Origin of the sequence: Vibrio sp. MACH09 (assembly GCF_033238805.1) — a bacterium.
Classification (GTDB): Bacteria; Pseudomonadota; Gammaproteobacteria; order Enterobacterales; family Vibrionaceae; genus Vibrio.
Window position 1 is genome coordinate 2478840 of the sequence record NZ_BSFZ01000001.1, and the last position, 230686, is coordinate 2709525.

The following is a 230686-nucleotide window of genomic DNA, read 5'->3' on the forward strand; positions in this document are numbered from 1 at the left end:
CTACCCTTGCCCGCTAAATTGACAATCACTCACACACTGAAGGGAAGATAAATATTGCTCAAACAAGGCTATTGAAGTCGCAGCCGTATGTGCTATTCTTGCTCACAACAAATTGATTTTGATATTAGTCGGGGAGCTAAGGGGAAACCTAAAGCTGAGACCATTTCGATGGGACCCGTTGAACCTGATGCAGTTAACACTGACGTAGGGAACTAGTAGTCTTGCCATCGACCCAGCCCAACGGTAGCGGTTTTTTTTGGCAGCTGTTATTTCCTATACGTACAAGAATAGGAATTCAATATGACAGCAAACCACCCCACTCCCATCGTTCTCACTATTGCCGGCTCTGATAGCAGCGGCGGTGCTGGTATTCAAGCCGATATAAAATCCATATCCGCCACTGGTGGCTATGCTTGTTCTGTCATCACAGCCCTTACTGCGCAAAACACACAAGGTGTTAGCGCCATCTATCCCATTAGTGCTGATTTTGTTTCAAAGCAACTAGATTCTGTATTTTCCGACCTTAACATCGTAGCGGTAAAAATCGGCATGTTGGCAGATACAAACATTATTCATGCTGTTGCCAACGCTCTAAAAAAATACACCCCCAAGCATATCGTGGTTGATCCGGTGATGGTTGCTACCAGTGGCGACTTGCTATTAGAACAGAGCGCCATTAGCACGTTAAAAAGTGAGCTACTTCCTCTCGCAGATATCATCACACCTAACCTTCCAGAAGCCGCCACCCTAGTAGGTAGCAGTACTCCCCGCACCAGCAGTGAAATGCTGTCTCTGGTTGAAAAACTTGGCACTTTAAATTACAACTCAATACTACTAAAGGGCGGCCATTTGCAGCATGACTGTTCGAGCAATGACCTTCTTATTGATAAACACGCCACCACCACCTTTACGACTAAACGTATTCATACCCTCAATACTCATGGAACGGGCTGTTCGCTCTCTTCCGCTATTGCAAGTTATCTCGCACAAGGTCACTCATTATCGCATTCCGTTCAGCAAGGGAAAAAGTACATTACAGGCGCGATTGCTCATGCGGATGAGTTGCAAATTGGTCATGGTCATGGGCCTGTTCATCATTTTTTTGCTGCACATCCCTTTACAAGCGCAACCAATGAAGAGACAGAGCAGTAGCCATGACAAATACGATTGCCATTAACATTGTCGACGGCCGCTTGCAGTATCTCGATGATAATACCGCCGTGATAGCCAATCTGAATATGCAACTATCAGCCAATAGTTGGAGCTGTATTTTAGGTAGAAGTGGCTGTGGGAAATCGACTTTATTGCGCTACTTAGCAGGTCTGCTCGACGACAAAATAGAGTGGAACGGAGAGATCCGTTTGCTAAGCAATAGCAGCGAAAACACCCCGCATGAAAACCGGCACATTAAACCAGAATTCGCCTATATGGCCCAGCAAGATCTGCTACTGCCGTGGCTGAATGTATTTGACAATGTCTGCTTACATATCGGCTTAGCGCACCGCCAGCCTAATCAGCGAGAGAAACAGCTCGCCTTATCGTTAATCGAACAGGTAGAACTCTCTGATCACATCGATAAATTGCCCCAGCAATTGTCCGGAGGAATGCGCCAACGTGTAGCCCTTGCTCGTACGCTTATGCAGGATAAGCCCGTTGTATTGATGGATGAGCCTTTTTCCGCGCTAGATGCGGTGACACGTCATAAATTGCAAAACCTGTCCGCTCGTCTACTAAAGAACAAAACCGTCGTTCTCATCACTCACGATCCTCAAGAAGCACTTCGGCTTGGCGAGCAAATATATATTATGCGTGGCACCCCGGCAGAAGCGATCCGACTCACACCACCTAACGCTACTATCCCTAGAGAATATACCGCTGAGTTAGCCAGTTATCAGCAATCTATTCTCAATAATCTGGAGCACGATTATGTCTGAGATAAGTCAACTTCAACAACGCCAAATGAGTCTTAAGCAGCAAGTGAGCTATCCACACAGCGCCATCATTCAGTTTGTCATTACCGCGGCAGTATTACTTAGCTTATGGCAACTGACGGTTAGCCTATTTAACATGCCCAGCTTCATCCTCCCTTCTCCTATTGCTGTCTTCAGCAAGCTTGTACAAAGAGTTGATGTTCTGTTCTATCACGCGCTGGTCACCGGCAAAGAGATTGTATTAGGGCTGGCTATCGGTCTGATATTTGGACTTTTTTTCGCCCTACAAATGTTACTGTTCAAGCCAGTTAAACGTTGGCTGCTACCCCTTCTTATTGCCAGCCAAGCCATCCCAGTGTTCGCTATAGCGCCGGTTTTGATGCTGTGGCTCGGCTATGGCATTGCCTCAAAAGTCGTGATGGCCGCACTCATTATCTTCTTTCCCGTAACAACTTGTTGCTATGACGGACTTCGCTCAACTCCACAAGGTTATTTAGATCTCGCCAAAACCATGTCTGCTACCAAATGGGCCACGCTTCGCTATATCCGTTTTCCCGCTGCATTACCAGCAATCGCATCAGGTATACGAGTCGCAGTGGTGGTCGCTCCGATTGGGGCCGTGGTTGGAGAGTGGGTTGGTTCAAGTGAAGGGCTGGGCTACCTCATGCTGCAAGCCAACGCCCGAATGATGATCGATGAAATGTTCGCTGCACTGTTTATCTTAGCGACATTTTCCGTCTCTCTCTATTTTATTACCGACAAACTATTAAAACGCCTGATTCCATGGCAACCATAAATGTAAACCGAGTAACTCACCTATCTGCACCTCAGATAGTTTCCCAAATATTAGCTAACAAACACACACAGAAAATTGAAAAGGAAAACACCACTATGATGACTTTTTTCTCTAAAAAGCCGCGTAAAAAAGCAGTGACTGCTGAAATGACTATCGCCATTATCACGCTATGTTTCTCTCTCTCCGTTAATGCCGCAGAGAAACAAGTCACCTTGATGTTAGATTGGTTTGTCAATCCTAACCACGGTCCTATCGTTATTGCACAACAGAAGGGCTACTTCGCTCAACAAGGTTTAAACATCACCATTCAAGAACCTGCAGATCCTAGCATTCCGGCAAAACTCGTTGCGGCCGATAAAATTGATATGGCCATCTCCTACCAAACAAGCTTAACCATAGATGCAGCAGCAGGGTTACCATTAATTCGGGCTGCAACGCTGATCTCTACCCCGTTAAATACCTTAATGGTGCTGGACAATGGCAACATAAATAGCTTAGCGGATCTTAAAGGTAAAAAGATTGGTATTGCGATTGCGGGAAATGAAGAAGCGACCATTGGTACCATGTTAAAAACCGCAGGAGTGAGATTTGATGAAGTGGAGATCATTAATGTTGGTTGGGCACTCTCTTCTTCTCTTGCATCGGGAAAAGTGGATGCCATTTGGGGAGGATTACGCAACTTCGAATCAAACCAGTTAGCGATTGAAGGGTATCAATCCAAAGCCTTCTACCCTGAAGAGCATGGTGTTCCTTCTTATGACGAGTTGGTTGTTGTTGCCAATTCAGAAAACTACGATGCCAACACCATCCGACACTTTAATCAAGCCATCGAACAAGCCACCACTTATATCATCAATCATCCCAAAGAGTCATGGGCCGAGTTTGTCGCATACTCGCCAGACACACTGGACAATGAACTAAATAAACGCGCCTGGAATGATACGTTAACCCGTTTCGACCTTCGTCCATCAGCGGTGGATCTTAATCGTTACGACCATTTCACCGAGTTTCTATTTCAAAATGGCATTATCAACAGCAAACCCAACGCTCGCGACTTAGTACCCACTCTCTAATCGCGACCGTGTCGATTCTATGAACACCTGCATACATTGCAGGTGTTCAAACGACTAAATCACTTTCTCACCCAGCTCAGTAATCCAAGGATACATAATGAATCATCAAGATCTTATTAATGCATGCAAATGTGATTGGCAGCAGTACATTCAACACGACTTTGTCCATCAACTCTCATCTGGAAACTTAAACCACCACGCCTACATTCATTATTTAAAACAAGATTTCCTGTTTCTAAAGCAGTATGCACGCGCGTATGCTCTTGCTATTTATAAGGCTCGCACCCTTGCTCACATGCGTATGGCACTGCCGAGTGTTCAAGCACTATTGGCAACAGAAATATCCCATCACGTAGAATACTGTGAGAAGTGGGGGTTAACTGAACAAGATATGGAAGCCGAGCAAGAGAGCTTTGGCACCGTGGCTTATACTCGCTACGTCCTCGATGCTGGAATGACCGGAGATCTTATTGACCTCTATGTCGCACTAGCGCCTTGCTCGCTAGGCTATGCCGAAATTGGCAGAAACCTTAACAGCCAATCATCTTGTTTAGATGACAAAAATCCTTACCAAAGCTGGATAGATTTATACAGTGGTGAAGAATTTCAAGCGGGCGCGAAATTAGCGGCTGAACAACTAGATCAATTACTCTCTGAGATCGATCGGAACAGTCAACGTGGCCAGCAACTCTGTCAAGTGTTTGCAACAGCAACTCGTATGGAAGTAGCGTTTTGGCAACAGGGGTTGGATGTTGAAAAGTAATACGGCCTAACAAGCTCCGTTTTCTGATAAGGCATTTAACCGCCAAGCACAATGTCGCTCACCACCAAAATTAGCGCTTATAGATTGATTTCACTCTATTCAATGATCGCTAGTTGGAATAACCCGCATTGTTTATGCTATTTTGGTGGTCATTGTAATTAAGTACTGGTAATCGATGACTTACTCGCTAGAACCTATTGGCGTAATACAAACACCATTTAAAGAAAAATTTGCTGTGCCGCGTCAACCTAGATTGACTGCTAGCGCAACGTCTAAGCTTCTTCTTACCGGAGCCGCAAACTCTCCCGATTCGGTTCGTGGTATTGAGCAGTTTAGTCACATATGGTTACTGTTTCTATTTGATAAAAACTTAGAAGCAGGATGGAACCCTACCGTTCGCCCACCTAGGCTGGGTGGTAACGAAAGAGTTGGCGTATTTGCCTCAAGAGCCCCTTTTCGTCCCAACGGGATCGGTATGTCGGCTGTAGAGCTAAAAAATGTTGTGATAGAAGATAACCAAGTATGGCTTGAACTGGGCAGCGTTGACCTTGTAGACGGCACACCCATTATCGACATCAAACCCTATATTCCTTATTCAGATTCTATTGGCGATGCCATTGGTGGCTTTGCACAAACCCAGCCAGATTTACTGCCGGTCACCTTTAGCCAGCATGCCGATCAACAGTTGCGTTTTCACGCTAACCAAGCTCAAGTTAGAGCCGTTATCAGTGAGGTACTGGCACAAGATCCGAGGCCTGCCTATAAAAAAAATAAGGTCGATACAAAAGAATATGCGGTAAACCTGTTCGATTTAAACGTAAAATTCAAAATATCGGCACAAATAGTTACCGTCACGGCAATAGAACGCTTTTGACAAAAGCAAATGGCTGCTACTATTACTGGCTTAATTGGCCACCGCACACGCTGTCGCCTTTCTTTTAATCAAGACAAACGGATACCATAAATGCGTACCAGTAAATATCTTCTTTCAACTCTGAAGGAGACTCCAAACGACGCAGAAGTCATTAGCCACCAGCTAATGTTACGTGCAGGTATGATCCGCAAGCTAGCTTCAGGTCTTTATACTTGGCTACCAACCGGTCTACGTGTTCTGCGTAAAGTCGAAAATATTGTTCGCCAAGAGATGAACAATGCAGGTGCTGTAGAAACGCTGATGCCCGTAGTTCAACCTTCTGAACTATGGCAAGAAACAGGGCGTTGGGACAAATTTGGCCCCGAATTACTACGAATTGCAGATCGCCATGAACGACCGTTTGTACTGGGCCCCACACACGAAGAAGTCATTACCGATATGATTCGCAATGAAGTGAAATCATACAAACAACTTCCGCTGAATCTCTATCAGATTCAAACCAAGTTCCGTGATGAAGTTCGTCCACGTTTTGGTGTTATGCGTTCACGCGAATTCATCATGAAAGATGCCTACTCTTTCCACCTAGATAAAGAGAGCTTGAATGAGACATACAACGAAATGCACCAAGCATATTGTAATGTCTTTGGCCGCATGGGTTTAGACTTCCGTCCGGTTTTAGCCGATACAGGCTCTATTGGCGGTAGTGGTTCTCATGAATTCCACGTACTAGCAGAAAGTGGTGAAGATTTGATCGCTTTCTCTAGCGAATCAGATTACGCCGCCAATATAGAAAAAGCAGAAGCGTTAGCTCCAGCCGAAGGTCGTCAAGCACCAAGCCAAGAGATGGTACTGGTTGATACTCCAAATGCAAAAACCATCGCAGAACTGGTTGAACAACATGGTCTTGCTATCGAGAAAACCGTGAAGACGCTATATGTAAAAGCGTCTGAAGAAGTTGATGCCGATATTGTTGCCCTCATTATTCGCGGCGATCACGAGCTAAACGAAGTCAAAGCAGAAAACTTACCTCAAGTTGCTTCTCCGTTAGAGATGGCTGAAGAGGCAGAGATTCGAGCACTAGTTGGTGCCGGCCCTGGTTCATTAGGTCCCGTAGAACTTAAACTGCCATTTATCGTAGATCGCAGTGTCGCTGCCATGAGTGACTTCGCTGCCGGCGCAAATATTGACGGCAAACACTACTTCGGTATTAACTGGGATCGTGACCTTGAATTAGGTCAGGTTGAAGACTTACGTAACGTTGTTGAAGGTGATCCTAGCCCATGTGGCCAAGGTGTTATTCAACTTAAGCGTGGCATCGAAGTTGGTCATATTTTCCAGCTAGGTAATAACTACTCTAAATCAATGAATGCAACCGTTCTTGGTGCTGATGGCAAAAACCAAGTAATGGAAATGGGTTGTTATGGTATTGGTTGTACACGCGTTGTCGCTGCTGCAATTGAACAGAACCATGATAAGTTTGGTATTATCTGGCCAGAAGCCATAGCGCCATTCCAAGTTGTGATTGTACCGATGAATATGCATAAATCCGAGCGAGTGAAAGAGGCCGCAGAGAAGCTGTACAGCGATTTAACGGCACAAGGGATTGAAGTACTGTTTGATGATCGTAAAGAGCGTCCGGGTGTCATGTTTAAAGACATGGAACTCATCGGGATTCCTCATACTATCGTTATCGGTGATCGCAGCATGGACGAAGGCAACTTCGAATATAAGAACCGTCGTAACGGTGAAAAAGTGGCGATCGAAATGAGCAGTGCTGTAGAACATATTCGCAGCCAGCTTAAATAGCTCGTTATTAACAGTGACTGATTAAAAAAGCTGCCAATGGCAGTTTTTTTTTGCCTTATCTCTTCTTATTGTTGCCAAATTCTCGCCTCTGCTACTAACCTAAGACATAAATTTGATAAACACTTTTCCTTAGACCATACAAAGCACAACCGCAATAAAGTGAACTAGACGGTAAATTTTGTATAGAAATGTAAATATGATTGAATTTTGCCCCTTGAGACATCAAGTTCTAAGAAAGGTCTGCGTCGTCGAACTTGTTTTCGCGACATAATTAATGCGATCGGTGTTAATACATAATGAGGTGAACAATGGATTTAAAAAACTTACTCAACCAAGCTTTAAATTCTGATCTAGTCAAACAGGGCTCAACATCAATTAAGCAAGGCGCATCTGGCCTTGGCAATATGGCAAAAGATAAAAATAACCTCTCTGCACTTGGTGCTGGTGCCGTCGGTGGCGGATTAGTTGGGTTATTAATGGGTTCAAAGAAGGCACGCAAAATGGGCAAAAAGGTAGCTGGTGTCGGTGGTGCGGCAGCACTTGGCGCATTAGCATTTAAAGTTTATAACGACTGGCAGTCTCAACAAGGAGATCAGCCACAAACGGCGACAGAACCCAGTTCCAGTTCATCTCTTGAGGAAAACCAACACAGCGTATTAATACTTAAAGCGATGATTGCATCCGCCAAAGCTGATGGTCATGTGGATGAAGAAGAGAAACAGAAAATCCAGCAAGCCATTGCCAGCTTAGGCGCTGATGACGCAGTTAATAACCTCGTCACCGCCGAATTAGAGAAACCTCTTGATCCAAGTGAAGTGGCACAAAATGTCTCATCACCGGAGCAAGCTGCAGAAGTCTACCTCGCTTCACTATTGGTTGCGGATGAGCAGAACTTTATGGAAAAAGCCTACTTAAAAGAGCTCGCAACACAGTTAGGTCTAGCGGATGATCTGGTTTTGCAACTTGAGCAGCAAGTAAGTAGCTAACATTATTTCTCAACCTTGAGCTTGTTCCGCTATAGCGGTATATTCTTTGCCATTAAACACGAATATACCTCAGTAAGCTCAAAGTTTTTGAGTATATCTCCGTACAACATACTGGTTTAGCAAGGTGCTAAACGAGCAATAAGTGTTGTACGGATATTGCCATTTAGGAATTGATAATGAAAATATACGACTGCTGCAATCTGGTTCGCGAACTATATGCTCAAATAGGCAGTGGCGACCAAGGTTATATACCTCAAGCCATCACCTGTGCTTTAAAAACATTAAATGATATTGCTGCGGATGAGTCACTTCCCTTGGCAAGTAGAGAAAGAGCAGCCTTTGCCGCGGCAAACTTGCTTATATCCGATCATCAAGATTAATTAAGGTACCTATTATGGATTTGTCGAACTTCGCCAGCATGGATACCATAATGCTTATGAGTATCGTTAATTTAAAACTTAGAGATGATTTTGATGGCGACCTAGATGAGTTGGTCAAGTTTTTCGATATTGACCGAAAGGCGTTGGAAGAGAAGTTGGCAACTGCGGGGTTTGAGTTTTTGCCTGAAGCAAAACAGTTTAGATAAATAGCTATGTTCGGCGGGTTAAAGTAGTGAAAAGGCGAGCCGTAATGGCTCGCCTCTCTATTCTCTGTTGTTACCGCTACACCGGGCTAAATCAAAAACACTTTGTAATCTTTCAGTTGTGGAATTTTTTCATGTAGCATTTTCTCTTCTTCTGCTACTTTTTCTAGATCATCACAATACTGCTCTGCATCCTGCTTAATCTCTTTAGATTGCGTGCTAATTTTATCATCCAAGGTACTTTGCAAGTCAGCCAGCTTATCCTTTAACTCCGTTAAGTTAATACCGCCCTCTTGCTTCATCTTCTCCGTCAATGCATCAAAAGCACTGCTAAAGAACTCTGCATTGAAGGTCTTTTTCGCTTCGGCAAAATCCTCTTTCCAATTTGCCATTGCGTCACTAAAAGCGGCTTCTTGCAATACAAACTCGTTGCCTTTTTGGTAACGTTTTTCTAGACCATTAAAGAACTCTTCAAGCGCCTCTTTAACACTATTAAATGCTGCTGAATCACTGAAACTGGCAGATATATCATCTAATATACTTTTCGCAAGATCTAAGCCATTTCTGGCAATCTCTTTCGCTTTAGGCAGATACTCGTTCATGCTTTGACGATACTTCTCAACCGCTTCCCGCTGAACAGCGTCTAAATCCAGCTTTTCACCATTAATAAAAACATTATTGTCTTTATCAATCAGTACTTGAGGGGAGTCTTGCTGATAAATCTCTACTTTATTGCCATCTAAATGCACTTCGTTTTGAATGTCCACATTACACTGCCCTTGAACTTGGGCATGAGCATTAACTGCTACAAACATCATTAACGCTAACACTGTTTTTTTCATGGTTCCCTCAATACGCTGGTAAGTTAAGGTTAAGTCTAATCTGAGACGAAATCTAAATAATATCGACTATGGTATAGCAAACTTTTTTGTTTCCTAGCACAAGTTCAACATCATCATCGACACTTTTTCCTAATAGAGCACCACCTAATGGCGCTTTGCTGGTAACAATAACAATTTTATTTCCCTGATAGCAAACCGACACACCACCGGCACACGGACCCACAAAAAAAAGCTGCTCGATATCGTTTTCATCGCATACGGTGACAATACTTGCTAATGAGACAGTAGCTTGGCTATCCGTTTCGCAACGATGTTTAACATGATGCGGGTTCGCAGCTAATGTACGATATGCCGCGATATCTGCTTCACTCTGCTGTACTCGCAACGCCTGTCCATGCGCTAAATAAGAAGCTTCTAACGCCAAAGTATCATATTTGTGTTCTGGTATCGTCTCTTCGTCGGTCGCCGCGTCAATCGCCCTTTGTGTCGCACTACAGGCGATTTTATGTATAGCATATAACTCATCTAAAATTACATTGAGTAGTTCTGTCTTATTCACATTTACATTCAAGATAGGTTCTTACATCCAAATTCTATTTTAGTGGTTACAACTGCAACGTCAGTTGACGATTTTGGTCTTCAGGTTTCAGCATAACACTTAATCCAAGTAAGCGTATCTCTCTACCTTTCTGACGTTTAAGAATCTCTTTTAACAATTGACTAAAGTAATCGAGATCCAGCTCATTATGAACATGTTCTATCGTGGTTTGTTGAAAGTCCGCAAACTTCACTTTAATGCCTTGTTTTACAATCCGTTTATTGGCATCCACTTTCGCTAAACGTTTGTCTAATTCGGGATATAAAGTATCGGTAATCACTTGCCAGCACTGCTGATAAGTGGCGATATTCTGGCTAAAGGTTCGTTCTACTCCCACCGATTTTCGTTCTCGCTCTGGTTCAACTGAGCGGTGATCTATACCGTGACTTTTATTCCACAGCGAAGCACCGAGTCGACCGAATTGAAGCAACAACTCACGGTAATCACTGTTTTTAATATCTTCGCAAATAAAATAGCCTGCTTGATGAAGCTTCTCTAGACCAACCTTCCCCACTCCGGGAATTTTCTCTAATGGCAATTTATCTACTACTTTTTGTACCTCTTCCGGTGGAATCACGAACTGACCATTAGGTTTGTTCATATCGGAAGCCACTTTAGCCAAAAATTTAATCGGAGCAACGCCGGCAGAAGCCGTAAGATGTAACTCTTGCCATATATCCCTGCGTATCGCTTCGGCAATCAGTGTTGCAGAACCGTGTAGCTTTTCACAGTCCGTCACATCTAAAAACGCTTCATCTAATGAAAGCGGTTCAATCAATTGAGTATAACGCTGAAAGATCTCTCTAATTTGACCAGAAACGGAGACATATACCTGCATCCTGCCTGGAACAACCAACAGTTGAGGACAGAGTTTAATCGCTTGGCCGGTCGGCATGGCTGAGCGCACACCAAACTCACGCGCTTGGTAGTTACAAGTACTAATAATACCTCGCTGACGCTCTTTTCCACCCACCGCTATAGGGCGATCACGATAGTCAGGATTGTCTCGCATCTCTACCGCAGCATAAAAACAGTCCATGTCCACATGAATAATTTTTCTCTGCTTAGTACTCTTCTCTTGATCTGTCACTTTCTCTGCCACATCGCTCTCTGCCACAACTCTTTTATCTGGCACGATTACAAAACCATTAACTGTACATAAATACAGTATAATCTATTTTGCTGACATTCTAAATATTTGAAATTGCACCAGACACTCATAGCTATACAGGCTATATTTTATATAGCTTATATAGGAGAGTACATTGAACAATAGAGTTTTGATTGTGGAAGATAGCAAGGTTTATCGCAGCTATCTTGAATCCCAGTTTTCGAAAATCGACATACAAGTGGTGTTGTGTGAGTCATTTCAGCAGGCCAAAGAGATCATCGATAAAGACGTAAACTTCCTCTGTGCAGTTTTAGATTATTGCCTACCAGACGCCCAACATGGCGAAGTCATCGATTATGCACTAACCAAAAAGTTAAAAGTGGTTGTTCTTACCGCTAATTTTGACGAGCAGACAAGAGATTCCGTTTTAGAAAAAGGGGTCATAGACTACATATTAAAAGAGAATATGGCATCTGTTTCCTATCTATTGCCTTTAATATCTCGCTTAAACAATAATAAACATCATAAGGCGCTCATCGTCGACGATTCTAACGTTGTCAGACAACATTTAGCCACACTATTAGAACATCAATATATCACCACACTGCAAGCGGAGAACGGGCAGCAGGCGATTGAATTGCTGCAACAACACCGAGATATTACCTTGATCATCGCAGATCACAATATGCCCGTTAAAGATGGAATTACTATGACAAGAGAGATTCGTCGACAATATGATCGATCTCAATTGGCCATATTAGGTATTTCCAGTAGTGAGTCTCACAACATTACGGCGCGCTTTATCAAAGCTGGCGCGAATGACTTTTTGCATAAGCCATTTAACCAAGAAGAGCTGTTTTGCCGTATCAACAATATGCTGGAGATGAGAGACATCAGTGATGAGTTGTATAAAATGGCCAACCAAGATGCATTGACTGGATTATGGAATAGACGCTATCTGTTCCAGCACGCTTCAACATCCAAAGATAACTGTAATGTCGCCATGTTGGACATCGATTACTTTAAGAAAATAAACGACCATTATGGCCATGAGGGAGGCGATCAAGCACTAGTTACTTTAAGCCATATTATCTCTATCTACTTTTCCGAAGATTTGGTGGCTCGATTCGGCGGGGAAGAGTTTTGTATTATCAATTACGGCGATTATGAACAGTTCGTACAGCGACTAGAACGGTTACGCACGCGGGTAGAAAAAACGCCGATTGACTATCTCAACAAGCAGATTAATCTCACGATTAGCATTGGTGCAACTAGAGCGATTCGCAACTTGGATACCATGATACGCCATGCAGACGATAGGTTGTATCTGGCAAAAGAGAATGGTCGAAACCAAGTGATTTATAACGATGATTGCTTAGTTTAACCTCAATCTAGGATAGTTTGAGTCGTTGTGCTGGTTTATTCATTGCAAAAACAAGCGACGACAACTCTGTTATCCCACATTGAGGTTACAGAAGCGATATTACAAATGACTAAGCAATACGATCCTTATCCCATTCAGCCATTTTAGCTGCTCTTGCAGCAGCTTTTGCTTCTCTACGCTTACGTGCATCACACGGTTCAGGGCAGTTACACACTTTGTCGATACCCACAGCGCCAAGTCCACCACAGCTGCCTTTAACAACTTTCTTCTGGAAGATATAGCCTACCGCCATAGCGGTAATTACCAATAAAAACACACCAAATGTAATAAGAAATGTATTCACTAAAACACCTACTAATTAATTAACTTACTTTTTCAGATAACGGGAAAACGCATCTGAATAGACTTCTTTAAAGCCGTCTTCTGTCTTAACAAGCATAAAAACGGCCAGATCATGTTCGTTTGCCACTTTCATCGCAACTTCTTCGCCCAACACCATCAATCCAGTAGCTAAGCCGTCTGCCGTCATACAAGAAGGATGTAATGCGGTGACTGAAACGACTTTATGATTGATTGGTTTGCCCGTTTCTGGGTCGATGATATGTGAATAACGGATACCGTCACGCTCAAAGTAATTTCGATAATCACCAGAAGTTGCCACGGCCATATCACCCGGCTCAATAATTTCTTGAACCGCTCGTTGATCAACATCAGGTTTTTCAATAGCAATTCGCCAACCGATATTCTCGCGGTTTTTGCCTTTCATGCGGATCTCTCCGCCTACTTCTACCATGTAGTTCTCAATACCTTGAGACTCAATATAGTTGGCAACAACATCCACTCCCCACCCTTTTGCGATAGTGGAAAGATCAACGTATAAATCAGGGATATCTTTACTTAATCCCTTCTCTGTTACGGTTAAATGCTCTATGCCGACATTCGCACGGCGTGCGACTAACTCTTCATCGCTTGGTACCACTTCAGGTCGTCCTTCAGGACCAAAACCCCATAGATTCACCAAGGGACCAACCGTTACATCTAATGCGCCTAGAGTGAGCTGATTAAGGCGAATCGCCTCTTTCACGACAAGTACCGTCTCTTTAGATACGGCAAACTCATCTGAACTTTTATACTGATTAAAACGACTTAATTCTGATGTCTTTCGATAAGTAGACATCTGATCATTGACCTGCTCTAACAGGCGGTCAATTTCCTTCTGCAAAACGTCACTTGCCGGAACCGAGTCCGCGTTAATATATTTAACGTTATAAGAGGTCCCCATTGTTGGGCCTGTTAAATGCGTTTGCTCTCTACTGTCACTACAAGCTGTTACAAACAACAGCGAACTTAGCGCCAGTAGCAATAATTTAAATTTCGTTACGAACGTATTAGAGCGAGGCTTCATAGCCTTCTCCTTTTTGTTATATAAGGTAGTTGGGCATTGCTCAAAAACAAATGGCTGACCCTAAAGGGCCAGCCACATCCGATATCCATTAATGGTATAAATTAACCACCAAAGTCATCTAGTAAGATATTTTCATCTTCTACACCAAGATCTTTCAGCATACCGATCACGGCTGCATTCATCATTGGTGGACCACACATGTAGTATTCACAATCTTCAGGAGCATCATGATCCTTCAGGTAATTTTCATAAATTACGTTGTGAATAAAGCCAGTGTAACCGTCCCAGTTATCTTCTGGTAATGGATCCGATAACGCAACATGCCACTCAAAGTTATCGTTGTCCGCCGCTAGCTTATCGAAATCTTCGATGTAGAACATTTCACGCTTAGAACGAGCACCGTACCAGTATGTCATTTTACGTTTAGACTGAAGACGCAGTAGCTGGTCAAAGATATGAGAACGCATTGGAGCCATACCTGCACCACCACCGATAAATACCATTTCATTATCTGTTTCTTTAGCGAAGAACTCACCAAATGGTCCAGAAATAGTACACTTATCTCCCGCTTTTAATGACCAGATATACGAGGACATGATGCCCGGTGGTACGTCTGGGTTGTTTGGCGGAGGCGTTGCGATACGCACGTTCAGTTTAATCAGACCTTTCTCTTCTGGGTATGAAGCCATTGAGTAAGCACGGATAGAGTGCTCTTTAACGATAGACTCGTAGCGGAATAAGTTAAACTTATCCCAGTCTTCGCGGTACTCATCAGGTACATCAAAATCAGAGTATTTAATATGATGAGGGTCAGCTTCGATCTGGATATAACCACCAGCACGGAACGGTACTTCTTCCCCTTCAGGAATTTTAAGAACCAGTTCTTTGATAAAGGTCGCTTCATTGTCATTAGAAAGAACTTCACATTCCCACTTCTTAACACCGAAGATCTCTTCTGGTAGCTCGATATCCATGTCAGCTTTCACAGCAACCTGACAAGCTAGACGTTCGCCTTCACGAGCTTCACCTTTGGTGATGTGATCCAGCTCAGTAGGTAGAATGTCACCACCACCCGCTTTCACTTTCACACGACACTGACCACAAGAGCCACCGCCACCACATGCTGAAGATACGAAGATACCACTGCCCGCCATTGCGCTCAGTAGCTTGTCACCCGGAGAAGTAATAAAACTTTTTTCCGGATCGCCATTAACGGTGATAGTAACGTCACCTGATGGTACAAGCTTAGATTTGGCCACCAAAATGATGAGCACAAGCGCGAGTACAATCACGGTAAACATCACTACACCAAGAATAATGCTTTGCATTGACTATTCCTTATTTATTGTGTCGTTTACCCGACTTACAGTTGAACACCGGAGAAAGACATAAAGCCCAACGCCATCAAACCCGTTGTGATAAATGTAATACCCAATCCACGTAACCCTGGAGGTACGTCTGAATATTTCATTTTTTCACGGATACCCGCAAGTGCAACAATCGCTAGCATCCAACCTACACCAGAACCAAAGCCGTACACGACAGACTCAGCAAAGTTATAGTCACGTTGAACCATAAATGACACACCACCAAAGATGGCACAGTTTACGGTAATCAACGGAAGGAAAATGCCTAACGCGTTATACAGCGGCGGGAAGAAACGGTCTAGAACCATTTCTAGAATCTGAACTAACGCAGCAATAACACCGATAAAGGTAATAAAGTTCAAGAAGCTCAGATCAACACCAGCAACTAGGGCGCTATCTTTCAATACTAGGTTATAAAGTAGGTTGTTCACTGGTACCGCGATAGTCAATACCACGATAACGGCAACACCTAAACCAAAGGATGTTTTTACTTTCTTTGATACCGCAAGGAAAGTACACATACCCAAAAAGAACGATAAAGCTAGGTTTTCGATAAAAATCGATTTAACCAGCAAACTAATATAATGTTCCATTATGCCTACTCCTTCGCTTCAATCTGGTCAGGTCTTAAGATTCGGATACCCCAAATCATAAAGCCAATCAAGAAGAAGGCCGATGGTGCTAGAAGCATCATACCGTTCGGTTGATACCAACCACCTTCAGAAACGAGAGGAAGAACCTCCATACCAAACAGTTTTCCTGAGCCAAACAGCTCACGGAAGAAACCTACGGTAATTAATACGAAACCATAACCTAGGCCATTACCAATACCATCGATCAATGATGGTAGCGGCGCAGACTTCATTGCATATGCTTCCGCACGTCCCATTACGATACAGTTAGTAATGATAAGACCAACAAATACTGACAACTGTTTAGAGATGTCATATAGGTACGCTTTCAATACCTGATCGACAACAATTACCAAAGAGGCAATAATCGCCATCTGTACGATAATACGCACACTGTTTGGAATGTGGTGACGGATAACCGAAACGAAGAAGTTAGAGAATGCGGTTACAAAAATAACCGCTAAGGTCATTACGAACGCCGTCTCTAGTTTTGTAGTTACCGCTAATGCAGAACAAACACCTAACACCTGTAAGGCGATCGGGTTGTTGTCCATTACAGGAGCAAGAAGGTTCTTTTTCATGTCTTTAATATCTGCTGACATTAGTTCAGTCCTCCATCACGAACTTTGGCAAGGAAAGGACCAAAGCCCATATCACCTAACCAAAAATCAAAGGTATTTTGCACGCCGTTCGCCGTTAATGTAGCGCCAGATAGACCATCTACACCATGCATTGAGCCCGCTGGTGCTCCGCCTTTAACAATTTCAATTGCTGGTTTGTCTTCATCATCAAACAATTTCTTACCAACAAACTGACCACGCCAGCGAGGGTTTTCTATCTCACCACCTAGCCCAGGAGTTTCACCTTGCTCGTAGTAAGTAATACCCGCAACTGTATTACCATCGGTTTCAACGGCAACGAATGCGTACATCATTGACCATAGACCGTTACCATGAACAGGAAGAATGATTTTTGAAATCTTATCATCTTCTTTTACAAGGTAAACAAGGCCTGTATTGGCACGACGAATAATTTTAGCGGTATCCTCATCAGAGCTAAGCTTGATAGATACATCACCTTTGGTTTCTTTTGCCGCTTTACGTTGGTCATATGTAGCGGCATCACCGTCTACAAAATCACCTGTGGCAAAATCAACTAAACGAGGTTCAATATATTGAGCAAATAACTCAGGGATAGAGCCTTCTTTTCCAGTTAGACCCGCAACTTCAACAATGTTGCTCTGCTTATCTAAAACTGCGTTTGCTTGCTGTTTATCGCGTAAGAATACTGCGGCTGCCGATACGACAACTGAGCACACTAAACTCAATGCGATAACAACAAACAGCGTTTTCTTAATGCTATCGTTATTACTTGCCATAGCGCGCCAGCCTCCGCTTCACATTCTTCTCAATTACTAAGTAGTCAAACAGTGGTGCAAACAGGTTAGCAAATAGTATTGCTAGCATCATTCCTTCTGGGTACGCAGGGTTAACCACACGAACCAACACACACATAAGACCAATTAGTATCCCGTAAGCCCACTTACCTTTATCGGTAAATGATGCGGATACAGGGTCCGTAGCCATAAAGAACATACCGAATGCAAAACCACCAAGCACTAAGTGCCAATGCCAAGCCATTTGGAACATTGGGTTGGTGTCAGAGCCGATAACGTTAAACAGCGTTGAAGTAACAATCATACCCAGCATAACGCCAGCAATAATACGCCATGAAGCAATGCCCATGTAAACAATCATCGCAGCACCAATCATAAGTGCTAAGGTAGAAACTTCGCCGATAGAACCAGGAATGTTACCGATGAAAGCGTCAAGCCAAGTGATGGTATCGCCAGTGACGTTATTGATTAACGCACCGCTGCCACCATTCGCCCATTGACTTAATGCAGTTGCACCAGAGAAGCCATCTGCTGCTGTCCATACAACGTCACCCGAAATTTGTGCAGGATAAGCGAAGAATAGGAAAGCACGACCAGCTAATGCAGGGTTAAGGAAGTTACGCCCAGTACCACCAAATATCTCTTTAGCGACAACAACACCAAAAGTAATACCCAGTGCTGCTTGCCATAGTGGCAATGTTGGCGGAACAATCAGTGCAAACAGGATAGAAGTAACAAAAAAGCCTTCATTCACTTCATGTTTACGCACGATACAGAACAGTACTTCCCAGAAACCACCAACAGCAAATACCACACCGTAGATAGGCAAGAAGTAAGTTGCACCAAGTAGCATCATCGAGCCCCAGCCCGCCTCACTACTCACCGTACCACCGATAGCTTCGACCAACCAATAGTGCCAGTTACCCGCAATGACTTCTGCCAATTGCGCGCCTTGATACATATGGTTCAAAGCAACAACAGCTTGATGACCAGAGTTGTACATGCCCCAAAACATTGCTGGGAACACGGCAAACCACACCATAATCATGATGCGCTTAAGGTCAACACTGTCACGTACGTGTGAACTTCTTTGGGTTACTGTACCCGGGGTGTAGAACAGAGTTGCGGTTGCTTCAAAAAGTGGGTACCACTTTTCAAGTTTACCACCCGCTTCAAAATGCGGTTCTATGTCCTCAAATAATTTCTTAAGCATGGATCACCCTTCCTTCTCAATCGTATCCAGAACATCACGAAGCATGACGCCAAATTCGTATTTGCCCGGACATACATAGGTGCACAATGCCAAATCTTCTTCGTCTAGCTCTAAACACCCTAGGCGTTGAGCGCTATCGCTGTCGCCAGCACATAAATCACGAAGGAGAAGCGTTGGCTCCATATCTAAAGGCATCACTTTTTCATAGTTGCCAATTGGCACCATGGCACGCTCACCACCATTCAGTGATGTCGTCATATTGAAAAGCTGACCTTTAAACAGGTGGCTAAGGAAAGAGCGCGTTACTGAGAACTTGTTTTTGCCCGGCATCGCCCAGCCAAACAGTTCTTTTTCACGGCCTTCACGCAGTACAGAGACTTGTTGATGATAACGACCCAAGTAAGCATGAGGCCCTTGAGCATGAACACCAGACAACACCGAACCTGAGATAACACGTACCTCACCCGGCATGATCTCGCGCTCAACGATATCATTAATACATGCACCCATATGCGTTCTGACTAAACGAGGGTTAGTCACAACAGGACCCGCTAATGCCACGACGCGATCAGTATAAATTTCACCAGATAGGAATAACTGACCAAAAGCAATAACGTCTTGGTAATTGATGCTCCAAGCGACATGCTCTGCACTAACAGGGTATAGATGATGCATATGTGTACCGACTAACCCTGCAGGGTGAGGGCCGTCAAACACATGCTCTTCCACATTAGAGGCATTGCTCTTAGGAAGGCTTGTGCCTTTCTTACATACATACACTTTGTCATCAGACAGACGGGAGAGAATATCCAACCCTGCCACAAAGGCGTCAGATAGTTCATTAATTATCACTTCAGGATCAGCAGACAATGGATTTGTATCCATTGCAGTGACAAAGATCGCTTTAGTGTGGGCATCAATTGCCGGAACCTTACTAAACGGACGAGTTCGCAAAGCAGTCCACATGCCAGAATCAATCAGTTGCTTTTTAATCGCATCACGATCAAGAGAAACTAATTCATTGGCTGCATAGCTATCAAACGTGATTTGCTCTTCACCGGCTACTTCAATCACAACAGATTGGAGTACACGTTTAGCACCACGGTTTACTTCGATAACTTTACCACTTGCAGGTGAAGTGAAAATAACACCAGGATTCTTTTTATCAGCAAAAAGAACTTGCCCTTTCTTCACTTCATCACCTACGCGGACATGCATTGTTGGACGCATTCCCACGTACTCTTCGCCTAGCAAGGCGACTTTTTTGACGGGATTACCGTCATTAATCACCTGGGCAGGAGCTCCCGAGATCGGAAGGTCTAAACCCTTTTTTATTGTAATCATACGCACTTGCACTATTTTATCGGAAAAAAGATTCTTTAATTGCGTAACTTATAGACACGACATGAATTGTGTCCGGTTTCGGTGCTTCTTTGGCACCAAAATCGCAACATTTCGTTAAAATTCTCTTTACATAAAATGTAAGAAGAATTTTCAGGTTCGGTAGTTTAGCATTTTTTGTTGTCTAGACGCCAATACCAATCCTATTGATAAACACTATTTCTTATGCACATTTCGTTCAGAATGGGATCTAATCCTAATAACTTTGAAGTTAAGCACAATTGTTAAAAAACATTATATATTACCTCATCGCATTTCTTTATATCTTGCATTTTTGTTAATAATACTGAACATTTTTACATTGTTACTGAAATAAGTATGTGCTAGATGAAATTCAACCTTCAGCAGGTTAACCGAGTAGCCATCGCTACTCAGATGCATTATTGACAGGCTACTTTCCGCCCCCCATACAGTTCGGAGAGTCAGGGACCAAGCCGCTTTCAATTTTCCACTCTGACTGAGTATAGGTATGAATGGAAAGAGCATGTATATTTTCTTGCAACTCCGACATCAAAACTTGATTAACTTTACGGTGCCGACTAATTAATCGCTCTCCGTCAAAGTCATCACTGACCACCACCACTTTAAAATGGCTTTCTGATCCTGCCGGTACATTATGCATATAACTTTCATTTATAACTTGAAGATAAATTGGCGAAAACGCATTGTGTAGTTTGGTTTCTATCTGTTCTTGTAGCATGTTTTTATCTCTAAACCTTAGCCGAGTAATGATACTTATCATTCTATACGACCTTAATACCTAATTATGAGTAATTGCTTACGTTACCATCACAAAAAAGCACCGTAGACAACTATGTAATTTTTGGTTCACTGTTTACAGCGCTTTTGAGACAATAAACAGATACTTTCAGTACCGATCCTATAAATGAACGAAATTAAAACACAGTTTACATATAATGAACGCATATTGACGCTGCTGCGTTTCCCTAAACGAGCAAATGAATCTTTTCAAGCTTGGGATGCTGGTGATGAATATTTAATTCACTACGTTGAAGGGATGGACCTCAAAGAGCAGCGAAATATTCTCATACTCAACGATCATTTCGGTGCTCTTTCTTGTTGGTTTGCCGAAAAGCACAATGTCACCTTAATGAGCGACTCTTACATTTCTCACCAAGGTACGCTTAACAATTTAAAAAGAAACCAATCACCTCACATCCAGTTTATGCACTGCTTAGACAATATCGCTGACAATATTGATTTGGTGCTATTCCAACTACCAAAAAGTAACCGCTTACTAACTTGGCAATTATCGCAGTTAAAGAGAAGCATAAGGAAAGACTGTCCAGTCATTGCCGTTAATAAAGCGAAGGATATTCATAGCTCAACCTTAGCTCTTTTTGAAAAACACCTGGGCACTACAACAACCTCTTTAGCCAAGAAAAAGCATCGACTCATCTTTAGTCGTGCAGACAATATCAATCCAGCCGAAGCTCCTTCTGTCATTGAGTGGCATGTTGACGGAGAAAACTACTCGCTACAGAATTTTGCCAATGTTTACTCAGGAGAAAGTCTTGATCTAGGTGCTCGATTTATGCTGCAACACATCCCAGCAAGCCCTGACATTAAACACATAATAGATCTAGGCTGCGGTAACGGTGTTTTGTCTATTAAAGCAGGGCAATTAAACCCCCAAGCTAAGATTACTTCTGTTGATGAAAGCTTTATGGCGGTTGAATCAGCAAGAATCAACTTAACATCTGCGCTAGGAAGCGACAGAGAAATAGACTGCATTGCAAACAACTGCTTAGATGGTTTTGACAAAAGTTGTGCTGATCTCGTGCTCTGCAATCCTCCGTTTCATCAACAAAATGCCATAACGGATCATATTGCTTGGCAGATGTTCTGTGACGCTAAGCATGTTCTTAACACTGATGGTAAATTATTGGTTATCGGTAACCGTCACCTAGGCTACGATAAGAAACTGGCGAGGCTATTTGGAAACAATAAGGTTTCACTGATTGCATCGAACAATAAATTTGTTATTTTACAAGCAACTAAATAGTAGAATACGCCCTATTGAGCTGTTACAGCAAAATACAGCCTAGGTTATAAATCCATACGCCCGTATAGTGTTCAAATGAGTGTGGATTGAGAAAAATCTAGGCACGAGCAAAACATAAAGGAAATTAACCATGAAAAAATTGATCTTCGCAGCCTCTCTGGTTCTGTTAGCCGCATGTTCATCATCTCCAGAAGAGCCACAAGTCAACTTCATGCCTAACGCTACCACGAGTCAAAACAGAGTGGTTGATAACCTAGCCGTCTCGCTAGACAGCAGAGACGTGCGCTCAGCCCAATATGTTGCACTTATTGATACTGGCCGAAACAATATTCAACCCGTACATGCAAAACAGAACGTGCGCATCACGTTAGAGTCCGCACTGACTGATCAACTACTGTCTCAAGGCTATAAAATCACCGTTAATAGTCCAAACACGCTTACATTGGAAATTGTTGAGTTATTGGTCAATGTTAAGCACAGTGTAATGTCCAATGAGATGGACGCAAAAGTGACGCTTCAAATCACCGCTGAAACACCAGAAGGTAAATTGGTTAAAACATTCAATGGTACCGCAAGCAAAAGCGGGACATTTAGTGCTTCAGACGCTGAAATTGAACAAGTCATCAATAATATTACCAACTTAGTTCTCGCTGAAATTGCAACCGATAAAGAATTAAACAGCTACATGAAGGAACGCTTCTAATGAAAAAGACGATTATCGCCCTAGCATGCTTATTTAGCGCCTCTTTAATGGCGGCTCCTAACGTTATTTTTGAAACCACTCAGGGTAATTTTACCGTAGAGTTAGATTCAGAAAATGCTCCCGTGACGACAGAAAATTTTCTTAAGTATGTTGAAGATGGAAGCTATGAAGGTACCATTTTTCATCGCGTGATCCCGACATTCATGGCTCAAGGAGGTGGTTTTGATACGGATATGAAATCGAAACCTTCTTATCCAGCAATTAAGAATGAAGGCAGCAACGGGTTAAAAAATAAAGTCGCTACAATCGCCATGGCAAGAACATCAAATCCAGATTCAGCGACTAGACAGTTTTTCATAAATTATGCCGATAACGACTTTTTAGATTATCAACAAGGCGGCAATCCGGGTTATGCCGTATTTGGTAAAGTAACGAAAGGTTTTGAGAACGTTCAATCTATGGCTAAACAACCAACCAAATCTTTTGGGCGTTATCATGACGTACCGGCTACCGCAATTGTTATCAATAAAGTAACCGTACAAAAATAAAACCATCCTACCCATAGGCCGATAATATATCGGCCTTTTTTAATCTTAATAACCAACTCGTTTCCCTGTGGTTCATCACTTCTTTATAGTGAGTACCCACTCAATCTGTTTTGGTTATCAATTTAACGACATTAGCCATAAATAGTTGCTATGGTTTAATTTCGCAATACGACCTGTGATAGGTGTAACAAGGAGTGTTTGATGACACAGCAAATGTCTTGGCGTGAGACATTCAAAAGCTATTTAGACAGAAAACTTATCTGGGTATTCATGCTCGGCTGTTCAAGCGGTTTTCCGTGGGTGCTAATTGGCTCTAATATGTCTGGCTGGCTAAAAGATGCAGGGCTAACTCGAGCCGCAATTGGTTACTTTGGCTCTGTCTTCGCCGTGTACGCCATTAATTTTCTCTGGGCGCCACTTGTTGATAGGGTGAAGCTCCCTCTACTGCATCGTTCACTAGGGCAGAGAAGAAGCTGGATCATACTATGCCAATTTGTCATTTTGATCTGCACGCTCTTTATTGCGGGAGTGAACCCTGCTAACGATTTGATGTTTACCTCGATGCTGGCTCTCGGCATTGCTATCGCTTCTGCTACGCAGGATATCGCTATTGATGCCTACCGTATCGATACATTTCCAAAATCTCAGTCAAGTAAACTCCCTCAAGCATCTGCAATGGCAGTAATGGGATGGTGGACAGGTTATTCACTGCCAGGTTATCTCGCCTTTATCAATGCCGACAGCATTGGCTGGAACGGTGTATTTTATGGTATGGCAGGAGTGCTAGCCGTTTTAATCATATTTACCCTACTGGTAGGTGAACCTAAAACGGATAGGGAAGCCTTACAACAGAAAGCAGAGCAAAGACATAGCAAAGTCGTTGGTTCTCGGATAGGCGCTTGGTTTACTGTTACGGTTATTGAACCATTTCTCGATTTCTTTAAAAGGAATGGTGTTCAAGTTGCCGTCACACTGCTGCTGTTTGTATTTTTATTCAAGATCGGTGAAGCCTTTTTAGGCAGAATGTCCATAACCTTCTATAAAGAAGTTGGCTTTAGCAATGAGCAAATCGGTCACTATTCAAAGCTGTTGGGATGGTGGGTGACTATCTTCTTTACCCTTGTGGGTAGCATGTTTAATGTTAAATTTGGCATTGTACGTGGGCTGATGATTGGTGGGATCGCTATGGCATCCAGTAACTTAATGTTCGCATGGATAGCCTCTGTTGGTCCTAATGAACACTTGTTCTTAGCCACTATCATAGTAGATAACTTTACTACCGCATTCTCAACCGTCGCTTTTGTATCTTTCCTAACAGTACTGACTGGACAAGCCTTTTCTGCCACTCAATATGCGCTCCTTGCATCTCTTGGCAATTTTGGCAGGACAACCTTAGCCTCTTTCAGTGGTGAACTCGCTGACTATTTAAACAACTGGCCACTGTTCTTCGTTCTTACTGCCGTAATGGTTATTCCAAGCTTAGTTATGCTCTATTCGTTGCGTCACTATTTCGCCGATATCTTAGAAAAAGCTCGTTCACAGAAAGAGTAGTCATACTTTAATCTATCTTGCTGCGGTAGAAACCCCATTCACCGTAGCAAGATTCCACGCTCCTGAGGTGGCATATCTAGCTAGCTTGGGATAATGAAAATGTTACCTGTTGCACAAATGTCTAAAATTTCTCCAATTTCTCCAGTTATATATCACTCATACAAATTATTTATTTCTTAGCCTATTTAATCCGTTAAATTAATAAAACAAGCTGACTTCCTCATTAGTAAAATAACACTACCTATTTTAATTATATATATAACACTCATTTTAGTTTTATTACTCTAATCAATTATTAATAGTAAATATCAATATATTTTACCTAAGTAATTGATATAAATAACAATAAATAAACCAAGCAACACAGATCACCTTTTCAATAAAAACGTTTGCTTTTACAAAAACAACAATTATGGTTAACGATTAAAAACTCAGCAAACAACAAACGCCGCAAAAATACAAAAATACATATAAAACAAACACTTAAGCACAAGCAAAGCATATCATCAACAAAATATACATATGAATTATATTTAACAACAACTATATCAATAAGAAATATAACGGGACACAAATCACATTTACAATGCAACTTTTATGCAAGAAATACCAATTACTCAACAATAACAAAATAGATCAAAGAAATAAGATCTAGATCACTAATTATTTCCACTTTTATATTAAAACTCACTTTTAATTTGAACTTTTATCGCTATTATTTGCCGCCTATGGAATAAGCAGGTCACGGAAGGATCCGCTATATTTAAATTCACATTTTTGAAAAGAGTATCCTTTTATGCGTAAATCAATTATTGCACTTGGCGTTTTAGCTGCAGCTGCTTCAGTTCCAGCTCAAGCAGAGTATCTATTTGGTTTTGGTAGCATGTATGTTGACTACCAAGTATGGGACCAAGGTTTTGGTAATGATGACGATAACTTTGGTGGAGATATTAGCAAACGTAACCAAGCAGTAATTGGTATTGACGGTGGTGCTGTATTCGACTGGGGTCAAATCTACGGTTTCTATGACTATGAAGGTGTTGATCGTGCTGGGGATGACCGCGGTGCATCAGCAAAAGGAACCATTCACTACAACCTAACTGAATCAGGCGTTAGTTTATACGCTCAGGTTTATAATACCGATGCAGATAAATCAAACTTCCACGAGCAAAACCGTGTTCTTGGTTTAGGCTACACTGGCTTAAAAGGTGACGGTTGGGGCTTTACACCATTTATTGGTGCCCACCAAATCAACACCAAAGATAACACTGGTGCCAATGGCGGCATGGTTGGTTGGGTAGGTTACTATGCCACTGAGATCGCTGGTGAGAAATTTACTTTCTCAAGCTGGGGTGAATACGAATTTGCACGTAACGATGCTTATTCTAAAGCTCAAAGCACTAGCAGCGAGAGCTGGGGTCTAAATGGTAGCTTAAATGCTATGTGGAACTTCCACGAAAATTGGTCAACAGGTGTGCTATACCGCTTTACTGTAAACAAACTAGCACGTAAAGATTACCAAGACTTATTAATATATCGTGTACAGTACACTTTCTAAGTTTCTGTAAAAAACGGACAAAAAAGGCGCATTTGAGCGCCTTTTTTATTGCATTCCATTTCCCTATCGCTATCCTTTGTGCAAACATCATCAGAGAACGTTCCATTGAATATCACCATCTTAGGAGCAGGGGCAATTGGTTCACTGTGGGCCAACTACTTACATAATGCCGGACATAACGTCAGTCTCTGGTTAAGAAATCCAACCTCTTCTAATCAAAGTATCCGCCTAGACCAAGCAGCCACTGTAAATTTTCCAGTGAATAACAAGCAGGCGTTATCTCAAGCCGATATGGTGTTAGTCACGGTAAAATCTTGGCAAATTAAAGACGCGATCTTACCACTGAAAACAATACTCCATCCCGATACCATTCTACTCTTTATGCATAATGGTATGGGGGCTGTCGAACAGATTGACCATCTCTTTCAACACTCTCCAATTGTGTTGGCGACGACAACTCATGCATGCTTAAAGAAAGGTCATGGGGATTTTTATCATACTGGTAAAGGCGTCACCCATCTCGGAGGGCACAATGAAAGAGGTCGTCAGTGTCAATTTTTACAGCCCGTACTTCAACACGCTCTTGCCGAAGTTACATGGAGCGACGATGTTCGCCAAAGCCTATGGCAAAAGCTAGTCATTAACTGTGCCATTAATCCATTAACAGCAATAGAAAAGTGTAAAAATGGAGTATTAACCAAAGAGAAGTACCAGCATACAATTTCGATGATTGTTGAAGAGGCATCTGCCGTGATAACAGCCGAGAAAATAAATATAGAGACCGATACACTGCTAGAAACGGTATATACGGTCATCAAGGCAACGTCAGAAAATTATTCTTCCATGCACCAAGATGTTCTGAACCATAGAACAACCGAAATAGATTATATTACCGGTTACCTATGCCGTACAGCCAAAAAACATCAACTTAATGTAGACACCAATTTGTCGCTATATAATAAGATAAAACAGACCGAAGATTTGTGGAGAACCTCATGAGCCATAGTATCCTTGTTCCAATTGCTCCTGGAACAGAAGAGATGGAAGCAATAACCATTATTGACGTCCTAGTTAGAGCTGGGTACAAAGTAACCGTTGCCAGTGCTGATTTTGACGGCAAATTATCAATGAAAGCGTCAAGAGGTGTGACCTTAACAGCAGACTGTAAATTAGTGGATATTGCTGATGAAGAGTTTGACGTCATCGCGCTACCAGGTGGCGTTGAAGGAGCGGAAAACTTTAGAGATAGCCCTGTTCTCATAGAGATGATCAAACAACAAAAATACGATGGTCGTTGGGTCGCCGCTATCTGCGCCTCACCTGCTATTGTATTGCAAACTCACAACCTCTATCCCGATGCATTAATGACCTGTCATCCGAATTTTCAATCTGATATTGCGGCGAATAACTGGCGACCTAAACGTGTCACTATCGATGTCACTCATAAACTCATCACCAGCCAAGGCCCCGCCACCGCGATAGAATTTGCGATGGAAATCATCATTCTTTTATCAGGAAAAGCACACGCTTGGTCAATTGCAGAACCCATGGTTACCCTGCCAACTCTTCACTATCATATTCTGGGCAAATAGAATGTTAGATATATCCTCAATTCGTAACCAATTTAAAGCGCTAACGTCCAAAGACAAGACGAATTTAACTTATCTTGATAGTGCTGCAACGACCCAAAAACCCGATCATGTGATCAACACTATTCAACATTACTATCAAAATCAAAATGCTAATGTGCATCGTGGCAGCCATCAGTTAACAGCCCAAGCAACCAGCTCATTTGAGTCAGCCCGAGAAATTGTTCAGCAATTTGTTGGCGCTCGTTACAGTAAAGAGATTATCTGGACAAAAGGAGCAACAGAATCGGTCAATTTGATTGCTCAAACCTACGCAAGAAATACCCTAAAGCCAGATGATGAGATATTGGTGAGCGAGATGGAGCACCACGCCAATATTGTACCGTGGCAAATAGTCGCAGAGCAGACGGGAGCGAAAGTGGTAAAAATTCCGATGCTTAGCGACTGCACTCTGGATATGCAGGCGTTTAAACATCTGCTTTCCCATAAAAGCAAGATCGTTGCCGTTGCTCATATTACCAATGTGACGGCGACTCGTAACCCGATTGAAGAGATCATCGCCTTATCGAACGAGGTGGGCGCTATCACTGTAATCGACGGAGCTCAAGGTATTGTGCACGAACCGCTTAATCTGGAAGAATTAGGAGCTGATTTCTACCTTTTCTCCGGCCATAAGCTATATGCTCCAACTGGAATCGGTGTACTGTACGGAAAACTATCCATACTAGAGCAAATGCCGCCATGGCACGGTGGTGGCAAAATGGTGGAAAAGGTCTCTTTTACAAAAACAACCTACTCTTCTTTGCCGGGTAAATTTGAAGCCGGAACGCCAAACATTGCTGGTGCGATCGCACTGGCATCTGCTATCACTTGGTTAAAACAGTTTGATTTAGCCCAAGTAGAAAAACACTTGCACTCATTACAGCACGAAGCGTTTCGACAATTATCGGCCATCGAAGATATCAATATCATTGGCTATCAACCCAATGGAGCCATTATTAGTTTTACGATTGATGGCGTTCATCATCAAGATATCGATACCCTGCTCGATCAACAAGGTATCGCAGTGCGCTCAGGGCATCACTGTGCTCATCCATTTATGGACGCACTAGGAATAAAAGGAACGGTGCGTGTATCATTTGCTATCTATAACACGCTAGAAGACGTAGATAAGTTAGTTAAAGCCGTAAAAAAAGCGGTCGATATGCTTTAGCCTAGAAGAGATAAACAGGCAACAGCGTGCAGCAAAATACCCACGCAGTAGCTCTATATCGCTCGATTTTTAATCTGCTCCACTATCGCATACAGTCCGTTGCCTCGTGACGGGCTTAGATGTGATATTAAGCCTATTTTTTCAAAATAGTCTTCTACATCAAACTGTTGGATTTCTTGGCTGGTTTTTCCATTAAATGCAGCCATGACAAGCGCAATCAATCCTCTCACAATTCTGGCGTCAGAATCAGCTTGAAAATACCAAACATTCTGGCTCTGCTTACTGATGAGCCAAACCTGACTTTCACAGCCCGCTACCATGACCTGTTCGGTTTTAAAACTATCATCCATCATGGGCAGCATTTTCCCCCACTTAATCACTTGACGGTACTTGTCTTCCCAGTGATTGAAGGACTGCATTGTATCAACAATGGTTTTAGCGGTAATTTCATTACCAAAAACAGTATTCGTCATCATCGTTGCTTCGTCGTTTACTTTTTATGTTTTTCAATTAGTTTGGCTACGATACGAGATACAGCGACAAAACCGAACGTCGCAGTTACCACAGTTGCTGCACCAAAACCACTCGCGCAATCCATTTTCTTGGGTCCCTCTGCGGTTGATTTTACCCCGCAAACAGAACCATCTGGCTGAGGGTATTTCAACTGCTCGGTAGAAAAGACACACTCAATGCCAAACTTACGTTGAGGATTTTTGCTAAAAGAGTAAAAGCGACGTAAATTCTCTTTCACTTTCTTCGCTAATGGGTCCTGAATGGTTCTGGCTAAATCAGCAATTTGAATTTGGGTAGGATCAATCTGACCACCCGCTCCGCCAGTAGTAATCACTTTAATTTTATTTCTTTTACAGTAAGCCAGTAATGCCGATTTTGCTTTAATGCTATCAATCGCATCCAAAACATAATCAAAATCTTTAGTTATATACTCCGACAGATTGTCTGGAGTAATAAAATCATCGATAAGGTTAACTTTACAGTCCGGATTTATTAGCTCAATTCTCTGCTGCATCACTTCAATCTTGCTCTGACCGACCGTGTTAGACATAGCATGTATCTGTCTGTTGATATTGGTTACGCAGATATCATCCATATCAATTAATGTTATCTCTCCAATACCTGTACGCGCCAAGGCTTCAGCAGCCCATGATCCCACTCCGCCAATGCCAATAACACAGACATGAGCAGCCCGAAATATCTCTACTTCTGATACGCCATAAAGTCGGCGAGTGCCGCCAAATCTTTGTTGATGGCTTTCAGAGGCAGGGGATTCAACATCACGCATAATTAATCATCACTTGGTTATGTTTAACGAGAAAGAGCGCGTTTTATACGCACTCTTTATTAAAATGTCTAGGCCCTAGTTAACCTTACACTACTTATCATCGTTAACTAATGGCTGTTCTATTTCTGCCAGCTTGGCTTCTGTTACTGTAAACCATGGTGACTCACTAGGGGTACCGGTTAGTCCTAACTTCCACACCCGGCCAAAGTGCTTATAATGCCCGGCTTCTGTTCCTGCTCTCGCCCCCATACCATGGTAGAGATCCAAATGGTTATCTTTAACCGCTCCACCCGTATCAAGAACAATGAGTAGTCTAAGTTGATGCGCACCACTCCAAGTACCATCCGCATTGATGAGCGGGACTTCTGCTAAAATCGGTGTTCCCATTGGAAATAGTTCTCTGTCACCGGCCACAGATGCTAAAGGAAGCAAAGGAATACCAGCCGTTCCACGAACGGCGTTGTCCTCTTTAGGGGCAAAGAAAACAAAAGAAGGGTTCTGCTCTAACAAACTTTTCACTGTCTGTTCATCATTAGCCATTACCCACTCTTTAATTGCTTTGAGTGACATGTTTTCTCTTGCCACTTCACCCTTATCGATTAGCACTTTACCGATACTTACATATGCTTTGTTGTTCTTTCCTGCGTAAGCAAAGTACTGCAAGGTATCGTCATCATCATAATGTACAAATCCACTGCCCTGCACTTCCATTATGAAGGGGTCAATCATGTTGGATGCGTAGCCGAGTTCTAGGTTCTGCCCTTGTAACGCACCCGCATAAATCTCGGCTCTCGTTGGGCACTCTTCGACACATTCAGGCAAACCATAAACAGGGTATTTAAAAGTCTCATCAGCTTGGTGTCTTAACTCCATTACTGGCGAAAAATATCCAGTAAAAAGTACGTTTCCTTTCTTATCCCCTCCTCCAAGTTGTGCACTCTGTACACCGTAACCAGCCAGATCCTCTGGGCGACCACTCTGTAATACCCAATTGTTTAATTGTTCGTACAGATGCTGATACTTTGTCGCCAATGAAGGAGAGTTAATCACCACCTGTTCTGCTTGCTGAGAAAACGTCGCAAAACTTCTCGGTGTATTGCTGCTTATAGCCTCCGTCTTATTCAGGGTATTCTCAAATGATTGATCTGAATACTGTTGAGCGAGATCGGTATTTTTTGCACAACCAAATAACAAGGCTAAGCAGACACTGGGGATGACGATTTTGTGCACTATTTTTTTCCTAACGGTGGCGGGAAGATTATTCTTCATTGCTCTGGTCTAATTCGGGGCGGTATTTTCCACGTAAATGAAACACTGATTCATAATGCAAAGGGGCAATTCTTTGCATCACGGTGTTTTTTTCATCTTTAATGATATAAATATATTCATCTTCATCGTAGTGATAAATGAGCGTACTACCATCAAACGAATAGTGGGTATCCACGATTCGTTCATCAATGTAAATACCTTCTTCACGAACGGCAAATGTATCCTTGTCATACTCAGGGACATCCTGTTCATCCCATACACCGTATATGGTTGAGTAATCAATGTTTCTATCCAGCTGTCGGCTGATCAATACACTGGCAACCGACACAATTAACAACAACAAAATCACAACCACCGCAATCACAGCTCGCTTAATTCTTAGCTCACTCTTTAATTGCTTTTCATTGAATTCTTCGTTCATATTTCATACGTTATTAATTATGGATTCGCAGCATATTAATACAGAAATATAAGGGATGGTAAGCTTTTTACCGTCAAAGCATCGCTAGATGCAAAAAGCCATTGAAGTGACATGCATTATAATTCATTATATCTAGATATTAATTCATTCGGTTGGTGAGATGAAAATACGTAACACTGCCTTGGTTAAAGGCTTTAGACAATCTACCCCTTACGTTAATGCCCATAGAGGCAAAACCATGGTAATAATGCTGGGAGGAGAAGCGGTTGATGCCAATAATTTCACCAGTATTATCAGCGATATTGCTCTATTACATAGCCTTGGCGTTAAAATCGTCATCGTACATGGTGCTAAACCACAAATTAATCGCATTCTAGATACACATAATTATGTCACGCCTTACCATAATGGTGTTCGAATCACCGACGAAAAAACATTAGATATGGTTATGCAGGCGGCTGGCCAATTGCAGCTAACCATTTCAGCGCGTCTCTCCATGAGTTTGAATAATACCCCAATGGCGGGAACACAACTCAATGTTGTCAGCGGCAACTTTGTGATCGCACAGCCATTAGGAGTTGATGATGGCATCGATTACTGCCATAGCGGGCGAGTCAGACGAATTGATACTGAAGCCATTGATCAAGCTCTGAATCATGGTTCAATTGTTCTATTAGGGCCTGTAGCTGGTTCGGTCACCGGTGAAAGTTTTAACCTGCTATCTGAAGAGGTTGCAACTCAAGTTGCTATTCGCCTAAAGGCAGATAAATTAATTGGTTTCTGTTCTGAACTTGGCATATTAGATGAGCAGCAACAAGTTATTCCCGAGCTTCTTCCTAACCACGCTGAAGAGATCCTTCACACATTAGAAGCGGAAGAGACATTATCTGAAGATAATAGCTCTGGAACACTACGATTCTTAAGAGGTTCTATTACCGCTTGTCGTGCAGGGGTTCGTCGCAGCCACTTAATCAGCTACAAAGTAGATGGAGCACTAGTTCAAGAACTGTTCTCCATTGATGGCATAGGTACCCAAGTGGTGATGGCCAGCGCGGAACGAATTCGTAATGCTCAAATCGATGATATTGGAGGCATCCTCTCCCTTATTCGTCCGTTGGAAGAGCAAGGCATTTTAGTTCGTCGTTCACGGGAACAGCTAGAACAAGAAATTCATCAATTTATTATTGCGGAAAAAGATGGCCTTACCATAGGTTGTGCGGCTCTTTATCCATATAAAGAGGAAAGAATGGCTGAAATGGCTTGTGTGGCTATTCATCCAGACTACCGCGATGGTAACCGAGGTGTGGATCTACTCAACAAGATGAAGCAGCAGTCAAGATTGCAGCAACTCGACAAGATCTTCGTCTTAACCACCCACAGCCTACATTGGTTTAGAGAACAAGGTTTCTATGAAGTTGACGTGTCCGAACTGCCGATGAAAAAACAGGACCTTTATAACTTTCAACGTCGTTCGAAAATCCTTGTACTAGATGTCTAGCATTGGCAAGTTGACTAATGAAACAGACTTCAGAGCCGATTTATACCCGAGTGGCGTTATACTCAAGTAATACTCAAGTAATACTCAAGTATATAAAATTATATTTAAAATCATTCACCTACTTTAATTGCGACCAAATATAATAAGAAAAAATCATTTTTTGCTATATTTTTGCACAATTACTGTTAAAATTCGTGTTGCTCAGTTGGCTCAAGATAGTATCTAAACATGCCTCTGAACAATCACAAAACTCAAAGAGAGTATCAGTTTAATCTTGATGAGCGGTAAACTATGAGAACGATTATATGTAACTCGGTCCAGAGTTTTATTGATATGGCCGAAAATGATTTTCTCAATGGATTGAATGTACACTGTGTGTTTCCTGTAAGCGACAGCGTCAAGAAAATGATTATGCACTGTCAGAGAAGACACAGCATAAAACACGTTTCCTTCTCTGAAAACGTGTCATAAAGTAAAATAAAACTTTGTTATTAAAGGCTTAGGTTTTCCTAAGCCTTTAATTTTTTCATCCTTTCCAAATTAGCTCATAATTTCACACATTGTTTATCATGTTAACGATTTCGTTAATTATGTAAGAAAACTGAATTTAATTTATTTTACAACTCAATAAGGCTTCTTTTAGTCCGCTAAACCGCTCAGTTTTGGTTTTCACCGCTCTCATAAATACGGAATTATTTATGCATAGCGTCAACTGATGCTTCGCTCTCGTTACCCCTGTATAGATCAGCTCTCGGGTCAGTATTGGAGTGTATTCATCCGGCAGCATTATATAAGTATGCTCAAACTCACTTCCTTGAGACTTATGAATGGTCATAGCAAATGCCGTTTCATGCGCTGGTACCCTAGCCGGTAATACCTCTTTTATCGAACCATCCGCTAACTCAAAAAAGACCTTAAGGCGACTTATTCCCTCTTCCTCTACTGCAATGCATAATCCAATATCACCGTTGAACAGACCTAGACCGTGATCATTACGAGTAATCATGATTGGGCGTCCGGGATACCACAACTCTTTATGGCTAGGTAAAACACGCTTCGAGGTTAAAGCTTGCTCTATTTTTTCATTCAATCCAGACACACCAAATGGCCCTTGCCGATTAGCACACAGCAAACGGCATCTAGCAAACTCAGCAAGCGCTTTACGTGCGATCTGCTCTTTTGATAACGCGTCAGACTGTAATAATAACGACAAATAACCACTATATTCTTCTGCCAATTGAGTAATCAACTGCTGATAGCTACTGTCAGAAAGCTGGCTCATCTCTATGTCCGCATACATTTTCTGCCAAATTAACTTTATTTCAGCAACGCTACCAAGATTGATCTGCTTCGCTAGCTGCCCAATACCAGAACGCTCATCAAAACGATAACTCTTTCTCAGCATGCATAAAGAGTCTGCTATCACGTTGGTCGTTTCAGCACGAGGAAGCTGATGATAGCCCGTTAACTGACTTAGAGTGAAGTGTTGATGCTCTCCATACCCATGATCTATGTAAGAACAGAGATCCCCCAACACAGCTCCCGCTTCTACTGAAGCTAATTGGTCTTTATCCCCTAATAAGATTAAGCGCACGTTGCTTGGTAACGCATCCAGCAACTTGTACATTAGAGGGAGATCCACCATAGAAGCTTCATCCACCACCAAAACATCAGCATGGATAGGATTACTCTCATTATGTCGAAATTCAGCCCGATTCGGCATTGCACCTAACAATCTATGTATGGTGGTAGCGCTGTTAGGAATAAGCGCTCTCACTTCGTCAGACAATCCAAGCTTTCCTACCGCATTACCAATAGATTCAGTCAGTCTTGCTGCCGCTTTCCCTGTCGGCGCAACCAATTTGATAACGGGTGCCTCTTCTTGATTTAAACCTTGCTCTGATATCGCAGAAAGCAGTTTAGTTACTGTTGTGGTTTTTCCGGTTCCAGGGCCACCAGAAATAACCGCAAGTCGACGCGTCAATGCCACGGCTGCTGCCACTTTTTGCCAATTCAACGACTCTGAATCTGAAAATAGTGTCGTTAAAGTAGCCGATAAAGCAAGCATCTCGCTTTGCGTTAAAGGGATAGGTTGAGCTAACTGGTTCAGCTTAGACGCTAACTGCTGCTGATAATACCAGTAGCGCTGTAGATAGACTCTTTTGCCATCAAAAACCAGAGGCTGCTGCCCTTTACCATCTCCGATCGTCGAAGAGGAAGTGACAATCTCCCGCCAGTTAATGCTTTCGGACTTCTGCTCGATCTCTTTCGCTCTCTCACCATACAAGCCAAAACAAGCGGCGACATTAAACTGTTCTACATTAAGACAAATATTGCCCTTTGCAAGTTCATGACTGACCGCACAAGCCAGCAGAGCAACTGGCTGTGGGTGGTGATGTTCCATAGAGGCAATAAATTTAGCAAACTGATAATCTAGCTGGCGAAGAGTGCCTTTTTGGCATAAAGACTCAAGTAAACTAAGCATGACTCTCTCCTTGCGTATCTGCATCAATTAAGGCATCTAATGCCTGAATGAATGCTTTATCCGGTCTTTGAAAAAAGATGCCATTGCTGCCCTGTTTTTCTATCCCCCGCAAAAACAGATAGTACACGCCACCAAAATGAAGATCATAATCGTAATCCGTTATTCTCGAACTAAGATATCGATGCAAAGCTAGTGAATATATTTGATATTGTAAGTCGTATCTATGCTCAGCCATTGCTCGATCCAATGCTTCAAGGCCATAATCCGAGCTTTGATCGCCAAGAAAGTTTGACTTCCAGTCCAGTACATAGAATTTTCCCTGATGCTCGAAAATTAAATCGATAAAGCCTTTTATCATCCCTTGAACAGTATGAAATCCAAGCTCACCAGCCAATTTAGATATATGATCATACTGCTGGCTTAAGTGGGCCAAATGAGACGATGACAAAAAGACTATCGGTAGCAAAAATTCCATTTCTACTAGTTTTTGATTAGAAGCAAGTTTACCAAGCTGTAAGTGAGTTGCTAACGGCGGGCTCTGCAACGGGTTATCGTCTGGTTGAGCACGGTTTAACTGAGTATTGAGAACTTCATCAATCAATTTTTGCAACACAGGTAACCAGTGGCGCTCAAGCTGCTCAGCATCGAGCAGTTTAATAATCACTTCGGTAGTTTCGCTACTATCCGCGGCTAAAGTAAACTCGATCTGTTCAAATAACGTGTGTAAGAAGGTGCCTGCCCTCGCCCCTTTAGGAAAAGTATATATCGACAGTTCTTGCTCCTCTTCAGACTCCAATGCGTCATCTGAGATCGCATCAATATCTACCCCTTGAGTATCGATAATCGTTTCCGCCAACGCTCTGTGGCTTGAGTGCCCTTGCTTGACTAGAGCAGAATAACTGGTGATACGCCACTGTCTGTCTATCTCATTTTGCAACTGGTTGGCACGATAGATTTCACCACCTTTTGCACTACCATGGGCAAAAAGATCATCATGATCAAAAAGCCCTATTTGTTCAGGTAAATCATGAGGTTGAACATCGACTATTTCCGCAGGTTGCTCTACTGTGATGCCATCAGGGTAACTCGCTGAGAATTTTTGTAAGCATAGATTTAGCTCACTGCTCGCCAGCGACTCACCATTTTGTATCAGGTAGCCAATAGCGCTTAAATGTGCGCTACTGGGATCTCGACTTGAGCGTCCCTTTCTTAAGGGTGCAACACCAATAAAACAGCCATACACCGCACGAGTAACCGCAACATACAGTAAGCGGAGATCTTCAGCCAACCGCTCTTTGTCGGCCTTTTCTATAGAGGCGGATTGATTGGTTATATCAACTATGGTTTGTTTTTGTTGCGAATCATAATACTTGCCTGATTGAGCCTCTCGATAAGCGCTTAGGAAAGGAAGAAAGACCAGATCATATTCTAACCCTTTGGATTTATGAATCGTGACGATCTGTACAAGGTTTCTCTCCGACTCCAGTCTCTGAATTTGATCATCAACAACACCAGAGGCGCCAGTTTGTGCCTGCTCAATCTGATCACTAAACCAGCGCAATAGCGCATATTCACTATCTAACGTTGTAGACGCTTGCTGCAGCAGTTCGCTCAAGTGCAGATAGTCGGTTAACTCTCTTTCACCAAATTCTCTAGCCAGTATATTTTCTGCAATTTGATACTGTGTCATAACCGTTCTTAGCATCGGCATAACACCACGCTGCTTCCAAAGTTTATGAAACTGCTGGAACTGATAAATTTGTTGCTCTAGCTTGGACTCACTAACATTAAGCGCATCAAGTTCTACGCTAGTATAAGCAAAAATATGACTGGCTAACGCCGCTCGCAACGCACTATCATCATCAGGATTTAATACCGCATTGAGAATTCGCAGTACTGCTTGAGCAATAGGACTGACAAACACGCTATCTCGGTTGGACAAATAGACGCTAGAGACACCTAAACTCGCCAGTTGCTGCTTAACCAGACGAGCTTCTGAGCCCGTTCTCACCAGTACCGCGATATTATTTGCCTCAACCTTCTTTTTATTGGCTGTTTTCCCACCACTGAAGTAGGCACTGTTGTTCTCTGCGCTGTCTAATATTGACTTTATTTTCACCGCGGTCGATTTGGCCATCTGCGATAAGTAGTCACCTTTTGCTAACGGTTTATCACTATCAAGTAGCCAAAATGTCAACGCATCTTGGCGCTGATCTTGGTAGCACCAACTCCGCTCCTCTGCCCCTTTACTTGGAGAGACTTCAATAAAAGGGATATCGTCATCATACAAAAAAGGTGAATCGGCTTGCTTAAACAATTGATTGACTGATTGAACCATATCAGCAGAAGAGCGCCAGTTTGTGCCAAGTGTATAGTGGTCTGCCACCTCATTTCTTGCTTGAATGTAGGTAAATATGTCCGCCCCTCTAAAAGCATAAATCGCTTGTTTAGGGTCACCAATCATAAATAATCCACAGCGTGTATCTTGCAAATATATGCGGCTAAAAATCTGATATTGAAGTGGATCGGTATCTTGAAACTCATCAATCATAGCCACAGGATACAAGTGTTTAATTCTACTGGTTAATTGACCAGACTCATCACCGTTGATTGCGTCAGACAACTGAGTCAACAAGTCATCAAAAGAGAGCCACTGCCTATCCCTTTTCGTTTCCGCTAACCTTAGCCGACAATACTCTATTGCATGAGCAATTAGCGGCTCTTTGATGCTCGGTTTATTAGACAAAAACTGTTCTATGGAATCAAAAACTGGATGACAAGGAACCACTTCTCCTTGCTTGGTTTTCTCAATCAGGAAGCTGTGGCGAAACTTTACTAATTTGTCACAAAGCCGATAATCCGTAGTCGGACTGTTTGCCCATCGATTTAACTCCTCAATCCAGCTTGGTAGGCTTTTTTTACTGAATGTACGCTTACTCACATCTGAGGCAGTAATAACATCAGCGATATCATGACTGGCCTGACACCACTCAGATTTAAGTTGCTCAATAACATTGAGGTTTTGCTGATGGAGTTGTTCTAGAGTACCCACCATCGGTTGTACGGTTAAGGTTACCGGCACCCCAGTTAGGTATGATCCAACCTCTTTTAATAGTGCCTCTGGAGATGCCCAAAGGTTATCAATTTCCGCCGCCAGAGCTTTAGGTAGTGAGTAAAAATAACGTCGCCAATAATCACATACAACCTGTTGTTTCAGCTTGCTCTCATCAGTAATAAATTCATTACTAAAGCGACTTCCTGACTCGAACGCATTTTGAGTCAGCATTCTTTGGCAAAAACCGTGAATGGTAAAGATTGCCGCTTCATCCATGGATCTTTCAGCATTAAGTAAGGTTTGTGCAGCCCATTGATGATCCGTTATTTCCAGCAGCAGCGGTGCAATAACAGGATCGTTGCTGCTATGACGAAGAAACGCGATTCTAGCTTGATGTATTCGAGAACGAACTCTATCACGTAACTCAGCGGTGGCGGCTTCAGTAAAGGTCACCACCAAAATCTGTTCTACCGTTAACGGCATTTGATGGCGGCTACTCTCTGTGCCGTGTCCTAACAACAATCGCAAATATAAACCTGCAATGGTAAATGTTTTTCCCGTTCCCGCAGAGGCTTCAATTAAACGAGCCCCATGAAGCGGAAATGTCATGGTATCTAACGATGTGGCCATTGGCTTCTGTTTACTATTCATATCAGCAGTTATCTTCACTATTGGCAAACACATTTAATAAGACTAATTGAGCGTTGTGCCATAATACCTCGTACAACGCTTGATCCCATTCCGGCCAAACCCGAGAAATATAATCATCACTTCCTTCACCAGCAAAAAAGAAACTATCATGGAAAGTCGCCGACATTTTATCTTCCATGTCTTCCTTACCTTTTAATAGTTGCTTAACCCCTGATAAGGCCGTTTTTGGAAAGTAAGCTAACGGTGCATTTAATCCCTGATAATAGAGAGTAAGCAGTTCCATCAACCACTGCTCAGCTTGCTCTTTATCTACTTCAGCAATAATGTGATGCTCTAATCCCGCTTTATTATCATAACCAATAAGATGCGTTTTTAACGGCATCGACATTGTGGCGCAACAGAGATGATCTATCCATGCAGCCAACCAATCCTGACTACGGATTTTACCACTGCGATAATGTACTATACCTGACGAGTAGTGATTCTTTACCCACCCCGACAATGAACAAGGTAATGGAAGATCAGGCAAAAACAGCTCTGTATCCACTTCAATATCTGCACGCTTTTGCTGACACAACTCGGCAAGTCGATTCACCAACTGCTCAGTTTTATTGCTATTTAACTCAAACTCCAAGTCACCAAAAGCACCAACAGGCAGTACACCTTTAGCTCGTTGCAGAGTTAAATAGTCATTGGCAACTTGCTGCTCATCTGTACCGTTGACTCTAGCCGCCAATGTTTCTGCCAGTAGTTCATCTCTAAGCAGATAGCTTTGCAGCCCATCAAGTACAAATGGTTCATTGCTATCCGTTAAGCTCTCTATGGGTTCAAAATAAATTTTTAAGCGACGATTAAAGAAATATTTTACGGGTAAGCGCCAGAAACGTTGCAACTCATTGAGGTCTAGTTCAAGCTTTGAGTCATCACTGCTCACTTCATCTCTTTGCAGCAGTTCCGGCAATGGCTGAATAAAAGGCTTCTGCTCTGCTCTTCTATTATTAACAACTCCCAACCACTCAGCCGCATAACTTGGGGTTGAGCCGTCGAATGCAGATTGACTATAAGGCACCATGGCATGATGAGTGATTAGTGCTCTGATCATGTTTTCTGCCGAGTCATCGCTTGCCAATACTTCCTCTCCTTTAAGGCAGAAGTTGGCAGCGCAATACTCCAGTAATTCAGACACCAGTGTAGAGGGAACTCTTTCACTGTTATCTTGAATTGATTGAGCAATATAACTGATATACAGTTTTTGCTGTGCTGATAATAAGGCCTCAAGAAACAGATACCTATCATCATCTCTTCGACTGCGATCACCGGCTCTGGCACGGCCATTTATTAAATCAAACCCTTCTGCGGGCATAGAACGAGGGTACACACCATCATTCATGCCAAGTAAGCAGACTACGTCAAAAGGAATAGAACGCATCGGCATCAAGGTACAAAAATTAACTTGTCCAGCAAGAAATCGCTGACTAACTCGAGAGCTAGAGAGTTTACTGGTGAGATATTCGATAATGACTCGTGGTGCAATAGTGTCAGTATAGGAGATGCTGTCTAACTGCTCTCTTAGCTGTTGTAATGTATCTCTGATTGTTTTTAACGCAATTTCACCATCCAGCTCAACCTCAAAAAAATCATCAATTAATGCAATAAGCTTTTGTTGCCATTGTTCTACCGTCAAAGAGAGAGCCAACTCTTGGCGATAATAGGTAATTTTATCGATAAAATGAGCTAACTTTCCGGCAAGTTCGGCATCCAGTCCCTGTACTTCATTGTAGGGAGCAATCAATTGTTGGGCGTCTTGATAAAATCCAACACTATTGTGCATTGCATAACCAAGTAGCATACGTTGCACGCCAAACAGCCAGCTATTTTGTGGCATTTCCGGCAAATCAAACTCTTCTGCGGTATGGGAGTTCATCCCCCAACGTATACCCGCCTCTTCTATCCACATTCTAAGACGTTCAAATTCTTGTTCCGTGATCTGATATTTTGCCAACACCTCCGGAATGTTTAACAACTCAATCAGTTCAGAAGAGAGACAACGACTACTAGGTAGATTCACTAAATCGAGGAACGCAGTTAATACAGGGCTCTCATCTGCGACGGTTCTGTCAGAAATGGAAAAAGGGATATACCTATCACTAGGGGCATTACCAAATACCGCTTGAATGGCCGGACTGTACGCATTGATATCCGCAACCATAACAATGATATTTCTTGGCTTAAGCTGTGGATTGCCATCAAACATCGCCAATAAATTGTCATGCAGTACTTCCACTTCCCTCATCGGACTGTGGCATGCGTGTAGCATCAAAGAGTCATCAGCAGCAGATACCGTGAGTTTATGCTGACTATCTGCAATGTTTTTATCATCTTGTCGCTCTTCTAAATTGAGGATATCCGCTTGAATTTGATGCAGTAAACTGTCTCTAGGAATATCAACAAATGCTTCAACCTCATTAGATGAAAGCTGAGATAACAGATACATATTATCTCTACCCAGTTTCCCCATCGATGCCAAGAGACTGTTGCCAATAACATCGCTATGAAAATTCTCTAACAGATTGTGTTCTAGCGTCCCTTTGAGCTGAGCAGTCTCACCGATGAGTTCCGACTGCCCGGCGCGCCATTGCAAATGTTGACGACTGTTCATTTGCAATTTTGCAAGATACTTTCTGTCTCTAACGTCTCCCCAATAATATCGGCATGGGTTGGTAAACATCAGATGTACATCCATATGTTCGCCGAGCGCTTTTAACGCATCCATATATCTTGGCGGCAGTGAAGAGATACCAAATACAAAAAGTCGCTTAGGAAAGGTTAGCTCTGACAAGTCACTATGTTGCAAACAATGAATAAAATCGTGGTAAAGATTCGCACGATGATAATGTGATTCCTGTTGAGCAAGAGTATGGTCGTATAGTGTTTTCCATAGTATTGGTTGCCACTCTTGTTCCCCTTGCAACTCATCAACCGGCAAGCCAGCTTCCCAAGCCGCTATCCATTCTGGGCGATACACTAAGTAGCCATCAAAAATATCCGCTATTTTCTCAGCCAATTGATACAGTTTGGACTTATCATCATCGTTAGCAAGGTAGCTCGCTAGTGGCGCAAACTCCTCGCGATGCAAACAGCTTGGTAATAACAGCAATAACTTCCACGTCATCGACTCTTTATTAAATGCACTACGCTCTGGTACGTCATCCAGTACTTGCACAAACATGTTCCAGATAAAAGTAGCTGGCAGCGGAAACTCTATATTCGCAGCCACACCGAGCTCAGCAGCCATCTCCATTTTTAGCCATTGCGACATCCCCGGGCTTTGCACCAAGATCTGCTCTTTTTCAAAAGGATTATCCAATGGCGATGAGCGAATCAACTCCACTAAAAGAGACTTTAAGAGATCAATCTGATTTGAATGATAAACCGTAAACAAGGCTGGCCTGTATATTGCTGAATCAAGTTTGGTCACCAGACTAGCATAGTCTGACGCGACTTCAAGGCACCGCTGTTAATCCCATGTGTTAACAGCGAGTAGAGATAGAAATATCAACCGTTCTTAGCTCTCAAAACAGATAAGTTGACTGGACTTACCCGCAGTAAAACTGTATAAACACACAGTGATTTATAAACTTTTTTAAGGATAACCATGGCTGTAATCGTCAAGTACGTGGTGGAGCGCAACGGAGAAGAAAAGATGACTTTTACCTCTAAAGCTGAAGCTGACGCTTATGATAAAATGTTGGACATGGCTGATGAGCTATTCGAGCTAATTGGCAAAAGCGATCTTATTGAAGATGAAGCAAAGCAAGAAGAACTGTCTCTCTACTTAGCTCAACATAAAGAAGATGTTCTGTTTGCTCTAGGCGCCAAACGTAAACCAGCACCTAAAAAAGCGAACAAAGTAGCAGCAATTGAAAAGCCTCAAGAAGACGCAGCGTAACATTCGCTAACATAATTTTATTGCTATTATACTTAACCATATTAATAAACGCGGTATTAGCCACGTTTATTAATATGGTTTTTTTCTATCCGTTGATTCTGTACTATCACGGTCTTTATATAGACACGCAGAGATACATTCATGAAAGAGCTTATTATCCACGGCGCGACTGTTTTTATGGGCTTCTTTGCCATAATGAACCCTATCGCCAACACTCCTATATTTCTTAGCCTGACTGGCGACAGCGATCGTAACTCCGTAAAGGCCATCGCCTTTCGCTCAGTGTTCGTGGCCTTTATCATTATTTCTGCTTTTGCCATTAGCGGAAAACTGATCTTCGATCTATTTGGAATTACCCTATATGCACTGCGCATTACAGGCGGAATTTTAGTTTTCCAAATTGGTTTTCATATGCTGCAAGGACACGCGTCAGCGGTTCATTCTCCTAGTGGAGAAGAGAACAGTGAATCGCAAAAGAAAGCGGTATTAGGCATTGCTATTTCACCGTTGGCAATGCCAATTTTAGCAGGCCCTGGCACTATCGCGACCGCAATGAACTTTGCTTCGTCTCCTGGCACAGGAGCAGTATTTGTCACCATCGCTTCTTTTGCTATTTTATGTGCCATTTCTTACTTTATCTTTATCTCTGGAGAGAAGCTGGTCAAAGTTATCGGCCCAAGTATTATGGATGTCATAACAAAAATGATGGGGCTAATTTTGGCGGTCATTGGCGTGCAGATGCTAATTGAAGGCATTGATCAAGCCATAAAAGCGTTCAGTTAATCGCCGTACAATTTTTTCTTTTTAACAAAATATATCGCAAAAAAGACAAAAGATATCAAATAGCGGACTTTCTCTTATCGCACTCTTTTAACTTATGCAGGCTCTCTTTATGATGGTCTGCAACTGATTCACCGACTTATCTAACCGCTATCAGATTAGCGACCTTGATATTCATCCTCTACATTACGGAGATACGTAGACAATGGCACACTTTTCTCTCGCATTTGGCACCACAACAAAAAACCGTGACGGAAAAATAATCGAAGCATTTTTCCCCAACCCTATTCTTAATCCAAGTGATGCGCTTGTCTCGGCAGTAGCACAAGTATCTGGCTACACATCCGGTAACCAAACGATTGAAATTACTAATCAACTTAGTAGTGAGCTTGCCAATGCATTTGCAGCCAATGGCGATGTAGCCAACGCTTCTTTTGCAGAAAAGGCCACAGCATCACAACAACCTCTTGTGCTTGTTGTACTAGAAAGTGATGAAAAACCTCAATCCGTTGCTGAAGGTTTCTTGAAGTTACAATTGATTTCACAACGTTTAGTTGCGCCTCACGGCACGGTACTGGATGGTATTTTTGGCCTATTGCACAACATCGCTTGGACAAACCAAGGTCCCATTGACCTACCTGAACTGGCAGAGCGTCAAATTGAAGCTCGTCTTGCGGGGCAAGTACTTAGCGTCGATTGTGTGGATAAGTTTCCTAAGATGGTGGACTATGTTGTTCCAGCAGGTATTCGTATTGCCGATACGTCTCGTGTAAGACTTGGTGCACATGTTGGTGAAGGAACGACCGTGATGCATGAAGGCTTTATTAACTTCAACGCAGGTACTAAAGGCGTGAGCATGGTTGAAGGCCGTATCTCTGCTGGTGTTGTAGTCGGTGATGGTTCAGATATTGGTGGTGGTGCTTCAATTATGGGGACACTCTCAGGTGGCGGAACTGTTGTGGTCTCTATTGGCGATAACTCTCTTCTTGGTGCCAATGCTGGATTAGGCTTCCCTCTTGGTGATCGTTGTACCGTTGAGTCTGGTCTGTACGTAACTGCAGGTGCGAAAGTGGCAATGCTAGACGCCAATGGTCAGCAAGTAGAAGTGGTAAAAGCGCGTGATCTGGCGGGCAAACCAGACTTACTTTTCCGCCGCAACTCAGTATCGGGGCAAATTGAATGTTTAACCAATAAAAGCGCGGTTGAACTTAACAGCGAGCTTCATAGCAACAACTAAGCTCCGCTTTATAGTCAAGTCTTTATAGTTAAGTCTTTATAGTAAGAGCTAGCCTTTGGTTAGCTCTTCTTACACCCAAGTCCCTCAAAGTGCTTGAGCATTATCTTCCCCTCAATATAGACTTTTTTAATTGCAATCGTTATAACAAACATTCCGTTTTTACTATAAGCGCAATCGCTATGATTTTAGACCACCAACTGGCCCAGCAAATCGTTGATCGAACAATGAGCATCATTGGCAACAATATCAACGTAATGAATCAAGCTGGAATTATTATCGCTAGCGGTGATCAAGAGCGTATAGGACAACTGCATGATGGCGCGTTACTGGCGCTAAAACGTAAGGATACTGTTGAAGTCACTCTAGACAGTAAATCATCTTTGCAAGGAGTCAAACAAGGCATCAACCTGCTACTTAAACACAGTGACGATATCGTTGGGGTTGTGGGTATCACGGGAGAACCCAACGTCATTAGAAACTACGCTGAACTGGTAAAGATGACCGCAGAGATGGCCATTGAACAAGCCATTCTTAGCGAAAAACTCCAGTGGGACAAACGACATAGAGAAGAGCTGGTTCAGTTATGGTTAACGGATCAACTAACTCAGCCCCAGTTAAAGAAGCAGGCTCACCATCTAAATGTGGACATTCAATCCGCCAGATACGTCATTATTATTAAATTTAATCACTCCACTGCTGGTCAAGATACGGTTCGGTCCGTCATTGAACTACTGGAAAATGAAGACAGAGACAACTTATTAGCCGTTACGTCTCTTGCAGAGATAGTGCTACTTAAAAAACGGCCGCCATCTCCCTCTTATACTGAATCAGACCTTGTTCAGCGACTAGGGCGACTGCTCGCTCTTTCTGGGTTTGCAGACTGTAAACTGGCGCTGGGTAAAACCTTTACTGAGGTATCAAACATTCACCACTCTTTTGCGAGCAGTGAACAAGTCTTACAGTTTGGCGAATGCCACTATCCAGAAAAAAAATACTATCTGTTTGACGACTTTCGCATGGCAATGTTACTTGCTCCCGTTAAGAATCACTGGCAGCAAGACCAATTACTGCTTCCTTATCGACAACTAGAGAAACATGACCGCTCAGGACAGCTACGCGCTACGCTGCTCGCGCTTTTTGAGCACAATGGCAACTTAAAAAGCTGTGCAGACTCTCTATCCATCCATCGCAACACCCTTAGATATAGATTAGATAAAATAGAAACTTTAACTGGGCTCTCTACCCAGCACTTCTCTGGTTTAGTGGAACTATATCTCGCTTTTCACATCAACAAACTCAACTAATTGTGCATAAGACCAATAAAATCACAAAAACTCACAACTATTATATGCAACAGACCAATGACATAGGTAGCTAATTAGCAAATACTATATTCAGGTAGCCTCAAGGTGCTTGAGTATATGATCCGTTACATTTATCCGTGGAGTTGTTATGAAAATTGTTATTGCCCCCGATTCATTTAAAGAGAGTCTTTCTGCAAAAGAAGTGTGTCAGTCCATCGAAAAGGGTGTCAGCAAAGTTTGGAAAAATGCCGACATTATTCATGTTCCGGTTGCGGATGGTGGCGAAGGTACCGTGCAATCTCTTGTTGATGCGACCGGAGGAAAGATCATTGAGCAGCTGGTCAGCGGTCCTATCGGTGAACAAGTAACTGCATTTTATGGTGTGCTGGGTGATGGTAAAACCGCTGTCATTGAAATGGCGGCTGCCAGCGGCTTGCACCATGTTCCACCAGCTCAACGCGATGCAAAAATCACCAGCAGTTACGGCACCGGTGAACTCATTTTAGGTGCACTCAATCAAGGTGCAACAAAGCTAATCATTGGTCTTGGTGGCAGTGCGACCAATGATGGTGGCATCGGTATGCTGGCGGCACTTGGTGTTCAGTTCAGCGACCAAAACAACCAACCTGTTATTACCAATGGTGCAGGGCTAAGCAGCATACGCTCCATCGATATTTCGGCAATGGATGACAGGCTGCATCATTGTGAAATTTTAGTCGCCTGCGATGTCGATAATCCATTGTGTGGCCCTAGTGGTGCGTCGGCAACATTTGGACCTCAAAAAGGCGCGAATGAACAAGATATAGAGATACTTGATCAAGGCCTTGCTCACTATGCACAGCTTGTTAAAAAACAGCTAAACAGACAGATAGCAGATATTCCCGGAGCAGGGGCAGCGGGAGGAATGGGAGCAGCATTATTAGGCTTTACCTCTGCCAGATTAAAACCTGGTATTGAAATTGTGATTGAAACGGTCGAGCTTGAGGAGAAACTGGCTGGTGCAGATCTCGTGATTACTGGTGAAGGACGTATTGATGGGCAAACGGTGCACGGAAAAACGCCGATGGGCGTTGCTCAAGCCGCCAAAAAATATCAGATCCCGGTTATCGCTATGGCAGGGTGCGTTGGCGACAACTATCAAGCAGTATATCAATGCGGAATTGACGCCGTATTCGTTGCAATACCAAGGGCATTTTCTCTCGACAGTGCATTTGCCGAAGCCGCCATCAATTTAGAAAACCTAGCGGAAAACGTTGCCAGAACATGGTCGATTAGCCGTAGATAGTTAACACTTATACTCAAGTGACAAAGGGCTCAATTCATACGAGCCCTTAACGACAAACAGATCCGCATTCTCATTTTTCAACCCGATAGCTGTACGCTTCTTGACCAGTCAATAAAATAAAACCAACGTTTACACTGAGTTTTACTATTAATAATCAACAAGTTAAATTCGACTATTAATTGTGCGATATTGAACATTGCGTTATTTTCACACCCATAGTTAAATAACATGATAATTAGGATTTGTTCATCTCTACTTACTGACACTTTATCGCCTTATTGCTGGTATGTGCAGATTGCAATAGAGCTGGCCTACAAATCCTTTCAACTCATTTTTCAGCGCAAGCTAGGGTAAGTATGTCAACGATTAAAGATGTCGCCAGAGAGGCGGGGGTCTCGGTTGCCACCGTTTCACGCGTTATTAATAAATCACCAAAAGCCAGTGCAGCTTCTGTAGAATCGGTGAAGAAAGCGATGAGCAAACTTGGTTATCGGCCAAATGCCAACGCTAGAGCTCTGGTAAACAAAAGCACAAACACGGTTGGTGTACTTGTCTCTGATGTTTCAGACCCATTTTTTGGCACCATGGTTAAAGCCATCGACACCATAGCGCAAGCCAGTGGTAAGCATATTCTCATCTGTAATGGTTATCACGACCATAACTTAGAGAAAGAGGCCATTGAGCTATTGATCAATAGTCGCTGTGAATCCTTAATCATTCATTCAAAGAGTTTGTCCGACCAAGAGCTCATTGGCTTTGCCAATGAAGTAAAAGGGATGGTTGTTGTTAATCGGCATATTGCTGAAATGGCTGAGCGCTGTATCTCCCTTGATAACCAGAAAGGGGCTTATCTCGCCACTGAATTTTTAATTCGCCATGGCCATAAAAAAATCGCCTGCATTGCTTCTTCTCACCAAATTGAAGATGCTGATGAGCGCATAAACGGCTACCTTGCCGCTATGCATGACAATGGCTTACAAGCCCCTAAGAGTTTCATTGAGTACGGTGAGCCGAACAGTGATGGTGGTGAGTACGCTGCAACCAATCTACTGACCAAATCGGTTCCCTTTACCGCCGTCGTTGCTTATAACGACTACATGGCAGCAGGTGCTATTTCTGTCTTTGAAGAAAACGGTATTAAAATACCAAAAGAGATGTCTATTGTCGGTTTTGATGATGGTCTTATTGCACGCTATGTTCACCCAAAATTGACCACCATTCGTTATCCAATACAGCTAATGGCAGAAAAAGCAGCTAGACTGTCATTAGCATTAGCGAAAGGTGAAACAGTTGAACCTGAGGCCAATCGCTTCTCTCCTACGATTGTAAGACGTGACTCGGTAGAAAAGGGATAATATGAAGTCTAAGCAAGCGGCAAAGTATTTTCATGGCGAAGAAGGGTATAACTGCGCGCAGGCTGTATTAAAAGCCTATCAGTCCAATTCTGGTATGTCAGAACTGACCATACGTTCTGCAACAGTAGCAGGGGGTGGTAGAGCGAAAGATGGCGTGTGCGGTGCTCTTTACGCTGCACAAATTATCTTAGGCGACCCAGAGGCAATGAAAACTGTTGATCAACAATTCACGGCATTAACTGGTTCGAATAAGTGTTCTGATATAAAAAAATCCGAATGCGGCTGTCGAGAGTTTGTTGCACATGCAGCAAAGTTGACGGAGCCTTATCTAGATAACGTTGACGGCAATAACTCAGACTATCGAACAGCTCGTGAGCAACGCGAGATAGAGATGTTACCTCAACCTAGTGAAACTTCTGCCAAATAAACTCAATCCTAGTTAAGGTCTCAAACTGGATCATGCTAGCTTGAGACCGATAAAACTACTTCTCAAATTCAAACTGATAGATGGTTTTAAAGCGATACTCTTGCTCTGGGAGTAGAATACAGCTCTGTTGTTGCCATTCAGGATGATTCGGTGAATCGGGTAAAAACTGCGTCTCTAACGCAATACCTGCATAGTTTTGGTATCTGCCACCATTTTTATTAGGTTCACCTGCTAACCAATTTCCCGTGTAAAGCTGTATAGCGGGTTTATCAGTAAACACTTTCATGGTTACGCTGCTATCTTCTGTGGTAACGACTGCGGCACAATCGCCTTTGTAGCAAGATGAGTTTAGATAGAATGAGTGATCATACCCCTGAGCATTCTTCTGTTGCTCATCAGCAAGAAAATCACTATTCACTGTTTTTAACTGCTGAAAATCAAAACTAGTGCCCTCAACAGGCATAAGATCACCAAGTGGAATACCCACGTTATCGGTAGGCAGATAATGCTGAGCATTAATTTGAAGAGAATAGGAAGTACATTCAACACCCGACTCTTCACCCATAAGATTAAAATAGGCGTGATTGGTTAGATTTACGGGCGTGGCTTTATCTGTATTCGCTAAATACTGAATAACAACTTCATTATCATCGGTTAATGTATATCGCACCGAGCAAGTAACATTACCAGGAAAACCTTGATCACCATCTTCTGAAAACAGAGAAAACTGAACAAAATCCGCAGCTTGTTTCTCAACGGCCCAACGATAAGCATCGAATCCAGCCACACCACCATGCAGTGTGTTTCCCGCTTGATTGACTTCCAATTGATACGGCTGTCCGTCAATCGAAAATTGCCCTTTGGCAATTCTGTTGGCGTAGCGACCTACGGTTACCCCCATATAGGCGCTCATTTTTTCAAAGTCAGCCATGGTAGACGTGCCTAGTAAGACTTCTCTATCAAGATTGTTTACCGGAAGTGTGCAGCTAAGCCAAGTAGCACCAATGTCCATAAATGTTGCTGACATACCGACGCTATTTTCCAGCCTTATTAACCTAGCAGGCTGCCCATCAAAGGCAGCCTCTTGTTCCATAGTGTTTACTCGCTTATTGTCCACGAAATCTTCCTTATAAGGTTTTAACTAGCCCTGCTCCATCTTTTGCCTGACACACATAAATAGATTCTTTTAAGCCTGTCATTTTTTGATAGTTTTCAGTGACCACTCGAGTTACTTCATCAACCAGTGTGGGTGGAATAAGTGCCACAATGCAGCCACCAAAACCACCGCCTGTCATCCGCACACCACCTTGTTCTCCAATAACATCCTTGACCATATCAACCAAGGTATCGACTTCCATAACGGTAATTTCAAAATCATCTCGCATCGAAGCATGGGATTGCGCCATCAGCTCTCCCATCAGTTTCATATCGCCTTGCATTAACGCTTTAGCGGCTCTCTCAGTACGGTCATTTTCAGTAATAACGTGACGAGCACGTTTTGCAACGAGTTCTGTTAACTCAGATTGTCGCGCATTAAAAGTCTCTATGGTCACATCTCTAAGGGCTTTTACCTCAAAGATTCTGGCCGCTTCTTCGCACTGCTCGCGACGAGTATTGTATTCGCTATCAACCAAACCACGCTTTTTATTGGAATTAATAATGACCACTGACATATTGTCTGGCATTGAGACCGCTTTGGTCTCCAACGTTCGACAGTCAATAAGCAGTGCATGGTTCTCTTGACCTTCAGCAGAAATAAGCTGATCCATGATACCGCAATTACAGCCGACAAACTCATTCTCAGCCTGCTGACCATTGAGTGCTATCTCTGCTTGAGAGATATCCAACGAGTATAGCTCTTTAAAAGTCTGACCAATCACAACTTCCAGTGCAGCAGAAGAGCTTAAACCCGCGCCTTGCGGTACATTGCCACTGACAGAGATATCGGCACCTTTAAAGCGATAGCCTCGCTCGATCAGACATTTAACAACGCCACGAATATAATTAGCCCACATACGATCAGGTTGAAACTCAATCGTCTTGGTGAGATCAAACTCATCTACCTGATTATCGTAATCAACAGACACGACTCTAACAATATTGTCATCTCGTTTTGCCGCCGCAACTACTGTTTGATAATTAATGGCACAAGGCAATACGAAACCATCATTGTAATCCGTATGCTCACCAATTAAATTTACTCTTCCCGGCGCCTGAATTGTACAGCTGGCGTCATAACCCAGCACTTGGCTAAATGCAGCATTCACCCTGTCAAATAATGTAGTCATAATCATTTCTCTTCAATTTTTCGCATCATGTTCAGTTGGAACACGAATCATTAATTGCTGTTTATCGATCTTTATAATGAACATCACTCAATTCACGCAATTTGGCTGCGGCCTGCTCTGCGGTTAAGTCACGCTGAGACTCTGCCAACATTTCGTATCCCACCATAAACTTACGTACCGAAGCAGAACGTAACAGAGGTGGATAAAATAGCGCGTGGAGTTGCCAATGCTCAATGTCCGTTCCTTGTTCAAAAAACGGTGCATAATGCCAGCCCATGGAGTAAGGGAAAGAGCATTGAAATAGATTATCGTATCGGCTAGTTAGCTTTTTAATCGCCAGAGCAAGATCATCTCGCTGCTCATCACTAAGTTCATTTAATCGACGAATATGACGTTTAGGCAATAGCATGGTTTCAAACGGCCAAGCAGCCCAGTACGGAACAACCGCTATCCAATGTTCTGTCTCTACGACTGTTCGTTCGCCATCTTTTAGCTCAGCTTGAACATAATCAACTAACAGGTTTCGGCCATATTGCTGGTAATACTCTTTGAGGTGTCGCTCTTTGCGCTCAATTTCATTAGGTAGAAAGCTATTGGCCCATATTTGACCATGTGGATGAGGCTGAGAGCAGCCCATTGTTTCACCCTTATTTTCAAAAGCTTGAACCCAAATAAAATCTTTACCTAACTCTTCAATTTGTTCATTCCAAGTGTCGATAACACCACGGATTTTTGCCACCGGTAGTTCTGGTAAGGTTTGGCTATGATCGGCAGAAAAACAGATGACGCGACTTAATCCTTGAACACCCTGAGTTTTAAACAGAGGATTATCCGACTCTGGTGCCTCAGGAGAGTCCACCATTAATGCTGCAAAATCATTCGAGAAAACGTATGTTCCTTGATAGTCTGGGTTAACATCCCCGGATATACGAGTGTTGCCTGCACATAAAAAACAATCCGCATCATAGCTAGCAAGTTGCTCGACCGACGGCTTTTCATCTTGCCCACTCCACGGACGTTTAGCACGATGTGGAGAAACTAAAATCCACTGTCCAGTTAATGGGTTATACCGACGATGTGGATGATCCACCGGATTAAATTTTATATCAGACATACAAGCTCTCAATAATTGCGATTGTTCAGACAACTGCAGCCCAGCTATCCGAATAGTGTTTGTTTAATACCCTGTCGGGTTTTGTGATTGCCAGTTCCAAGTATCAGCGGTCATATCTTTTACTGTGCGTGTCGCCTTCCAACCAAGATCTTTCTCTGCTTTAGCTGTACTTGCCCAACACTCGGCTATATCACCTGCACGACGTTGACAAAGCTCATAAGGAATCTGTTTTCCACTCGCATGAGCAAAGGCATCCACCATTTCCAGCACGCTAGAGCCATTCCCTGTGCCTAAGTTATAGACATGCAGTCCCGCATTTTTGCCCACCGATGTTAACGCGGCTATGTGTCCGTCCGCCAAATCCATTACATGAATGTAATCACGTACACCAGTACCGTCAGGTGTAGGGTAATCGTTTCCAAATACTGACAGTTTTTCTCTACGGCCGACGGCGACCTGAGCAATAAACGGCATTAGGTTATTTGGAATACCTTGAGGGTCTTCTCCCATGGTGCCAGACGGATGTGCACCAACAGGGTTAAAGTAACGAAGTAGAGTGATACTCCAATCAGGCTGGGAGTCAAAGAAATCTGATAAAACACCTTCTACCATATACTTACTTCGGCCATATGGGTTGGTTGTATTGCCAACGGGTGAGTCTTCGGTGATAGGCACAGAAGTCGGATCGCCATAAACAGTGGCAGAAGAACTAAAAATGATGCTCTTTACACCAGCATCCCGCATAGCAGAAACTAATACCAGTGAACCGTTAACATTGTTGTCATAATACTCAATCGGCATACTGACTGATTCACCGACCGCTTTAAGCCCGGCGAAATGGATTACAGATGTAATATCGTGTTGACTGAAAATGTCAGCGAGACAAGTTTTATCACGAATGTCCCCTTGATAAAAAACAGGACGAACACCAGTTAGCGCTTCAATTCGATCAAGCACCGCTAGCTTACTGTTGCAAAGGTTGTCAATAATGATGGGCTCAATGCCAGCCTGTATCATTTGAACACAAGTATGACTGCCGATATATCCCATTCCACCAGTAACAAGAACTTTCACATTGCCTCTCTTTACATGCTCTGCATGCTAACAATTACATTTTTAATGTTCTCATTTCGAACATATATGAAGTGTAGAGTCTATCCCTTAGTTATGCTGTGATCAAAATCAAACTTGTGTAAACGTTTCCATTAATATTTAAACTTACCAACAAAACAAGAAGGCTCTAAAAAACAATCACTAACCAAACAGTAAATTGATAGGCATTCTTTATGGTTATAAAACACCGTCCTATTGGTGAAAAAAGCCTCACTTACGCGAGGCTTAATCTCTACATTATCCACTGATCGTCAGTTGATAACGATAATGCTTATCCTGCAATAGGTATTCGTCATGAACACTCGGACTCCAAGAGTCATCACCACCCACGCCCATATGCTGATGATCAAGCCGTAAATAAACGGCCCCCTCTTCAACCAGTTCATTAGGGTGCTTAACGTCTGTAATTTGCTGTGACGAATAAGCATTGATAGAGAACTGAAACTCCCCTTTCACAGTGATATTACCCACTTCCAACCACTGAGTCTTACAACGCAAACCGCTCTCTGTTGGGTAAATATATGGGGTGAATAATTCCGATAACGGCTTTTGATAGTAGCCTATTCTCGCAGCTGCACACCTGTCGGGATAGTTTTCAAACGGCCCTAGTCCGTACCAAGCGACATCGCTGTCGACAATGTCAGGGTTTAACGCGAGTTCAATACCCACTCGAGGTAATGGCGGCAAGTGCTCACTAAACTGTACATCCACCGTCAATGTTACTGACCCATCGATATCAACCAGATACTGCCAACAAGTCAGTGCCATTAACTGCTGACCAACACGATAAGCAAAGCGACTACTCACTTGTACTTTATCTGCAAGTTTGTTCAGCTCGCAGCTGTAGCACTCTTTATCCCACTCTCCTAACGATACATTTCCCCAGCGAGTGACCCACGCATTAGGATCGACGAAGTCGGCTTCACTGGTACCGATATCATTGTCTAGTGGAGCACGATAAAAATTATCTTTAGGTGTGGCAGCTAATAACGGTTTACCGGTTTTATCCCACCCAACCAGCTCACCATTTTTGCGGTTCCAGCTAAGCTGTTGCTTGTCAGCAAAATGAATCAACCACTGCTCATCTGTCTCAGTTATCTCTAAAGGCGTGGCTTTTGTTGGTGGAGACGCAATAACTAAGCTCTGTTGATTAATGACTTTAAACTGCTCGGTTGCAATAGTATGGCCGGCCTCTGCCCACCGATTATCGGCGATAAGTTTGACATCAATATTAAGTTGGTAATCACAACCCGCTTTTAATAAATAATCACACCGTATTTTCCAATTAAAGCTTGAATCTGCCGCAATTTTTAGTGCCTCTGAATTAAGGGCGACAGGCATACCATCTTCTAACAAGGTCCAGTAAAAACTGTATTGAGAGCTATCATCAAATAACTGTTCGTTTGTTACTTCAATATCCCAACGTAATGTCGACTTATCTGTTTGCTCGCTAAGCAAAGCAAATTGATAAGGTTGTTGGCAGTACTTGACTTCAAATAGCGTTGGATGCGCGGTTCTATCAGGGAAGATAAGACCATTAATGCAGAACTGACGATCATTTTGACTATCATTAAAATCGCCACCGTAACCCCAATAGGAGTGACCTTGTTGATCCTGCTTAACGATTCCTTGATCAACCCAATCCCAGATAAAGCCACCCTGCAATCGAGGATATTGACGAAAGGCTTGCCAATATTTGTCAAAGCTGCCGATACTATTCCCCATAGCATGGGCATATTCACAGAGGATAAGCGGTCGTGTTTCATCCGGCATACTGATCCATTTCTTAATGGCCCATTTAGGCACAGCAGGAAATGGTTGGTCTTGGTCAACTCGCGAGTACATAGGGCAAATAATGTCTGTAGCACTGCTATCTGCACCACCACCTTCATATTGCACAGGGCGCGACGGATCTCTCTGTTTCGTCCAGGCATACATAGCATTATGATTGCCCCCCTGACCAGACTCATTGCCCAATGACCAAATAATCACACTAGGGTGGTTTTTATCCCGCTCAACAAGCTTGGTCATACGCATCATATACGCTCCAGCCCACTGAGGGTCGACGGATAAACGTTCCATAGGGAACATACCATGCGTCTCTACATTAGCTTCGTCTACCAGATACAAGCCATATTCATCACACAGTTCGTACCATCTTGGGTGGTTAGGATAATGCGCCGTTCTTACAGCATTAAAGTTGGACTGTTTAAGCAGCTTGATATCCGCAATCATACTCTGTTCGTCTATCGCATGGCCTTTGTGTTGGTCATGCTCATGACGATTAACCCCTTTAATTAATAGAGGTTTACCATTGAGACGCAGTTGCCCCGATTGAATATCTAGATTGCGAAAACCAATGTCATACGCTTCAATGTCTACACTGAGACCTTGTTCATCAATTAAGGTTATAACGCAGCGGTAAAGATTTGGTACCTCTGCACTCCAATGCTTAGGCTGGCGAATAGTCGTGGATAAGAAAACTTTATCATCCCACCCCCCTTTCTCATCAACAACACGATTTTGCACACCCGCTATGACAGGCTCAGAAACGGGAGTAAGGCCGTCAAACAGTTGCATTTGTACCTGATGATGATGTGGATTAACTAAGGTTATCTCTGCATCCAACACGGCATCACGGTAACAAGCATCAAGTTTAGGCTGAACAAAGACATCTGCTATCTGGCAGTGAGGTTTTGATAACAGAGTGACATCTCTAAATATGCCACTCAACCACCACATGTCTTGATCTTCAAGATAGCTGCCATCGCTCCAACGCAGCACCATCACAGAGAGAGTATTCTCTCCCAGGGACAAATAAGAAGTTAAGTCAAACTCTGCGGGTAAACGGCTATCTTGTGAATACCCAACCCACTTACCATTACACCAGATATGAAATGCTGAGTTTACACCGTCAAAAACCACTCTGGTTTGCATCTCAAGCTCAGCTTTAGAGATTGAAAAATGACGACGATAACAGCCAGTCGGATTATCTTGTGGGACAAATGGTGGATTAATCTCAAACGGATATTTGATATTGGCATAGATAGGGTTATCTCGTTTTCCCTCTTCTTCACCTTCAAGGAGAGTAAATTCATCCCCCTCAAGTTGCCAGTTACTGGGAACCGTAATGGCGTTCCAAGCTGTATCATCAAAACCAACCGCTATAAATTCTGCTGGCACTAACTCAGGCTTAGCATACAGATTAAACTTCCAGTTACCATTAAGGCTCACTCTGGATGAGTTTTGTTTTTTTAGCGCATCATCTAAACTGACAAAATGATTTAGAGGGCTATGTCCTGCTAGCTGATTGGCTTGAAAAGATTGTGGGTTCTCCCAATCACGACGAGCAATCACTGACTCAAAAGTTATCATTGATATTGTCCTTTATTGTTATTGTCCTTTATACGGCTTTGATATAAATCAGCAGAGCGGTTTCAGGATCTTGAACTGGCATAGCCAGACCAATTTCATTTAATAACTCACCGCGAATAGGCGTATCCGAGTCCATCCATGCCGGCCTTTTTTTCATGAGCGCATTGCTAGAATTAGGGAAATCAACCACCTCTACTTGATACGACTTATCGTCATCTAAGTAAATGGTTCTTAATGGTTCGGATACCGCGTAGTCAGGCATGGCAAGCTGGCAAATAGATAACAACATTTCATTGTTATTTTTCACCCCATAAATATTGCGAGTTGAGTCATTGCAATCAAGATAGAAGGCATCGCCGCTATGCAGTAAATTTCGGTACTGTTTATGTAGTTGAATATATCGAGCAAACTGCGCCTTCTCATCGTCACTCTCTTTAACCGGATCCAACTCTACTCCCATATGACCACCTAACGCTGTAATACCACGCAAGTTGATATCGTGCTTACGCCTAGTTGTATGGCTTTCATAAGGGCCAATGTGTGCCCCCATAACTTCAGGAGGGAAAAAGTAACTGAATCCTTTTTGAATGGCCTGCCTCTCTAGCGCATCGTTACAATCTGATGTCCAAAAACGTTTGGTTCTCTTGAGGACTTCAAAATCAATACGACCACCACCAGAGGAACAAGACTCAATTTCTACATTAGGATGCTTTTTGCTTAACTCATCTATTAGCCGGTAAAATGCTAAAGTCTGACCATGCACAGCAGGGGTTCCATTATGAGCGGGCTGAACCAACTCACGGTTCATATCCCACTTGATGTAGCCGATATTATATTGACTTAACAGATCATCCAGACAGTTATACAGATAGCTAAAGCACTCTGTATTTTGCAAATCCAACAGATATTGCCAACGGCCGCTAGGCTGTTCATAGCCATCAATGCCTAGCAACCATTCTGGGTGTTTACGGAATAATTGAGAATCCTTGTTGACCATCTCTGGTTCAACCCATATGCCAAACTCCATTCCTTGCTGGTTAACATGCTCAATAACAGGCTCAAGACCATCGGGGTATTTTTCTTTATCTAAAAACCAATCACCTAAAGCCGCTTTCTCACCATTACGCCCAACAAACCACCCATCATCAATGATAAATCGTTCCACCCCTATTTCGGCAGCTTGCGTGGCCATCTGCATAATGTATTTCGGATCATGATCGAAATAGATGCCTTCCCACGTATTAAGGTGAACAGGTCTTACCTTATTCTCTTCAAAAGAAATGATATTTTTACGGGCATAACCATGAAACTTTTGACGAATACCGTTTAACCCACTCTGGCTGTAACAAGCATACAACTCAGGTGTTGTATAACTTTCACCCGTTTCCAGCACTGATTCACCCGCTAACAATAACTCTCCTAGCTGCGCAAATCGGCGACCATCGCTTTTGGTTTCGCACCTTAGATGATGATTTCCACTCCAGCCTAAGTGGAATCCCCATACTTCGCCTTGCTGTTCAGAAAAGCCTTTCTTACCTACCATCATACCGGGGAAGTATTCATGAGAGGTACGCCCTCTGCGATTCTCCTGCACAAACGCCCCATGATTTAACTGAACTCTCTGGCTATGAAACTCTCTGCTCCATCGACCATGAAAACTCATCAGCTCATCTGCTCGGTTAGGCAATGGCAAGGTATTCGTCATGTGAGACAAGTGGTAATTTTGCTTCGATAAGTTAGTTAAGGTGAGCTTTTTCTTTAATACACCATCGACACTCAGGTTGAGGTCAATAATGAGTTCAAGTCCTGCGACGAGATCACTGCAAACAAACTTGGCAGTACAATCCGTCACGCTCTGCGACACGGTTTCAAACACTGGAGCCCAATCTAGATTAAGGCCATTATCGGCAACCCGAAACCCTTCAATTCCCGCTTTATTAAATAAGCCGCGGCCGTTCTCAGGACACAGTGTTAACGGAATATCGACATCTAATCTTGCTTGAGGCACAGCCCTATCAATCATAGAGACGATGATCTCATCGGTATTGGTAAGCTTCTTACCCCAGTAAATAATTTGAGGCATAGGGTGAGAGAGAAGCACTACGCTCACATCAGCGCAGCTCAGATGAATAGTTTGAGTGTCCATATTCTTTAGCCTGTTAATTTGACGACAATAGCCATACCATTTGAACAAAATCAACAGTAACAAACGCTTGGCTATATTAATTTGAATAAGAAACTGAATTGAACGCTGATAATTTATTATTCGAAGTAATATAGGAAAAAATCGCGGCCCTACCGAGCCGCGATAACTATTTTTCGAGGTTATTTAAACTCTCTTTGACGCACTTTTTCTAAACGCTTAAGAATGCTATCCAAACGCTCAGGCTTAACCATAAACTCTTGGAAACCTTTCATGCCTTCTTTCGCCATGGCAGGAGTGGTATCGCGGTCATAGAACTGCGCTGTACCCGCAGCATTACCAAGCATAGTTACACCTTTATTTAGGAACTCGTTGTCCTTCGCTTTCGCTTTACTATTGGTAGGGATCTGCAACATTTTTTCATTAATTAATTGCTGATTTTCCGCACGAGCTACGAACTCAAGGAATTTACGCGCATCCACTTTGTTCTTCGCTTTTGATGGAATATGTACTGTATCCATAGGCGCATCTTCCGCCATTGGTACAGCTGAGTCGATCATAGGGAACTGGAAGAAACCCATTTTTCCATCAAGCTCTTTCGGGAAGCTCGGCGTGATAAAGTTACCAATTAGGTACATAGCCGCTTTGCCGTTATATAGGAACGGTTGTGCTTCCTGCCAAGAGTAAGATGCATGGTTATCAAGGTAATAGCCTGGCTCAACCAACTCTTTCCAATTCTCAAACGTTTTCTTAACGCGATCATCAGTATAAGCCACTTTTCCGTCCATCAACTGAATATGGAAATCTAAACCGTTGGTACGCATATTGATGTAATCAAACCAACCCGCAGCTGTCCATAAGTACTTAGTACCGATAGCAAACGGTGCAATTTGATTTTTCTTCAATGTTGCAGACGCCGCTTTTAGCTCTTCCCACGTTTTCGGCTCAGCGATACCATACTTCTCAAACAGATCTTTACGGTAGTAAACACCCCATTGATAATATGTATATGGCACACCCCATTGCTTGTCGTTTATCGTCATTGCAGGGGCCGCTGATTTGAAGTCTTGCTTCATATTGTTGTCTGCCCAGATGTCACTGACATCTTCAAACAAACCACGGTCTACAAATGTTTTCATACGGTTACCCGCATACCAGAAAACCACATCCGGTGGAGACGTTACCAACCAGTTACGAATGGTTGTTTTGTACGCCTCATGGTCATACAAATTATATTTCACTGTAATGTCTGGGTTTTCTGCTTCAAAACGCTTAACAATCTCACCCCACGCCGCTTTTGGCGCTGGATCAGATGCATCAGAGTTGATTACCAGAGTACCTGCATAAGCTGATGCTGAGAGAGTAGCGGTAAGCATTGCAGATGTAGCAATATGTTTCACATATTTCATATTGAGGTCCTTGTTATTAGAGCCGAAGCTCAAGTTGGTCCAACTAATTATTTTTTTAGCTTTATATCTCAATTAATTAGGGTTAATACACTTAGGTATCAGTACGACAAATCAGTGGTGCCAATCGCTATGATCGGCACCGACTCATTACCCTTTGGTCGCACCTAAAGTTAGCCCGGCAATAAAGTGGCGTTGCATGGTAAAGAACAGCACAACAGGCGGTATTGCAGCAACAACTGCACCAGCAGACATAAACTGCCATGATGCTAACCACTGTCCTTGTAGAGAACTTAACCCTGCCGTTACCGGACGTACTTCATCACTTTGTACCAGCACCAATGCCCAGAAAAAGTCATTCCAGATAAAGGTAAATACCAGTACAGAAAGCGCAGCTAGAGCAGGACGAACTAGCGGCAATACGATATGCCAAAAGATCTTCCACTCATTCACACCTTCTACACGCGCCGCTTCTATCAGTGCATCAGGAATGCCGACAATAAAGTTGCGCATAAATAAGGTACAAAAACCGGATTGGAAAGCGATATGGAAAAATATCAGCGCCCAATGCGTATCATAGAGCCCAAACGCGATGGTGAGATCACGCACTGGAATCATTAGAATTTGGAAAGGAACAAAGTTACCAGCGATAAACATAGCGAAGATCCAGATGTTCGCTTTAAAGTTATATTTAGCCAGTGCAAACCCTGCTAACGTTGACAATGCCACTGCACCCGCGACGGCCGGAAGAGTGATCATCAAACTATTTAGCAGGTACTGTCCCATTGGTGTTGCAGTAAAAACCTGAGTGTAGTTTTCAATAAATTGAATTTCGCTTGGCCAACCCCAGTAATTACCTTTATTGATGTCATCCATAGAGCGAATAGAGGTCATCATCACCGCTATCAACGGCAACAGCCACATTATAATGGAGATAGGTAGTGCGACTCGGTAGCTTATATTGGTAAAGCGTCCTGATTTTTGAATTGGTTGCGGATACATTATTTTTCACTCCTCAACATACGCCACAAGAAGTAAGCGATATAAACATCCATAATTAAAAATAGCACCACTGAAACAGCTGCACCGTAACCCATGCGATAGTTAAAAATTGACTCTTCGTACATTTGATATGCCAGTACCGTAGAGCTGCCCCATGGACCACCCGCGGTCATAGTGGCGACTAAGTCAAATGAACGTAACGCGCCAATAACCGTAACCACTATGGCAATGAAGGTAGCAGGACGAAGCTGAGGAATGACGATATACCAAAGCATTTTTAACTTTTTGGCACCATCTAATCGAGCGGCTTCAAGTTGTTCAGGATCTAAATTGTTTAACCCGGTTAAATACAGAATCATGCAGTAAGATATTTGAGGCCATAAACCTGCCGCGATAATACCGTAGGTCACATACTCTTCATTGGCGAGGATAGAGATCGGCGCAATACCGAACCACCCTAGAGCGATATTTAACAGACCAAAACTTGGATCGTAAAACCACGCAAACACCAAACCAACAACAACTTGAGAGATGACAAATGGGAAAAAGAAAAGTGATTTAACAACTCGAATCCCTCTCACCTGTTGGTTTAAGAATAATGCGATGGCCATACCAATAGGAGGCGCTAGCATAAAGAAAACCAACCATAAAAAGTTGTTTTTCAATGAGGTATAAAAAGTATCAGAGTCAAATAGCTCTACATAGTTATCGAAACCAACCCACGTTTTATCACCTAAACCATCCCAGTTATAAAAACTTAAAATGATACTATCGATAATTGGATAGATAACATAAATCAAAAAAACCACGATAGCTGGTGCTAAAAATAGCCATGGTGATAGTTTCGAGCTCACTCGCCTTTTCTTACTGACCGAAGGCATACGGTTCTCTGGGTAGATCGTTTTCACTGAAGGCTCCATTTTTCCGACACTCCCACTAGATACGTCGAAATTCTGTACTCGATTGACCTGTCTAAACCAAAGCATCTAGACAGCAACTAAACTGACATACAGCCATAATTTCGACAGCTTACGAATTTATAATAGAACCAAGGTAGAAATTTTGCACAGTTAAGATGTCATTTTGTAAACGTTTCCACAAAAATCGTCTGAAATCGTGTTAGAAGTATGACAAAGATCAACAATTCCAGTTTCGCCACTAACAAATCTCAACAAATCGAGTATGTTTTATACACAAGCAGAAATTGCATATACCAGCCAAACTGTAGCAAAGGAGTCAGTAATGGCAGACATTACGTTAAAGAAAGTTATAAAACGTTTTGGTGATGTACAAACAATTCATGGCATCGATTTAGAAATTGAAAACGGCGAATTCGTTGTATTTGTTGGGCCATCCGGTTGTGGTAAATCAACGCTATTACGTCTGGTAGCCGGATTGGAAGAGATTACCGAAGGTGACATTCATATTGGTGATACATTGGTAAACGATATTGATCCAGCTGAACGCGGGGTTGCTATGGTGTTCCAGTCTTATGCTCTCTATCCACATATGACGGTTGAAGAGAACATGGGATTCGGCCTTAAGATGAATGGAGTGCCGAAAGAGCAAATAGAGAAGCAAGTTGATCTTGCTGCCAAGACCCTACAACTGGATAAATTGCGTAAACGTAAACCAAAAGAGTTGTCAGGTGGTCAGCGTCAACGTGTGGCCATTGGACGTGCGATTGTTCGTAATCCAAAAGTGTTCCTATTTGATGAACCACTATCCAACCTAGATGCAGAGTTGCGTGTTGAAATGCGCCTCCAAATAGCCAAATTGCATCAAGAACTACAAAACACCATGATCTACGTCACCCACGATCAAGTGGAAGCGATGACACTAGCGGATAAAATCGTGGTATTAAGAGATGGGAAAGTAGAGCAAGTAGGCTCCCCGTTAGAGCTTTATCATAAACCTGCCAACGAATTTGTTGCTGGTTTCATTGGCTCCCCACGTATGAACTTGGTTCCTACTAAAGTTACCGCTATTGAAGAGAGCTCGCTCACTCTCACCACAAATGATAAACAGCAGTTTACTGTTCCACTACCAAAACGTGACGTGACAATAGGTGAAGAGATTACTTTCGGTATTCGCCCTGAACACCTGTTAATTAACGATGAAGCTGACATCAAAATCAACTTCCAGAGCGAAGTTGTTGAAAGGCTTGGCAACAGTACCTATATGTTTGGACAGTCATCTGGAGTGGATAGCTTTAAAGTTCACTTGCCGGGAGACCAAGAGGTAAACAGTTACGAAAAAGTGCTACTTAGCTGTGTAGCTAGTGACGTACATCTTTTCGATAAACAAGGTCTTTGCATCACCAGTTAACGACTTTCCTTAAGCAATTGCAGAGTTTTTCTCTATATTGTATTTTTGGCGAACTTAGGTTCGCCTTTTTTTGATGCTAACTTTTTTGAAATTTCAGCCGATTAATTACAATCTCAGCTCTGTCACAGCTTGGTTTTCTGACATTCTCTGCTAAGTTAACAATAGAGGTGTCGCCTAAGTGTCTATTAATACTCGTTCCATTTTTCGTGCTCTTGTTGCTCTCTACCAAGATAACAACAACGTCTACAAATACAGCACTTTTATTCTTCTCTCTGTCACTGGCTTTTTTTTCTATCAAGGCTCGCTTTCTTCTATCCGTTTTTCACTTTATATCGATACTATCGATACGGTTGCTGCGACGCTCATCCTATCGTACTTAAGCTATTTCCTAATAAGAATGGCCATTAAAAAACACCCTTCACCAGTTAAAGCTCTGCTTAATGAGCTGCGTATTCAGATAAGACAGCCGAAACGAATCATCTCTTTCCTGTTACTTTTTATCGCTATCAACTTAATTTTATCCCTCTATACTTCGATCAAATCGACCATTGGGGCCATCTACCCTTTCCAGTTAGATTTGACCTTACACAACCTCGATAAACTCATACACTTTGAAACTGTTCCATGGCAGTTTACTCATGCACTGTTTCCTTCTCCCTATGCATCATCAGTGATCAACATCTTATATAATTTGTGGTTTTTTATTGTCTGGGGAACACTATTGGTCTTCATGTTGCAGCCAAAAGCTAGCCGAGAAAAATTCCTCATCTCATTCATTAGCTGCTGGATTATCTTAGGAGGAGTAATAGCGATACTACTAGCCTCGTCTGGACCTTGCTATCTGGCACTGCTAGAGAACAACAGCATGCATTATCAGCCACTATTTCAACGGCTCGCAGAGCAAAATCAAGTATTAGAGTTACAAAACTGGCCTCAATTGTGGGCATTGGAAACCCAGCAAGCATTATGGCAGGCGCACACAAACAATACGCTTGATTTAGGCAGTGGCATCTCAGCCATGCCAAGTATGCATGTTTCAATGGCGACGCTTATGGCACTTGGTGTCTCAGCTCAAAACAGAGCCCTAGGTTGGCTGTTTTGGATTTACGCATTGGCGATTTTAATTGGCTCTGTTCATCTTGGTTGGCATTATGCTATAGATGGATACGCGAGCATTGTCGCCACTATTGTCATCTGGACCGTCGTCAATCGTTATTACGACAAACATCTTTTGTAAATGCCGGTAATTGAATCAACGTCCAGCAATAGAGCAAACAAAATTGAAATGGTTATCTAGCTCAGTTTTAACGGATCAAGTGCAAATAATCGCGGCTTAGAAAGCGAGATAATTGGTCACATTCCTCCTTTAGCAACTAGAATTAAACTAAGATTGTTGTATTTTTTGTCAGGCCCTCTCATTACCTGACCGTTGTTTTGTTGGAAAATCAGTATGCAAAGATTAAATAATAATGACACAACCGCCATGTATCATTCTCATCCAAACCAAATAAGCTCTCTACACCACGAGCTGGAAGAGTTGCATGCTCGGGTAATGACAACAATACCAATGTTAGATCGCATTGCGGTTGTGGCCTACGACCAAAAAAACGACCTGTTAAAAACATTCGCAGAGAGTACTCAATCTTTAGACATTTTTTCTCATCACGAATTTCCGTTAAAAGAGTGCCGCACACTAAAGCAGTGTGCCGATAATAATGAACCTCGAATCACCGACGATATTCCTAATGAATATAGCCCAGATTCCGTTCATTCAAACTGGCTGATAGAACACGGCTATCACTCATCCTTTACCGTTCCCATGTATCACTTACAACAGTTTATCGGTTTTATTTTCTTTAACTCAAAACAGAAAGGGCTTTTTACCACGGCAGTACAGCAAGAATTAGTGCCATTTTGCGACTTAATCAGTTTTGTTGTAAACGCTGAATACTCATTACTTCATGCCATTGTTGCGTCTGCGGAGCTAACCAAAGAGTTATCTCCCGGCTATAAGAATGAATCAAAACAGCATATGGAACGCATAGGTTATTACTCTAAAGTGATAGCTCGAGAAGTGGCCGACGTCTATCAATTAGATGATGAGATGATAGAAACCATTCATCTATTCGCCCGGCTGCACGATATTGGCAAGTCGGCACTGCCTACCGATATTTTACTCAAACCGGATTCGCTAGCTGGTAGTGAACGTAAGAAAATGAGGAATCATATTGCCGATGGTATCGACTTGGTTGATAACATCATAGATAACCTTGGCTCTCCGATTCATCCTTGTGTCGATACGCTAAAAAGCATTATTGCCTGCCACCAAGAGTTCCTTGATGGTTCTGGTTATCCAAATGGATTAAGCCATGAAGATATACCCGTCTCCGCCCGTATTGTTACGGTCGCCAATATTTTTGATGCATTAACCAGCCACAGACCTTATAAGCAGGCGTGCTCTGTTGCAGCGGCGATGCTGGAACTAGAAAAGATGGTCGCCAATGGCAAACTGGATGGAAAATGTGTATCGGCGTTAAGAAACCACCAAAGCTATCTGGCTGATATTATAAAGCAGCATCCAGAGTTAGATCCTAGCGAACAACACTGAAATCACTTATAAAAACCAAAATCCACTATTTGATTTTGGTTTTACTTTTTGCTCTCACCTCAGCTAACGCTCTGTTTAAATTCTCATTAGCCACCTTATAATAGGACGGCTTTTTGTCGATAGCCTGCTGTAAATAAGGTATTGCCTGCTCAGGTTTGCCGTGGAGCATAAGAAAGTAGCCGACATTATTCAGCGCTTCTGCTGGCCCCATTTGACGCATAAAAACATTCAGTGCCTGAGGGACTTCCTCTAATGCAAGGTGAGTCAGCGCTAAGTTATTCAGCGCCCTTTGGTTACTGGGATCAATCTGCAATGCAGAGGTCATTAGCCGTTTAGCTATATGGTAATTACCACTCATATAGTGAGAATAACCTAGGTTAATCATGGTTTTTGATGAACGCGGATCTATCTCCAACGCTTTTTCATAAAAACGCTTAGCGAGACCATATTGCGCGTCAATATCCGCTAATACGCCCAACCCCATATAACTCATTTGCGGAGAATCTTTATCAATCAATAGCTGAGCGACTACAGACTCCGTTAGTTCACCATAGTCCCGAACGAACGCCCCACTGGTTAACCGTATTTGATCGACAGAGATGGATTTAAAAAAGGCGTTTCTTCCCTGCGGAATCATGCCTCTTTTACTGTATAAAACGCCTAAACTCTGCAAAGTCACCACATTGTTAGGGTTAAAGTCTAACGCACGCAAAAAGGATTTTTCTGCCAGCTCAGTATTCCCTCGTGCTAGGTGTATCTCTCCTATGGTATTTAGACTGCGATCCTGAAACTTACCATCAGAAAAAGCCAAAGAACGAATATATTCGTATAACGCTAAATCATAGTTTTGACTATCCAGTGCGGCATCCCCTCGCTGGATTGCTTCAATCTCACTTACTGGAGCTTCCTCTGCCAATAAACTATCAATAGGATCTCCAGCATAGAGTTCACTATCAAAATCCGCTGTTTTGTCATCACTTGCACAAGCGGTCAAAATACTGCTCAGAAATAGTATTGCCAGTCGTTGTTTGACAGTCATATCGACTCCTTGGCGATCATAATGTGGTAAATATCGTAATAAGTGCTGGTCCGATGGCGACAATAAAGAAGCATGGCCAGATAAGTAAAATCATAGGAAACAACATTTTTGTCGGAATTTTTGCCGCAACTTCTTCCGCTTCCTGTTGGCGACGATCGCGATAATCTTCGTTATAGTCTCGCAATGTTTTTGCCAAACTCCCTCCAACCCGAGAAGCATGGTTTAACATTTTTACTAAACCGGTAATTTCATGCAGACCAGTACGACGAATCAGCTCATTAAAAGCGTCTTTAATGGTCACCCCGGCTTGAATTTTCACACAAACCGTATCGAGTTCATCGGCAAAGTCAGGATGAGAAACCGTCAGCTCATTAGCCACTCTCTGCATGGCAGCATTAAACCCCAATCCAGACTCCGTACATACCACAAGAAGATCTAACGCATCAGGAACCGCAGATCGCATTCGCTCTTTTCGTTTACCAATATATCGTTCAAGTATCAGGTTGGGCAGAAACAGACCTACAGCGACGGAGAGCAGTATTAAGATATTGGTGTATTTAAACTCACTCATATAGAAATAGAGCGCCACTGCGATAATGACTCCGACAACCCCTGTTAAGGTTTTTATCGCATAATAGATGGAGAGTGCATTTTTTTGATGAAAACCAGCGTTCATCAATTTCACACTAACGGACTCTCTCTCTTTACTGCTAGAGGGCGTAAACACTGGCGACAAAGACTCTAAGGTGTTCTCCAGCTTATGGCTGCGTTTTCGGTTATGAAGCTCTTGTGCTGACACCTCTTCTAAACGTTTTTTTAATGGATCTTTGCTACCAATAATGATTAGACCAATGGCAATAACCAATAAGGAGGTGGCAATGGCGATGGCCCCTAACAATAACCACTGAGAACTGATACCAAGCTCGGTTATATCGAATTGAGTGAGGAGTTGAAACAGGGCATCCATTTTACACTCCTATATTGATTATTTTTCGAATCCAGAGCGAACCCAAAAACAGCAGCACAATACCTCCGGTTACCATTTGTAGCCCGATAGGCTCTTCATGTAACGGCGCTACATAGCCCGGGTTAATAATCCGCAACCCCAAATACAGAGCAAAAGGTGATAGCGTTAATATCCAAGCTGACATTCTCGCTTCCGCTGACAAGGTTTTAATTTTACGCGCTAACTTAAACCTGCCTCGTAACACATCGGAGACTTTCTGCAGGTTTTCACTCAAATTACCCCCAGTCTCTTTCTGTAATAACACCGCACTTGAAAAAGCCAACATAGAAACCGTAGGAGTTCTATCTGCCATCTGCAAAATAGCCAAACGTAGATCATAACCATAATTAAGTAGATTAAAGGTGTTCTTAAACTCAACCCCGATTGGCGGTGGCATTTCCATCCCGACTTCATTAAATGCTTGATTCAGCGGCTGACCCGCTTGCAAAACTCGACGAATAATATCCAATGCTTCTGGAAGCTGCTCTTCAAATTTAGCGAGTCGAGCCGAAATACGCTTATTAAGAAAAACAAACAGCATGATCCATACCGCGACACCAGCTCCCAACACAAGCAGCAATAGTTGTCCCATTAAAGCAAGAATCAGCATCACCATAAGACTGACAAGTAATGTCATTGCTAACGTTTTACTTAAGCCCCAGCCAATACCGGATAACTCCAGCAGTTTTTTTAAATCAGAAAAGAAAGACCATTGAACAAGTTTCTTTTCAAAAGGTGTTAGCCCTTTAAGGTACTGCTCTTGAAGCAGGGAACGACTCTCTTCGTCTAGCTCTTGTTGCGACTCTCTTAAGCGAGCCGCGAGTTCCTTATGTTTGGCTTTCTGTCCTGCTGCAGGCAATAGCAATGCTTGCGAGATAAATACAATGGAAAAAAACAGCAATAATAGAAAGAGCGTTGTATCTTGCATCATTTTCTCCTATTTACCGACATCATTAAAAATATCGAACGGTAGATTTAAGCCCCGTTGCCTTAAATGCTCATGGCAGGCAGGAACGATTCCGGTGGCAACATAACTACCGATAATACCGCCCTCTTCATCCATACCCTGTCGTTGGAACTTAAAGATCTCTGACATGGTAATTATCTCCCCTTCCATGCCATTAATCTCTTGAACGCTGACCATTCTACGCTTACCGTCTTCTTGGCGTTCCATCTGTACTACGAGATGAATTGCCGACGCAATTTGTGCACGTAAGTTTTTAGTCGATATATTCCAACCAGCCATTGAAAACATGTTCTCTACCCGACTTAGCGCATCACGAGGGGTATTGGCGTGTATTGTCGCCAATGAACCATCATGCCCGGTATTCATTGCCGCCAACATATCAACCGCTTCACTGCCGCGAACCTCACCAAGTACAATTCGATCCGGCCTCATACGTAATGAGTTTTTAACTAACTCTCGCTGACCAATTTCACCTTTACCTTCTAAATTTGCAGGTCGAGTCTCCAACCGAATAACATGCGGCTGTTGAAGTTGCAGCTCTGCCGAGTCTTCAATAGTGATAATGCGTTGATCGCTAGGAATAAAACCGGAAAATATATTCAAAGTGGTCGTTTTACCTGAGCCAGTACCACCAGAAATCAGTACATTCAGTTCACCCTCAACCGCAGCTTCAACAAACTGAGCCATAGCAGGTGATAATGAGTTAAAGCTCAGCAGGTTTTCCATTGTCAATTTATCCACCGCAAATCGACGGATAGAAACAGAAGGGCCATCGATCGCTAAAGGAGGGATAATGGCATTAACACGAGAACCATCGAGCAAACGGGCGTCCACCATAGGTGATGATTCATCAATACGTCGGCCTACTTGGCTTACAATTCGGTCTATAATGTTTCTTAAGTGTCTATCGTCTAAAAAGGTGTGAGGCGTCCTCTCCAACTTACCAAACCGTTCCACATAGACACTTTTCGCACCATTAACCAATATGTCTGATACCGTTGAATCCGCTAACAATGGTTCCAGAGGTCCAAGACCAAATACTTCATCCTCAATCTGTTTGATGATGCGCTTACGCCCTTCAGCACTTAATGGATGAGTATTGTCTCCAGACATTAATTGAACAATGGCTTCATGTAGGTCATTCTTAGCACGTCGCTCATCTAAGTTTGCCAACAAACCGAGATCGAGGGTTTCTAATAACCGCTTATGAAAGTAGTGTTTGGTATCCAACTCTTGCTCAATAATTTTTCGACTTTCATCAACCGCTTTCTCTTTTTCTTCTCTTTCACGAATTTTTTTATCCAGAGCACTTTCACCAGAGTTCGCTTCATCTAGTTCTTTTTTCTGCTCTTTCGCCTCTTCTATACTGGCTTGTTGCAGTTTATCGTCAAACTCTGAACCGATATTTTTTCTTTTAAAAAACATCTCTTCCCCCTAAGCAATTATGAAAAGAACCGTGACAACCAACCCTTTCTTTCTTTGGCTGGTGAAGAAATATGGTGAGATATTTCAGCAACGGATTTTGCAATAGCACTCTTCTTTTTTGTTATCACAATAGGGTGGCCAAGATTGGCGCACTCAACTGCGACTTTATACTCATTAGGAACAAGATGAAGCGCGACATCTGCAATGGTATTTTCTATATCTTTAAGACGAATAGGTAATCGTTTTTCGAATCGATTAAGTACCACCTCGATATCTTCTTTTGGGTGCCCATAGTCAAACTGGAGAGAGTTGATCAACTGATTGGTTCGCTTAATGGAGATAAGATTTTGTTGAGCAATCAGATAGAGACGAGTCGCCGGCGCGACGATTGGTGCAAAAGTACTATCTATCCCTCTAGAAAGGTCAAGCACCACATAGGCATAGTGTTGTCGTAATATGGGCAATAAACGGCTGAAGTTTTTAGCATGTTTATAGTTTTCTGCGGATGAACCTTCAAAAAAACTTAAAGTGTGTAGCCCTGAACTATGCTTACTCACCATGGAACCTAAAGAGACTTCATCTAACTCAGGTAAAGCATCAATCGCATCGACAATACTGTAGGTCGGGCGAATATCTAAATACTCAGGTACCACACTAAATTGCAGATCCAAATCCACCAGCAATACTTCATCAGAGTGGTAACGAGCCAACTCTACCGCTGTATTCAGTGCAATGGTAGTGGCGCCTGAGCCTCCCTTAGTATTAATAAACAGAATCAAATCACCCAAATCCCGACTTGCGACCTTATCCTCAGCCGTTTTCTTCAACATCGGCATTAATTCGCTGATGGTTGCTTTATCAGAAAAGAAATCCGAAGCCCCCATTCTCAACGCGATTCGTAAGGCACCATTGTCCGCTTCGTTACCAAATACAATCAAAGATGCCTCATGTCCCTGCATACCTGGCTCTTCATTTTGTATATCTATAATTTTCTTTGCCCAATTAACGCCTGTTTCTACATAGACAATATCGGGTTCACTTTTAGATGCTAATCCATCTACGGTGAAAGAGGTTAATGCGATGACTTCCACATTCAAGTTGCGACACTGAGCTAACTCTGCCTGCATATGGTTACGAAACATCTCCGTGGCATAAACAAGCCAGATCGATAAGTTTGCCTTTAAGGTAAACTTATTGTCTCCATTGATTGATAGCTTTACCGCTTCACCCATTGATGTACTCCTAACAGTCGGTCTTTTTATCGCCAGTGCGATTTTTGGTTTCTCTAAGTACCCCTAAATTTTCTGCTGGCACCTCCGTAACGAAATCTGCAAACGCATCACCAGAAGTGAACAGAGGAAATAATGAAAAAGATTGATACCCCACATTACTAACTGTAGCTCGTACAGATGCAATTGCTGCATAATTTGATGCCGGATTCGTCACTATCCCGCCCGAGTTATTTAAATACTGAATAGTTAGATTGGAAGCACTAAACGTACTGGGAGCTATTTCGACAATACTCGGCATAGTGGCAATATCTGCATCACCAACCTGACACACCGTCGCTAAACGAGCGGCTTTTCGAGTAATGTCATTAAGCGTTTGAGCGGTAAACATGTAACGGCCCGCATCCATAATGGTAAAGAGCACCAACAATAAAACCGATGCGACAATAGTGAACTCCACGATAGCAATGCCTTTTTGATGGCCTTTTCTATTTATCAACATCATGGTTTTGACCTCATAACCATAGAGGTCGTTAAAGGAATATTAAGAGAAATAGTGGTGAATGGTAACGGTGAGAAAAAGGGAATATATTGATATACTCCGGTCACCGTTACATAGTTACCTGACTCAGCCACAGTGACAGAAGCAGGGGTTAACGTATCCAACTTGGCTGAACCAGTACCACTTGTATTGCCGTACACCACCATATTTTTAATTTCACTTTCATCAGCAATGCTATCGGCTGTATTAGAGACCCCTCGCACCGCATACCTTGCTCCGCCATGTACCGCTTTGTTCAGTACCGTGTAATCAATGAACGCTTGGCCAAAATCAAATATACCGGCCATGATCAATAACAAAACAGGCAGCGACCATAAGAACTCAATAGCCGCAATACCTTGTTGTTTATGCTTACTATTCGACATATTAAGAGTCCTCATTTAATGGGTCTTCATAGAGAACGATCTTGTAAGGCCCATCTGTTGTGGAAGAGCCATCGTTATATGAGTTTTCTGAGGTACAATCCCTTAAAAATTCTCCAAAGACATGTTGTTTTTTACCGTTATTTGTTGGCGCTTTTTGCAGCAATAAAAAACAACCCACGCCATCCACTGGGAAATCGTTCACCCCTCCGGAAGGATTAGCACAATCAATAACTGGAACCGCTAGCATTCTTCGGCCATTAGCTGGATTTGAGCCACATGAAGACGATCCACCATCAATACACGCTGCTCGCCCTGCTTCATAATCCGCCGCGCCCCAGCCACTTGGATTGACAATCGCTCCACTGTTATTCACTGAGATTGCAGGACTGGGTTCACCTAAATAGATATCTGGGGGGAAGTCAGTGGCATTTAACCCTGCTGAATAGTCACCAAAACGAGTATTTAAGCCTTGACCAACAGGACCCACGGTATTACCAGGCTTAGTGGTAACATCACCATTTAAATCAATACACCCTTCATAGCCACCCGCTAAGTAATCCCGAACATCAGAGCCACCAGAGCCAAAATCGAGCAATTGATAGTTGCCAGAACCCATGGGGCTAGATGTACTATCCGGCAGTTTTAGAGCTACAACGGAACCAGAACCGTAGCCCCAACCATCATTAGATGAACCACCGTTATTGCAAACGGCCATCGGGACAACATTACATATATTGCTACTTGCCGCACTCGGACCTGCAACGGCACTCGCACTGACTTGCTTATTAATCCCAAAAACTTGCAAGAAGTAACTGGTCAGAGTGTATTGACTTACTGCGACCCGAACATAGATATCTTCGGATAAAGAAAAAGAAGGATCGGGAAATACTTCCGGATCATTGGTATAAGTAAAGCTATAGGTACCTTGCGAGAAATCCAGCTCACCATTTCCGCTCGCACCCGCTATCGTGGTTAGAGTTTCTTTGGCGGCAGCGGTTGCTTTAACGGTATCATCAAGCTCGTCCGCGATAGAAGCGGCCGCTAACGCTGCCGCATCAACCGCATTTTGCAGTCGAGAGCGGTTAAGTAACGCATGATTAATATCAATGGCTAAAGCAGCAAAACCAACCAAAACCATCATCCCTAATGTCACTAATACTAGCACCAGCCCTCGCTGACGCCGATAAGGATATGGGGGGTTGGTTACATATCTATCCATTTCATTTCACCTTAACCACTTGCTCTGAAAAATGACTAATTCGTTAACGAATACTAACTAAACCGTGTGCATTACTTAGACAGCGGTATCGCTAACACGGTTTGAGTGTTAATGGATTTGTTTTCATCACTTGCCGTCTCTTTATGGTAAAGATCCAAAGTCGCCTGCATTCGCTCTCCACTTCCTTCAGGAATCACATCTTTATTCTCTAATGAGGCGTTAGGGTTATAAATCTGCTCTTGCTTAATAAGCGCCACAGACTGACCTAACGGCATGGGTTCTTTAGCACACCCCACAACGAGTAAGGTAACCAATCCAATCAATACCTTATTGAACAGTGATATTCTCATAACCTACTCCCCTATAAACTATGCCCAAACTTACCTTCCGAACCGCCCAGCTCAGTAGAAATCGGCATTTGATACTCTGCCTTTTCTGGTTGGTTAAGCTGCTTTTGTCGTTCGAAGTGCGAGTTTTTCCCTAACAGATAAAACTCCCAGTCTGATGGCGCTACAAATCCATCGGTGGGTAAAGTCACTTTGCTTCGGTCAATAGAGCGCGCTAACCGTGGAGTCACTAAAATAACCAACTCGGTCTCCCCCGATACAAATGACTTACTAGTGAATAACTGACCTAATACTGGGATATCACCAAGTCCGGGTGTTTTACTTACTTTTTCTCGCAAGTTTTCACTTAATAGCCCAGCAATACCAATGGTTTGTCCATCTGCCAGCTCTAGTGTGGATGAAGCGCTACGAACCGTTAAAGCAGGAATGATATAAGTGGCATTGCTATCACCACCAGACAGAGTAACGGCATTGGTAGTACTGAGTTCACTAACCGAAACTGAGAGGTTTAAATTGATTTTTTTATCGCTTAGTACCGTAGGTATAAAGTTAACCCCGACACCAAACTCTCGATACTCAATGGTAATACCATCTTCATCAGGAACAGGAATGGGGAACTCTCCCCCAGCCAAGAATTCTGCCTTAGAACCACTTAACGTGGTCAAGTTTGGCTCAGCCAGCACCTTCGCTACACCATTCTCTTTGGCAATATCCAACGCAAGAGTAAACAGGGTATTTCCATCAACTAAAGAGGCTAAGAAACCGGTCGATTCATATCCTGGCACACCAAAAACTGGAGTGACCACAGAACCATTGGTGGTGAAATTGCCGCCAACCGTACCTCCGCCGATGCCAAAATCACCACTTTTCTGGAAATAATTGAAGTTAGACTCAAAGCGCTTAGTTAGGCTACGTTGAACCTCAGCAACCGTCACTTCTATCATCACTTGCTGAGCACCACCTATACTCATTAAGTTGATAATGCTGGATTTATTTACCTGTGTTTTTACATCTTTATCCGCGGTTGAACCTCCAGAGTATGTTTCAGCAATTTTTAGCGCCAAATTCATTTTCTCTTGGGTGCTTATCTTGCCACTCAGTATCAGTTTATTTTTTGAGCTGTGCACCTTTATCGTTTCATCGGGAAGAAACTCATACAGTTTTGCTTTGAGATTATTCAGGTCATGTGAAACTTCAATGTTAAGTGTTTCTATTAACTTCCCACTTCTATCCCATACGCTTAGGTTGGTGGAGCCCAACTTCTTGCCAATTAAAAACAACTCGCTAGATTTTAAAATAACAATATCCAGAACTTCAGGATCCCCTAAGGAAACTTTAGCCGCTTTACCCTGAAGTTTTATTTGTACTGATTTATGGTGAGGAACATTAATGCTTCTTCCAGTCTGAGCTGCGATAACAGACCATGAGAAAATCAGTAGGCTAAATACAACGATGACTCTTTTCATAGTTTCGTTCCTCAATCCTTAACACTCACTTTGGAGGTTTGTGAGCCTTTGATGATGGTAACGGTTGGTCTTGGAATGTACTTTTTGCGAACCACTTTTTTTTCTATCGTTTTAGGATTTCTCAATGCCAACTGAATGCTGCCTTTATTTTTCTCAGACAGTAATTTCTCCGCTTGCAGTGGTGATAGCTCTAAAGTAACAGCCCTTACAATAACGGGCTTGTTGTCATCCGTTCTTGCAGTTTGGTCCACCGCTAATACTCGGACGTCTTTTAAAATAGTGGCGGTTTTAACATAGGTATCGCTGTATTTGATGGTGTTTAAGATATCTACCTTATTGCCGGGCAAGAGAAATCCCGCGACACCGATAACGTCATTAACTCGAATCGTAATCGCTCGTTTGTCCTTGGATATCATGGATGCAAGAGTGGTCCCTTCTCCTGGACCGGCCATTCTGAGCCCATTGATGATTTCACCAGCAAAGACATTATCTTTGCTTATCATTCCGACTAACTCTTCTTTCGAGCGGTAATGATTGTCAGATAGCCACCCAACTTCTAATAACTTGGTAGTAAGATGATTTTCATTCAGCTCTACACCCGCCGGAATATTCTGTGCGGCAATAACCACTGGGTGGCGTTCAATCCTTTCTACTTCGACTTCAGGCTGTTGCTGCTCTTCCATCCACTGCCTAGCAACAAACACCGCAGCCAAACCAAATACAATTGATAGTAGAAGTAAGAAAATCACTTGAGTTTTACTCATGAGGCTTCTCCTTGCTCATCTGCTGTAAAATAGAGATCCCATGCTTTAGCCATAATTTCCGGCGTTATAACAGGTTGTAGCTCTTCAAACATAACAATGTCTTTGCTAATGCCAGCAATATCTTTTGGCAAGCAAGGATAGAGGCCAACATCAAACTCTCTATGCAGTTCAAACAGTGTAGACATAGCACTATCGAGAAGCTCCATTTTGATTTTATCGGCTACTGTTTCCCAAAGTTCCCGATAATGTGCCTCTTCAAGTGCATAAAATTGAATTTTGTACCCCAAACGACGCAGAAAAGCGGGATCAGCTATTTTCTGCGGATTGAGGTTAGTGGAAAAAGCCAAGGTCAATACAAATGGAACCGTTACCTGCTGTCCGTTAGGTAAGCCCAAATGATCGATACTGTACTCCATCGGTACAATCCAACGGTTTAAAATGGTATCAACTGGCATTGGTTGGCGCCCAAGATCATCGATAATAAATATTCCGTTGTTAGCCATCATTTGTAAGGGCGCAAGCCAGACTTTGCTGTGTTCAGTGTGATTAACTTCTAACATGTCCATGGTAAGCTCACCGCCAACTTGCACATTAGGACGTTCACACAACACCCATCTTTTATCGTACTGCTCTTTTAGGTTGGCAGACTGCTCTTTAGGTGCGACGTGAATGGGGCGATGATGCTGGGGTGAAAATACGCGCATGATATTTCCGGCAGCAAAGACAGCATACGGAATGTACACCGAGGTATTTAGAGCATTTAGTATACGGCTAGCAACATAACTTTTCCCTGTTCCTGCGTGACCATACAATAAAAGCGCTCTTCCTGAATTAATGGCAGGACCAAGTACTGATGCCAAACGTTCTGAGCCATAGACATCTTGCAGTGCTCGGTCAACATCACCACGCTTGACTAGGTTTGCCCGGACATCTTGCAATTCAACCAATTTCTCATACTGCGTTAAAGAGACTGGCATTGGCCCCAAATAAGCATCTTTTTTAAATGCATTATCTGCTTCTTCTAACCCTTGCTCTGAAAGTGCAAACCTGACGTTACCGCTTTTGGTTGTGTCAGAGTAACCGGTATTTAATTCCGCTTGATACACTTCTACACATGAGCGTTGGCGCAATTGTGCCACCATGTTTTCAACCATGTGGCTAACTACGCCTAATTGAGCCGAGAGCTCTAAAATGCTTGATTTGGGATAGGCCGAAAGATGTTTGATAACCAGATTTTCAAGAACAACCGCAGGAATACCTAAGTCTTCAATAGAGACAGGAACAGCAGGCGCGTCAGCCTGAGGGGTAAGATGTGAACATGTCATACATCCTCCTTAGTGCTAGCATCCATAGCTGTCTCCTTAAATTGTAAAATAGCTATATAGAGCCATCCCTATCATTATTGCTGGTGCCATCGGCATCTGAGTGACATGAATATCAACGTACTGTCTGGTGTGCTTATTGGCTAAATAAGCCAATTTTTTAGCGCTAAACGAAGAGCCAAAATGGATACTGTTGTAGACGTAATAAAAAATGCCCACCAATGCAGAGGCGATAATTAGGTAAAATGCTAGGCTAGATAAATTATGCCATCCCTGCCAAAAACCAATTACGGCTAACAGTTTCACATCTCCGGCAGCCATAGCTTTAACGATATAAAAAAACAGACTCACCGCAAAAACTGTCGCGCCGCCTAACAAAGAGTCTAGGATCCAAGCCCCCTCTTTAAGTAACGCGTTACTACCCAATACAGCGAAAAACAGCAAAAAAACTAATCGATTTGGGATTCGGTTATCTTTTAAGTCCACCAACGAAATGGCAAATAATATTCCCCAGCACACCAGCCACAGTAATTGCACATCCATTCTCCGCAAATTAAGACCCTAGATTGCATTAATCCAGAGTCTTAATTGTTACTTATATCGAGCTTGTTGTTGGCCACTTACATTAACCACCGGTCGTAGTGGAGCCGTCATCAATACCGTTAGCAATGGAGCTTAGCTTGTCGGATAAAGTACTACTAAAGCTATCAAACAGCACAGTGAACCCACCAACTAGCAATCCTGCTCCAATTACATATTCCACAACTGTTAAACCTTCTTCATCCTGATAAAAGTCTTGGCAAAATTTAATAAATTTACTCATAGCATGTTACTCCTGATTCTAGTTAGCCATACTTTCTGATGGCTTCCCTTATAATCTAGGAGTCTGAATTAATTTAAGTTAGGACTTTTTTATTATCAGCTGGTACTTTCATGTCATGCAAACCTTAACGAATATTTTTATCAATAAGATTTATCATTCCTTTTTATTAAGATTAAACTGTATAAGAGAAATATAAATGAGATAAAATGTATATTTCTCCATTTACATCAACAATATAACCAAAAAGAAAAGCAACCACACACATATTAAAAGAATAAATTATCCCTTTAACTTCATGTAAAAAATAGAAATTCCAAAAAAGTTTTATTTCACATACGTCTCAAAGATGATAATAATTTCATATTTACATCATTTCATTTACAGTATATAAATAATCACTAAATTAGCATTTAAAAACAACAACATACAATCACCAACAAGCCTCCCCCCAATAGATACGCCACTCTACAACGAATCAAAAGGTACATTTACGTAACAAACCGAACACATAAGAAACATCTTTTGTTCATACTTGGAAGGAATATCTATATTAGAGCAAGAGTACTATTCGTACTATTCTGAAGGAATCATTTAGAAGCCACACTAAACAATTTAGCGACTGGCAAATAGCTAAGATAGGCAAAAAATAGAATATTTTAAATTATAAATAATAGATATTGATAACTATTATCACTTCATTAAGGATGACATTTTTGCAATAAGAACATCAGCAAAATCTGAAAAGAAACCGGTAAAACCAACAACTAACAGCCCTGCTCCTACTACATATTCCACAACCGTTAGGCCTTCATCATCATTAAGAAACTGAATTATTTCCGCTTTTACACTAATCATAACTCCACCATAATCAACTCTATCGCTGATAACAAAACATTTACATTTTACTATAAATAAAAATAGGCCAGAGAATGTACTATCGCTAGTTTTATTCAGGATTTATTTGCGTTCACTTACTCAACAACTAAGCTAAAAAATATAAATATTAATAATCAATGCATAATAAGGAGGTACATTTATGGATCTATTTCGTGCCCCTCAAGGTCATTGGTTAGGTCCTTATCTTCACCCGCTATCTTCAGTTGACGCTTGTTTGCTAGAGACGCAGTTTGAGATAGTTCAACATGGAGAAGACATTTCAGTGCTAACCCGTTCGGAAGTAGACTATGTTTTATTCTGTCTTTCCGCAGACAATTCTCCCTTACTAGAAACCGCACTCAAGATCTGCGTCAACCTTAATAAGCATCTGATTCTCTTTCACACAAGCCAAGATGACATCATCAAATTTGATCAATCCATGATCATTCAATCTATTGATATCTCTTCCTCAACCGCTAGCGAAAGAATTAAAGCGCTCTCCCTGCAGTTATCAATGCAACAGGCAAACTTAACGCCTATGGATGAAACCCTCACCAATCAACAGGTCGATACGCATTCAGGTAGCCGAATTGATATTTTTCGCACTCTCAAACATATTGACGACAACTTAGAGAAAGAAATAAAGGAGGAAGAACTGGCGGCGCTATGCCACTACTCCATCAGCTACTTTTCTAAACTGTTCCATAATGTTGTTGGTATTAGTTTTCGTGATTACTTGACCAATAAGCGAATCAATCACGCAAAGCACCTTTTAACTAAGCGGAAAAATGAGAAGATTGCCGCCATCGCTTATCAATGTGGTTATAACGATGTATCTTATTTTTCTCGTATTTTTAAGAAGAAAACGGGACTTACTCCGGGAAACTATCGAAAGATCAATCACTACGGTCATAGCCATATCTGAACGAACAACATCAGTGATGTTAACCAGTCCACATATTCTGGCTTAGACTAAAGAGTTATTTAAACGCACGTTTAAAAGTTATTGTATTTGTTATACTGTGTTACACTTAAATTAACATTTTTATAACATAAAACGATAAGTAGCCATGGATGGAAACAAGATGACTCAGCCTCAACTCTCTGACAATTTTGAACAATCTCAACAACCTCAAGCTAAATGTACGCTTCCTCCACCCAATGAGCTTATTTTGCAGTGGGCTGAAAGTCGACCAGATGAGATCTATCTGAAACAAATTATCAATCGTCAGTTTGTGGAATTTAGCTACGCGGAAGTAGCAGATAGTGCGTTAAGACTCGTCTCTGCTTTACAAGAAAAAGGGCTTGAACCTGGAGACAAAATTGCTCTAGTGTCTAAAAACTGTGCAGAATGGTTTATTACGGATCTAGCGCTCATGTTAGGGGATTATATTAGCGTCCCAATCTTCCCGACAGCAGGTGCCGATACCATTGACTACTGTGTAAAACACAGTGAAAGTAAGGCTGTTATTGTAGGAAAGTTAGATAATAGCCAAGCTGTTAGTGACGTCATATCCAATAATCCTGATCTAATCACCATCGCCCTGCCATATGACAGCGCCGCTGAATGCCAATATCAATATGAAGAACTGATTAAAGCAGTAGAGCCAAGTGAATTACGTCCTCAGCACTATGACGACAAACTAATGAGTATTGTGTACACCTCTGGCACATCAGGAGTTCCAAAGGGCGCTATGTTAACTTATGGCGCATTTAGCTGGTCTGCACAGAAGTTGATTGAACATATTGGTATCCAACCAAACGACCGACTTTTCTCTTATCTTCCCTTAGCGCATATTACAGAGCGAGTGTATATTTTTGGTTCATCTATATCCGGTGGCATCCAAACCGCATTTCCAGAGTCTTTAGATACCTTTATCGAAGATGTAAAAATGCATCGCCCAACTCTCTTTATTTCGGTTCCACGTCTATGGGCACTCTTCCAACAGCGAATACAAGACAAGCTTCCACAGAAAAAGCTTAATATCCTGTTAAAGATTCCTTTCATTAACTCTATCGTCAAAAAACGAGTCATAGAAGGACTTGGGCTGGACCAAGGTCGAGTACTTGGTTGTGGCTCGGCACCTGTTTCTCCTGCTCTCTTAAAGTGGTATCACAGCGTAGGAATTAACATTACCGAAGCATGGGGGATGACGGAGTCATTCGCTTACAGCACCATAAACTACCCCTTCAGAGCGGATAAAATAGGAACCGTTGGAAATGCTGGCCCCGGTATTGAGCTTAAAATTGCCGCAGATGATGAAATTTTAGTGAAAAGTAACGGGATGTTTTCCGGCTACTACAAAAACGAACAAGAGAGCAAAGCCTCTTTCGATGAGCAAGGTTGGTTACATACCGGTGATATTGGTGCCATTGACAGCGATGGCTACCTTACTATCCAAGGGCGTAAAAAAGACACCTTTAAAACAGCAAAAGGCAAGTTTGTCGCCCCCGTTCCAATCGAGAATAAATTATATCAATATAGCCGAGTTGAGATGATGTGCTTGGTTGGTTTAGGCATGCCTGCACCTATTCTGCTGGCGGTTCCTCACCAGTATCCAAATTTTGATAAAGAACGCTATGAACGACGTGCAACCAAAGTCATTAAGCGTATGAATCAAGAACTGGAGTCCCATGAGAAAATCAAAGGTGTACTGATGATCAAAGATCCGTGGAGTATTGAAAACGGAATTTTGACGCCAACACTAAAAATAAAACGCCACATACTTGAGAAGAAATATCATGATGTTGGGGTAAATTGGCCATCAGATAAATTGGTCGTTTGGGAAGAGTAAAACAGTAGAAGAGGTGCCCGATCAACGCGGTACCTCTTCTGACACCACTAATGGTGACTCTAACTAGCCATAAACTCGCTTAAACCGTTCACAAACTATCAATTGCTCTTCATGCCACGTTAACCCCAGTTCATCACAGACCGACTGGAAGAATTCAATATGGGACTTTTTCCAATGCGCATAAGAGCGATCGCCTTCCCCTTCTTCATAAGCAAACTCTGGGCTAATTTGGTTAAAAGGCAAATAGGTCACTTCTGTTGTCTCTATAATACATACCGGCTCTTCATCCCAGTTAAGCACGACAGTAAGCCGGCCACATTCAGGCAACTCTTCTTTATCAAGAGCATAAGCTTCATATAAGCTACAGGTGGCCGTTTTGGTCCCTTGCAGTACAAGTTGCGCACAAGTATTGGCATTATATTCGTCGGCACAAAAATACTCAGCGACCACTTGATTACTATCACTTGGTTTATCTTTTGCTACGGTTTGCAAATATCTCTCTAAATAACATTGGTGATACTCTTTCATCCATAGTTTCCTTATAATCGACACAACAGTGTGATGATGAGCATTTTAGCTATAAATGCCGACTCAGCATATATGATTCTTGCCGTAGAATGACTATGCCTTCAAATCAGTGCCTTGATCAGCAGCCAATACATTCTCGCTGAACAAGCGCCTTGAGGTCACTTGAGTACAACATTCCAACACCATTTTTATTAAGGCTCATTATGTCGCAACCCAACAACCCTTTGCACGGGGTAAAGCTAGAAAAGCTACTGACAGACCTTGTTGAACATTATGGCTGGCAAGAGCTCAGCTATATGGTCAATATTAACTGTTTTAAAAAAGACCCAAGTATTAAATCAAGTTTAAAGTTTTTACGCAAAACAGAATGGGCAAGAAATAAGGTAGAAAAGATTTGGCTTGATATGCAGTGATAGCTGAACGATTGGTTTTATAACAAGGTTTAACTAAAACACCTAGAATTGTCTGTTCGGCGAGATCACTTGGCTTCTGAATAAGATAGTAGAGTTTAGAATCATCTGAGTACATAAACAAAAAACCCGAAAGTTTTCACTTTCGGGTTTTTAAGTTTAATCAGATAAAAAGAATTACTTCTTCTCTTTCTCTTCTTTAACTTTTGCAATTACTGCTTCAGCAACGTTCATTGGACACGGTGCATAGTGAGCAAATTCCATTGAGAATTGACCACGGCCAGAAGTAATTGTACGTAGGTGACCGATGTAGCCAAACATTTCTGATAGAGGAACGTCAGCTTTAATACGAACACCAGTAGCGCCAGCTTGTTGGTCTTTGATCATACCACGACGACGGTTAAGGTCACCGATAACATCACCAACGTGATCTTCTGGAGTGAACACATCAACGTTCATGATAGGCTCAAGAAGTTGTGCGCCAGCTTTAGGCATAGTTTGACGGAATGCGCCTTTTGCTGCGATTTCAAATGCGATTGCAGATGAATCCACTGCGTGGAAGCCACCATCAAATAGTTCAACTTCAACGTCTAACGTTGGGAAGCCAGCAAGAACACCGTTTTCCATCATAGATGCAAAACCTTTCTCAACTGCAGGCCAGAACTCTTTAGGTACGTTACCACCAACAACTGTTGAAGAGAACGTGAAACCAGAGTTAGGCTCACCAGGCTTGATACGGTAATCAATTTTACCGAACTGACCAGAACCACCAGACTGTTTCTTATGCGTGTAGCTATCTTCAATTGCTTGAGTGATTGTTTCACGGTAAGCAACTTGAGGAGCACCAACTGTTAGGTCAACACCGTAAGTACGCTTAAGGATATCAACTTTGATATCTAGGTGAAGTTCACCCATACCTTTCAAGATAGTTTCGCCTGAATCTTCATCAGTCTCAACTTGGAATGATGGATCTTCTGCAACCATCTTACCGATAGCAATACCCATTTTCTCTGTAGAACCTTTATCTTTAGGTGCAACAGCGATTGAGATTACTGGATCTGGGAAGATCATTGGCTCAAGAGTACATTCATGCTTAGGATCACATAGAGTGTGACCAGTTTGAACGTTCTTCATACCTACAACAGCGATGATATCACCCGCTTGTGCAGATGTTAGTTCGTTACGCTCATCAGCTTGCATCTCAACCATACGGCCGATACGCTCTGTTTTACCTGTTGCAGCGTTAAGGATAGTGTCACCCTTGTTCATTACACCAGAGTAGATACGGATAAATGTAAGCGCACCAAAGCGGTCATCCATGATCTTAAATGCTAGAGCACGTAGTGGCTCATCAGCAGATACAGTTGCAACTTCACCCGTTGGCTCACCAGTATCTTTATCAGTTAGAGGCTGAGGATCAACTTCTGTTGGTGCTGGTAGGTAATCTACAACAGCATCAAGAACTAGCTGTACGCCTTTGTTCTTAAATGCAGAACCACAGTATGTTGGGAAGAACGCAAGATCACGAGTACCTTTACGGATACAACGCTTGATGTCTTCGATAGAAGGTTCTTCACCTTCCATGTAAGCTTCCATTAGATCGTCGTCTTGCTCTACAGCAGTTTCGATCATTTCTTCACGGTATGCTTCAACATCATCAACCATGTCAGCAGGAATTTCTTTAATTTCGAAGTTTTCTGGAAGACCAGTGTCATCCCAAACGAAAGCTTGACGAGTTAAGATATCTACAACACCAACGAAGTTATCTTCACGACCGATAGGAAGTGTCATAACAAGTGGGTTTGCACCAAGAACTTTTTTCACTTGGTCTACAACGTTGAAGAAATCAGCACCAACACGGTCTAATTTGTTTACGAAGATCAGACGAGATACTTCTGATTCGTTCGCGTAACGCCAGTTAGTTTCTGACTGAGGCTCAACACCACCAGAACCACAGAATACACCAACACCACCGTCAAGAACTTTCAGAGAACGATATACTTCTACTGTAAAGTCAACGTGTCCAGGAGTATCGATAACGTTTAGACGATGATCGTTCCAGAAACAGCTTACTGCTGCTGACTGAATGGTAATACCACGCTCAGCTTCCTGATCCATGAAGTCTGTAGTAGATTCACCATCATGAACTTCACCAGTCTTGTGAATTTGACCAGTCAGTTTAAGGATACGTTCAGTTGTAGTAGTTTTACCCGCATCAACGTGCGCGAAAATACCAATATTTCTGTATTTTGATAAGTCAGTCATTGTCTTACTCTGTTAATAAGGTATAAAAATGCGCGCAGAGTATATCACAATCCAACAGGACTGATACCCTTGCGAGCTTATATGTAATAAAAAAGTTTTTTATCCTACCACGCAGTGAAATTCGGCGTAAGTAATTAATAGATTTTAGCGCAAAAATTTACGCTATTTTAACTTTTTTGTTGCCTAGGACAACGTTTTGGTCGGCAGTATACACGACATCCGTCTGGTTTTTAATCAATTAAAGCTCATCAAACGCTTCTAATGCCTCTGATAATTTCTTAACACCGTGTATTTGCATACCGGCAATCCCTCCTTTAGGCAGGTTTGCGGATGGAACGATTGCTCGCTTAAAGCCATGTTTATAGGCCTCCATCAATCGCTCTTGCCCACTAGGCACAGGACGAATCTCCCCCGCCAATCCAACCTCACCGAAGACCACCACGTCTTTTGCCAGCGGTCTATCTTTAAAGCTGGATAGTAAAGCCATAACCAACGCAAGATCAGCACTGGTCTCAGTCACCTTTACGCCTCCCACTACATTAACAAAAACGTCCTGATCCGCCATTTGCAGACCACCATGTTTATGTAATACAGCCAGCAGGAGTGATAATCGATTCTGTTCAAGTCCAACCGCAACACGCCTTGGGTTCGCTAACTGAGAATAATCAACCAATGCTTGAATCTCTACCAATAGCGGACGTGTCCCTTCCCAGACCACCATTACAGAGCTGCCCGCGGTTTCTTCTTCTCCACGAGAAAGAAAAATAGCTGAAGGGTTAGTAACCTCTTTCAGTCCTTGCCCCGTCATAGCAAACACACCCAACTCGTTCACCGCGCCAAATCGGTTTTTATGGCTGCGAAGAGTACGAAAGCGGCTATCTGTTCCACCATCAAGTAATACGGAACAATCAATAATATGTTCCAGAACTTTAGGCCCTGCCAGAGTTCCATCTTTGGTAACATGACCAACAATGAAAACCGCAACATTATTCTGCTTAGCGTAGCGAGTTAACGTTGTTGCAGACTCTCTTACTTGAGCAACGCTACCCGGCGACGATTGAACATCAGCCACATGCATCACCTGAATGGAATCGATTACCATGATTCTAGGTTGCTCTTTCTCAGCAATCTGGCAGATTTTATCGACATTTGTTTCTGACAACATCTTCAAATGGTCTTTGGGTAAACCCAATCGAGAAGCTCGCATTGCCACTTGTTGCAATGACTCTTCACCAGTGACGTAAAGGGTTGGCATATCAGCAGATAAGCGACACATTGTTTGCAGCAATAATGTCGACTTACCAGCACCGGGACTACCACCAATCAAGATTGCCGCTCCAGGTACAATCCCCCCCCCGAGAACTCGATCTAATTCTTGAAAACTACTAGAAAACCGGGGAACTTCTTGTAAATTAATTTCGGATAAAACTTGTACACTGGACTCTGTTGCAGAACCGGCATAGCCCGCAAGCCTTTCATTCCTTGCAACTTGTGGTGAAGCGGCCATACGCACTTCAGTGATGGTGTTCCATGCACCACAAGCATTACACTGTCCTTGCCAGCGAGGGAAATCCGCGCCACAATCGTTACAAACGTAAGCTCTTTTAACTTTTGCCATACAACCTCAAGAAATACCTATTATTATCGAGTTATACTATTAAACAAATCAGCAGCACGGCCGATATAATGCGTAAGGGACGATACTTTAGCAGAACTCTATCAAAAATATGCAGCAATCTGAATTACTCTCACTCGTTGAAAAACTGATTCCAGTATATGGAGCCCCGGATTTCGATCTCGTTTTAGGTCAGTTGACTGAAGACGCGCCTCCCTCTGCCAAAGTGATCGCCAAAATGGAGCTGAATAGACTGATGGCTCCATGCACTAAGTCCATAGACCTACGTGGCAGAGTTCAAGGCGAATGTAGGGAGTATAAGCTCGATGGCAGAATCCACTGGCTAGATGATGTTGCCATTAACTCTTATCATAAGAAAATAAAACGTTTTGGTGGCTACACGGAAGGTGTCTACGAAGCGATGGTCAATACTCGTAACAACTTCCGAGTGATGCATCAAAATGAAAAAGCCGCTCATCACCCTACTTCTGATGCTCCTGAAAGCCCTTTTGCTGTAGAGACCATCAAACTAGGTATGATCCTGCACCGGCAGGAAAAACGCCTTAAGCTATCAACCCAAGTTACCATTGAGCTCCCAGATGGTCATCTCATTCATGCAACCAGCGTCGACCTTTCCAATTCAGGTGTTAAGTTAAAAGTTCCCACCGCTTTTGAGTACAGCCTAGGTGCCGTCATTCAAGCGCATTTTACTGAACTGGAACAAGAGACAGACATTGCAGAACTAAATAACCGAATCGATTATCGCGTCATTGGTATTGATGAGTGCCAAGAAAATGAAAGCATTCGTTGGTTACGTGCTTTACGGTTGACCGATACAGATGTTATCGCTCGTGCGATAGAAGTCTCTCTAGATAGCTCAAGCAAGAAAGCAAGCCACGATAATCAAGATAAGATTCTTCAAGCTCGCACTCACGGTTATGAGCATACTTATATAAAGCACACGCCGAACCTACCACTGCTCTTTTGTGGTAACGAACTCAAATATGCCTTATTAAATAATCATAACCATGATACTTGGCGCTACTGGCACGATGAACGATTTCAACAAGGATTTGGTGCACTGTTCAGTCCACAACGTATGTCTGAACTTGCTAAATCAGGGGTGAGAAACTCGAGTAACGTTATTTATGCGTTTACCCATGAACACCAAGGTAAAACGTTACATTATTCGATGATGTTGCCAGAAGCGACACGTCAAGAACGACAGCTGTTTTGGCATACTGCGGCCAGACGTTGCAGCTGGAAGGTCTATCGTATTCATATGTTTGAACTCAACTATGAAGAGAAAGCAAAGTTCGCCAATTATGGTGAAGGTATCGATCTTGAAAAGAACCCGATAACTCACTTAGGGGTGTTACAAGAGATCTCTAATGCCAGTTCAAAAAGAGACTATCAACTCACCGCTAAACCCGATCTCGATACCAGTGTTCTAAATAAATTTAGACATCCAAGAAAAATTACAGGCAATCCAAAAGGCATCTATTTTGATGCAATTTCTCGCCGCAAAGAGCAACGATTCCTATTTCAATCCCCGATCAATTTTGAGTCCGAAGGAAACGCTGTTATTTCAGGCACGACAATCAACTTTTCTTCACAAGGCCTGTTTGTAAAACTGAACACCCCTCTTGTATCTAAAATTGGCAATCTGGCAAAAATCAGTTTCAAAGAGCTACAATTTTACGATGAAAAGGCACCATTAACTCAAGTACCTTATAACATTGTTTGTATCAGCCCAGATGGTTTAAATATTCACTTAGCAGTAGAAGACAGCAGCAAAACCAGCCGTACCATTCACTTTTTGAAAAAATTGATATCCCATAATAAAAACAAATTGAACGCTATCGATGAGTTACTGCCAAGTGAAGAGATGCTGAACATCATTTATGAGTCTATTCTGACTCGACTAGTCAGCACGCCATACTATGTTTCAAAAGTAGATAAAATTCTTCAGCCTATCGCCATTGGCGTTAACTACCCATTAGCCCCCTACTTGAAACTGTTCCAAGATCAGACCAAGAAGAATCACTTCTCTTTAGAAAGTGTGTTTAAAAAACGCAGCGCCCGCTTATTGAAAGACCCACTGCGGCCAATTACCCCTTTAAATATCACTTACAACGACATTTACATTGCCGTGATCAAGAACCAGTTTGGCGAAGTGGAAACGATTCATACCAAGCTTGAAGGTGAATTTGCTAATCTGCAGGAAAGAATTCGATTTATTAAAAAGTCAAAACAGCTGGGAGAGTTTTATTCACTACGACTTTCAGGTATCCCGGTAGAAAACTCAATAACAAAAATTTTAAGCAAAAAGCTCAGTAAACTCGCCAGCGGCTCTTTTCATCAAACTAAGTCACTAGAAAAAGAGTTTGCTTCTATTATTGGCTTCGGTGAATTTATCGATGTGTCAGAAGAGGTGTTGATCAGGTTAGAGTTAACCTGATCAACCAGCCGTGATTATCACTTCACAATAATCATTTCATAATAGAAACAGAAAGCGCACACAGAACGCCACCTAAGCCGGCATACCTCACTGCAACTTGAGCTTGTTGCTCGACCTTAGGTTTGGCATGGTACGCCACCCCTAACCCAGCCACTCCCATCATAATAAGATCATTGGCGCCATCTCCAACTGCAACAGTATTGCTCATGTCAATGGCATACTCTTTGGCTAACGTTTCTAAAATTTCAGCTTTGCTATTCGCGCTAACAACCTCTCCGACAACATTCCCTGTAAGTCGACCGTCGGCAATATCCAGTACATTCGACTGAGCATAATCCAGCTCTAATGTCTCTTTAAGGTAGTCTGAAAAATAGGTAAAACCACCGGATGCAATCGCAGTCTTCCAACCATAATGTTTTAATGAAGCAATCAGTAACTTCAAATCAGGCATCAACGGCAGGGTTAACCTAACTTGCTGCAAAATCGCCTCATCCGCTCCTTTTAAAGCCGCGACTCTTTGTCTCAAGCTCTGCTCAAAATCCAACTCACCTTGCATTGCACGCTCAGTTACCTCAGATACCAGCTCACCTACACCGGCAAGTTTGGCTATTTCATCAATGCACTCAATTTGGATAACCGTTGAATCCATATCAAACACAATCAATCCCGGTTTAGATAAGTCAGGAATATCCGCGACTTCAGCATAATCGATATTCATGCTGTTAAGAATCGTTTGATGCTTGCTGGTTAGTCTTCCCGGCATTAATGCCACATCATACGAACCCACTTTCCATACATCCAAAATTGGCGTGTATTCTCCCAACTTAAAATCGAGCTCTTCAAACTGAGTTGATGTTAAAGAAGAAGAGAAGACAATCCACTGACCATCACCACTTACTTCCTTTGAAGAAAACCGAGTTATCGGAAAACGTTCTTTCAATTCTGCACTTTTTTCTATCTGCAACATATCTACCGCGTCCATGCCTATCATTTTTGTCATTATAAGAACGTTACCCTATTGCAATTTCAAAAGGCAAGCGCCAATATGTTCAAAGCTTAAAAAAAGAGCCTAATACAGTTAAATGCCTATGAAAACATCTCTGTTCTCCCTTCGATTGTTTATAAAAGTCATCGCCATCATCGCTTTGGTACTTATGTTTATATATACCGCACAAAACAGTGTGCTCATTAGTAAAGGCAATGAACAGATACAATCTCGACAATTAGAAACTCTCACTAAGGTCTTGGTCACTCAAGCGGCTCTTTCTGCGAGCAATATGATTGCCAATAGTGAACAAGAAAGGTTATTAACTCTTACGGATCAACTGGCAAAAGAGAGGCTCGTGTTCGATGCCACCATTTATAACTCCGAAGGAGTGAAACTGGCATCCAGTGCTGACGCGAAATCCGCCAGAGAAATATTGGGCTTAGATACGCCATTGGAAACAGCAAGTATCGGCAGGTTACAGCTGGTTGAACCTATTTTGGATAGTGACAGATTGATTGGCTATGTCCGAATCACTTTCGAGAAAGGAATGGTGACCGCTATTTCTGATCATCATTACCGTAAAAGCGATCGCTATATGTACATCATGATCGTGATGGGCTTTATCAGTGGTATGTTGATCACTCTCATTTTAAAACGTAAGCCCAAAACCAAAGGCGATAATCTGCTGCTAAATAAGTTAAAAAGTAAACCGTAATAGCAACCGGACAAAATCACCTCAGATATAAAAAAACCTCACTAATAACGATTAGCGAGGTTTTTTATTCTGGCTACTGTCTAATGTTCAGACAATAACGGCAAAAGAGACGATTACTCGTCGCCCAGAAGAACTGAGTCTAGAGCGATTACCATCATTTCGTTGAACGTAGTTGCACGCTCTTCAGAAGTGGTTTGGTCGCCTGTTTTAATGTGGTCAGATACAGTACAGATAGCAAGCGCTTTTGCACCGTATTCAGCAGCAACACCGTAGATGCCAGCCGCTTCCATTTCAACACCAACGATGCCGTACTTGTCCATTACGTCGAACATTTCTGGATCTGGCGTGTAGAAAAGCTCAGCTGAGAATAGGTTACCTACTTTTACATCGATACCACGAGCTTTTGCCGCTTCTTCTGCAGCTTTCACCATTTTATAGTCAGCGATAGCAGCAAAATCATGACCTTTAAAGCGAATACGGTTCACTTTAGAGTCTGTACTTGCGCCCATACCGATTACAACGTCGCGTACTTTGATATCTTCGCTAACCGCACCACAGCTACCAACACGAATAATTTTCTTAACACCAAAGTCTTTAATAAGCTCTGTAACATAGATTGAGCATGATGGGATACCCATACCATGACCCATAACAGAAATCTTACGGCCTTTATACGTACCCGTATAACCGTACATGTTTCTTACATCACACACTTGAACAACATCATCAAGAAATGTTTCAGCAATATATTTTGCACGTAGCGGGTCACCCGGCATTAAAACAACGTCAGCAAACGCGCCCATTTCAGCATTAATGTGTGGAGTTGCCATCAATTTATCCTTTAAAATTTGATTAAACGTTCAATCACATCAGGCGGCCAACTTATCAGACAGCCTGATGCGGTTATTCATTACAAAAAGTTTTTACCATAATCCATATCGGATGTACCAAAGTATTCAGCTAAGCTTTGACCGATATCAGCAAATGAAGTGCGTAGACCTAATGATCCTGGCGCAACTTTCTCACCGTATACTAATACAGGGATATGCTCACGAGTATGATCGGTACCAGGCCATGTTGGATCACAACCGTGGTCTGCTGTCATAATCACAACATCATCTTCTTTCAAAATAGCCAAAAGTTCAGGGATACGGCTATCGAAATACTCTAGTGCCGCAGCATAACCTGCAACATCACGACGGTGACCATAAGCAGAGTCGAAATCAACAAAGTTGGTAAACACAATGGTGTTATCGCCAGCTTCTTTCACTTGCTCTAACGTGGCATTAAACAGATCTTCTAAGCCCGTTTTTTTCACTTTCTTAGTGATACCACAGTTGGCATAGATATCGGCAATTTTACCGATAGAGATAACATCTCCGCCTTTTTCATCAACCAATTTTTGTAGAACAGTGGCTGCTGGTGGCTCTACAGATAGATCACGACGATTACCAGTACGTGCAAACTCACCGGCTTTTGGCCCAATAAATGGACGAGCAATGACACGACCAATGTTATAGTCTTCTAGCTCTTCTCTGGCAATTTGGCAAAGCTCTAATAGATTATCTAAGCCGTATGTTTCTTCATGACAAGCGATCTGAAACACAGAGTCAGCAGAGGTATAAAAAATAGGCTTACCTGTTGTCATATGCTCTTCACCCAAGTCATCTAACACTTGAGTACCTGACGCATGGCAATTGCCCAAGTAACCCGGAAGATTAGCACGCTTAACAATACGGTCTAATAGCTCCTGAGGAAAACTGTTGGTCTTATCGGTGAAGTAGCCCCACTCAAATAACACAGGAACACCGGCAATTTCCCAGTGACCTGACGGAGTATCTTTACCTGAAGAGATTTCCGCAGCATGACCATAAGCACCAATAATCTCTGCATCTTCATCTAACCCTTTAGGGAATGAACCTGTAGACTCTTTTGCTGCAAGCCCTAAACCAAGCTTAGAGAGGTTAGGTAGTGTTAATGGGCCTTTACGAATTTCGTTATCGGCTAGGCCATTAGCACAATGCTCAGCAATATGGCCTAATGTGTCAGAGCCTACATCACCAAACTTATCTGCATCAGCTGAAGCACCGATACCGAATGAATCTAAAACTAAAATAATCGATCTTTTCATCATATTCTCCATCAGATGCTGTTACACATCTTCCGCACGAATTTGGCGGTAAACATCTGGGGTTGCTATATATTCATCACTTCCAACGGTAATCGCTTGTTGAAGTGCATCCGCAGCTTCTTGCCATTGTTGCTCATTTCGAGCATGAATAACCGCTAAAGGCTTGTTGTCATCGGCAATTTCACCAAGACGAATAAAGCTCTCGAAACCAACGGCATAATCAATGCTATCTGTTGCGACACGACGGCCACCACCCATTCCAACAACAGCCATGCCGATTGCTCGGGTATCCATTGCAGAAACAGTACCGCTCTCTTTAGCATATACTGGTTTCACAATTTCAGCTTGATCTAGATAGTTTTGGTAATTTTCGACAAAATCAGCCGGGCCACCTAAGCCAGCAACCATCTTACCGAACTTCTCTGCCGCCGCACCATTATCCAATACAGCTTGCAGTTTCGCTCTTGCGTCTGTTGAGTCTTTAGCAAGATTACCTAGCACCAACATCTCGGCACATGACGCCATCGTCACTTCAAATAGACGAGGGTTACGGTATTCACCGGTTAAGAAACGAACCGCTTCTTTAACTTCAAGAGCATTACCCGCTGAAGAAGCCAACACCTGATTCATGTCAGTAAGAATAGCAGTCGTTTTGGTTCCTGCTCCATTCGCCACGGCAACAATCGATCTCGCTAACTCTTCAGACGCTTCGTAAGTTGGCATAAATGCACCAGAACCTACTTTTACATCCATAACGAGAGACTGAAGGCCAGCCGCTAATTTCTTAGACAGGATAGAAGCAGTAATCAACGAGATGTTGTCTACTGTCGCGGTAATATCTCTTGTGGCATAAACGCGTTTGTCTGCTGGAGCTAAATCACCCGTTTGACCAATAATCGCGACGCCAGCTTCTTTAGTTACATTACCAAACACATCATTTGTCGGTGTAATGTTATAACCTGGGATCGACTCTAACTTATCTAGAGTGCCACCAGTATGACCAAGACCACGACCAGAGATCATAGGAACAAAACCACCACATGCCGCCACCATAGGACCAAGCATTAATGAGGTAACATCCCCGACACCACCTGTAGAGTGTTTATCGACAATTGGACCATCAAAGTTCATATGGTCCCAATCAATAACCATCCCAGAGTCACGCATTGCACACGTAAGAGCAATACGCTCTGGCATAGTCATTTCATTAAAGAAAATCGCCATTGCGAATGCTGCAATCTGGCCTTCTGATACGGTTTCTTTAGCAACACCCTGAATAAAGAAGTTGATCTCTTCAGAGGTTAGGACTTCACCGTCACGTTTTCTACGAATAATTTCTTGAGGTAAAAACATTAGAATTTCTCCCGATGTTGATTCATTTATGAAGGGCAAAATGAAGATGGAACCTAGTATGGTTCCATCTTAGTCAGTACGAATTAGTATGCTGCTGGGTCTGCAGTTTCGTCTGTTACTTCTAATGTATTTAGTAAGTTAGTTAGTAGGCTAGATGCACCAAAACGGTAGTGCATGTTGTCTGCCCAGTCACCACCAAGAATGTCGTCAGCCATAGCTAAGAACTGAGCGGCATCTTCAGCAGTACGAACGCCACCAGCAGGCTTAAAGCCGACTGTTTTAGCAACGCCCATATCACGAATAACCTTCAGCATAATTTCTGCTGCTTCTGGTGTCGCGTTTACAGGTACTTTACCTGTTGATGTTTTAATGAAATCAGCACCGGCTTCAATTGATAGCTCAGATGCACGCTTAATTAGCGCTTCTTCTTTTAGTTCACCGGTTTCGATAATCACTTTAAGAAGTGTATCGCCACAAGCTTGTTTAACTTGTTTTACAAGCTCGAAGCCTGTTTTTTCATCACCAGCAATAAGCGTGCGGTATGGGAAAACCACATCAACTTCATCTGCACCATAAGCGATAGCAGCGTTGGTTTCAGCTACTGCGATATCAATATCATCGTTACCGTGTGGGAAGTTAGTTACTGTTGCGATACGAACTTCTGGTGTTCCTTGCTCGCGAAGCGTTTTCTTAGCGATAGGAATAAATCGTGGGTAAATACAGATAGCAGCAGTGTTACCTACCGCTGTTTTTGCGTCATGACAAAGAGAGATCACTTTTTCATCAGTGTCATCATCATTTAACGTCGTTAAATCCATTAGTTTAAGTGCACGTAGAGCTGCTGCTTTTAAATCGCTCATTTCTATCTCCGATCAATAAATTCAATTTGTTTTCCAAAATCACTAACTGTTCATCTGATAATCATGACATCAGGCTTAATGATTTCAGTTACGAAATGAACGGACTTGGTTCCTTGAAGACTCAGTATCTAAAAATACCAATTGCAATCCTTGTCACCGCACAGTACCAATATAATTTCGACTCAATAGCGATAAGCTGATTAAGTCGTTGGCACAACAATCATCAATGATTGCGGTGTCTAAATCTTGATGCTTAGCATCTAATCCAGTTTGCGGTTTGAGCTAACTAAAAAATCGTTCAATTATCCATTGGTACGCTACCCCACCAAGATACACACCAACGATACCCATTACTCCGGGTAATACAGGGGGTGCAGGTATGGGTAACTTAATCGCTGAAAACAGCACACCAACAGCAAAACCAGCAATTGTTGCGAGGATAACTTCATTCATCGTTATATCTCCAACTTATCTAGATTGTTTATATTATAGGTATAAACGAAAAATGTGACACCATCGACTTTTCAAGCAAACGGTTTGTATCTCAAAAAGTCACTTGGTTATTGAAAATTATTCGTTTACACCTTCGCATTTAATCTAATTAAAGCTTAAAAACGAAAAAACACCGCAACAATTTCTTGTTACGGTGTTTACTCTTTCTTTCTTAATCAGTAATTACATTGCTGCAAGACTGATACAGAAGCCAGCGATAGTTGCAGCCATTAGGTTAGAAAGCGTACCAGCGGCAACAGCTTTAACACCCATGCGAGCGATATCGTGACGACGTCCAGGTGCAATACCACCTAGACCACCAAGTAGAATCGCAATAGAAGAAAGGTTTGCGAAACCACATAGTGCGAATGAGATAATTGCCGTAGTCTTAGTAGACATTACTTGACCAGTTGCTTCAACAACTTGTGCTGTTTCACCAACGTATGGTACGAAGTTTAAGTATGCTACGAATTCGTTCACAATCAGTTTTTGACCGATGAATGAACCAGCAAGAGTTGCTTCTTCCCATGGCACACCGATTAGGAATGCTAGTGGAGAGAATACATAACCAAGGATTAGCTCAAGGCTTAGCTCAGGCATACCAACCCAACCACCGATGCCACCAAGCATACCGTTGATTAGAGCGATAAGGCCGATGAATGCGATAAGCATTGCACCAACGTTTAGAGCAAGTTGCATACCAGCAGACGCACCACCAGCCGCAGCATCGATTACGTTAGCAGGTTTGTCATCACCATCGATGTCAGCATCGATGTTGTCTAGGAACTCTTCAGTTTCAGGCTTGATGATTTTAGCGAACAGTAGACCACCCGGTGCAGCCATGAATGATGCTGCTACAAGGTACTCTAGAGGAACACCCATAGATGCATAACCTGCAAGAACACCACCAGCTACTGATGCTAGACCACCACACATTACAGCGAACAGCTCAGACTGTGTCATCTTAGGTACAAACGGACGAACCACTAAAGGTGCTTCAGTTTGACCTACAAAAATGTTAGCTGCTGCTGACATTGATTCAGCTTGTGAAGTACCAAGAGCTTTCTCTAGTGCACCACCAAGAATCTTGATTACCCACTGCATCGCACCGATGTAGTAAAGCACAGAGATTAGAGATGAGAAGAAGATTAATGTAGGTAGAACTTGGAATGCGAAAATGAAACCAAGACCATCTACAGAAAAGCTAACTAGGTTACCAAATAGGAAACTAGTACCACTTTTACCAAAGTCGATTACGCTAGCTACACCGCTAGAGAAACCACCTAGTAAATCACGACCCCAAGGTACGTAAAGAACGAATGCACCAAGGATAAATTGGATAGCGAAAGCGCCTCCAACAGTTCTTAAATTAATTGCTTTGCGGTTGTCAGATAGTAGTACTGCGATTGCAATCAGTACAACCATACCGACTAGGCTCATAAACAGGCTCATGGTTTATGACTTCCTTATATAGTTAAATGGCGTGTAACAAAATGGAGCTATAAAGCGGGAGCGATTATACTCAGACCCACCAATAGAAAGTAATATACAAATCACACTTTTGTAGTACCAAGTATGTTGATTCATTAGTTTTTGTGAAGGCAATCGCATTTACACTAGATTTTGTTCATAAAGCAAACATTTTGTTTTGTTTTTATTCACAATTCGTAAACACTGTCTTGCTATTTTCAAAAACCTGTTCTGCAACCGTTTGCTCAGATTCACTTCGCAACAAGATCAGCTCATTTAACACTTCTGCAACTCTTTCTGGACGATTTTTTTGCCCTTGATAGCCGTTTAAAGGCATATCTGGCGCATCGGTTTCGAGCACTAAATAACGTAATGGCAACTTTGAAATGGTTTGTCGGGTTTTCTTTGCACGCAAATATGTGATCGTGCTCCCAACTCCAATGTAATAGCCAAGCTTGATATAGTCCATTGCCTCTTGATAACTGCCAGAAAAGCCGTGAATAACCCCTCCGGTGGTTAAATTTGCCTGTTTAAGCAGCTTCACCATTGTTTGTTGTGCCTTTCGACAATGTAATATCACGGGTAAGTGATGCTTGTTAGCCAACATAAGTTGCATAGCCAAGAGCTCAATTTGCTGCTGTTGCCCTTTTACCTGCTGTTCAACAAAAAAATCCAAACCACATTCACCAACCGCAACACATTTATCTGACCTTTCTGCTAATTGAGCATCTAGTAGTTGGATATCGCTTTCACTGTGTTTATCCATAAAGTAAGGATGCAGACCTAATGCGTAGTAAACCGCGTCATATTGCTTACTAATAGCAACCACTTTTTGCCAATTAAATGTGCCACACGCTGGAACGACAAACTTTTCCACCCCTTTATCTTGTGCCTGAGCGATAACAGCGGCTAAATCACCTTCAAACTGAGGAAAATCCAAATGGCAGTGGCTATCAATTAATCGGGCTTTCAAATTACTTCTCATCCTCTTTCTTCTTTATTACTGGATCTTTTTTTATCGGCACACAGCTACGTTTTTGTTCCGGAGTTAATCCCATCGACTTGCACCACTGATCATAACGCTGCAACATCTTCTTTATCTTAATTCTCATACAAATCACCTCTAATAATCTAAATGAATACCAACTTATTTCTTATAAAAATAAATGAATGCTAAGTGTGACCCACTTGTAAAAACTAGACTTAGTTCAACAAAATTAGCTTAACATCAACACTTTTGTTTAACACACCGTGATCTAGTTGGCGATTTTCCGCCCATTTACCCTTATTCGCTGTGAGCTAATCGCTTTTTTTTTCGCTGAGCAAACGATAAAATTACTTGTTGTTTACGCGTTCTTACATAAGCAATCGATAAAGCTGAATTCTTTATCGAATTATACTAAAGCAAAAAAAATCGCTAATTTTTTTAACAGACTTGTTTATATAACGTAGGCTGTTACTTAATTGGATTACAAAATAGGGATTATAAAGTGAAAAAGACTACTCTTAAGCTATCTGCATTAGCACTCGCTGTTTCTTCATTCAGTGTTTTCGCTGCACCTAAGCCAGCCGTTATTTATGATACAGCTGGTAAATTCGACAAATCTTTTAACGAAGCTGTTTATCAGAATGGTGTAAAAGTACTTGAGTCAGAAAAAGGCGTAAAAGTACGTGAATTTGAACCACAAAATGAAGCACAGCGTGAGCAAGGTCTTCGTCGTCTAGCAAGCCGTGGTTTCAGCCCTATCGTTGCTGTTGGTTTTAACATGGCTTCTGCTGTTGAAAAAGTGGCAACTGAGTTCCCAGACATTCAATTTACTATCATCGATATGGTAGTAGATAAGCCAAACGTGCAATCTATCGTGTTTAAAGAGCACGAAGGTTCATTCCTAGTGGGTGCTCTTGCCGCTAAAGCATCTAAAACAGGTACTGTTGGCTTCATCGGTGGTATGGATATTCCACTGATTCGTAAGTTCCAGTGTGGTTACGAGCAAGGCGCTAAGTACGCAAACTCTGACGCAACGGTATTACAAAACATGACAGGTTCAACGCCTGCAGCATTTGCTGACCCGGCAAAAGGTTCTGAGCTTGCTAAATCTCAGTTCTCTCAAGGTGCTGACGTAGTCTATGCCGCTGCTGGTGGTACAGGTATGGGTGTTTATCAAGCGGCAAAAGACGCAGGTAAACTGGCTATCGGTGTTGATGCTAACCAAAACCACTTACAACCTGGCACCATGCTAACGTCAATGGTTAAACGTGTTGGTGTTGCAGCGAAGAATACTTGGACTGAAAGCATGGACGGTTCATGGGCTCCTGGTATCAAAGTTCTTGGTCTTAAAGAAGGCGGTGTAGCTTGGGCTCTTGATGACAACAACGCTAGCCTAATTACTCCTGAAATGAAGACATATGTAGCAGCTTTGGAAGCGGACATCATCTCCGGCAAGATCAAAGTTCATGACTACATGTCTGATAACACTTGTAACTACTAATTTATGTTACTGGTAGTTCAGTGATCTTTGCGCCGCTGCTTTCAGTATCAGCGGCGTATTATTTTGTAACATTGAAGTTCAGGTATATCTCGTGACTCAAACTCCAAATTACGCCATTGAGCTCAAACAGATCGATAAACGCTTTGGTGCAGTACATGCCAATAAAGCCATTGATTTGAGAGTTCCCGCAGGCACAATTCACGGTATCATTGGTGAAAATGGTGCTGGTAAATCCACGTTAATGAGCATCATCTACGGCTTTTATCATGCCGACAATGGATCAATGCTGGTAAACAATAAAGACTACAAACCATCAAATTCGCAAGAAGCGATTGCAGCGGGTATCGGTATGGTTCACCAACACTTTATGTTGGTTGAAAACTTTACTGTTATCGAAAATATAGTCCTTGGTGCAGAAAATGGCTGGAAGCTACAAGATAGTTTGAGTTCAGCACGAAAGAAACTTATCCAGATCGAAAAAGATTACGGTCTTGATGTTCCTTTAGATGCGATTGTTGGAGAGCTTCCAGTAGGCTTGCAGCAACGTGTCGAAATTCTTAAAGCCTTATATCGCGATGCTAAAATTCTCATTTTGGATGAGCCTACCGGGGTACTAACGCCTCAAGAAGCAGACCATCTCTTTAGCATTTTAAATAAGCTACGCGAGCAAGGCACTACTGTCATGATCATCACGCATAAGCTGCGTGAAGTGTTAGCCATTACAGACAATATCTCTGTCATGCGCCAAGGTGGCATGGTAGAGCACGTCGTTACCGCCGAAACGGACCAAGAGCAGTTGGCCGAACTAATGGTGGGACGTAAAGTTCGACTAAAAGTTGAAAAACAACTGGCCAATCCTAAGAAAGAACTCATTCAAGTCGAGAAGCTTAGCTACTTTGATGATGCAGGAGTACAACGCGTCAAAGAGATCAGTTTCTCTGTACGTGAAGGGGAAATTGTTGGTATCGCCGGGGTTTCGGGTAATGGTCAATCTGAAATTCTCGGATTGCTATCTGGTATTTTGAAACCTAAGTCAGGTTCAATCTCATTAAATAATCACACTCTTACGGCTGAGAGCCCTAAAGATCCTCAACAAGTCCGCGCAATTGGTGTTGGTCACATTCCTGAAGATCGACATAAACAGGGTTTGATTAATAAGTTTGAGGCTCAAGAAGCCTACATTCTTGGTTATCACAATTTGCCGAAATACAATAAAGGCTTATTGCAAGATAAAGCCGCTATTGAAGAGCACTGCCAAACGAGCATGGATAAATGGGATGTTCGCCCTAATGATGTGCATTTAAAAACAGCCAACTTCTCTGGTGGTAATCAGCAAAAACTTGTTATTGCTCGTGAAATGGAAGAAAACCCAAATGTACTGCTTGTAGGTCAACCAACACGTGGGGTTGATATCGGTGCCATTGAGTATATCCACCAGCAGATCATTGCCAGTAGAGATGAAGGCAAAGCGGTTTTATTAGTCTCTGTAGAGCTGGATGAAATTCTTAGCCTAGCCGATAGAATTATCGTTGTTTTTGACGGGTCTATTGTGGGTGAAGTCAGTGCAGAGCAAGCCGATGAGAAGACGCTGGGTCTAATGATGGCAAACATCGTTCCTGAGCATCTAAAAGAAAACCAAGAACCCCAAGGAGAAGTATCATGAGTCAGGTAAAAGTTCCTGCTTGGGTAACCGTTGCACTGCTACCTGCCATTAACGTTTTAGTTGCGTTCTTGGTTTCCGCCCTACTGTTTATCTATATAGACATTAGCCCAATTGATGCGGCTAAAGTCATGTGGACGGGGGCATTTGGCTATGCTGAAGGCTTTGGTTATACACTTTACTATGCTACCGGTTTTGTCTTTACTGGTCTTGCCGTTTCTGTGGCATTCCACGCCGGTTTATTTAACATCGGTGGTGAAGGTCAAGCTTATATTGGTGGATTAGGCGTAGGTTTAATCTGTTTGACACTGGGTGAGTATGCACCTTGGTATATTGTTTTCCCATTTGCCATTCTAGCAGGTGGTCTATTTGGTGCAGCTTGGGCGTTCATTCCAGCTTATCTTCAGGCCAAACGTGGTTCACATATTGTAATCACCACCATTATGTTCAACTTTATCGCCGCCTCTTTAATGGCGTACTTGCTGGTTGACGTTCTAAAACCTGAAAATACCATGGCAACAGAAAGCCGTGTATTTGCCGTAAGTAGCTGGCTACCTAAGATGCACGAGATACTGGCGGTAGTTGGTATCGAAATGGCTCCAAGCCCGCTAAACCTCAGTTTCTTCTTCTCTTTAGTATGCTGTGTGTTTGTATGGCTATTTATTTGGCACTCTCGCTGGGGATATGAAATTCGTTCTGTAGGTTCTAATCCATCGGCTGCAGGTTACGCCGGTATCAACTACATTAAGATTGTCGTTATTACTATGCTCATCTCCGGTATGCTTGCGGGCTTCTTTGGCCTTAACGTACTGCAAGGCGAGTTGCACCAGATAAAACTCAACTTTGTTGAAGGATTTGGCTTTACTGGTATTGCGGTAGCCTTGATGGGTCGAAACCATCCAATTGGGGTATTGCTGGCAAGTTTGCTGTTTGGCTTCCTTTATCAAGGTGGTGCCGAATTGAGCTTCGAATATGGTGTAGATAGAAACATCGTCGTGGTATTACAAGGTTTAGTTATCTTATTCTCTGGTGCACTAGAGCATATGTTTAGACCATCTCTTGAGCGTACCTACATTAAGTTGTTCGCTAAAACTGAAAATGGAGCGGCCTAATCATGTTTGAGACTATTATACTAATGCTTGATGCAACCATTCGTGTTGCAACGCCATTAATTCTCGCCTCATTGGCAGGTATGTTCAGTGAACGTTCTGGTATTGTTAACATCGCCTTAGAAGGTAAACTGCTTGCTTCTGCATTTGCTGGTGCCGCAACGGCTCATGTCACCGGCTCTGCTTGGCTTGGCCTTATGGCTGGTGTGTCTATCTCCATACTATTAGCGCTACTACACGGTTTTGCTTCTATTACACATAGAGGTGACCAAGTTGTTAGTGGTATGGCGATCAATATTCTTGCTGCTGGTTTAACCGTCACCTTAGGTCGTCACTGGTTCCATCAAGGAGGTCAAACACCTGCGCTATCAGGTAATGCCCGCTTTGCACCAATTGACTTACCATTTGCAAATGAGTTAGCAGATACCCCCGTTATTGGCTTACTCTATTCAGAGTTACTAAGTGGTCACTCCGCTCTTGAGTATTTAGTTGTACTGATAGTGCCGCTGGCATGGTACGCGCTCTTTAAGACCCGTTTTGGCCTACGCTTACGTGCCGTTGGCGAATCACCTTCTGCGGTAGATACGGCTGGTATATCGGTAGTTAAAATGCGTTATGGTGCCATGGTGGTCTGTGGTCTACTTGTTGGAATAGGTGGCGTTTACTTATCTGTCGCACAAACTGCACAGTTCATTCCTAATATGAGTGCCGGTAAAGGCTATATGGCTTTAGCCGCATTGATCTTTGGTAAATGGCGACCATTCACTGCTATGGGTGCATGTCTATTGTTTGGCTTCTTAGATGCTTTAGCTATTCGCCTGCAAGGTGTATCAATTGGAGATTTCCCAATCCCAGTTCAAGCTATCGAAGCCATCCCGTACGTATTAACAGTATTCTTGCTAGCCGGCTTTATTGGCAAGGCCATTGCGCCTAAAGCTGTTGGTGTTCCATACACTAAAGAAAGAGAATAACAGGTTATTAAGGACTTGCTCCTAGCCATTAAAAAAGGCAAATTCTCTCATTGAGAATTTGCCTTTTTATTATTCTATATTTACCTGATGAAAGCCGATGAAATCGGCTTTCATCTCAGCTTGTTATAAACTTAGTGCTCTCTTGTCGCTCTAAATTCAACTTCAGGAAAGCGCTCTTTGGCTAGGTTTAAGTTCACCATAGTAGGAGCAACATAAGACAAGTTATCGCCACCATCTAACGCTAAGTTAGCTTGGTTCTTACGCTTAAACTCATCCAGTTTCTTCTCATCGTCACACTCAACCCAACGAGCCGTTGCCACATTTACCCCTTCGTAAATAGCTTCAACGTTATACTCTGACTTAAGTCGCGCAACCACCACATCAAACTGAAGAACACCAACCGCGCCCACAATTAGATCATTATTTTGTAGAGGTCTAAATACTTGTACTGCACCCTCTTCAGAAAGTTGCACTAACCCTTTTAATAACTGTTTCTGCTTCAGTGGATCTTTTAAACGAATACGGCGAAACAGTTCAGGTGCAAAGTTAGGAATACCGGCAAACTTAAGATTTTCACCCTGAGTAAAGGTGTCACCTATCTGGATAGTCCCGTGATTATGTAAACCAATAATGTCCCCTGCAAATGCATTTTCTGCACGAGAACGATCACCGGCCATAAAGGTAACAGCATCAGAGATGTTAATCTGCTTTCCTAGACGAACATGGTTCATCTTCATACCTTGCTTATAGGTACCAGACACTATGCGCATGAAAGCGATACGGTCACGGTGTTTCGGATCCATATTGGCCTGAATTTTAAATACAAAGCCTGAGAATTTTTCTTCCGTTGCCGTCACTTCACGTTCATTGGCTTGGCGAGACATAGGCTGAGGAGCCCAACGAGTTAGTCCATCCAGCATATGGTCAACACCGAAGTTACCTAATGCTGTACCAAAGAATACAGGTGTAAGCTCACCAGAAAGGAACAGCTCTTGGTCAAATTCATGAGAAGCGCCAATCACCAGTTCAAGCTCATCCCTCAATTGCTCAGCAAGCTCTTCGCCAATGGCCTCATCAAGTTGTGGATTATCAAGTCCTTTGATAATTTTCTCTTCTTGAATGGTATGCCCTTGACCTGTGGCGTAAAGAATCGATTCATCGCGGTGAATATGGTAAACACCTTTAAACTCTTTTCCGCATCCGATTGGCCAAGAAACGGGAGCACAAGCAATTTTTAATTCGCTCTCAACTTCATCTAACAGCTCCATTGGATCTCGAATATCACGGTCCAACTTGTTCATAAAGGTTACGATGGGCGTGTCACGAAGACGAGTAACTTCCATTAATTTTCTGGTACGATCTTCTACCCCTTTTGCCGCATCAATAACCATCAAGCATGAATCTACTGCGGTTAATGTACGGTAGGTATCTTCCGAAAAATCTTCGTGTCCCGGAGTATCCAAAAGGTTAACCAAGCACTCATTATATGGGAATTGCATAACAGAGGTAGTCACCGAGATACCACGCTCTTTTTCCATCTCCATCCAGTCTGACTTTGCGTGCTGATTTGAGCCACGCCCTTTTACGGTACCCGCTGACTGAATCGCTTGTCCGAAAAGAAGTACTTTTTCGGTAATGGTTGTTTTACCCGCATCCGGGTGAGAAATAATAGCGAACGTTCTACGCTTGGAAACTTCGCCTATAAATGGACTATTTGACATGTTATTGAATCTTCAGTGATGACCACAGTTAAGCGCCCTTTTTATTGCGCACTTATCGTCTGTTATAGAATTTCGCAGGATTATATCAGGTCTTAACCAGTTTTACAGAATTGCTGTTACTTTGCGCTAATCAAAGGGCTTTTGTTTGCTTAAATGGTGATAATTTTGCTACCTGATCTCAGCTCGAGATTGTTAAAGCCTCTCTGCACATTGTTTAGCGTCTATTTGTGTTGCTAAGTAATGCATACAACTTATGATTTAAAATTAAGAGTATGTTGACTTTTTTACTCTCGAACTGAGGGTTTAAAATGAAGTGGAAAAGATGCAGGTGATGTTTCCATCACCTCATTCTGCTCTATTTGAATGCAATACCCTTGCTATCAAAAAGATGACAACGACGAATATCGAAGCCAAAACTGACTTGATCACCTCGTTTATGATTAAAGCTCTCACCACATTGAATAATGACCTGTTGTTCACCGCTGTTCCCATACACATACGATGTTCCACCAAGACACTCAATGACATCAATGTCGATATTAATAGCCATGTCTCCCTGCCCATCTTCAAAAAAGTGCTCTGGACGAACACCGAGTGAGAGCGTATCACCAACGGCTACACCCTTATTTGTTAACGGTAAAGTTAAACTCTGCCCATCCACTAACGTTACCGAAGTGCTTTCAGAAGTCACCTCATTCACCTGCACCGTTAAGAAATTCATCTTTGGTGAACCGATAAAACCGGCAACAAAAATATTATCTGGATAGTTGTATAACTCTAACGGAGAGCCAACTTGCTCAACATGGCCATCTTTAAGTACCACAATCTTATCTGCCATGGTCATCGCTTCAACTTGATCATGGGTGACATAAATCATGGTATTACCCAAATCTTCATGCAGCTTAGATATCTCTATCCTCATTTGAACACGCAGTTCAGCATCTAGGTTAGAGAGTGGTTCATCGAATAGAAACACCTTTGGTTCACGAACAATAGTTCGACCAATAGCCACACGCTGGCGCTGCCCACCTGAAAGTTGTTTAGGTTTTCTATCAAGTAGCTCTTCAAGCTTCAATATTTTGGCCGCTTCACTCACTCTTTGTTCAATGTACTCTTTCGGTGACTTTGCCACTTCCAAGCCAAAGCTCATGTTCTCTTTCACCGTCATATGTGGATACAGCGCATAGGATTGAAACACCATTGCAATACCACGTTCACTCGGTTGCTTGTTGTTTACCACCTGACCATCTATAGAAACTTCCCCCGCCGTCACCTCTTCTAATCCAGCGATCATGCGAAGTAACGTCGACTTACCGCAGCCTGATGGCCCCACAAAAACGACAAACTCACCATTCTTTATTTCAAGATCGACGCCATGAATTGTTTCTATATCACCATAACGTTTAACTACTTTGTTTAACTGTAAATCGGCCATCTTCTATTCCTCAATAATTCTTGTTATTTAACTGCGCCACTTGTCACCCCACCAATAAATTGTTTCTGTAGCATCGCAAACACAGCAACAACAGGCGCAGCAGCTAGGAATGAAGCGGCCATGGCTCCTCCCCAATCAGCGTTATTTTCGTTTATGTATCTAAGTAATAGTCCTGGGCCTATCGTTCTATTCTCTTCCGAAGTAATAAGAGTCATTGAGTAAAGTAAATCATTCCATGACCACATAAAGGCATAAAGCATTACCGTGATAAAAGCCGGGAAAGAGATTGGCATAACAATTTTTATAAATATCCTCATATTACTTGCCCCATCGACTTTTGCCGCTTCAATCAGCTCATTTGGTAGCTGCTTAAAGTAGCTATACATCATGTAAGTACTAACAGGTAATGCAAAAACAATATAAGAGATGGTCAAGCCAATTTTGGTATCTAGCAGTCCAACACTTTGTAGCATGGGATAAATGCTAATAAGTAATACACCAAAGGGAAACATCTGCGCAGAGAGAATCAATAACATCAATGGCTTCTTAGCCGGATAATCAAACTTAGCAAAACTATATCCTGCCAAAGCCGCCAAAACAGCATTCAAGGTTGCTGACGCTGTTGAGGTCAGTAGGCTATTTTTAAGTTGTAACAATATATCGCCACCAACAATGGCATCAATAAAATGCCCAAAGTAAAACTTAGCTGGAAACATCGTCGGATCAGCAAGATAAAGTTCCGAGTTTGCTTTAAATGCACTACTCAATGCCCAATAGACAGGAAAAAACAGAAAAAATGCGATAAGGGTCAGTAGAGAGATAAATCCTACCTTCGCCTTTAACGAACGTAATTCAAACATCAATTAGTCCTCTTTAAATAAGCTACGAAGATAGAAAACAACCAACGGCATCAGAGTAAACACCCAAAGCACACCAATCGCTGACGCCATACCTAGATCCCAGTTCTGGAATGCTTGACGGAACACCTCAATGGATAAAACTGAGGTTGCTCTCACTGGCCCACCGCCAGTCAACGCATAAATGATGTCAAACTGTTGCAGGTTCCCTATCATGCCTAGTGCTCCTGTAACAAGAAATACAGGGCGAAGGTGAGGTAAAATTAACTTACGAACGACTAAGAAATTACCGGCTCCATCTATTCGCGCAGCTTCTATCTGTTGGTAATCCATCCCCTGCAAACCGGCTAAAAAGAAAGACATAAATAGCGGAATAGATATCCAAGCTCGAGTCATTACAATCGCTGCCATAGCACCAATGTCATTAGATAAAAACTGAATATTTTCATCAATGATACCGACACTCGCTAACAATACATTTGCCACACCATACTTGCCATTTAGCATCCAAGCCCAAATAAATGCGCTAACTGTACTTGGCAATATCCAAGGTAAAAGCGTCATAGTGCGAAACACTGCCCTACCTCGGAAATCCTGATACATCATCAATGCCCAAGATAAACCCAATACCATAGTAAGTGCCGTTGTTAACACAACGAATATTGCGGTTGTTAACCAAGAGCCCAAGACATAGGGGTCGGTCAAAATATTGGCAAAGTTATCAAAACCAATAAAGATAGGTTCAGTATCAAAAATAGTATATTGATAAAGAGACATAGACATGGCATCTATAAATGGGTAGAAAACCATTACCATAAATGCAGTCAATGCTGGAACCAAAATTACGTAAGCAAATTTACGATCACCATGTTTTAAACTATTTGCCGAATGTTGAGCTTTCGTTTTATGGTGATTAGATGCCATATCCATTCTATGCGCCTCTTACTTCATTGCTCTCTTAATACGACTTGCCATCGAAGCTGCTGCTTCCTTAGCGTCTTTTTGACCAAGAATAACCGACTGCACTTCTTCGCTTACCACGGCAACATAGTTCGCGCTATTCTTCAGTGGTGAAAGTTCGTTTCGTTTAGGTATCCCCATTGATGCATTCCAGTTTACGATATAGCTGTCTTGAGTCACTTCTTGAGCGCTTCGTGCTTCATAAGTTACCGGAATCGCTCCCGCTTTCTGGAAATAATCGATCTGCACTTGCTTGTTCATCGATAATGTTTTGATTAACTTAGCGGCAGCGCTATCAGAGCTGATATTACCCGCCACTTTTGCAGCATCACTATTCAACATAATGAGCAGGTGTCCCCACTCCATAGAGTGTGACTGCATATCCTTTGTTAATGTTGGCGTCTCAATAGGGTAAACATATTGATCATACTCTTCGCCCATTCCTGAAAAGTCTCGAGCAAACCCGCGTGCAACGGTGGCATCAAAATAATAAGCGGCATTTTCCTGCCCAAACATACGACGGGCAGCACCACGGTCAACATCCAGTGAAGCCAATTTCTCATCCACCAGCATTTTCATAAAATTCAGTGTGTTAACAGTGGCGTCCGAATCAATAGTTACATTGCCTTGCTCATCGAATATTGACCCGTTATGTGCCCAAAGCCACAGTTGGAAATCACTAGAGATAAGATTGCCACCTTTCGTCATCATTGCGTAAGGAGTGCTCTCTGGGTAGGCTTCTTTTACTTGCTTTAGGGTAGAAACAAATTCGTCGATCGTTTCAGGCGCTACGGAGATGTTTTTCTCCTGCAGCATTTTCTTGTTTGCAACTAAACTTATTGAACCGATATTCCAAGGCATACCATACTGCTTGCCTTTATACTTTCCTGCCGCTAATACCGATGCAGGTATATGCTCTTCAAGAAACTCCTTACCGAATACATCATTAAAATCTACTAAATTTGGCAATTGCGCGAAGGTAGGCAGCCACTTTGCCGAACTTTGAAATACATCTAATGGTTGCTTGGTTCTTACTCTTAAGTAGACATTTTTTTGCATGTCTCCCCAAGAACTAGACAGTACTTTTACATCTTGATCAGATTCTGCAATAAGCGCATCAACAATAGGTTTATTACTAGGCTCAGCTGTTACCCAGTTTAAAAATGTCACTTCAGATGCAAATGCACCCGATGATGCCGCCAGCAATCCTGCTGATACACATAGTTTTAACTTATTCATAGTTACCTCAATGTAGAGTATAAGTGTTGTTCCTGATTGAGAGAGATCTATATAAATCTAGCTGAAATGTAGGGTATCAAATAAATTCACTCCGTCTCTATATTAGAGACACTAATATCTTTACCTGAACTCATCAATATCGAATTGAGAAAAGTTTGATAGGGCGCACAAGTTCCCTCCAAATCGTTCCTTTCTCTGTGACATCCACAGTTTCTTATAAGGGTATGGTCTTACAAAACTCATTCAGACGCGGGTTTACAAGGGCTTGGTCGCATTATTCCATTGAGGTATTGGTATGTCGATCACAATATCTTAGAAAGACATTGCGATCTTAACCAACTTGAAATAATATTATTTTGTTTCTAATAAAGAAACACGGTGGATTAACGTGATGGATAATAGCATTCTAACTGGATAGCATGCTGGCAAGTACTTCTAGTCTCTGTAGCTTATTTTGCGTTTGCTCGGTGGTAATTCCATAGAAGCCCGCAAATGCTAAAGCAGCCTTATCTGCAGACTGAATAGGAACAGCCATTGAAAGCTCTCCGTCAGAATGATTTAAGAAAACATGTTTATCTGTACGCATTTTTTCAATCAATGGACGTATAGATTGCAAGCGATCTTCACCTAAGAGTTGTGTCAGTTTTTCATTGCTGTGCTCAGCCAATAAACAGATACCAATAACCGAATTTGTTGCTGGCTGAATTTTGTAATCAAGAAGTGCTTCATATCTGTCTTGGCCGGGTTTTGAGTGGTAGAGATACACCACTTTATCTTCCCATAAGACACCAAGCGCAACGATATGATCATGTGGTGCGATGTTTTCTAGCACCGTGATTGATTTACGAAATAAGTTCGAGCTCCGCATAGCTTGGGCACCTAAAGCATGAATGCCTGAACCAGGGAGATAGCGTCGCTTATTATCTTGGGTAGTCAGTCCAATTGAAGCCATTGTCATGAGTAGTCGATTGACTTTGCTTGGATTCATATCCAGTTGCCTTGCCAACTCTCTGCATCCTAGTGGCTCATCACTTGATGCGAGATATTGTAAACAACGTATCCCATCAATAAGGCTTTGATTTGGCTGTGAAGACATATGTATTCCTGAAAGTTGATTGGCTTTTTACAAAATAAAACTAGAGGCTTAAGAAAGCAACATGGATATTTATTCGTACGACTCGCAAAGAGAACTTAACCAGCTCGAACGTTCTTTCGATTTAGTAGTCGCTGGAGGTGGATTAGCTGGTATCTGTGCTGCCATAAGCGCTTCAAGAAATGGTCAATCTGTAGCATTAGTTCAAGATCGTCCTGTACTAGGTGGCAACGCATCAAGCGAAGTTAGGTTATGGGCTCTTGGTGCAACTTCTCATATGGGCAATAACAATCGATTTGCCAGAGAAGGCGGTGTTATGGGCGAAATCTTAGAAGAAAACCTATATCGAAACAAAGAAGGCAACCCAGTTATATTCGATATGATTTTACTCGACCTAGTTAAAAAAGAAAAAAAAATTGATCTTTTCCTCAACACAGCGGTGTTTCAAGTCTCTCATACAGACAGTGACGAGGGGAGAACAATACACTCTATTTCTGCATTTAATGCCATCAATGAAACGCAGTACACACTTAGCGGAGACATGTTCTGCGACTGTACTGGAGATGGTATCTTAGCTTACCTTTCAGGAGCAAGCCATCGAGTTGGTGCAGAAGAGAGCAGCGAGTTTGATGAACGAATGGCACCAGATGACAGCTTCGGCCAGAAACTGGGACACTCAATCTACTTTTATACCAAACATGTAGCGGAACCTGTGACCTTTACAGCTCCCGATTTTGCCTTGAAGGACATCACCGAAATCCCACGCTACAAAAAACTCTCCTCAAACCTAAATGGTTGTGATTTATGGTGGCTTGAATGGGGCGGCAGATTAAACACCGTTCATGATAGTGAAACTATCAAATGGGAATTATGGAAAATCGTATGGGGGGTATGGGATCACATTAAAAACAGTGGCCATTTTCCAGAAGCAAACAATATGACGCTTGAGTGGGTAGGGTTAATTCCCGGAAAGAGAGAAAGTCGTCGCTTTATCGGTGATTATCTATTAACTCAAAAAGATATTATCAATCAGATCGATCATTATGATGCAGTAAGTTTTGGCGGTTGGTCAATCGATCTTCACCCTGCTGATGGTGTGTATAGTAAGCATGATGGCTGCCGACAATTTCACAGTAAAGGCACATACACCATCCCTTACCGGACTATGTACGCTAAAGATATCACTAATTTATTTCTTGGAGGCCGAACACTTTCAACCACACATGTAGCCTTTGGTTCGACAAGAGTAATGTGTACATCAGGACAAAATGGACAAGTAATAGGAGAAGCAGCGGCGCTTGCCAACAGGCTAAAACTTCCCCCTGCTGATTTAAGTAAACCAGAACATATCAATACGCTTCAACAACAATTGATTAGCAAAGGTTTTTATATACCGAGACTCTCTTCTACTACGCACTTTTCCGGAACCATTACCGCATCTTCAACCTACCAAGTGCAATCTGTTAAAAAGAATGCCGGCTATCGGCAGTTGGCAGAAAGCCAAGCATTGATGCTACCCATAAAATCAGGAGAGCAACTTCCCGATATCACCTTGGCCATCACTGCGGTTAAAACGACAACACTTAAAGCGCGTCTTTTGACTGCGACTAAACCTTTCAATCATACTCCGGAGATAGTTAATACGGGTCACGATATAGCTATTGAAAAAGGGGATAACGAGTATGTATTATCGTTCAATTACATCTCACCAATAGATCAATATCTCTTTATTAAGCTGGAAGAGAACCTCGATCTTGCTATCGCCAGTTCAACAACAGAACTGCCGGCTATTTTGACAGTATATAATACGGTTAACCCAAAAGTCGCAAAACAACCCAAGCAGATTGCCAACGGTGATTGGGGAGTAGATGAATTTGAATTTTGGTTACCAAAACGTAGACCTAACAAATACTTACCAGCATTCAAATTAAATAGACCATTACAAGCATACGCTGCTGAAAATATGCTTAATGGCCAATTACGCCCAAATGATCACTCTCATGCTTGGGCACCAAGTGAAGAAGATCGTAATCCAACCGTAACTCTAACGTTCCCTTCTCCAACCACTCTCGATCATATAACCTTGATGTTCGATAATGATTTTGATCACGCGATGGAAACCGCTCAATGGGGACACCACGAAAATGTATCTCCTAACTGTGTCAAAGATTACGATCTCTATATTGATGGCCAACTGTATAAGCAAGTGAAAGGTAATCACCTCTCTACCAACCTGCATCAGATTGAACTCTTAAATCAAGTTCAGTGTATTGAAATAAAGATACATAGCACTCATGGAGGATTGGCTTGTATCTATGCGCTGCATTGCCACTAGTCTCTTTCTTCTACTCATTCTTCATAAATGACGGCGACTCTCTCCAGGTCGCCGTTATTTTACTTATTCTCTCTGTTGCAAATGATCTTTCTGGCTAATTATTACCATATCATTATAATGTCATTATCATTTAATTAGCACTTGAGTATAAGCTGTGTTTGCTATCATCGAAGCCCAACAAAACCATTTATTAAGCAAGAAATTCTGGATTCGCAATCTCATTTCCGGTGTTATTGTTGGTGTGGTCGCGCTCCCTCTTGGAATGGCATTCGCTATTGCTTCTGGGGCTAAACCTGAGCAAGGCATTTATACTTCGATCATTGCCGCTATTTGTGTCTCTCTATTTGGCGGAAGCAGAGTTCAAATTGCGGGTCCTACCGGGGCATTTATTGTCGTTCTATCAGTCATTACCAGTAAATATGGCATCACAGGCTTACAGATAGCCACCATGATGGCTGGGGTCATCTTGCTACTGTTTGGCTTTGCAAAAATGGGCACGGTCATTAAATTTATCCCTGCTCCGGTAATCATTGGCTTTACATCAGGTATTGGCGTCACTATTTGGGTGGGTCAATGGCAAGATTTTTTTGGTCTACCTTCCGTCTCCGCTGAGTTTTTCCATGAACGACTCATGCTATTATTCAAAGCGTTGCCACTGTTCGACTCAGCCACAACCTTGCTAGCGATCACCTCTCTACTATTGGTCATTTACAGCAATCGAATACCGCTAATTAGAAAAGTACCAGGGCCTTTGGTTGCGCTGGTCTTTGCGACTGTCATTCAGTATCTATTTCAGTTCGAAACGATAAAAACCATTGGCAGTGCATTTGGGGGAATACCACAAGGTTTACCAGAGTTTTCTTTTCCCGAGATAGAAGGGAAGCAGATTATTCAGTTAATTGGTCCAGCATTTACTATCGCTATGCTGGGTTCCATTGAATCTCTTCTCTCTGCTGTTGTCGCTGATGGTATGGCTGGTACAAAACATAACTCTAACCAAGAACTTATTGGACAAGGGTTAGCAAACATTATTGCGCCTCTATTTGGCGGGTTTGCTGCAACAGGCGCCATTGCTCGAACAGCAACCAACATCAGAAATGGTGGTAATAGTCCCCTTTCAGGTATCATTCACTCAATCACGTTGATTCTCATCTTGCTGGTCCTTGCTCCATTAGCGGTACATATTCCTTTGGCAACCCTCGCTGCTATCCTATTTGTTGTGGCTTGGAACATGAGCGAGGCCGGCCACTTTATCCGAATGGTTAAACAGGCTCCTCGTGCTGATGTTGTGATCTTGCTAATCACCTTTAGCTTGACGGTTTTTTCCGATCTCGTTGTCGCGGTCAATATTGGCGTAATACTCGCAACTTTGCACTTTTTAAGACGCATGGCGAGTAGCGTTCAAGTTACGCGATCCTCCTCAGTTAGTTTAGATTCATCCCTGACCAAATTAGGAATCAACGCTGTTCCTGAAGATATGATAATTTTTACTCTAGATGGGCCATTTTTCTTTGCCGCGGTAGATAAATTTGATCATGCCCTAGCGGACACACATACCGACCCGAAAACAGTTGTAATCGACTTACACAGAGTTCCTTTTATGGATATCACTGGATTGCAAGCACTTGAAAACAGCATCATCGCGCTGCATAAACGTCATATTAAAGTTGTGCTAGCAGGAGCAAACAATAGAGTGGCGGGGAAATTAGCTAAAGCAGAGATAATTTGCCTATTGGGTGAAACAAACTACTTTAGCGATGTAAATTCAGCGGTTAGTTACTTACTTTCGGATTCTTAACCTGTGTTGGCAAACCATAATCAACACCATGTTTATCCAAATAATCACGAATTAACTGTCTAACGACTTGAGAAGGCGTCACGTCTTGAGTGGCACAGAGTTGCTCTAAGGCTTGCTTCTTATTTGGGTCAATTAGTACCGTCAATCTTGCGCTTTTTGTTTCCATAACTCATGGTTCTCTAGTTCAGAAAAAGATGATAATGCTATTATCATTAAATAATATGTCAATTACTAGGGTCTGTTGACCTTTCGCGATGATTCTAAAGCTAAAAAAACAGGTAACTCATAATAATGGCATCTTCTTTACCCTGTTTACATGGGTAATAATTTACTCGTCGATCAACTTCATTAAACCCAAGCGATTCATACAACTGAAATGCTTTGTTATTGCTTTCTCTTACTTCCAGCCATGCACTATCTGCTTTAGCGTTTTGGCAAATGTCGAGAAAATGCTCCATTAAGCAACGTCCAAACCCTTTACCATGTAACAAGGGATCCACCGCCACATTTAGTAGAGTCACTTCCCCCACAATATTTTGCGCATAAAAATAGCCAATCAACTGTTCACCATCCAGCAGCGCATAGTGACAGGCACCACGGCTATTGAGATTATTAATCATGGATTGTGTCCAAGGATGTGAATGGGCGGTCTGTTCAATACGCCAAACCGCATCTAGATGCGACTCGGCTAAAGGGGAGATATTAATGGTCATATTTACAAATTTGTTGCCATAACTGGCGTCTCTGTTGTGTATTTCCTTGAATGTCAGCTAATAATGGCGAACTAATAAGGTTTACCCCTTCTAGTTCAATGGCTTCCCCTCCGGAAAACCAAATCCAGTCAAGTGACTGTTTGCCTAAGTAGGGCATCTGGTTAGGGAATAGATGCAATGACTGATCTAAAGTCAGTCCCATACTTTTTAACACCCGTTCAAACAGCTCTGCTAGTTCACCTTTTGGCTTTACTGCGGATACAAGCAGTAATTTGCACTCTTCTGGTAATACTATTGACTCTGCATGATAGCCTTCAAGTCGTTGAGGATGAATAACATCCCAGCGACTGATTCCCATTTCTTGCAGATATTCCGCCTCACTTGATAACATAACTAAAGCTCTGAAAATTCCGGACAATACTCAATTAAACCTTGTTTGCCTTGGCAAGTACCTTCCGCTAACTCGATCATTTGAAAGTACCCTTGAGGAACATCCCAGCGACAATGCATGTTATAGCTCTCTGCATCAACAAAGCCAAAACGACCATAGAATGCAGGATCGCCTAAAACCGAACAGGCGGGGTAACCTAACTCAAATAGAGAGTCAAAACCTTCTCTAATCAACTTGCCTGCAATGCCTTGTTTCCGATACTCAGCCTTAACAGCCACTGGCGCCATTCCCTGCCAACCAATATCTTCACCATCGATCAATATAGGAGTAAACAGCAGGTGCGCAATGATTTCACCTTCATCACTGCATGCAACAAGCGATAGGGTAAAACGGCTATTCTCACGCAGTGACATAACCAGTTTAGCTTCCGCATCCGTATCAAACGCGGCCTCTAATAGACTATTAATTGGCAGAATGTCTGCTGGTGCTTCAGTTCTGATAAGCATTTGTGGCTCCATCATTGGTTAGTTCTGGGTGAACACCTTTATACACAAAGTCGGCCAACTGATTCAGCAATAGAGTCAACCCTTTCGGAAGGGCATCTAAGTCCACACTATCCATCAAGTTCTTCACTTCCAAACCCAATTCAGTGTCTCCTTCAATGCTTAAGCGTCGTTGAAAAAATAACGTATCAGGGTCTTCTTTTCGACCGGCAATCAATACCAAATCATTTAAGTTACCGCAAAAGCTCACATCATACTGTTCAACGGATTCAGAAACCAAAAGCTTCTCATCTTGGTAGCTAATAAACCAATCAAGTGATAAGTCGCTAATGGATACTTTTAACCATTTGTCTTCAAGAAACTCAAAATCACCATCTTCTAGTGACTCACGGAAAACCTGCTTAAGTCCTTCCAGTAATGCTTTATTTTGTATGGCATTCGGTAATAATTGGACTGGAGATCTCAAAAATTGTGCAGCATTTTGCACTAAATGGGTTCGAATCTTGTTTAACACACTAAATATCCGTTACCTTGTTTTGTCGTTTCGCCATAATAGTGGATATCGCATCAGAATTCCTGTTATGTATCAAAAAAGAATCGCTATAATACTGATAGCTTTCACATCTGATGTATCAAGGTTATAGTTATCAGGCTATAGTTTATAAAATAAGCAACATATTTAGTATGAAATCGGTAGAATTTTAATGCCAACAACGCAGTTACAACAATGGTTTGCCAAACTGACTGACAGCAGTCCGTTTCTCTTTGCCATTTTAGACAAACAACACAACTACAGTAACGTTAACCAGCGTTATTGTGAAATCGCGGGACTGTCTAAAAACGAGCTAGTTGGCATGAATGACTCTTTAGTGCTCGGTGATAAATTTTATCAATCGCTAAAGCCTTTCTATGATAAAGCCCTTCAGGGTGAAAATGTCGAAGCAGAAATCATTTTAAACGACGATGAACACGAAACCAGCCTGCATTTTAGTGTTTCCCCTATCATCATTGATGATAATGTAGAATCGATAACCTTCCATGCTATCGACACTTCCGAAAAACAGATTATCGCCAAATCTTTAGAAGAGTCTGAAAGTAAGTTTTCTGTTTTATCTGAACTGCTTCCTGATGGCCTCATACTGATTGAAAATGACACGATTATTTCGGCTAATCCGATGGCCGTTCGTTTGCTCGGTTTTAACGAAAATGAAGAGTTGCTTGGAGAACAGATCAGTCGATTATTTATTGATGAAAAAACCAAGACCGTATTTGCTCGCTCTTTATCGTCAATTTTAGAGAAAGAGATCATCACCTGCTTAACCGGTGCTCGTTGTGGCGTTGAACGAAAAGTAACCCTGAGAGCAGACAAAATTACGGTTCTAGGTAACCAGTCACAAATCATCATCATTGAAGATGCAGATAGTGAGGTTGGCGGCGTTCCTGACGATAAACACGACTCTCATTACGACTCCTTAACGAAACTGTATAACCGATTTGGCTTCACTCGACGTTTAGAGCACTTTATCGACAACGAAACCCCTTTGGTTATGTTGTATCTAGACATTGATAATTTCAAAAATATCAATGACTCTCTTGGTCATCATATTGGTGATAAAGTCATCAAAGAAGTCTCAGCACGCTTGCAACGGTTGCTACCGGCAGAAGCGATTCTTGGTCACCTTGGTGGTGATGAGTTTGGACTGATCGTGCCAAATCCAGAGCACAACAAAGCGGCAGAATCCTTATCGGAAAAAATCATCTCTTTAATTAATCAACCGTTTGACCTTCACCACTTTAGCAAGCGGTTAGCCTGTTCTATTGGCGCTGTCAGTTATCCGAGAGATGGTAACGATGCGCGAGTGTTGCTACAAAATGCTGATACTGCCATGTATGAAGCAAAAGATCGTGGTCGTAACCGATTAATTAATTACCATGATCAAATGAACAAAGAAGCTCGCATGCGCTTATGGCTAGAGATTGAGTTACAAAAAGCCTTGCAGCAGAATGGGTTAGAAGTTTGGTACCAACCTAAAGTTAATGCTCGTGATTTCAGCATTAATGGTGCAGAAGCGCTGGTTCGCTGGAAGCACCCGATTGAGGGCTATATTAGTCCAGGTGCGTTTATCCCTGTCGCAGAAAGAGCCGGGCTTATTGAGCACTTAGGCCGCTCGGTAATGCGGGAGGTATTCACCACGGTTAAACGCTGGAAAATTCAAGGTATTTTGCCCGGTAGAGTCGCCATTAATTTATCTCCAGAGCAGTTTGGTAACCCAAAGCTTATTGATTATATGGAAAAACTACTGCGTACCACAGAGCTAGACCCAAGTTGCATCACCTTTGAGCTGACCGAAAGTGCGGTGATGAGTGATAGTGAGCACACACTACAAATGCTAAACGCCATCAAAAAACTAGGTTTTGCTCTCTCCATTGATGACTTTGGTACGGGCTACTCATCACTCTCTTATTTGGCGAGATTCCCTATTGATGAGCTCAAGATCGACAGAGCCTTTATCAACGATATTGATAAGCTGCCAAAGCAGGTGACGGTCATTGAAAATATCATAAACTTAGGGCGCTCTTTGGATCTCTCTGTTGTCGCTGAAGGGGTAGAGACTCGCCAGCAAGCCACCTTATTGTCCAATTTGAACTGCCATTCTATTCAGGGTTTTCATTTTCATCGACCACAACCTAAACATGAAATCGAAGAATTACTGGCACAAAACCGCCGACATAAAAACTAATTGACGATTTTTCCAGCACATATTCAATTTTCCTGAGGCAGAGTCAACCAAACCTGCCTTACATCAACTTTTCCGTTACGAATCCTCAATAAAATGCCAACACTAAACGACTTTAAATAACATGGTTTGAGTTTATGGAGCTTTTATGTCCTGCGGGAAATTTGCCTGCCCTCAAAACAGCAGTAGATTGTGGTGCTGATGCTGTCTATATCGGTTTTAAGGATGATACCAATGCGCGTCATTTTGCCGGATTAAATTTCACAGGAAAAAAACTGGATCGCGCAGTTGAATATATACGCGATCACAACAGAAAACTTCACGTTGCCTTAAATACATTCGCTCATCCAGATGGTTTTGACCGCTGGACAAAGGCGGTTGATAATGCCGCATCAATGGGAGTTGATGCTTTAATTGTTGCCGATATTGCGATTCTTGAGTACGCAGCCAGTAAGTACCCAGATTTAGAGCTGCACTTGTCCGTTCAAGCATCTGCAACCAATATTGCCGCCATTGACTACTACTATCAGAATTTCAACGTTAAACGTGTTGTACTGCCAAGAGTGCTTTCCATCCATCAAGTAAAACAGCTGTCGCGAAACATTCCTGACCATGTAGAGTTAGAAGTGTTTGCTTTTGGCAGTCTATGCATTATGGCGGAAGGACGGTGTTACCTCTCTTCTTACATGACAGGAGAATCACCCAACACCGTTGGAGCCTGTTCTCCAGCAAAATACGTTCGCTGGCAAGAGACAGATGATGGGCTTGAATCGAGACTAAATGACATATTAATTGACCGTTATTCAGCGGGTGAAAACGCGGGCTACCCAACACTGTGTAAAGGCCGTTTTGATCTTCATGTTGATGGAGAAGACAAGCGCATTCATGCACTAGAAGAACCCACGAGTTTAAATACCTTATCTTTGTTGCCTGAACTATTTGCTGCCAATGTCGCTTCCGTGAAAATTGAAGGTAGACAGCGAAGTCCGGCTTATGTAGAGCAGGTCACCAGAACATGGCGAGCCGCCATCGATCACTATTTAGCCAACCCTGATAGCTATCAAGTTAAAGCTCAGTGGGACAACGCACTGGCAAACGTATCAGAAGGGACCCAGACAACACTCGGTGCGTATCACCGTAAATGGCAGTAACGGAATTAAGTATGGAAAACGAAATGAAATACGCACTAGGCCCGCTTCTCTATTTCTGGCCGAAACAGGATGTTGAAGACTTCTATCAGCAAGCACAACACTCCAGTGCCGACATAATTTACTTAGGGGAAGCCGTATGTTCAAAACGCAGATTGATCAAACCTAAACAGTGGTTCGATATCGCTAAAGAGCTTTCCGCTTCGGGAAAACAAGTGGTCCTCTCTACAATGGCACTTCTTGAGGCGCCAAGTGAAGTCAGTGCGATGAAAAAGTACATAGACAATGGTGAGTTTGCCATTGAAGCTAACGACGTATCGGCGATACAGTTGGCTTCTGAGAAGAAAGTCCCTTTCGTTGTTGGCCCTGCGGTGAATGCCTACAATGCACAAACCTTACGCTTATTTGTAAAACAAGGAATGATTCGCTGGTGTATGCCGGTAGAACTTTCTCGCGAATGGTTAACGCAAGTCGCCACAGAATGCGACTCGCTCAATATCAGAGATAAGTTTGAAATTGAAGTGTTCAGTCACGGCTATCTTCCCCTAGCCTACTCCGCTCGCTGTTTCACTGCACGAGCAGAGAACCGACCTAAAGATGAGTGTGAAACTTGCTGTATTAAATACCCAACGGGTTTGCAAGTAGCAAGCCAGGAGGGACAATCGGTCTTTAATTTGAACGGTATTCAGACGCAATCTGGTTACTGTTACAACTTGATCAATGACCTCGACAGCATGAAAGGATTGGTTGATGTGGTTCGTTTAAGTCCGCTAGGCTTGGATACCTTTAGCAAGGTTGATCAGTTTAAAGCCAATGAAGATGGCAAACAAAAACAAGCGTTAGAGAATCGTCACTGCAATGGTTACTGGCACCAACTTGCTGGATTAGATGTGAGATAGCATAAAAACGCGTAAGTGGGCACCTTGCTCACTTACGCTTGCTGTATCGAATATCCCTTTACTCAAATTTAGTTTACTTCTGATACCTTACTGTACCCATTTTCGACACTGCTAATGTTAGTAAACTCCCGTCTAATCATCCAGATAATCACAATACTTAGGGCAATATTCGAAAGCGGATAAGCAATCCAAACACCCACCAAGCCAAAGAGGTACGGCAGGGTGAATAGGAAAGGTATCTGTACCGCCATATTCCCAATAGTCACAAACATCGCTTTCTTGCTCTGACCAACCGCTTGGTAATATGCCCCTGCAACCACAATAAAGCCATCCAAAAACAGGGCAAACATATGCAGTCGAATACCCAGTGTCGCTTGTGTCATTAACTCAGCATCTTCAGAGTTAAACACTGCGATAATTTGCTCTGGATAAATGTTCAATAAAAGAACAAAGGCAATGCCTAATAAAACAGAGCTCCACGCAGCTAAATTAAACAGTTTGGCTACCGCCTCGCGATTTTTGCCACCATGATTAAAGCTCACTAATGGCTGCATACCGTTAGCGATCCCTTCTACTGTTAAGTAGTAAATGGTCACTACATAGCCAATAATGGCATAAGCGCCGATCATCACAACATTACCAAATTGAGTAAACATCCAGTTGTGAACCGCTACCATCGCTGAACCGTAAAGGTACATAAAGAAACTTGAGAGACCAATACTGCAAATTTCAGGTAACTCCTTCACTCGAAATGAAAGAGTGGCAAGGGATAATCTCATTGTGGCATAGCGGGAGAAGAAATACCCCACACCCATTAAGGTCACCACGAACTGTGCCATTGCGGTCGCGATAGCGGCCCCCTCTAACTCCCAGCCCATGACGGCAATAAACAGATAATCAAGAGCAATGTTCACGACAGCCCCTATGATCATCAATACGGTGGCAAAGTTTGGACTATTATCATTTCGCAGTAGAAAAGGGATCGCAATTGAGCCAAGTGAAAACAGGCTGCTGACAATCAATACGTCGATATATTGCTTAGCGAGCTGGAATACTTCCCCTTCAACTCCTTGCGCTAACAATAAACTATCGGCGTACTGCCACAAAAACAGCGAGAGCACAGGAAACAGTAGAAATAGAAAAATAAGACCAGTACTGAGTATACTTTTCGCCTTATCCTTATTGCCTGCACCTTGATTAATCGACACTACCGCTCCTGTGCCAACACCAACCATCATTCCTATACCCAACACGGCACCAATAATTGGCCACGCCACATTTATCGCAGCCAATCCATCCGCCCCTACATATTGGCCAATGAAAATCCCGTCTACGACCTGATACAAACCATTCACCAGCATTGCTGCAACAGTAGGTAACGTATATTTTAGAAACTGTTTAGTGATCGTTTTAGACATAGCTTTACTCTCATTTTGTTAGCAATGCTAACTATATTGATATATTCGCCATGATATGGCGTACAGTGATTTCTACTTAAGCATTTTGTTAAAGATGGCAACGAACTCTGCTACCTCTTCTTTACTCACTTTCGCTTCCAGTTTTCGTGTAATCTCTGTATGTACAACATCTTCCAGCAATAAACCGCGCTGAGCTTTTTCGGTCAAAATAACACGCTTAGCACGAGCATCTTCTGGGCAAGCTATTCGCTTTACCAGCCCTTTCTTTTCAAGTCTTACCACCATATTTGACGCAGATGGTTTTGCCACTAACATCTCTTCCGCTAAGTCAGTAATTCTTATCGGTTCATTGGCATACTGAATCACTTTTAAATAATCAAACTCATTAAAACTTAGCATCGCTAGAGGATCATCAACTTTTGATAATAGACGCCACTCTTTCGACATAAACCGTTCAAGTTTAATTAAACTCTCTTGTAGACTCATTTTGCATCCATTTAGTTAGCAAGGCTAACTATTTTAGCTGAAATAATAAAACACGCAACAAAAAAAACGCTGGATTATATCCAGCGCTTCACTCTACTCTTTCGGCTATTTCTATTATTCAGCCGCTAGCTGCTCTTCCCGAACCTTGGTAAATATACGTCCCAACTCAAGGAAGGAGTATCGATGCTCTACATATTCGTAGACATTGAATGACAATGCCAATTTATATAATGCGATAGAGTCCGCATACAAGCCATCAAACTGGTAACGCTTCGCTAGGTAAAAATAGCTTTCCGTTAGTCTCTGAGCAAGAATCACGTTGTCTCTGGTTCCATCAAGCACCGCTTTAAAAGTTTGCTGCTCAGTAATTTCGTTAAGCATAATTGCCACCAATACCCATCCCCATTCGTCATTTCGGTCATCATAACGAAGCTTGAGATCGGCAAAGGCTTTTTCAGAAGATTTTTCTCTCTCAATGATATAAAGCCAAAGTGCTCTAAATGGGTCACCCGGATCATCATTATAGTGAGAGCGAATCTCTTCTAAGGCAAGGTCGATACGGCCACCGTAATACAAAGCAATGGCTCTATTACGCTCTGCATACTGATTGTCAGGGTCTAACTCTAATGTCGAATCAAACGCTTCATAGGCGGCATCAAACTCGCCAACTTGGGTAAAGTAAACACCTAGCATATTGAAAATATCAGGTTGAGCTGGATTTAAACTTAGTGACTGATTAAAGTCCAATCGAGCAAGATCCCTTAACCCTGCGGCATCAAAGTAGCTACCACGCTCATAAAACATTTTCGCTTTCACATCATTAGATAAGTCTTCACGCTGTAAAAGTTGAGTGAGTCGAGCAATCTGTACTTCTTGCTGAATGCTTGCCTGTAATGGAACCGCCATCGGAGGATATACCCACTGACTGCTTGTCGGATTGTTAATAGATGCACAACCTGAAAGAGCAACTAACAAACCAAACACAACGAATTTCAACCATCTCACTGACATATATCTCCTTCGACCCATAAAAAAAGGGCAACATTTCTGTTCCCCTTTATAACACGCTTTGTAACTAATTAGCTACAGATGCAATAGTAATCTTATTCAGCTTCAGGTGCTTGTGGCGCTTCTTCTGCTGGTTTTTCTACTGCTTCTTTCATACTTAGACGTACACGGCCTTGGCGATCAATTTCTAGTACCTTAACTTGTACTTCTTGACCCATTTCCAAGTGATCAGCCACTTTCTCAATACGTTTATCAGCAATTTGAGAAATGTGAACCAAACCATCTTTACCCGGTAGGATAGTAACGAATGCACCAAAGTCTGCAAGACGTGCTACTTTACCCGTATAAATACGACCAACTTCAACTTCTGCAGTGATCTCTTCAATACGACGAATAGCTTCTTGTGCTGCTGCACCTTCAGTAGCGGCGATTTTGATCGTGCCGTCATCTTCGATTTCAATAGTTGTGCCAGTCTCTTCAGTTAGAGAACGAATAACTGCACCACCTTTACCGATAACGTCTTTAATCTTCTCTGAGCTAATCTTCATAGTATGAATACGAGGAGCAAACTCAGAAATATCTTCGCGAGCACCAGAGATAGCTTCATCCATTACAGATAGGATGTGCTTACGTGCACCTTGCGCTTGGTTAAGAGCAATTTGCATGATCTCTTTAGTGATACCTTCGATCTTGATGTCCATTTGAAGTGCAGTAATACCGTCATTAGTACCCGCTACTTTAAAGTCCATGTCACCTAGGTGATCTTCATCACCAAGGATGTCAGAAAGAACAACAAAATCGTCGCCTTCTTTAACAAGACCCATAGCGATACCCGCAACAGATGCTTTGATTGGAACACCTGCATCCATAAGAGCAAGAGAAGTACCACATACAGACGCCATTGACGATGAACCGTTAGATTCTGTGATTTCCGATACAACACGTACTGTGTATGGGAACTCATCAACAGAAGGCATTACCGCTGCAATACCGCGCTTAGCCAGTTTACCGTGGCCGATTTCACGACGCTTTGGAGAACCAACAAAACCTGTTTCACCTACACAGTATGGAGGGAAGTTGTAGTGCAGTAGGAAGTGATCTTTACGCTCACCTGTTAGCTCATCAATGATTTGAGCATCACGCTGCGTACCTAGAGTAGCAGTCACGATAGCCTGAGTTTCACCACGAGTGAATAGAGATGAACCGTGTGTACGTGGAAGAACACCAGTACGTACGTCTAACGCACGAACCATATCTTTCTCACGACCATCGATACGTGGGTTACCAGCAATGATGCTACGACGTACAACAGTTTTCTCTAAATCGTGGAAGATAGTGTGGATTTCTTTCTTGTTTGCTTCCGGATCTTCAGCAAGTAGAACGTCGTTTACTTCTGCAGCAATATCATGAATGCGGTCGTAACGAGCCATCTTCTCAGTGATTTGGTAAGCTTCAACAAGCTTAGCTTCTGCTAGTTCAGTAATCTTATTTACTAGAACTGTGTTCTCTGCTGGCGCTTCCCAATCCCATGCTGGAGTATTAACTTCAGCTTTGAATTCGTTGATGGCATTGATAACAACTTGTTGTTGTTCATGACCAAATACTACCGCAGATAGCATCTCTTCTTCTGTTAGGTTGTCTGCTTGAGACTCAACCATAAGAACAGCACCTTCAGTACCTGAAACAACAAGATCAAGCTTAGATGTTTCAAGTTCAGTGTTGCTTGGGTTAAGAACAAGCTGACCATCGATGTGACCTACACGTGCAGCACCGATAGGACCGTTAAACGGAATACCTGAGATTGCAAGAGCAGCTGAAGTACCGATCATTGTTACCATATCTGGTTGAACATCTGGGTTTACAGACATTACTGTGGCAATAACTTGTACTTCGTTTTTGAACGAATCAGGGAAAAGCGGGCGAATTGGGCGGTCGATTAGACGAGCCGTTAGTGTTTCACCTTCAGAAGGACGACCTTCGCGCTTGAAGAAACCACCAGGGATTTTACCTGCTGCATAAGTGCGCTCTTGGTAGTTAACGGTAAGAGGGAAGAAGTCTTGACCTTCTACCGCTTCTTTTTTACCTACAACCGATACGAATACTGCGGTATCGTCCATAGTAACCATAACTGCTGCAGTAGCTTGACGTGCAATTACGCCTGTTTCGATAGTAACGGTGTGGTTACCGTACTTAAATGTTTTAACGACTGGATTCGCGAACATTATATTTCCTTATTTCAAAGCTATTTATTAGCTTCGATTATGAGTTAATAACTCAAAGCAATACTCATCGCGACTAGTACAAATCGACTCTATTCAAGCTAAAGTGAATATTGCTAAATAGATTTGTAATAGTCGCGACCAAGTGGCCGACATCTGTGACAGTATTACTAAGAATTTCTGATAGCGTCATTTCAACCTACTTAGGTCAAAATTGACGTTGCATAGTATAAACTACTTAAACGGTATACCCAAGTAACTTAAAGGGGTTAGCTTAAGCCAACTTAATACCAATCTAGATAAGTAATCATCCAAATTATTAAGCAATAAATAATAAAAAAAGGGAGCTAAAAAGCTCCCTTCTTCAACAAACTTATCTTAGCGACGTAGGCCTAGACGTTTGATTAGGTCTTGGTAACGCTCTAGGTTTTTACCTTTAAGGTAATCTAGAAGCTTACGACGACGAGAAACCATACGTAAAAGACCGCGACGGCTGTGGTGATCTTGTTTATGGTTTGCAAAGTGACCTTGTAGGTGGTTAATAGAAGCTGTAAGTAGAGCTACTTGAACTTCTGGTGAACCTGTGTCGCCTTCGCCTTGTGCATATTCTGCTACAATAGCTGCTTTTGTTTCTGCATTCAGAGACATAAATCTCTCCTAATAAGAGTTAGTTTAACACTGTGCCGCCAATCTCTGATTCAGCCGACACGAGGAGCGCGCATTCTAAGGGGTTCACCGATAAAATGCAAGCAGGATTTACTCCTGCTCTTGATCTCGAAAAACAACTAGGCGCTTAGGAGCCACTCTACCATCGTCATCGATTTCACCGATGCCGATAAAGGTCTTCTCTTCACCGCTCGTCATTCTAACAACACCATCTAAAGGCGCACCAAACACCTGCACGGGCTGTCCATGCTGGATCATATCCGTCAGTTCAGCTATGAGGTTAACCTCAGGCAGATCTTGTACCGCAGAATCCATTGGCATAAGTAATGGGTCTAGCAGCTCTCTTGGGGCAATATCTTCTTCTCGTGCTTTTTCTAGCAAAGCTTCTAGTTGCTCTAATGTCACCATTTTTTCATAGGGATAATTAGATACACCAGTACGACGTAGATAAATTACATGAGCACCACAGCCCAGCATTTCACCAAGGTCATCAACGATAGTTCGGATATAGGTCCCTTTAGAACAATGGACATCCATTTCAACTTCACTGCCTTCGAAACGGACCAGCTCAATACTGTGAACGGTAATTTTACGAGACTCACGAGGAACCTCTATACCTTCCCTTGCATACTCATACAGGGGCTTACCCTGATATTTGAGAGCAGAGTACATAGAAGGAATTTGATCCGTTTCACCGCGGAATTTAGCGATACAGCGTTCGAGTTGGCCTCGATCCACTTTTACTTCACGAGTTTCCACCACTTCACCATCCGAATCAGAAGTGTTGGTACGCTCACCCAGCTTAGCGATAACCCGATAACGTTTATCGGAATCGAGTAGAAACTGAGAGAACTTTGTCGCTTCACCAAAGCAGAGAGGAAGCATACCGGTAGCAAGAGGATCAAGCGCGCCGGTATGACCCGCTTTCTCTGCAAAGTAGATACGCTTTACTTTTTGCAGTGCATCATTAGATGTTATGCCCGTAGGCTTATCTAGAAGAATAACCCCATCAACAGGGCGACCTTTACGACGACCTCTGCGACCCATTACTCTTCGTCCTCTCGACCAGAATCTTTCGCTCTACGCTTATCATCACTGATCACTTCACTTACAAGGTTAGACATACGCATACCTTCAACAAGTGTATTATCGTAAGTAAAGCGAACCTCTGGTGTTAAACGCAGACGAATACGCTTACCCAAAATCATTCGAATATGGGTTTCATGCTCTTTTAACGCCTCAAGGCTTTTCTCTGGAGTCTGCTCACCAACACACAGGAAGGTAACAAATACTTTTGCGTAAGCAAGATCACGAGAAACTTCCACATCTGAAATGGTAACCATACCAATGCGAGAGTCTCTTACTTCACGTTGCAAAATCAACGCAAGTTCTTTTTGTAGCTGTTGCGACACACGTTGTGTGCGACTAAATTCTTTTGACATTTCTTTTCTCATTATAGAAAGAATGGGGGGCGCTATGCCCCCCATGGTGTATTTAACAACCTATTACCGATACACAAGATGTGTAGCAGATAATGTCAGTTATGTTGATTAATCAAGCGTACGCTTAATTTCAACCACTTCAAATACTTCAATCTGGTCACCAACACGAACATCGTTGTAGTTCTTCACGCCGATGCCACATTCGTAACCGTTCTTAACTTCCTGAACATCATCTTTAAAGCGACGTAATGATTCCAACTCACCTTCGTAGATAACGACGTTTTCACGAAGAACACGAATTGGATTGTTGCGCTTAATTAGACCTTCAGTAACCATACAACCTGCGATTGCACCCAGTTTAGGTGACTTAAATACGTCACGCACTTCAGCAAGACCAATGATTTCTTGTCTGAATTCTGGCGCAAGCATACCGCCCATGGCTTGTTTCACTTCATCAATCAATTGGTAGATGATGGAGTAGTAACGTAAATCTAAGTTTTCCGCTTCAATAGTGCGACGAGCTGAAGCATCAGCACGAACGTTGAAGCCAAGGATGATTGCATTAGATGCCGCCGCTAGTACAGCATCAGTTTCAGTAATACCACCAACACCTGAACCAACCACACTTACTTTCACTTCTTCAGTTGATAGCTTGTGTAGAGAGTCAGTAATCGCTTCAACAGAACCCTGTACGTCAGCTTTCAATACTACGTTCAACTCAGCAACTTCACCCGCTTCCATGTTAGAGAACATGTTTTCAAGTTTCGCTTTCTGTTGACGAGCAAGTTTCACTTCACGGAATTTACCTTGACGGTAGTTCGCTACTTCACGTGCTTTACGCTCATCACGAACAACTGTCGCTTCATCACCAGAAGAAGGAACACCAGATAGACCGATGATTTCTACAGGGATAGATGGGCCTGCTTGAGTGATCTCTTTACCATTTTCATCGCGCATTGCACGAACACGGCCATACTCTTGACCACATAGTAAGATGTCACCTTTGTTCAAAGTACCAGACTGAACAAGAACCGTTGCTACTGGACCACGGCCTTTATCAAGACGAGACTCAACAACAACACCTGACGCCATACCATCAGCAACCGCTTTAAGCTCTAGGACTTCAGATTGTAGAAGAATCGTTTCTAGCAACCCTTCAACATTGGTTCCTTCTTTAGCAGAGATGTGAACAAACATGTTCTCACCGCCCCACTCTTCAGGAATAACGTCATATTGAGCAAGCTCATTCTTAACGTTGTCAGGGTTAGCACCCTCTTTGTCAATCTTGTTTACAGCAACAATTAGAGGCACTTCAGCAGCTTTGGCGTGCTGGATTGCTTCAATTGTTTGTGGCATTACGCCATCATCTGCAGCAACAACAAGAACAACGATATCGGTAGCTTGAGCACCACGAGCACGCATAGCGGTAAACGCGGCGTGTCCCGGAGTATCTAGGAAAGTGATCATGCCGTTGTCAGTTTCAACGTGATAAGCACCGATATGCTGAGTAATACCACCCGCTTCACCCGAAGCAACGTGTGCTTTACGGATATAATCAAGTGTTGATGTTTTACCATGGTCAACGTGACCCATGATAGTAACAACTGGAGCGCGAGGCACTGCATCTGCTGTGTCATCACGATCAGACAGTACCGCTTCTTCTAGCTCATTCTCTTTACGTAGAACAACACGGTGTCCCATTTCTTCAGCAATAAGCTGTGCTGTTTCTTGGTCAATAACCTGATTAATAGTCGCCATAGCGCCCATTTTCATCATGGTCTTGATGACTTCGGTTCCTTTAACTGACATCTTATTCGCCAGTTCAGAAACAACGATAGTTTCACCGATCACAACATCTTGCTTAGCCACTGTTGCTGACTTATCAAAACCGTGCTGCATAGAAGTTGGTTTCGCTAACTTACCTTTACGACCTTTACCACGTTGGTTTCGACCACCGCGAGCTTGGTTGTTTTCAGCTTTGTCTGCACCAGCCGCTTTCTTTTTACGCTTGCGACGACCCGCCGATGCTTTTGCATCCGCTTCATCTTCTGCTTCACGCGCATAAGTAGAAGTGGTTACGTGATAATCAGAAGACTCTTCACGTTCTTTCTTCTTCTTCTCTTCTTCTGACCAGCGTTCTTGGTTCTCTTCCGCTAACTTGCGAGCTTCTTCAACAAGCTTAGCTGCTTCTTCTTCCGCTTTTCGTTTCGCTTCTTCTTCTTGGCGACGTTGAAGAGCATCCGCTTCACGCTTAGCTTCATCTTGTTTCGCTTTTTCTTTAGGATCTGTCATTGGCTCTGCTTTTGCTTGAGCTTCACGTTTTGCTTTATCAGCTGCTTCACGCTTGGCTTTTTCTTCAGCTTGACGTTTTGCTTCTGCATCACGTTTCGCTTTTTCTTCAGCTTCACGTTTTGCTGCTGCTTCCGCTTCACGTTTTGCTGCCTCTTCTGCTTCGCGTTTTTCAGCTTCTTCAGCTTCACGCTTGGCTTCTTCGTCAACGGCGCTACGTTTTACGTATGTACGTTTTTTGCGCACTTCGACTTGTACATTCTTACTCTTACCGCCGCTCGCTGCAACACTTAATGTGCTGCGAGTTTTACGCTGTAGTGTCAGACGAGTAGGCTGAGCTTCGCCAGTCGTATCGCCATGCTCTTTTTTAAGGTGAGCGAGAAGATGTTGCTTTTCTTCATCTGTAACATTGTCTTTGCTGGTCTTTTTCATCCCAGCATCAGCAAGTTGTTCTAATAAGCGCTCCACCGGCGTTCCGATTTCATCACTCAGTGCTTTAACTGTAAGTTGCGTCATTACGCTACCTCCTTGCTGAAATTATTCTTCGTCACCAAACCAACAGATATTACGCGCAGCCATAATTAACTCGCCCGCTCTCTCATCTGATAAGTCATCGATACCTTCTAGGTCATCAATACCTTGGTCTGCTAAATCTTCTAGTGTAACAACCCCTTTGGCTGCTAACTTATATGCCATTTCGCGCTCAAGACCTTCTAATGCTAGTAGATCTTCCGCAGGCTCAAGGCCTTCAAATGACTCCTCTTGCGCTAAGGCAAGTGTGGTTAGTGCGTCTTTCGCACGGCCACGCAATTCTTCAACGATCTCTTCGTTCAAGCCATCAACTTCTAGTAACTCGCTTACTGGAACGTAGGCAACTTCTTCTAGAGTAGAGAAACCTTCTTCAACCAAAAGCTCAGCAAAATCTTGCTCGATATCAAGATACTTCATGAAGTTCTCAATAGAGGCAACAGACTCTTCTTGGTGCTTCTTAGCTAGGTCTTCAACCGTCATAACATTCAGTTCCCAACCGGTAAGTTGAGAAGCAAGACGAACATTCTGACCACTACGGCCAATCGCTTGTGCTAGGTTATCGGCTTCAACAGCGATATCCATTGAGTTGGTGTCTTCATCTACGATGATAGATGCAACATCCGCTGGAGCCATTGCATTGATAACAAACTGTGCTGGGTTATCGTCCCAAAGCACGATATCAATACGCTCGCCACCAAGTTCGCCTGATACAGCTTGAACACGTGCGCCACGCATACCAACACATGCACCCACAGGGTCAATACGACGGTCGTTCGTTTTCACTGCGATTTTAGCTCTAGAGCCTGGATCACGTGCTGCACCTTTAAGCTCAATCAGCTCTTCTGCAATTTCTGGCACTTCGATACGGAAGAGTTCAGTCAGCATTTCAGGCTTAGAGCGAGTAATAAATAGTTGGAAACCACGCGCTTCAGGGCGAACGGCATACAACAGACCACGAATACGGTCACCTGGACGGAAGTTTTCACGCGGAAGTTGATCATCACGCATGATCACAGCTTCTGCATTGTTACCTAGGTCAAGAATGATGGATTCACGAGTCACTTTTTTAACTGCACCAGTAACCAGCTCACCTTCGTTATCGATAAATTGTTCCACTATCTGAGCACGCTCAGCTTCACGAACTTTTTGTACAATAACTTGCTTAGCCGTTTGTGTTGTAATGCGGTCAAAAGTTACTGACTCAATGTCATCTTCAACGTAATCACCAACTTCAAGAGTTTCGTCTTCATACTTAGCCGCTTCAATAGAAATCTCTTTTGTTGGATTTTCTACTTCTTCAACAGCCATCCAGCGGCGAAAAGTATCAAAATTACCTGTTTTACGATCGATTTCTACACGAACTTCGATTTCCATTTCGTGTTTTTTCTTAGTCGCAGTCGCTAGTGCAATTTCTAACGCTTCAAAAATTCGCTCACGAGGAACAGCTTTCTCGTTAGAAACGGCTTCAACTACCGCTAAAATTTCTCTGTTCATTAATCTAGCCTCTTACTAGTTCTTCTCTCTAGGAGAACTAAAATTTAGGGATCAGGTTGGCTTTTGAAATATTGCTCAAAGCAAATTCTTCATCTTGTCCTTCCACAGCAATAACGATGGTGTCACCATCAGTTGATTGGATAACACCTTTCCATTTACGGCGGTTACCCATAGCCATCTTCAGAACAACACTGACCTCGTGACCAATAAATTGTTGATAGTGTTCAGTTTTAAAAAGTGGTCGTTCCAGACCTGGTGAAGAAACTTCCAAGTTGTATGCAACAGAGATGGGATCTTCAACATCAAGAACAGCACTTACCTGATGACTTACTTCTGCACAATCATCAACATTAATCCCATTCTCACTATCTATGTATACACGTAGTGTTGAGTGTTCGCCTGCGCGAATAAACTCTAATCCAACTAACTCATATCCTGATGCTTCAACAGGTGATGTCAGCATTTCAGTTAATTGTCTTTCTAAACCAGTCATTTAACCACTCCAGAAACAAAAAAAGGGCTCAGAGCCCAATCTAAATTCCAAGCAAAAATACCTAATAAACTGCAAAAACAGAAAATTAGATAATAAAAAACCCCGATAGTCGGGGTTTTTTATTGCTGGACCCTGATACACCAAGTAGCTTTATCAAATCTACTTAGCTCATAGTTAATGCGACTCTGTAAATCTACATTAGCTATGATTACTTGAAAATCAGACTCAGTGAGTAATGGTTGCGGGGGCCGGATTTGAACCGACGACCTTCGGGTTATGAGCCCGACGAGCTACCAAGCTGCTCCACCCCGCGTCCGACTGCCGAGCATTATACGCTCAACAGATTGATTTACAAGTTACCATCAAATTATAAACACGTTTTTTGTCAATATAATTTAATGGTGCCGAGAGAGGGACTTGAACCCTCACACCCTAAGGCACTAGCACCTCATGCTAGCGTGTCTACCAATTTCACCATCTCGGCATTTTAAGCGGTACGCTTACTGAGGAATTTCACTGCCTTTTTCTGCAGGAATTTCACTCGGTACTTCTGTAACTTGTTCCTGAACGACTTCACCTTGAGTAGGATCAACCCATACAGATTCGGTTTTATGTGTTGCTAAATTACCGAAAACTAAAGCTACAGCAAAGAATACTGTTGCACAAATTGCGGTCATTCGGGTTAAAAAGTTACCTGAGCCACCAGCGCCAAACACTGTGTTTGAAGCACCAGCTCCGAATGAAGCTCCCATGTCTGCGCCTTTACCTTGTTGAATCAACACTAAGCCAATTAAACCGGCGGCTGCTAACAGGTAAATCACAAGTAGAATGGTTGTCATTTTTCCACCTATGTTTCTAATCGTTTTGCTCGAGATTTCAGTTTCACTGAAAAAACAAGCTTCCTCCAGTATCGAAGGCCGAGCAATACTATAGGAATGCCTCGATACTGACAAGTAAAAAAAAGCAAAATCGATAAGATTTCGTCTAATCGGTCACTAAAGCAACAAAAGCCAGTTTTATTGCTTTGGTGACACGGTATTCACTCAAAATAGAGAGGCACTACACCTCAATAATATGCTTGTGTAACACTGGTTTAGCAGCAGGCTTTAACCGCATCGGCGATATCAAGAGCAGATTGTTGTACTAGTTGAGCGTCTTCCCCTTCAACCATTACTCGAATAAGAGGCTCCGTGCCCGACTTACGTAATAACACACGGCCTTTACTACCCAGCTCCGCTTCTACTTTCTCTACAGCAGCTTTTACTAAATCAGAGTCAATAGGGTTCGAGCTTCCTGCAAAGCGCACATTCTCCAACACTTGTGGATAAAGTGTCATACCTTCCGCCAACTCTTTAAGGCTCATATCGCTGCCAACTACCGATGCCAGTACTTGCAATGCTGCGACGATCGCATCACCTGTGGTCACTTTATCCAGTAAGATGACATGGCCTGAGTTTTCGGCACCAATCAACCAATCTTTCTCTTTCAGTAGTTCCATAACATAACGGTCGCCAACCGCGGCACGAACAAATGGAATGCCTAACTGTTTCAGACCATTTTCCATACCCAGATTAGTCATTAGTGTGCCAACAACACCACCTTTAAGTTCCCCTCTACGAAGAGCATCCCGGGCAATAATGTATGCTATTTGGTCACCGTCAATCACGTTGCCTTCGGCATCAACCATTATGATTCGGTCACCATCACCATCAAATGCTAAACCGAGATCCCCTTGCTCTTGAACAACTCGCTGTTGAAGAGCTTTAACATCAGTTGCACCAACACCTGCGTTAATGTTGGTGCCATTTGGTTCTACACCCATAGCAATGATGTCTGCACCTAATTCTTTAAAAACCGCAGGTGCAATGTGGTAAGTGGCACCATTGGCGCAATCAACCACTATTTTCAATTTAGCTAGATTTAGATTTTTAGGGAACGTACTTTTACAAAACTCAATATAACGGCCGGCAGCATCTTCCATACGAGACGCTTTACCTAGCTCGGAAGAGTCAACACAGACTAACTCTTTGTCTAATTCAGCTTCTATAGCCAGTTCAACGTCGTCGGGTAATTTTGTCCCTTCGGATGAAAAGAATTTGATGCCGTTGTCATAGTAAGGGTTATGCGAGGCAGAAATAACAATACCCGCTTCAGCACGAAAAGTTTGGGTTAAGTAAGCAATGGCAGGTGTTGGCATTGGTCCTGTTAATGTTGCTTTTAAGCCTGCAGCGGCAAGACCCGCTTCTAATGCCGATTCCAGCATATAACCAGAGATTCGAGGATCTTTACCTATAATCACTTGTCGTGTGCCTTGCTTAGCAAGTACTCGACCTGCCGCCCAGCCTAATTTCAGCACAAAATCAGGAGTAATAGGATACTGACCAACTTTACCGCGAACACCATCGGTACCAAAATAACGTCTTTTCGACATAACTATTTCCTATCTATTTCTTATTCTTTAACGTCATATCTACAACTTTCATTGCATCAATTGTCTGTTCAAAATCATGCACTCGTATAATATGAGCACCTTTTATTGCAGCGATAGTAGCACAAGCAATACTGCCTGCCATGCATTCTGCTGGTTTCTTGTTAAGAACATTGAAGAGCATTGATTTTCGTGACATCCCTGCCAACAAAGGCAAACCAAATGTCTCGAAGCTATCAAAGCTATTTAGCAGCTGATAGTTGTCTTCGAGGGTTTTGCCAAAGCCAAAACCGGGATCAAGAATCAATTGTTGACGCTCAATGCCAGCGTCCATACACGCTTCTATCCTCTGTTGCAAGAACGCTTTAACGTCGCTAATTAAGTTGCTATAGCTGGGATTAATTTGCATGGTATCAGGCTCTCCTTGCATGTGCATGATGCATGCAGGTACTTGATAATGCGCGACCACATCTAATGCTTCCGGTTGAGACAAGGCACGAACGTCATTAACCATATCGGCTCCTGCTTCTATTGCCTGTCGCATCACCTCCGCTTTGCTGGTATCTATGGAGATCCAGATATCGTACTTTTCTCTAATAGCACCAATAACAGCAATCGTTCGATTCAGCTCTTGTTCAAGAGAGACAGCGGGAGCTCCGGGACGAGTAGATTCACCACCGATATCAATAATGCTGACACCAGCTTCGACCATCCGTCCGGCTTGGGCAACAGCCCGCTCTACGCTATTAAACTGTCCACCATCGGAAAACGAATCTGGCGTCACGTTTAAGATGGCCATTACTTGAGGCTTATCCAGTTTAAGCGCTCTATTTTTCGATTTTATTATCATAAGCATACAAAAAGACCCCAGCATAGCCGAGGTCTTATTCTTATCTAGTTATTGCTTTACGCATCGCTGTCTTTAGAATCGCTCTCTGCTTTCTCTTCTGTTTTCACAGTAGCAGTTTTCTCTTCTTGCTCAGTTTCTGCTTTGGCTTCTTGTTTTTCAGGTTTCTGCATCGCTTCTTTTGCTTCAGCTTTTGCCTTTTCGACTTTAGCTTCTGCATCTGCGCTCCAACCCTGAGGTTCACGAATCTCTTCTTTACGCTCCATCAAGTCATCAATCTGACCAGCATCAATGGTTTCATATCTCATTAATGCATCTTTCATGGAATGCATAATGTCCATATTACTCTCAAGAATTTCTTTGGCTCGATTGTAGTTTCGATCGATTAGCGTACGAATTTCATCATCAATTAGCTTGGCAGTATCATCAGACATATGTTTAGTTTGAGTAACACTACGCCCTAAGAATACCTCTCCCTCTTCTTCAGCATAAAGAAGCGGACCAAGCTTCTCAGAGAAGCCCCACTGAGTCACCATTTTACGAGCGATATCTGTGGCTCTTTCGATATCATTAGAGGCACCAGTAGATACTTTATCTGCACCATAGATGATCTCTTCTGCCAAACGGCCACCATACAAGCTGGAAATCATTGATTCCAGATGCTGACGAGACATACTGATTCTATCTTGCTCAGGTAAGTACATAGTGACACCTAATGCACGTCCGCGAGGAATAATAGATACTTTATATACAGGATCATGTTCTGGTACTAAACGACCAACAATCGCGTGCCCAGCTTCATGGTATGCAGTTGACTCTTTGGTGTCTTCAGACATAACCATGGAACGACGCTCTGCACCCATCATGATTTTATCTTTAGCAAGTTCAAACTCAACCATAGATACATTACGCTTGTTACCACGTGCAGCAAACAGTGCTGCTTCGTTCACTAGGTTTGCTAGATCAGCACCTGAGAACCCCGGCGTACCACGTGCAATCAATGATGGTTCAACATCACCAGATAGAGGCACTTTGCGCATATGTACTTTTAGAATCTGCTCACGACCACGAACATCCGGTAAACCAACCACTACTTGACGGTCAAAACGACCTGGGCGAAGTAGAGCTGGGTCAAGTACGTCAGGACGGTTGGTTGCTGCAATAACGATAATACCTTCGTTACCTTCAAAGCCATCCATTTCTACTAGCATCTGGTTTAGAGTTTGCTCACGCTCATCATGACCACCACCAACACCAGCACCACGTTGGCGACCTACGGCATCAATTTCATCAATAAAGATGATACATGGCGCGGCTTTTTTCGCTTGTTCGAACATGTCACGCACACGAGATGCACCAACACCAACGAACATTTCAACAAAATCAGAACCGGAAATAGTAAAGAACGGTACTTTTGCTTCACCTGCAATTGCTTTAGCAAGCAAGGTTTTACCTGTACCCGGAGGACCAACCATCAAGACACCAGTCGGTATTTTGCCTCCCAGCTTTTGGAATCGGCTTGGGTCACGTAAGTAATCTACTAGTTCTTTTACGTCTTCTTTGGCTTCATCACAACCCGCCACATCAGCAAAGGTTGTTTTGATCTGCTCTTCGCTCATCATGCGAGCTTTGCTCTTACCAAAAGACATCGCGCCTTTTCCGCCACCTCCTTGCATTTGACGCATAAAGAATATCCATACGCCAATAAGCAGAATCATTGGGAACCAAGAGATAAATATCGTTCCTAATAAACTTTGCTCTTCAGGTGGTGAACCTTGAACTTTTACGTTTTTATTGATCAGATCATCAAGCAGCTTCACGTCATAGAAAGGCATATACGTTACGTAGCGTGAGTTATCACGACGATAGAATACGATTTCCTTATCGTTGAATTGCGCTTCACGAATTTGGCCTTGACCAACTTCTTGTACAAATGTGGTGTAATCGACTGTTCTGCCGTTACTTTCTCCAGGTCCAAAACTCTGGAACACCGACATCAAGACAACAGCGATTACCAGCCACAGAATTAAATTTTTTGCCATGTCACTCAAGGTGTCAGCCCCTCGATAACTAATTGTAATTAAAAGTAGAGTACTACAGTTTTTTCACTGTAGCTACAGTGTAGTGTTAACCTTTATAACCCTTTGCAACGATATAAACTTCTTTAGAACGTGCTCTGGATGAATCCGGCTTTCAAATTTTCACGACTTTACATAGCTCGCGTACATCTTAACGTATTGATCAAAGCCTTCACCTTGGAATACCTCAACCACAAAACTAACATCGCTAGCTAGAACTTGTCGACACATATCCAACGCAAGTTCGACTAAATATATAGCGCTTGGTTGATTTACCGACAATTCCCCTGCCATCTTAGGTGCCTTATCAGAGATAACAATATCAACCACTATCGGGTTGAGTTGTTTCTAACAAAGCTTCTAACACAGCATCTTCACGAAAGTCACCTTGCTGGAAACTCACCCCAGTGATTGAGTCTATGGGGTAAAATATCACACACAATAACTTGACCTTCATCACCGACTATCAGGGCTGCGTATTGTGAACACTCTGCTAGAGCCGCTCCCAAGTCAACAACCGACATATCCGGTTTAAGACGTTTATCTTTCTGCAAACAACTCATGCAACTTTAAAAATTACGCGAGATCGACAGCCTTTTCTCTTAGCTTCGCTGACATATTTATCACCGAAATGCTCTTTAAGCCAGCGCCCTGAACTTGCAGAATGTATCTGTTTACTCATTCTCATCTTAGTAGATGATGATAGCTCATCAAATAAAGTATGGTAGAAAATATAGTCTTCGTGATTAGATGGCGTTAAAATAGAGTTTTTCAACCCTAGAAACTGTATATCTTTTAAATTTTATTATAGTAAAAGATAATAACTTCCATCTACTTAAATATAATTGGCCGCGTAATGAAACTAAGCACCAAACAAAAACAGCATCTTAAAGGCCTAGCACACAACCTGAAACCTGTCGTGCTAATGGGCGCTAACGGACTAACAGAAGCTGTACTAGCGGAAATTGAAATTGCTCTTGACCACCACGAGTTAATCAAAATAAAAGTTGCCTCTGAAGATAGAGAAACGAAACTACTTATTATTGATGCGATTGTTCGTGAAACTGGCGCAGAAAAAGTACAAACCATTGGTAAAGTACTGGTTCTATACCGTCAGTCGGAACAGCGTAAAATCGAGATCCCTAGAAAATAGCAGGATGTCTAACAATAAAAAAAGACCACTTTCGTGGTCTTTTTTTATTGTGATAATCTGACATTTGCTTAGATATACTCAACCTTGTCGATTTCGTAATCTTTGTCACCGCCAGGAGTTGAAATAGCAACTTCATCCCCTTCCATCTTACCAATTAATCCACGGGCAATAGGCGAACTTACCGAAATACGACCCGCTTTAATTTCTGCTTCATCATCACCAACAATTTGGTAAGTCGATTCAGCATCGGTATCCAGATCAATCAAAGTAACAGTAGTACCAAATATAATTTTGCCACTGTTATCCATCTTAGTAACATCAATTACCTGAGCAACAGATAGCTTATATTCGATATCACGAATTTGTGCTTCACAGATACCTTGCTCTTCACGAGCCGCATGATATTCCGCATTTTCTTTTAGATCACCAAGCTCTCTCGCTTCAGCAATCGCTTCAGAAATAAGCGGACGACGCTTTAGTAACACATCAAGTTCATCTCGTAGCTTTTTTTCGCCACGAACAGTCATTGGGACTTTTTCCATTGTAAAAAACCTCTACATCCAATATTTACTTTGGACAAAATAAACCCGCTCAGGGCGTTGCTGAGTCGGGAAGATAGAATGGGTAATAATTTAGTCTAGTGTAAACAAAGATTCGAGCTTGGTCATCATTAATCACGTTTTGTATCACAAAAATCTCTCAATCCTCATTTCAATCAGCATAAAGCAAATATTTTCGCCACATTAATCATCTAAAAAAAACTAAATTTCTCTATTTTCACCCTTCACTTAGAAAAGCATTCAAACCTTTATATTTCAATAAGTTAATCCATATAAAAAACATAAAAAACAATGTTCGATAACGCCTTTTATATCATTTTACTAACGAGATTAGGAACTTTAACGGTACAAAGTGGTTACCGGAAAAATGCTGTTCCATTCGATTTCGAAGCAATAAGTATTTACACGAAATTAATTTTCGCATTTTTCAATAATCGTGAATAACAACAGTAAGTCACAGTAGATTAGGAATAACACAATGAAAAAAACATTTTTAGCTTTAGCAGTATCAGCAGCAGTAGTTGCTACTGGAGCAAATGCTTCTGACGGCAAACAAGATGGAAGCATCGAAGGTACAACAGTTTACAGCTCAAATGGAAACTCGTTGGAAATCGGTGGTCGTGCTGAAGCTCGCATGTCTTTAAAAGATGGCAAAGCTGCAGATAACTCTCGCGTTCGTCTAAATTTCTTGGGTAAGACACAGATTACTGACGGCCTATATGGTGTTGGTTTCTACGAAGGTGAATTCACAACTGCCGACAACGGCGGTGCAACTGACAGTAACAGCGACTCGCTAACAAACCGTTATGCGTACGCAGGTATTGGTGGTACTTATGGTGAACTTACTTACGGTAAAAACGATGGTGCACTAGGTGTTATCACTGACTTTACCGATATCATGGCTTACCACGGTAACTCTGCAGCAGACAAAATCAACGCAGCAGACCGTGCTGACAATATGCTGACCTATAAAGGCCAATTTAGCGATTTCGACCTAAAAGCAAGCTACCGCTTCGCAGACCGCATTGACAATGATCCTTCAGGCGAGTTCACTGAAAATGCAGCGGATGGCTACTCACTATCTGCCATTTACTCTATTGGCGACAGTGGTGTAAAACTAGGTGGTGGTTATGCTGAGCAAGATAAGAGCAATGAGTATATGCTAGCAGCATCATACCGTATTGGCGGCTTCTATATTGCTGGTAACTTTACTGACGGTGAAAAAGACTTTGATAGCGATCAGTACAACAACACTAGTGGCCTAAACGATCACTTCTCGGGTATTCAAGATTATCGTGGTGTTGAAGCAGCCGTTGCCTACAACCTTAACCAGTGGGTATTTACCTCAACGTATAACACAGCAGAAACTGATGGTTACACAACTGCAGATAACATTGCTGTAGATGCAACATACTACTTCAAGCCTAACTTCCGTGCATACGCTTCTTACAACTTTAACCTAATGGATAAAGATGACGTTGTAGCTTCATCAGCGATTGGTGAAATTGCAGCAGAGAACGAAATGGCTCTAGGTCTACGTTACGACTTCTAATTATCAAACCTTGCTATTCATTTAGCAGTCTAGATAACCAAAAGGCTCGCGTTTACGCGAGCCTTTTTACCATATAAACAACCTAAACAGAGCAACTTCTCCGCTCCGTCTAAAAGATGACACTTCACAGCGACAGCCTTACAGTTAACAGCAACTAAAAACTGATAAATACAGGCGAAAAGTCCACAGCGACTGGACAAACTCTAACTATTAAACAAATTAACCACCGTTCCGACAGATTTATGTGATTAGAAAGGAGCCTGATAGGGTAAATTGTGGTTATACTGGTACTCATGTCTAGTTACCTTAGTTTCAGTATGCGACGTCTATTATTAATACTACTGTCTGTTTTCTCATTCCAAGTATTCGCCTATTTCCCATTAAGTTACCTTCCGCAGGGTAGCCGCGTAGGTCTATCTGTTATCGCCAATAATCAGCAACAACTAAGTATTAATGACCAACAACTCTTTCCACCTGCAAGTACTCTTAAAATAGTGACGGCTTTAGCCGCTAAGCTTGAACTAGGCGATAACTTTCGATTTGCGACTCAGATAGAGCGTCACAACAGTGACGTTGTTATTCGCTTCTCTGGCGACCCCACACTCACCAGTGATGATCTTGATGCGCTTTTCTTGCAGTTTTCCTCTCAAGGAAGCAAAGAGATAAAAGGAAACCTGCTGTTAGATAACAGTGCATTTACCGGTTACGAGCGAGGTGTCGGTTGGCCATGGGATATTTTAGGTGTTTGCTATAGTGCTCCCGCTAGTGCCATTACCCTCGATAGCAACTGTGTTCAAGCGTCTATTTACAGCAAAAAAAATGGTTCGACTCGGGTTCACGTTCCTGCTCATCAACCTATTGTTGTCACATCAACAACCTCAACGGTCTCTAAAACCGAAATGAAAGAGCAACAGTGCGATCTTGAATTAACCACGTCGAACAATAACCATTATTTACTTTCAGGTTGTATGACTGAACGAAAAAAACCGTTACCGCTAAAATTTGCCGTGCAGGATACCAGCATGTATACCATCGCAACAATTAAGCGCTTAATGTACAAATACAATATTCGTTTATCTGGCGAGATATTAGTAAAAAGTAGCACTACGGGTGACATTATCGCGACTCATCACTCAAAGCCTTTGCCTGAACTTTTAAGTATTATGTTGAAAAAATCCAATAACTTAATTGCCGATAACTTAACCAAAACGATGGGCAAGCGCTTTTTTGTCCAAGCAGGTAGCTTTACTAATGGGACAGAAGCTATTAAGCAGATCATCTATAGTAAAACCAACATAAATTTAAACGATGCACAGCTAGCGGATGGCTCTGGATTATCTAGAAACAACCGTATGACTGTCAGTGATATGAGTCAGGTTCTCAATTACATTTGGAAAAACGACAAAGAACTTGATTTGTTGCAGCTGCTTCCTATTGCGGGAGAGAGTGGCACCCTTAAGTATCGACAAAGCATGCGAAAAGCCCCCATAAAAGGGCAATTACAAGCCAAAAGTGGCTCTCTTTATGGAAGCTACAATATGGCAGGCTATATGCTTGATAAAACAGGTCAGCCCAAAGGGACATTTGTACAGTTTATTACCGACTACTACATAGATAAAAGAGAGAGTGACGCAAGCATCACCCCTCCCATTTTTCAGTTTGAAAAGCACTTTTTTAACGACTTGGTTAATTTAAACCTAAGAAGTGGTTCGCTACAGTAAAGTAGATCCATATGCCGGAAATATCCACTACAGAGGCAAGCACAGGGCTCACTAATACCGCAGGGTCGAGCTTGCATGCTCGCGCAAGTATCGGCAATAAACCACCAATTACCGTAGATATAACCACCTGAATAAATAACGCCACAGCAATTGATATCGCAATACTATCAATGTCAAAGCCATTTACCGTACTTTGATTGAAAAAGAGCACTCGACCAATAATAACAACCGCCACCACAAGCGCTAAGCAAACAGCGATACGGCTCTCTTTCCAAAAAACATTCAACCACTGCCGCTTTTTAAGCTCTCCTGTTGCTAATGCTCGGATCACTAAGGTTGCAGCTTGCGATCCCGTATTGCCGCCTGCAGCCGCAATGACAGGCATATAAACCGCCAATAGTATTAACTGATTAAGTGTGTCTTCATATTGGGCAATGATCATTCCAGATACAATACCCAACAATGCCAACATCACAATCCAGCCAACCCGCTGCTTAACATGCTCCAGCACACCAGTGGTCAAATACCCTTTTGCCGTTTCGGCTTCAGAGCGGATAAAACCTAATTGATGGGCATAATGACGAGCGCGTTTATCAAACCCAGTGAGTTCTAATTGTTGAATAAGATGTTGTACATAATTGACAGAACAGTTTTCCAATATCCCTACAGCTTGCTCTATAGGCATCACTGAGAGTAAATGTACTTGCTGTTGCTCTTCATACTTAAGAAAAGCATTTTTCGCTGCCCCTATTTCATCATTTGAATATGGGCAAGCAGTTTCAATGAATATATTGTTCATTACCGTCATGGCAAATCTCCCGATTGGCTGTTGGTAACGACCATCAAGCGAAAAGCACCCAACTGTTTATTAAACAGTTATGCTTATATTTCACTGAGCAGGAAATAGGAGAAAAAAAAGAAGAGTTTGAAACGTAGTTCTTCTACCGGAAGGCAGAAGCGGAGTGCAACAATACCTAACGGGCTATTTTTCTCCCTTCATACTAGGAGGATGGTCGGTATTGTTCATAAAAATCTCCAGATATACTGCGACTTGCAGCGGGCTGAATTTTAACGGTCTAGAAGAAAATTTGCACGAAAAAAATGAAAAAAAAGAGCACTTTTTTAGCGCTCTTTTCATGACAATAAATGTGGCTGTAAATCTTAGTCTTAGCGTTTCACTTTAACCTAAAGTAACACGAGCAAATTTACGCTTACCAACTTGATATACCGCCGTTCCTTTTTCAGGAATCAGTTTGGTATCTTCTATCTTTTTACCATCAATTTTAGCTGCGCCTTGACGGATCATACGCATAGCATCAGAGGTAGAACTAACCAAAGCCGCATCTTTAAGTAGATTGCCAATGGCAATACCAGCATCAAAAGTAAACTCAGGCATTTCGTCTGGCATCGCCCCTTTTTGGAAGCGATTGATAAACTCTTGTTCAGCGGCATCAGCATCTGACTGACTGTGGAAGCGAGCAATAATCTCTTTTGCCAGCAGAATCTTAATATCTCTTGGATTCTTTCCAGCTTCTACATCTGACTTAAACTGCTCGATCTCAGCTAAAGGACGGAAAGAGAGAAGCTCATAATAGCTCCACATCAAGTCATCAGAAATAGACATGATTTTACCAAACATCTCACTTGGAGCTTCACTAACACCAATGTAGTTGTGAGCAGACTTGGACATTTTCTTCTCGCCATCCAGTCCTACCAACAGAGGCATCATCAAAACGCATTGTGGCTTCTGTCCATTGGCTTTTTGTAACTCACGACCCATAAGTAGGTTGAACTTCTGATCCGTTCCACCAAGCTCAACATCTGTTTCCATCGCTACAGAGTCATACCCTTGTAATAATGGGTACATAAATTCATGAATAGCAATAGGTTGCCCACCAGCATAACGCTTTTTAAAATCGTCACGCTCTAACATACGAGCCACAGTCTGATGAGAAGCCAGCTTAATCATACCCGCAGCACCAAGTTCATTTAACCACTCAGAGTTAAACTGAATTTTAGTTTTGCTTGGGTCAAGAATTTTGAATACTTGCTGTTTATACGTTTCGGCATTCGCTAACACGTCTTCTCGAGTTAACGGCGGACGCGTGGTGTTTTTACCTGATGGGTCACCAACCATACCGGTGAAATCACCAATCAAAAACGTCACTTCGTGACCAAGTTCTTGAAACTGGCGAAGCTTGTTAAGAATAACAGTATGACCAAGGTGAATATCTGGTGCTGTCGGATCGGCACCCAGTTTAATTCTTAAAGGTCGGTTCTCTTTTAACTTTTCAATCAACTCTGCTTCAGGAATTAGCTCTTCTACACCGCGCTTAATTTCAGCTAAAGCTGCTTCAATACTCGCCATTTCTGTTTGCTCCCACGAATTTGGCAAAAAATACTATCCGCACATCTTACTTGAATAGCTATGTATTTTGAAACCAGTTAGACTCTCCTATTGTCTTTTTTCACTAATATTTAGCAAAGATTGAACATGCTCTCGACTTTTTTACGTCTGCCACTTATCCATCGAGCACTGATTGTGCTGATTTCAGCATTGATCACCGTTGTATTGTTCTTGCCAGATAGCTCTGATTTAACTAAAAATCAGTCTACACTTGCAGTGGGTAAACTCTATCCCGTCACGATTAATTTTGAATCTTTAGATATTCACAATTCCGCGCTACCAAAATCGACTGTTCGTTGGGAAAAATACAAAGTTGCTTCAGGAGAAAGTGCAGCCGTACTCTTTAAACGTATTGGATTAAGTGCAAGGCTACTTCATAACTTAATTAACAGTAATAAAGATATCAACAACCAGCTCACTCGTTTGCGTGTGGGTGAAGAGCTGTTATTTGGGTTTGATGACAATCATCAACTGCTGCAAATTAAACGTGTTATCACACCATTTGAGACATTTCGAATCACCAAGTCTGGCGATACATACACCAGTGAATTTGAGAAGAAAACCGTCAATATTCAGTACAACTACACTGAAGCAGTGATTACCTCTAATTTCTGGAATGCTGCACTCTCTGCCGATCTCACGCCAAATCAAACGATGGAACTGGCGGGAATTTTTGGCTGGGATATTGATTTTGCATTAGACATTCGCTCAGGAGATAGTTTTAAAGTTCTCTATGAAGAAAAAATAGTCGAAGGCGAAATAATGGGCAGAGGCAAAATTATTGCCGCAGTGTTCACCAACCAAGGTGACACCTTTAAAGCCATTTTAGATGATAAAACTGAAAACTATTATGACGAAAATGGTCGCGCTATGAAAAAAGCATTTTTGCGTTCTCCTATCGATTTTCGTCGTGTTACCTCTAATTTCAATCCTCGCCGCCGTCATCCAGTTACGGGTAAAGTCGTCGCCCACCGAGGTACCGATTACGCAGCGCCAGTGGGCACACCTATTTGGGCAGCAGGAGACGGCATCGTCGAGAAGTCAGGTTATAATAAGTACAATGGTAATTACGTATTTATCCGTCATAGCAATACCTATATCACCAAGTATCTGCATATGAAAAAGCGCTTAGTCAGAAGTGGACAAAGAGTCAAACAGGGACAAAGTATTGGCACTTTAGGCGGCACAGGGCGAGTAACCGGACCTCACTTGCATTACGAATTCTTGGTTAACGGTGTGCATAAGAATGCTCGTACGGTAAAACTGCCTCAGTCTAAATCGCTGAAAGGAAAAGATAAACAGACCTTTATGGCCAATGCTAAAATTCGTTTAGAGAAGTTGGAACGATACGGAAAATTATTGTTTTCAAATTAAGGTTAGAAACAGATTTAAACCTAAACACCAATCACATAAAAAAATGGGCTCTACGCCCATTTTTTTTATCAATATACTTTTAGCAACCTTTAGCCACGATGAATAGCATCATTCGCCTGTTTCAATAAACTCTGACTCTCAGACATAAATTGCTGCGAATAGTCACCAAACCAATGACTCACCTGATTAAAGCTTGTCACAAATGCTTCCTTGTCATGACCATCCAACACAGATATTGCTTGGCCAAAACAGTGGTGAAAACGCTTAATCATTTCAATATTTTCTTGTGAAGAAAGAATAATATCTGCATATAAATTAGGGTCTTGAGCAAATAGGCGCCCAACCATGGCGAGCTCTAGTCGATATATTGGTGAGCTTAGTTGTAACAGCTTATCTATATCTGGGTTTTCTCGACTTAAATGCAGCCCATAAGCGAAAGAAGTAAAGTGTCGAAGGGCTTGTATCAATGTCATTCCATGGTCATGCTCAGCGGCATCAATTGCGCTTAAACTTGCCCCCCAAATCACAAACTGATCCAGCAACCATTGATAATGTTCTCCACCTCGACCATCGCTGTAGACAATGACCTGCTTTGCTAAACTCGGCACATCAGGACCAAACATAGGATGAAGCCCGACAACGGGGCCGGAATGAACCTGTAGCATTCGCTGTAACGGAGCAGACTTAATTGAGGTTAAATCACATAGAATACAATCCTCCGGTAACCCAGCTAACCGATCAATCACACCTTCCGTTAGATGAATAGGTACCGTCACCACCACTAAACCTGCATCACTAAGCAAGGTATCAGCGTGTTCCCAATCTTGGCTGCCCAGTACTTTTACCTGATAGCCGGACAGTTCGAACATTCGACGAAACAGGCCACCTAGCTGCCCGTGACCACCAACGATAACGATGCTTCTTAACTCAGGATTTAAACACTTAAAACCCGAATCATTTTCACTGGCATAAGATTCTCGCATTGTTCTTCGTAAGATATCTTCGATCAGCTGAGCTGGAACACCCTGTTTTTCCGCTTCACTGCGACGTGAAGCCAGCATAGCCGCTTCTCTATCAGGAGCATAAATAGGCAATCCATGCTCACTTTTCACTTCGCCTACCTGCTCCACCAATGATAAACGCTCCGCTAATAATTCAATCATCTGTTTATCAACGGAATCTATTTTATCTCGTAATGCCTTTAACTCTACCGCCATTAAGGTTGCCTTATTCTACTTTATTACATCTATAACTAGGGTCTGTTTACCTTTCGAGTACAAATATTGTTCAATCTGAAATCGGTTTGAGCAAGGCATGAGGAGAGCAGCATAGTTATCCTATGTAAGCGACTCATAACACAGCTCAAGATGTTTTCAGATTACTTTAACCTATCTTCTAGGAATGGCACTAGCTCTTTATGTGCATGACGTAATAGTGCCTCAGTTGCAGCCCAATTTATACACGCATCAGTAATTGATACACCGTACTGCATATCTTCCAATGCGAGATCAGAAGATTGGTTCCCTTCATTAATATGACTTTCAATCATCAAACCAATAATTGACTTATTGCCTTCTCTAATTTGATGAATAACATCTTCCGCAACCAGTGGCTGACGACGATAATCTTTACGAGAGTTAGCATGGCTACAATCCACCATCAAGGATGCATCCAAATTGTGTTTTGCCATCTCTTCTTCACACTCGGTAACCGATACCGAATCATAATTGGTTTGTTTACCACCACGAAGAATGACATGCCCATCGGTATTGCCTTGAGTAGTCAATAGTGCCACTTGACCATCACGATTAATCCCCATAAATCTATGACTGGACGCAGCCGCTTGCATCGCATTGATCGCAGTTGCTAAGTTGCCATCTGTTCCATTTTTAAACCCAATAGGCATAGATAAACCGCTCGCCATCTCTCTATGTGTCTGAGATTCTGTTGTTCTGGCACCAATCGCAGCCCAGCTAAAAGTATCCGCCAGGTACTGAGGGCTAATAGGATCCAGCGCCTCTGTTGCTAATGGTATTTCCATTTCAGCTAAGTCCACCAGCAACTTACGACCAACATGCAGACCATGTTCAATGTCAAAGGTACCGTCTAATTGTGGGTCATTGATTAAGCCCTTCCAACCAACGGTTGTTCTTGGTTTCTCAAAGTAGACACGCATGACGATATAGATTTGATCACTGAGTTGCTCAGAAAGGGTTTTTAAGCGTTTCGCATACTCTTTTGCTGCATCTATATCATGAATTGAGCATGGTCCACACACAACCAGTAAACGATGATCTTTCTTATGAATGATATTTGATATAGTCTGACGGGACTCTTGAATAAAACGTCGAGCATTATCACTCAAGGGTAATTTATCTTTTAGTTGATTTGGAGTGATCAGAACCTGCTCATCACTAATATTGACATTACTTAATTCACTTCTTTCCATGCTCATTTCCGTACAAATTAATTTACACTTAGAATTTATGTGATAATCAAAACCACCTATAGAGCAACAAGATAACAGCTAGAGCCATCATTGCAAGTGTAAATAATAAAAAACACACGGTGTAAATATAATATTACACTCAATTTTATTGTTGTATCGATATTGGATATCAACTCTCCATCGCTATTTTTAACAACAGATCTCGCTTAAAATAATAACAAACCATTTTTCACTTTAGGCTATTATGGAACTCGTTTTATCCCTATTGCAACAGATGTGTGTCTATTTAGTATTGGCCTATATGCTGAGCAAAACCCCGATTTTCCTGCCTTTACTAAGCATGTCAAACCGTATTGAACACAAGTTGACCTGCTATGTCATATTCTCGCTGTTTTGTATTATGGGTTCCTATTTTGGCTTGCAAATAAACGACGCTATTGCCAATACTCGCGCGATGGGAGCAGTAATGGGCGGTCTGTTTGGTGGACCTGTGGTTGGTTTCGCCGTCGGACTCACTGGAGGAGTACATAGATACACGTTGGGTGGCTTTACCGATCTAGCCTGTGCAATCTCAACAACCGCTGAAGGTTTAATTGGTGGCCTGCTGCACGCTTACTTAATCAAGAAAAACAAACCAGAGCAGCTATTTAATCCACTTGTGGTTTTCTCGATTACCTTTTTTGCTGAAGTCATACAAATGCTGATTATTTTGCTTGTTGCAAAACCCTTTGATCAAGCGTTCCAGTTAGTATCAACCATTGTTACTCCTATGATAATAGCCAACTCGGTTGGTGCCGCACTTTTCATCAGTATTCTCCAAGACAGAAAAACGATTTTTGAAAAATATTCAGCGACATTTTCTCGTCGAGCATTGACGATTGCTGAACGCTCTGTGGGGATATTAAGTACAGGGTTTAATGCCCATAATGCAGAAAAGATGGCACGAATCATTTATGAGGAGACCAGTGTTGGTGCCGTATCAATTACCGATAAAGACAAAATCTTAGCCTTTGTGGGTATCGGTGATGATCACCACAAACCTAATACACCTATTTCATCCTACTGCACCAGGAAAGCCATCGAAGAGAATGACATCATCTACATGGATGGCAAAGAAAACCCTTATCAATGCTCCATTTCTCATGATTGTAAGTTAGCGTCAGCATTGGTTATTCCGTTAAGGGCCGGAGATCAGGTTGTTGGAACCATTAAGCTATACGAACCAAAACGAAAACTGTTTTCTACCATTAATATGTCCATGGCTGAAGGCATTGCACAGCTGCTCTCAAGCCAGATTTTATTTGGCGATTATCAAGAGCAGCGAATACTGCTTTCCCAAGCCGAGATAAAACTGTTACATGCACAGATCAACCCTCATTTTCTCTTCAATGCCCTCAATACTATTAGCGCCGTAGTGAGAAAAGACCCGACCAAGGCAAGAGCATTGATTCAGCACCTTTCCCACTTCTTTCGCAGTAACTTAAAACAGAACGTTGATATTGTCTCATTACGCGAAGAACTTGAGCATGTGAATGCCTACCTTACGATAGAAAAGGCCCGCTTTAGTGATCGACTAGAAGTCGATATAGACATCGATCCGGAACTACAAGATAGAGAGCTCCCGAGCTTTACCCTTCAACCACTGGTGGAGAACGCCATAAAACATGGTACCTCGCATATGCTTGAAGGTGGACATATCAGGATTTATAACCAATGTAACAGCCAAGGCTGCGAGATAATTGTTGAGGATAATGCTGGTAGCTACTCTGAACCTAAAGAAGGTCATCAAGGATTAGGCATGCAAATTGTGAGCAAACGCCTAACTCACTACTTTGGACATGATGGCTCACTCAAGACGGTAGTAAATAATAATGAATTTACTAGAATGAGCTTTATTATCCCCAATAAAAATATAAACAACGAATCGAATAGTGAAAGAAAGGACGGTACATGTTAACTGCATTAGTCATTGATGATGAGCTACTCGCACAAGAAGAGCTAACAGAACTTTTACATGAAACCAACCAGATTAATGTGCTTGATAAAGCCAGTAACGCCATTGAAGGGTTGAAAAAAATCAACAGCCTAAAACCTGATGTGGTGTTTTTAGACATTCAAATGCCACAAATAAGCGGCATTGAACTGCTGGCGATGCTTGATCAAGACACGATGCCATCAGTTGTGTTTGTGACTGCCTTTGATCAATATGCGATTCAAGCATTTGAAGACAATGCCTTTGATTACCTACTTAAACCTATTGATACCTGCAGACTCAATAAAACCATCAGCCGTTTAGTCAAGCAGCATGAAAAAGAACTTAAACAAGCAGATATCACCATATTAGCACCAAGCTATTTAGAACAGATCCCCTGTATTGGCCATAACCGAATAGTGATCATTGCCAGTAAAGATGTAGAGATGGTCTATAGCGACATCAGCGGTGTTCATGTTCAATCTGCTCACCTTTCCGCATCAAGCCAGCTCACCCTTAAAACACTAGAAGAGAAAACAAACCTTCTTCGCTGCCATCGACAATATTTAGTTAACACCAATACGATCAAAGAGATAAAACTATTAGAGAATGGCTTAGCAGAAATCATCACCAACTCAGATCATGTCGTTCCTGTGAGCAGAAGACACTTAAAAGTGCTTAAAGAAAAATTGGGGATCATTTAGTCCAACAATCGCTTCATTGCAATAGACGCCTCTTTCCACTGAGATGAAGATTGTAAATCTGATAAAGTAAAAGCGTGTTTCTTGAACAGATGCCTTACTTGTGGCTCAGTTGTCACTACTAGGTTATCAAGCACATCAATTTGAGATTGCCTGTTGTTGCACATCAGCACCATATCACAGCCAGCATCAAGAGATTGCTGTGAGCGTTCTGCAGGTGTTCCCATAATACCAGCGCCATCCATATTGAGATCATCAGAAAATACGATCCCTTTAAAACCTAGCTGCTTCCGCAATACCTCTTTTAACCAATATGGTGAACCGCTGGCTGGCTGATCATCATAATGACTATAGATTACGTGGGCTGGCATAATGGCGTCCAACACCCCACTATTGATTTGCTTGGTAAATATGGCCATGTCTTCTTCAAAAATGGTACGTCTATCATCGTAAGGAGTTTCCAGATGGGAATCGGCAATAACACCACCATGCCCAGGAAAATGTTTCCCCGTCGTAGCCATTCCCACCTCTTTCATCCCTTTCATAAATGCGGTACTAAAACGCAATACAGATTGGGCGTTATCAGAAAAGGCACGGTTGCCGATAGCCTGACACTGATGACCAACATCAAGCACCGGAGCGAAACTTAAATCAATATCATGAGCAATAAGCTCTGCCGCCATCAACCAACCAGCCTGTTGAGCTAGCTCTTCACCATTTGGCTGCAGCGCAAAGCTGCTAGCAGGGGGAATCAATGAGAAATGCTCACGAAAGCGTTGAACTCGTCCACCTTCTTGATCAACACCAACCAGAACTTTACCTTGGGTCACTTTCCGTATAGCGGTATTTAACGCTGTAAGCTGTTGGTTATCATAGTAGTTTCTAGCAAACAAGATAACTCCACCAACCGTCGGATGCTGCAATACCTCTTTGTCTTCTTGTGAAAGTTCATAGCCAGCGACATCTAACCAAAGCGGTCCCATAATTACACCTTTAATAACGAAAATGATTACAAATTATTGCTTGATGGCTTAACAAACGAAGTTATGCCCCAGAAGCTGAATAATAGCAGCAAAGCCTATCATCAAGTAACCGCATTTTTCTCTCGAGCAGTTCAGCTTAAATAAAGCCCAGTAAAGAAAACGTCTTATGCAGATGATATACTCAAGTAACCTCAAGGAGCTAGTTCAGCGAGAATTTTTTGGCTTCTGATCAAGGCACTGATTTGAAGGCATAGTCATTCTACGGCAAGAATCAGTAACACAGGGCAGCAGCCAATAAAACTCGCCCTTTGGAAGCGCATCAACATGCTCAATTCTGCGTCAGATAACCTTGAAAGAGAATGCCATTCCTTCGATTATCTTTCTTGAACTGAACCTGTTGATGTCGCTCTGAATCCTGCATCTTGAGGTCACTTGAGTATATACTGATGAGCGAGCTAACAATTTAAAATAGATAGGATTTTTTATGGAAGCAGGTGAACTCTATATAGGTGTGATGTCTGGTACTAGCTTAGACGGTGTAGATACAGTGCTCGTTCGCTTTGACCAAAACAAGTTAACACTGCTTGCAGAAAGCTTCTATCCTGTACCAGAACAATTAAAACAGGCGTTACTCGATATCGTTATCGGTCAAGAGACCACGCTGAAAACCGTCGGTGAGTTAGACCATTGCTTAGGGCATCTATATGCTGACGCCATTAAGCAACTACTGGATCTATCTGGTTACCAAGCCCAGCAAATTAAAGCCATAGGCAATCATGGACAAACGGTATTTCATCAACCCGATGGTACGGCTCCATTTACCATGCAGCTTGGTGATGCCAATATCATCGCCAGCAAAACAGGCATAACTACCGTAACCGATTTTCGTCGTAAAGATATGGCTTACGGAGGGCAAGGAGCGCCACTTGTACCTGCTTTCCATCAATCCATCTTTCAAGCCAATCACTCTAGTGTCGTGGTGCTCAATATAGGCGGTATCGCCAATATTTCAGTGTTGAGACCCAATATTGCGACTATCGGCTATGATACTGGACCTGGAAATATGCTTCTTGATAGCTGGATCGCTGAACAGCGGTCTCAACCTTTTGATTTGAATGCAGAGTTTGCTTTGTCTGGCACAGTAAATAAAGGTTTATTGGCACTACTGTTACAAGATGACTTCTTTTCAAAACCCGCTCCCAAAAGTACTGGCAGAGAACGATTTAACCATAGCTGGCTCAACAATAAATTGGCGGAATATGGTCAAAAACTCGCTGCCGAAGATGTTCAAGCCACGCTCGTGGAACTGACCGTTATCACCATTAGCGATGAAGTTCGCCAATATAGCAATGGCACGTCTCCTGAGTTGCTTGTTTGTGGGGGGGGAGCGAATAATCCTTTAATTATGGCAAGGCTAAATCAGCTGCTAACAGGGTGGACGGTGGCAACCACCGATGAGCGAGGCATTAGCAGCGATTATATGGAAGCGATTGCGTTTGCTTGGTTAGCCAAGCAGAGAATCCACAATTTACCCAGCAACTTGCCGCAAGTAACGGGTGCAACGCGCCTTGTCTCACTCGGCGTGATTTATCCAGCAGATACAGAGGAAGTATAGATGACAAATGATGCCCTAATATCCGCCCTCTCCAGCTTAGTCTCAGAAGGGCGAAATCCAGAAACGATGGATATTGACTTACTCTCCTCTTTAGAGATTGTTCAGCGCCTTAATACGCAAGACAAAACCGTTCCTCTGGCGGTTGAAAAAGTACTACCTGAGATAGCGCTAGCCGTTGATCGCATCACCCACTCTTTCAAAAAAGGTGGCAGACTGATTTACATTGGCGCAGGAACCAGTGGTCGATTAGGCGTTCTCGATGCTTCTGAATGCCCTCCGACTTTCGGTGTGTCTGATGATATGGTTGTTGGACTTATTGCCGGAGGAAAAGAGGCGATATTCAAAGCGGTAGAGGGTGCTGAAGATTCGGAAAGCATGGGAATTGAAGATCTACAAAACATTCAATTTAATTGTGATGATGTATTGGTTGCTATTGCTGCCAGTGGAAGAACTCCTTATGTCATTGGCGCACTTCATTACGCCAATCGTCTCGGGGCAACGACCGTCGCACTATCATGCAATCCCAACTCACCAATTGCTGACATTGCCGCCATAGCCATTAGCCCCGTTGTTGGACCAGAAGCGTTAACCGGTTCCACCAGATTAAAGTCTGGTACCGCACAAAAACTGGTTCTTAACATGCTCACCACCGCCAGTATGATCCGCTTAGGGAAGAGTTATCAAAACTTAATGGTGGATGTGAAGGCCAGCAATAAAAAGCTTTCTGCTCGGGCGGTTCGTATTGTTATGCAAGCAACAGATTGTGATGCTACGCTAGCGAAAGCCCGCCTTGCTGAAACTCAATTTGATGTAAAACTGTCCATACTGATGATACTAACTGGCATGGAACTGCCACAAGCCAGACAGCAACTGGAGCAACAAGGTGGCTTTTTACGAAAAGTGGTAGAAAAACAGTAGCACAAGTCTTTCTAGTCACTCAATTAACGAGGGAGGTTTACTTACCCTCGTTCCAACCTCTTAACCATTCCATGCGGAACTTTTGTGCGCTAACGGTTCCTTCACATACGCCTTGGTAGTACGAACCAGAAAGACCTATTTGATATGCATGTTCAGGATTACAATACTCAGTTACTCCCCTTACGTAACCTTGGTCATACTCAGCTTGATTTGCCTCTCCTAACTTTTGCAACTCCGAAAACGAACGAGAGTGCTGACCTTTTATACCGTCACGGTAGCCAATATCAGACCAATTACCGCTCGCGGCTAAATCCTCAACACCAGCAGAACACGCTGACAATAGCAGCGCCAATAGAGAAAAATAGATTTTTAGTTTCATGTTATTGCCCTTAAATTGCTCACTCCATCGACTAACTGCAAAGTGATGTCTATCAATAAATAGTACCTTAAAACAGACAACATTGTTTTATAATGTCACTCAATCATTCTGTTTTTCTATATAGCGAAATAACTTAAAGGGGCTTATTTAACAATAATATATTTTCAAACCACCAGTTTGAACACATCGCGACTCCGCAGTCGTTCAGGACCATGCCGCCTCAGCTAGACAGAAAAATACTCTCACACAGCATAACGAGTGGCTCCCAACGTCGACACAGAGTTATCGAATACAATTAACAAACCACTCAATTACTATATCGACCAGTTAATTCAATATTTAACCGCTTACCTTGTCTCTGGATGCATTTGACCATCTCTCCTTTTAGTATCAATGCTGAAATATATAAATAATCAATATGTGGGACAATAATTATGATGTGGTTTCTATTCTGTATCGCTGCTTTAATCGGTGGGTACTTTATCTACGGCGCGTTCGTTGAGAAAGTATTCGGTATCAATGAAAAACGTCAAACACCAGCGCATGCGCTAAATGACGGCGTTGACTATGTACCAATGTCGACTAAAAAGGTGTATCTCGTTCAATTACTTAATATCGCTGGTGTTGGCCCAATTTTCGGCCCAATTATGGGTGCCCTTTACGGCCCAGCGGCATTACTATGGATTGTACTGGGTTGTATTTTTGCAGGCGCGGTACACGACTACTTTTCAGGCATGTTATCGGTGCGCAATAATGGCGCGTCAATTCCAACATTATCAGGTCGCTACTTAGGTAATGGTGCTCGTCACTTTATGAACGTATTCGCCATTGTGTTACTTCTGCTTGTGGGCGTGGTATTCGTTTCTGCGCCAGCAGGAATGCTGACCAACTTAGTGAACGAGCAATCAAGTATGGAAGTATCAAAAATCACCATGGTGATCATGATTTTCGCATACTACATTATCGCAACGATTGTACCAGTCGATAAAATCATTGGTCGCTTCTACCCATTCTTTGGTGCGCTATTAGTCTTCATGTCTGTTGGCTTGATCGCTGCGGTAGGCTTCTCTAGCGAACACACCATTTTAGGTGGATACGCGCTGAGTGACATGTTTACTAATATGAACCCTAACAATCTTCCACTATGGCCTGCGTTATTTATTACTATCGCCTGTGGTGCTATTTCTGGTTTCCACGCAACGCAATCTCCTTTGATGGCTCGCTGTATGGAAAATGAGAAAAACGGTCGTTTCGTCTTCTACGGTGCAATGATTGGTGAAGGTATTATCGCTATTATCTGGTGTACTCTTGCACTAACATTCTTTGGCACCATTGACGGACTTCAAGAAGCGGTTAAAGCTGGTGGTCCTGGCAATGTTGTTTACTCTGCATCATTTGGATTACTTGGTGTGTTTGGTGGTATTTTGGCTTTCCTAGGGGTTGTTATTCTACCAATTACTTCTGGTGATACAGCATTCCGTTCAAGCCGTTTGATTCTGGCCGAGTACTTTAATGTTGAGCAGAGATCACTTCCAAAACGTTTACTGATGGCGGTACCTCTATTTATTATTGGCGGCATCCTAACTCAAGTAGACTTTGGCATTATCTGGCGTTACTTCGGTTTTGCAAACCAGTCAACCGCGACCATGATGCTTTGGACAGCAGCCGCTTACCTATTGCGTCACAATAAACTTCACTGGATTGCTACTGTACCAGCCATGTTCATGACAACGGTTTGTGTCTCGTTCATCATGAGCAGCGCTAAACTAGGCTTTGGTCTACCAATCAACATCTCAACCGTTATTGGTGTTGCATCTGCACTGGCTATCACGGCCTATGTAATTAAGACATCTAAAGGCAAGGGTGATTCTGAGTTGGCCGATGAAGAAAAACCAGATGGTGTGACCAAAACAGCATAATAGTTTAATACTTCATATAAACGACTGACTATACAAAAGGGTTCCTAATAGGAACCCTTTTTTGTTGTGCTAGGATGACACGGCTATAAAGCGAGGCTAAATATTAACTAATATTTTTTATTTGCAGCTCTTTCGGTACTTCAAAAAACATGTTTTCTTCACGTCCATCTATCTCTTCGATGGTTTCTGCACCCAAGGCTTGAATACGAGCCAGAATGTTATCCACTAGCTCTTCTGGTGCAGATGCCCCAGCCGTAACACCCACTTTTATTGACCCATCTAACCACTCAGGAAGAATATCTTCTGGGCAATCTGTTAAATAACTGGTCGTTCCTAGCTTCTCAGCCAGCTCTTTCAGTCTGGTTGAATTAGACGAGTTTTTTGAACCAACGACAACCATCACATCCACTTTTTCTGCCAGTTCTCGCACGGCATCTTGGCGGTTTTGAGTGGCATAGCAGATATCATCTTTACGTGGTCCTTGAATGTTTGGATAGACCTGACGAAGTTTTTCTATAACCTCGGAAGTTTCATCTACAGACAAAGTCGTTTGGCTGACATAGTGAAGATGAGACGGATCATTCACCGAGAGAGAGTCAACATCTTCAGGTCTCTCAACCAGGTACATACCACCAGTTTCACTTGAGTACTGCCCCATGGTCCCTTCTACTTCAGGATGGCCTGCATGCCCTATCAATACGACTTCCATATTCTTTTTGCTCGCACGGGCTACTTCCATATGGACCTTTGTCACCAGTGGACACGTCGCATCGAATACTGTCAAAGTTCGAGCTTTTGCTTCTTCACGTACGGCCTGCGAGACACCATGAGCGGAGAAAATCACAATGCTGTTGTCAGGAACTTCATTGAGCTCTTCAACAAATACAGCACCTCGTTGCTTTAATCCCTCTACCACAAAACGGTTATGAACCACTTCATGCCGAACATAGATAGGGGCTTGATACATGTCTAATGCACGCTCAACGATACTGATTGCGCGATCCACTCCCGCGCAAAACCCTCTTGGGTTTGCTAATAATATTTTCATGTCATTGCTCATTGCTATCTCTTTAACGCCGCTATTCTACAGATTTAATTTCAACTTCAAAGGTGACATCTTGTCCTGCTAGCGGATGATTAAAGTCTACCGTGACTGAGTCACCAGCAATATTAGTAATTATTCCGGGAATTTCATTACCATCAGCACCAGAAAAAGCCATGATTGCGCCTACTTCAGCATTTGCATCGCCTACAAATTTGGCTCTATCCATATGATGAATATTGTCTGGATTTGGCATACCAAACGCATCGGCAGCTTTTAACGCAATAGATCGGCTATCATCTTGTTTTAGACCAAGTAAATGCTTCTCAAAGTTGGGGCTTAAACTTCCATCACCCATAACAAATTTAGCAGGTTTACCCGACATATGGGTACTATCTGCTACTGAGTTGTCACTTAGTTTAATGGTGAAGTGGAGCGTAACAACACTATCTGACTGAATTGCGTTCACAGCGGTATCCTTTAATAGACAATTAAAATTTTTCTCTATTTAACCATCAAGCTTGTTTAGAAAAAACCTTTAGTTTTCTATGGATGTATAAACTGTGACAATAAAAAACACCAGAGCAAGGCTCTGGTGTTTTAAGTTATCTTGTTGATGTAATGAACATTACTTTGAACTCAAGTAACTGCAACTATTTGTCGTCATGAGTTCATTCGCGATGCTTTTACTCTGTTGGCTTTTTACGAAAGCCATCAAGGATGATCATCGCAGCGCCAATACATATAGCACTGTCCGCTAAGTTAAATGCTGGCCAATGATAGTTACCCCAGAAGAAATCAAGATAATCCACCACAAAACCGTGCACTAATCGATCATACACATTGCCTATTGCACCACCAATTATCAAAGCGTAAGCAATATTGTTCCACTTTTCCTTTGCCGGCAGTTTTGACATCCAATAAACAAGCATGCCACAAACAATAAATGCAATAGCGCTAAAGAACCAACGCTGCCAACCACCTTGATCACTAAGGAAGCTAAACGCTGCTCCATAGTTATGCACGTAAAGAAAATTGAAGAATGGCAAGATCTCTATACGATTATCCCAACCAAACCCCATACGGTTCATAACAAGGTATTTAATACCGATATCAGCAATAAACACCAGAGTCGCCAGCCAAAGCCAGCGTACTCCCGATTGCTGTAACGACATTGATTCTAATGACGTTGGTTCTTTATTCATAGCGATCCTAAATTAAGCAAACTGACGAGCTTCACCGTCACCTTCAACGTTAGAAACACAACGACCACAAATATTGTCATGACCTGCAATGGTGCCCACATCTGCAACATGGTGCCAGCAACGATCACATTTCTCTGTTTCCGCGGCGATCACTTCAACAAACAAACCGTCAATTTCAGTCGCCTGAGCAGAATCAGATTGTTCACTGATCCCTTTCACTTGCGCTTTTGATGTCAACAATACAAATCGAAGTTCATCACTCAGTTTATTGAGTTTCTCTGCTAAAGCATCATCTGCAAATAGTGTGACTTCAGCTTGTAAAGAACCACCAATTACTTTTTCACTTCGCGCCGACTCAAGCAATTTGTTCACTGCACCACGAACATCTTGAATACTGTTCCAAAACTCATCGTTTAGCTCATCACCTGCATCTAAAGCAAATAGCCCTTCATACCAAGTTTCGGTAAAGACAAACTTATTTCTGTCACCCGGCATCTGGTTCCAGATTTCATCCGCAGTGAATGACATGATTGGAGCCATCCAACGAACTAAGGCTTCTACAATATGGTAAAGCGCAGATTGACAGCTACGTTGAGCCAAGCCACCATTTTTCGCCGTGTATTGTCTATCTTTAATGATATCAAGATAGAAGGAGCCCATTTCAATAGAACAGAACTGCATTAAACGTTGCATAACACCGTGGGTATTATACTCCTCATAGGCTTTGATGATTTCATCTTGTGCTGCTTTGGCTCTACCTACAGCCCAACGATCTAATGCGATCATATCTTCAACTGCAACCATATCGGTTTCTGGATTAAAGCCATTTAAGTTCGCTAAGAAGAAGCGAGCGGTGTTACGAATTCGACGATAAGCATCCGCACTGCGTTTCAATATCTCATCTGATACAGCAACTTCACCCGTGTAGTCGGTTGACGCAACCCATAGACGAAGGATATCGGCACCCAGTTTGTTTGTGACATCTTTTGGTGCAACAACATTACCAATAGACTTAGACATCTTACGTCCATGCCCATCAACCACAAAACCGTGCGTAAGCACTTGCTTATATGGCGCTACGCCTTTCATTGCAATTGAAGAGATTAACGACGATTGGAACCAACCACGGTGTTGATCCGAACCTTCTAAGTACATGTCCGCACTTTGGCCGTTAAACTCGTCACGATTATCTACAACCGCATAGTGAGTCACACCAGAATCAAACCAAACATCTAAAGTATCTAGCACTTTCTCATACTTATCCGCATCTTCTGCACTCATTAGCTCGCTAGGATCAACATCCCACCATGCTTGAATACCCTTCTCTTCCACCAACTTAGCGACTTTTTCAATCAGCTCTGGCGTGTTCGGGTGCAAATCAGACGTTTCTTTATGCACGAATAGCGCAATAGGGACACCCCAAGTACGTTGACGAGAGATACACCACTCTGGACGACCTTCGATCATACCTTCGATACGACTTTGGCCCCAATCAGGGATCCATTGAACACCTTTGATCGCTTCCAACGCTTTGCTACGAAGCCCGGCTTGATCCATTGACACAAACCACTGCGGCGTTGCACGGAATATGATTGGTGTTTTATGGCGCCAGCAGTGAGGATAGCTATGCTCATAAGCGTGATGATGTAATAAAGCACCGCGCTCTTTTAACACATCCAGCACAGCATCATTGGCTTTGAAGACATGTTGACCAGCAAATAGCTCTGTATCAGGCAAGAATACACCATTTGAACCCACTGGATTCGCAACTTCTAAATCATATTGTTGACCAACAGCAAAGTCTTCTTGACCATGACCAGGTGCAGTATGAACAACACCAGTACCCGCTTCAGTCGTAACATGGTCACCAAGAATTGCAGGCACATCAAAATCATAAAATGGATGATTGAAGCGTGATAACTCAAGGTCATCACCTTTACAGAAACCTAAATTATGGAAGTGCTCGATACCGGCTCTGTCCATGACATCTTTGGCCAGTTCGGAGGCAACAATCAGTCGTTGAGGCTGATCGCCTTCAACTTGGATAAGTACGTATTCAAGATCGGCTCTAACGGCAACGGCTCGGTTAGCAGGTAGCGTCCAAGGCGTTGTTGTCCAGATAACAATTGAGATGTCACCTTCGCCTTGATGTCCATCAGCAAGAGAGAACTTATTAAGTAAAGCCGACTCATCCGCCGCCTTAAACATCACATCAATGGATGGAGAAACCTTATCTTTGTATTCTACTTCCGCTTCAGCCAATGCCGAACCACAGTCAGTACACCAGTGAACAGGTTTAAACCCTTTCAGCAAGTGACCTTCGTCGGCAATTTTACCCAATGCACGAATAATGTTCGCTTCGGTAGAGAAATCCATAGTACGGTAAGGTTTATCCCACTCGCCCATGATGCCAAGACGCTTAAAGCTCTCTTTCTGTCCTTCCACTTGACCAGCAGCGTAGTGACGACACTTTTCACGGAACTCAGCAGCGGTAACCTTTTGACCCGGTTTACCTACTTTCTTCTCAACCATTAACTCAATCGGTAAGCCGTGACAGTCCCAACCAGGTACATATGGCGCATCAAAGTCCGATAACGTTTTTGATTTGATAATAATGTCTTTTAGAATCTTATTCAGCGCGTGACCAATATGAATATCACCGTTGGCATATGGAGGGCCATCATGTAATACAAAGGATTTTTTGCCTTTTTTTGCTTTACGGATTTCACCGTAAAGATCTTCTTTATACCAACGCTTAAGCATTTCTGGCTCACGATTGGCCAAGTTACCACGCATTGGAAACCCTGTTTCAGGTAAGTTCAGGGTATCTTTATAGTCAGTCATTGATTTCTGATTCCGTTGTGTTGGGCGACGTTAGACATTATTTAGTCGCAATTGATTGTCGACTAATTCTTTAGCTGACGCAGCCACACCCTCGCTGCCTCAGCATCCAATTTAATTTGTGCTTTCAACGCTTCGAACGACTCAAAACGTTGTTCATCTCGTAGTTTCTTTACTAAAGAAACTTCAAGCTGTTTCCCATATAGATTTTCATTAAAATCAAACAGGTGAACTTCCAGTTGTTGGCGAGTACCGTTTACTGTTGGTCTCTGCCCTATATTCGCAACACCACCGTAGCAATGTTCGCCAAGACCATGAACCTGTACAGCATAAACACCAGAGACAGGAGAGACACATCGCTTTAGCGGTATATTGGCGGTAGGAAACCCAATGGTTCTACCTAGCTTTTGTCCATGTGAAACACGACCATTTATACTATAAGCTCTGCCTAAATAGGCTTCTGCTTGAACCAATTCATTTTCCGCTAACGCTTTTCTAATTGATGTGCTGCTTACACGATGCTCTTGAACGCAAAAACTTTGAGTGTTCACCACTTCAAAGCCATACTTTTCACCCGCTTTCTTCAGCATATCAAAGTTACCGGCTCTGTTTTGTCCAAAACAAAAATCATCACCGACAACCAAGAATTTAACACCCAGTCGATTAACCAACAAGTCGCTAATAAAGGACTCCGCAGGCCACTGTGCAAAACGCTTATTAAAATTAACACAGAGCAATCTATCAATATTGAGTTTGCTCAGTTGTACAAACTTATCTCTAAGCCGTGTCAATCGAGCAGGAGCTTGACCGGTGGAAAAGAGTTCCATTGGTTGAGGCTCAAATGTCATGACCACTGATGGCAATGCTAATGACTCTGCTTTTTGCGATAGCTGAGACAACACTTTTAGATGTCCTAAATGAACGCCATCAAAGTTACCTATTGTTAAAACACAACCTTTATGTTGCGCTTTAATGTTGTGAATGCCTCTAATCAATTCCATTTGAACTTGCTATAAACTCAGTATTGTTAATTTATTTAGTGTGAAACCGACGGATTATATACCAATCCGTATTAGTCCGTAACTGCTTTTAAATGATTTAAGCGGATACCTGATATTAGCGCGGTTACAACATAAACTAGCCCACCAAAACCGATAAGCGTAGCGAGCATCATGACACGCTCCATTATGTTCCAACTTAGCCACTGAGACATTTCTGGTAACTGCCACAAAAGTGCGGCAACCATAGCGGCACCAGATACAATCAATTTTGCTGTAAAAACAACGGTCTGCTTAGTAACGCAATAGACATTGGCTTTATGCAAACCTCGATACAACAAAGACATATTTACCAGAGCAGATAGAGCAGTCGCCATCGCCAGCCCCACATAACCATAGAAAGAGGCAAAAATAGCATTAAAGACCATATTTGACACCATCGCTATAATTCCATATTTAACTGGGGTTTTGGTATCTTGACGCGAGTAATATCCGGGAGCCAGTACTTTTATCAGCATGAAATTAAGTAAACCAGCAGCATAAGCAATTAGCGACAAGGACGCTTGATTTACATCATGAGGAGTGAACTCTCCACGCATAAATAGCACCATCAGCATAGGTTTTGCCAAAACCATCAAACCTAACATGGCCGGAAGACCAAGTAACAGCACCATGCGAATTCCCCAATCCATGGTGTTTTTAAATGCTTGATGCTGATTATCCACATGCTTTCTTGATAATGCAGGCAATATAACCGTCGCAATAGCGATGCCAAACAAACCTAACGGAAACTCCAATAACCGGTCAGAGTAATAGAGCCAACTGATGGAACCTGTTGCTAAGAAACTGGCAATGAAGGTGTCAAACAGTAAGTTTATCTGGCTGACGGATACGCCAAATAGAGCAGGAATCATTAACGTTCTTATCTTCACTACACCGGGATCACGCCATCCCCATTGCGGCTTAACCAACACCCCTTGCTGAATCAAAAATGGAATTTGAAATAGAAACTGGACTAAGCCTCCTAAAAAGACGCCTATCGCCAAGCCGACCTCTGGTTGTGACAGGTTAGGGGCAATAAACCAGGCAGAGGCAATGATCATGACATTCAAGAAAACAGGAGTAAAAGAGGAGACAGCAAATTTGCCCAAGGTATTCAGTATCGCCCCCGAAAGCGCGACGAAAGTAATAAACCACAAATAGGGAAAAGTGATTTTTAACATAAAGCTAGCCAGTTCAAATTTTCCAGCGGATGGGCCATCGTTTAACCAGTCTATAAACCAGCCGGCACCAAATAGAGCCGTCACTGCTCCTGAGCCAACAACACCAATAACCGTCACAATAGTCACCAGAACGCCTAACGTACCCGATACGCGGGCAATAAGTTGTCTGGTCTTTTCCTTATCCCCCTGAGCGTGATATTCGGTTAATACTGGAACAAAAGCTTGAGAAAATGCCCCTTCCGCAAATAGCCGACGAAGAAAATTAGGAATTTTATTGGCAAAGAAGAAAACATCGGCACTAGCGCCTGCTCCCATCAAATTTGCTACTACTACATCACGGACTAATCCGAGAATACGTGAAACAAGAGTCATCAAGCTAACTATTAAGCCTGATTTCAGCAGTCGCTTACTCACAAATACCTCTTTAAATGCTGTACCAATGCAATATACATATACTCAAATGACTTGAAGATACCTTTCCAAAGCGTGAGCTTTATTACCCATAGTCCTATACCACTGATTCTTGTTGTGGAATGACTATGCCTTCAAATCCGTTCCTTTGCCAGAAGCCAATAATTCTCGCCGAACAAACACCTTAAAGTTACTTGAGTATATTTAATAGCATTGGTCTGAAAATGCTGTTAGAATCCACGCCATCTTAACCGCGTTAACCTTACTATTCCAAATTTGAGTGAATTAGTTGGGTTTTTGCACAAATCATTTGACATATCGGCGATAAAGAGGCATATTCCTCCGCCTTAAATTGTCACCGAACTAAGTTTTTGGGAGTTAGACCCTTGGCAAACAGTAAATCTGCTAAGAAGCGCGCTATCCAGGCTGAGAAACGTCGTCAGCACAATGCTAGCCGTCGTTCAATGATGCGCACTTACATGAAAAAAACACTCGCAGCTATTGAAGCTGGCGATAAAGAAGCTGCAACTGCTGCACTAGCTGTAGTTACACCTCTTCTAGACCGTATGGCGACTAAAGGCCTTATTCATAAGAATAAAGCTGCTCGTCATAAGTCTCGTTTCAACGCGGCAATCAAAGCACTTTAATCTGCTTAGATAGTTACTTGAAACAAAAAACCGGCTTTCGCCGGTTTTTTTATACCTAAAATATCAACTCCAATAACACTCTTTTCTAATCATCCATTTTTAGTTTTATCGGTATTATTGAGTTGATTTAGTGGTTCTATATCATGCAGGGCAGTACAAAGCGTGCAGCAGTTTTATCATCTCTTTCACTTCGTGACTACTCAGTGAATAATAAACTGTTTGAGCTTCTTTTCTTGTCGCAACAAGCCCATCTCTACGCAGCCATGCGAGGTGTTGAGATAATGCAGATTGACTAAGTTCAAGCATGGTACAGAGCTCACCTACAGAAAGTTCTTGCTCATGAAGAATACACAATATTTGCAATCGTCTTTCATTTGCCATCGCTTTCAATAAGGCAACTGCCTTAGCGGAGTTTTTCTCCATTTCTTGTAGGTTCATCTAATAGCCTCCAACAAGCTAAATTTTATATGAGCTAATAATATAAATAGAGGTGCCAGTTGCCATACTGACTTATTAATAAATTTGTTATTATTTGATCTATGAATGGTAATACAATTCAACGTCATATTGAAGAGATATGCACATCTATTAACAAATAACATACTACTAATAAGGCCTAAATCTGTAAAACTGAGCTTTACTATAAAATAGGGTCAAACAAATGACCGAAATCTGCATCACAAACATTTTTAACCGCGGGATGCTGGATCATTCTTTCGGCAAAAATCACATAATATTCTTCTTTTAACTCTTTGGCTTCACCGATTTGTTGGAACGCATAATTACTACTTAGTTCCGACAGATATAGATCAGGAGCAAGATATATAACATCCGAATGATACTGGGCAAATGCTTTCATCAGCGCAACATCATCAAACTCCCCCAAAATATTAGGCTGAATGCCTTGCCGATCAAACCAAGCTGAAACTTTTCGCCCCATTGATGTTCGGCTACCAGGCAACAACAACTTTTTTTGCTCCAAGATTTCAGGAAACTGAACGTTATCTAACGCGCCAGAGTAATAAAAGCTAAGTGAGCACTCACCAAGCTTCTTACTGTATAAACCGGGCAATTGGCTAGAGTCGATTGGACAGTCGGATAAGATCATATCCAACTTATGTTGAGATAACTGCTCTAACAACAGTTCATGGGTTGATTCAAAACAGCGTAAATGAATGCTTCCATCTTCCGGTATGGTGTTCATTAATACCTTACTGACTAACCGCTTAGATAAAGCATCTGCTACTCCGACATCAAACAATAGATTCGAGCGCTGACTATAATTTACGATATCAAGCATTTCATAGCTGAGGCCAAACATACGATCAGCATACTTATAAATAAGCTGTCCGAGCTCTGTTGGCTCAACATTACGACCATTACGCTTAGTTAATTTTCCATTGATTCGTTCTTCAAGCGCTTTAATTTGTCCGGTAACCGTTTGTGGTGTGAGAAAGAGAGCATCGGCCGCTTTTGAGACTGAGCCCTGCTTGCACACCATCCAAAAATAGTAGAGATGATTGTAATTTAAATGCGACATATTTCCTCTCATGCAAACTGTATATATTGATGATATACAGGCAAATAACTCGGTATTTCCGAGCAGATATAAACAATAGTATAGTTTTACCGAAACATAAATATCTTAGATGACATTTTTGTCACATTAAAAATAACTTTTTTTGTCAAATTGCTCTCTTCAATCATCAATTTAAAGAATACCAGAAAATAAAAAACACAATAAAATCATAAAATTACAAACAAAAAGCACAAAGGCAAACGTTTACCTACACTTAATAAATCATTATCGGTATTTTACAAAACTGTCATATTAGTGAAATATTCAACCTCTACTATCCCGAGCAGATAAGCAAAATGACCAATAATCGGGTCTCGGAGAAAAATTATGAACCAAGCCACAACTGCAGCATCATCGCATAAGAAGTCTGCTAATTGGATACGCTGGGCAAACTTGGTATTCATGCTTTATTTATTACTACTGGCTGTTTCTATGGTTGGTAGTGGGTTTAAGCTCGCAACTGGTGAACAAGCAAAAACACTATTTGAATTTGCTTCCCATCCTGTAGCGGGATTAATGATAGGTTTAGTCGCCACAGCATTAATTCAGTCCTCTAGTACCGTTACCTCGATTATCGTTGGTCTTGTTGCTGGTGGACTTCCGGTAGAAACCGCAATCCCTATGATCATGGGTGCAAATATCGGAACAACAGTCACTAATACCCTAGTGAGCCTCGGTCACCTCCGCTGCAAACACGAATTTAAACGTGCTTTTGCAAGTGCCACCATACATGACTTCTTTAACCTATTGGCTGTATTGATCTTCCTACCTTTAGAAATGATGTTTGGTATTTTAGAGAAAATATCTCACTGGCTAGTCTCTCCTATGCTAGCAACAGGTGATATGAGCATTAAAGGGTTCAACTTTATAAAGCCAATAACCAAGCCTGTTGTTTCAGCGTTGAAAGAGCCGCTAAGCACATTTGGTGACGTCGCTGGTGGCGTAGCACTTATCTTTATTGGTATCGCCACTGTATTCTTAGCGATTACGGTAATGGGTAAGTTAATGAAGAAACTGATGGTTGGTCGTGCAAAAGATATTTTGCAGCGGGCCATTGGTAAAGGTCCTTTACACGGTATTCTATCGGGTTCTATCGTTACCGTTCTGGTTCAATCTTCATCTACCACCACGAGCCTAATGGTTCCTCTAGTAGGTACAGGTGTTCTTAAAGTAAAAGACGTCTACCCATTCACTCTTGGCTCTAATATAGGCACCTGTATTACTGCGCTTTTAGCGGCAACAGCAGTCACAGGTGAGTATGCGGTATTTGCCTTACAAATCGCCTTAGTCCACTTAACTTTCAATGTATTAGCCACTATCTTTATTTTTGGCATTCCGTTCTTGCGTGACTTGCCTCTTAAAGGTGCAGATATCATTTCAAATCTAGCGATGGAAAATAAATCTGTCGTAGTTGCTTACCTTGTCTGTGTCTTTATCATTATGCCGGGAGCCATCTTAGCTCTAACTGTATAGTGCACTTTCATAGACTTTCACCTCTCTCAAAGGTGATATAAGTAGAGATAAAAAAGCCTCGTAACTCATCGTTACGAGGCTTTTTCAATAAAGATTCTTGTTAATACTAACCTTACTAGCTCAGTGATTAAAATCGCTATACAGAGAAAGGATACTTAATGGCATCGTGACACTGGTAATCCGTCACGTCAAAGTCATCTAAGGTTACCCATGTTTCTAAATCTTCTAGTGATTTAATGTCTGGGCTAATGCTAAATTTTGCCGGAGCGAGTGGCTCACGTTTAAGCTGAACATTCTGCATTAAGTCCAGTTGATCCTCATAAATATGGCCGTTAACAATTTTATGATACGCCACTCCTGCTTTGTGACCGGTTATCTGCGCCATTAACGCTAAAAACACATAAACCTGCACCATATTAAAATTTAGCCCTAGAGGCACGTCACACGAACGTTGTGTGCTATTTAAATAGAGAGTATCACCTAACAACGAAAAATGATGGCTGTACATACACGGTCTCAAGCACCCCATATGAAACTCACCAGGATTATAAAAGTTTAAAATCTCACCTCTATTATCAATGCCATTTGTTAAGTCATTAACAATATTTTTGAGTTGATCGACACTGCCACCATCAGGTTTAGACCAAGCCCTTCCTTGCACACCATAGACTCTACCCATATCATCTTCACCTTGACGATATGGATTGTTCAGCCAAGCTTGATTAAGGTTGGCATTGGCATCCCAAGTTTTAGTACCTAACTTACGAAAATCTTCAGCATTGTCGTAACCTCTGATATAGCCGAGCAGTTCGGCTACTGCAGCTTTCCAGAAACTTTTACGGGTTGTCACCAAGGGAAACTGATTGTTCGCAACGTCATAGGACAAGTCTGCATTAATGACCGTTAAACAACGTTTACCGGTTCGTTCATTTTCAACCCAAACACCTTCATCTACAATACGCTGACATAAATCTAAATACTGTTTCACTGCTTAGCCTCTTTTTTGTCACTTCTATATGCCCAAGTGATTAGTAGCACACCGAAAATAATCATTGGAGAAGATAAAATCTGTCCCATGGAAATAAAATCACCAAATAATCCTAGATGATCATCAGGTTCACGGAAATACTCTACGATAAATCGGAATACACCATAACCAAGCAAAAATAAGCCTGACACGGCGCCAGCAGGGCGTGGTTTACGAATATAGATATTTAAGATAATAAACAACAACACCCCCTCTAACGCAAACTCATAAAGCTGGGAGGGGTGACGAGGAAGGAAGCCCCCACTAGGAAACAAGACTGCCCATGACACATCCGTCACTCGTCCCCACAACTCATCATTCATAAAGTTGCCTAGTCGACCTAAACCTAAGCCAAATGGCACCAATGGCGCGATAAAGTCAGCGACATTAAAGAAAGTGCGTCCATTTTTATAGGCGTACCAGCCCATGGCACTAATAACACCTAACAATCCACCATGGAATGACATTCCCCCAGTCCACACTTTAAAGAGGTACAAAGGATCATCTAAAAATGCTGAAAACTGGTAGAAGAATACATAACCAACACGACCACCAATCACCACACCTAAAAAGCCAAGAAAGAGCAAGTCTGATACTTGCTCTCTAGTCCATCCGCTTCCTTTCTTATCTGCTCGCCTGTTTGCTAACCACATAGCAAACAAAAAACCAAACAGATACATCAGCCCATACCAACGTACCGATAAGGGGCCAATGGAGACAAGAACAGGATCAATCTGAGGAAACTCAATAAAGCCTTGTGGCATATAACAACTCTCTTTAAATCACATAATGAATACGGATTGATAATATGGTGCCCGATAATAAACTCATCCTAGCAACAGCTCAAGACCATGCACTTTGACGATTCGTTTTTCGGAACTCGAAATGAATTAAGATAACAACATTCTTCCTGCTATAAACAGTAAAAATACCGCAAACACTTTCTTAAGCTGAACGGTGGGTAAACGGCTGGCTAGCCGAGCACCAAACTTCGTCGTAAAAATGGAAGTTGAGACAATAGCAAGCAAGGCCGGAACATAAACATAACCAATACTGTAGTCCGGCAAATGACTAACTCCAAATCCATTCCAAATAAAACCAACCATCCCCGATAATGCGATAACACAACCACAGACAGAAGAAGAGCCGATTGCCTTACGCATTTCTACACCATAGCGGTTTAAATAAGGCACAGTTAAAGAGCCTCCGCCAATACCAGCAAGCGTTGACACTATACCGATCAAACAGCCCGATATAGAGGTCATTATCGTTGATGGCATTACTCTAACTTTCTTTGATTTCACCGACAACAGCATTTGGCCTGCTAAAAACAGTACGATAACGCCAAACACCTTCGGTAAATTTTCGCTAGGAATTAACTCCGCTACGTAAGATCCCATCAAGCCGCCAATAACCACACCAGGCAATAGCCACTTGATCACAAAAACATCTACATTTCCTAACTTCAGATGGTTTAAAGCGGAAGAGCCAGAGGTAATGATGATGGAAGCAAGGGACGTAGCCAAAGCGATATGCATTACCACGTCAGCCGATATATCGGCTTTAGGGAGCAGTACCAAAAGGGCAGGAACAACAATTAGACCGCCACCAATACCTAACAGTCCCGCCATCACACCAACAAAGCTGCCTAGTAACAGCAAAGATATAAGTAATTCGTAATTCAAAATCGCCTCTATTTTTTACCTGCTCGAACAAACCCGGCAAGCTGCTTGCTTTCCAAGTATTCGACCATCATTTTATATATTTCACTGCTATAAGGCTGACCCAACGCTTTGGCCGTTAACGTTTCTAACTGCTTAGAGTCTACCTTCCTAAGCAAGTACTTAACTCTAGCCACGTTCGCGGTATTCATACTTAGTGAGCGATACCCGAGACCAACAAGCAACAATGCGCCGATAGGATCACCCGCTAACTCACCACACACGCTAACAGGTAAGCGATATTGCTGACAGGTTTGTTGTATCTGTTTTAACGCCATTATCACCGCAGGATGAATGGATTCATAAATACTAGCAACTCGGGCGTTATTCCGATCAACGGCCAGTAAATATTGTGTTAAATCGTTACTCCCCACTGACACATAATCAACCTTGTTGGCGAGTAATGGCAATAAATACAACATCGAAGGCACTTCTACCATGATTCCGACTTCAGGTCTAACAACCTTAGGTTCTATCTTTTTAACTTCGATATAAGCTTGATTAAGCAAAAGCAGCGCATCATCCAACTCCTGACAGCTAGCAATCATTGGCAATAAAATTCTGAGATTATCGATACCAACACTGGCTTTCAGCATTGCTCTAAGTTGCACCAAAAAAATATCAGGGTGATCAAGGGTGAAACGGATGCCCCGCCACCCCAAAAATGGATTGTCTTCCTCAATAGGAAGATAAGGTAACGGTTTATCTCCACCAATATCTAGAGTACGCATCACTACTTTTTTATCTGGGTAACTCGACAATATGCTCCGATATCGGGAAGCCTGCTCTTCTTCAGAAGGAAAGCCGTGCTGCAATAAAAAGGAGATTTCTGTTCTATATAAGCCAACACCGTCAACGCCTTTGTTGATCGCAATGTTCGCATCAGCACTTAAACCCGCATTCAATAATACTTCGACTTGGCAGTTATCTTTAGTGCAAGCCGCTTGAGAAATTTCACCTTCAACTAACTCCGATAATTCGTGTTCTTCTTGTTGCAGGCTAATATACTCTTTAAGCAACGTTTTGTTTGGCTCTACAACAATCTCGCCGCTATAACCATTTACAATCCCCCGTTTGCCTTGAATTGACTCAGGCGTAAAGGTCGCCCCCATGATTGCGGGCACTCCAAGAGCACGAGACAAAATAGCAGCATGAGAGTTAGCCGCCCCCTCTAGCGAGACAACCGCGAGTAATTTCTCTTTTGGTATGCCCGCTAAAAGCGAGGCCGTTAGTTCCCTTACGACCAAGATAACCGGTTGCTGAAGTTCTAGAGTACTCACCTCAGAGTTGTGTAAAAAGTAGAGTAAACGCTGTCCAAGTTCTCGAATGTCCTGCGCACGTTCACGCATATAAACGTCAGACATTTTGGCAAAGCGGTTAGAGTAAGCTTCGACCACCTGTCTCAATGCCCAATCCGCTCTGTCTCCCTTGTTAATCTGATCTTTTAAATCAGCCCGTAACATTGGATCATTCAATAAGTGCGTAAACAGATCAAAAATAGCAAGCGCATCTTTATTAAGCTCACTATCCAGTTTTTTTCGCATTCGTCGAAAATCGGCAATCGCATTTTCAATCGCCAACATTAGCCACTCTTGCTCTTGAGAGACATCAAGGGCGGATGCAGGGTATACATCGGATAACTCAGGTTGGGTGTTGTCCCACCAAAACTCCCCTACTGCCACTCCCGGAGATGCCCCAATGCCTGTAATGATCTCGGTTCTTTTTTTATTTAACAGCCACTGACCTTGGCCTTGAGCATGAGCAATAATGACCGCTATCTGAGCCGCGAGAGTAACAAGGAACGACTCTTCCATTTCGTTAAATAAACGGGGGGATTGCTGCTGAATAACCAGTACCCCAAGGACTTGCTTGCGGTAGATAATAGGGGTTCCAAGAAAGGAGTTGTAGATCTCCTCCCCTAGCTGTGGAAAGAGTTTAAATTCAGGATGTTTAGCCGCTTCTGCCAAGTTTAACGGTTCTGCGTTACGTCGAACCAAACCCACCAAACCATCTTGATATTTTACAAAGAAGTGTCTCTTTTTAACTTTTAACCCTTGAGTCGCCATTAGCTCAAGACGGTTCTTTTCATCATTAGCCAAGTAAACTGTGCAGCATTCGGTTTGAACGGCTTTACATGTTTCTTGCACCAATAGCTTCAAAGCTTGATGAACATCATCAAGCTTTGAGACTTTTTCAACTATGTCCCTTAGTTGAGTTAACATGATTACCCTCTACGATTTTTGCGTTTACCTTTTATCTTTCGCTCCTTAAATGGCATAGCCAAAGATGCAAACTCTTTCATCGCACGACGATAAACATCTCTTTTAAACGAAACTACTTGTCTTACTGGGTACCAATAACTTACCCATCTCCAACCATCAAATTCAGGGGTTTTTCCACGCTGCATATTAACTTTAGATTCATCGCTATCTAAACGCAGTAAAAACCATTTCTGTTTTTGCCCGATACAAACAGGTTTTGAGTCCCAACGAACTAAGCGTTTTGGTAGGCGATACCTTAACCAATGACGACTCGTGGCAACAATTGTTACATCCTGTTTTGTAAGACCAACCTCTTCATATAACTCTCGAAACATGGCTTGCTCAGCGGTTTCTCCATCATCAATTCCCCCTTGAGGAAATTGCCAAGAGTGTTGTCCATATCGTTTAGCCCAGAATACCTGACCATGGTTGTTACAAATCACTATTCCCACATTTAAGCGGTAACCATCGCCATCGATCACTGGCTGACCTCTAAAAAATTTTTCTTGGCGTGATTTTTCCACATATCCCCAGTTCTCGCAAACTTACATGTCTAATTTACGAAATATTTATTTTCTGCCAAAGCGAGTTTGAATAACTTTTGTTCAAATATAGAGTTATCAACACCAAACGCGTCAGATCACAAATTTATTCACCATTTCTGTGAATAACTATGTGAAGAATTTTAAATAAGCCAATAAAGACGAGCAATATATAATCAAGAAAAATGACCAACGCTGTAACATACACATACAAAATAACTAAAAATCAATCAGTTAATTAAAATCAAAGTAGATTCACCATGATAAAAAACAACAAGGATCTTCTATCTTTTTAGATCGGTCAAAGATCAACCGCATAGAGGGTTATCCACACTAACAACTGCCAATTTCATCATAGCACCAATTTAGCAACTGTTTTATCGCCTCAAAAGACCTGTTAATTGATCCAGTAGTGGCTAAAGCTCATCATTTTTAAAATAGCCTGTGGATAAGTGGCATTATGATCATTAATTCATCATCAGATCCAATGGACACGGTTGTCTATTTAGCCATAGATCATCATGCTCATCATTTAGAGCTATCGCGAAATATGATTGATATCGCTTGATAGTCGATCTTTACTAGGCATTATTTGTTACACTAGCCACTTCTTACTTCACAATTGTCTTTGTTAATCGATCATGAAACCGCAGCCAAAATCAGAACAAGAATTACTAGATAGAGCGCATGCAATTGCTGGTTTTACTTTCTATGAATTGGCAGAAGAAGCCAATATTTCTGTACCAAAAAATCTAAAACGAGACAAAGGTTGGGTAGGTCAATTGTTGGAATGGCACTTAGGCGCTATTGCAGGGAGCAAACCACAACAAGATTTTGTCGAGCTTGGCATCGAGTTAAAAAGTATTCCTATCAGTTATAGCGGAAAGCCGTTAGAAACGACATTTGTCTGTGTTGCTCCTTTAATTGGTGTACATGGCTTAACTTGGCAACAGTGCCATGTTAAACAGAAGCTATCTAAAGTGCTCTGGATCCCTGTTGAAGGAGAAAGAGAAATTCCTGTTGCAGATAGAAGGGTTGGAACCCCTATTCTTTGGTCGCCTTCAGAGCAAGAGGAGCGAGCTCTTCAAGCTGACTGGGAAGAGTTGATGGAGTTAATCGTTTTAGGTGAAGTAGAAAACATCACAGCCAAACACGGTGAAGTAATGCAACTTAGACCAAAAGCAGCAAATAGCCGAGTTGTTACAGAAGCATACGGAGCTTCAGGCAGGCCTATAAAAACGCTCCCAAGAGGTTTCTATCTCAGGACTCAGTTTACCGCTAACATTCTATCTCGTTACATATCCGCTCAATCTTAGTGGCGCTGCAGAGAGAGTTCGATATCGTGATAAGGGATCGTCCCTTCGGGAGAACCACATTCATCATCAGTATTGTGCAAACGTAAATACACCGACTCTACACCTAACCGACCAAGATCATCTTTTATCTGATCCAGTGACGAGTAATGTATTACTTCGTCATTTCGGTAAATAGGCTCCAGCTTGTGCTTATACTCCACTGCCAATAAGTAGTCAGACAGATCTTCACAACTAATAACATACAATTTAGGTTGAATATGCTTCTCATTGTGGTCGGCATGTAACCAGTGATCTAATTGAATTTTTTCCATAGAATCTCCTTCTTTCTATATAAGCTTAGTTCAGCTATCGGTAAATTCTAATTTCATTACTGTCTCTTCTTTGGGTATATTGGTTAAAAATAACAGTACAAGGAAGTGTTATGAAATATCATAAGCTGCCAAATTCAACATTGGAAGTCAGTAAAATATGCTTAGGTACAATGACCTTTGGCGAGCAAAACACTGAGCCACAAGCCTTTGAACAAATTGACTTTTCTCTTGATCACGGCGTAAATTTCATTGATACGGCAGAGATGTATCCTGTCCCTCCGAAGAAAGAAACTCAAGGTTCTACCGAGCAATTTATTGGTAATTGGTTAGCGAAATCAGGCAAGCGAGAAAAGGTCATTCTTTCGACTAAAGTAGCAGGGCCCGCTAACGTTCCTCATATCAGAGACGAGATGAGTTTAAGTAGAAGAAATATTCACAGCGCGATAGATAGTAGCCTTACTCGTCTTAAAACTGACTACATAGATCTCTACCAACTGCATTGGCCTCAACGACAAACCAACTTCTTTGGCAAACTCAATTATCACTATCAAGATGAAAGTGAAGAAGTCACTCTCATTGAATCTCTAGAAGCGCTTGCAGAGCTCGTTAGAGCAGGGAAAGTTCGTTATATTGGCTTATCCAATGAAACGCCTTGGGGAGTAATGAAGTTTCTTCAGTTAGCCGAAAAACATGACTTACCTAAGATAGTCTCGATCCAAAACCCTTATAACTTACTCAACCGCAGCTTTGAAATAGGATTGGCAGAAATTGCCCAGCACGAAGGTGTTGAGTTACTTGCTTATTCTCCACTCGCGTTTGGCTGTCTTTCAGGAAAATATCTAAACAATGCCAAACCAGACGGAGCTCGTTGTAGTCAGTGGCAGCGATTCTCGCGTTACTTTACACCCCAAGGTATAAAAGCGACTCAAGCTTATGCCGATCTTGCCTTGCAATTTGGATTGCAGCCAGCACAAATGGCGTTGTCGTTTGTTAATCAACAACCATTTGTAGCATCAAACATTATTGGTGCTACAAACCTAGAACAGCTATCCGCCAATATTAACAGTATGGAAGTAGAATTAAGCAAGGAGTTACTAGAAGAGATTGAAAAGATTGGAGTTGAATACTCCAATCCTTGTCCTTAAAGCCGCAATCATAGGGGGAAATTTACCTTCCCCCTACCATTACGTTACCAGTCTCGATCGAAAAACACGACGAAGATGACGCATACGACGTTCTACAACTAAGTTTTCAGGCTCGGTATATCCCATAACTCGACCATCACTTTCAAGGCCAATATCTTTCAACAGATGTGTATTCTGCCAAGGAATATCATACTTTGAACGACGTATTGCACTTTGCCATTTTTTTTCTTCTCGGCGTAAATCTGCTTTAACAAATAAAACCGCTACTTTTAAATAGATAGAGTGACTCATGATTAATCTCCAGTTAATTAAATAATTTGACTGGAAAAATGGCAGTAGAATTGAAAATATAGACTATAACCCTATTTAGCTGCCATTTTCCGCAGCCTTTCAGGTTACGGATTAATTAGTATCAGTATGCTTGGTGATAGAAGAAGCCATAAAAAATACGGATCTATCCAGCGATACAGAATTTAAGAACGCACAAATTGTATGAACGAATGTGAAATATTTCATTTGTGCCTCCTGTTAAAAACTAATTAATCGTAAAGATGAGTGAATGTTATTCACGCTCAAATTGTAACCACTTTTAAGTTATATGCAATAGCTATTTACTACTAAAGTGAAAATTTATTCACGCTTACATCAGCTATCTATTAATATACTCAAGTGACCTCAAGGTGCTTGTTCAGCGAGAATTTATTGGCTGCTGATCAAGGCACTGATTTGAAGGCATAGTCATTCTACGGAAAGAATCAGTAACACAGAGCAGGAGCCAATAAAACTCGCCCTTTGGGAGCACATCAACACGCCCATTTCTGCGGAAGATAATCTTGAAAGGGAATGCCATTCTTTCAATTATCTTTCTTGAACTGTACTTGTTGATGTTGCTCTGAATCCTACATCTTGAGGTCACTTGAGTATATGTGAGAAATATCTAACTCCCGCTGTCACTCGTTAGCGGAAAGTTCTCTGTGTAGACAATGATCATTACATGGATTCTGAAATTAAATTATGCTTATTCAATAACCTATACATGGTCGCTCTAGAGACCCCTAGCTCTTTTGCCGCGGGTGAAACTTGCCCTTCATGCGACTCTAATACCAAAACCAAGGCATCTTTCTCAGAATTTTCTCGAATACTTTTAAGGCTTCGTCTACCACTAATAACTTTAGGAAGATCAAGCTGATTAATATCAATTATAGCGCTATCAGACATCAATACCGCTCGTTTTACTTGGTTAGAAAGCTCTCTCACATTACCCGGCCAATGATATTGCATTAACGCCTTCAAAGCTTGATCAGAGAAACCTTTTGCCTGCGCATTATATTCTTTAGAAAACTCCTGCAAAAAATGTTTAGCCAAAATCGCTATATCACCAGTCCGTTCCTTTAAACTAGGAATATTAATTCTAAGAACGTTTATATAATGATAAAGCTCTTCATTAAAATCTTTGTCTGCTAACGACTTCTCAATATCCGTGCTATAACCTGCTAATATCCTCACATCCAATTCTTTCCTGCCATCAATTGACTCGATTTTTCCATCTTGCAAGAATCGAAGTAAGTTTCTCTGTTGAGAGCGTGACATCATTAAAATGTCATTAAAAAATAGAGTACCACCATGCGCTTTTTCTAATAAACATGGGCCGGCATCAGCATCGATATTTTTGCCAAATAGCTCCTGAGCCATCCTAGCTTCTGATAGCGCCCCACAATTAACACTAATAAAAGCTTCTTTCGAGCGGGTAGACATAGTGTGAATAGCTTTTGCCACACACTCTTTTCCAGCTCCGTTTTCACCATAGATTAAAATACTGACGTCCGTAGAACTGATGCGTTTAACCTGTTCTCTGAGCCGTTTCATAGAAACCGACTCACCCGTTAATCCCATGTCTTTATTGCATCCATAATTAGGCCATACTTTTCTTTCTAATTTAAGCATGCCTAACTGGTGACCAATGGTGCTCATCAGTTGTGTATCTGGCATTGGAGCGGTAAAAAAATCGATACAGAAGTTAACAATAAACTGGCAGATGGTATCAGAGCTTAATTGTGATTCTCTTATAAATGCCAACCATCGGACGTGTTTATAGCTACTAACTAAATTAGCAATACCGTTTAAACTAAATTCATCCTGACTTAAATCTACGATACCAATACAAGGACCAATATCATTTAACAGTATGTCGGCCTTACGTAAATCACCACACCGCTGACATTGCCAACCTTCTTGCTCTAAAACAGACAACCACGGTTCTTGCTTACCACCAACCACGACAAGAGAGCCCGCAACAGAATCCATTCGAAATTGTGTGCCCATGACAGATCCTTTTTTATTATATTTGTTGAGAGGAATGCACCCACTACTCAGTGGTCTATTGACCCTAAAAAAATACTTTCTCTGTATACAAGAAAATATTCGCAGGGATATAACAGTATCGAGACATTGGCTGTTTTTCTGTCTCATTATTAAGACTTAGCACATGTTAATTGCTCGTCAAGTTAGCTACTTCATTTTTTGCACCACTGCTATAAAAAAACCTACTTAATAAAGTAGGTTTTTAGTTCAGTGAATGGATTCTTCCAAGCCTTTATGCTGGCTCTTGGAAAATAACCGTATCCGCTTTTTCTGTATACTGTCCCATTTTATGGAAGTTTAGGTAGCGATAAGTATCTGCTGCTGTCGCATCAATCTGCTTAGCAAACTCTAGATACTCCTCTTTAGACGGAATTTTGCCTAAAATAGCGCCAACCGATGCTAACTCAGCAGATGCAAGATAAACATTCGCCCCCGTACCTAAACGGTTAGGGAAGTTACGAGTTGATGTTGAAATCACTGTCGCTTCATCGGCTACCCGTGCTTGGTTACCCATACAGAGAGAACAGCCCGGAGTTTCGATACGAACACCAGCACGACCGAAGATACCGTAGTACCCCTCTTCTGTGAGCTGATCTTTATCCATCTTCGTCGGTGGAGCAATCCAAAGACGAGTATCAAGTTGACCGCTATGCTTATCAAGCAACTTACCCGCGGCACGGAAATGGCCAATGTTGGTCATACAAGAACCAATAAAGACTTCCTGAATCGCAGTACCCTGTACATCAGAAAGTAGACGCGCATCATCCGGATCATTTGGCGCACATAAAATTGGCTCACTGATCTCAGCCAAGTCAATTTCAATCACGTGAGCGTATTCAGCATCATTATCTGCCGTCATTAACTCAGGATTTTCAAGCCACTCTTGCATGGATGTAATACGACGCTCAAGGGTACGTACATCACCATACCCTTCAGAAATCATCCACTTCAACATAACAATGTTGGAGTTAAGGTACTCTTCAATCGACTCTTGAGATAATTTAACCGTACAACCTGCCGCAGAACGTTCTGCAGAAGCATCAGAAAGTTCAAATGCCTGTTCCACACTTAAATGTTCAACACCTTCGATCTCTAGTACACGACCTGAGAACTCATTGATCTTACCCGCTTTCTCTACCGTAAGGAGTCCTTGCTTGATACCATAATATGGAATCGCATGAACCAGATCACGTAGCGTAATACCCGGTTGCATTTCACCTTTAAAACGAACCAGTATAGATTCAGGCATATCCAGCGGCATCACTCCAGTCGCAGCAGCAAACGCCACCAAACCAGAACCTGCTGGGAATGAGATACCGAGAGGGAAACGAGTATGAGAGTCACCACCGGTTCCAACTGTATCAGGTAGCAACATACGGTTTAACCAAGAGTGAATAACACCGTCACCAGGGCGCAAAGAAACGCCAGCACGGTTCATTATGAAATCAGGCAATGTGTGGTGCGTATTAACATCAACAGGTTTTGGATACGCTGAAGTGTGACAGAAAGACTGCATCACTAGGTCTGCAGAGAAACCTAAACAAGCAAGATCTTTTAGCTCATCACGAGTCATTGGGCCGGTCGTATCTTGCGAGCCAACGGTGGTCATTTTAGGTTCGCAATAGGTTCCTGGACGAATACCGTCAACACCACAAGCTTTACCCACCATTTTTTGCGCTAATGTATAACCTTTACCCGTATCTTCTACCGCAACTGGACGGCGGAAAATTTCTGATGGCTCCAACCCTAACGCTTCACGAGCGCGATCAGTCAATCCGCGACCGATAATTAGAGGTATACGACCACCCGCACGAACTTCATCAATCAACACATCTGTTTTTAAGCCAAACTCCGCCAACACGTCACCTGACGCGTTATCCGTGACTTTGCCTTCATATGGATAGACATCAATTACATCACCCATATTCAATTTAGAGACATCAACTTCAATAGGAAGCGCACCTGCATCTTCCATGGTGTTAAAGAATATCGGGGCTATTTTGCCACCCAATACATAACCACCAGCACGTTTGTTCGGTACATTAGGAATATCATCCCCCATAAACCACAACACAGAGTTTGTGGCAGACTTACGAGATGAACCTGTACCTACAACGTCACCAACATATACAAGTTGATGACCTTTCTCTTTAAGGCTCTCAATCTGTTTTACAGGGCCAATGCTACCCGCTTGATCCGGTTCAATACCCTCTCTTTGGTTTTTAAGCATCGCTAAAGCATGCAGCGGAATATCTGGACGCGACCACGCATCAGGAGCTGGAGAGAGGTCATCCGTATTTGTTTCGCCAGTTACTTTAAATACCGTTAGTGTAATTTTCTCTTTAAGCTCAGGCTTAGATAAAAACCACTCAGCCTCTGCCCATGACGTTAATACTTGCTTGGCATATTCATTACCGGCCTTTGCTTTCTCTTCTACGTCATAAAAAGCATCAAACATGAGTAAAGTATGAGACAGCACTTTTGCTGATATTGGCGCTAAAGAGTCATCATCAAGTAATGAAATTAACGGTTCAATATTGTACCCACCTTGCATTGTGCCAAGAAGCTCAACAGCTTTCTCTTTACTTACCAGCGGAGAACTTGCTTCACCCGTTGCAACAGCCGTCAAAAAACCAGCCTTTACATAAGCGGCTTCATCAACACCAGGGGGAATTCGGTTTTCTAGTAGGTCAAGAATAAACGCTTCTTCACCTTTAGGTGGGGTTTTAACCAGTTCAATTAATGCAGCAACTTGTTCTGCATTCAGTGGTTTTGCAACTATTCCTTCCACTGCACGTTCTTCGACGTGTTTTCGATAGGCTTCAAGCACGACTAATTCCTCTCATTGCGGTTCAATTTCTTTTTAGTATGAAAATGAACATCCTTGGAAAACTTGGCTTCCTGCCGCACATTATTATTTAATTCAGGTTAATAAACGGACAGCGGCGAGGGCCAAACTGTGCAAGAGAGAATAGCAAATTTAACTAAAAATTAAAATCCAATCATTTTGACCAACATATCATCTTGCGACTAAAGTTCTACAATGCGCAATTTATATCATTATGAATTTTATGATTTTTATTATTTGTTATTAGACTAAAAAGTATGACCGAGTATTAAGTAAACAGATTGACGATGTCCTTCTGTCATCCCAAATGCAAATACAATCGGCCCAATAGGTGATGCTACACCAGCAAAAACAGACCCTGCATGGTAAAGAGGCGCGTCTTTGATTTTGACATCTGTATCATTCCATACTCCGCCATACTCATATGACGCACCTAAGTAAACCGGGGCAGTGAACAGTCCAAAATCATTATTAAACCAGCGATAACGATAAACTAAGCTACTAAAAAACAGGTTTTGACCAACAAGGCTGTTTCTGGATATTCCCGACAAACGCAAAAATCCGCCAAGCTCTTTAGGTTGAATAGCAAGATTATTGGCGGTTTTATCCTCTACCGCGCCATATTCAAGATGTCCGACTAAAGTATTATCACCAAAACTATAGGCACCACGTACAAGGGTTGAAATTTCATGAACCACATCGTCTTTGAAATCAAACTCTTCTTGATCGTTGTTTTCGTCCCTTACTATAGTGGAACCTTTCACAGAATCATCCGACACAAAGTACTCAATATCAAACTGAAATCCCTTGGTAGGCAAACTAAAATCATCTAGAGTATCAATGCGATAGCGAGCAAACATACCTTTCCTTGTATAGTCCGCAAAGCCATAATCTGGAGCTGTACTTAGGTTTGCCTCACCATCAATAAAACGGGCACCTACCCTTAACTCTTGCCATAACTGAGGCTGAAAACCAATGGCGGCTTCGCCTTTAAACTCCGAATAAGTCGTGGATAAAGAGTTATCCGCCATATCCAAGTTACTTTCACCATTTAAGCCCGATATAGGAGTATTCTTTTTATCTTTGCTATAACTGACACTCAGTAAATTTAATAAGTACTGATTACTAAAAAATGGCGAAGACCAGTTAAGCGCTATATTTCTGTCGGTCCCCAGCTCTAAATTCGCTTTTAACTCAGCCCCAACGCTATTTAGTCCAGTAAAGTTGGTGGATACACCCAAGGCATATTGACTCTCAGAAGTAAAATCTTCCTCTAAGAAAAAACGAAAATTAACATAGTTAGGTCCCCACTCTTTCTCTTTTACATTAAAAGTCAGTGTGGTTTCATCGGATGATGTATCAAAATGATACGAGACAGTTTCAAACCTATCTAAAGCATAGAGGTTACTGACACTCAACTCTAAAGACTCTGTCGATACTCTCTCACCGGTACTCACTCCTAAACGATCAAGCACCAGCTCATCTTTATAATGTGAATGGTTATTAAGCACGATGTTATCCACCACCAGCTCATCACCATGTTTTAGAGCTCTTCTGGCATCTTCTTTATCGTCGATATACTTTTGATACTGAGCGACTGTCACCGCATATCTTTGCAGTTTTTCACTTTGTTGCTGTGCCGCTTGGTAACCGAAACGATAAGCTTGAGGCATTTTGTCAAACTCCATGGTCTCCATTTCCCCAACAGCAGGTTTTAACAGTGTATCCTTGTCCGTTAACTGCTCAGCTTGTTCATTAGTGGTACGCCGAACAAGATAATTGGAAAGTTGACCGGCAACCGTCATCATATCGATCACGCCTTCTTGATCGAGATAATCAGTGCTTATATCTACGGCAATAACGATATCCGCCCCCATAGAGCGTGCTAGATCGACGGGCATATTATTGGTCACTCCGCCATCAACAAGTAACTTACCCTCTAAAGGGAAAGGCGGCAGAGCTCCCGGCACCGACATACTGGCCATCATCGCATCGGTAAGTAATCCTTTATCCAACACGACTTCATCCAGCTCTACGATGTCGGTAGCAACGGCCCGATAACGAAGAGGAAGTAAATCAAATGACTCAAATCTAGGGAAGTTTCCTGATGATTCGCGGAGAATCCGCATCATAGTTTGCCCTTGAACGATCCCTTTAGGCGAACGTATCTCCCCCCAACCTAGCCCTAAGTCTGTGGTCAGTTGAAAGTAGTCTTCATAGGCTTTATCTCTTACTCGTCTATCACTACGACTGACTCTGTCACGATAACCGCTATTCCAATCCGTAGTATAAATTAACGCTTCTATCTCATCGGCGCTCATGCCTGTGGCATACAAGCCTCCAACATACGCCCCCATACTGGTTCCTGTCACAATATCCACAGGAATGTGCATCTCTTCCAGCGCTTTGAGTACGCCAATATGTGCGGCACCTTTTGCTCCTCCTCCGGCCAATACCACGGCGATGGTAGGACGTTCCTGAGAAGACGAATCCGCAGTAACTTGTGCAGCGTGTATGCTCACAGAGTAACAGCAGCATACAATCGCTACGATTCGTAAGTAGTCATAAAATCCTTTCACGCCCAAACCTCAAAGAAAGTGGATTTAGAATTAAAACACATATCAATAGTGGCGATTTAAACGACACTACCGGAGAAATCATCATTTAATTAACCGTAATCGGCTTATTCAAAAAGCCTTTTTATCCACTGTGCGGGTGAGCTCTGACAAGAACGAAGAATTTGACCATCTTTGTCCCATACAGGTAATTTAAAACTGTTTGAGCAATCCAATTTAAGAGCACCACTGCTTGTTCTGCTAAACCCTAGGGTAGAGATACTTTTTGGCCACGGTAATGACAAGCGTTGCGGGATCCTCTTGTTCAAATACTCAGCATAAACTCGTAAAGCCCCACTCGATCCCGTTAATTTAGTCGGTTTATTATCATCCCGTCCAACCCAAATGGTAACCACTTCACGTCCATCAACCCCAACAAACCAACTGTCTCGGCTATCATTACTGGTTCCGGTTTTTCCCGCCAATGCCGCCCAACCAAATTGACCTTGCAAATAACGGCCAGTGCCTTCTGCTACGGCTTTTTTCATCGCATAAGTTGTTAACCACGCCGCTTGCTCATCCACCGTCGCACTCATGGTTGGGATGGATTGATATAATACGTTGTCATCAATGTCTTTTACCATACGTAGTGCTGATAATTTTGCCAGTTTTCCGGAATTAGTTAACGTCTGATACATTTGCGACACTTGAAAAGGAGAGAGAGAAAAAGCGCCTAAGAACATAGCAGGTACCGGACGAATCTCTTGTCTATCAACCCCTAGCGCATCTAGCGTGTTCGTCACTTTCGGAATCCCTAATGCCAAACCAAGACGAACTGTCGGTATGTTTAGCGAGTTAGCTAACGCTTTATATAAAGGCACCTCTCCTCTAAATTTTTTATCAAAATTTTGTGGCTGCCATACAGACCCTTTACTCCCTTTCATCTTGATTGGTTTGTCTTGTAACGTTGTCGCCAATGTATATTGAGATGGAGAAGAGAGCGCAGTTAGATAAACGGCTGGCTTGACCAGAGAGCCTATTGGCCGACTGGCATTTAACGCTCGATTAAATCCATCATAACCCGCTCTTTTCCCACCAACCATGGCTCGTATCTCTCCCGTCTGCCTGTCTACAGCAACCACTGCTGCCTCAAGACCTTTACCGCTATTTTTTTCTAGCTGTGCGACTTTTTTCGCTACCGCTTTCTCCATTAGCGATTGAGAGACAGGATCCAATGTTGTAAACAGTTGTAATCCAGCATGTTGGTGAAATTCATCCCCCAACTTCTCTTGCAACTCTATTTTCAATTGTTGAAAGTATGCGGGTTGTCTGCTGGCTATTTGTGGCTTTTTCTGTATATCCAACTCCCGACTTACTGCTTGATCGTATTGTGCCGCGGTCAGAATCTCTTGCTGCATTAGCAGCCTTAACACTAAATCTCGTCGCGCTTTACTGCGAGCAGGATAACGGATGGGATTATAATAAGAAGGGCCTTTAACCATTCCGACTAATAGAGCCAATTGATCCAATCTCAATTCCTGAAGAGGAACACCAAAATAGAATCGAGCAGCTAAACCAAAGCCATGTACCGCCTGCCCTTGGGCCTGCCCTAGATACACTTCATTTAGGTAAGCTTCTAATACTCGATCTTTGTCATAACGATAATCAATGATAAGAGCGATATACGCTTCTCTAATTTTCCGCCATAAGGTTTTTTCTCGGGATAGAAACAAGTTTTTAGCCAATTGTTGGGTCAAGGTACTACCACCTTGTACCGTTCTACCAGCTTTAATATTGGCAACCAATGCACGTAAAATAGAGGTAGGAGAAACCCCATCGTGTTGATAAAAATCTCTATCTTCCGTGGTCAGCAGAGCATCAACAAGAAACTCAGGAAACTGCTCTCTCTTTAAATAAAGGCGAGTTTGGTCGACATCATTTTCCAACATTCCTAGCATTTTAGGCTCTATGCGTAAAAAACCCATGTCGCTTTTATTTTCAAGAGAGTAGATTCGCTTCAAGCCTAAATTGTCAAAGTGAAGCATCACCCGTCTATCCGGCTGTGGTCCGTCTTCAAACTCGAATGGTCGACGAATTAACTCTAACTTGGTTGACGATGATGAATACTCTCCCGCATGTCTAGGCTTCGCTACTTTTCGATAGTTTAAAACATCAAGCTCTTGTCTCATTTCCGCAATACTCATCTCCTGCCCAGGGAAAATGGTAAGAACTCGAGCATACACAACCGTAGGCAAATCAAATATCTGCCCATCAAATTTGGATCGTACAACCGTATCTAAGTAGATACCGATAAACAGCAGACAAGCGGCGGAAACCAGTGCAAGCTTCCAACTCAACCGCCAAAAACGACGCAATAGTGACACTTTTTGAGTTGGCTTTCTGCTGCGTCTCTTACCTGTAGCCGCTCTTTTGCTGGGCTTCTTCTTTGCAGCAACACGCTTTTTAGCGCTGCTCTTCTTTTCGACTGCTTTCTTATTGGTCATATTTTCAACTGTCGTTTTGTTTTGGTTGTCGCGATATGGTTTGCAGGATCGTCAGGCCATAGGTGTTTGGGGTATCGTCCCTTCATCTCTTTTTGCACCTCTTTATAGGCTCCCTGCCAAAATCCTGCTAAATCCGCCGTAATTTGTAAAGGTCTCTGCGCAGGAGAAAGTAACTCTAATACGATGGTTTTTCTACCATTAGCTATCGCTGGGGAGACTTTCTCTCCAAACACTTCTTGCATTCGCACTGACAGCATAGGCTCTTTACCGCTTTGATAACGAATACGCTTATTGCTGCCCGTAGGTAATTGATACTCTATGGGCAACAACTCATCCACTTGTTGGTTTAATGGCCAACCTAAATACGCCGTGAGCGCCGCTGATAAATCAATACTCTGTAGCGATTTCACGCTTTTCATATTATTCATAAACGGCTCTAACCAAGCATCTAGTTGTGTAAGTAGAGCTTCTGCAGATAAATTCGGCCACTCTTTCTCCGGGAACCATTCAGCACCACACCGGTACCGCTCCAGAAGAGCTTGGCTCTGTTTATCCCAAGGCAAGCATTGTAGCCCTGAGCGATGAATATAGTTCAGTAAAGCTTGAGTTAGCTGTGCTTGAGCTGGCTGAGGTAGTGCCTTTCTTGATATCACTAAATTACCGATACACTGTCTGGTTTCAGCGATTAAGCGGCCTTTAGCCACATCCCACTCTACCGATTCACTCTCCTCAACTAGATATGGCAGTGACTCTGTCAAACACGCTATATCCAACTTTGCAGCTAAAAATATTTGGCTCTCTCTATCTCGAGTACGCATAAGATCAATCGCGACAATATACTGGCTATCTGAGAGTGGATCATCTGACGAGATAGTCGCACCATGACCATTAGCCAAAATAAACTTACCTGAACGATTATTTCGATTTTGTCCGATTCGATCGGGATATGCTACCGCTAAGCTGAGTCCTATCAGAGTATCATCTATCTCTTTTAAATTAACCGTGACTGCCATCCTTTTAGCCAGTATTGCAACTCGCTTTGCAATCAGTGACTGCTTATTATGGCGATGATTTTTAATTGCATAGACTTCACTAGCAATGTCTACACCGCTATGACGAGACTCCTCAATTAATGCCACCAGACATAGCGCACAGCTCAGCATAGCAGTACCGTTCTGCTTAGCTTTAAGTAGCATAGCCGCCAACCGAACATCGGTACCTAACTGGCTCTGCTCTTTTCCCCATTCGGTTAACTGCCGACTATCCGTAACTAACCCTAGCTTTGTTAGTAGCTCATAGCCTTGATTAATGGCGTTTATCGAGGGTATATCCAGCCAACTCAGCTCCTCAACAGAAGTCACTCCCCATTGGGAGAGTTCCATACAGAGCGATGATAAATCTGAATGAAGAATTTCGGCCTGTGGAACTTGCGGTTGTAGAGCGAGTTGCTCCTTACTGTACATCCGCAAGCAGACCCCTTCTTCAAGCCTCCCCGCTCGACCCGCCCTTTGCTCCGCTGAAGATTGAGCAATGCGCCCTTCTTCTAAACGGGTTATCCCGGACTTCAAATCAAACTTAGCCAGTCGCTCTATACCGCTGTCAATAACCACTCGAATACCATCGATAGTTAAAGAAGTCTCAGCAATATTGGTGGCCAACACAACTTTGCGCCTCCCAGACTTGCTCGGCGAGATCGCTTTCTGCTGTTGTGAAAAATCAAGTTGACCATAAAGTGGCAGTACATCCACGTTATCCATGGCGATATTGAGTTTATTTTGTACCTGCTTGATGGCTGCCATACCCGGCAAAAAAACTAAAATTGAACCGGATTCTGAATCAAGGAGCGTGCGGATTTGACGAGATATCATCTGGTCCATTCTTTCATTCACTATCAAAGGAGCATAACGATATTCAATCGGATAATGTCGCCCCTGAGACTCTACATAGACAGCTTCAGGCAACAATCGTTGCAGTGCTGATTGATCTAACGTTGCCGACATTATCAGCAGTTTAAGGTCATCTCTAAAAACTTGTTGCACTTCTAAACTAAACGCCAAAGAAACATCAGCATGAATGCTTCTTTCATGAAATTCATCAAAAATCAGCAATTCAACGCCCGACAGTTCAGGATCAGACTGGATCATCCTAGTCATTATCCCTTCTGTCACTATCTCCAATCGAGTCGACGCACTGGTTTTACTTTCACCTCTAACACGGTAGCCAATCGTCTCACCAACGTTTTCATTAAGCTGGCTCGCTAAATATCGAGCAATATTCCTTGCCGCCAAACGTCTAGGTTCAAGCATAACTATTTTACCCGACAACCACTTTTGCTTGAGTATTTCTAGTGGTAATAGCGTCGACTTTCCGGCGCCTGGAGGGGCTTTTAAGATAAGTTGACTCTCTAATTGCAGTTTTTTTAGTAATTCTGGAAGAACCGCTTGAATCGGAAGTTGTGACACTGGAGAGCCTTATGCTATCGCAATTAAAAACATCTTGGATTTGATACAGTATATACTCAAGTGACCTCTAGGTGCAGAATTCAGAGCGGCATCAACAGGTTCAGTTCAAGAAAGATAATCGAAGAAATGGCATCCCCTTTCAAAGCTATCTGACGTAGAAATGGGCATGCTGATGAGATCCCAACGGGCGAGCTTTATTGGCTCCTGCTCTGTGTTACTGATTGTTGCCGTAAAATGACTGTGCTTTCAAATCAATGCCTTGATCAGAAACCAATAAATTCTCACGGAGCAAGCATCTTGAGGTCACTTGAGTATAATAAACTCATCCTATGAATGAAAACAACAGACTATGCAATTTGAACCGATACTAGAAAGTGGCCGATTAATAAAACGCTATAAACGATTCCTGGCCGACATAGAATTAGAAGATGGCACAATCCGAACCATTCATTGTGCAAACACAGGTGCCATGACCGGGTGTGCTGAACCGGGAAACAAAGTTTGGTTCTCAACGTCTAGCAATATAAAAAGAAAATACCCTAATAGTTGGGAGTTAAGCCAAACCCCACAAGGTGATCTCATTGCCATTAACACTCTAAAAGCCAATCAACTTGCTGTTGAAGCGATCAAGAATGGCGTAATTAAAGAACTGTCTGACTATGAAAACCTTAAAACTGAAGTAAAATATGGTCGCGAAAATAGCCGAATTGATATCTATCTCCAATCAGAGCATAGAACACCGTGCTATATTGAAGTAAAAAGCGTGACCTTACTTGAGAAGAATGGACAAGGGTATTTTCCTGATACGGTCACGACGAGAGGGCAGAAGCATCTGCGTGAACTCACAGAAATGGTCAATTCTGGAAGCAGAGCCGTACTTTTGTTTACTGTTTTACATTCAGGGATTGAAAAAGTATCCGCTGCACACCATATAGATGCACATTATTCACAATTATTAAAACAAGCAAAAGAAGTTGGTGTAGAGATCCTCTGCTATAAAGCAGAAATATCAAATAGCAAAATGAATCTTGTGAAACCTATCCCGTTTATTGATAGTTAAGCAAAAACTGTTATGCGAAAATGATGCGATCTTCACACTGGGAACAATTAGAAAAATCCAGTGTTTGCTTCCAGCTTTTCTTTCTGCTAAAAATACCCGCCTTAAATTAACTGCAAATCAGTTAATAATTGGTGTAAGTAGGAGATGAGGTATGCCAGAAAAGAAAAAAGCGCTAGGCATCCTAGCCATTGCAGGTGTTGAGCCCTATCAGGAAAAAGCTGGTGAAGAATATATGTCACCAGAACAAATGGCTCATTTTACTAAGATTTTAGAAGCTTGGCGTAATCAACTTAGGGATGAAGTTGAGCGTACTGTGCACCATATGCAGGACGAAGCAGCAAATTTCCCAGATCCAGTTGATCGCGCATCACAAGAAGAGGAATTCAGTTTAGAACTTCGTAACCGTGATCGTGAACGTCGACTAATCAAAAAGATTGAGAAAACACTTCTCAAGATTGAAGAAGATGATTTTGGTTTTTGTGAATCTTGCGGTGTAGAAATTGGTGTTCGTCGCCTTGAAGCTCGCCCTACTGCCGATCTATGTATCGACTGTAAGACATTAGCTGAAATGAAAGAGAGACAGATGCAAGGTTAATCTTGCGTTACTGCTAAAAAGGAGCTTAGGCTCCTTTTTTTGTTGAAAGCGATACGTAACCCACTATGACATATATCGGTCGATTTGCCCCATCACCTTCAGGCCCTCTTCACTTTGGCTCATTAGTTGCAGCACTTGGGAGTTACTTTCAAGCTAAACACAACCATGGTTTGTGGTTAGTACGAATGGAAGATCTTGACCCTCCTAGAGAAGTGAAAGGTGCAGCTAAGCTTATTCTACAAGCATTAGAACATTATCAACTATTTTGGGATAGTGAAGTCATCTATCAAAGTCAACGTCATACTATTTATCAACAACAAATAGATAAGTGGCTAGACAATCAACAAGCTTATTACTGTCAATGCAGTCGAAAACAGATCAAGCAAAATGGCGGTTTCTACCAAGGAACGTGTCGGCAAAAAAACGTAGCCAGTACAGGCAATGCGATTCGGCTGGTTATGCAGCACCCTACTTATCAGTTTCAAGATAAAAAGCACGGCATAATTACCATTCCGCCACAATTGGCTAATGAAGACTTTATTATTAAAAGGCGTGATGGGCTTTTTGCTTATAACCTAGCGGTTGTTATTGATGATATTGAACAGAACATAACAGAAGTGGTTCGGGGTGCAGATTTAATTGAACCGACCGGTAGGCAAATAAGTCTTTATCAGACATTAGGTAAACATAGCGTCAGTTATCTGCACCTACCGTTAGCTTTAGATAGCAAAGGCAATAAGCTATCAAAACAAAATCATGCTCAACCCATCGATATTAAAAATGTAAAACCGACCCTACTTCAAGCTATGTTATTTCTGGGTTTTGTATTCCCCAAGGATATAGAACAGGGCTCAATAAAAGAGATTCTTCAGTGGGGATGTGAAAACTGGTCTATTTCCGCCCTAAGCGCAAAGACAGAAATCATGTCACCATTCTCAAATGAACATTCTCAAACGAACAACTCTACGTTATCATAGCGCGATAACCGTGAGGTAGAGGAATGAGCAAGAAATCGTCAGACTCAATTCCTTAGAAAGCAACGACAATTGCAGCAAAGACTAAATAAGATTTAATTGGAGAAATCGCTCTGAATATTATTACCCGTGATGAACACAGTATTTCCAGACAAGATATTAGCGAAAATGCGCTGAAAGTACTTTATCGCCTGCATAAAGCGGGTTATGACGCCTTTTTAGTTGGTGGTGGTGTTCGCGATCTTCTGTTAGGCCAGAAGCCAAAAGACTTTGATATTGCAACCAACGCAACACCTGAACAGATCAAGCAGTTATTTAGAAATTGCCGCTTAATTGGTCGACGTTTTCGCTTAGCACATATTATGTTTGGTCGTGAAATTATTGAAGTTGCTACTTTCAGAGGCCATCACCAAGAACCAACGAAAAACATCTCTGCCCAATCCGATGAAGGAATGTTGTTAAGAGACAATGTATACGGCTCTATTGAAGAAGACGCCGAACGCCGAGATTTCACTATCAACGCGATGTATTACAACATTGCCGACTACAGTATTCATGATTATGCCGAAGGGATGGAAGATCTAGAAGACCGTCTGATTCGTCTCATTGGAGATCCGCAAACTCGCTATAGAGAAGATCCAGTTCGAATGCTTAGAGCCGTTAGGTTCGCAGCCAAATTGGATATGGACATATGTGATACTACCGCAGACCCCATCCTAGAGCTTGCCCATTTATTAGAGGATATTCCTGCTGCTCGCCTGTTTGAAGAGTCATTAAAATTACTTCAATCCGGCCAAGGTCTGGAAACGTATTTCTTAATGCGGGACTACGATCTGTTTAATCCACTGTTTCCAATTATCGCACGCGACTTTACCGATGAAGGTGAAACTCATAGTGAGCAGATGCTGGAGCTGGTGCTAGAGTCTACTGATAAGCGAATTAATGAAGGCAAGCGTATCAATCCTGCCTTTATGTTTGCAGCAATGCTTTGGTACCCATTAAATAAAGAAGCGCAATCTCTTATTGATGATAAAGGTTTCAATTATTACGATGCCATAATGGAAGCCAGCAACACAGTATTGGATGTGCAAGTAAAAACCTTAGCGATCCCAAGACGCCATACCGCAACAATTAGGGAGATCTGGCAATTACAGCTAAGACTACCAAGAAGAAGCGGTAAGCGCGCACAACGCCTTATGGAACTAAACAAGTTCCGTGCAGGTTTTGATTTTCTTGAGATGCGCGGAAAAATTGAAGGTGGAGAGACTGCCGAATTAGCGGCTTGGTGGCAGACATACCAAAACGCTGGACGTAACATGCGACAAGCTATGGTGAATGAACTTGGTCAAGATAAGCCTAACTATCGCCGCCGCAAGAACTACCGCAATAAGAAGAGCAAAGCAACGTCATGATCAAGGTCTATATTGCTATCGGAAGTAACTTATCCGATCCGGTAGCACAAGCAAATAATGCCATCGTTGCATTGCAGTCCTTACCTGAGTCGAAGCTTATCCAAGTCTCATCGCTTTATAGCAGTACTCCAATGGGGCCGAAAGAACAGCCTGATTACATTAATGCTGTAGCGGAGATCGATACGGATTTATCTCCGCTAAAACTACTTGAGCAGACACAAAACATAGAGCAACGTCATGGTCGTGTTCGCAAGGAACAGCGTTGGGGGCCGAGAACTCTCGACCTCGATATTCTGCTGTTCGGCGATCAAACCATAGAGACAGAAAGATTAACCGTCCCTCATTACGGAATGAAAGAACGAGAGTTTGTTCTTTATCCACTTGCTGAAATCGCACCAGAATTAACACTACCCGATGGAACTAAGCTCCAACAGTTGATTAAAACAGTCGCTAAAAATGGGCTTAGTGTTTGGCAACCTTAGCCAAAATCGAATAAGGAATAACAATGAAAAAAATCACTATTAATGACTTAATTAAGTGGAAGCAAGAGGGTAAAAAATTTGCCTCCTCCACCGCTTATGACGCCAGTTTCGCCCAGCTATTCGAACAACAAGAGATGCCAGTATTATTAGTTGGTGACTCATTAGGTATGGTACTGCAAGGTAAAAACGATACCCTGCCAGTGACAGTACAAGATATTGTCTACCATACTCGCTGTGTTCGAGCGGGAAGCCCAAACAGTTTACTCATGGCTGATATGCCATTCATGAGTTATGCCACTGCCGAACAAGCCTGTGAGAATGCCGCTGAGTTAATGAGAGCTGGCGCTAACATGGTAAAAATTGAAGGTGGTGACTGGCTGGTAGAAACCATAGAGAAACTCACACAGCGAGCAGTACCTGTGTGTGCACACTTAGGCTTAACCCCTCAATCTGTTAATATTTTTGGCGGTTACAAAGTCCAAGGCCGTGATGATGAAAAAGCTGAAAGAATGATACAAGATGCACTGGCATTAGAAGCTGCTGGCGCTCAAATTGTACTGCTTGAATGTGTTCCTGCCTCTCTAGCAAAAAGAATCACTGAAGCCGTGAGTGTCCCCGTGATCGGTATTGGAGCCGGTAATGTGACAGATGGTCAAATCCTCGTTATGCACGACATGTTTGGCATTTCAGCTAACTATATGCCTAAGTTTTCAAAGAATTTCTTAGCGGAAACGGGTGATATTCGCTCGGCGGTTAGTCAATATATTGAAGATGTGCATTCTGGTGCTTTCCCTAGCCCAGATCATACCATCGCGTAAGGTATAGAAGATGCAAACATTTGCAAATACTCAATCTCTGCAACAGCAGCTTGTTGAGCATCGTCGTGAAGGCAAAACAATCGCGTTGGTCCCTACCATGGGAAACTTGCATCAAGGACATTTAACCTTAGTAGAGGAAGCGGCCAAATTAGCAGATATTGTCGTCGTGACTATTTTTGTTAATCCTATGCAGTTTGAAAGAGCAGATGACCTCGCTAACTACCCAAGAACATTACAGCAAGATAGTGAAAAACTTGCACAAGCTGGGGTGGATTTTCTGTTTACTCCAACTAGCGAAGTCATGTATCCAGACGGGTTGGATAAGCAGACATTTGTAGAAGTCCCAACACTATCTCACATGCTAGAAGGTGCCTCTCGTCCCGGACATTTTCGTGGTGTGGCGACAATCGTAACAAAACTGTTTAATCTCGTTCAGCCTGATATTGCCTGCTTCGGAAAGAAAGATTACCAACAGTTAGCCGTTATTCGAAAAATGGTCACCGATCTCTGTATGAATATTGAGATAAAGGGCGTCGCTACGGTTCGCGAATCAGATGGTTTAGCCATGAGCTCTCGGAATGGATTATTGACCGAAGAACAACGCAAACAAGCGCCTACAGTAGCAAAAACCATGAACTGGATTGCAGGCCACGTCTCTCTTAACGAGCAGAACAATACCGAACTTATTGAACAAGCCTGCCAACAACTGCTTGCTGAAGGGTTGCAACCCGATGAGATATTTATACGAGATGCAGCGACGCTAGAATCACTTAACTGTGACTCAACTCATGCGGTTATTTTAATGTCGGCTTTTTTAGGTAAAGCGAGATTAATTGACAATCAAGTACAGGCACTTTAGCGCGTTACTATTTTAGTATGTACAAAAAATGGCGGTCATATGACCGCCATTTTTCTATTTAACCTCAACAAAACACCCGTGCACTAACTTCTTAGACCTATCCCTTTCGTCACTAAATAGTGAGCGATGGCGTAAAGTACCACAACAAAAGCCAGCAATACACTAAATGAAGTCACAATAGCCACATCTGATACGCCTAAGAAACCATATCGGAAGGCGTTTACCATATACACTATTGGATTGATTTTAGATACACCCTGCCAAAGTTCGGGTAATAGATTAATCGAGTAAAATACACCACCTAAGTAAGTTAACGGCGTTAATACAAAGGTCGGGATGATGGAAACATCATCAAATGTTTTAGCAAAAATGGCATTGATTAAACCACCTAGTGAAAAAACAACGGATGTCATAAAGACGGTTGCAATAATGATTCCCCAATGATCTACCTGAAGATCGACAAAAAACAGAGAAACAACCGTAACAATAGCCCCCACAGCTAATCCACGAGCGACGCCACCCATGACAAAACCCAAAATAATTATGTAATTGGGCACCGGGGCGACAAGTAACTCTTCTATATTTCGTTGAAATTTTGAGCTAAAAAATGAGGACGCAACATTAGAATAGGAGTTGGTTATAACAGACATCATAATCAAACCTGGAACAATGTATTCCATATAGCTAAAGCCGTTCATTTCACCTATTCGTGAACCAATAAGGTTACCAAATATTATAAAATACAGCGTCATGGTGATTGCTGGCGGTACAAGAGTCTGAACCCAGATGCGGGTAAAGCGGTTAATCTCTTTCGTTAACAGGCTTTTAAAAGCCGTCCAGTATAATTGATACATTGTGTTCTACTTCCCACTCTGATCGCGTACGATGCCGACAAAAAGCTCTTCCAATCGGTTTGCTTTGTTGCGCATTGATAGCACATTAATGCCTTGTGATGTTAGCTGTGAAAACACCTGATTCAGCCCCTGAGTTTTATCAATCTCAATCTCAATTGAATCATTGTCCAATACGCTTGTTTTCACCCCCTGCAGATCAGGACGCTCACTTCCAGGCTGAAGATCCAAAATAAACGTCTCTACGTGCAAGGTGTTTAACAAGTTCTTCATTGTGGTATTTTCAATTAACTCACCACGATTAATAATGCCGATGTTTCGACACAGCATCTCAGCTTCTTCAAGGTAATGGGTAGTTAAGATGATGGTTATGCCTTGCTTATTTATTCTCTTTAAGAAATCCCACATTGAGCGACGTAATTCAATATCAACCCCTGCGGTAGGCTCATCCAAAATTAAAATATTGGGTTCATGCATCAAGGCACGAGCGATCATTAATCGCCTTTTCATACCACCAGATAGGTTTCTCGCACGCTCTGTACGCTTATCCCATAAATCAAGCTGAGTCAGGTACTTCTTCGCCCTCTCTTTAGCCATCTCGGGTGTCACACCATAATAACCCGCTTGTTGGATTACGATCTGCTCAACCGTTTCAAACTGATTAAAGTTAAACTCTTGCGGTACTAACCCTAAATTCTGCTTTGCTCGCTCAAGTTCGTCATCAATATCATGACCAAACACTTTTACCCGACCAGAAGTTTTATTTACCAGTGAAGAGATAATACCTATCGTGGTAGATTTACCCGCCCCATTGGGACCAAGCAAGGCATAAAAATCACCTTTCTCTACTTGTAAGCTCACGCCTTTGAGGGCTTCGAATCCACCTGCGTAAGTTTTGGTTAAATTCTCGATTTCTAATGCATACATAATTTAATTCTTGTCTTATTTAGAAGCGCAGCCAATCTTTCTGCTTAGCTTATATATGGAGCTGAATAGAAAAAAAACAACGGTTTTAATTAGATTTAGCTAATAAAAATACCGACACCGCCAGAGCAAATTCACCACCGGCCAGATCACAGGGATAACTACTCCAACCAGTACATAATTGACATAAAATTTCCGAGTACCTAAGCGAAACCTTGTGTATAGTACCGAGAGCAAAAAGGGGATTTACATGCCAGATATAAAAAATTTATTTGAAAAAAATGCGGCTTGGTCAGATAAAATGACCTCCGAAAGCCCGGAATATTTCACTAAATTAGTTAATAGACAGAGACCAGAGTATCTATGGATAGGGTGTTCTGATAGTCGAGTACCTGCAGAACTATTAACAGGGTTAGACTCCGGTGAGTTATTTGTTCACCGAAACGTAGCCAATCAAGTTATTCACACTGATTTAAACTGTCTGTCCGTTGTTCAGTACGCCATTGATGTATTAAAAGTTAAGCACGTTATAGTTTGTGGACATTATGGCTGCGGAGGCGTAAATGCCTCTATTGACAACCCGCCTCTAGGCTTAATTAACAACTGGATTCTTCATGTGAGGGATCTGTACCTAAAACATCGTGGCTGGCTTGGTAAGCTTCCTGAAGAGCAGCTTGGTGACCGACTCTGTGAGATTAACGTAGCGGAGCAAGTTTATAACCTAGGTAACTCTACCATCATGCAAAATGCATGGGAGAGAGGCCAAAAGGTCGATGTACATGGCGTGATCTATGGAATTGGTGACGGAAAACTTGTCGATTTAGGCATGCGGTGTGACAGCAGAGAGTCACTAGAAATTGTCTATCAAGATGCGATAAAAAATATCACTGACGGTAAATTGCTTAAGTAAGCGAGACAAAAAATGGGAGGCCAATCGATTGCCTCCCATTTTAAAAAAACGATTACTCTTGAGGAACAACTTTGCCAATGTAAGGCAAATGGCGGTACTTCTGAGCGTAATCAATACCAACACCAACAACGAACTCATCAGGAATTTCAAAGCCAATCCATTTTACATCCACTTCCACTTCGCGGCGAGAAGGCTTATCCAGCAGAGTACAAATTTGAATCGAATTTGGTTCTCGAATAGACAGAATTTCGCACACCTTGCTCAGGGTATTACCGGTATCAATGATGTCTTCCACTAAAAGAACATCTTTCCCTTTTATATCGTCATCCAGATCCTTAAGAATACGAACATCGCGAGAACTCTCCATACTATTTCCATAGCTCGATGCTGTCATAAAGTCCACGCAGTGGTTCATCTCAATAGCACGTGCAAGATCCGCCATAAAAACAAATGAGCCTCTTAGCAGACCAACTAAAACAAGTTCTGTTGAATCCCCGTAGTGCTCGGTAATTTGTTTACCCAATTCAATAACACGTTTCTGTACCTCTTGTTCAGAGATCATCACTTCAACTGTATGTTTCATTTTTTACTCGTTCCGTTAATCACCCGCCTATTATACTCAAGTAGTTTGAATATGCTTGCTTGAGAAAAAATTTTTGCTATTTTTTATTTTTTCTATTGCTGTTGAAACTGTTATTTCATGCGGGATATTGACGAAAATAATTCACTCAATCTTGCCGAATTCTTGCTCAATCTCAAATTAATGACATAAATATAAACAACAGCATTTGACCAATCGTATATGCACTTGTACACTCATCATGACGATATAAAAGTCAATATAACTATTAGAAATATAAAACAATCAACATCTTGGCAAGGTATATATAATGGATATGATTACAAAACGTCCTAGAACGCGTCTTTCTCCTCAAAAAAGAAAGCTTCAACTCATGGACATAGCACTAGAAGTATTTGCTCGTCGCGGTATTGGCCGTGGCGGTCACGCAGATATCGCCGATGTCGCACAGGTATCGGTAGCAACAGTATTTAACTACTTCCCTACCAGAGAAGATCTGGTTGACGAAGTCCTTCACCATGTTGTTCGTAATTTCTCAGGCTTTCTTAATGAGAATATCGACACATCACTACACGCGAAAGAGAACCTTAAAAATATTAGTCTACAGTTAATCGAACTGGTTCAGGAAGATAACTATTGGCTGAAAGTTTGGTTTGAATGGAGCGCATCAACACGTGATGAAGTATGGCCGCTGTATATGTCTCTTAATAAAAACAGTCGCCTATTGGTACAAAACATGTTTGAACAATCTATCTCTCGCGGTGAGATATGTGACAAACAAGATCCTGAAAATCTAACCAAAATGTTTCAGGCTATCTGTTATGCCATCTACCTAGAAGCACACAGAAACCCAGACCCAGACCATTTACATCAGTTTGCAGACAGTTTCTTAAATATGATTTGCATCTATAAAGAAGATTGATCCCACTCTTCTTTATAAGTAGATAATCAGCTTATCGCAGATAGAAAAAAACCGCCAAATAGGCGGTTTTTTATTAACCGTTTATCGCTAAATTATTTCTTCTTTTTAGCTTTAGCATTTGGAAGATCGGTAATCGTACCTTCAAATACTTCTGCGGCTAAACCAACAGACTCATGCAGAGTCGGGTGAGCATGGATAGTCAATGCGATATCTTCCGCATCACAACCCATCTCAATAGCCAAACCGATTTCACCTAACAGCTCACCACCATTAGTACCAACAATTGCACCACCAATCACTCGGTGTGTCTCTTTGTCAAAAATCAGCTTAGTCATACCGTCTGCACAATCGGAAGCGATAGCACGTCCAGACGCAGCCCATGGGAAGGTTGCAACTTCATACTTAAGACCTTCTTCTTTCGCTTCTTTCTCTGTCTTACCTACCCAAGCGACTTCTGGCTCAGTATAAGCAATCGAAGGAATTACTTTAGGATCAAAGTAGTGTTTCTTACCAGAGATGACTTCTGCAGCGACATGCCCTTCATGCACACCTTTGTGAGCAAGCATTGGTTGACCAACAATATCACCAATAGCGTGAATATGAGGGATATTCGTACGCATCTGCTTATCAACATTGATAAAGCCACGTTCATCCACTTCAATGCCGGCTTTCTCTGCATCAAGCAGCTTACCATTTGGTACACGACCAATAGCCACAAGAACCGCGTCATAACGCTCAGGTTCTGCAGGAGCCTTCTTACCTTCCATAGTAACGTAGATACCGTCTTCTTTAGCTTCAACAGCGGTTACTTTGGTTTGTAGCATCAAGTTGAACTTGTTCTTAATGCGTTTGGTATAGACTTTAACGATATCTTTATCAGCGGCAGGAATCACTTGATCGAACATCTCTACAACATCGATCTGAGATCCCAGAGAGTGATACACAGTTCCCATTTCAAGTCCGATGATACCACCGCCCATGATCAGTAACTTACCTGGAACTTCTTTCAGCTCAAGAGCATCTGTTGAGTCCCAAATACGCGGATCTTCATGAGGAATGAAGGGTAATTTAATCGGGCGAGAACCCGCAGCAACAATGGCATTATCAAAGTTAACCGTGGTTTTACCTTCTTCACCGTCCACTTCGATAGAGTTAGGGCCAGTAAATTTACCAAAACCATTTACTACCGTTACTTTACGCATCTTAGCCATTCCGCCAAGACCACCAGTAAGCTGATTAATTACCTTTTCTTTCCAAAGACGGATTTTAGTAATATCCGTTTGCGGCTCACCAAACACGATACCGTGCTCAGCTAGCGCTTTGGCTTCTTCAATTACTTTTGCCACGTGAAGTAGTGCTTTTGATGGGATACACCCAACATTAAGACACACACCACCTAGCGAGCTATAACGCTCAATTAATACGGTTTCCAATCCTAGGTCTGCACAGCGGAATGCAGCAGAGTATCCAGCTGGTCCCGCACCAAGTACAACCACTTGGGCTTTAATTTCTTTGCTCATTGTGACCTCTTGTAGTCATTATCCCTAATAGGCTGATGTTCTTTTTCTTTTCAGACCGCGATAGTTTACAAAGATGTTAACGAAGTGAAAAGAAATTCCCCGTAGCCTGTGAGCTATACAACAATTCCTCTTGATGAAAATTCAATTGAAGCGGAATCGGTTGCTCTCATGATGAAAGATAAGGTGGTTATACAACCACCTTATCATCTATACGTTACAGTACTAAACGACGGATATCAGACAGACATCCATTTAAGTAAGTAATAAAGCGCGCACCTTCTGCACCATCAACCACACGGTGATCATACGATAGTGACAAAGGAAGTTGCAGACGTGGAACGAAGTCTTGTCCATTCCAAACTGGCTTCATTTCAGACTTAGACACACCTAAGATTGCCACTTCTGGTGCATTAACGATCGGCGTAAATGCCGTACCACCAATACCACCAAGACTTGAAATAGTGAAACAACCACCTTGCATATCTGCTGCGGTCAGTTTACCTGAACGCGCTTTCTTCGATACAGCCATGAGCTCTTCTGAAAGCTCATAAATACCTTTTTTGTTCACATCTTTAAAGACAGGTACAACAAGGCCATTCGGTGTATCTACTGCGATACCAATATTTACATACTGCTTCAGAATCAGGTTTTCACCATCTTCAGAAAGAGAAGAGTTGAAGGATGGGAATGCTTCTAACGCCTTCGCAGCCGCTTTCATGATAAAGACAAGAGGGGTAATTTTAATACCCGAATCTCTCTTAGCTTCAGCCGCATTCTGCTCCTTACGGAATTTCTCTAGCTCAGTGATGTCAGCATTATCCCATTGTGTCACATGAGGAATCATCACCCAGTTACGGTGTAAATTGGCACCAGAGATTTTCTTAATGCGTGACAAAGGTTTCGTTTCAATATCACCAAACTTACTGAAATCGATATTCGGCCATGGTAGTAAACCAAGAGCGCTACCGTCACCTTTGCCTGAGCCTGCACCAGCTTCTAGACGTTTAAGCGCTTCTTTTACATAGCTTTGAACATCTTCTTTAAGGATACGGCTCTTACGACCAGTTCCTTTTACTTTGGCAAGGTTAACACCAAACTCGCGAGCAATTCTGCGTACAACAGGTGATGCATGCGCGTACTCGTGGTTTTCTTTAAACTCTTCTGCCGAAGCAGATTTTTGTTCTACCGCTGCTTTTGCAGGTTCAGCCGCTTTAGGCGAATCCGCGACAGACGGTTCTGCAACAGCTGTCGCAGCCGTTGGCGCTGCTGGCGCACTACCAAGAGTTTCAAAGACCATAATCAATGAACCCGTTGATACTTTATCGCCTTCAGCAACTTTGATCTCTTTTAGCGTACCATTAAATGGCGCTGGTACTTCCATTGAAGCTTTATCACCTTCAACAGTAATGAGTGATTGCTCTTCTTCAATCTCATCACCAATAGAAACCATGATCTCTGTTACTTCAACTTCATCACCACCAATATCAGGTACGGTGACTTCTTTAAGTTCAGCCGCCGCTACCGGAGCAGGAGCCGCATCAGCAGCAGGCGCTTGAGCTGGCTCAGCTTCACCGGCGCTTTCTTCTGTATCAAAAATCATGATTAATGAGCCAGTGGTGACTTTATCACCTTCAGCTACTTTAATTTCTTTTACTGTACCCGCTTGCGATGCAGGTACTTCCATTGAAGCTTTATCACCTTCAACGGTAATAAGAGACTGTTCTTCTTCAACCTTGTCACCAACGCTTACAAGAATTTCAGTAACTTCAACCTCATCGGCACCAATATCAGGTACATTAATTTCGATTGCCATTATTTATTACCTCTTAAGCGTATAGCGGATTTGTTTTTTCAGTATCGATATCAAACTTCTTGATAGCTTCAGCTACCACTGAGTTTTTAATATCACCACGTTTAGCTAACTCACTAAGAGCTGCAACCACTACGTAGCCTGCATTCACTTCAAAATGACGACGTAAGTTATCACGGCTATCTGAACGACCGAAACCATCAGTACCCAGCACTTTATAAGACTCTGCTGGAACATATGCGCGAACTTGTTCCGCATAGTTTTTCATGTAATCCGTTGCTGCAATAGCAGGCTCAGTACCCATCACTTCAGCAATATAAGGAACCTGTGCTTTCGCTTCTGGGTGAAGCATATTGAAACGCTCTACCGCTTGTCCATCACGAGTCACTTCGTTGAAAGAAGTCACAGAATAAACATCTGACGACACGCCATACTCTTCACTCAGAATCTCTGCCGCTTTACGAACTTCATTCATGATAGTACCAGAGCTCATCAATTGAACTTTGGCCTTCTTACCACGGCCTTTCGCTTTATGACTCTCTAGTTTATAGATACCTTTACGAATACCCTCTTCTGCCCCTTCAGGCATCGCTGGCATAGCGTAGTTTTCATTCATTAGAGTCAGGTAATAGAATACGTTCTCTTGATTCTCACCGTACATACGACGGATACCATCTTGCATAATAACCGCCAACTCATAAGCAAACGTTGGATCGTAAGAGATGCAGTTAGGCACTGTATTAGCTTGAATATGAGAATGACCATCCTCATGCTGCAAACCTTCACCGTTCAATGTTGTACGACCGGCAGTCGCACCCAGTAGGAAACCACGAGCTTGCTGGTCACCGGCCATCCATGCCATATCACCAACACGTTGGAAACCAAACATAGAGTAGTAAATGTAGAATGGAATCATTGGCAAGTCATTGGTGCTGTATGATGTTGCTGCCGCTACCCAAGATGACATTGCGCCCAGTTCATTGATCCCTTCTTGGAGAACTTGTCCTGATGTTGCTTCTTTATAGTAAGACACCACACCACGATCTTCTGGCGTATATTCCTGACCATGTGGGTTATAAATACCGACCTGACGGAATAGACCTTCCATACCAAAAGTACGGGCTTCATCAGCGATAATAGGAACAATATTCTTACCAATGCTCTTATCTTTTAGCAAAACATTAAGCGAACGAACAAATGCCATCGTGGTTGAAATATCACGCTTCTGCTCCACTAATAGTGCAGAAAATGCATCAATTTCTGGTACGACAAACTCTTGGCTAAACTTAGGCAAGCGCTTAGGTGTATAACCATGTAACGCATTACGACGAGCGTGAAGATAGTTAAACTCAGCAGAACCTTCTTCTAACTTCAAGTATGGAAGTTGTTTGATTTGCTCATCATCAAGAAGGTCTTGTAGGCCAAGACGATCACGCATGTGCTGAACATGGGACATATCCATTTTCTTAACACCGTGCGCAATGTTTTGTCCTTCCGCGGCTTTACCCATGCCATAACCTTTAATGGTTTTAGCAAGAATAACCGTTGGGCGGCCATCAGTTTGCTCAGCATTTTTGAACGCAGCGTACAGTTTAGATGAGTCATGTCCGCCACGTTTTAGAGCGAAGATCTCATCGTCTGTCATATCGGCAACTAATGCTGCAGTTTCAGGATAACGTCCAAAGAAATGTTCACGTACGTACGCGCCATCTTTAGACTTAAATGTTTGGTAGTCACCATCCACAACTTCGTTCATCAACTGAAGAAGTTTACCAGAGGTGTCTTTTGCTAGTAGAGCATCCCAGCTGCTACCCCAGATAACTTTAACTACATTCCAACCCGCCCCTTTAAACAGGCCTTCCAGTTCTTGAATGATCTTGCCATTACCCATCACTGGGCCATCAAGACGCTGTAGATTACAGTTAATAACAAAACAGAGGTTATCCAGTTTTTCGCGAGCTGCAAATGAGATTGCGCCACGAGATTCTGGCTCATCCATTTCACCATCACCAAGGAAAGCATATACACGTTGCTCGCTAGTCTCTTTTAGCTCACGGCCTTCAAGATATTTAAGGAAACGCGCTTGGTAGATTGCAGAGATTGGTCCTAGACCCATTGATACAGTTGGGAACTGCCAAAACTCAGGCATTAATTTAGGGTGAGGATAAGAAGGAATACCTTTACCATCAACTTCTTGACGGAAGTTATCCAGTTGCTCTTCAGTTAAACGGCCTTCAACAAAAGCACGGGAATAGATACCCGGAGAGATATGACCTTGATAATAAACTAAGTCACCACCGTCTTTTTCATTTGGAGCGCGGAAGAAATGGTTGAAACATGTCTCATAGAATGCTGCGGATGATTGGAATGACGCCATATGGCCACCAAGATCGAGATCTTTTTTAGAGGCACGAAGTACAATCATGATGGCATTCCATCGAATGATTGAACGAATACGTCGCTCTAATGTTGTGTCACCTGGGTAGGCAGGTTCTTGATCGGCTGGGATGGTATTAATGTAGTTTGTAGTGATACCAGTTGGCATATCTACACCATCAAGGCGTGCTTTATCTAAAACTTGCTCTAGTAAGAACTGGGCACGCTCGACACCTTCTTCACGTACTACTGATTCAAGAGCTTGTAGCCACTCTTGTGTTTCCAGTGCATCAACGTCATTCTTCATGACTTCAGACATGGCGGTCTATCCTTTTGTTAGTTGGATCTAATGAACATGCAATGAACCAATTAAGACTCATTACTTTGCTGGATTCTGCGTAACGAGCGCTTTCTTCGGCTCTCTTCACGAGTTAAGTCCAACAATGTTTCTTCGATATAAGCTAAATGAGAATGAGACATTTCACGAGCCAGTTTAGGCTCTCCAGAAAGTATCGCATCAACGATATTAGCTCTGTGTCTACTTACTTTATCCACCACTTCATTGCGGCGATGTAATAGTTTTAAATTCTGTAATACATTTTGCTCTAGAAGAGGTGCCAAGCTTCGAACAATGTGTAACAACACAACATTGTGAGCGGCTTCTGTGATAGCAATTAGTGAGTCCATCACGGCTGCGGCTTCGTCCGCAACGTTCTTCTCTTCTTCAGCTTTAAAAATTCGTTCCTGACATTGACGAATTCTTGAAAAATCTTCTTCAGTGCCACGCAAGGCTGCAAAATAGGCAGAAACACCTTCGAGTGCGTGACGAGACTCCAGTAAGTCTAGTTGAGCTTCTTGATGAGTCGACAATAAATCGAGTAAAGGATCTGAAAAACCTTGCCAAAGAGACTCACTGACAAATGTCCCACCACCTTGACGGCGAGTGAGCAAGCGTCTTGCCTCTAAGCGTTGGATTGCTTCTCGAATAGAAGGACGTGACACATCAAACTGTAAAGCCAGCTCTCGCTCCGGTGGCAACTGCTGCCCTGGAGAAAATGTTCCTTCCATTATCAGCCGCTCTAGCTCTTTTTCTATAACATCTGAGAGCTTAGGCTGACGAATCCTTTGATAAGCCATTTCGGTTTTGTCTACTCTTATTATTAATTTTGAATATGTAAATTGGTAATACCAATTTCAGAGTGGCGTAAAATTTAACATAAGCCCAACCTTTATGTCCAGATGAAAATTGATATAAGTCATAAAATGCTTTTAATTTAACGGGTTAATAACATAATAAGTCATTATGTGAACAACAAAGAGGGCAAGGCATTACATTTGCACCAAAGAATATGCAACTTGATATTAAAAATTGGTTATTTAAAACGTTTGGTTATTAAAAACAGAGGCTTATTTAAAAAGGTATGATGAGTTGAGCAAGGAACCACCTAAAATCGGGGGGCCTGCGAGTCGAGTTATCTGAGTGTAGTCAGTCAATAAAAGTAAACTCGCACTTGTGTTGCTAGCAGGATCACGCTCTGCCCTTACTTGCAACACTCAACAGGAAGTGGGGGTACTTTATAAATCAGAGCCATTAATCAACTGACGATAATGGCGCCAATCAAACACCAAGCCCGGATCAGTTTTTCGCAACGGTGCAATATATTGATGACCGGTAATTCTTTGCGAAGTAATCATGGGAAATCGGTTCTGCAACAGTAACGTCAACTGACTCAAGGACAGATACTGCTCATCAGTATAAGCATCAAAATCCGTACCTTCTAACTCAATGCCAATAGAGTAATCATTACATCGCTCTACTCCAGCATAGCTCGACTGTCCAGCGTGCCAGGCTCTATCATAAAACGAGACAAATTGTATTATTTCTCCCGTTCTCTTTATTAGGCAGTGAGCGGATACCCGCATAGTATGTATCACCTTGAAAAAAGGGTGAGCATCAGGGTTTAATTGACCCGTGAAGAAATGCTCGATCGAATCATTACCATACTCTCCCGGAGGTAAGCTAATATTATGTATCACTAACAAAGAGATATCAGCATTGTCTGGTCGATAATCAAAATGTTCAGAAGAGACCTTTTTTACCTTCTGTAGCCATCCATCATTATCAATAATCATTCAACTTCCACCATCATTCTAACTAAAGGGTATTTTACAGCGAAATTATACGTTCTTTTGAGAGATTTACTGCTGAATTTCTTCACAAGCAGGAGTATTATGCCTGTCACCTCAACTTCTTTGATGCCAATTCGATGATAAAAAATACTCATAATAGCCAAGCTCGACTTGAATACTTAAAAAAACAACTGCCTCTTGAGATAACTCGTGCTGTTGCCGAAACATTACGTGAGGATCTCGGTGGCTCACTAGAGTCTAGTGCTGACATAACCGCTAATTTGATCCCAGCAGATGCTCAAAATACCGCGACAATCATCACTCGTGAACAGGGAATTTTTTGCGGGCAAGCTTGGGCAGACGAAGTATTTGTTCAGCTAGGAAATGAAGTCAAAATTGAGTGGCACGTTAACGATGGTGACTCAGTTGAACCAAACCAAGTTTTATGTACATTAAGTGGGCCATCTCGCGTATTGCTAACGGGTGAACGAAATGCCATGAATTTTATTCAAACACTTTCAGGCTGCGCCACCACAACCGCACGTTATGCAGAAAAATTAGCCGGAACGAATTGCCGACTTTTGGATACTCGTAAAACGATCCCGGGGCTGCGTAGTGCTCTGAAATATGCGGTAACTTGTGGGGGTGGTTTTAACCACAGAATTGGCGTGTTTGATGCTTACTTAATAAAAGAGAATCACATTATTGCTTGTGGTGGCATAGAGAAAGCGATCAGTACAGCCAAGCAGCTCAATCCGGGCAAACCCGTGGAGATTGAAACAGAGTCGCTGCAAGAGCTGCAAGCGGCTATTGATGCTGGTGCTGATATCGTGATGCTGGATAACTTCACTACTGACATGATGCGTGAAGCGGTAAAAATAAATGCGGGACGTGCTGCACTGGAAAACTCAGGCAATGTCACACTCGATACCATTCGTGAATATGCTGAAACAGGGGTTGACTATATCTCTGTTGGCGCACTCACTAAGCATCTGAAAGCGATGGATCTCTCCATGCGTTTTAAATAGGGCATTTACGTAGTGCGTCTTAAGTAATGCGTTTACACGCCAATGAATAGCAAAACAGCACCTTACGTTCACTTACATGTTTCGCTTCTGAGGTAACAAGCTCTGTTACCTCATTTATCATTTTTCTAACTGTCTCGAAAGCTATTACAATCAGGGGCCTCCCCTCTCATTAATAGTTTTACTCTCGCCCCAAATTACAGCTATTTTTGTTTCTCTATTTACTTGTTCTGTTTACTTTTTGCTCATCTTCGACAACTGCGAATAATGACCAACATGAAGAAAACAACAACAGGTTTTACCTTAATCGAATTGATGATCGTTGTGGCAATCATTGGCATCCTATCTAGCTATGCCATTCCCGCCTACAACAATTATATTAAGAAAAGTGAAATAGCCTCAGCGCAAGCGACGCTTCGTGCCCTTATTCCTCCGGCAGAAATGTGGTATCTAGAAAATGGTAACTTTTCCAGTAGCAACATTCTGCAACAATTAGGCAGCGCACCGAATGTCAATCCATTAGGAACCATAGCTCTGAATAACAAAGGGGTACTGTCATTTACCTTTTCTGAACATTCTCATTTCTCATCTCAAAGCACACTAAACTACCGAAGAACATCGAACGGTTGGCAGTGTTACGTTAACAGCAAAGAACTTGAGACAAAAAACTGTGCATATGGCAGTGAGAAAGAAACGGATTAGGCTAACTATGCAAACAAATTTAGTCACGGCTTTGCAGCAAGGTAACTTTCTTTGCGAACAGCAAACAGCACAAATTACTCAGCACATTGAGCAACAAAAAAGCTCCGTATCCCAAGCGATATTGCAGCTCAATATTCTTTCTGCTGAACAGCTACAGCAGTATGTCTCACAATTATTTCACCTTACGAAAGTAGATATTCATCAATTTCAACACTTCACCCATTGTCACGAAGCCGATCTAACACCATTGATCATTAAGCATCACGCTTTGCCCATAAAACAAGAAGAACAATTACTTACACTTGCGATCCTTGATCCTAGCAACCTTGCTGTTGAACGTGATTTTCGCTTTTTTACCGGACTGCAGACCGAGTTAGTGGTTGCTAATTACTATGACTTATCGCTAGTGATAGAGAAACTCAATCAGCACTCTACCTCGCATCTGGTCAAAACCACCAGCGAAGATACAGCATCACTCGAACAGCAAGATAATTCAGTTAATGAGTTTATTGAGCAAGTAATTACAGATGCCGTCAATAGAGGCGCATCGGATATTCACTTCGAACCTTATAAAGAGCGTTACCGTATCAGAATAAGGTGTGACGGGTTGTTACTTGAAGCTCAGCATCCGCCCCACTATCTCGCTCAACGCATCGCTGCGATTATAAAAATACAAGCAAAGCTAGATATCACCGAGAGGCGAATACCGCAAGATGGACGCATTTTTACACCACTGGCCAACAACAATTCCGTTGATTTAAGAGTATCCACCCTGCCCTGTATTTGGGGAGAAAAGCTGGTGTTGAGAATACTTAATAATCGAAGAACACTTCTAACCTTGGATGATCTTGGTCTTCATCCCCAACAAAAAACACTCTTTCTCGACGCCCTTAACCAAGCTCAAGGTATGATTCTCGTGACTGGCCCCACAGGAAGTGGCAAAACCGCCTCTTTATACGCAGGCTTAACAACGATTAATACGCCACAACGAAATATATCTACCGCGGAAGATCCTATAGAAATTAATCTCTTTGGCATCAATCAAGTGCAAGTGAACGACAAGATATCCCTCGACTTTAATACAATATTACGCACCCTATTGAGACAAGATCCGGATGTTATTATGGTCGGCGAGATACGTGATAAAGAAACCGCTACCATTGCAATAAAGGCAGCGCAAACAGGACACCTAGTTTTATCTACGTTACATACAAACTCTGCCGTCGATACTCTTATCCGGTTAAATAATATAGGCATCGAGAGCTACAACTTAGCCGCCTCCTTATCTCTGATCATCGCACAAAGGCTGATTAGAACTCTCTGCCCTCACTGCAAACTTGCCACTAAGGTCTCTGATACAGCTTCTGGCATTACTGGGCTACCTGTAAATAGCCCTATTTATGCTGCCCAATCAGCCGGATGTAACCGTTGTAATAATGGCTATAAAGGTCGCATAGGCATTTTTGAAGTATTACCGATAGATGATGAGATTAAAGCCGCGATGACCAAACCATTTAACCCAGCAGACATTTTATCTTTGGCAGAAAAGAGAGGAAACTCAAGCTTACAGCACTCTGCACGGATCTACTTGCAAAAGGGAGTAACAAGCATCGAAGAGCTGCAAAGAGTATTAGGTGCTCAATGAGCAAATCAACCACAACGTCTTACCTTTATCATTGGCAAGGTATAGACGCGAGTAAACAGCGGGTAAAAGGCGTATTAAGAGCAGAGAATCAAAACCAAGCCATAATTAAATTGAAAAAAGAAAACCTTAAGATCATTAAAATACATCGTCAGTCTAAATTTCACCTAAACGTTACATCATCTAAAATCACTTCAGCGGAAATAACCCTGTTTACTCGTCAACTATCCACAACCATCAGTTGCGGCATTCCCTTAACCCAATCATTACAATTACTCTCAGCCCATCAGAAAAACGACCGATTTAAAGCCTTAATTATGCAAATCATAGGGCATATTGAGTCGGGCCATTCACTGTCCGATGCATTACGCTTAGGTGATGAACATTTTGACTCTTTCTATATCCAACTTGTTGCCATCGGAGAGATGACGGGAGCGCTGCAGCCGATTTTTCAGCGTCTAGCTGACTTACGAGAAAATCAGCAAAAAATGAGACAAAAAGCCATTAAAGCCATGATCTATCCAAGCGTCATTATTATCACCGCTATTTTCATCACCGCCATCATACTAACAACCATTATCCCTGAATTTGCCCAGCTGTTTAAAAGCGTCAATGCGGAACTGCCACTCTATACACAATACTTAATACTCATATCTAACTGGCTGAAAAATCATATTATTACTCTCTGCTTACTGCTCATCTCCGCGATATCACTGTTCATATTTGCGTTGCATAAGTTCCCGGCATTTAATCTATGGTTTAGCCAACAGACAACCAAACTCCCTTTGCTTGGGGTCATTATACAAAAATGTGCGCTGCTCTCTTTCAGCTACGGTTTATCACTCACATTAAGCTCTGGGATCCCTATATTAACGGCGCTAAAAAACGTCTCTCTCAATATAAACAATCGCTATTATCAACATATAATGACCGTTATTTATCAAGACATATCTCGAGGGACAACACTGCATTCTGCTTTGCAAAAGCAGGGGGATTTACCAGATTATTTTCTACAAATGGTTATGGTTGGAGAACAGTCCGGCACATTAGATACCATGCTCAGCCGCGTCGCTAGCCAGTATGAACACGAGGTTGATGACACAATAGATAACCTACATAAAATACTGGAACCTTCGATTATGATACTGCTAGGTTTAATTATAGGAACATTAATAGTTTCAATATATCTTCCTATCTTTAACTTAATGACAGTAATGGGATAGAATGCTTTTTATAGTTAATTATAGAGATGCACAATGGAAGCATTTTACTTATATCCTTGGCTTTTTCCTGTTTTGGCCGGAGTGTTTGGTCTCATTGTTGGTAGCTTTTTAAATGTCGTTATTTATCGATTACCAATAATGATGGAAAGAGAGTGGAAACAAGATTGCGCGGAGACGTTTCCAGAACTTGATATTAAGGTAGATCAGAGCACTTTTAATCTCAGCAAACCCAACTCTAGTTGCCCAAAATGCGGCGAAAGCGTTCGCATCATTGATAATATTCCGTTATTCAGTTGGCTCTTACTAAGAGGAAAGTGTCACCACTGCTCGGAACCAATTAGCCCCCGTTATCCTCTTATTGAACTCCTCACTGCGCTACTTTGCACAATAACAGCATTAAAGTTGGGTTTTAGCCCTTTTAATGCCGCTCTACTGTTTTTTATTTTTGCACTAATTGCCGCAACCTTTATCGACTTAGATACCATGCTACTGCCAGATCAAATTACCTTACCGTTAATGTGGGCGGGGATCGCAACAGTGCTATTAGGTTGGAACCCCGTCAGTTTGCATGATTCCGTTATCGGGGCAATGGTGGGCTATCTATGTTTATGGAGTGTTTACTGGTTATTTAAGCTGGCGACCGGCAAAGAAGGAATGGGCTATGGTGACTTCAAGTTGCTCGCCGCTCTAGGAGCTTGGCTTGGCTGGCAAAGTCTTCCCATCATAGTACTTCTCTCTTCATTGGTGGGTTTGGTTTTTGGTGTTATACAGTTACGACTACAAAAAAAGGGTATAGACAAATCATTTCCATTTGGCCCATATCTCGCCATTGCAGCATGGATAAGCCTGCTTTGGGGTACAGATATTACCAACTGGTATTACAGTACAATTTTAGGATATTAATATGCCATTGATCGTTGGGTTAACTGGAGGTATCGCCTCAGGGAAAACCACTGTCGCCAACCTTTTTCAACAGCACTTTTCTATTGAGATCATTGACGCTGATGTTATTGCGAGAGATGTTGTAACAAAAGGCAGTAAGGGCTTAGATGAAATTGTTAACCATTGTGGTGAAGGCATACTATTAGAAGATGGTACTCTTAACCGTAGCGCCTTACGAGAGAAAGTATTCGCTTCACCAAATGAGAAAAAATGGCTAGATTCGCTACTTCATCCAATGATTCGCCAAAAGATGCAGCAAGATATAAGCAAGATAACAACACCTTATGCACTTTTAGTGGTTCCCTTATTGGTTGAAAATCAACTACAATCAATGGCAGACAGAATTTTAGTCATTGATGTGAGTCCTGAGATACAACTCAAACGCACTATCGCGCGCGACAATGTGTCACAAACTCAAGCGAATGCCATACTTGCCTCTCAAGCGAGTAGAGAGGTTCGTTTGCAGTTTGCAGATGATATTATTAATAATGATAACCATGAACTGTTGCCTCAGGTTACTCAACTGCACAATCAATATATGGCGTTGGCAGTTAATTTAGATAAATAGCTTTAGGAGCTAAATAAGGTCGCGGAATGACGATTCATAAATTTGAACATCCATTAAATGAAAAAACTCGTATTTATCTTAGAGTAGAATCTTTGCTAAGACAGATGCACCATTCTGCGAAATTTTCAGACAATTTACAGTATCAGCAGTTTTTCCGTTCTATTTTTGATCTGCTAGAGATATTCGAGCAAATCCAGTTAAAGGCTGAACTGGCCAAAGATCTTGAAAAACAGCGATTAACTTACAAGAACTGGCTAAACGTTGATGGTGTTGATCAAGAGACGCTATTGTCCGTTCTTAAAGATATTGATTCAGTACATAAGACTTTGATGGCCGCAGAACGATTTGGCCGTTCATTAAAAGAAGAGCGTTTTTTAAGCTCAATACGTCAACGATTCAATCTACCGGGAGGAACCTGCTGTTTTGACCTCCCTGCGCTTCATTACTGGAACCACCTTCCTTTGGAGCAGAGAATCCGCAATGCTGAACAGTGGATGGAAACATTACAACCACTATCTGAATCTTTAAATTTATGGTTAAAACTGTGCCGTGAAACAGGCTATTTCACCCCTCAAATTGCGAGAAATGGTTTTTTCCAAAGTGACGCAGAAGAAGCCAACATATTGCGTTTAAATATTCCGCTTCAGCACGGAGTATTCCCTATGATTTCTGGTCACAAAAATCGCTTTGCTATCAAATTTATGTCATTCGAGTCTGGTCAAGCCTATAGCCAAGATGTTGAATTTGAACTGGCCATTTGTAGCTAATCTCAGCGAGAAACTCATTTTTAGTCAATACGTTTTTAATCTAATTAACCTCACAAGTTGAGGTTAATTAGGTTGTTAGGAGTTATATTATTATGTCAAAACCAACGATTGTAAAATGTCCCGGCTGCCAAGCAGAAGTAGTTTGGGGGGAAGAGAGTCCCTTCCGACCATTTTGTAGCAAAAAGTGCCAAATAATTGATTTTGGAGGATGGGCTGACGAAGAGAATTCCATTGCCGGTGCTCCAGACATGTCTGATTCGGATGGTTGGTCGGAAGACGCACAATAAAAAAAGGGCTCCTTTCGGAGCCCTTTTTCTTTTGAGAAATGCTGGTTATAGCATTACTTCTTAGCAAGTTTCTCTTTAATACGAGCAGACTTACCAGAACGTTCACGTAGGTAGTACAACTTGGCACGACGTACTGCACCACGGCGTTTAACTTCGATGCTATCAACCATTGGAGAGTGTGTTTGGAACGTACGCTCAACACCTTCACCGTTCGAGATTTTACGAACTGTGAAAGCTGAATGTAGACCACGGTTACGTACAGCGATTACAACGCCTTCAAAAGCCTGTAGACGCTCACGGTCACCTTCTTTTACCTTAACCTGAACAACAACAGTGTCACCTGCGCCGAATTTAGGAAGGTCTGATTTCATTTGCTCTTCTTCAAGAGCTTTGATGATGTTACTCATTTTGTAAATTCCTAGAATAAACTGATACTAATATAAATAGGTTACTTTGCGTTATATTCGATCACGCATGATCGGCAATAAACTCTGCTAGTAATTGTTCCTGTTCGTCAGTCAGAGCTAGGTTTTCCAGGAGCTCTGGTCTTCTTAGCCAAGTACGGCCTAGCGATTGTTTTAATCGCCAGCGACGAATGTCCTTATGGTTTCCAGATTTTAGTACCTGAGGTACTTCTTTTCCATCCAACATTTCAGGACGCGTATAATGGGGACAATCTAACAGCCCATTAGCAAAAGAGTCTTCTTCTGCTGACGCAAAATCACCAAGTACACCCGGTATAAACCGTGATACTGAATCAATTAACGTCATGGCTGGTATTTCACCACCCGTCATTACAAAATCTCCAATTGACCATTCTTCGTCAACTTCAGACTGAATGACACGCTCATCTATCCCTTCATAACGACCACAAATAAGAACAATGTTTTCATTTGTTGCCAGTTCTTCAACCCCTTGTTGGTCTAACTTACGACCTTGAGGAGAAAGATAGATAACTTTCGTCTTTCCCGGTGCTGCTTGTCTGGCTGTTGCAATGGCATCGCACAGAGGCTGAACCATCATTAACATTCCAGGGCCACCACCGTAAGGTCTATCATCAACAGTTCGATGTTTATCATGAGTGAAATCTCTAGGATTCCATGTCTCAACTGTTAAAAGACCTTTTTTTACCGCTTGACCTGTTACTCCAAAATCAGTCACGCTACTGAACATTTCAGGAAAAAGGCTAATTATGCCAACCCACATCTGTTCTCTCGCTCTACTGTGGAGTTAAAATCCAGGATCCCAGTCAACTTCGATCCGTTGAGCTTGGCGATCAACAATTTTGATCACTTGCTCTTCAAGAAACGGGATTAATCGTTCCTTTTGTCCAAAAGCATCTTTTATATTTGCTTTCACTACCAAAACATCATTTGAGCCGGTTTCTAAAATATCGGTTACTTCACCAAGGTCATACCCTTTTGTCGTAACCACCTGCATACCAAACAATTCACGCCAGTAGAACTCATCTTCTGACAGCTCCGGTAATGAATCTGGATTGATTGCAATTTCAAAGTTAGTTAGAAGATGAGCGTCCTCGCGAACCTCTAGCCCTTCTAATTTAGCGACCATACCTTTGTTATGACGCTTCCAACTTTCAACTTTGTATTCAACCCAAGCACCCTTTTGTTTAATAAACCAAGGGTTATAACTAAAAACACTTTCAGAGTCGTCTGTATAGGAAATCACTTTCAGCCAACCACGAATACCGTAGGTAGCACCAAATTTGCCAACTACTATTTTTTCGTCTTGCTTACTCATTACTTCGTTTCCTTAAACCGACTTAATCTTCTTGTTACTAACTAATTAAGCTGCTTTTTGAGCATCTTTTACTAGTTTTGCAACACGGTCAGATAGTGAAGCACCTTCGCCAACCCAATGGTTAACGCGGTCTAGGTCTAAACGAAGACCTTCTTCTTGACCACGAGCAGTAGGGTTAAAGAAACCTACTTTCTCGATGTAGCGACCAGTAGCTGCATAGCGGCTATCTGCTACTACGATTTGATAAAATGGACGCTTTTTAGCGCCGTGACGTGCCAAACGAATGGTTACCATATCGTCCTCTTTGCTTTCTCAATAATAAAATAAACCCCAGAGAAAATATTTCTTGGGGCCTCGTGCCAATTTAAAGCCCCGGAATTTTACTCTTATTCAAGGGTTTTGCAAGGGAATTATCTTCAGCTCAGCTAACTTCCCTTGATAAAAAAATTGAGGTTTTCTTTATTAACAAAAGGAAACCTCAACTTAAATGGTCTTTTTTCTCTACAACTTGGCTGATCTTAACGGCCGAATGGTCCACCCATTCCGCCCATACCACCCATGCCGCCCATCATTCCTTGCATGTTACGCATCATTCCTTTCATGCCTCCTTTTTGCATTTTCTTCATCATTTTCTGCATCTGGGTAAACTGTTTTAGTAGACGGTTAACATCTTGAACTTGGGTACCGGAACCGGCAGCGATACGTTTTTTACGTGACCCTTTAATCAAATCAGGGCGACGACGCTCTTTCATCGTCATAGATGAGATAATGGCTTCTTGTTGTTTAAACATAGAGTCATCAACTTTATCTTTAACGTGGGCTGGTAAATTGCTCATACCCGGCAACTTATCCATCATTCCCATCATACCGCCCATGTTCTGCATCTGACCCAACTGCTCACGGAAGTCTTCAAGGTCAAAACCTTTTTTCTCTTTAAATTTTTTCGCTAACTTAGCCGCTTTGTCTTTATCAACATTACGTTCTAAATCTTCGATTAAAGAGAGCACGTCTCCCATACCTAAGATACGAGAAGCGACGCGATCAGGGTGGAAAGGTTCTAGCGCATCTGTTTTCTCACCAACACCTAAGAACTTGATAGGCTTTCCTGTGATGTGACGTACAGAAAGGGCAGCACCACCGCGAGCATCACCATCCACTTTCGTTAGGATGACACCAGTCAAAGGTAAAGCATCACCAAAAGCTTTAGCGGTATTAGCAGCATCTTGACCTGTCATTGCGTCAACAACAAACAGTGTTTCGACAGGAGTGATGGCAGAGTGAAGGTCTTGAATCTCACTCATCATCGCTTCATCAATCGCCAGACGACCAGCGGTATCGACAATTAATACGTCATAGAATTTTCTCTTGGCATGATCGATAGCTGCGTTAGCAATATCAATTGGCTTCTGTTCAACCGAGGAGGCGAAAAAGTCTACACCAACATCTTCAGCTAATGTTTCAAGCTGTTTAATCGCAGCAGGGCGATAAACATCGGCAGACACCACCAGCACTTTTTTCTTATCAACTTCTTTAAGATGCTTGGATAATTTACCCACACTGGTGGTTTTACCTGCACCTTGTAAACCAGCCATTAAGATAACAGCAGGAGGCTGACTTGCTAGGTTGAGCGCCTCATTGGACTCCCCCATCACCGCTTCTAGTTCTTTTTGAACTATTTTTACAAACTCTTGACCTGGAGTAAGAGATTTGGAAACTTCAACACCAACAGCGCTCTCTTTAACACGCTTAACAAAATCACGAACCACAGGAAGCGCAACATCCGCTTCCAGTAACGCCATGCGAACTTCACGCAAGGTATCTTTGATGTTGTCTTCTGTTAGTCGGCCTTTGCCACTAATATTCTTTAATGTACTGGATAATCTATCCGTTAAATTCTCAAACATGCTTTTCTCTTCGCTTGGTAGGGGCGATTAATTAGTGGCAGTATACATTAGGCCAGTTGATCTTCCAAAACAGAGCCTTAATAAAAGCCGTTGATAACGATCTTTATCCGGTTTTTTACTTCGGTTTAAGGTTAAAATTGTAAAAGGATGGATAGCTCATCCGCCCTAACCAAGTTATAATGCAAAGTTATCAGTGTGTATATTCATCAATCAGAGATAAATTCTAATAAGCATGGACAGTTTAATCGCGATTGTTGCCGCAATTTTATATTCTCTAGCTATTGCTATGGTTGTACCCGGCTTGGTACAGCAAACAGGTATAAAGACAAAAACAGTATTCACCAGTGCGATTCTTGCTCTGGTTTGTCATGCTGTGCTGCTTCATGATCTGATTCATGCAGATACAACGGGGCAAAATCTAAGCATATTGAATGTGGCCTCCGTTATCAGCTTTATTATCTCCTTGGTCATGACGATTGCCATGCTGAAGACTCGCCTTTGGTTTTTGTTGCCGGTGGTGTACAGCTTTGCAGCTATCAATTTATTAGCATCAACATTTCTTCCCGGTGCTTTCGTCACTCATTTAGAAACCCGACCTGGTTTATTAACACATATAACATTGGCTCTTTTCTCCTATTCAACGTTGACCATAGGTGCTTTATACGCACTTCAGTTAGCTTGGTTGGATTACAAACTCAAAACCAAGAAAGCGATGGTGATCAACCCCAATTTACCGCCTTTAATGATGGTAGAACGCCAACTATTTAAGATTATCCTTATCGGCACGGGTTTACTGACGCTAACACTGATTACGGGTTCTATTTTTCTTGAAGATATGTTCGCAAGAGGCACCGCTCATAAATCGATACTGTCATTGGTTGCTTGGTTTGTTTATTCCACATTACTCTGGGGTCACTATCGAAAAGGATGGCGTGGACGCAAAGTGACTTGGTACGCTGTAGCGGGAGCTTCGCTCTTGACCTTAGCCTATTTTGGAAGCCGATTTGTTAGAGAGATAATTTTATCCTAACTCAGCGAAATATACGCATTGGCTATACAAAACATATTTGACAGCTCAAACATTTTAGGTCATTAATTGAGCAACTATAAAAAAGGATTGCTAAACATTGGACGACATATCAACGGGGGTTTTGTTTACCCTTCTTGCCTGTTTAATTGTCATCTCAGGGTATTTCTCCGGTTCAGAGACAGGAATGATGTCACTGAATCGCTATCGCTTAAAACACCTTTCCAGCCAAGGGCATAAAGGCGCCAAAAGGGTTGAAAAACTTTTAAGTCGCCCAGACCGATTGATCGGTTTGATTCTAATTGGCAACAACCTAGTCAATATTCTTGCATCCGCTATCGCGACAATCTTAGGTATGCGTCTCTATGGAGATTTAGGGGTTGCAATCGCGACAGGCTTGCTCACATTGGTTGTACTTGTCTTTGCAGAAGTCACCCCAAAAACATTGGCAGCTTTATATCCTGAGCGTGTCTCTTTTATCAGCAGTATCGTTCTTAATGTTTTGATGAAACTGTTAGCACCGTTGGTGTTGCTAGTGAACCTCATTACCAATACGGTGTTAAGGCTTATCGGTATTAAAGCAACACATGGAACTGAGGACCCATTAAGTTCAGATGAACTGCGCACGGTGGTAAACGAAGCCGGAGGGTTAATTCCTAGGCGACACCAAGATATGCTGATCTCAATTCTAGACCTTGAGAATGTCACCGTTAACGACATTATGGTGCCTAGAAATGAGATAACGGGAATCGATATTAATGATGATTGGAAATCAATAGTTCGCCAACTCACGCACTCTCCTCACGGCAAAATCGTACTCTATCGTGACCAGATAGATGAAGTCGTCGGGATGTTAAGGCTGCGAGAGTCTTATCGATTAATGCTAGAGAAAAATGAGTTCACTAAAGAGACGCTACTGCGTGCCGCCGATGAGGTTTACTTTATTCCTGAAGCGACACCGCTGAACGTGCAATTATTAAAATTTCAGCGCAATAAAGAACGAATTGGACTGATTGTTGATGAGTACGGAGACATAATCGGCCTTATCACCTTAGAGGATATTCTTGAAGAAATTGTTGGTGAGTTCACCACGTCTATTACACCGAGTTTATCTGAAGAGATTACGCCTCAAAGTGATGGTAGCTTCCTTATTGAAGGTAGTGCAAACATAAGAGATATCAATAAGGGCTTACAATGGGATTTACCCACCGATGGCCCAAGAACGCTTAATGGTCTGATCTTGGAGTACTTAGAAGATATTCCCGAAAGCAAACTAAGTATTGAGATTGAGCAGCATCAGATGGAAATTGTTGACTTTACAGAAAACAAAATCAGTTTAGTGAAGGTTTTTCCTATCCAAGAGTAGAAACTTTAGCTTCCATTAATGAATACGCGTGAGACAAAAAAGAGTCAGCTTATTTGATAAGCTGACTCTTTTTTCATATAAACAAACAACAGTAATAACTAACTTCAGGTCGGAATAATTTAAGTCGCTCATCAGTGCAGTGCATCTAATTAAACTTAACTTATTATTAAATATAAATTTTTTAACTTTCTTATCCCGGGTTGAGGTTAACTAGTTTACTTTCAACTCTTGTAGCATAGATTCTGGTAACGCCAACTCATCATTTTTGTTAACCATGATACCAGCATCAATGATGGCTTGAGAGATCGCTTTAGCGTCTTCTAACGAGTGCATCGTGTAAGTGCCACACTGGTACTCATTTAACTCAGGAATGTTGTTTTGACTTTCTACTTTCAACACATCCTTCATTGCCGCCAACCATGCATTAGCAACAACGTCTTCTGCAGGTGTCCCAATCAAGCTCATATAAAAGCCTGTACGGCATCCCATTGGCGAAATATCAATAATTTCCACATCACTACCATTTAAATGCGAACGCATAAAGCCAGCATATAGATGCTCTAATGTATGAATTCCTCGCTCAGAAAGAATATCTTCATTTGGCACGCAAAATCTTAAATCAAAAACGGTAATTGTATCGCCTTTTGGCGTCTGCATAGTTTTTGCTACGCGCACAGCAGGTGCACTCATTCGTGTGTGGTCAACGGTAAAACTGTCTAAAAGTGGCATTAATTTGTCTCCATTATTGCCTGAAAGCTTCTCTTTCAGGCGATTAATTTTTTATATATGAAAAGTAGTCTGCAAGGTATTCATCAAAACTTAGTGTGTCGTTTTGCTCAATCTCTTTTTGAGCCGCAATTGATGACTCCGCTTCATTCTCCATCGCTTGTCGGCTATAAACAGTGTAATCGTGCGCCAAGTGCTCTTCTCTATACTCAGCACCAAATGCACAGCCTACCTTGCCAATTCCGCCAAACTGTTTTGTCTTTTCTAACAAGCGCCCTGAGATAGTGAGTTCTGGGTTATCTATCCAAGACATCAACTCTGTACAGGTTTGCTGATAGTTATTGCCCCCAATAGCAGTATCCATCTCTTTTGCTATCAGTTGTAAATCACTAAATATCTGCTTGGTATAGTCATGTAATGACAACATTTTACCATCACAACCATTATTGAGCTCTTTCAGCATAAGGCCGGGTTTTCTGCCCTCTAAAATAACGGTATTCCAATTGTCTTTCCAGCAACATAGCTGCTTGTTGTCTACCGTATCGGCATCTTTAATCAAGCACCATGTTAAGAATAGATCTAAAAACCGAATTTGCTCTTTGGTAATGCCTATAGGGCTAAATGGGTTAACATCCAGAGAACGAACTTCTATGTACTCAACACCCGCTCGTTTTAAGGCCTCAGAAGGCTTCTCTCCAGATTGGCTGACGCGTTTAGCACGTATGGGAGCATACAGTTCATTTTCTATCTGCAGTACATTACTGTTTAGCTGCTGGTACTCGCCATCCACTTTAATGCCAATTTTGGCAAACTCTTCAGAAGGAGTGTGTATGGCGGCATCTAACCCTTCAAGATACTCATTAAGATTGTTATAGCCGATTTTCAGTTCGCTTTGTGCGCTATTTGTATACCCCAGATCACTTAAACGTAACGATGTCGCATAAGGTAAGTACTGAGTATGGCCGATATTTTCAAAAGGTAAGTCGGTTTTTCGCCCTTGCAAAAATGATGAACATATTGCTGGTGACGCACCAAACAAATAAGGAATTAACCAGCCAAAGTGATAGTAATTTCGAATCAAACTAAAATAGGCATCGGACTTAGTTTGTTCTCTCTCTTTTTGCTGCTGTTCTCCATAAAGAGAATCCCACAAAGACTCAGGAAAAGAGAAATTGAAATGCACACCAGAAATAACCTGCATCAAACTACCATAACGGTTTTTTAAACCTTTACGATAGAGTGTTTTCATTTTCCCCACATTGGAGCGGCCATATTGAGCAAACTCAATATCGTCCTCGTTCTCAACATAACAAGGCATAGAAAGAGGCCAAAATTTCTCATCACCTAATTGAGTTTGGGTAAAGTGGTGAATATCCGACAACTGGCCCAATAATTTATCCACATCATTTGATACCGGAGTAATAAACTCAAGTAAAAATTCTGAGAAATCCGTTGTAATCCATTTATTGGTTAGTGCAGAGCCAAGCCCTTCTGGATGTGGTGTTGAAGCAAGTTTGCCATCTAAGGTATAACGTAAAGTTTCACGTTCTACACCTCGACCAAATTGAGTGAAGTTATTTGGATTGTTCGCTACTTTCTTGAGTCTCGATGTAAAATTTGTCAAAACGAAGGCCACTTATACATTGTAATTTTAGTTAGATTACGCCTTTTATGAGAATTTTCTACCCATAAGAAAGCAAAAAAGGAGAGGCAGAACCTCTCCTTTTATATGTGTCTGCTACTTGGATATTTCAAGTTCTATTATTGGGATATTCAATGTTTCCAGTTTCTCCTTAAGAGATTTCGCATCACCAACAACAATAATTTGATACTCGCTCGGCTCGAACCAACGACTGGCTACCTCATTGATTTGTGTTTTCTGAATGTTATCCAAAACCTCGTTTCGTTGTTCAATATAATCATCATCCAATGAGTAATTCAGGATATTTGATAACAGCTGTGCTTTCTTACCCGGAGTTTCATACTTCAATGCATCTTGCTGACCAATAGCGAGACGCATAAACTGCATCTCGTCGTCAGTGGTGCCATCTTGGCTATAGTGACGCATCTCTTTTAAAAACTCTTTAATAGATTCAACGGTTACATCACGACGAACCTGAGCAGAAAATACTATCAAACCAACTTCTTTATTCCCCACATGATAGCCATTTGCACCATAGGTGTAGCCTTTGTCTTCTCGTAAATTCTGATTTATTCGGCTATTGAAGTTGCCTGATAAATTAAAGTTTGCCAACTGGCTTAGGTATTGCTCACCAAGCATATCGTATGGCAAGCCTTGTCGAACCACTCGAATAATACTTTGTGGCGCATTCGGCTTGTCCACCAAATAGATATTCTGTTTCTCTAATGGCGATACCGCTTGAGGACTTAACAACGGAGCATCTTCACCTTGCCAGTCGTTAAGAAATGTCAGTTTTCTAGCCAGTGATGGCTTAGAAATATCACCAACCACCACCACTTGAGCTCCCAACGGCGTATAGTTGCTGGCGTAAAAATCTTTAACATTTTGCAAGGTTAATGATGAGATCGAATCAATCGTGCCATCATTGGAGTGCCCATAAACCGTGTTCGCAAATAACACCTGCCTTGTTGCTTGAGAGGCTAACCATGAAGGCTTTTGATGCTCATACACTAAGCCTTCTAATGCTTGTTTTTTCAAGCGCTGGAAATCATCTTGTTTAAAAGCAGGAGAAAATAGCATCTCTTCAACAATCTTTAATGTTGGCTGTAACTTAGCTTCTAAGGCTGAAATGGTAATGGTGGTTGTGTAGTTCCCTGCCGCAAAACTAATGCTGCTGCCTAACGTATCAAGCTCAGCTTGAATCTGTTCGACACTACGCTCAGTTGTACCTTCCTGAATAAGTTCTGCCGTTAAATTGGCTAACCCTTCTTTTCCCGGGGAGACATAACGGCTTCCCGCTGGTAATTGAATATCAATGAGAACGGTAGGCGTCTCTGAGGTCACTGTCCCCAGCACTTCTATCCCATTATCAAGATGTAATCGGTATAGCGACGGCATTTTGCCTAATGCGGCTCCCGTTACTGCTGGCATAACCGAGCGATCAAAATTGTCCTCAGCTTTAACATACCTTAACTCTGCTTGATCAATCGGTTGATAGTCGGGCAATGCTCTCTTCGGAGTAACAAATGTAGCTTCCTGTACCGCCAATTCCAATTGACCTTTAGGTACCACACTCAGTGTTACGCTATTTTTTTGGTCGATAAAATCATCATAAGCCTTCATGATGGCCGAAGGTGTTACGGCTTTAAGTCGATCAAGTTGATATTGAATACGATCTGGTTGATTGTAGTACGTTTGGTTGGACGCTAGCTTAGAAACCTTGCCACGTACACTCTCTAAAGAGAATACGGCGTTTGCTTCAGCACGGCCGATTATTTGATCCAATTGCGCTTGAGAGACGCCTTGACGCTTAAACTCATCGAGAGCTTTCATTAGCTCTTCATTAATAACGGTTAAATCGCCTTTTTCTCCAGAATTACCCATGGCATAGACATAAAAATTACACGCTAACTCAGCACAATCTTGAAATGCCCCTGCATCAATGGCTATTTCGCTCTTCACCAATTTTTGATAAAGAATACTGTTTTTTCCATCACCCAGAATAGACGCAAGCGTGTCTAACGTTTCTTGATTTTCTTCACCTCGGTAGGTCGTCGGCCAAGCAATCATCACCATAGGCTGCTTGATCCGGTCCTCTAAAGTGATGAACTTGCTTTCCGCTAATGTTGCTGGCATTTTCTTGGCGTTTTCTACTTCCGGTCCGCTAGGGATAGAGCCAAAGTATTTATTTACCCAATCCAAAGTTTGCTGGATATCGATATCGCCACCAATTGTTAACGTGGCATTATTCGGCCCATACCAACGTAAGAAGAAGGCTTTCAAGTCATTAACATCCACTCGATCCAGATCTTCTACATAACCTATGGTTTGCCAAGAGTATGGATGACCTTCAGGGTACAGAGCTTCTCCCATACGTTCCCACATTAACCCATAAGGACGATTATCGTAGTTTTGTGCGCGTTCGTTTTTGACCGTATCTCTCTGAATTTCAAATTTCCGTTGTGATACCGCATCAATCAAAAAGCCCATACGATCAGATTCTAACCACAAGGCTTTTTCTAACTGATTAGAAGGCAAGGTTTCAAAGTAATTAGTCCGGTCTCTGTTCGTTGTACCATTTAAGGTACCACCTGCTTCCGTTATGATTCTGAAATGCTCTTGATCGCCAACATTCTCGGAGCCTTGAAACATCATATGTTCAAAGAAATGCGCAAAGCCTGAACGGCCTATCTCTTCACGAGCTGAACCGACATGATAAGTAACATCAACATGCACAAGAGGATCGGATTTATCTGGCGATAGAATTAAAGTTAATCCATTGTCCAATTGATACTTGGAGTATGGGATCGAGATTTGGCCTTGTTTGGCTTCCATCTGTTCAATGAAGGTTACCCCCTCAGGGAGTTGAACATCACCACCACTTGGCGCTGTTTGAGAACAGCCATACAAAGCCACGAGAGTTAACACGCCAAGGCATAATTTTCTCATTGATATTTCCTTAAAAAAAACCAAAATACAGAGCTGTTAGAACGCAATATCTCAGCATTTTTCCAACAGCAATAAGGATAAGGGAAGGCAAAAATTTCATTCTCAACCAACCAGCAGCTAAACATAATGGATCACCTATGATAGGTAACCAACTAAATATCAAAGCGCCATACCCATACCGGCTGATCCACGCTATAGCAGTATGACCATGTTTTTCTTCTCTAGTTCGATTGGGAATAAACAATCCTAACCAGTAGTTGGTTAAGCCACCCAGTGTATTACCAATAGTAGCAACCACAATTATGGTCACACTGGGGTATTGTTCGGTACTTAATGCAGCAATTAAAGAGGCTTCGGAGCCCCCCGGAAGTAATGTGGCGCTCAAAAACCCAGTAATAAATAGGACCCAGAGCGCCGATTCTGCAAAGAAAGTGTAGAGTGCTTCTAGCACCGCATATCCAACACCACTTTCCCTCGTGTATGGCCTGTTTCTAGCTGTTTATGAGCAACCACAACCTCTTTGTAAGAGACCGCTGGATGAAAATCGATTTTTAGCAACCCAACACTGACCATATAGAGTAAAGCGTCCATCTGCTCTCTATCGGGCTCAACCAACATACCTGTCGCCTGGAAGCCTAGTGTGGTCGCTTTTTCGCATATAACATCTTTGGTTAATGTCGGTACTGTGACCACTCTTGCGGCATCTTTAAGGCACTTCAGAGCGTCTAAAGCCGCGTCACCGCCAACAAGGTCAATCAGAACATCAACATCACTCAACCGCTCCGAAACAGGAGAGAATTGATAATTAACGGCGTGAGCACCAAGTGTGGCGAGATAATCCAAATTGGCTTCACTACACGTTGTATAGACCTCTGCTTGAGCAGCAACCGCCAGTTGCACTGCGATGTGACCCACACCACCTGCACCCGCCAGAACCAATACTCGTTCACCCGCCTGCACTCCGGCAATATTTATCGCTTGAGCAGCTGTTTGACCCGCGACAGGCAGAGCGGCGGCGGCTTCTAACATTACAGCGTCCGGAACTTGACTTAGCACCGATGCAT

General features: G+C 42.2%; 201 protein-coding genes, 2 tRNA genes, 2 pseudogenes and 1 riboswitch (1 of these 206 running past the window's edge). Of the genes and pseudogenes, 77 read left to right on the forward strand and 128 right to left on the reverse strand.

Annotated elements, in window-relative coordinates; translation table 11 throughout:
- The first annotated feature begins 119 nt into the window (after positions 1-119).
- Positions 120-228, forward strand: a riboswitch (TPP riboswitch).
- Between the two features lie 72 nt (positions 229-300).
- From thiD to CHJ_RS11155, 10 genes and pseudogenes are all read left to right on the forward strand, one after another.
- On the forward strand, positions 301-1152 hold the full coding sequence (gene thiD, locus CHJ_RS11110; protein WP_317917684.1) for a bifunctional hydroxymethylpyrimidine kinase/phosphomethylpyrimidine kinase: 852 nt from the start codon (positions 301-303) through the stop codon (positions 1150-1152).
- 2 nt (positions 1153-1154) lie between these two features.
- Entirely contained in the window at positions 1155-1934 is a 780-nt protein-coding gene (locus CHJ_RS11115; protein ID WP_317917685.1) for an ABC transporter ATP-binding protein, read from the forward strand.
- A 79-nt stretch (positions 1935-2013) separates the two neighbouring features.
- Positions 2014-2727: pseudogene (locus tag CHJ_RS11120) on the forward strand (ABC transporter permease); the annotation flags it as partial.
- 146 nt (positions 2728-2873) lie between these two features.
- The gene (locus CHJ_RS11125) at positions 2874-3800 is read left to right on the forward strand and encodes an ABC transporter substrate-binding protein (protein ID WP_317918109.1); all 927 of its coding nucleotides are present in this window, start codon (positions 2874-2876) and stop codon (positions 3798-3800) included.
- A gap of 97 nt (positions 3801-3897) precedes the next feature.
- Entirely contained in the window at positions 3898-4563 is a 666-nt protein-coding gene (gene tenA / locus CHJ_RS11130) for a thiaminase II (protein WP_317917687.1), read from the forward strand.
- A 175-nt stretch (positions 4564-4738) separates the two neighbouring features.
- Positions 4739-5437, forward strand: a complete 699-nt coding sequence (tsaA, locus tag CHJ_RS11135) for a tRNA (N6-threonylcarbamoyladenosine(37)-N6)-methyltransferase TrmO (protein ID WP_317917688.1) — start codon at positions 4739-4741, stop codon at positions 5435-5437.
- A 90-nt stretch (positions 5438-5527) separates the two neighbouring features.
- Positions 5528-7243, forward strand: a complete 1716-nt coding sequence (locus CHJ_RS11140) for a proline--tRNA ligase (protein WP_317917689.1) — start codon at positions 5528-5530, stop codon at positions 7241-7243.
- A 308-nt stretch (positions 7244-7551) separates the two neighbouring features.
- Entirely contained in the window at positions 7552-8229 is a 678-nt protein-coding gene (locus tag CHJ_RS11145) for a tellurite resistance TerB family protein (RefSeq protein ID WP_317917690.1), read from the forward strand.
- A 176-nt stretch (positions 8230-8405) separates the two neighbouring features.
- On the forward strand, positions 8406-8609 hold the full coding sequence (locus CHJ_RS11150; RefSeq protein WP_171751415.1) for a YaeP family protein: 204 nt from the start codon (positions 8406-8408) through the stop codon (positions 8607-8609).
- Between the two features lie 14 nt (positions 8610-8623).
- Complete coding sequence (locus CHJ_RS11155; protein ID WP_171751414.1) at positions 8624-8815, forward strand: DUF4250 domain-containing protein; 192 nt, start codon at positions 8624-8626, stop codon at positions 8813-8815.
- Positions 8816-8901: 86 nt separating this feature from the next.
- On the opposite strand, the gene CHJ_RS11160 is transcribed toward CHJ_RS11155, so the two are convergent.
- From CHJ_RS11160 to dinB, 3 genes are read right to left on the reverse strand one after another with little or no spacing between them, the layout of a single operon-like run.
- Positions 8902-9654, reverse strand: a complete 753-nt coding sequence (locus CHJ_RS11160; RefSeq protein WP_171751413.1) for a DUF2884 family protein — start codon at positions 9652-9654, stop codon at positions 8902-8904.
- Positions 9655-9706: 52 nt separating this feature from the next.
- Complete coding sequence (locus tag CHJ_RS11165; RefSeq protein WP_317917691.1) at positions 9707-10213, reverse strand: GreA/GreB family elongation factor; 507 nt, start codon at positions 10211-10213, stop codon at positions 9707-9709.
- A 46-nt stretch (positions 10214-10259) separates the two neighbouring features.
- Positions 10260-11342, reverse strand: coding sequence for a DNA polymerase IV (gene dinB / locus CHJ_RS11170; protein WP_317918110.1), 1083 nt, complete (start codon positions 11340-11342; stop codon positions 10260-10262).
- Between the two features lie 175 nt (positions 11343-11517).
- Here dinB and CHJ_RS11175 point away from each other — a divergent pair, with 175 nt between their 5' ends.
- The gene (locus CHJ_RS11175) at positions 11518-12747 is read left to right on the forward strand and encodes a diguanylate cyclase (protein WP_317917692.1); all 1230 of its coding nucleotides are present in this window, start codon (positions 11518-11520) and stop codon (positions 12745-12747) included.
- A 109-nt stretch (positions 12748-12856) separates the two neighbouring features.
- On the opposite strand, the gene nqrM is transcribed toward CHJ_RS11175, so the two are convergent.
- The 9 genes from nqrM to bolA all read right to left on the reverse strand — a co-directional run bounded on the left by nqrM (position 12857) and on the right by bolA (position 20861).
- On the reverse strand, positions 12857-13090 hold the full coding sequence (nqrM, locus tag CHJ_RS11180) for a (Na+)-NQR maturation NqrM (protein ID WP_171751411.1): 234 nt from the start codon (positions 13088-13090) through the stop codon (positions 12857-12859).
- 24 nt (positions 13091-13114) lie between these two features.
- Positions 13115-14152: an FAD:protein FMN transferase gene (locus CHJ_RS11185; RefSeq protein WP_317917693.1), complete on the reverse strand. Its 1038-nt coding sequence runs from the start codon at positions 14150-14152 to the stop codon at positions 13115-13117.
- A gap of 101 nt (positions 14153-14253) precedes the next feature.
- Positions 14254-15480, reverse strand: a complete 1227-nt coding sequence (nqrF, locus tag CHJ_RS11190) for an NADH:ubiquinone reductase (Na(+)-transporting) subunit F (RefSeq protein WP_171751409.1) — start codon at positions 15478-15480, stop codon at positions 14254-14256.
- 35 nt (positions 15481-15515) lie between these two features.
- A complete protein-coding gene (nqrE, locus tag CHJ_RS11195) occupies positions 15516-16112 on the reverse strand; it encodes an NADH:ubiquinone reductase (Na(+)-transporting) subunit E (RefSeq protein WP_171751408.1) in 597 nt (198 codons plus the stop codon).
- 5 nt (positions 16113-16117) lie between these two features.
- Positions 16118-16753: an NADH:ubiquinone reductase (Na(+)-transporting) subunit D gene (locus tag CHJ_RS11200; protein ID WP_171751407.1), complete on the reverse strand. Its 636-nt coding sequence runs from the start codon at positions 16751-16753 to the stop codon at positions 16118-16120.
- Positions 16753-17529, reverse strand: a complete 777-nt coding sequence (locus CHJ_RS11205; RefSeq protein ID WP_171751406.1) for a Na(+)-translocating NADH-quinone reductase subunit C — start codon at positions 17527-17529, stop codon at positions 16753-16755. The genes CHJ_RS11200 and CHJ_RS11205 overlap by 1 nt, the downstream gene beginning before the upstream one ends.
- The gene (locus CHJ_RS11210; protein WP_171751405.1) at positions 17519-18760 is read right to left on the reverse strand and encodes an NADH:ubiquinone reductase (Na(+)-transporting) subunit B; all 1242 of its coding nucleotides are present in this window, start codon (positions 18758-18760) and stop codon (positions 17519-17521) included. The genes CHJ_RS11205 and CHJ_RS11210 overlap by 11 nt, the downstream gene beginning before the upstream one ends.
- A 3-nt stretch (positions 18761-18763) precedes the next feature.
- The gene (locus tag CHJ_RS11215) at positions 18764-20104 is read right to left on the reverse strand and encodes a Na(+)-translocating NADH-quinone reductase subunit A (protein ID WP_171751404.1); all 1341 of its coding nucleotides are present in this window, start codon (positions 20102-20104) and stop codon (positions 18764-18766) included.
- Between the two features lie 448 nt (positions 20105-20552).
- The gene (gene bolA, locus CHJ_RS11220) at positions 20553-20861 is read right to left on the reverse strand and encodes a transcriptional regulator BolA (RefSeq protein ID WP_171751461.1); all 309 of its coding nucleotides are present in this window, start codon (positions 20859-20861) and stop codon (positions 20553-20555) included.
- Positions 20862-21056: 195 nt separating this feature from the next.
- On the opposite strand from bolA, the gene CHJ_RS11225 reads away from it, so the two are divergent.
- The 8 genes from CHJ_RS11225 to CHJ_RS11260 all read left to right on the forward strand — a co-directional run bounded on the left by CHJ_RS11225 (position 21057) and on the right by CHJ_RS11260 (position 29349).
- Entirely contained in the window at positions 21057-22187 is a 1131-nt protein-coding gene (locus tag CHJ_RS11225; RefSeq protein WP_317918111.1) for a methyltransferase, read from the forward strand.
- A 130-nt stretch (positions 22188-22317) separates the two neighbouring features.
- Entirely contained in the window at positions 22318-22890 is a 573-nt protein-coding gene (locus CHJ_RS11230; protein WP_317917694.1) for a YajG family lipoprotein, read from the forward strand.
- A complete protein-coding gene (locus tag CHJ_RS11235) occupies positions 22890-23438 on the forward strand; it encodes a peptidylprolyl isomerase (protein WP_171751402.1) in 549 nt (182 codons plus the stop codon). Before CHJ_RS11230 ends, CHJ_RS11235 begins: the two co-directional genes overlap by 1 nt.
- A gap of 201 nt (positions 23439-23639) precedes the next feature.
- The gene (locus CHJ_RS11240; protein WP_317917695.1) at positions 23640-24989 is read left to right on the forward strand and encodes an AmpG family muropeptide MFS transporter; all 1350 of its coding nucleotides are present in this window, start codon (positions 23640-23642) and stop codon (positions 24987-24989) included.
- A gap of 796 nt (positions 24990-25785) precedes the next feature.
- On the forward strand, positions 25786-26547 hold the full coding sequence (locus CHJ_RS11245) for an outer membrane protein OmpK (RefSeq protein ID WP_171751400.1): 762 nt from the start codon (positions 25786-25788) through the stop codon (positions 26545-26547).
- A 105-nt stretch (positions 26548-26652) separates the two neighbouring features.
- Positions 26653-27546 carry a 2-dehydropantoate 2-reductase gene (panE, locus tag CHJ_RS11250; RefSeq protein WP_411861564.1) on the forward strand — a complete coding sequence of 298 codons (894 nt, stop codon included), beginning with the start codon at positions 26653-26655 and terminating at the stop codon, positions 27544-27546.
- A complete protein-coding gene (locus tag CHJ_RS11255; protein ID WP_317917697.1) occupies positions 27543-28139 on the forward strand; it encodes a DJ-1 family glyoxalase III in 597 nt (198 codons plus the stop codon). The genes panE and CHJ_RS11255 overlap by 4 nt, the downstream gene beginning before the upstream one ends.
- 1 nt (position 28140) lies before the next feature.
- Positions 28141-29349 (forward strand): aminotransferase class V-fold PLP-dependent enzyme, encoded by a 1209-nt coding sequence (locus CHJ_RS11260; RefSeq protein WP_171751398.1) that lies wholly within the window; start codon positions 28141-28143, stop codon positions 29347-29349.
- A gap of 53 nt (positions 29350-29402) precedes the next feature.
- Here the strand turns inward: CHJ_RS11260 and CHJ_RS11265 are convergent, their stop codons facing one another.
- From CHJ_RS11265 to CHJ_RS11280, 4 genes are all read right to left on the reverse strand, one after another.
- Positions 29403-29825, reverse strand: coding sequence for a SufE family protein (locus CHJ_RS11265; RefSeq protein ID WP_317917698.1), 423 nt, complete (start codon positions 29823-29825; stop codon positions 29403-29405).
- Positions 29826-29839: 14 nt separating this feature from the next.
- Complete coding sequence (tcdA, locus tag CHJ_RS11270; RefSeq protein ID WP_317917699.1) at positions 29840-30649, reverse strand: tRNA cyclic N6-threonylcarbamoyladenosine(37) synthase TcdA; 810 nt, start codon at positions 30647-30649, stop codon at positions 29840-29842.
- Between the two features lie 90 nt (positions 30650-30739).
- The gene (gene mltA, locus CHJ_RS11275) at positions 30740-31918 is read right to left on the reverse strand and encodes a murein transglycosylase A (protein ID WP_171751395.1); all 1179 of its coding nucleotides are present in this window, start codon (positions 31916-31918) and stop codon (positions 30740-30742) included.
- Positions 31908-32339: a DUF2850 domain-containing protein gene (locus tag CHJ_RS11280; protein WP_171751394.1), complete on the reverse strand. Its 432-nt coding sequence runs from the start codon at positions 32337-32339 to the stop codon at positions 31908-31910. The genes mltA and CHJ_RS11280 overlap by 11 nt, the downstream gene beginning before the upstream one ends.
- 160 nt (positions 32340-32499) lie before the next feature.
- On the opposite strand from CHJ_RS11280, the gene argA reads away from it, so the two are divergent.
- Together argA and CHJ_RS11290 are read left to right on the forward strand one after the other, a co-directional pair.
- Positions 32500-33837, forward strand: coding sequence for an amino-acid N-acetyltransferase (gene argA, locus CHJ_RS11285; RefSeq protein ID WP_171751393.1), 1338 nt, complete (start codon positions 32500-32502; stop codon positions 33835-33837).
- Between the two features lie 291 nt (positions 33838-34128).
- Entirely contained in the window at positions 34129-34308 is a 180-nt protein-coding gene (locus tag CHJ_RS11290; RefSeq protein ID WP_253822004.1) for a hypothetical protein, read from the forward strand.
- Positions 34309-34444: 136 nt separating this feature from the next.
- Here CHJ_RS11290 and recD read toward each other — a convergent pair whose 3' ends face one another.
- From recD to recC, 3 genes are read right to left on the reverse strand one after another with little or no spacing between them, the layout of a single operon-like run.
- A complete protein-coding gene (gene recD, locus CHJ_RS11295; RefSeq protein ID WP_317917700.1) occupies positions 34445-36322 on the reverse strand; it encodes an exodeoxyribonuclease V subunit alpha in 1878 nt (625 codons plus the stop codon).
- The gene (recB, locus tag CHJ_RS11300; RefSeq protein ID WP_317917701.1) at positions 36315-40028 is read right to left on the reverse strand and encodes an exodeoxyribonuclease V subunit beta; all 3714 of its coding nucleotides are present in this window, start codon (positions 40026-40028) and stop codon (positions 36315-36317) included. The genes recD and recB overlap by 8 nt, the downstream gene beginning before the upstream one ends.
- A 1-nt stretch (position 40029) precedes the next feature.
- A complete protein-coding gene (recC, locus tag CHJ_RS11305; RefSeq protein WP_317918112.1) occupies positions 40030-43470 on the reverse strand; it encodes an exodeoxyribonuclease V subunit gamma in 3441 nt (1146 codons plus the stop codon).
- A 213-nt stretch (positions 43471-43683) separates the two neighbouring features.
- On the opposite strand from recC, the gene CHJ_RS11310 reads away from it, so the two are divergent.
- The 7 genes from CHJ_RS11310 (at position 43684) to CHJ_RS11340 (ending at position 50365) form a co-directional block, all read left to right on the forward strand.
- On the forward strand, positions 43684-43977 hold the full coding sequence (locus CHJ_RS11310; RefSeq protein ID WP_171751390.1) for a YebG family protein: 294 nt from the start codon (positions 43684-43686) through the stop codon (positions 43975-43977).
- A 141-nt stretch (positions 43978-44118) separates the two neighbouring features.
- Positions 44119-44760 carry a MarC family protein gene (locus tag CHJ_RS11315; protein WP_317917702.1) on the forward strand — a complete coding sequence of 214 codons (642 nt, stop codon included), beginning with the start codon at positions 44119-44121 and terminating at the stop codon, positions 44758-44760.
- 202 nt (positions 44761-44962) lie between these two features.
- Positions 44963-45994: a 2,3,4,5-tetrahydropyridine-2,6-dicarboxylate N-succinyltransferase gene (gene dapD, locus CHJ_RS11320; protein ID WP_317917703.1), complete on the forward strand. Its 1032-nt coding sequence runs from the start codon at positions 44963-44965 to the stop codon at positions 45992-45994.
- A gap of 179 nt (positions 45995-46173) precedes the next feature.
- Positions 46174-47298 carry a sugar diacid recognition domain-containing protein gene (locus CHJ_RS11325; protein WP_317917704.1) on the forward strand — a complete coding sequence of 375 codons (1125 nt, stop codon included), beginning with the start codon at positions 46174-46176 and terminating at the stop codon, positions 47296-47298.
- Positions 47299-47446: 148 nt separating this feature from the next.
- Positions 47447-48583 (forward strand): glycerate kinase, encoded by a 1137-nt coding sequence (locus CHJ_RS11330; protein ID WP_317917705.1) that lies wholly within the window; start codon positions 47447-47449, stop codon positions 48581-48583.
- Positions 48584-48939: 356 nt separating this feature from the next.
- A complete protein-coding gene (locus CHJ_RS11335; protein ID WP_171751385.1) occupies positions 48940-49938 on the forward strand; it encodes a substrate-binding domain-containing protein in 999 nt (332 codons plus the stop codon).
- 1 nt (position 49939) lies between these two features.
- Entirely contained in the window at positions 49940-50365 is a 426-nt protein-coding gene (locus CHJ_RS11340; RefSeq protein ID WP_317917706.1) for a C-GCAxxG-C-C family (seleno)protein, read from the forward strand.
- Positions 50366-50420: 55 nt separating this feature from the next.
- Here the strand turns inward: CHJ_RS11340 and galM are convergent, their stop codons facing one another.
- The 9 genes from galM to CHJ_RS11385 all read right to left on the reverse strand — a co-directional run bounded on the left by galM (position 50421) and on the right by CHJ_RS11385 (position 63726).
- Positions 50421-51458, reverse strand: a complete 1038-nt coding sequence (gene galM, locus CHJ_RS11345; protein WP_317918113.1) for a galactose-1-epimerase — start codon at positions 51456-51458, stop codon at positions 50421-50423.
- A 34-nt stretch (positions 51459-51492) separates the two neighbouring features.
- Positions 51493-52653 carry a galactokinase gene (galK, locus tag CHJ_RS11350; protein ID WP_171751383.1) on the reverse strand — a complete coding sequence of 387 codons (1161 nt, stop codon included), beginning with the start codon at positions 52651-52653 and terminating at the stop codon, positions 51493-51495.
- Between the two features lie 61 nt (positions 52654-52714).
- Complete coding sequence (locus tag CHJ_RS11355; protein ID WP_171751382.1) at positions 52715-53767, reverse strand: UDP-glucose--hexose-1-phosphate uridylyltransferase; 1053 nt, start codon at positions 53765-53767, stop codon at positions 52715-52717.
- A 63-nt stretch (positions 53768-53830) separates the two neighbouring features.
- Positions 53831-54841 carry a UDP-glucose 4-epimerase GalE gene (gene galE / locus CHJ_RS11360; protein ID WP_317917707.1) on the reverse strand — a complete coding sequence of 337 codons (1011 nt, stop codon included), beginning with the start codon at positions 54839-54841 and terminating at the stop codon, positions 53831-53833.
- 276 nt (positions 54842-55117) lie between these two features.
- Positions 55118-58255, reverse strand: coding sequence for a beta-galactosidase (locus CHJ_RS11365; protein WP_317917708.1), 3138 nt, complete (start codon positions 58253-58255; stop codon positions 55118-55120).
- Between the two features lie 28 nt (positions 58256-58283).
- Positions 58284-60401 carry an alpha-galactosidase gene (locus CHJ_RS11370; RefSeq protein ID WP_317917709.1) on the reverse strand — a complete coding sequence of 706 codons (2118 nt, stop codon included), beginning with the start codon at positions 60399-60401 and terminating at the stop codon, positions 58284-58286.
- 179 nt (positions 60402-60580) lie between these two features.
- Positions 60581-61807: an ABC transporter substrate-binding protein gene (locus CHJ_RS11375; RefSeq protein WP_317917710.1), complete on the reverse strand. Its 1227-nt coding sequence runs from the start codon at positions 61805-61807 to the stop codon at positions 60581-60583.
- Positions 61808-61954: 147 nt separating this feature from the next.
- Positions 61955-62806, reverse strand: a complete 852-nt coding sequence (locus CHJ_RS11380; protein WP_171751378.1) for a carbohydrate ABC transporter permease — start codon at positions 62804-62806, stop codon at positions 61955-61957.
- The gene (locus tag CHJ_RS11385; RefSeq protein WP_171751377.1) at positions 62806-63726 is read right to left on the reverse strand and encodes a carbohydrate ABC transporter permease; all 921 of its coding nucleotides are present in this window, start codon (positions 63724-63726) and stop codon (positions 62806-62808) included. Before CHJ_RS11385 ends, CHJ_RS11380 begins: the two co-directional genes overlap by 1 nt.
- Positions 63727-64048: 322 nt before the next feature.
- Between CHJ_RS11385 and CHJ_RS11390 the strand changes: the two genes are divergently transcribed.
- The 3 genes from CHJ_RS11390 (at position 64049) to CHJ_RS11400 (ending at position 67742) form a co-directional block, all read left to right on the forward strand.
- Positions 64049-65134 (forward strand): ABC transporter ATP-binding protein, encoded by a 1086-nt coding sequence (locus tag CHJ_RS11390; protein ID WP_317917711.1) that lies wholly within the window; start codon positions 64049-64051, stop codon positions 65132-65134.
- Between the two features lie 178 nt (positions 65135-65312).
- Positions 65313-66371 carry a phosphatase PAP2 family protein gene (locus CHJ_RS11395; protein ID WP_317917713.1) on the forward strand — a complete coding sequence of 353 codons (1059 nt, stop codon included), beginning with the start codon at positions 65313-65315 and terminating at the stop codon, positions 66369-66371.
- Positions 66372-66584: 213 nt separating this feature from the next.
- Complete coding sequence (locus CHJ_RS11400; protein ID WP_317917714.1) at positions 66585-67742, forward strand: HD domain-containing phosphohydrolase; 1158 nt, start codon at positions 66585-66587, stop codon at positions 67740-67742.
- A gap of 25 nt (positions 67743-67767) precedes the next feature.
- Here CHJ_RS11400 and CHJ_RS11405 read toward each other — a convergent pair whose 3' ends face one another.
- The 15 genes from CHJ_RS11405 to CHJ_RS11475 form a co-directional block, all read right to left on the reverse strand.
- Positions 67768-68781: a tetratricopeptide repeat protein gene (locus tag CHJ_RS11405; protein ID WP_171751374.1), complete on the reverse strand. Its 1014-nt coding sequence runs from the start codon at positions 68779-68781 to the stop codon at positions 67768-67770.
- A gap of 16 nt (positions 68782-68797) precedes the next feature.
- Positions 68798-69748, reverse strand: coding sequence for a type II secretion system F family protein (locus CHJ_RS11410; protein WP_171751373.1), 951 nt, complete (start codon positions 69746-69748; stop codon positions 68798-68800).
- 1 nt (position 69749) lies between these two features.
- Positions 69750-70715 carry a type II secretion system F family protein gene (locus CHJ_RS11415; protein WP_171751372.1) on the reverse strand — a complete coding sequence of 322 codons (966 nt, stop codon included), beginning with the start codon at positions 70713-70715 and terminating at the stop codon, positions 69750-69752.
- A 9-nt stretch (positions 70716-70724) separates the two neighbouring features.
- The gene (locus CHJ_RS11420; protein ID WP_171751371.1) at positions 70725-72179 is read right to left on the reverse strand and encodes a CpaF family protein; all 1455 of its coding nucleotides are present in this window, start codon (positions 72177-72179) and stop codon (positions 70725-70727) included.
- Between the two features lie 17 nt (positions 72180-72196).
- Positions 72197-73411: an AAA family ATPase gene (locus tag CHJ_RS11425; protein ID WP_171751370.1), complete on the reverse strand. Its 1215-nt coding sequence runs from the start codon at positions 73409-73411 to the stop codon at positions 72197-72199.
- 10 nt (positions 73412-73421) lie between these two features.
- Positions 73422-73913, reverse strand: a complete 492-nt coding sequence (locus CHJ_RS11430) for a TadE/TadG family type IV pilus assembly protein (RefSeq protein ID WP_253822002.1) — start codon at positions 73911-73913, stop codon at positions 73422-73424.
- Positions 73910-74335, reverse strand: coding sequence for a TadE/TadG family type IV pilus assembly protein (locus CHJ_RS11435; RefSeq protein ID WP_171751369.1), 426 nt, complete (start codon positions 74333-74335; stop codon positions 73910-73912). The genes CHJ_RS11430 and CHJ_RS11435 overlap by 4 nt, the downstream gene beginning before the upstream one ends.
- Position 74336: 1 nt before the next feature.
- Positions 74337-75554, reverse strand: a complete 1218-nt coding sequence (locus CHJ_RS11440) for a pilus assembly protein TadG-related protein (protein ID WP_317917715.1) — start codon at positions 75552-75554, stop codon at positions 74337-74339.
- A 71-nt stretch (positions 75555-75625) separates the two neighbouring features.
- Positions 75626-75904, reverse strand: coding sequence for a hypothetical protein (locus CHJ_RS11445; RefSeq protein ID WP_317917716.1), 279 nt, complete (start codon positions 75902-75904; stop codon positions 75626-75628).
- Between the two features lie 11 nt (positions 75905-75915).
- Positions 75916-77367 carry a type II and III secretion system protein family protein gene (locus CHJ_RS11450; RefSeq protein ID WP_171751366.1) on the reverse strand — a complete coding sequence of 484 codons (1452 nt, stop codon included), beginning with the start codon at positions 77365-77367 and terminating at the stop codon, positions 75916-75918.
- Between the two features lie 11 nt (positions 77368-77378).
- Positions 77379-78131, reverse strand: a complete 753-nt coding sequence (gene cpaB, locus CHJ_RS11455) for a Flp pilus assembly protein CpaB (protein WP_171751365.1) — start codon at positions 78129-78131, stop codon at positions 77379-77381.
- Positions 78128-79456: an ATP-binding protein gene (locus tag CHJ_RS11460; RefSeq protein WP_317917717.1), complete on the reverse strand. Its 1329-nt coding sequence runs from the start codon at positions 79454-79456 to the stop codon at positions 78128-78130. Before CHJ_RS11460 ends, cpaB begins: the two co-directional genes overlap by 4 nt.
- A 36-nt stretch (positions 79457-79492) precedes the next feature.
- The gene (locus CHJ_RS11465; RefSeq protein ID WP_317917718.1) at positions 79493-79990 is read right to left on the reverse strand and encodes a prepilin peptidase; all 498 of its coding nucleotides are present in this window, start codon (positions 79988-79990) and stop codon (positions 79493-79495) included.
- 88 nt (positions 79991-80078) lie between these two features.
- On the reverse strand, positions 80079-80276 hold the full coding sequence (locus CHJ_RS11470; protein WP_171751362.1) for a Flp family type IVb pilin: 198 nt from the start codon (positions 80274-80276) through the stop codon (positions 80079-80081).
- A 690-nt stretch (positions 80277-80966) separates the two neighbouring features.
- Positions 80967-81131 carry a hypothetical protein gene (locus CHJ_RS11475; RefSeq protein ID WP_317917719.1) on the reverse strand — a complete coding sequence of 55 codons (165 nt, stop codon included), beginning with the start codon at positions 81129-81131 and terminating at the stop codon, positions 80967-80969.
- A 181-nt stretch (positions 81132-81312) separates the two neighbouring features.
- On the opposite strand from CHJ_RS11475, the gene CHJ_RS11480 reads away from it, so the two are divergent.
- Both CHJ_RS11480 and CHJ_RS11485 read left to right on the forward strand, forming a co-directional pair.
- Positions 81313-82077 carry a helix-turn-helix domain-containing protein gene (locus CHJ_RS11480; RefSeq protein WP_317917720.1) on the forward strand — a complete coding sequence of 255 codons (765 nt, stop codon included), beginning with the start codon at positions 81313-81315 and terminating at the stop codon, positions 82075-82077.
- 160 nt (positions 82078-82237) lie between these two features.
- Positions 82238-83947 (forward strand): AMP-binding protein, encoded by a 1710-nt coding sequence (locus tag CHJ_RS11485; protein ID WP_411861547.1) that lies wholly within the window; start codon positions 82238-82240, stop codon positions 83945-83947.
- A gap of 63 nt (positions 83948-84010) precedes the next feature.
- On the opposite strand, the gene CHJ_RS11490 is transcribed toward CHJ_RS11485, so the two are convergent.
- Complete coding sequence (locus CHJ_RS11490) at positions 84011-84475, reverse strand: ASCH domain-containing protein (RefSeq protein WP_317917722.1); 465 nt, start codon at positions 84473-84475, stop codon at positions 84011-84013.
- Positions 84476-84678: 203 nt separating this feature from the next.
- On the opposite strand from CHJ_RS11490, the gene CHJ_RS11495 reads away from it, so the two are divergent.
- Positions 84679-84888, forward strand: coding sequence for a VF530 family DNA-binding protein (locus CHJ_RS11495; protein ID WP_171751357.1), 210 nt, complete (start codon positions 84679-84681; stop codon positions 84886-84888).
- A gap of 174 nt (positions 84889-85062) precedes the next feature.
- Here the strand turns inward: CHJ_RS11495 and fusA are convergent, their stop codons facing one another.
- Positions 85063-87150 (reverse strand): elongation factor G, encoded by a 2088-nt coding sequence (gene fusA / locus CHJ_RS11500; RefSeq protein ID WP_317917723.1) that lies wholly within the window; start codon positions 87148-87150, stop codon positions 85063-85065.
- Positions 87151-87388: 238 nt separating this feature from the next.
- Entirely contained in the window at positions 87389-88768 is a 1380-nt protein-coding gene (radA, locus tag CHJ_RS11505; RefSeq protein ID WP_171751355.1) for a DNA repair protein RadA, read from the reverse strand.
- A gap of 109 nt (positions 88769-88877) precedes the next feature.
- Between radA and CHJ_RS11510 the strand changes: the two genes are divergently transcribed.
- Positions 88878-91226: a PilZ domain-containing protein gene (locus tag CHJ_RS11510; protein ID WP_317917724.1), complete on the forward strand. Its 2349-nt coding sequence runs from the start codon at positions 88878-88880 to the stop codon at positions 91224-91226.
- A gap of 31 nt (positions 91227-91257) precedes the next feature.
- Here the strand turns inward: CHJ_RS11510 and serB are convergent, their stop codons facing one another.
- Positions 91258-92208, reverse strand: coding sequence for a phosphoserine phosphatase (serB, locus tag CHJ_RS11515; RefSeq protein WP_317918114.1), 951 nt, complete (start codon positions 92206-92208; stop codon positions 91258-91260).
- Between the two features lie 106 nt (positions 92209-92314).
- On the opposite strand from serB, the gene CHJ_RS11520 reads away from it, so the two are divergent.
- Positions 92315-92929, forward strand: coding sequence for a YtjB family periplasmic protein (locus CHJ_RS11520; RefSeq protein WP_317918115.1), 615 nt, complete (start codon positions 92315-92317; stop codon positions 92927-92929).
- 113 nt (positions 92930-93042) lie between these two features.
- On the opposite strand, the gene deoD is transcribed toward CHJ_RS11520, so the two are convergent.
- From deoD to CHJ_RS11560, 8 genes are all read right to left on the reverse strand, one after another.
- Positions 93043-93759: a purine-nucleoside phosphorylase gene (gene deoD / locus CHJ_RS11525; RefSeq protein WP_171751353.1), complete on the reverse strand. Its 717-nt coding sequence runs from the start codon at positions 93757-93759 to the stop codon at positions 93043-93045.
- Positions 93760-93839: 80 nt separating this feature from the next.
- Positions 93840-95060 (reverse strand): phosphopentomutase, encoded by a 1221-nt coding sequence (deoB, locus tag CHJ_RS11530; RefSeq protein WP_317918116.1) that lies wholly within the window; start codon positions 95058-95060, stop codon positions 93840-93842.
- A 21-nt stretch (positions 95061-95081) separates the two neighbouring features.
- Positions 95082-96413, reverse strand: a complete 1332-nt coding sequence (deoA, locus tag CHJ_RS11535) for a thymidine phosphorylase (RefSeq protein WP_317917725.1) — start codon at positions 96411-96413, stop codon at positions 95082-95084.
- An 83-nt stretch (positions 96414-96496) separates the two neighbouring features.
- The gene (gene deoC, locus CHJ_RS11540; protein WP_171751350.1) at positions 96497-97273 is read right to left on the reverse strand and encodes a deoxyribose-phosphate aldolase; all 777 of its coding nucleotides are present in this window, start codon (positions 97271-97273) and stop codon (positions 96497-96499) included.
- A gap of 282 nt (positions 97274-97555) precedes the next feature.
- The gene (locus tag CHJ_RS11545) at positions 97556-97726 is read right to left on the reverse strand and encodes a XapX domain-containing protein (RefSeq protein WP_171751349.1); all 171 of its coding nucleotides are present in this window, start codon (positions 97724-97726) and stop codon (positions 97556-97558) included.
- 222 nt (positions 97727-97948) lie between these two features.
- Positions 97949-99217 (reverse strand): NupC/NupG family nucleoside CNT transporter, encoded by a 1269-nt coding sequence (locus CHJ_RS11550; protein ID WP_171751348.1) that lies wholly within the window; start codon positions 99215-99217, stop codon positions 97949-97951.
- Between the two features lie 202 nt (positions 99218-99419).
- Positions 99420-100220 (reverse strand): TatD family hydrolase, encoded by an 801-nt coding sequence (locus tag CHJ_RS11555; protein ID WP_317917726.1) that lies wholly within the window; start codon positions 100218-100220, stop codon positions 99420-99422.
- The gene (locus CHJ_RS11560) at positions 100210-100347 is read right to left on the reverse strand and encodes a DUF5363 family protein (RefSeq protein ID WP_171751346.1); all 138 of its coding nucleotides are present in this window, start codon (positions 100345-100347) and stop codon (positions 100210-100212) included. Before CHJ_RS11560 ends, CHJ_RS11555 begins: the two co-directional genes overlap by 11 nt.
- 378 nt (positions 100348-100725) lie before the next feature.
- On the opposite strand from CHJ_RS11560, the gene CHJ_RS11565 reads away from it, so the two are divergent.
- The 4 genes from CHJ_RS11565 (at position 100726) to CHJ_RS11580 (ending at position 105464) form a co-directional block, all read left to right on the forward strand.
- Positions 100726-101724, forward strand: coding sequence for a BMP family protein (locus CHJ_RS11565; protein WP_171751345.1), 999 nt, complete (start codon positions 100726-100728; stop codon positions 101722-101724).
- 91 nt (positions 101725-101815) lie between these two features.
- The gene (locus tag CHJ_RS11570) at positions 101816-103387 is read left to right on the forward strand and encodes an ABC transporter ATP-binding protein (protein WP_317917727.1); all 1572 of its coding nucleotides are present in this window, start codon (positions 101816-101818) and stop codon (positions 103385-103387) included.
- Complete coding sequence (locus CHJ_RS11575) at positions 103384-104496, forward strand: ABC transporter permease (RefSeq protein WP_317917728.1); 1113 nt, start codon at positions 103384-103386, stop codon at positions 104494-104496. Before CHJ_RS11570 ends, CHJ_RS11575 begins: the two co-directional genes overlap by 4 nt.
- Positions 104497-104498: 2 nt before the next feature.
- The gene (locus CHJ_RS11580; RefSeq protein WP_171751342.1) at positions 104499-105464 is read left to right on the forward strand and encodes an ABC transporter permease; all 966 of its coding nucleotides are present in this window, start codon (positions 104499-104501) and stop codon (positions 105462-105464) included.
- Between the two features lie 131 nt (positions 105465-105595).
- Here the strand turns inward: CHJ_RS11580 and prfC are convergent, their stop codons facing one another.
- The 6 genes from prfC to CHJ_RS11610 all read right to left on the reverse strand — a co-directional run bounded on the left by prfC (position 105596) and on the right by CHJ_RS11610 (position 112772).
- Positions 105596-107185, reverse strand: a complete 1590-nt coding sequence (gene prfC, locus CHJ_RS11585; protein WP_171751341.1) for a peptide chain release factor 3 — start codon at positions 107183-107185, stop codon at positions 105596-105598.
- 355 nt (positions 107186-107540) lie between these two features.
- Positions 107541-108620, reverse strand: coding sequence for an ABC transporter ATP-binding protein (locus CHJ_RS11590; RefSeq protein ID WP_171751340.1), 1080 nt, complete (start codon positions 108618-108620; stop codon positions 107541-107543).
- A gap of 23 nt (positions 108621-108643) precedes the next feature.
- Positions 108644-109480, reverse strand: a complete 837-nt coding sequence (locus CHJ_RS11595) for a carbohydrate ABC transporter permease (protein WP_171751339.1) — start codon at positions 109478-109480, stop codon at positions 108644-108646.
- A 3-nt stretch (positions 109481-109483) separates the two neighbouring features.
- Complete coding sequence (locus CHJ_RS11600; protein ID WP_171751338.1) at positions 109484-110407, reverse strand: carbohydrate ABC transporter permease; 924 nt, start codon at positions 110405-110407, stop codon at positions 109484-109486.
- Between the two features lie 12 nt (positions 110408-110419).
- Positions 110420-111676 carry an ABC transporter substrate-binding protein gene (locus tag CHJ_RS11605; RefSeq protein WP_171751337.1) on the reverse strand — a complete coding sequence of 419 codons (1257 nt, stop codon included), beginning with the start codon at positions 111674-111676 and terminating at the stop codon, positions 110420-110422.
- A 406-nt stretch (positions 111677-112082) separates the two neighbouring features.
- Positions 112083-112772 carry a helix-turn-helix domain-containing protein gene (locus tag CHJ_RS11610; protein ID WP_171751336.1) on the reverse strand — a complete coding sequence of 230 codons (690 nt, stop codon included), beginning with the start codon at positions 112770-112772 and terminating at the stop codon, positions 112083-112085.
- A gap of 61 nt (positions 112773-112833) precedes the next feature.
- On the opposite strand from CHJ_RS11610, the gene CHJ_RS11615 reads away from it, so the two are divergent.
- Positions 112834-115104 (forward strand): FAD-dependent oxidoreductase, encoded by a 2271-nt coding sequence (locus CHJ_RS11615; protein ID WP_317917729.1) that lies wholly within the window; start codon positions 112834-112836, stop codon positions 115102-115104.
- A gap of 154 nt (positions 115105-115258) precedes the next feature.
- The gene (locus tag CHJ_RS11620; RefSeq protein WP_317917730.1) at positions 115259-116902 is read left to right on the forward strand and encodes a SulP family inorganic anion transporter; all 1644 of its coding nucleotides are present in this window, start codon (positions 115259-115261) and stop codon (positions 116900-116902) included.
- On the opposite strand, the gene CHJ_RS11625 is transcribed toward CHJ_RS11620, so the two are convergent.
- From CHJ_RS11625 to CHJ_RS11645, 5 genes are all read right to left on the reverse strand, one after another.
- The gene (locus tag CHJ_RS11625; protein WP_171751333.1) at positions 116877-117068 is read right to left on the reverse strand and encodes a ribbon-helix-helix protein, CopG family; all 192 of its coding nucleotides are present in this window, start codon (positions 117066-117068) and stop codon (positions 116877-116879) included. The genes CHJ_RS11620 and CHJ_RS11625 overlap by 26 nt on opposite strands.
- A gap of 100 nt (positions 117069-117168) precedes the next feature.
- Entirely contained in the window at positions 117169-117615 is a 447-nt protein-coding gene (rimI, locus tag CHJ_RS11630; protein WP_171751332.1) for a ribosomal protein S18-alanine N-acetyltransferase, read from the reverse strand.
- Entirely contained in the window at positions 117605-118006 is a 402-nt protein-coding gene (locus tag CHJ_RS11635; RefSeq protein WP_171751331.1) for a DNA polymerase III subunit psi, read from the reverse strand. The genes rimI and CHJ_RS11635 overlap by 11 nt, the downstream gene beginning before the upstream one ends.
- A gap of 2 nt (positions 118007-118008) precedes the next feature.
- Entirely contained in the window at positions 118009-118512 is a 504-nt protein-coding gene (locus tag CHJ_RS11640; RefSeq protein WP_171751330.1) for a GNAT family N-acetyltransferase, read from the reverse strand.
- Positions 118496-119023, reverse strand: a complete 528-nt coding sequence (locus CHJ_RS11645) for an SCP2 domain-containing protein (protein ID WP_317917731.1) — start codon at positions 119021-119023, stop codon at positions 118496-118498. Before CHJ_RS11645 ends, CHJ_RS11640 begins: the two co-directional genes overlap by 17 nt.
- Before the next feature lie 190 nt (positions 119024-119213).
- Between CHJ_RS11645 and CHJ_RS11650 the strand changes: the two genes are divergently transcribed.
- The 3 genes from CHJ_RS11650 (at position 119214) to CHJ_RS11660 (ending at position 123294) form a co-directional block, all read left to right on the forward strand.
- Positions 119214-121250, forward strand: coding sequence for a bifunctional diguanylate cyclase/phosphodiesterase (locus CHJ_RS11650; protein WP_171751328.1), 2037 nt, complete (start codon positions 119214-119216; stop codon positions 121248-121250).
- 134 nt (positions 121251-121384) lie between these two features.
- Positions 121385-122398 carry a peptidase U32 family protein gene (locus CHJ_RS11655; RefSeq protein WP_171751327.1) on the forward strand — a complete coding sequence of 338 codons (1014 nt, stop codon included), beginning with the start codon at positions 121385-121387 and terminating at the stop codon, positions 122396-122398.
- A 23-nt stretch (positions 122399-122421) separates the two neighbouring features.
- Positions 122422-123294, forward strand: a complete 873-nt coding sequence (locus CHJ_RS11660; RefSeq protein WP_171751326.1) for a U32 family peptidase — start codon at positions 122422-122424, stop codon at positions 123292-123294.
- A 68-nt stretch (positions 123295-123362) separates the two neighbouring features.
- On the opposite strand, the gene CHJ_RS11665 is transcribed toward CHJ_RS11660, so the two are convergent.
- From CHJ_RS11665 to rlmE, 17 genes and pseudogenes are all read right to left on the reverse strand, one after another.
- Positions 123363-124712: an MATE family efflux transporter gene (locus CHJ_RS11665; RefSeq protein WP_317917732.1), complete on the reverse strand. Its 1350-nt coding sequence runs from the start codon at positions 124710-124712 to the stop codon at positions 123363-123365.
- Between the two features lie 72 nt (positions 124713-124784).
- Positions 124785-125198 carry a MarR family winged helix-turn-helix transcriptional regulator gene (locus tag CHJ_RS11670; protein ID WP_171751324.1) on the reverse strand — a complete coding sequence of 138 codons (414 nt, stop codon included), beginning with the start codon at positions 125196-125198 and terminating at the stop codon, positions 124785-124787.
- A 114-nt stretch (positions 125199-125312) separates the two neighbouring features.
- A complete protein-coding gene (nlpI, locus tag CHJ_RS11675) occupies positions 125313-126203 on the reverse strand; it encodes a lipoprotein NlpI (protein WP_317917733.1) in 891 nt (296 codons plus the stop codon).
- 98 nt (positions 126204-126301) lie between these two features.
- Positions 126302-128428, reverse strand: a complete 2127-nt coding sequence (gene pnp / locus CHJ_RS11680) for a polyribonucleotide nucleotidyltransferase (RefSeq protein WP_171751322.1) — start codon at positions 128426-128428, stop codon at positions 126302-126304.
- 375 nt (positions 128429-128803) lie between these two features.
- Positions 128804-129073: a 30S ribosomal protein S15 gene (gene rpsO, locus CHJ_RS11685; protein ID WP_317917734.1), complete on the reverse strand. Its 270-nt coding sequence runs from the start codon at positions 129071-129073 to the stop codon at positions 128804-128806.
- A 108-nt stretch (positions 129074-129181) separates the two neighbouring features.
- Complete coding sequence (truB, locus tag CHJ_RS11690) at positions 129182-130138, reverse strand: tRNA pseudouridine(55) synthase TruB (RefSeq protein ID WP_171751320.1); 957 nt, start codon at positions 130136-130138, stop codon at positions 129182-129184.
- Positions 130138-130533 (reverse strand): 30S ribosome-binding factor RbfA, encoded by a 396-nt coding sequence (rbfA, locus tag CHJ_RS11695; RefSeq protein WP_171751319.1) that lies wholly within the window; start codon positions 130531-130533, stop codon positions 130138-130140. Before rbfA ends, truB begins: the two co-directional genes overlap by 1 nt.
- A 108-nt stretch (positions 130534-130641) precedes the next feature.
- Positions 130642-133338: a translation initiation factor IF-2 gene (infB, locus tag CHJ_RS11700; RefSeq protein WP_317917735.1), complete on the reverse strand. Its 2697-nt coding sequence runs from the start codon at positions 133336-133338 to the stop codon at positions 130642-130644.
- Positions 133339-133359: 21 nt separating this feature from the next.
- Entirely contained in the window at positions 133360-134847 is a 1488-nt protein-coding gene (nusA, locus tag CHJ_RS11705) for a transcription termination factor NusA (RefSeq protein ID WP_171751317.1), read from the reverse strand.
- Between the two features lie 37 nt (positions 134848-134884).
- Positions 134885-135340 (reverse strand): ribosome maturation factor RimP, encoded by a 456-nt coding sequence (gene rimP, locus CHJ_RS11710; protein ID WP_171751316.1) that lies wholly within the window; start codon positions 135338-135340, stop codon positions 134885-134887.
- A gap of 236 nt (positions 135341-135576) precedes the next feature.
- Positions 135577-135653 (reverse strand) — tRNA-Met (locus tag CHJ_RS11715).
- An 86-nt stretch (positions 135654-135739) separates the two neighbouring features.
- Positions 135740-135824, reverse strand: a tRNA-Leu gene (locus tag CHJ_RS11720).
- Positions 135825-135840: 16 nt separating this feature from the next.
- Positions 135841-136179, reverse strand: coding sequence for a preprotein translocase subunit SecG (gene secG, locus CHJ_RS11725; RefSeq protein WP_171751315.1), 339 nt, complete (start codon positions 136177-136179; stop codon positions 135841-135843).
- 254 nt (positions 136180-136433) lie between these two features.
- Positions 136434-137771 carry a phosphoglucosamine mutase gene (gene glmM, locus CHJ_RS11730; RefSeq protein ID WP_171751314.1) on the reverse strand — a complete coding sequence of 446 codons (1338 nt, stop codon included), beginning with the start codon at positions 137769-137771 and terminating at the stop codon, positions 136434-136436.
- 13 nt (positions 137772-137784) lie between these two features.
- Positions 137785-138618 carry a dihydropteroate synthase gene (folP, locus tag CHJ_RS11735; protein ID WP_317918117.1) on the reverse strand — a complete coding sequence of 278 codons (834 nt, stop codon included), beginning with the start codon at positions 138616-138618 and terminating at the stop codon, positions 137785-137787.
- A gap of 56 nt (positions 138619-138674) precedes the next feature.
- Entirely contained in the window at positions 138675-140666 is a 1992-nt protein-coding gene (gene ftsH / locus CHJ_RS11740) for an ATP-dependent zinc metalloprotease FtsH (RefSeq protein ID WP_171751313.1), read from the reverse strand.
- Positions 140667-140742: 76 nt separating this feature from the next.
- Positions 140743-141375: pseudogene (gene rlmE / locus CHJ_RS11745) on the reverse strand (23S rRNA (uridine(2552)-2'-O)-methyltransferase RlmE).
- 174 nt (positions 141376-141549) lie between these two features.
- On the opposite strand from rlmE, the gene yhbY reads away from it, so the two are divergent.
- A complete protein-coding gene (gene yhbY, locus CHJ_RS11750) occupies positions 141550-141846 on the forward strand; it encodes a ribosome assembly RNA-binding protein YhbY (RefSeq protein ID WP_171751312.1) in 297 nt (98 codons plus the stop codon).
- Positions 141847-141914: 68 nt separating this feature from the next.
- Here the strand turns inward: yhbY and greA are convergent, their stop codons facing one another.
- Positions 141915-142388, reverse strand: coding sequence for a transcription elongation factor GreA (gene greA, locus CHJ_RS11755; protein WP_171751311.1), 474 nt, complete (start codon positions 142386-142388; stop codon positions 141915-141917).
- 496 nt (positions 142389-142884) lie between these two features.
- On the opposite strand from greA, the gene CHJ_RS11760 reads away from it, so the two are divergent.
- Positions 142885-143958 (forward strand): porin, encoded by a 1074-nt coding sequence (locus CHJ_RS11760; protein WP_317917736.1) that lies wholly within the window; start codon positions 142885-142887, stop codon positions 143956-143958.
- Between the two features lie 317 nt (positions 143959-144275).
- Positions 144276-145679: a serine-type D-Ala-D-Ala carboxypeptidase gene (gene dacB, locus CHJ_RS11765; protein ID WP_317917737.1), complete on the forward strand. Its 1404-nt coding sequence runs from the start codon at positions 144276-144278 to the stop codon at positions 145677-145679.
- On the opposite strand, the gene CHJ_RS11770 is transcribed toward dacB, so the two are convergent.
- Together CHJ_RS11770 and tyrS are read right to left on the reverse strand one after the other, a co-directional pair.
- Positions 145645-146487, reverse strand: coding sequence for a magnesium transporter (locus CHJ_RS11770; protein WP_171751308.1), 843 nt, complete (start codon positions 146485-146487; stop codon positions 145645-145647). The two genes, dacB and CHJ_RS11770, sit on opposite strands and share 35 nt — an antisense overlap.
- Positions 146488-146859: 372 nt before the next feature.
- Positions 146860-148047, reverse strand: coding sequence for a tyrosine--tRNA ligase (tyrS, locus tag CHJ_RS11775; protein ID WP_317917738.1), 1188 nt, complete (start codon positions 148045-148047; stop codon positions 146860-146862).
- A gap of 126 nt (positions 148048-148173) precedes the next feature.
- Here tyrS and CHJ_RS11780 point away from each other — a divergent pair, with 126 nt between their 5' ends.
- Positions 148174-149460: a peptidoglycan DD-metalloendopeptidase family protein gene (locus CHJ_RS11780; RefSeq protein WP_171751306.1), complete on the forward strand. Its 1287-nt coding sequence runs from the start codon at positions 148174-148176 to the stop codon at positions 149458-149460.
- An 89-nt stretch (positions 149461-149549) separates the two neighbouring features.
- Here CHJ_RS11780 and tyrA read toward each other — a convergent pair whose 3' ends face one another.
- Together tyrA and CHJ_RS11790 are read right to left on the reverse strand one after the other, a co-directional pair.
- Positions 149550-150677, reverse strand: coding sequence for a bifunctional chorismate mutase/prephenate dehydrogenase (tyrA, locus tag CHJ_RS11785; RefSeq protein ID WP_171751305.1), 1128 nt, complete (start codon positions 150675-150677; stop codon positions 149550-149552).
- 161 nt (positions 150678-150838) lie between these two features.
- Complete coding sequence (locus CHJ_RS11790) at positions 150839-151909, reverse strand: 3-deoxy-7-phosphoheptulonate synthase (protein ID WP_317917739.1); 1071 nt, start codon at positions 151907-151909, stop codon at positions 150839-150841.
- 244 nt (positions 151910-152153) lie between these two features.
- Between CHJ_RS11790 and CHJ_RS11795 the strand changes: the two genes are divergently transcribed.
- Both CHJ_RS11795 and btsR read left to right on the forward strand, forming a co-directional pair.
- Positions 152154-153866, forward strand: coding sequence for a sensor histidine kinase (locus CHJ_RS11795; protein WP_317917740.1), 1713 nt, complete (start codon positions 152154-152156; stop codon positions 153864-153866).
- Positions 153860-154585 carry a two-component system response regulator BtsR gene (gene btsR / locus CHJ_RS11800; protein ID WP_171751302.1) on the forward strand — a complete coding sequence of 242 codons (726 nt, stop codon included), beginning with the start codon at positions 153860-153862 and terminating at the stop codon, positions 154583-154585. The genes CHJ_RS11795 and btsR overlap by 7 nt, the downstream gene beginning before the upstream one ends.
- Here the strand turns inward: btsR and nagZ are convergent.
- Positions 154582-155565 carry a beta-N-acetylhexosaminidase gene (gene nagZ / locus CHJ_RS11805; RefSeq protein WP_317917741.1) on the reverse strand — a complete coding sequence of 328 codons (984 nt, stop codon included), beginning with the start codon at positions 155563-155565 and terminating at the stop codon, positions 154582-154584. The genes btsR and nagZ overlap by 4 nt on opposite strands.
- 484 nt (positions 155566-156049) lie before the next feature.
- Between nagZ and CHJ_RS11810 the strand changes: the two genes are divergently transcribed.
- Positions 156050-157180: an anhydro-N-acetylmuramic acid kinase gene (locus CHJ_RS11810; protein WP_317917742.1), complete on the forward strand. Its 1131-nt coding sequence runs from the start codon at positions 156050-156052 to the stop codon at positions 157178-157180.
- The gene (murQ, locus tag CHJ_RS11815) at positions 157181-158098 is read left to right on the forward strand and encodes an N-acetylmuramic acid 6-phosphate etherase (protein WP_171751299.1); all 918 of its coding nucleotides are present in this window, start codon (positions 157181-157183) and stop codon (positions 158096-158098) included.
- 37 nt (positions 158099-158135) lie between these two features.
- On the opposite strand, the gene CHJ_RS11820 is transcribed toward murQ, so the two are convergent.
- A complete protein-coding gene (locus CHJ_RS11820; RefSeq protein ID WP_171751298.1) occupies positions 158136-158477 on the reverse strand; it encodes a DUF2799 domain-containing protein in 342 nt (113 codons plus the stop codon).
- A 434-nt stretch (positions 158478-158911) separates the two neighbouring features.
- On the opposite strand from CHJ_RS11820, the gene CHJ_RS11825 reads away from it, so the two are divergent.
- Positions 158912-160396: a carbon starvation protein A gene (locus CHJ_RS11825; protein WP_171751297.1), complete on the forward strand. Its 1485-nt coding sequence runs from the start codon at positions 158912-158914 to the stop codon at positions 160394-160396.
- A gap of 103 nt (positions 160397-160499) precedes the next feature.
- Here the strand turns inward: CHJ_RS11825 and ispH are convergent, their stop codons facing one another.
- From ispH to murJ, 6 genes are all read right to left on the reverse strand, one after another.
- Positions 160500-161456 (reverse strand): 4-hydroxy-3-methylbut-2-enyl diphosphate reductase, encoded by a 957-nt coding sequence (ispH, locus tag CHJ_RS11830; RefSeq protein ID WP_171751296.1) that lies wholly within the window; start codon positions 161454-161456, stop codon positions 160500-160502.
- Positions 161457-161475: 19 nt separating this feature from the next.
- A complete protein-coding gene (gene fkpB, locus CHJ_RS11835; protein ID WP_171751295.1) occupies positions 161476-161907 on the reverse strand; it encodes an FKBP-type peptidyl-prolyl cis-trans isomerase in 432 nt (143 codons plus the stop codon).
- Positions 161908-162124: 217 nt separating this feature from the next.
- Complete coding sequence (gene lspA / locus CHJ_RS11840) at positions 162125-162643, reverse strand: signal peptidase II (protein WP_317917743.1); 519 nt, start codon at positions 162641-162643, stop codon at positions 162125-162127.
- A gap of 12 nt (positions 162644-162655) precedes the next feature.
- Positions 162656-165487 carry an isoleucine--tRNA ligase gene (gene ileS, locus CHJ_RS11845; protein WP_317917744.1) on the reverse strand — a complete coding sequence of 944 codons (2832 nt, stop codon included), beginning with the start codon at positions 165485-165487 and terminating at the stop codon, positions 162656-162658.
- Positions 165488-165549: 62 nt separating this feature from the next.
- Positions 165550-166485, reverse strand: a complete 936-nt coding sequence (gene ribF, locus CHJ_RS11850; RefSeq protein ID WP_317917745.1) for a bifunctional riboflavin kinase/FAD synthetase — start codon at positions 166483-166485, stop codon at positions 165550-165552.
- A 71-nt stretch (positions 166486-166556) separates the two neighbouring features.
- Positions 166557-168119 (reverse strand): murein biosynthesis integral membrane protein MurJ, encoded by a 1563-nt coding sequence (gene murJ / locus CHJ_RS11855; RefSeq protein WP_171751291.1) that lies wholly within the window; start codon positions 168117-168119, stop codon positions 166557-166559.
- Positions 168120-168502: 383 nt separating this feature from the next.
- Here murJ and rpsT point away from each other — a divergent pair, with 383 nt between their 5' ends.
- The gene (gene rpsT, locus CHJ_RS11860; RefSeq protein ID WP_171751290.1) at positions 168503-168763 is read left to right on the forward strand and encodes a 30S ribosomal protein S20; all 261 of its coding nucleotides are present in this window, start codon (positions 168503-168505) and stop codon (positions 168761-168763) included.
- Positions 168764-168904: 141 nt separating this feature from the next.
- Here the strand turns inward: rpsT and CHJ_RS11865 are convergent, their stop codons facing one another.
- Positions 168905-169201, reverse strand: coding sequence for an ArsR/SmtB family transcription factor (locus CHJ_RS11865; RefSeq protein ID WP_171751289.1), 297 nt, complete (start codon positions 169199-169201; stop codon positions 168905-168907).
- 202 nt (positions 169202-169403) lie between these two features.
- Positions 169404-170303: a transcriptional activator NhaR gene (nhaR, locus tag CHJ_RS11870; protein WP_171751288.1), complete on the reverse strand. Its 900-nt coding sequence runs from the start codon at positions 170301-170303 to the stop codon at positions 169404-169406.
- 366 nt (positions 170304-170669) lie between these two features.
- On the opposite strand from nhaR, the gene CHJ_RS11875 reads away from it, so the two are divergent.
- Positions 170670-171815, forward strand: a complete 1146-nt coding sequence (locus CHJ_RS11875; protein WP_317917746.1) for a Na/Pi symporter — start codon at positions 170670-170672, stop codon at positions 171813-171815.
- A gap of 136 nt (positions 171816-171951) precedes the next feature.
- Here CHJ_RS11875 and CHJ_RS11880 read toward each other — a convergent pair whose 3' ends face one another.
- From CHJ_RS11880 to rppH, 5 genes are all read right to left on the reverse strand, one after another.
- Positions 171952-172803 (reverse strand): thymidylate synthase, encoded by an 852-nt coding sequence (locus tag CHJ_RS11880; protein ID WP_317917747.1) that lies wholly within the window; start codon positions 172801-172803, stop codon positions 171952-171954.
- Positions 172800-173606 (reverse strand): prolipoprotein diacylglyceryl transferase, encoded by an 807-nt coding sequence (gene lgt, locus CHJ_RS11885; RefSeq protein WP_317917748.1) that lies wholly within the window; start codon positions 173604-173606, stop codon positions 172800-172802. The genes CHJ_RS11880 and lgt overlap by 4 nt, the downstream gene beginning before the upstream one ends.
- 126 nt (positions 173607-173732) lie before the next feature.
- Complete coding sequence (locus CHJ_RS11890) at positions 173733-174527, reverse strand: sulfite exporter TauE/SafE family protein (protein WP_317917749.1); 795 nt, start codon at positions 174525-174527, stop codon at positions 173733-173735.
- Between the two features lie 8 nt (positions 174528-174535).
- On the reverse strand, positions 174536-176785 hold the full coding sequence (ptsP, locus tag CHJ_RS11895; protein WP_317917750.1) for a phosphoenolpyruvate--protein phosphotransferase: 2250 nt from the start codon (positions 176783-176785) through the stop codon (positions 174536-174538).
- A gap of 2 nt (positions 176786-176787) precedes the next feature.
- Positions 176788-177306 carry an RNA pyrophosphohydrolase gene (gene rppH / locus CHJ_RS11900; RefSeq protein WP_171751450.1) on the reverse strand — a complete coding sequence of 173 codons (519 nt, stop codon included), beginning with the start codon at positions 177304-177306 and terminating at the stop codon, positions 176788-176790.
- A 701-nt stretch (positions 177307-178007) separates the two neighbouring features.
- Here rppH and mutH point away from each other — a divergent pair.
- A complete protein-coding gene (gene mutH, locus CHJ_RS11905) occupies positions 178008-178682 on the forward strand; it encodes a DNA mismatch repair endonuclease MutH (protein WP_317917751.1) in 675 nt (224 codons plus the stop codon).
- On the opposite strand, the gene CHJ_RS11910 is transcribed toward mutH, so the two are convergent.
- On the reverse strand, positions 178679-178993 hold the full coding sequence (locus CHJ_RS11910; protein ID WP_171751281.1) for a DUF6482 family protein: 315 nt from the start codon (positions 178991-178993) through the stop codon (positions 178679-178681). The genes mutH and CHJ_RS11910 overlap by 4 nt on opposite strands.
- Before the next feature lie 110 nt (positions 178994-179103).
- Between CHJ_RS11910 and CHJ_RS11915 the strand changes: the two genes are divergently transcribed.
- A complete protein-coding gene (locus tag CHJ_RS11915; protein WP_317917752.1) occupies positions 179104-180138 on the forward strand; it encodes an NADP(H)-dependent aldo-keto reductase in 1035 nt (344 codons plus the stop codon).
- Between the two features lie 39 nt (positions 180139-180177).
- Here the strand turns inward: CHJ_RS11915 and CHJ_RS11920 are convergent, their stop codons facing one another.
- The 6 genes from CHJ_RS11920 to hrpB all read right to left on the reverse strand — a co-directional run bounded on the left by CHJ_RS11920 (position 180178) and on the right by hrpB (position 192868).
- On the reverse strand, positions 180178-180429 hold the full coding sequence (locus tag CHJ_RS11920) for a DUF1127 domain-containing protein (protein ID WP_171751279.1): 252 nt from the start codon (positions 180427-180429) through the stop codon (positions 180178-180180).
- A 699-nt stretch (positions 180430-181128) separates the two neighbouring features.
- Positions 181129-182460: a sigma-54-dependent transcriptional regulator gene (locus tag CHJ_RS11925; RefSeq protein ID WP_171751278.1), complete on the reverse strand. Its 1332-nt coding sequence runs from the start codon at positions 182458-182460 to the stop codon at positions 181129-181131.
- A 271-nt stretch (positions 182461-182731) separates the two neighbouring features.
- Positions 182732-185329 carry a bifunctional aconitate hydratase 2/2-methylisocitrate dehydratase gene (gene acnB / locus CHJ_RS11930; RefSeq protein WP_171751277.1) on the reverse strand — a complete coding sequence of 866 codons (2598 nt, stop codon included), beginning with the start codon at positions 185327-185329 and terminating at the stop codon, positions 182732-182734.
- Positions 185330-185595: 266 nt separating this feature from the next.
- Positions 185596-187926 carry a patatin-like phospholipase family protein gene (locus CHJ_RS11935; RefSeq protein ID WP_171751276.1) on the reverse strand — a complete coding sequence of 777 codons (2331 nt, stop codon included), beginning with the start codon at positions 187924-187926 and terminating at the stop codon, positions 185596-185598.
- Between the two features lie 104 nt (positions 187927-188030).
- Entirely contained in the window at positions 188031-190406 is a 2376-nt protein-coding gene (mrcB, locus tag CHJ_RS11940; RefSeq protein WP_317917753.1) for a penicillin-binding protein 1B, read from the reverse strand.
- The gene (gene hrpB / locus CHJ_RS11945; RefSeq protein ID WP_317917754.1) at positions 190403-192868 is read right to left on the reverse strand and encodes an ATP-dependent helicase HrpB; all 2466 of its coding nucleotides are present in this window, start codon (positions 192866-192868) and stop codon (positions 190403-190405) included. The genes mrcB and hrpB overlap by 4 nt, the downstream gene beginning before the upstream one ends.
- Before the next feature lie 349 nt (positions 192869-193217).
- Here hrpB and sfsA point away from each other — a divergent pair, with 349 nt between their 5' ends.
- From sfsA to panC, 7 genes are all read left to right on the forward strand, one after another.
- Positions 193218-193928, forward strand: coding sequence for a DNA/RNA nuclease SfsA (sfsA, locus tag CHJ_RS11950; RefSeq protein WP_317917755.1), 711 nt, complete (start codon positions 193218-193220; stop codon positions 193926-193928).
- A 151-nt stretch (positions 193929-194079) separates the two neighbouring features.
- On the forward strand, positions 194080-194523 hold the full coding sequence (gene dksA, locus CHJ_RS11955; RefSeq protein ID WP_171751272.1) for an RNA polymerase-binding protein DksA: 444 nt from the start codon (positions 194080-194082) through the stop codon (positions 194521-194523).
- A gap of 65 nt (positions 194524-194588) precedes the next feature.
- A complete protein-coding gene (gene gluQRS / locus CHJ_RS11960) occupies positions 194589-195500 on the forward strand; it encodes a tRNA glutamyl-Q(34) synthetase GluQRS (RefSeq protein WP_317917756.1) in 912 nt (303 codons plus the stop codon).
- A 95-nt stretch (positions 195501-195595) separates the two neighbouring features.
- Entirely contained in the window at positions 195596-196909 is a 1314-nt protein-coding gene (gene pcnB / locus CHJ_RS11965; RefSeq protein WP_171752718.1) for a polynucleotide adenylyltransferase PcnB, read from the forward strand.
- Positions 196906-197391: a 2-amino-4-hydroxy-6-hydroxymethyldihydropteridine diphosphokinase gene (gene folK, locus CHJ_RS11970; RefSeq protein WP_171752715.1), complete on the forward strand. Its 486-nt coding sequence runs from the start codon at positions 196906-196908 to the stop codon at positions 197389-197391. Before pcnB ends, folK begins: the two co-directional genes overlap by 4 nt.
- A 23-nt stretch (positions 197392-197414) precedes the next feature.
- Positions 197415-198209 (forward strand): 3-methyl-2-oxobutanoate hydroxymethyltransferase, encoded by a 795-nt coding sequence (gene panB / locus CHJ_RS11975; protein WP_317917758.1) that lies wholly within the window; start codon positions 197415-197417, stop codon positions 198207-198209.
- A gap of 10 nt (positions 198210-198219) precedes the next feature.
- A complete protein-coding gene (panC, locus tag CHJ_RS11980; protein ID WP_317917759.1) occupies positions 198220-199068 on the forward strand; it encodes a pantoate--beta-alanine ligase in 849 nt (282 codons plus the stop codon).
- Between the two features lie 83 nt (positions 199069-199151).
- Here the strand turns inward: panC and CHJ_RS11985 are convergent, their stop codons facing one another.
- Together CHJ_RS11985 and CHJ_RS11990 are read right to left on the reverse strand one after the other, a co-directional pair.
- Positions 199152-199922, reverse strand: a complete 771-nt coding sequence (locus tag CHJ_RS11985; protein WP_317917760.1) for an ABC transporter permease — start codon at positions 199920-199922, stop codon at positions 199152-199154.
- A 6-nt stretch (positions 199923-199928) separates the two neighbouring features.
- A complete protein-coding gene (locus CHJ_RS11990) occupies positions 199929-200846 on the reverse strand; it encodes an ABC transporter ATP-binding protein (protein ID WP_171752711.1) in 918 nt (305 codons plus the stop codon).
- Positions 200847-201093: 247 nt separating this feature from the next.
- Here CHJ_RS11990 and can point away from each other — a divergent pair, with 247 nt between their 5' ends.
- Positions 201094-201753 carry a carbonate dehydratase gene (gene can / locus CHJ_RS11995; protein ID WP_171752710.1) on the forward strand — a complete coding sequence of 220 codons (660 nt, stop codon included), beginning with the start codon at positions 201094-201096 and terminating at the stop codon, positions 201751-201753.
- A gap of 52 nt (positions 201754-201805) precedes the next feature.
- Here the strand turns inward: can and hpt are convergent, their stop codons facing one another.
- Entirely contained in the window at positions 201806-202336 is a 531-nt protein-coding gene (gene hpt / locus CHJ_RS12000; protein ID WP_171752709.1) for a hypoxanthine phosphoribosyltransferase, read from the reverse strand.
- Positions 202337-202643: 307 nt separating this feature from the next.
- Between hpt and CHJ_RS12005 the strand changes: the two genes are divergently transcribed.
- The gene (locus tag CHJ_RS12005) at positions 202644-203255 is read left to right on the forward strand and encodes a TetR/AcrR family transcriptional regulator (RefSeq protein WP_317917762.1); all 612 of its coding nucleotides are present in this window, start codon (positions 202644-202646) and stop codon (positions 203253-203255) included.
- Between the two features lie 92 nt (positions 203256-203347).
- Here the strand turns inward: CHJ_RS12005 and lpdA are convergent, their stop codons facing one another.
- From lpdA to ampD, 5 genes are all read right to left on the reverse strand, one after another.
- Entirely contained in the window at positions 203348-204775 is a 1428-nt protein-coding gene (gene lpdA / locus CHJ_RS12010) for a dihydrolipoyl dehydrogenase (RefSeq protein WP_171752707.1), read from the reverse strand.
- 214 nt (positions 204776-204989) lie between these two features.
- A complete protein-coding gene (aceF, locus tag CHJ_RS12015; protein WP_317917763.1) occupies positions 204990-206588 on the reverse strand; it encodes a pyruvate dehydrogenase complex dihydrolipoyllysine-residue acetyltransferase in 1599 nt (532 codons plus the stop codon).
- Between the two features lie 13 nt (positions 206589-206601).
- On the reverse strand, positions 206602-209280 hold the full coding sequence (aceE, locus tag CHJ_RS12020) for a pyruvate dehydrogenase (acetyl-transferring), homodimeric type (RefSeq protein WP_317917764.1): 2679 nt from the start codon (positions 209278-209280) through the stop codon (positions 206602-206604).
- A 50-nt stretch (positions 209281-209330) separates the two neighbouring features.
- The gene (pdhR, locus tag CHJ_RS12025; protein WP_171752704.1) at positions 209331-210098 is read right to left on the reverse strand and encodes a pyruvate dehydrogenase complex transcriptional repressor PdhR; all 768 of its coding nucleotides are present in this window, start codon (positions 210096-210098) and stop codon (positions 209331-209333) included.
- 438 nt (positions 210099-210536) lie between these two features.
- Positions 210537-211094: a 1,6-anhydro-N-acetylmuramyl-L-alanine amidase AmpD gene (gene ampD / locus CHJ_RS12030; RefSeq protein WP_317917765.1), complete on the reverse strand. Its 558-nt coding sequence runs from the start codon at positions 211092-211094 to the stop codon at positions 210537-210539.
- 137 nt (positions 211095-211231) lie between these two features.
- On the opposite strand from ampD, the gene nadC reads away from it, so the two are divergent.
- The 8 genes from nadC (at position 211232) to yacG (ending at position 218247) form a co-directional block, all read left to right on the forward strand.
- Positions 211232-212119 carry a carboxylating nicotinate-nucleotide diphosphorylase gene (gene nadC / locus CHJ_RS12035; RefSeq protein ID WP_171752717.1) on the forward strand — a complete coding sequence of 296 codons (888 nt, stop codon included), beginning with the start codon at positions 211232-211234 and terminating at the stop codon, positions 212117-212119.
- 264 nt (positions 212120-212383) lie between these two features.
- Entirely contained in the window at positions 212384-212818 is a 435-nt protein-coding gene (locus tag CHJ_RS12040) for a prepilin-type N-terminal cleavage/methylation domain-containing protein (protein ID WP_171752702.1), read from the forward strand.
- Between the two features lie 7 nt (positions 212819-212825).
- Entirely contained in the window at positions 212826-214463 is a 1638-nt protein-coding gene (locus CHJ_RS12045) for a GspE/PulE family protein (RefSeq protein WP_317917766.1), read from the forward strand.
- Complete coding sequence (locus tag CHJ_RS12050) at positions 214460-215683, forward strand: type II secretion system F family protein (RefSeq protein WP_317917767.1); 1224 nt, start codon at positions 214460-214462, stop codon at positions 215681-215683. Before CHJ_RS12045 ends, CHJ_RS12050 begins: the two co-directional genes overlap by 4 nt.
- A gap of 33 nt (positions 215684-215716) precedes the next feature.
- Positions 215717-216586: a prepilin peptidase gene (locus tag CHJ_RS12055; protein ID WP_317917768.1), complete on the forward strand. Its 870-nt coding sequence runs from the start codon at positions 215717-215719 to the stop codon at positions 216584-216586.
- A 1-nt stretch (position 216587) separates the two neighbouring features.
- Positions 216588-217193 (forward strand): dephospho-CoA kinase, encoded by a 606-nt coding sequence (gene coaE / locus CHJ_RS12060; RefSeq protein ID WP_317917769.1) that lies wholly within the window; start codon positions 216588-216590, stop codon positions 217191-217193.
- 26 nt (positions 217194-217219) lie between these two features.
- Positions 217220-217960, forward strand: a complete 741-nt coding sequence (zapD, locus tag CHJ_RS12065) for a cell division protein ZapD (RefSeq protein WP_171752697.1) — start codon at positions 217220-217222, stop codon at positions 217958-217960.
- Positions 217961-218052: 92 nt separating this feature from the next.
- Entirely contained in the window at positions 218053-218247 is a 195-nt protein-coding gene (gene yacG, locus CHJ_RS12070) for a DNA gyrase inhibitor YacG (RefSeq protein ID WP_317917770.1), read from the forward strand.
- A gap of 53 nt (positions 218248-218300) precedes the next feature.
- Here yacG and rplS read toward each other — a convergent pair whose 3' ends face one another.
- The 5 genes from rplS to ffh all read right to left on the reverse strand — a co-directional run bounded on the left by rplS (position 218301) and on the right by ffh (position 221912).
- On the reverse strand, positions 218301-218654 hold the full coding sequence (gene rplS / locus CHJ_RS12075; RefSeq protein ID WP_171752695.1) for a 50S ribosomal protein L19: 354 nt from the start codon (positions 218652-218654) through the stop codon (positions 218301-218303).
- 61 nt (positions 218655-218715) lie between these two features.
- Positions 218716-219453, reverse strand: a complete 738-nt coding sequence (trmD, locus tag CHJ_RS12080; protein WP_171752694.1) for a tRNA (guanosine(37)-N1)-methyltransferase TrmD — start codon at positions 219451-219453, stop codon at positions 218716-218718.
- Between the two features lie 24 nt (positions 219454-219477).
- Positions 219478-220008 (reverse strand): ribosome maturation factor RimM, encoded by a 531-nt coding sequence (rimM, locus tag CHJ_RS12085; RefSeq protein ID WP_171752693.1) that lies wholly within the window; start codon positions 220006-220008, stop codon positions 219478-219480.
- A gap of 45 nt (positions 220009-220053) precedes the next feature.
- A complete protein-coding gene (rpsP, locus tag CHJ_RS12090) occupies positions 220054-220302 on the reverse strand; it encodes a 30S ribosomal protein S16 (protein WP_171752692.1) in 249 nt (82 codons plus the stop codon).
- A gap of 224 nt (positions 220303-220526) precedes the next feature.
- Positions 220527-221912, reverse strand: coding sequence for a signal recognition particle protein (gene ffh / locus CHJ_RS12095; protein WP_171752691.1), 1386 nt, complete (start codon positions 221910-221912; stop codon positions 220527-220529).
- A gap of 232 nt (positions 221913-222144) precedes the next feature.
- Between ffh and CHJ_RS12100 the strand changes: the two genes are divergently transcribed.
- Together CHJ_RS12100 and CHJ_RS12105 are read left to right on the forward strand one after the other, a co-directional pair.
- Positions 222145-222942 carry an inner membrane protein YpjD gene (locus CHJ_RS12100; RefSeq protein WP_171752690.1) on the forward strand — a complete coding sequence of 266 codons (798 nt, stop codon included), beginning with the start codon at positions 222145-222147 and terminating at the stop codon, positions 222940-222942.
- Positions 222943-223039: 97 nt separating this feature from the next.
- Positions 223040-224305 (forward strand): HlyC/CorC family transporter, encoded by a 1266-nt coding sequence (locus CHJ_RS12105; protein WP_171752689.1) that lies wholly within the window; start codon positions 223040-223042, stop codon positions 224303-224305.
- Positions 224306-224515: 210 nt separating this feature from the next.
- On the opposite strand, the gene luxS is transcribed toward CHJ_RS12105, so the two are convergent.
- From luxS to CHJ_RS12130, 5 genes are all read right to left on the reverse strand, one after another.
- A complete protein-coding gene (gene luxS / locus CHJ_RS12110) occupies positions 224516-225034 on the reverse strand; it encodes an S-ribosylhomocysteine lyase (protein WP_171752688.1) in 519 nt (172 codons plus the stop codon).
- 43 nt (positions 225035-225077) lie between these two features.
- The gene (gene gshA / locus CHJ_RS12115; RefSeq protein ID WP_317917771.1) at positions 225078-226655 is read right to left on the reverse strand and encodes a glutamate--cysteine ligase; all 1578 of its coding nucleotides are present in this window, start codon (positions 226653-226655) and stop codon (positions 225078-225080) included.
- 114 nt (positions 226656-226769) lie between these two features.
- Positions 226770-229622: a M16 family metallopeptidase gene (locus CHJ_RS12120; RefSeq protein WP_317917772.1), complete on the reverse strand. Its 2853-nt coding sequence runs from the start codon at positions 229620-229622 to the stop codon at positions 226770-226772.
- Between the two features lie 10 nt (positions 229623-229632).
- Positions 229633-230073 (reverse strand): YqaA family protein, encoded by a 441-nt coding sequence (locus tag CHJ_RS12125; RefSeq protein ID WP_171752685.1) that lies wholly within the window; start codon positions 230071-230073, stop codon positions 229633-229635.
- A protein-coding gene (locus CHJ_RS12130; RefSeq protein ID WP_317917773.1) for an NADP-dependent oxidoreductase crosses the window boundary here: on the reverse strand, positions 230067-230686 show its 3' portion. It continues 334 nt past the right edge of the window; 620 of the gene's 954 nt are visible here — the last part of the coding sequence; its start codon lies off the right edge, out of view; the stop codon is at positions 230067-230069. Before CHJ_RS12130 ends, CHJ_RS12125 begins: the two co-directional genes overlap by 7 nt.

Excerpts from the sequence above, each read along its gene's own strand:
- thiD (WP_317917684.1), top strand. The coding sequence starts at position 301 with ATGACAGCAAACCACCCCACTCCCATCGTTCTCACTATTGCCGGCTCT.
- CHJ_RS11115 (WP_317917685.1), top strand. The coding sequence starts at position 1,155 with ATGACAAATACGATTGCCATTAACATTGTCGACGGCCGCTTGCAGTAT.
- CHJ_RS11125 (WP_317918109.1), top strand. The coding sequence starts at position 2,874 with ATGACTATCGCCATTATCACGCTATGTTTCTCTCTCTCCGTTAATGCC.
- tenA (WP_317917687.1), top strand. The coding sequence starts at position 3,898 with ATGAATCATCAAGATCTTATTAATGCATGCAAATGTGATTGGCAGCAG.
- tsaA (WP_317917688.1), top strand. The coding sequence starts at position 4,739 with ATGACTTACTCGCTAGAACCTATTGGCGTAATACAAACACCATTTAAA.
- CHJ_RS11140 (WP_317917689.1), top strand. The coding sequence starts at position 5,528 with ATGCGTACCAGTAAATATCTTCTTTCAACTCTGAAGGAGACTCCAAAC.
- CHJ_RS11145 (WP_317917690.1), top strand. The coding sequence starts at position 7,552 with ATGGATTTAAAAAACTTACTCAACCAAGCTTTAAATTCTGATCTAGTC.
- CHJ_RS11150 (WP_171751415.1), top strand. The coding sequence starts at position 8,406 with ATGAAAATATACGACTGCTGCAATCTGGTTCGCGAACTATATGCTCAA.
- CHJ_RS11155 (WP_171751414.1), top strand. The coding sequence starts at position 8,624 with ATGGATTTGTCGAACTTCGCCAGCATGGATACCATAATGCTTATGAGT.
- CHJ_RS11160 (WP_171751413.1), bottom strand. The coding sequence starts at position 9,654 with ATGAAAAAAACAGTGTTAGCGTTAATGATGTTTGTAGCAGTTAATGCT.
- CHJ_RS11185 (WP_317917693.1), bottom strand. The coding sequence starts at position 14,152 with ATGAAGCCTCGCTCTAATACGTTCGTAACGAAATTTAAATTATTGCTA.
- nqrF (WP_171751409.1), bottom strand. The coding sequence starts at position 15,480 with ATGCAAAGCATTATTCTTGGTGTAGTGATGTTTACCGTGATTGTACTC.
- nqrE (WP_171751408.1), bottom strand. The coding sequence starts at position 16,112 with ATGGAACATTATATTAGTTTGCTGGTTAAATCGATTTTTATCGAAAAC.
- CHJ_RS11200 (WP_171751407.1), bottom strand. The coding sequence starts at position 16,753 with ATGTCAGCAGATATTAAAGACATGAAAAAGAACCTTCTTGCTCCTGTA.
- CHJ_RS11205 (WP_171751406.1), bottom strand. The coding sequence starts at position 17,529 with ATGGCAAGTAATAACGATAGCATTAAGAAAACGCTGTTTGTTGTTATC.
- CHJ_RS11210 (WP_171751405.1), bottom strand. The coding sequence starts at position 18,760 with ATGCTTAAGAAATTATTTGAGGACATAGAACCGCATTTTGAAGCGGGT.
- CHJ_RS11215 (WP_171751404.1), bottom strand. The coding sequence starts at position 20,104 with ATGATTACAATAAAAAAGGGTTTAGACCTTCCGATCTCGGGAGCTCCT.
- bolA (WP_171751461.1), bottom strand. The coding sequence starts at position 20,861 with ATGCTACAAGAACAGATAGAAACCAAACTACACAATGCGTTTTCGCCA.
- CHJ_RS11230 (WP_317917694.1), top strand. The coding sequence starts at position 22,318 with ATGAAAAAATTGATCTTCGCAGCCTCTCTGGTTCTGTTAGCCGCATGT.
- CHJ_RS11235 (WP_171751402.1), top strand. The coding sequence starts at position 22,890 with ATGAAAAAGACGATTATCGCCCTAGCATGCTTATTTAGCGCCTCTTTA.
- CHJ_RS11240 (WP_317917695.1), top strand. The coding sequence starts at position 23,640 with ATGACACAGCAAATGTCTTGGCGTGAGACATTCAAAAGCTATTTAGAC.
- CHJ_RS11245 (WP_171751400.1), top strand. The coding sequence starts at position 25,786 with ATGCGTAAATCAATTATTGCACTTGGCGTTTTAGCTGCAGCTGCTTCA.
- CHJ_RS11255 (WP_317917697.1), top strand. The coding sequence starts at position 27,543 with ATGAGCCATAGTATCCTTGTTCCAATTGCTCCTGGAACAGAAGAGATG.
- CHJ_RS11260 (WP_171751398.1), top strand. The coding sequence starts at position 28,141 with ATGTTAGATATATCCTCAATTCGTAACCAATTTAAAGCGCTAACGTCC.
- CHJ_RS11265 (WP_317917698.1), bottom strand. The coding sequence starts at position 29,825 with ATGATGACGAATACTGTTTTTGGTAATGAAATTACCGCTAAAACCATT.
- tcdA (WP_317917699.1), bottom strand. The coding sequence starts at position 30,649 with ATGCGTGATGTTGAATCCCCTGCCTCTGAAAGCCATCAACAAAGATTT.
- mltA (WP_171751395.1), bottom strand. The coding sequence starts at position 31,918 with ATGAAGAATAATCTTCCCGCCACCGTTAGGAAAAAAATAGTGCACAAA.
- CHJ_RS11280 (WP_171751394.1), bottom strand. The coding sequence starts at position 32,339 with ATGAACGAAGAATTCAATGAAAAGCAATTAAAGAGTGAGCTAAGAATT.
- argA (WP_171751393.1), top strand. The coding sequence starts at position 32,500 with ATGAAAATACGTAACACTGCCTTGGTTAAAGGCTTTAGACAATCTACC.
- CHJ_RS11290 (WP_253822004.1), top strand. The coding sequence starts at position 34,129 with ATGAGAACGATTATATGTAACTCGGTCCAGAGTTTTATTGATATGGCC.
- recD (WP_317917700.1), bottom strand. The coding sequence starts at position 36,322 with ATGCTTAGTTTACTTGAGTCTTTATGCCAAAAAGGCACTCTTCGCCAG.
- recB (WP_317917701.1), bottom strand. The coding sequence starts at position 40,028 with ATGAATAGTAAACAGAAGCCAATGGCCACATCGTTAGATACCATGACA.
- CHJ_RS11310 (WP_171751390.1), top strand. The coding sequence starts at position 43,684 with ATGGCTGTAATCGTCAAGTACGTGGTGGAGCGCAACGGAGAAGAAAAG.
- CHJ_RS11315 (WP_317917702.1), top strand. The coding sequence starts at position 44,119 with ATGAAAGAGCTTATTATCCACGGCGCGACTGTTTTTATGGGCTTCTTT.
- dapD (WP_317917703.1), top strand. The coding sequence starts at position 44,963 with ATGGCACACTTTTCTCTCGCATTTGGCACCACAACAAAAAACCGTGAC.
- CHJ_RS11325 (WP_317917704.1), top strand. The coding sequence starts at position 46,174 with ATGATTTTAGACCACCAACTGGCCCAGCAAATCGTTGATCGAACAATG.
- CHJ_RS11330 (WP_317917705.1), top strand. The coding sequence starts at position 47,447 with ATGAAAATTGTTATTGCCCCCGATTCATTTAAAGAGAGTCTTTCTGCA.
- CHJ_RS11335 (WP_171751385.1), top strand. The coding sequence starts at position 48,940 with ATGTCAACGATTAAAGATGTCGCCAGAGAGGCGGGGGTCTCGGTTGCC.
- CHJ_RS11340 (WP_317917706.1), top strand. The coding sequence starts at position 49,940 with ATGAAGTCTAAGCAAGCGGCAAAGTATTTTCATGGCGAAGAAGGGTAT.
- galM (WP_317918113.1), bottom strand. The coding sequence starts at position 51,458 with ATGGAACAAGAGGCTGCCTTTGATGGGCAGCCTGCTAGGTTAATAAGG.
- galK (WP_171751383.1), bottom strand. The coding sequence starts at position 52,653 with ATGACTACATTATTTGACAGGGTGAATGCTGCATTTAGCCAAGTGCTG.
- CHJ_RS11355 (WP_171751382.1), bottom strand. The coding sequence starts at position 53,767 with ATGTCTGATATAAAATTTAATCCGGTGGATCATCCACATCGTCGGTAT.
- CHJ_RS11365 (WP_317917708.1), bottom strand. The coding sequence starts at position 58,255 with ATGATAACTTTTGAGTCAGTGATTGCTCGTCGTGATTGGGAGAACCCA.
- CHJ_RS11370 (WP_317917709.1), bottom strand. The coding sequence starts at position 60,401 with ATGGACACTCAAACTATTCATCTGAGCTGCGCTGATGTGAGCGTAGTG.
- CHJ_RS11375 (WP_317917710.1), bottom strand. The coding sequence starts at position 61,807 with ATGAAATATGTGAAACATATTGCTACATCTGCAATGCTTACCGCTACT.
- CHJ_RS11380 (WP_171751378.1), bottom strand. The coding sequence starts at position 62,806 with ATGTATCCGCAACCAATTCAAAAATCAGGACGCTTTACCAATATAAGC.
- CHJ_RS11385 (WP_171751377.1), bottom strand. The coding sequence starts at position 63,726 with ATGGAGCCTTCAGTGAAAACGATCTACCCAGAGAACCGTATGCCTTCG.
- CHJ_RS11390 (WP_317917711.1), top strand. The coding sequence starts at position 64,049 with ATGGCAGACATTACGTTAAAGAAAGTTATAAAACGTTTTGGTGATGTA.
- CHJ_RS11400 (WP_317917714.1), top strand. The coding sequence starts at position 66,585 with ATGCAAAGATTAAATAATAATGACACAACCGCCATGTATCATTCTCAT.
- CHJ_RS11405 (WP_171751374.1), bottom strand. The coding sequence starts at position 68,781 with ATGACTGTCAAACAACGACTGGCAATACTATTTCTGAGCAGTATTTTG.
- CHJ_RS11410 (WP_171751373.1), bottom strand. The coding sequence starts at position 69,748 with ATGGATGCCCTGTTTCAACTCCTCACTCAATTCGATATAACCGAGCTT.
- CHJ_RS11415 (WP_171751372.1), bottom strand. The coding sequence starts at position 70,715 with ATGCAAGATACAACGCTCTTTCTATTATTGCTGTTTTTTTCCATTGTA.
- CHJ_RS11420 (WP_171751371.1), bottom strand. The coding sequence starts at position 72,179 with ATGTTTTTTAAAAGAAAAAATATCGGTTCAGAGTTTGACGATAAACTG.
- CHJ_RS11425 (WP_171751370.1), bottom strand. The coding sequence starts at position 73,411 with ATGGGTGAAGCGGTAAAGCTATCAATCAATGGAGACAATAAGTTTACC.
- CHJ_RS11430 (WP_253822002.1), bottom strand. The coding sequence starts at position 73,913 with ATGATGTTGATAAATAGAAAAGGCCATCAAAAAGGCATTGCTATCGTG.
- CHJ_RS11435 (WP_171751369.1), bottom strand. The coding sequence starts at position 74,335 with ATGTCGAATAGTAAGCATAAACAACAAGGTATTGCGGCTATTGAGTTC.
- CHJ_RS11440 (WP_317917715.1), bottom strand. The coding sequence starts at position 75,554 with ATGGATAGATATGTAACCAACCCCCCATATCCTTATCGGCGTCAGCGA.
- CHJ_RS11445 (WP_317917716.1), bottom strand. The coding sequence starts at position 75,904 with ATGAGAATATCACTGTTCAATAAGGTATTGATTGGATTGGTTACCTTA.
- CHJ_RS11450 (WP_171751366.1), bottom strand. The coding sequence starts at position 77,367 with ATGAAAAGAGTCATCGTTGTATTTAGCCTACTGATTTTCTCATGGTCT.
- cpaB (WP_171751365.1), bottom strand. The coding sequence starts at position 78,131 with ATGAGTAAAACTCAAGTGATTTTCTTACTTCTACTATCAATTGTATTT.
- CHJ_RS11460 (WP_317917717.1), bottom strand. The coding sequence starts at position 79,456 with ATGACATGTTCACATCTTACCCCTCAGGCTGACGCGCCTGCTGTTCCT.
- CHJ_RS11470 (WP_171751362.1), bottom strand. The coding sequence starts at position 80,276 with ATGAGTAAATTTATTAAATTTTGCCAAGACTTTTATCAGGATGAAGAA.
- CHJ_RS11475 (WP_317917719.1), bottom strand. The coding sequence starts at position 81,131 with ATGATTAGTGTAAAAGCGGAAATAATTCAGTTTCTTAATGATGATGAA.
- CHJ_RS11480 (WP_317917720.1), top strand. The coding sequence starts at position 81,313 with ATGGATCTATTTCGTGCCCCTCAAGGTCATTGGTTAGGTCCTTATCTT.
- CHJ_RS11485 (WP_411861547.1), top strand. The coding sequence starts at position 82,238 with ATGACTCAGCCTCAACTCTCTGACAATTTTGAACAATCTCAACAACCT.
- CHJ_RS11490 (WP_317917722.1), bottom strand. The coding sequence starts at position 84,475 with ATGAAAGAGTATCACCAATGTTATTTAGAGAGATATTTGCAAACCGTA.
- CHJ_RS11495 (WP_171751357.1), top strand. The coding sequence starts at position 84,679 with ATGTCGCAACCCAACAACCCTTTGCACGGGGTAAAGCTAGAAAAGCTA.
- fusA (WP_317917723.1), bottom strand. The coding sequence starts at position 87,150 with ATGACTGACTTATCAAAATACAGAAATATTGGTATTTTCGCGCACGTT.
- radA (WP_171751355.1), bottom strand. The coding sequence starts at position 88,768 with ATGGCAAAAGTTAAAAGAGCTTACGTTTGTAACGATTGTGGCGCGGAT.
- CHJ_RS11510 (WP_317917724.1), top strand. The coding sequence starts at position 88,878 with ATGCAGCAATCTGAATTACTCTCACTCGTTGAAAAACTGATTCCAGTA.
- serB (WP_317918114.1), bottom strand. The coding sequence starts at position 92,208 with ATGGACGCGGTAGATATGTTGCAGATAGAAAAAAGTGCAGAATTGAAA.
- CHJ_RS11520 (WP_317918115.1), top strand. The coding sequence starts at position 92,315 with ATGAAAACATCTCTGTTCTCCCTTCGATTGTTTATAAAAGTCATCGCC.
- deoD (WP_171751353.1), bottom strand. The coding sequence starts at position 93,759 with ATGGCAACTCCACACATTAATGCTGAAATGGGCGCGTTTGCTGACGTT.
- deoB (WP_317918116.1), bottom strand. The coding sequence starts at position 95,060 with ATGAAAAGATCGATTATTTTAGTTTTAGATTCATTCGGTATCGGTGCT.
- deoA (WP_317917725.1), bottom strand. The coding sequence starts at position 96,413 with ATGTTTTTACCTCAAGAAATTATTCGTAGAAAACGTGACGGTGAAGTC.
- deoC (WP_171751350.1), bottom strand. The coding sequence starts at position 97,273 with ATGAGCGATTTAAAAGCAGCAGCTCTACGTGCACTTAAACTAATGGAT.
- CHJ_RS11545 (WP_171751349.1), bottom strand. The coding sequence starts at position 97,726 with ATGAATGAAGTTATCCTCGCAACAATTGCTGGTTTTGCTGTTGGTGTG.
- CHJ_RS11550 (WP_171751348.1), bottom strand. The coding sequence starts at position 99,217 with ATGAGCCTGTTTATGAGCCTAGTCGGTATGGTTGTACTGATTGCAATC.
- CHJ_RS11555 (WP_317917726.1), bottom strand. The coding sequence starts at position 100,220 with ATGAGAAGTAATTTGAAAGCCCGATTAATTGATAGCCACTGCCATTTG.
- CHJ_RS11560 (WP_171751346.1), bottom strand. The coding sequence starts at position 100,347 with ATGAGAATTAAGATAAAGAAGATGTTGCAGCGTTATGATCAGTGGTGC.
- CHJ_RS11575 (WP_317917728.1), top strand. The coding sequence starts at position 103,384 with ATGAGTCAGGTAAAAGTTCCTGCTTGGGTAACCGTTGCACTGCTACCT.
- CHJ_RS11580 (WP_171751342.1), top strand. The coding sequence starts at position 104,499 with ATGTTTGAGACTATTATACTAATGCTTGATGCAACCATTCGTGTTGCA.
- prfC (WP_171751341.1), bottom strand. The coding sequence starts at position 107,185 with ATGTCAAATAGTCCATTTATAGGCGAAGTTTCCAAGCGTAGAACGTTC.
- CHJ_RS11590 (WP_171751340.1), bottom strand. The coding sequence starts at position 108,620 with ATGGCCGATTTACAGTTAAACAAAGTAGTTAAACGTTATGGTGATATA.
- CHJ_RS11595 (WP_171751339.1), bottom strand. The coding sequence starts at position 109,480 with ATGTTTGAATTACGTTCGTTAAAGGCGAAGGTAGGATTTATCTCTCTA.
- CHJ_RS11600 (WP_171751338.1), bottom strand. The coding sequence starts at position 110,407 with ATGGATATGGCATCTAATCACCATAAAACGAAAGCTCAACATTCGGCA.
- CHJ_RS11605 (WP_171751337.1), bottom strand. The coding sequence starts at position 111,676 with ATGAATAAGTTAAAACTATGTGTATCAGCAGGATTGCTGGCGGCATCA.
- CHJ_RS11610 (WP_171751336.1), bottom strand. The coding sequence starts at position 112,772 with ATGTCTTCACAGCCAAATCAAAGCCTTATTGATGGGATACGTTGTTTA.
- CHJ_RS11615 (WP_317917729.1), top strand. The coding sequence starts at position 112,834 with ATGGATATTTATTCGTACGACTCGCAAAGAGAACTTAACCAGCTCGAA.
- CHJ_RS11625 (WP_171751333.1), bottom strand. The coding sequence starts at position 117,068 with ATGGAAACAAAAAGCGCAAGATTGACGGTACTAATTGACCCAAATAAG.
- rimI (WP_171751332.1), bottom strand. The coding sequence starts at position 117,615 with ATGACCATTAATATCTCCCCTTTAGCCGAGTCGCATCTAGATGCGGTT.
- CHJ_RS11635 (WP_171751331.1), bottom strand. The coding sequence starts at position 118,006 with ATGTTATCAAGTGAGGCGGAATATCTGCAAGAAATGGGAATCAGTCGC.
- CHJ_RS11640 (WP_171751330.1), bottom strand. The coding sequence starts at position 118,512 with ATGCTTATCAGAACTGAAGCACCAGCAGACATTCTGCCAATTAATAGT.
- CHJ_RS11650 (WP_171751328.1), top strand. The coding sequence starts at position 119,214 with ATGCCAACAACGCAGTTACAACAATGGTTTGCCAAACTGACTGACAGC.
- CHJ_RS11655 (WP_171751327.1), top strand. The coding sequence starts at position 121,385 with ATGGAGCTTTTATGTCCTGCGGGAAATTTGCCTGCCCTCAAAACAGCA.
- CHJ_RS11660 (WP_171751326.1), top strand. The coding sequence starts at position 122,422 with ATGAAATACGCACTAGGCCCGCTTCTCTATTTCTGGCCGAAACAGGAT.
- CHJ_RS11665 (WP_317917732.1), bottom strand. The coding sequence starts at position 124,712 with ATGTCTAAAACGATCACTAAACAGTTTCTAAAATATACGTTACCTACT.
- CHJ_RS11670 (WP_171751324.1), bottom strand. The coding sequence starts at position 125,198 with ATGAGTCTACAAGAGAGTTTAATTAAACTTGAACGGTTTATGTCGAAA.
- pnp (WP_171751322.1), bottom strand. The coding sequence starts at position 128,428 with ATGTTCGCGAATCCAGTCGTTAAAACATTTAAGTACGGTAACCACACC.
- rpsO (WP_317917734.1), bottom strand. The coding sequence starts at position 129,073 with ATGTCTCTGAATGCAGAAACAAAAGCAGCTATTGTAGCAGAATATGCA.
- truB (WP_171751320.1), bottom strand. The coding sequence starts at position 130,138 with ATGGGTCGCAGAGGTCGTCGTAAAGGTCGCCCTGTTGATGGGGTTATT.
- rbfA (WP_171751319.1), bottom strand. The coding sequence starts at position 130,533 with ATGTCAAAAGAATTTAGTCGCACACAACGTGTGTCGCAACAGCTACAA.
- infB (WP_317917735.1), bottom strand. The coding sequence starts at position 133,338 with ATGACGCAACTTACAGTTAAAGCACTGAGTGATGAAATCGGAACGCCG.
- nusA (WP_171751317.1), bottom strand. The coding sequence starts at position 134,847 with ATGAACAGAGAAATTTTAGCGGTAGTTGAAGCCGTTTCTAACGAGAAA.
- rimP (WP_171751316.1), bottom strand. The coding sequence starts at position 135,340 with ATGACTGGTTTAGAAAGACAATTAACTGAAATGCTGACATCACCTGTT.
- secG (WP_171751315.1), bottom strand. The coding sequence starts at position 136,179 with ATGACAACCATTCTACTTGTGATTTACCTGTTAGCAGCCGCCGGTTTA.
- glmM (WP_171751314.1), bottom strand. The coding sequence starts at position 137,771 with ATGTCGAAAAGACGTTATTTTGGTACCGATGGTGTTCGCGGTAAAGTT.
- folP (WP_317918117.1), bottom strand. The coding sequence starts at position 138,618 with ATGATAATAAAATCGAAAAATAGAGCGCTTAAACTGGATAAGCCTCAA.
- yhbY (WP_171751312.1), top strand. The coding sequence starts at position 141,550 with ATGAAACTAAGCACCAAACAAAAACAGCATCTTAAAGGCCTAGCACAC.
- greA (WP_171751311.1), bottom strand. The coding sequence starts at position 142,388 with ATGGAAAAAGTCCCAATGACTGTTCGTGGCGAAAAAAAGCTACGAGAT.
- CHJ_RS11760 (WP_317917736.1), top strand. The coding sequence starts at position 142,885 with ATGAAAAAAACATTTTTAGCTTTAGCAGTATCAGCAGCAGTAGTTGCT.
- dacB (WP_317917737.1), top strand. The coding sequence starts at position 144,276 with ATGCGACGTCTATTATTAATACTACTGTCTGTTTTCTCATTCCAAGTA.
- CHJ_RS11770 (WP_171751308.1), bottom strand. The coding sequence starts at position 146,487 with ATGACGGTAATGAACAATATATTCATTGAAACTGCTTGCCCATATTCA.
- tyrS (WP_317917738.1), bottom strand. The coding sequence starts at position 148,047 with ATGGCGAGTATTGAAGCAGCTTTAGCTGAAATTAAGCGCGGTGTAGAA.
- CHJ_RS11780 (WP_171751306.1), top strand. The coding sequence starts at position 148,174 with ATGCTCTCGACTTTTTTACGTCTGCCACTTATCCATCGAGCACTGATT.
- tyrA (WP_171751305.1), bottom strand. The coding sequence starts at position 150,677 with ATGGCGGTAGAGTTAAAGGCATTACGAGATAAAATAGATTCCGTTGAT.
- CHJ_RS11790 (WP_317917739.1), bottom strand. The coding sequence starts at position 151,909 with ATGGAAAGAAGTGAATTAAGTAATGTCAATATTAGTGATGAGCAGGTT.
- CHJ_RS11795 (WP_317917740.1), top strand. The coding sequence starts at position 152,154 with ATGGAACTCGTTTTATCCCTATTGCAACAGATGTGTGTCTATTTAGTA.
- btsR (WP_171751302.1), top strand. The coding sequence starts at position 153,860 with ATGTTAACTGCATTAGTCATTGATGATGAGCTACTCGCACAAGAAGAG.
- nagZ (WP_317917741.1), bottom strand. The coding sequence starts at position 155,565 with ATGGGACCGCTTTGGTTAGATGTCGCTGGCTATGAACTTTCACAAGAA.
- CHJ_RS11810 (WP_317917742.1), top strand. The coding sequence starts at position 156,050 with ATGGAAGCAGGTGAACTCTATATAGGTGTGATGTCTGGTACTAGCTTA.
- murQ (WP_171751299.1), top strand. The coding sequence starts at position 157,181 with ATGACAAATGATGCCCTAATATCCGCCCTCTCCAGCTTAGTCTCAGAA.
- CHJ_RS11820 (WP_171751298.1), bottom strand. The coding sequence starts at position 158,477 with ATGAAACTAAAAATCTATTTTTCTCTATTGGCGCTGCTATTGTCAGCG.
- CHJ_RS11825 (WP_171751297.1), top strand. The coding sequence starts at position 158,912 with ATGATGTGGTTTCTATTCTGTATCGCTGCTTTAATCGGTGGGTACTTT.
- ispH (WP_171751296.1), bottom strand. The coding sequence starts at position 161,456 with ATGAGCAATGACATGAAAATATTATTAGCAAACCCAAGAGGGTTTTGC.
- lspA (WP_317917743.1), bottom strand. The coding sequence starts at position 162,643 with ATGAATAAAGAACCAACGTCATTAGAATCAATGTCGTTACAGCAATCG.
- ileS (WP_317917744.1), bottom strand. The coding sequence starts at position 165,487 with ATGACTGACTATAAAGATACCCTGAACTTACCTGAAACAGGGTTTCCA.
- ribF (WP_317917745.1), bottom strand. The coding sequence starts at position 166,485 with ATGGAATTGATTAGAGGCATTCACAACATTAAAGCGCAACATAAAGGT.
- CHJ_RS11865 (WP_171751289.1), bottom strand. The coding sequence starts at position 169,201 with ATGAACCTACAAGAAATGGAGAAAAACTCCGCTAAGGCAGTTGCCTTA.
- nhaR (WP_171751288.1), bottom strand. The coding sequence starts at position 170,303 with ATGTCGCATTTAAATTACAATCATCTCTACTATTTTTGGATGGTGTGC.
- CHJ_RS11875 (WP_317917746.1), top strand. The coding sequence starts at position 170,670 with ATGAACCAAGCCACAACTGCAGCATCATCGCATAAGAAGTCTGCTAAT.
- lgt (WP_317917748.1), bottom strand. The coding sequence starts at position 173,606 with ATGCCACAAGGCTTTATTGAGTTTCCTCAGATTGATCCTGTTCTTGTC.
- ptsP (WP_317917750.1), bottom strand. The coding sequence starts at position 176,785 with ATGTTAACTCAACTAAGGGACATAGTTGAAAAAGTCTCAAAGCTTGAT.
- mutH (WP_317917751.1), top strand. The coding sequence starts at position 178,008 with ATGAAACCGCAGCCAAAATCAGAACAAGAATTACTAGATAGAGCGCAT.
- CHJ_RS11910 (WP_171751281.1), bottom strand. The coding sequence starts at position 178,993 with ATGGAAAAAATTCAATTAGATCACTGGTTACATGCCGACCACAATGAG.
- CHJ_RS11915 (WP_317917752.1), top strand. The coding sequence starts at position 179,104 with ATGAAATATCATAAGCTGCCAAATTCAACATTGGAAGTCAGTAAAATA.
- CHJ_RS11920 (WP_171751279.1), bottom strand. The coding sequence starts at position 180,429 with ATGAGTCACTCTATCTATTTAAAAGTAGCGGTTTTATTTGTTAAAGCA.
- CHJ_RS11925 (WP_171751278.1), bottom strand. The coding sequence starts at position 182,460 with ATGGGCACACAATTTCGAATGGATTCTGTTGCGGGCTCTCTTGTCGTG.
- mrcB (WP_317917753.1), bottom strand. The coding sequence starts at position 190,406 with ATGACCAATAAGAAAGCAGTCGAAAAGAAGAGCAGCGCTAAAAAGCGT.
- sfsA (WP_317917755.1), top strand. The coding sequence starts at position 193,218 with ATGCAATTTGAACCGATACTAGAAAGTGGCCGATTAATAAAACGCTAT.
- dksA (WP_171751272.1), top strand. The coding sequence starts at position 194,080 with ATGCCAGAAAAGAAAAAAGCGCTAGGCATCCTAGCCATTGCAGGTGTT.
- gluQRS (WP_317917756.1), top strand. The coding sequence starts at position 194,589 with ATGACATATATCGGTCGATTTGCCCCATCACCTTCAGGCCCTCTTCAC.
- folK (WP_171752715.1), top strand. The coding sequence starts at position 196,906 with ATGATCAAGGTCTATATTGCTATCGGAAGTAACTTATCCGATCCGGTA.
- panB (WP_317917758.1), top strand. The coding sequence starts at position 197,415 with ATGAAAAAAATCACTATTAATGACTTAATTAAGTGGAAGCAAGAGGGT.
- panC (WP_317917759.1), top strand. The coding sequence starts at position 198,220 with ATGCAAACATTTGCAAATACTCAATCTCTGCAACAGCAGCTTGTTGAG.
- CHJ_RS11985 (WP_317917760.1), bottom strand. The coding sequence starts at position 199,922 with ATGTATCAATTATACTGGACGGCTTTTAAAAGCCTGTTAACGAAAGAG.
- CHJ_RS11990 (WP_171752711.1), bottom strand. The coding sequence starts at position 200,846 with ATGTATGCATTAGAAATCGAGAATTTAACCAAAACTTACGCAGGTGGA.
- can (WP_171752710.1), top strand. The coding sequence starts at position 201,094 with ATGCCAGATATAAAAAATTTATTTGAAAAAAATGCGGCTTGGTCAGAT.
- hpt (WP_171752709.1), bottom strand. The coding sequence starts at position 202,336 with ATGAAACATACAGTTGAAGTGATGATCTCTGAACAAGAGGTACAGAAA.
- CHJ_RS12005 (WP_317917762.1), top strand. The coding sequence starts at position 202,644 with ATGGATATGATTACAAAACGTCCTAGAACGCGTCTTTCTCCTCAAAAA.
- lpdA (WP_171752707.1), bottom strand. The coding sequence starts at position 204,775 with ATGAGCAAAGAAATTAAAGCCCAAGTGGTTGTACTTGGTGCGGGACCA.
- aceF (WP_317917763.1), bottom strand. The coding sequence starts at position 206,588 with ATGGCAATCGAAATTAATGTACCTGATATTGGTGCCGATGAGGTTGAA.
- aceE (WP_317917764.1), bottom strand. The coding sequence starts at position 209,280 with ATGTCTGAAGTCATGAAGAATGACGTTGATGCACTGGAAACACAAGAG.
- pdhR (WP_171752704.1), bottom strand. The coding sequence starts at position 210,098 with ATGGCTTATCAAAGGATTCGTCAGCCTAAGCTCTCAGATGTTATAGAA.
- ampD (WP_317917765.1), bottom strand. The coding sequence starts at position 211,094 with ATGATTATTGATAATGATGGATGGCTACAGAAGGTAAAAAAGGTCTCT.
- CHJ_RS12040 (WP_171752702.1), top strand. The coding sequence starts at position 212,384 with ATGACCAACATGAAGAAAACAACAACAGGTTTTACCTTAATCGAATTG.
- CHJ_RS12045 (WP_317917766.1), top strand. The coding sequence starts at position 212,826 with ATGCAAACAAATTTAGTCACGGCTTTGCAGCAAGGTAACTTTCTTTGC.
- CHJ_RS12050 (WP_317917767.1), top strand. The coding sequence starts at position 214,460 with ATGAGCAAATCAACCACAACGTCTTACCTTTATCATTGGCAAGGTATA.
- CHJ_RS12055 (WP_317917768.1), top strand. The coding sequence starts at position 215,717 with ATGGAAGCATTTTACTTATATCCTTGGCTTTTTCCTGTTTTGGCCGGA.
- coaE (WP_317917769.1), top strand. The coding sequence starts at position 216,588 with ATGCCATTGATCGTTGGGTTAACTGGAGGTATCGCCTCAGGGAAAACC.
- zapD (WP_171752697.1), top strand. The coding sequence starts at position 217,220 with ATGACGATTCATAAATTTGAACATCCATTAAATGAAAAAACTCGTATT.
- yacG (WP_317917770.1), top strand. The coding sequence starts at position 218,053 with ATGTCAAAACCAACGATTGTAAAATGTCCCGGCTGCCAAGCAGAAGTA.
- rplS (WP_171752695.1), bottom strand. The coding sequence starts at position 218,654 with ATGAGTAACATCATCAAAGCTCTTGAAGAAGAGCAAATGAAATCAGAC.
- trmD (WP_171752694.1), bottom strand. The coding sequence starts at position 219,453 with ATGTGGGTTGGCATAATTAGCCTTTTTCCTGAAATGTTCAGTAGCGTG.
- rimM (WP_171752693.1), bottom strand. The coding sequence starts at position 220,008 with ATGAGTAAGCAAGACGAAAAAATAGTAGTTGGCAAATTTGGTGCTACC.
- rpsP (WP_171752692.1), bottom strand. The coding sequence starts at position 220,302 with ATGGTAACCATTCGTTTGGCACGTCACGGCGCTAAAAAGCGTCCATTT.
- ffh (WP_171752691.1), bottom strand. The coding sequence starts at position 221,912 with ATGTTTGAGAATTTAACGGATAGATTATCCAGTACATTAAAGAATATT.
- CHJ_RS12100 (WP_171752690.1), top strand. The coding sequence starts at position 222,145 with ATGGACAGTTTAATCGCGATTGTTGCCGCAATTTTATATTCTCTAGCT.
- luxS (WP_171752688.1), bottom strand. The coding sequence starts at position 225,034 with ATGCCACTTTTAGACAGTTTTACCGTTGACCACACACGAATGAGTGCA.
- CHJ_RS12120 (WP_317917772.1), bottom strand. The coding sequence starts at position 229,622 with ATGAGAAAATTATGCCTTGGCGTGTTAACTCTCGTGGCTTTGTATGGC.